Origin of the sequence: Exiguobacterium acetylicum DSM 20416 (assembly GCF_000702605.1) — a bacterium.
GTDB classification, from domain to species: Bacteria; Bacillota; Bacilli; order Exiguobacteriales; family Exiguobacteriaceae; genus Exiguobacterium_A; species Exiguobacterium_A acetylicum.
In genome coordinates this window covers 1,883,461-2,114,146 of sequence record NZ_JNIR01000001.1, presented here as the reverse complement: position 1 = coordinate 2,114,146, position 230,686 = coordinate 1,883,461, and the positions used below count along the sequence as shown (strand labels likewise).

227 protein-coding genes, 1 tRNA gene, 1 other RNA gene, 3 pseudogenes, 3 riboswitches and 3 other annotated features (1 of these 238 cut by a window edge) are annotated in these 230,686 nt (G+C 47.5%); of the genes and pseudogenes, 180 read left to right on the top strand and 52 right to left on the bottom strand.

Annotation, left to right across the window (positions count from 1 at the left end):
• Nucleotides 1–2,729: the 5' portion of a sensor domain-containing protein gene (locus P401_RS0111250; RefSeq protein WP_029342523.1), read on the bottom strand. The gene continues 97 nt to the left of window position 1, outside the view; the window shows 2,729 of its 2,826 coding nt (coding positions 1–2,729); the start codon lies at nt 2,727–2,729; its stop codon lies off the left edge, out of view.
• A gap of 198 nt (nt 2,730–2,927) precedes the next feature.
• Nucleotides 2,928–4,079, bottom strand: a complete 1,152-nt coding sequence (locus P401_RS0111245) for a hypothetical protein (protein ID WP_029342522.1) — start codon at nt 4,077–4,079, stop codon at nt 2,928–2,930.
• Nucleotides 4,080–4,209: 130 nt separating this feature from the next.
• Between P401_RS0111245 and P401_RS0111240 the strand changes: the two genes are divergently transcribed.
• Together P401_RS0111240 and P401_RS0111235 are read left to right on the top strand one after the other, a co-directional pair.
• Nucleotides 4,210–4,866 (top strand): response regulator transcription factor, encoded by a 657-nt coding sequence (locus tag P401_RS0111240; protein WP_029342521.1) that lies wholly within the window; start codon nt 4,210–4,212, stop codon nt 4,864–4,866.
• Nucleotides 4,863–6,128, top strand: a complete 1,266-nt coding sequence (locus P401_RS0111235) for a HAMP domain-containing sensor histidine kinase (protein ID WP_029342520.1) — start codon at nt 4,863–4,865, stop codon at nt 6,126–6,128. Before P401_RS0111240 ends, P401_RS0111235 begins: the two co-directional genes overlap by 4 nt.
• An 83-nt stretch (nt 6,129–6,211) precedes the next feature.
• Here the strand turns inward: P401_RS0111235 and P401_RS0111230 are convergent, their stop codons facing one another.
• Nucleotides 6,212–6,715, bottom strand: a complete 504-nt coding sequence (locus P401_RS0111230; RefSeq protein ID WP_029342519.1) for a hypothetical protein — start codon at nt 6,713–6,715, stop codon at nt 6,212–6,214.
• A gap of 136 nt (nt 6,716–6,851) precedes the next feature.
• Here P401_RS0111230 and P401_RS0111225 point away from each other — a divergent pair, with 136 nt between their 5' ends.
• The 11 genes from P401_RS0111225 to P401_RS18690 all read left to right on the top strand — a co-directional run bounded on the left by P401_RS0111225 (nt 6,852) and on the right by P401_RS18690 (nt 17,088).
• Entirely contained in the window at nt 6,852–7,334 is a 483-nt protein-coding gene (locus tag P401_RS0111225) for a hypothetical protein (protein WP_029342518.1), read from the top strand.
• A 64-nt stretch (nt 7,335–7,398) separates the two neighbouring features.
• Nucleotides 7,399–8,229 (top strand): GNAT family N-acetyltransferase, encoded by an 831-nt coding sequence (locus P401_RS0111220; RefSeq protein ID WP_029342517.1) that lies wholly within the window; start codon nt 7,399–7,401, stop codon nt 8,227–8,229.
• A 283-nt stretch (nt 8,230–8,512) separates the two neighbouring features.
• The gene (locus P401_RS0111215) at nt 8,513–8,905 is read left to right on the top strand and encodes a hypothetical protein (protein WP_029342516.1); all 393 of its coding nucleotides are present in this window, start codon (nt 8,513–8,515) and stop codon (nt 8,903–8,905) included.
• Nucleotides 8,906–8,968: 63 nt separating this feature from the next.
• Nucleotides 8,969–9,206: a binding site (T-box leader), on the top strand.
• A gap of 98 nt (nt 9,207–9,304) precedes the next feature.
• Nucleotides 9,305–10,813 carry a peptide ABC transporter substrate-binding protein gene (locus tag P401_RS0111210; RefSeq protein ID WP_029342515.1) on the top strand — a complete coding sequence of 503 codons (1,509 nt, stop codon included), beginning with the start codon at nt 9,305–9,307 and terminating at the stop codon, nt 10,811–10,813.
• A 165-nt stretch (nt 10,814–10,978) separates the two neighbouring features.
• Nucleotides 10,979–12,262 carry a methyl-accepting chemotaxis protein gene (locus P401_RS0111205; RefSeq protein ID WP_029342514.1) on the top strand — a complete coding sequence of 428 codons (1,284 nt, stop codon included), beginning with the start codon at nt 10,979–10,981 and terminating at the stop codon, nt 12,260–12,262.
• Nucleotides 12,263–12,476: 214 nt separating this feature from the next.
• On the top strand, nt 12,477–13,676 hold the full coding sequence (locus P401_RS0111200) for a flagellin N-terminal helical domain-containing protein (protein WP_029342513.1): 1,200 nt from the start codon (nt 12,477–12,479) through the stop codon (nt 13,674–13,676).
• Nucleotides 13,677–14,204: 528 nt separating this feature from the next.
• Nucleotides 14,205–14,561, top strand: a complete 357-nt coding sequence (locus P401_RS0111195; protein ID WP_029342512.1) for a flagellar protein FlaG — start codon at nt 14,205–14,207, stop codon at nt 14,559–14,561.
• Between the two features lie 17 nt (nt 14,562–14,578).
• The gene (gene fliD, locus P401_RS0111190) at nt 14,579–16,150 is read left to right on the top strand and encodes a flagellar filament capping protein FliD (RefSeq protein WP_029342511.1); all 1,572 of its coding nucleotides are present in this window, start codon (nt 14,579–14,581) and stop codon (nt 16,148–16,150) included.
• Nucleotides 16,151–16,165: 15 nt separating this feature from the next.
• Nucleotides 16,166–16,534, top strand: a complete 369-nt coding sequence (gene fliS, locus P401_RS0111185; RefSeq protein ID WP_029342510.1) for a flagellar export chaperone FliS — start codon at nt 16,166–16,168, stop codon at nt 16,532–16,534.
• Nucleotides 16,531–16,884, top strand: coding sequence for a hypothetical protein (locus P401_RS0111180; protein ID WP_029342509.1), 354 nt, complete (start codon nt 16,531–16,533; stop codon nt 16,882–16,884). Before fliS ends, P401_RS0111180 begins: the two co-directional genes overlap by 4 nt.
• Nucleotides 16,885–16,911: 27 nt before the next feature.
• The gene (locus tag P401_RS18690) at nt 16,912–17,088 is read left to right on the top strand and encodes a hypothetical protein (protein ID WP_169738097.1); all 177 of its coding nucleotides are present in this window, start codon (nt 16,912–16,914) and stop codon (nt 17,086–17,088) included.
• A gap of 49 nt (nt 17,089–17,137) precedes the next feature.
• Here P401_RS18690 and P401_RS0111170 read toward each other — a convergent pair whose 3' ends face one another.
• From P401_RS0111170 to P401_RS0111135, 8 genes are all read right to left on the bottom strand, one after another.
• On the bottom strand, nt 17,138–18,877 hold the full coding sequence (locus P401_RS0111170) for a sensor domain-containing diguanylate cyclase (RefSeq protein ID WP_152548193.1): 1,740 nt from the start codon (nt 18,875–18,877) through the stop codon (nt 17,138–17,140).
• 87 nt (nt 18,878–18,964) lie between these two features.
• The gene (locus P401_RS0111165; protein WP_029342507.1) at nt 18,965–19,627 is read right to left on the bottom strand and encodes a DUF2225 domain-containing protein; all 663 of its coding nucleotides are present in this window, start codon (nt 19,625–19,627) and stop codon (nt 18,965–18,967) included.
• A 24-nt stretch (nt 19,628–19,651) separates the two neighbouring features.
• On the bottom strand, nt 19,652–20,092 hold the full coding sequence (locus P401_RS0111160; protein ID WP_029342506.1) for a YaaR family protein: 441 nt from the start codon (nt 20,090–20,092) through the stop codon (nt 19,652–19,654).
• A 13-nt stretch (nt 20,093–20,105) separates the two neighbouring features.
• The gene (locus P401_RS0111155) at nt 20,106–20,996 is read right to left on the bottom strand and encodes a flagellin N-terminal helical domain-containing protein (protein ID WP_029342505.1); all 891 of its coding nucleotides are present in this window, start codon (nt 20,994–20,996) and stop codon (nt 20,106–20,108) included.
• A complete protein-coding gene (locus P401_RS0111150; protein ID WP_029342504.1) occupies nt 20,993–21,385 on the bottom strand; it encodes a flagellar export chaperone FliS in 393 nt (130 codons plus the stop codon). The genes P401_RS0111155 and P401_RS0111150 overlap by 4 nt, the downstream gene beginning before the upstream one ends.
• The gene (locus P401_RS0111145) at nt 21,382–21,672 is read right to left on the bottom strand and encodes an EscU/YscU/HrcU family type III secretion system export apparatus switch protein (protein WP_029342503.1); all 291 of its coding nucleotides are present in this window, start codon (nt 21,670–21,672) and stop codon (nt 21,382–21,384) included. Before P401_RS0111145 ends, P401_RS0111150 begins: the two co-directional genes overlap by 4 nt.
• A gap of 15 nt (nt 21,673–21,687) precedes the next feature.
• Entirely contained in the window at nt 21,688–23,541 is a 1,854-nt protein-coding gene (locus P401_RS0111140) for a hypothetical protein (RefSeq protein WP_029342502.1), read from the bottom strand.
• Between the two features lie 109 nt (nt 23,542–23,650).
• On the bottom strand, nt 23,651–24,157 hold the full coding sequence (locus P401_RS0111135; RefSeq protein ID WP_029342501.1) for a competence protein ComK: 507 nt from the start codon (nt 24,155–24,157) through the stop codon (nt 23,651–23,653).
• Between the two features lie 251 nt (nt 24,158–24,408).
• Here P401_RS0111135 and P401_RS0111130 point away from each other — a divergent pair, with 251 nt between their 5' ends.
• The 16 genes from P401_RS0111130 (at nt 24,409) to P401_RS0111055 (ending at nt 44,299) form a co-directional block, all read left to right on the top strand.
• A complete protein-coding gene (locus tag P401_RS0111130; protein ID WP_023469248.1) occupies nt 24,409–24,609 on the top strand; it encodes a cold shock domain-containing protein in 201 nt (66 codons plus the stop codon).
• Nucleotides 24,610–24,889: 280 nt separating this feature from the next.
• Entirely contained in the window at nt 24,890–25,453 is a 564-nt protein-coding gene (gene hpf / locus P401_RS0111125; protein WP_023469247.1) for a ribosome hibernation-promoting factor, HPF/YfiA family, read from the top strand.
• A gap of 216 nt (nt 25,454–25,669) precedes the next feature.
• On the top strand, nt 25,670–28,189 hold the full coding sequence (gene secA, locus P401_RS0111120; protein ID WP_029342500.1) for a preprotein translocase subunit SecA: 2,520 nt from the start codon (nt 25,670–25,672) through the stop codon (nt 28,187–28,189).
• A gap of 68 nt (nt 28,190–28,257) precedes the next feature.
• Nucleotides 28,258–29,358 carry a peptide chain release factor 2 gene (prfB, locus tag P401_RS0111115; RefSeq protein WP_023469245.1) on the top strand — a complete coding sequence of 367 codons (1,101 nt, stop codon included), beginning with the start codon at nt 28,258–28,260 and terminating at the stop codon, nt 29,356–29,358.
• A 60-nt stretch (nt 29,359–29,418) separates the two neighbouring features.
• Entirely contained in the window at nt 29,419–30,186 is a 768-nt protein-coding gene (locus tag P401_RS0111110) for a class I SAM-dependent methyltransferase (RefSeq protein WP_051656296.1), read from the top strand.
• Complete coding sequence (locus P401_RS0111105; RefSeq protein ID WP_029342497.1) at nt 30,186–30,689, top strand: GNAT family N-acetyltransferase; 504 nt, start codon at nt 30,186–30,188, stop codon at nt 30,687–30,689. The genes P401_RS0111110 and P401_RS0111105 overlap by 1 nt, the downstream gene beginning before the upstream one ends.
• 97 nt (nt 30,690–30,786) lie before the next feature.
• Nucleotides 30,787–31,656, top strand: coding sequence for a YitT family protein (locus P401_RS0111100; protein ID WP_023469242.1), 870 nt, complete (start codon nt 30,787–30,789; stop codon nt 31,654–31,656).
• 115 nt (nt 31,657–31,771) lie between these two features.
• Complete coding sequence (gene cccB / locus P401_RS0111095) at nt 31,772–32,143, top strand: cytochrome c551 (RefSeq protein ID WP_029342496.1); 372 nt, start codon at nt 31,772–31,774, stop codon at nt 32,141–32,143.
• Nucleotides 32,144–32,336: 193 nt separating this feature from the next.
• Entirely contained in the window at nt 32,337–33,023 is a 687-nt protein-coding gene (gene ftsE, locus P401_RS0111090; RefSeq protein ID WP_029342495.1) for a cell division ATP-binding protein FtsE, read from the top strand.
• A complete protein-coding gene (ftsX, locus tag P401_RS0111085; protein ID WP_029342494.1) occupies nt 33,013–33,912 on the top strand; it encodes a permease-like cell division protein FtsX in 900 nt (299 codons plus the stop codon). The genes ftsE and ftsX overlap by 11 nt, the downstream gene beginning before the upstream one ends.
• 40 nt (nt 33,913–33,952) lie before the next feature.
• Nucleotides 33,953–35,353: a murein hydrolase activator EnvC family protein gene (locus P401_RS0111080; RefSeq protein ID WP_029342493.1), complete on the top strand. Its 1,401-nt coding sequence runs from the start codon at nt 33,953–33,955 to the stop codon at nt 35,351–35,353.
• Nucleotides 35,354–35,447: 94 nt separating this feature from the next.
• Entirely contained in the window at nt 35,448–36,872 is a 1,425-nt protein-coding gene (locus P401_RS0111075) for a S41 family peptidase (RefSeq protein WP_029342492.1), read from the top strand.
• Nucleotides 36,873–36,894: 22 nt separating this feature from the next.
• Nucleotides 36,895–38,058, top strand: coding sequence for a PDZ domain-containing protein (locus P401_RS0111070; protein ID WP_029342491.1), 1,164 nt, complete (start codon nt 36,895–36,897; stop codon nt 38,056–38,058).
• Between the two features lie 206 nt (nt 38,059–38,264).
• A complete protein-coding gene (gene uvrB, locus P401_RS0111065; protein ID WP_029342490.1) occupies nt 38,265–40,232 on the top strand; it encodes an excinuclease ABC subunit UvrB in 1,968 nt (655 codons plus the stop codon).
• Nucleotide 40,233: 1 nt separating this feature from the next.
• On the top strand, nt 40,234–43,089 hold the full coding sequence (gene uvrA / locus P401_RS0111060; protein ID WP_029342489.1) for an excinuclease ABC subunit UvrA: 2,856 nt from the start codon (nt 40,234–40,236) through the stop codon (nt 43,087–43,089).
• A 100-nt stretch (nt 43,090–43,189) separates the two neighbouring features.
• On the top strand, nt 43,190–44,299 hold the full coding sequence (locus P401_RS0111055) for a DUF4097 family beta strand repeat-containing protein (RefSeq protein ID WP_029342488.1): 1,110 nt from the start codon (nt 43,190–43,192) through the stop codon (nt 44,297–44,299).
• A 264-nt stretch (nt 44,300–44,563) separates the two neighbouring features.
• Here P401_RS0111055 and P401_RS0111050 read toward each other — a convergent pair whose 3' ends face one another.
• Complete coding sequence (locus P401_RS0111050; protein WP_023469232.1) at nt 44,564–44,947, bottom strand: hypothetical protein; 384 nt, start codon at nt 44,945–44,947, stop codon at nt 44,564–44,566.
• A gap of 126 nt (nt 44,948–45,073) precedes the next feature.
• On the opposite strand from P401_RS0111050, the gene hprK reads away from it, so the two are divergent.
• The 11 genes from hprK to P401_RS0110995 all read left to right on the top strand — a co-directional run bounded on the left by hprK (nt 45,074) and on the right by P401_RS0110995 (nt 54,235).
• The gene (gene hprK, locus P401_RS0111045; protein ID WP_023469231.1) at nt 45,074–46,009 is read left to right on the top strand and encodes an HPr(Ser) kinase/phosphatase; all 936 of its coding nucleotides are present in this window, start codon (nt 45,074–45,076) and stop codon (nt 46,007–46,009) included.
• A complete protein-coding gene (lgt, locus tag P401_RS0111040; protein ID WP_029342487.1) occupies nt 46,009–46,842 on the top strand; it encodes a prolipoprotein diacylglyceryl transferase in 834 nt (277 codons plus the stop codon). The genes hprK and lgt overlap by 1 nt, the downstream gene beginning before the upstream one ends.
• A gap of 3 nt (nt 46,843–46,845) precedes the next feature.
• Nucleotides 46,846–47,502 carry a pyrophosphatase PpaX gene (gene ppaX, locus P401_RS0111035; protein ID WP_029342486.1) on the top strand — a complete coding sequence of 219 codons (657 nt, stop codon included), beginning with the start codon at nt 46,846–46,848 and terminating at the stop codon, nt 47,500–47,502.
• Nucleotides 47,486–47,968 carry an acyltransferase gene (locus P401_RS0111030; RefSeq protein ID WP_029342485.1) on the top strand — a complete coding sequence of 161 codons (483 nt, stop codon included), beginning with the start codon at nt 47,486–47,488 and terminating at the stop codon, nt 47,966–47,968. The genes ppaX and P401_RS0111030 overlap by 17 nt, the downstream gene beginning before the upstream one ends.
• Nucleotides 47,969–47,998: 30 nt before the next feature.
• Nucleotides 47,999–48,379, top strand: a complete 381-nt coding sequence (gene kapB / locus P401_RS0111025; RefSeq protein WP_023469227.1) for a sporulation phosphorelay system protein KapB — start codon at nt 47,999–48,001, stop codon at nt 48,377–48,379.
• Nucleotides 48,380–48,475: 96 nt separating this feature from the next.
• Nucleotides 48,476–49,960 (top strand): tetratricopeptide repeat protein, encoded by a 1,485-nt coding sequence (locus P401_RS0111020; protein ID WP_029342484.1) that lies wholly within the window; start codon nt 48,476–48,478, stop codon nt 49,958–49,960.
• Nucleotides 49,961–50,021: 61 nt separating this feature from the next.
• The gene (trxB, locus tag P401_RS0111015) at nt 50,022–50,984 is read left to right on the top strand and encodes a thioredoxin-disulfide reductase (protein WP_023469225.1); all 963 of its coding nucleotides are present in this window, start codon (nt 50,022–50,024) and stop codon (nt 50,982–50,984) included.
• 111 nt (nt 50,985–51,095) lie between these two features.
• Nucleotides 51,096–51,965 carry an RNase adapter RapZ gene (rapZ, locus tag P401_RS0111010; protein WP_029342483.1) on the top strand — a complete coding sequence of 290 codons (870 nt, stop codon included), beginning with the start codon at nt 51,096–51,098 and terminating at the stop codon, nt 51,963–51,965.
• Complete coding sequence (locus P401_RS0111005; protein WP_029342482.1) at nt 51,965–52,963, top strand: gluconeogenesis factor YvcK family protein; 999 nt, start codon at nt 51,965–51,967, stop codon at nt 52,961–52,963. The genes rapZ and P401_RS0111005 overlap by 1 nt, the downstream gene beginning before the upstream one ends.
• On the top strand, nt 52,960–53,916 hold the full coding sequence (gene whiA, locus P401_RS0111000; protein WP_023469222.1) for a DNA-binding protein WhiA: 957 nt from the start codon (nt 52,960–52,962) through the stop codon (nt 53,914–53,916). The genes P401_RS0111005 and whiA overlap by 4 nt, the downstream gene beginning before the upstream one ends.
• Before the next feature lie 82 nt (nt 53,917–53,998).
• Nucleotides 53,999–54,235 carry a hypothetical protein gene (locus P401_RS0110995; RefSeq protein ID WP_023469221.1) on the top strand — a complete coding sequence of 79 codons (237 nt, stop codon included), beginning with the start codon at nt 53,999–54,001 and terminating at the stop codon, nt 54,233–54,235.
• Between the two features lie 120 nt (nt 54,236–54,355).
• Here the strand turns inward: P401_RS0110995 and clpP are convergent.
• Both clpP and P401_RS0110985 read right to left on the bottom strand, forming a co-directional pair.
• Nucleotides 54,356–54,940 (bottom strand): annotated as a pseudogene (gene clpP / locus P401_RS0110990) (ATP-dependent Clp endopeptidase proteolytic subunit ClpP); the annotation flags it as partial.
• A 182-nt stretch (nt 54,941–55,122) separates the two neighbouring features.
• A tRNA-Arg gene (locus P401_RS0110985) sits at nt 55,123–55,198 on the bottom strand.
• A gap of 154 nt (nt 55,199–55,352) precedes the next feature.
• Here P401_RS0110985 and P401_RS0110980 point away from each other — a divergent pair.
• From P401_RS0110980 to P401_RS0110935, 10 genes are all read left to right on the top strand, one after another.
• Nucleotides 55,353–56,495 carry an RNA polymerase factor sigma-54 gene (locus P401_RS0110980; protein ID WP_029342481.1) on the top strand — a complete coding sequence of 381 codons (1,143 nt, stop codon included), beginning with the start codon at nt 55,353–55,355 and terminating at the stop codon, nt 56,493–56,495.
• Complete coding sequence (locus P401_RS0110975) at nt 56,486–56,746, top strand: glutaredoxin family protein (protein ID WP_029342480.1); 261 nt, start codon at nt 56,486–56,488, stop codon at nt 56,744–56,746. Before P401_RS0110980 ends, P401_RS0110975 begins: the two co-directional genes overlap by 10 nt.
• A 118-nt stretch (nt 56,747–56,864) precedes the next feature.
• Entirely contained in the window at nt 56,865–57,890 is a 1,026-nt protein-coding gene (locus P401_RS0110970; protein ID WP_029342479.1) for a sugar-binding transcriptional regulator, read from the top strand.
• Nucleotides 57,891–57,943: 53 nt separating this feature from the next.
• Entirely contained in the window at nt 57,944–58,951 is a 1,008-nt protein-coding gene (gene gap, locus P401_RS0110965) for a type I glyceraldehyde-3-phosphate dehydrogenase (protein ID WP_023469217.1), read from the top strand.
• Between the two features lie 121 nt (nt 58,952–59,072).
• A complete protein-coding gene (locus P401_RS0110960) occupies nt 59,073–60,257 on the top strand; it encodes a phosphoglycerate kinase (RefSeq protein WP_029342478.1) in 1,185 nt (394 codons plus the stop codon).
• Nucleotides 60,258–60,284: 27 nt separating this feature from the next.
• The gene (gene tpiA, locus P401_RS0110955; protein WP_023469215.1) at nt 60,285–61,037 is read left to right on the top strand and encodes a triose-phosphate isomerase; all 753 of its coding nucleotides are present in this window, start codon (nt 60,285–60,287) and stop codon (nt 61,035–61,037) included.
• Entirely contained in the window at nt 61,038–62,585 is a 1,548-nt protein-coding gene (gpmI, locus tag P401_RS0110950) for a 2,3-bisphosphoglycerate-independent phosphoglycerate mutase (RefSeq protein ID WP_029342477.1), read from the top strand.
• 59 nt (nt 62,586–62,644) lie between these two features.
• Nucleotides 62,645–63,937: a phosphopyruvate hydratase gene (gene eno, locus P401_RS0110945; RefSeq protein ID WP_023469213.1), complete on the top strand. Its 1,293-nt coding sequence runs from the start codon at nt 62,645–62,647 to the stop codon at nt 63,935–63,937.
• A 269-nt stretch (nt 63,938–64,206) separates the two neighbouring features.
• Entirely contained in the window at nt 64,207–65,118 is a 912-nt protein-coding gene (locus tag P401_RS0110940; RefSeq protein ID WP_029342476.1) for an acyl-ACP desaturase, read from the top strand.
• Between the two features lie 13 nt (nt 65,119–65,131).
• A complete protein-coding gene (locus P401_RS0110935; protein WP_231925650.1) occupies nt 65,132–65,380 on the top strand; it encodes a hypothetical protein in 249 nt (82 codons plus the stop codon).
• 136 nt (nt 65,381–65,516) lie between these two features.
• Here the strand turns inward: P401_RS0110935 and P401_RS0110930 are convergent, their stop codons facing one another.
• Nucleotides 65,517–65,837, bottom strand: coding sequence for a hypothetical protein (locus P401_RS0110930; protein WP_029342474.1), 321 nt, complete (start codon nt 65,835–65,837; stop codon nt 65,517–65,519).
• Between the two features lie 135 nt (nt 65,838–65,972).
• On the opposite strand from P401_RS0110930, the gene P401_RS0110925 reads away from it, so the two are divergent.
• From P401_RS0110925 to P401_RS0110845, 18 genes are all read left to right on the top strand, one after another.
• Nucleotides 65,973–66,317 carry a hypothetical protein gene (locus P401_RS0110925; RefSeq protein ID WP_029342473.1) on the top strand — a complete coding sequence of 115 codons (345 nt, stop codon included), beginning with the start codon at nt 65,973–65,975 and terminating at the stop codon, nt 66,315–66,317.
• A 362-nt stretch (nt 66,318–66,679) separates the two neighbouring features.
• Nucleotides 66,680–66,919 (top strand): hypothetical protein, encoded by a 240-nt coding sequence (locus tag P401_RS0110920; RefSeq protein WP_029342472.1) that lies wholly within the window; start codon nt 66,680–66,682, stop codon nt 66,917–66,919.
• Between the two features lie 187 nt (nt 66,920–67,106).
• Nucleotides 67,107–68,087 carry a LacI family DNA-binding transcriptional regulator gene (locus tag P401_RS0110915; protein WP_029342471.1) on the top strand — a complete coding sequence of 327 codons (981 nt, stop codon included), beginning with the start codon at nt 67,107–67,109 and terminating at the stop codon, nt 68,085–68,087.
• On the top strand, nt 68,084–68,962 hold the full coding sequence (rbsK, locus tag P401_RS0110910) for a ribokinase (RefSeq protein WP_029342470.1): 879 nt from the start codon (nt 68,084–68,086) through the stop codon (nt 68,960–68,962). The genes P401_RS0110915 and rbsK overlap by 4 nt, the downstream gene beginning before the upstream one ends.
• Nucleotides 68,959–69,348, top strand: coding sequence for a D-ribose pyranase (gene rbsD, locus P401_RS0110905; protein WP_029342469.1), 390 nt, complete (start codon nt 68,959–68,961; stop codon nt 69,346–69,348). Before rbsK ends, rbsD begins: the two co-directional genes overlap by 4 nt.
• 12 nt (nt 69,349–69,360) lie before the next feature.
• On the top strand, nt 69,361–70,839 hold the full coding sequence (locus tag P401_RS0110900; protein WP_029342468.1) for a sugar ABC transporter ATP-binding protein: 1,479 nt from the start codon (nt 69,361–69,363) through the stop codon (nt 70,837–70,839).
• Nucleotide 70,840: 1 nt separating this feature from the next.
• Nucleotides 70,841–71,809 (top strand): ribose ABC transporter permease, encoded by a 969-nt coding sequence (gene rbsC, locus P401_RS0110895; protein WP_050678685.1) that lies wholly within the window; start codon nt 70,841–70,843, stop codon nt 71,807–71,809.
• A gap of 27 nt (nt 71,810–71,836) precedes the next feature.
• Entirely contained in the window at nt 71,837–72,754 is a 918-nt protein-coding gene (gene rbsB / locus P401_RS0110890) for a ribose ABC transporter substrate-binding protein RbsB (RefSeq protein WP_029342466.1), read from the top strand.
• Between the two features lie 146 nt (nt 72,755–72,900).
• Entirely contained in the window at nt 72,901–73,134 is a 234-nt protein-coding gene (gene secG / locus P401_RS0110885) for a preprotein translocase subunit SecG (protein ID WP_023469201.1), read from the top strand.
• 101 nt (nt 73,135–73,235) lie between these two features.
• A complete protein-coding gene (locus P401_RS0110880; protein ID WP_023469200.1) occupies nt 73,236–73,976 on the top strand; it encodes an alpha/beta hydrolase in 741 nt (246 codons plus the stop codon).
• A 14-nt stretch (nt 73,977–73,990) separates the two neighbouring features.
• Complete coding sequence (rnr, locus tag P401_RS0110875) at nt 73,991–76,351, top strand: ribonuclease R (protein WP_029342465.1); 2,361 nt, start codon at nt 73,991–73,993, stop codon at nt 76,349–76,351.
• A gap of 32 nt (nt 76,352–76,383) precedes the next feature.
• Nucleotides 76,384–76,854: an SsrA-binding protein SmpB gene (gene smpB, locus P401_RS0110870; protein WP_029342464.1), complete on the top strand. Its 471-nt coding sequence runs from the start codon at nt 76,384–76,386 to the stop codon at nt 76,852–76,854.
• Nucleotides 76,855–76,912: 58 nt separating this feature from the next.
• Nucleotides 76,913–77,271: a transfer-messenger RNA gene (gene ssrA, locus P401_RS18330) on the top strand.
• A gap of 411 nt (nt 77,272–77,682) precedes the next feature.
• Entirely contained in the window at nt 77,683–79,716 is a 2,034-nt protein-coding gene (locus tag P401_RS0110865; RefSeq protein WP_029342463.1) for an AAA family ATPase, read from the top strand.
• A gap of 8 nt (nt 79,717–79,724) precedes the next feature.
• Nucleotides 79,725–81,563: a UvrD-helicase domain-containing protein gene (locus P401_RS0110860; RefSeq protein WP_051656295.1), complete on the top strand. Its 1,839-nt coding sequence runs from the start codon at nt 79,725–79,727 to the stop codon at nt 81,561–81,563.
• Between the two features lie 299 nt (nt 81,564–81,862).
• Nucleotides 81,863–84,004: an AAA family ATPase gene (locus tag P401_RS18070; RefSeq protein ID WP_029342461.1), complete on the top strand. Its 2,142-nt coding sequence runs from the start codon at nt 81,863–81,865 to the stop codon at nt 84,002–84,004.
• A gap of 3 nt (nt 84,005–84,007) precedes the next feature.
• Entirely contained in the window at nt 84,008–85,540 is a 1,533-nt protein-coding gene (locus tag P401_RS0110850; protein WP_029342460.1) for a hypothetical protein, read from the top strand.
• 72 nt (nt 85,541–85,612) lie between these two features.
• Nucleotides 85,613–86,122, top strand: a complete 510-nt coding sequence (locus P401_RS0110845) for a GNAT family N-acetyltransferase (protein WP_029342459.1) — start codon at nt 85,613–85,615, stop codon at nt 86,120–86,122.
• A 54-nt stretch (nt 86,123–86,176) separates the two neighbouring features.
• Here P401_RS0110845 and P401_RS0110840 read toward each other — a convergent pair whose 3' ends face one another.
• On the bottom strand, nt 86,177–86,542 hold the full coding sequence (locus P401_RS0110840; protein WP_029342458.1) for a winged helix-turn-helix transcriptional regulator: 366 nt from the start codon (nt 86,540–86,542) through the stop codon (nt 86,177–86,179).
• A gap of 204 nt (nt 86,543–86,746) precedes the next feature.
• On the opposite strand from P401_RS0110840, the gene hxlA reads away from it, so the two are divergent.
• The 3 genes from hxlA (at nt 86,747) to P401_RS0110825 (ending at nt 88,889) form a co-directional block, all read left to right on the top strand.
• Entirely contained in the window at nt 86,747–87,382 is a 636-nt protein-coding gene (gene hxlA, locus P401_RS0110835) for a 3-hexulose-6-phosphate synthase (protein WP_023469194.1), read from the top strand.
• Nucleotides 87,383–87,931 (top strand): 6-phospho-3-hexuloisomerase, encoded by a 549-nt coding sequence (gene hxlB / locus P401_RS0110830; protein ID WP_029342457.1) that lies wholly within the window; start codon nt 87,383–87,385, stop codon nt 87,929–87,931.
• A gap of 187 nt (nt 87,932–88,118) precedes the next feature.
• A complete protein-coding gene (locus P401_RS0110825; RefSeq protein WP_029342456.1) occupies nt 88,119–88,889 on the top strand; it encodes a hypothetical protein in 771 nt (256 codons plus the stop codon).
• A gap of 38 nt (nt 88,890–88,927) precedes the next feature.
• On the opposite strand, the gene hisJ is transcribed toward P401_RS0110825, so the two are convergent.
• Entirely contained in the window at nt 88,928–89,722 is a 795-nt protein-coding gene (hisJ, locus tag P401_RS0110820; RefSeq protein WP_029342455.1) for a histidinol-phosphatase HisJ, read from the bottom strand.
• A 122-nt stretch (nt 89,723–89,844) separates the two neighbouring features.
• On the opposite strand from hisJ, the gene P401_RS0110815 reads away from it, so the two are divergent.
• From P401_RS0110815 to P401_RS0110750, 14 genes and pseudogenes are all read left to right on the top strand, one after another.
• On the top strand, nt 89,845–90,666 hold the full coding sequence (locus P401_RS0110815) for an ATP phosphoribosyltransferase regulatory subunit (RefSeq protein WP_029342454.1): 822 nt from the start codon (nt 89,845–89,847) through the stop codon (nt 90,664–90,666).
• The gene (gene hisG / locus P401_RS0110810) at nt 90,667–91,278 is read left to right on the top strand and encodes an ATP phosphoribosyltransferase (RefSeq protein ID WP_023469189.1); all 612 of its coding nucleotides are present in this window, start codon (nt 90,667–90,669) and stop codon (nt 91,276–91,278) included.
• Nucleotides 91,275–92,492 (top strand): histidinol dehydrogenase, encoded by a 1,218-nt coding sequence (gene hisD / locus P401_RS0110805; protein ID WP_029342453.1) that lies wholly within the window; start codon nt 91,275–91,277, stop codon nt 92,490–92,492. Before hisG ends, hisD begins: the two co-directional genes overlap by 4 nt.
• A complete protein-coding gene (locus tag P401_RS0110800; protein ID WP_029342452.1) occupies nt 92,492–93,463 on the top strand; it encodes a pyridoxal phosphate-dependent aminotransferase in 972 nt (323 codons plus the stop codon). Before hisD ends, P401_RS0110800 begins: the two co-directional genes overlap by 1 nt.
• Nucleotides 93,436–94,017, top strand: a complete 582-nt coding sequence (gene hisB, locus P401_RS0110795) for an imidazoleglycerol-phosphate dehydratase HisB (protein ID WP_023469186.1) — start codon at nt 93,436–93,438, stop codon at nt 94,015–94,017. The genes P401_RS0110800 and hisB overlap by 28 nt, the downstream gene beginning before the upstream one ends.
• Nucleotides 94,014–94,601 (top strand): imidazole glycerol phosphate synthase subunit HisH, encoded by a 588-nt coding sequence (hisH, locus tag P401_RS0110790; RefSeq protein ID WP_029342451.1) that lies wholly within the window; start codon nt 94,014–94,016, stop codon nt 94,599–94,601. Before hisB ends, hisH begins: the two co-directional genes overlap by 4 nt.
• On the top strand, nt 94,574–95,278 hold the full coding sequence (hisA, locus tag P401_RS0110785) for a 1-(5-phosphoribosyl)-5-[(5-phosphoribosylamino)methylideneamino]imidazole-4-carboxamide isomerase (RefSeq protein ID WP_029342450.1): 705 nt from the start codon (nt 94,574–94,576) through the stop codon (nt 95,276–95,278). The genes hisH and hisA overlap by 28 nt, the downstream gene beginning before the upstream one ends.
• On the top strand, nt 95,272–96,021 hold the full coding sequence (hisF, locus tag P401_RS0110780; protein WP_029342449.1) for an imidazole glycerol phosphate synthase subunit HisF: 750 nt from the start codon (nt 95,272–95,274) through the stop codon (nt 96,019–96,021). The genes hisA and hisF overlap by 7 nt, the downstream gene beginning before the upstream one ends.
• Nucleotides 96,018–96,633, top strand: a pseudogene (gene hisIE, locus P401_RS18900) (bifunctional phosphoribosyl-AMP cyclohydrolase/phosphoribosyl-ATP diphosphatase HisIE). The gene hisF and the pseudogene hisIE overlap by 4 nt, the downstream one beginning before the upstream one ends.
• A 228-nt stretch (nt 96,634–96,861) precedes the next feature.
• On the top strand, nt 96,862–97,521 hold the full coding sequence (trhA, locus tag P401_RS0110770) for a PAQR family membrane homeostasis protein TrhA (RefSeq protein WP_029342448.1): 660 nt from the start codon (nt 96,862–96,864) through the stop codon (nt 97,519–97,521).
• Nucleotides 97,518–98,192: a TVP38/TMEM64 family protein gene (locus P401_RS0110765; RefSeq protein ID WP_029342447.1), complete on the top strand. Its 675-nt coding sequence runs from the start codon at nt 97,518–97,520 to the stop codon at nt 98,190–98,192. The genes trhA and P401_RS0110765 overlap by 4 nt, the downstream gene beginning before the upstream one ends.
• 84 nt (nt 98,193–98,276) lie before the next feature.
• A complete protein-coding gene (locus P401_RS0110760) occupies nt 98,277–99,194 on the top strand; it encodes a proline dehydrogenase family protein (protein ID WP_029342446.1) in 918 nt (305 codons plus the stop codon).
• 59 nt (nt 99,195–99,253) lie between these two features.
• Nucleotides 99,254–100,069: a DUF2785 domain-containing protein gene (locus P401_RS0110755; protein ID WP_029342445.1), complete on the top strand. Its 816-nt coding sequence runs from the start codon at nt 99,254–99,256 to the stop codon at nt 100,067–100,069.
• A gap of 87 nt (nt 100,070–100,156) precedes the next feature.
• Complete coding sequence (locus P401_RS0110750) at nt 100,157–100,837, top strand: hypothetical protein (RefSeq protein ID WP_029342444.1); 681 nt, start codon at nt 100,157–100,159, stop codon at nt 100,835–100,837.
• A gap of 641 nt (nt 100,838–101,478) precedes the next feature.
• On the opposite strand, the gene P401_RS0110740 is transcribed toward P401_RS0110750, so the two are convergent.
• Nucleotides 101,479–102,126: a class I SAM-dependent methyltransferase gene (locus tag P401_RS0110740; protein WP_029342442.1), complete on the bottom strand. Its 648-nt coding sequence runs from the start codon at nt 102,124–102,126 to the stop codon at nt 101,479–101,481.
• Between the two features lie 183 nt (nt 102,127–102,309).
• On the opposite strand from P401_RS0110740, the gene P401_RS0110735 reads away from it, so the two are divergent.
• The 27 genes and pseudogenes from P401_RS0110735 to P401_RS0110605 all read left to right on the top strand — a co-directional run bounded on the left by P401_RS0110735 (nt 102,310) and on the right by P401_RS0110605 (nt 129,023).
• The gene (locus P401_RS0110735) at nt 102,310–104,727 is read left to right on the top strand and encodes a 3-hydroxyacyl-CoA dehydrogenase/enoyl-CoA hydratase family protein (protein WP_034786093.1); all 2,418 of its coding nucleotides are present in this window, start codon (nt 102,310–102,312) and stop codon (nt 104,725–104,727) included.
• A 17-nt stretch (nt 104,728–104,744) separates the two neighbouring features.
• Nucleotides 104,745–105,934 (top strand): annotated as a pseudogene (locus P401_RS17745) (acetyl-CoA C-acetyltransferase).
• Nucleotides 105,931–107,715 carry an acyl-CoA dehydrogenase family protein gene (locus tag P401_RS0110725; protein WP_029342440.1) on the top strand — a complete coding sequence of 595 codons (1,785 nt, stop codon included), beginning with the start codon at nt 105,931–105,933 and terminating at the stop codon, nt 107,713–107,715. Before P401_RS17745 ends, P401_RS0110725 begins: the two are co-directional and overlap by 4 nt.
• A gap of 75 nt (nt 107,716–107,790) precedes the next feature.
• Nucleotides 107,791–108,243, top strand: coding sequence for a DinB family protein (locus P401_RS0110720; protein ID WP_029342439.1), 453 nt, complete (start codon nt 107,791–107,793; stop codon nt 108,241–108,243).
• A gap of 34 nt (nt 108,244–108,277) precedes the next feature.
• Nucleotides 108,278–108,640, top strand: a complete 363-nt coding sequence (locus P401_RS0110715) for an arsenate reductase family protein (RefSeq protein ID WP_029342438.1) — start codon at nt 108,278–108,280, stop codon at nt 108,638–108,640.
• 64 nt (nt 108,641–108,704) lie between these two features.
• Nucleotides 108,705–109,088: a glycine cleavage system protein GcvH gene (gene gcvH, locus P401_RS0110710; RefSeq protein ID WP_029342437.1), complete on the top strand. Its 384-nt coding sequence runs from the start codon at nt 108,705–108,707 to the stop codon at nt 109,086–109,088.
• Nucleotides 109,089–109,186: 98 nt separating this feature from the next.
• A complete protein-coding gene (locus P401_RS0110705) occupies nt 109,187–109,468 on the top strand; it encodes a thioredoxin family protein (protein ID WP_023469167.1) in 282 nt (93 codons plus the stop codon).
• Between the two features lie 538 nt (nt 109,469–110,006).
• Nucleotides 110,007–110,645 carry a class I SAM-dependent methyltransferase gene (locus P401_RS0110700; RefSeq protein WP_029342436.1) on the top strand — a complete coding sequence of 213 codons (639 nt, stop codon included), beginning with the start codon at nt 110,007–110,009 and terminating at the stop codon, nt 110,643–110,645.
• 3 nt (nt 110,646–110,648) lie between these two features.
• A complete protein-coding gene (locus P401_RS0110695; protein ID WP_029342435.1) occupies nt 110,649–111,113 on the top strand; it encodes an S-ribosylhomocysteine lyase in 465 nt (154 codons plus the stop codon).
• Nucleotides 111,110–112,033: a PLP-dependent cysteine synthase family protein gene (locus tag P401_RS0110690; RefSeq protein ID WP_023469164.1), complete on the top strand. Its 924-nt coding sequence runs from the start codon at nt 111,110–111,112 to the stop codon at nt 112,031–112,033. Before P401_RS0110695 ends, P401_RS0110690 begins: the two co-directional genes overlap by 4 nt.
• Nucleotides 112,026–113,192 (top strand): bifunctional cystathionine gamma-lyase/homocysteine desulfhydrase, encoded by a 1,167-nt coding sequence (locus P401_RS0110685; RefSeq protein ID WP_029342434.1) that lies wholly within the window; start codon nt 112,026–112,028, stop codon nt 113,190–113,192. Before P401_RS0110690 ends, P401_RS0110685 begins: the two co-directional genes overlap by 8 nt.
• 57 nt (nt 113,193–113,249) lie before the next feature.
• Nucleotides 113,250–113,354: riboswitch (SAM riboswitch) on the top strand.
• A 76-nt stretch (nt 113,355–113,430) separates the two neighbouring features.
• On the top strand, nt 113,431–114,453 hold the full coding sequence (locus P401_RS0110680) for a methionine ABC transporter ATP-binding protein (RefSeq protein ID WP_029342433.1): 1,023 nt from the start codon (nt 113,431–113,433) through the stop codon (nt 114,451–114,453).
• Nucleotides 114,450–115,115 (top strand): methionine ABC transporter permease, encoded by a 666-nt coding sequence (locus tag P401_RS0110675; RefSeq protein ID WP_029342432.1) that lies wholly within the window; start codon nt 114,450–114,452, stop codon nt 115,113–115,115. Before P401_RS0110680 ends, P401_RS0110675 begins: the two co-directional genes overlap by 4 nt.
• A gap of 32 nt (nt 115,116–115,147) precedes the next feature.
• Nucleotides 115,148–115,981, top strand: a complete 834-nt coding sequence (locus tag P401_RS0110670; protein WP_029342431.1) for a MetQ/NlpA family ABC transporter substrate-binding protein — start codon at nt 115,148–115,150, stop codon at nt 115,979–115,981.
• A 79-nt stretch (nt 115,982–116,060) separates the two neighbouring features.
• Nucleotides 116,061–117,311 (top strand): MDR family MFS transporter, encoded by a 1,251-nt coding sequence (locus P401_RS0110665; protein ID WP_029342430.1) that lies wholly within the window; start codon nt 116,061–116,063, stop codon nt 117,309–117,311.
• A 133-nt stretch (nt 117,312–117,444) separates the two neighbouring features.
• Nucleotides 117,445–118,230: a Fe-S cluster assembly ATPase SufC gene (gene sufC, locus P401_RS0110660; protein WP_023469158.1), complete on the top strand. Its 786-nt coding sequence runs from the start codon at nt 117,445–117,447 to the stop codon at nt 118,228–118,230.
• A gap of 18 nt (nt 118,231–118,248) precedes the next feature.
• Complete coding sequence (sufD, locus tag P401_RS0110655) at nt 118,249–119,526, top strand: Fe-S cluster assembly protein SufD (protein ID WP_029342429.1); 1,278 nt, start codon at nt 118,249–118,251, stop codon at nt 119,524–119,526.
• A 1-nt stretch (nt 119,527) separates the two neighbouring features.
• Nucleotides 119,528–120,751: a cysteine desulfurase gene (locus P401_RS0110650; protein ID WP_029342428.1), complete on the top strand. Its 1,224-nt coding sequence runs from the start codon at nt 119,528–119,530 to the stop codon at nt 120,749–120,751.
• The gene (gene sufU, locus P401_RS0110645; protein WP_023469155.1) at nt 120,741–121,175 is read left to right on the top strand and encodes a Fe-S cluster assembly sulfur transfer protein SufU; all 435 of its coding nucleotides are present in this window, start codon (nt 120,741–120,743) and stop codon (nt 121,173–121,175) included. Before P401_RS0110650 ends, sufU begins: the two co-directional genes overlap by 11 nt.
• A 36-nt stretch (nt 121,176–121,211) precedes the next feature.
• Nucleotides 121,212–122,609 carry a Fe-S cluster assembly protein SufB gene (sufB, locus tag P401_RS0110640; RefSeq protein WP_023469154.1) on the top strand — a complete coding sequence of 466 codons (1,398 nt, stop codon included), beginning with the start codon at nt 121,212–121,214 and terminating at the stop codon, nt 122,607–122,609.
• 84 nt (nt 122,610–122,693) lie between these two features.
• Complete coding sequence (locus P401_RS0110635; RefSeq protein WP_029342427.1) at nt 122,694–123,245, top strand: dihydrofolate reductase family protein; 552 nt, start codon at nt 122,694–122,696, stop codon at nt 123,243–123,245.
• 404 nt (nt 123,246–123,649) lie between these two features.
• Nucleotides 123,650–124,723, top strand: coding sequence for an acyltransferase (locus P401_RS0110630; protein WP_029342426.1), 1,074 nt, complete (start codon nt 123,650–123,652; stop codon nt 124,721–124,723).
• 167 nt (nt 124,724–124,890) lie between these two features.
• The gene (locus P401_RS0110625; protein ID WP_029342425.1) at nt 124,891–125,733 is read left to right on the top strand and encodes a DUF72 domain-containing protein; all 843 of its coding nucleotides are present in this window, start codon (nt 124,891–124,893) and stop codon (nt 125,731–125,733) included.
• Between the two features lie 21 nt (nt 125,734–125,754).
• Nucleotides 125,755–127,056 carry a bifunctional metallophosphatase/5'-nucleotidase gene (locus tag P401_RS0110620; RefSeq protein WP_029342424.1) on the top strand — a complete coding sequence of 434 codons (1,302 nt, stop codon included), beginning with the start codon at nt 125,755–125,757 and terminating at the stop codon, nt 127,054–127,056.
• 62 nt (nt 127,057–127,118) lie between these two features.
• Nucleotides 127,119–128,018: a lipoyl synthase gene (gene lipA, locus P401_RS0110615; RefSeq protein WP_023469150.1), complete on the top strand. Its 900-nt coding sequence runs from the start codon at nt 127,119–127,121 to the stop codon at nt 128,016–128,018.
• Between the two features lie 94 nt (nt 128,019–128,112).
• On the top strand, nt 128,113–128,490 hold the full coding sequence (locus P401_RS0110610) for a YutD family protein (protein WP_029342423.1): 378 nt from the start codon (nt 128,113–128,115) through the stop codon (nt 128,488–128,490).
• An 86-nt stretch (nt 128,491–128,576) separates the two neighbouring features.
• On the top strand, nt 128,577–129,023 hold the full coding sequence (locus tag P401_RS0110605; protein ID WP_029342422.1) for a general stress protein: 447 nt from the start codon (nt 128,577–128,579) through the stop codon (nt 129,021–129,023).
• A gap of 35 nt (nt 129,024–129,058) precedes the next feature.
• On the opposite strand, the gene P401_RS0110600 is transcribed toward P401_RS0110605, so the two are convergent.
• Together P401_RS0110600 and glpX are read right to left on the bottom strand one after the other, a co-directional pair.
• Entirely contained in the window at nt 129,059–129,334 is a 276-nt protein-coding gene (locus P401_RS0110600) for a DUF3055 domain-containing protein (protein WP_034786088.1), read from the bottom strand.
• Between the two features lie 35 nt (nt 129,335–129,369).
• Nucleotides 129,370–130,350, bottom strand: a complete 981-nt coding sequence (glpX, locus tag P401_RS0110595; protein WP_029342420.1) for a class II fructose-bisphosphatase — start codon at nt 130,348–130,350, stop codon at nt 129,370–129,372.
• A 151-nt stretch (nt 130,351–130,501) separates the two neighbouring features.
• On the opposite strand from glpX, the gene P401_RS0110590 reads away from it, so the two are divergent.
• Both P401_RS0110590 and P401_RS0110585 read left to right on the top strand, forming a co-directional pair.
• Nucleotides 130,502–130,945 (top strand): DUF86 domain-containing protein, encoded by a 444-nt coding sequence (locus tag P401_RS0110590; RefSeq protein WP_029342419.1) that lies wholly within the window; start codon nt 130,502–130,504, stop codon nt 130,943–130,945.
• 6 nt (nt 130,946–130,951) lie between these two features.
• Nucleotides 130,952–131,716, top strand: a complete 765-nt coding sequence (locus P401_RS0110585; protein WP_023469144.1) for a TIGR01457 family HAD-type hydrolase — start codon at nt 130,952–130,954, stop codon at nt 131,714–131,716.
• Between the two features lie 42 nt (nt 131,717–131,758).
• On the opposite strand, the gene P401_RS0110580 is transcribed toward P401_RS0110585, so the two are convergent.
• The gene (locus tag P401_RS0110580) at nt 131,759–131,986 is read right to left on the bottom strand and encodes a NifU family protein (protein ID WP_034786086.1); all 228 of its coding nucleotides are present in this window, start codon (nt 131,984–131,986) and stop codon (nt 131,759–131,761) included.
• Nucleotides 131,987–132,095: 109 nt separating this feature from the next.
• Here P401_RS0110580 and P401_RS0110575 point away from each other — a divergent pair, with 109 nt between their 5' ends.
• Entirely contained in the window at nt 132,096–132,392 is a 297-nt protein-coding gene (locus P401_RS0110575; RefSeq protein ID WP_029342417.1) for a DUF1462 family protein, read from the top strand.
• 38 nt (nt 132,393–132,430) lie between these two features.
• Here the strand turns inward: P401_RS0110575 and P401_RS0110570 are convergent, their stop codons facing one another.
• On the bottom strand, nt 132,431–133,483 hold the full coding sequence (locus P401_RS0110570) for an NAD(P)/FAD-dependent oxidoreductase (protein WP_029342416.1): 1,053 nt from the start codon (nt 133,481–133,483) through the stop codon (nt 132,431–132,433).
• Between the two features lie 92 nt (nt 133,484–133,575).
• On the opposite strand from P401_RS0110570, the gene P401_RS0110565 reads away from it, so the two are divergent.
• A complete protein-coding gene (locus tag P401_RS0110565; RefSeq protein WP_023469141.1) occupies nt 133,576–133,809 on the top strand; it encodes a YuzB family protein in 234 nt (77 codons plus the stop codon).
• A gap of 76 nt (nt 133,810–133,885) precedes the next feature.
• Here P401_RS0110565 and P401_RS0110560 read toward each other — a convergent pair whose 3' ends face one another.
• Entirely contained in the window at nt 133,886–134,452 is a 567-nt protein-coding gene (locus tag P401_RS0110560) for an ECF transporter S component (RefSeq protein ID WP_029342415.1), read from the bottom strand.
• A 155-nt stretch (nt 134,453–134,607) separates the two neighbouring features.
• Nucleotides 134,608–134,750: riboswitch (FMN riboswitch) on the bottom strand.
• Between the two features lie 111 nt (nt 134,751–134,861).
• Between P401_RS0110560 and P401_RS0110555 the strand changes: the two genes are divergently transcribed.
• The 4 genes from P401_RS0110555 (at nt 134,862) to P401_RS0110540 (ending at nt 137,183) form a co-directional block, all read left to right on the top strand.
• Nucleotides 134,862–135,212 (top strand): HesB/IscA family protein, encoded by a 351-nt coding sequence (locus P401_RS0110555; RefSeq protein ID WP_029342414.1) that lies wholly within the window; start codon nt 134,862–134,864, stop codon nt 135,210–135,212.
• Between the two features lie 116 nt (nt 135,213–135,328).
• The gene (locus tag P401_RS0110550; protein ID WP_029342413.1) at nt 135,329–136,195 is read left to right on the top strand and encodes an NAD-dependent epimerase/dehydratase family protein; all 867 of its coding nucleotides are present in this window, start codon (nt 135,329–135,331) and stop codon (nt 136,193–136,195) included.
• Nucleotides 136,192–136,695, top strand: a complete 504-nt coding sequence (locus tag P401_RS0110545; protein WP_029342412.1) for a GNAT family N-acetyltransferase — start codon at nt 136,192–136,194, stop codon at nt 136,693–136,695. The genes P401_RS0110550 and P401_RS0110545 overlap by 4 nt, the downstream gene beginning before the upstream one ends.
• Nucleotides 136,692–137,183, top strand: a complete 492-nt coding sequence (locus P401_RS0110540; RefSeq protein ID WP_029342411.1) for a GNAT family N-acetyltransferase — start codon at nt 136,692–136,694, stop codon at nt 137,181–137,183. The genes P401_RS0110545 and P401_RS0110540 overlap by 4 nt, the downstream gene beginning before the upstream one ends.
• A 110-nt stretch (nt 137,184–137,293) precedes the next feature.
• On the opposite strand, the gene P401_RS0110535 is transcribed toward P401_RS0110540, so the two are convergent.
• Nucleotides 137,294–138,292, bottom strand: coding sequence for an NAD(P)/FAD-dependent oxidoreductase (locus P401_RS0110535; RefSeq protein ID WP_023469135.1), 999 nt, complete (start codon nt 138,290–138,292; stop codon nt 137,294–137,296).
• A 243-nt stretch (nt 138,293–138,535) separates the two neighbouring features.
• On the opposite strand from P401_RS0110535, the gene P401_RS0110530 reads away from it, so the two are divergent.
• The 6 genes from P401_RS0110530 (at nt 138,536) to P401_RS0110505 (ending at nt 146,758) form a co-directional block, all read left to right on the top strand.
• On the top strand, nt 138,536–139,747 hold the full coding sequence (locus P401_RS0110530) for an NAD(P)/FAD-dependent oxidoreductase (protein ID WP_029342410.1): 1,212 nt from the start codon (nt 138,536–138,538) through the stop codon (nt 139,745–139,747).
• An 81-nt stretch (nt 139,748–139,828) separates the two neighbouring features.
• A complete protein-coding gene (locus P401_RS0110525; protein WP_023469133.1) occupies nt 139,829–140,146 on the top strand; it encodes a YuiB family protein in 318 nt (105 codons plus the stop codon).
• A gap of 101 nt (nt 140,147–140,247) precedes the next feature.
• The gene (gene glcT, locus P401_RS0110520; protein WP_023469132.1) at nt 140,248–141,105 is read left to right on the top strand and encodes a glucose PTS transporter transcription antiterminator GlcT; all 858 of its coding nucleotides are present in this window, start codon (nt 140,248–140,250) and stop codon (nt 141,103–141,105) included.
• 218 nt (nt 141,106–141,323) lie between these two features.
• Nucleotides 141,324–142,847: a glucose-specific PTS transporter subunit IIBC gene (ptsG, locus tag P401_RS0110515; protein ID WP_029342409.1), complete on the top strand. Its 1,524-nt coding sequence runs from the start codon at nt 141,324–141,326 to the stop codon at nt 142,845–142,847.
• Between the two features lie 129 nt (nt 142,848–142,976).
• On the top strand, nt 142,977–145,088 hold the full coding sequence (gene ptsG, locus P401_RS0110510; RefSeq protein ID WP_029342408.1) for a glucose-specific PTS transporter subunit IIBC: 2,112 nt from the start codon (nt 142,977–142,979) through the stop codon (nt 145,086–145,088).
• Between the two features lie 152 nt (nt 145,089–145,240).
• Complete coding sequence (locus P401_RS0110505) at nt 145,241–146,758, top strand: MDR family MFS transporter (RefSeq protein WP_029342407.1); 1,518 nt, start codon at nt 145,241–145,243, stop codon at nt 146,756–146,758.
• 108 nt (nt 146,759–146,866) lie between these two features.
• Here P401_RS0110505 and ptsP read toward each other — a convergent pair whose 3' ends face one another.
• Complete coding sequence (ptsP, locus tag P401_RS0110500; RefSeq protein WP_029342406.1) at nt 146,867–148,591, bottom strand: phosphoenolpyruvate--protein phosphotransferase; 1,725 nt, start codon at nt 148,589–148,591, stop codon at nt 146,867–146,869.
• Nucleotides 148,592–148,944: 353 nt separating this feature from the next.
• Here ptsP and P401_RS0110495 point away from each other — a divergent pair, with 353 nt between their 5' ends.
• From P401_RS0110495 to P401_RS0110485, 3 genes are read left to right on the top strand one after another with little or no spacing between them, the layout of a single operon-like run.
• Complete coding sequence (locus P401_RS0110495; protein WP_029342405.1) at nt 148,945–150,357, top strand: leucyl aminopeptidase; 1,413 nt, start codon at nt 148,945–148,947, stop codon at nt 150,355–150,357.
• Nucleotides 150,354–150,524, top strand: coding sequence for a hypothetical protein (locus tag P401_RS18590; RefSeq protein WP_156772519.1), 171 nt, complete (start codon nt 150,354–150,356; stop codon nt 150,522–150,524). The genes P401_RS0110495 and P401_RS18590 overlap by 4 nt, the downstream gene beginning before the upstream one ends.
• On the top strand, nt 150,505–151,173 hold the full coding sequence (locus tag P401_RS0110485) for a DUF429 domain-containing protein (protein ID WP_029342404.1): 669 nt from the start codon (nt 150,505–150,507) through the stop codon (nt 151,171–151,173). Before P401_RS18590 ends, P401_RS0110485 begins: the two co-directional genes overlap by 20 nt.
• Here the strand turns inward: P401_RS0110485 and ytvI are convergent.
• The gene (ytvI, locus tag P401_RS0110480) at nt 151,153–152,277 is read right to left on the bottom strand and encodes a sporulation integral membrane protein YtvI (RefSeq protein WP_029342403.1); all 1,125 of its coding nucleotides are present in this window, start codon (nt 152,275–152,277) and stop codon (nt 151,153–151,155) included. The genes P401_RS0110485 and ytvI overlap by 21 nt on opposite strands.
• A gap of 93 nt (nt 152,278–152,370) precedes the next feature.
• On the opposite strand from ytvI, the gene P401_RS0110475 reads away from it, so the two are divergent.
• Together P401_RS0110475 and P401_RS0110470 are read left to right on the top strand one after the other, a co-directional pair.
• The gene (locus P401_RS0110475; RefSeq protein ID WP_029342402.1) at nt 152,371–152,556 is read left to right on the top strand and encodes a hypothetical protein; all 186 of its coding nucleotides are present in this window, start codon (nt 152,371–152,373) and stop codon (nt 152,554–152,556) included.
• A complete protein-coding gene (locus P401_RS0110470; protein WP_236627112.1) occupies nt 152,522–153,409 on the top strand; it encodes a MazG nucleotide pyrophosphohydrolase domain-containing protein in 888 nt (295 codons plus the stop codon). Before P401_RS0110475 ends, P401_RS0110470 begins: the two co-directional genes overlap by 35 nt.
• Before the next feature lie 41 nt (nt 153,410–153,450).
• Here P401_RS0110470 and P401_RS0110465 read toward each other — a convergent pair whose 3' ends face one another.
• From P401_RS0110465 to P401_RS0110450, 4 genes are read right to left on the bottom strand one after another with little or no spacing between them, the layout of a single operon-like run.
• Nucleotides 153,451–154,641: an aminotransferase gene (locus tag P401_RS0110465; protein WP_034786083.1), complete on the bottom strand. Its 1,191-nt coding sequence runs from the start codon at nt 154,639–154,641 to the stop codon at nt 153,451–153,453.
• The gene (locus P401_RS0110460; RefSeq protein WP_029342399.1) at nt 154,638–155,135 is read right to left on the bottom strand and encodes an Lrp/AsnC family transcriptional regulator; all 498 of its coding nucleotides are present in this window, start codon (nt 155,133–155,135) and stop codon (nt 154,638–154,640) included. Before P401_RS0110460 ends, P401_RS0110465 begins: the two co-directional genes overlap by 4 nt.
• A gap of 4 nt (nt 155,136–155,139) precedes the next feature.
• Nucleotides 155,140–155,934: a glycosyltransferase family 2 protein gene (locus tag P401_RS0110455; protein ID WP_029342398.1), complete on the bottom strand. Its 795-nt coding sequence runs from the start codon at nt 155,932–155,934 to the stop codon at nt 155,140–155,142.
• A gap of 56 nt (nt 155,935–155,990) precedes the next feature.
• The gene (locus tag P401_RS0110450) at nt 155,991–156,230 is read right to left on the bottom strand and encodes a NifU N-terminal domain-containing protein (protein ID WP_023469118.1); all 240 of its coding nucleotides are present in this window, start codon (nt 156,228–156,230) and stop codon (nt 155,991–155,993) included.
• A 456-nt stretch (nt 156,231–156,686) separates the two neighbouring features.
• Here P401_RS0110450 and P401_RS0110445 point away from each other — a divergent pair, with 456 nt between their 5' ends.
• From P401_RS0110445 to P401_RS0110405, 9 genes are all read left to right on the top strand, one after another.
• Nucleotides 156,687–158,954, top strand: a complete 2,268-nt coding sequence (locus P401_RS0110445; protein WP_029342397.1) for a ribonucleoside-diphosphate reductase subunit alpha — start codon at nt 156,687–156,689, stop codon at nt 158,952–158,954.
• Nucleotides 158,955–158,972: 18 nt separating this feature from the next.
• Nucleotides 158,973–159,461: a flavodoxin domain-containing protein gene (locus P401_RS0110440; RefSeq protein ID WP_023469116.1), complete on the top strand. Its 489-nt coding sequence runs from the start codon at nt 158,973–158,975 to the stop codon at nt 159,459–159,461.
• Nucleotides 159,430–160,473: a ribonucleotide-diphosphate reductase subunit beta gene (locus tag P401_RS0110435; protein WP_029342396.1), complete on the top strand. Its 1,044-nt coding sequence runs from the start codon at nt 159,430–159,432 to the stop codon at nt 160,471–160,473. The genes P401_RS0110440 and P401_RS0110435 overlap by 32 nt, the downstream gene beginning before the upstream one ends.
• 417 nt (nt 160,474–160,890) lie before the next feature.
• Complete coding sequence (gene yugI / locus P401_RS0110430; protein ID WP_012371159.1) at nt 160,891–161,283, top strand: S1 domain-containing post-transcriptional regulator GSP13; 393 nt, start codon at nt 160,891–160,893, stop codon at nt 161,281–161,283.
• A 136-nt stretch (nt 161,284–161,419) separates the two neighbouring features.
• The gene (locus P401_RS0110425; RefSeq protein WP_029342395.1) at nt 161,420–162,586 is read left to right on the top strand and encodes an iron-containing alcohol dehydrogenase; all 1,167 of its coding nucleotides are present in this window, start codon (nt 161,420–161,422) and stop codon (nt 162,584–162,586) included.
• 113 nt (nt 162,587–162,699) lie between these two features.
• Complete coding sequence (locus P401_RS0110420) at nt 162,700–164,049, top strand: glucose-6-phosphate isomerase (RefSeq protein ID WP_029342394.1); 1,350 nt, start codon at nt 162,700–162,702, stop codon at nt 164,047–164,049.
• A 172-nt stretch (nt 164,050–164,221) separates the two neighbouring features.
• Nucleotides 164,222–164,695, top strand: coding sequence for an RNA deprotection pyrophosphohydrolase (gene ytkD, locus P401_RS0110415; protein ID WP_034786081.1), 474 nt, complete (start codon nt 164,222–164,224; stop codon nt 164,693–164,695).
• Nucleotides 164,667–165,422 carry an alpha/beta hydrolase family protein gene (locus P401_RS0110410; RefSeq protein ID WP_051656293.1) on the top strand — a complete coding sequence of 252 codons (756 nt, stop codon included), beginning with the start codon at nt 164,667–164,669 and terminating at the stop codon, nt 165,420–165,422. The genes ytkD and P401_RS0110410 overlap by 29 nt, the downstream gene beginning before the upstream one ends.
• Nucleotides 165,423–165,595: 173 nt before the next feature.
• A complete protein-coding gene (locus P401_RS0110405; protein ID WP_029342391.1) occupies nt 165,596–166,852 on the top strand; it encodes an EAL and HDOD domain-containing protein in 1,257 nt (418 codons plus the stop codon).
• A 123-nt stretch (nt 166,853–166,975) separates the two neighbouring features.
• Here P401_RS0110405 and pckA read toward each other — a convergent pair whose 3' ends face one another.
• On the bottom strand, nt 166,976–168,544 hold the full coding sequence (gene pckA / locus P401_RS0110400; protein WP_029342390.1) for a phosphoenolpyruvate carboxykinase (ATP): 1,569 nt from the start codon (nt 168,542–168,544) through the stop codon (nt 166,976–166,978).
• 234 nt (nt 168,545–168,778) lie between these two features.
• Nucleotides 168,779–168,905, top strand: a riboswitch (SAM riboswitch).
• Nucleotides 168,906–169,033: 128 nt separating this feature from the next.
• Between pckA and metK the strand changes: the two genes are divergently transcribed.
• The 3 genes from metK to P401_RS0110385 all read left to right on the top strand — a co-directional run bounded on the left by metK (nt 169,034) and on the right by P401_RS0110385 (nt 171,652).
• Nucleotides 169,034–170,242: a methionine adenosyltransferase gene (gene metK / locus P401_RS0110395; RefSeq protein WP_023469108.1), complete on the top strand. Its 1,209-nt coding sequence runs from the start codon at nt 169,034–169,036 to the stop codon at nt 170,240–170,242.
• Between the two features lie 138 nt (nt 170,243–170,380).
• A complete protein-coding gene (locus P401_RS0110390) occupies nt 170,381–170,869 on the top strand; it encodes a GNAT family N-acetyltransferase (RefSeq protein ID WP_029342389.1) in 489 nt (162 codons plus the stop codon).
• A 78-nt stretch (nt 170,870–170,947) separates the two neighbouring features.
• Nucleotides 170,948–171,652, top strand: a complete 705-nt coding sequence (locus tag P401_RS0110385) for an alpha/beta fold hydrolase (protein WP_029342388.1) — start codon at nt 170,948–170,950, stop codon at nt 171,650–171,652.
• 50 nt (nt 171,653–171,702) lie between these two features.
• Here P401_RS0110385 and mnmM read toward each other — a convergent pair whose 3' ends face one another.
• The gene (gene mnmM / locus P401_RS0110380) at nt 171,703–172,302 is read right to left on the bottom strand and encodes a tRNA 5-(aminomethyl)-2-thiouridylate-methyltransferase MnmM (protein WP_256375409.1); all 600 of its coding nucleotides are present in this window, start codon (nt 172,300–172,302) and stop codon (nt 171,703–171,705) included.
• Between the two features lie 274 nt (nt 172,303–172,576).
• Between mnmM and P401_RS17740 the strand changes: the two genes are divergently transcribed.
• The 5 genes from P401_RS17740 (at nt 172,577) to P401_RS0110355 (ending at nt 179,415) form a co-directional block, all read left to right on the top strand.
• Entirely contained in the window at nt 172,577–173,635 is a 1,059-nt protein-coding gene (locus tag P401_RS17740; RefSeq protein ID WP_236627111.1) for an MFS transporter, read from the top strand.
• 184 nt (nt 173,636–173,819) lie between these two features.
• Nucleotides 173,820–174,854 carry a peptidoglycan bridge formation glycyltransferase FemA/FemB family protein gene (locus P401_RS0110370; RefSeq protein WP_029342386.1) on the top strand — a complete coding sequence of 345 codons (1,035 nt, stop codon included), beginning with the start codon at nt 173,820–173,822 and terminating at the stop codon, nt 174,852–174,854.
• 94 nt (nt 174,855–174,948) lie between these two features.
• On the top strand, nt 174,949–175,593 hold the full coding sequence (locus tag P401_RS0110365; RefSeq protein ID WP_029342385.1) for an HAD family hydrolase: 645 nt from the start codon (nt 174,949–174,951) through the stop codon (nt 175,591–175,593).
• Between the two features lie 38 nt (nt 175,594–175,631).
• Nucleotides 175,632–175,854, top strand: a binding site (T-box leader).
• A gap of 46 nt (nt 175,855–175,900) precedes the next feature.
• Nucleotides 175,901–178,306 carry a leucine--tRNA ligase gene (gene leuS, locus P401_RS0110360; protein WP_029342384.1) on the top strand — a complete coding sequence of 802 codons (2,406 nt, stop codon included), beginning with the start codon at nt 175,901–175,903 and terminating at the stop codon, nt 178,304–178,306.
• A gap of 131 nt (nt 178,307–178,437) precedes the next feature.
• Nucleotides 178,438–179,415, top strand: a complete 978-nt coding sequence (locus P401_RS0110355) for a hypothetical protein (RefSeq protein WP_029342383.1) — start codon at nt 178,438–178,440, stop codon at nt 179,413–179,415.
• 59 nt (nt 179,416–179,474) lie between these two features.
• Here P401_RS0110355 and P401_RS0110350 read toward each other — a convergent pair whose 3' ends face one another.
• Nucleotides 179,475–180,746, bottom strand: coding sequence for a BaiN/RdsA family NAD(P)/FAD-dependent oxidoreductase (locus P401_RS0110350; protein ID WP_029342382.1), 1,272 nt, complete (start codon nt 180,744–180,746; stop codon nt 179,475–179,477).
• A gap of 192 nt (nt 180,747–180,938) precedes the next feature.
• On the opposite strand from P401_RS0110350, the gene P401_RS0110345 reads away from it, so the two are divergent.
• Both P401_RS0110345 and P401_RS0110340 read left to right on the top strand, forming a co-directional pair.
• Nucleotides 180,939–182,603 carry a putative polysaccharide biosynthesis protein gene (locus P401_RS0110345; RefSeq protein ID WP_034786079.1) on the top strand — a complete coding sequence of 555 codons (1,665 nt, stop codon included), beginning with the start codon at nt 180,939–180,941 and terminating at the stop codon, nt 182,601–182,603.
• On the top strand, nt 182,590–183,309 hold the full coding sequence (locus P401_RS0110340) for a pseudouridine synthase (protein ID WP_029342380.1): 720 nt from the start codon (nt 182,590–182,592) through the stop codon (nt 183,307–183,309). Before P401_RS0110345 ends, P401_RS0110340 begins: the two co-directional genes overlap by 14 nt.
• A gap of 58 nt (nt 183,310–183,367) precedes the next feature.
• Here P401_RS0110340 and P401_RS0110335 read toward each other — a convergent pair whose 3' ends face one another.
• Nucleotides 183,368–184,000, bottom strand: coding sequence for an SDR family oxidoreductase (locus P401_RS0110335; protein WP_029342379.1), 633 nt, complete (start codon nt 183,998–184,000; stop codon nt 183,368–183,370).
• Between the two features lie 108 nt (nt 184,001–184,108).
• On the bottom strand, nt 184,109–184,327 hold the full coding sequence (locus P401_RS0110330) for a DeoR family transcriptional regulator (protein WP_023469095.1): 219 nt from the start codon (nt 184,325–184,327) through the stop codon (nt 184,109–184,111).
• A 321-nt stretch (nt 184,328–184,648) separates the two neighbouring features.
• On the opposite strand from P401_RS0110330, the gene pepV reads away from it, so the two are divergent.
• From pepV to P401_RS0110300, 6 genes are read left to right on the top strand one after another with little or no spacing between them, the layout of a single operon-like run.
• Nucleotides 184,649–186,046: a dipeptidase PepV gene (pepV, locus tag P401_RS0110325; RefSeq protein ID WP_029342378.1), complete on the top strand. Its 1,398-nt coding sequence runs from the start codon at nt 184,649–184,651 to the stop codon at nt 186,044–186,046.
• A 59-nt stretch (nt 186,047–186,105) separates the two neighbouring features.
• Complete coding sequence (locus P401_RS0110320; RefSeq protein WP_029342377.1) at nt 186,106–187,254, top strand: MFS transporter; 1,149 nt, start codon at nt 186,106–186,108, stop codon at nt 187,252–187,254.
• A gap of 8 nt (nt 187,255–187,262) precedes the next feature.
• Nucleotides 187,263–187,781, top strand: a complete 519-nt coding sequence (gene thpR, locus P401_RS0110315) for an RNA 2',3'-cyclic phosphodiesterase (protein WP_029342376.1) — start codon at nt 187,263–187,265, stop codon at nt 187,779–187,781.
• A 1-nt stretch (nt 187,782) separates the two neighbouring features.
• Complete coding sequence (locus tag P401_RS0110310; RefSeq protein ID WP_231925647.1) at nt 187,783–188,658, top strand: hypothetical protein; 876 nt, start codon at nt 187,783–187,785, stop codon at nt 188,656–188,658.
• Nucleotides 188,659–188,692: 34 nt separating this feature from the next.
• A complete protein-coding gene (gene pulA, locus P401_RS0110305) occupies nt 188,693–190,834 on the top strand; it encodes a type I pullulanase (RefSeq protein ID WP_029342374.1) in 2,142 nt (713 codons plus the stop codon).
• Between the two features lie 51 nt (nt 190,835–190,885).
• Complete coding sequence (locus P401_RS0110300; protein ID WP_029342373.1) at nt 190,886–191,686, top strand: phosphotransferase family protein; 801 nt, start codon at nt 190,886–190,888, stop codon at nt 191,684–191,686.
• A gap of 41 nt (nt 191,687–191,727) precedes the next feature.
• Here the strand turns inward: P401_RS0110300 and budA are convergent, their stop codons facing one another.
• The 3 genes from budA to cydS form a co-directional block, all read right to left on the bottom strand.
• A complete protein-coding gene (budA, locus tag P401_RS0110295) occupies nt 191,728–192,441 on the bottom strand; it encodes an acetolactate decarboxylase (RefSeq protein ID WP_034786078.1) in 714 nt (237 codons plus the stop codon).
• An 11-nt stretch (nt 192,442–192,452) separates the two neighbouring features.
• On the bottom strand, nt 192,453–194,144 hold the full coding sequence (alsS, locus tag P401_RS0110290; RefSeq protein WP_029342371.1) for an acetolactate synthase AlsS: 1,692 nt from the start codon (nt 194,142–194,144) through the stop codon (nt 192,453–192,455).
• Between the two features lie 162 nt (nt 194,145–194,306).
• Nucleotides 194,307–194,408, bottom strand: a complete 102-nt coding sequence (gene cydS / locus P401_RS19160; protein ID WP_023469087.1) for a cytochrome bd oxidase small subunit CydS — start codon at nt 194,406–194,408, stop codon at nt 194,307–194,309.
• Nucleotides 194,409–194,584: 176 nt separating this feature from the next.
• Here cydS and trmB point away from each other — a divergent pair, with 176 nt between their 5' ends.
• Both trmB and P401_RS0110275 read left to right on the top strand, forming a co-directional pair.
• Nucleotides 194,585–195,226 (top strand): tRNA (guanosine(46)-N7)-methyltransferase TrmB, encoded by a 642-nt coding sequence (gene trmB, locus P401_RS0110280; protein ID WP_029342370.1) that lies wholly within the window; start codon nt 194,585–194,587, stop codon nt 195,224–195,226.
• Nucleotides 195,227–195,342: 116 nt separating this feature from the next.
• Complete coding sequence (locus P401_RS0110275) at nt 195,343–195,858, top strand: hypothetical protein (RefSeq protein WP_029342369.1); 516 nt, start codon at nt 195,343–195,345, stop codon at nt 195,856–195,858.
• A 41-nt stretch (nt 195,859–195,899) separates the two neighbouring features.
• Here P401_RS0110275 and P401_RS0110270 read toward each other — a convergent pair whose 3' ends face one another.
• Together P401_RS0110270 and P401_RS0110265 are read right to left on the bottom strand one after the other, a co-directional pair.
• Complete coding sequence (locus P401_RS0110270) at nt 195,900–196,256, bottom strand: DUF1304 domain-containing protein (RefSeq protein WP_029342368.1); 357 nt, start codon at nt 196,254–196,256, stop codon at nt 195,900–195,902.
• Between the two features lie 69 nt (nt 196,257–196,325).
• Entirely contained in the window at nt 196,326–196,628 is a 303-nt protein-coding gene (locus P401_RS0110265) for a PepSY domain-containing protein (protein ID WP_012371126.1), read from the bottom strand.
• A 120-nt stretch (nt 196,629–196,748) separates the two neighbouring features.
• Here P401_RS0110265 and P401_RS0110260 point away from each other — a divergent pair, with 120 nt between their 5' ends.
• Both P401_RS0110260 and P401_RS0110255 read left to right on the top strand, forming a co-directional pair.
• On the top strand, nt 196,749–197,819 hold the full coding sequence (locus P401_RS0110260) for a M42 family metallopeptidase (protein WP_029342367.1): 1,071 nt from the start codon (nt 196,749–196,751) through the stop codon (nt 197,817–197,819).
• 157 nt (nt 197,820–197,976) lie between these two features.
• Nucleotides 197,977–198,990, top strand: a complete 1,014-nt coding sequence (locus P401_RS0110255) for a PTS transporter subunit IIC (protein ID WP_029342366.1) — start codon at nt 197,977–197,979, stop codon at nt 198,988–198,990.
• Nucleotides 198,991–199,073: 83 nt separating this feature from the next.
• Here the strand turns inward: P401_RS0110255 and P401_RS0110250 are convergent, their stop codons facing one another.
• The gene (locus P401_RS0110250; RefSeq protein WP_029342365.1) at nt 199,074–199,364 is read right to left on the bottom strand and encodes a hypothetical protein; all 291 of its coding nucleotides are present in this window, start codon (nt 199,362–199,364) and stop codon (nt 199,074–199,076) included.
• 126 nt (nt 199,365–199,490) lie between these two features.
• On the opposite strand from P401_RS0110250, the gene P401_RS0110245 reads away from it, so the two are divergent.
• The 7 genes from P401_RS0110245 (at nt 199,491) to P401_RS0110215 (ending at nt 204,880) form a co-directional block, all read left to right on the top strand.
• The gene (locus tag P401_RS0110245) at nt 199,491–199,799 is read left to right on the top strand and encodes a thioredoxin family protein (RefSeq protein ID WP_023469079.1); all 309 of its coding nucleotides are present in this window, start codon (nt 199,491–199,493) and stop codon (nt 199,797–199,799) included.
• Between the two features lie 54 nt (nt 199,800–199,853).
• Nucleotides 199,854–200,651, top strand: coding sequence for a DUF1444 domain-containing protein (locus P401_RS0110240; RefSeq protein WP_029342364.1), 798 nt, complete (start codon nt 199,854–199,856; stop codon nt 200,649–200,651).
• A gap of 53 nt (nt 200,652–200,704) precedes the next feature.
• Nucleotides 200,705–201,313 carry a YtpR family tRNA-binding protein gene (gene ytpR / locus P401_RS0110235; RefSeq protein ID WP_029342363.1) on the top strand — a complete coding sequence of 203 codons (609 nt, stop codon included), beginning with the start codon at nt 200,705–200,707 and terminating at the stop codon, nt 201,311–201,313.
• Between the two features lie 37 nt (nt 201,314–201,350).
• Nucleotides 201,351–202,283, top strand: coding sequence for a hypothetical protein (locus P401_RS0110230; RefSeq protein WP_029342362.1), 933 nt, complete (start codon nt 201,351–201,353; stop codon nt 202,281–202,283).
• A gap of 78 nt (nt 202,284–202,361) precedes the next feature.
• Nucleotides 202,362–203,657: a UDP-N-acetylmuramate--L-alanine ligase gene (murC, locus tag P401_RS0110225; RefSeq protein ID WP_029342361.1), complete on the top strand. Its 1,296-nt coding sequence runs from the start codon at nt 202,362–202,364 to the stop codon at nt 203,655–203,657.
• Between the two features lie 174 nt (nt 203,658–203,831).
• A complete protein-coding gene (locus P401_RS0110220; protein ID WP_023469074.1) occupies nt 203,832–204,347 on the top strand; it encodes a DUF2179 domain-containing protein in 516 nt (171 codons plus the stop codon).
• 92 nt (nt 204,348–204,439) lie between these two features.
• On the top strand, nt 204,440–204,880 hold the full coding sequence (locus P401_RS0110215) for a Dps family protein (protein ID WP_023469073.1): 441 nt from the start codon (nt 204,440–204,442) through the stop codon (nt 204,878–204,880).
• A 53-nt stretch (nt 204,881–204,933) separates the two neighbouring features.
• Here the strand turns inward: P401_RS0110215 and P401_RS0110210 are convergent, their stop codons facing one another.
• Nucleotides 204,934–206,046 carry an aminopeptidase gene (locus P401_RS0110210; RefSeq protein ID WP_029342360.1) on the bottom strand — a complete coding sequence of 371 codons (1,113 nt, stop codon included), beginning with the start codon at nt 206,044–206,046 and terminating at the stop codon, nt 204,934–204,936.
• A gap of 139 nt (nt 206,047–206,185) precedes the next feature.
• Here P401_RS0110210 and P401_RS0110205 point away from each other — a divergent pair, with 139 nt between their 5' ends.
• The 4 genes from P401_RS0110205 to ccpA all read left to right on the top strand — a co-directional run bounded on the left by P401_RS0110205 (nt 206,186) and on the right by ccpA (nt 209,742).
• Nucleotides 206,186–206,755, top strand: coding sequence for a DUF948 domain-containing protein (locus P401_RS0110205; protein WP_029342359.1), 570 nt, complete (start codon nt 206,186–206,188; stop codon nt 206,753–206,755).
• Entirely contained in the window at nt 206,752–207,288 is a 537-nt protein-coding gene (locus tag P401_RS0110200; RefSeq protein WP_029342358.1) for a YtxH domain-containing protein, read from the top strand. Before P401_RS0110205 ends, P401_RS0110200 begins: the two co-directional genes overlap by 4 nt.
• 199 nt (nt 207,289–207,487) lie before the next feature.
• Nucleotides 207,488–208,573 (top strand): bifunctional 3-deoxy-7-phosphoheptulonate synthase/chorismate mutase, encoded by a 1,086-nt coding sequence (locus P401_RS0110195; RefSeq protein WP_023469069.1) that lies wholly within the window; start codon nt 207,488–207,490, stop codon nt 208,571–208,573.
• A 158-nt stretch (nt 208,574–208,731) separates the two neighbouring features.
• Nucleotides 208,732–209,742: a catabolite control protein A gene (gene ccpA, locus P401_RS0110190; RefSeq protein ID WP_029342357.1), complete on the top strand. Its 1,011-nt coding sequence runs from the start codon at nt 208,732–208,734 to the stop codon at nt 209,740–209,742.
• Between the two features lie 53 nt (nt 209,743–209,795).
• Here ccpA and P401_RS0110185 read toward each other — a convergent pair whose 3' ends face one another.
• The 4 genes from P401_RS0110185 to P401_RS0110170 all read right to left on the bottom strand — a co-directional run bounded on the left by P401_RS0110185 (nt 209,796) and on the right by P401_RS0110170 (nt 213,130).
• Nucleotides 209,796–210,551 (bottom strand): FixH family protein, encoded by a 756-nt coding sequence (locus tag P401_RS0110185; protein WP_152548190.1) that lies wholly within the window; start codon nt 210,549–210,551, stop codon nt 209,796–209,798.
• 105 nt (nt 210,552–210,656) lie between these two features.
• Nucleotides 210,657–211,850 (bottom strand): acetoin utilization protein AcuC, encoded by a 1,194-nt coding sequence (locus P401_RS0110180; RefSeq protein ID WP_029342355.1) that lies wholly within the window; start codon nt 211,848–211,850, stop codon nt 210,657–210,659.
• Entirely contained in the window at nt 211,847–212,479 is a 633-nt protein-coding gene (locus P401_RS0110175) for an acetoin utilization AcuB family protein (RefSeq protein WP_029342354.1), read from the bottom strand. Before P401_RS0110175 ends, P401_RS0110180 begins: the two co-directional genes overlap by 4 nt.
• A gap of 18 nt (nt 212,480–212,497) precedes the next feature.
• Nucleotides 212,498–213,130 carry a GNAT family N-acetyltransferase gene (locus P401_RS0110170; RefSeq protein WP_023469064.1) on the bottom strand — a complete coding sequence of 211 codons (633 nt, stop codon included), beginning with the start codon at nt 213,128–213,130 and terminating at the stop codon, nt 212,498–212,500.
• Between the two features lie 146 nt (nt 213,131–213,276).
• On the opposite strand from P401_RS0110170, the gene acsA reads away from it, so the two are divergent.
• Complete coding sequence (acsA, locus tag P401_RS0110165; protein WP_029342353.1) at nt 213,277–214,980, top strand: acetate--CoA ligase; 1,704 nt, start codon at nt 213,277–213,279, stop codon at nt 214,978–214,980.
• 265 nt (nt 214,981–215,245) lie between these two features.
• Here the strand turns inward: acsA and P401_RS0110155 are convergent, their stop codons facing one another.
• On the bottom strand, nt 215,246–217,567 hold the full coding sequence (locus P401_RS0110155) for a transglycosylase domain-containing protein (RefSeq protein ID WP_236627110.1): 2,322 nt from the start codon (nt 217,565–217,567) through the stop codon (nt 215,246–215,248).
• A 148-nt stretch (nt 217,568–217,715) separates the two neighbouring features.
• Nucleotides 217,716–217,922: a binding site (T-box leader), on the top strand.
• A gap of 56 nt (nt 217,923–217,978) precedes the next feature.
• Between P401_RS0110155 and tyrS the strand changes: the two genes are divergently transcribed.
• Nucleotides 217,979–219,226: a tyrosine--tRNA ligase gene (gene tyrS, locus P401_RS0110150; protein ID WP_029342350.1), complete on the top strand. Its 1,248-nt coding sequence runs from the start codon at nt 217,979–217,981 to the stop codon at nt 219,224–219,226.
• Nucleotides 219,227–219,441: 215 nt separating this feature from the next.
• Here the strand turns inward: tyrS and P401_RS0110145 are convergent, their stop codons facing one another.
• From P401_RS0110145 to P401_RS0110135, 3 genes are all read right to left on the bottom strand, one after another.
• Nucleotides 219,442–219,969 carry a biotin transporter BioY gene (locus P401_RS0110145; RefSeq protein ID WP_029342349.1) on the bottom strand — a complete coding sequence of 176 codons (528 nt, stop codon included), beginning with the start codon at nt 219,967–219,969 and terminating at the stop codon, nt 219,442–219,444.
• 153 nt (nt 219,970–220,122) lie between these two features.
• Complete coding sequence (gene rpsD, locus P401_RS0110140; RefSeq protein WP_023469059.1) at nt 220,123–220,722, bottom strand: 30S ribosomal protein S4; 600 nt, start codon at nt 220,720–220,722, stop codon at nt 220,123–220,125.
• A gap of 233 nt (nt 220,723–220,955) precedes the next feature.
• Nucleotides 220,956–221,441, bottom strand: a complete 486-nt coding sequence (locus P401_RS0110135) for a GAF domain-containing protein (RefSeq protein ID WP_023469058.1) — start codon at nt 221,439–221,441, stop codon at nt 220,956–220,958.
• A 223-nt stretch (nt 221,442–221,664) separates the two neighbouring features.
• Here P401_RS0110135 and P401_RS18895 point away from each other — a divergent pair, with 223 nt between their 5' ends.
• From P401_RS18895 to P401_RS0110125, 3 genes are all read left to right on the top strand, one after another.
• On the top strand, nt 221,665–222,633 hold the full coding sequence (locus P401_RS18895) for a septation ring formation regulator EzrA (RefSeq protein WP_236627109.1): 969 nt from the start codon (nt 221,665–221,667) through the stop codon (nt 222,631–222,633).
• A complete protein-coding gene (locus P401_RS18890) occupies nt 222,605–223,372 on the top strand; it encodes a septation ring formation regulator EzrA (protein ID WP_236627108.1) in 768 nt (255 codons plus the stop codon). The genes P401_RS18895 and P401_RS18890 overlap by 29 nt, the downstream gene beginning before the upstream one ends.
• Before the next feature lie 67 nt (nt 223,373–223,439).
• Entirely contained in the window at nt 223,440–224,999 is a 1,560-nt protein-coding gene (locus tag P401_RS0110125; RefSeq protein WP_029342348.1) for an amidohydrolase, read from the top strand.
• On the opposite strand, the gene P401_RS0110120 is transcribed toward P401_RS0110125, so the two are convergent.
• Both P401_RS0110120 and P401_RS0110115 read right to left on the bottom strand, forming a co-directional pair.
• The gene (locus P401_RS0110120) at nt 224,991–225,755 is read right to left on the bottom strand and encodes a MerR family transcriptional regulator (RefSeq protein WP_029342347.1); all 765 of its coding nucleotides are present in this window, start codon (nt 225,753–225,755) and stop codon (nt 224,991–224,993) included. The two genes, P401_RS0110125 and P401_RS0110120, sit on opposite strands and share 9 nt — an antisense overlap.
• Nucleotides 225,756–225,847: 92 nt before the next feature.
• Nucleotides 225,848–226,663, bottom strand: a complete 816-nt coding sequence (locus tag P401_RS0110115; protein WP_023469054.1) for an NAD kinase — start codon at nt 226,661–226,663, stop codon at nt 225,848–225,850.
• A 165-nt stretch (nt 226,664–226,828) separates the two neighbouring features.
• On the opposite strand from P401_RS0110115, the gene tpx reads away from it, so the two are divergent.
• The 4 genes from tpx to P401_RS0110095 all read left to right on the top strand — a co-directional run bounded on the left by tpx (nt 226,829) and on the right by P401_RS0110095 (nt 230,580).
• Nucleotides 226,829–227,326, top strand: coding sequence for a thiol peroxidase (gene tpx, locus P401_RS0110110; RefSeq protein WP_148662037.1), 498 nt, complete (start codon nt 226,829–226,831; stop codon nt 227,324–227,326).
• 101 nt (nt 227,327–227,427) lie between these two features.
• Nucleotides 227,428–228,336 carry a class I SAM-dependent methyltransferase gene (locus P401_RS0110105; RefSeq protein WP_029342345.1) on the top strand — a complete coding sequence of 303 codons (909 nt, stop codon included), beginning with the start codon at nt 227,428–227,430 and terminating at the stop codon, nt 228,334–228,336.
• A 120-nt stretch (nt 228,337–228,456) separates the two neighbouring features.
• Nucleotides 228,457–229,668: an acetate kinase gene (locus tag P401_RS0110100; protein ID WP_029342344.1), complete on the top strand. Its 1,212-nt coding sequence runs from the start codon at nt 228,457–228,459 to the stop codon at nt 229,666–229,668.
• Nucleotides 229,669–229,974: 306 nt separating this feature from the next.
• On the top strand, nt 229,975–230,580 hold the full coding sequence (locus P401_RS0110095; protein WP_029342343.1) for a 3D domain-containing protein: 606 nt from the start codon (nt 229,975–229,977) through the stop codon (nt 230,578–230,580).
• Nucleotides 230,581–230,686: the final 106 nt, after the last annotated feature.

Genomic DNA, 230,686 nt, shown 5'->3' with positions numbered 1-230,686 from the left:
TTGATCGTCACTGTACAAGTGACGAGTTGTAATCCTTCACTCAATCGAATCTCAAACGTCGCATCTGACAACGGCAACGACGTCTTCGTCGAAAAGTAGATCGCACGCGTGCTCGTCCGATGGGCTTCGATATCGGAGAAGGGTAGTTCAAACGACTGGGTGTGATGTGTCAACATGCGAACTTTTCCTGAGACAGAGAAGCGAGGAACCGTATCGCTCGATAAGGAACAGGCTTCGATCGGATACAAGATCTCGCGCAGGAGGAACGATTCCATGACGTCCGCTGACACTGGGTGACTAAACAGGTAACCTTGGATACTCGGACAATTGAGCGTCCGGAACGTATCGAGCTGACGGAGCGTCTCGATGCCTTCTGCGACGACCGTTAGATTGAACTCACCTGCCATGTAGAGAATGCTTTTGACAATCGCTTGGGCTTTGGCGTCATCCGTAATGTGGGTCGCGAACTGTCGATCAATCTTGATGACGTTGATCGGATACCGTTGCAGGTAGACCATCGAAGAATAGCCTTTCCCGAAGTCGTCAAGTGCGATTCGAACGCCGATCCGACTGACGTATTCGAGCGTCCGACTCGTCATCGGGTCATCCATGATCAAGGCGGCTTCCGTGATTTCGAGTTCGAGTAATTCAGGTGCGAGCTGATACGTCGACAGCATCCGCTCGATATGATGTTCAAAACCAGGAATCAAGAATCGTTTTGGTGAGACGTTGACGGAAATCGGAACGAGCTCTGCCCCTGTCGTCTTCCAGTGCTGCATCGAACGACACGCTGTCTCGACGACCCAGTCGCCGATTGCGACATGTAAGGCACTCTCTTCGGCAAGCGGAATGAAGTCGTTCGGTGGAATCCGTCCCCATTCCGGGTGTTGCCAGCGAATTAACGCCTCGAGACCGACGATTTTTCCGGTCCAGCTATCGACCTTCGGCTGATATTCAAGGAACAGCTGATTACGTTCAATCGCATAATGCAAGTCCTGCTCAAGGCGATAACGACGATAGTAATCGATATCAAGATTCGATGCGTAGTGGTGCATCGTGCTGTGGTTTTCACGACGTGAGCGACGTAAGGCGGTATAGGAATGCTTCAATAATTCGACGGCGTCCGTACTGTCTTCCGGATACCGGCTGACCCCGACCGAGATCCGCGCAAACAAGGCATACGGTTCAATTGAGATCGGTGTTTCCGATAAGTCGAGCAATGACTGCGCACATGTCGTCACGTCTTGTTTATAGCTCGTCGGTACGAGCAAGGCGTACTCATCGCCGCCAAGGTGCCCGAGAAACGTCTCGTCCGGTTTCGTTTGTTGTAATAAAGCTGCCGTTCCTTGTAACCATTGGTCACCGGAACCGTGTCCAAAGGCGTTGTTGATCTCAGCGATTCGGTTGAAGGAGACGGTGAGAACGAAGAACGATTGATTCTTTTCTTGCCACGCGTCGATTGTCTCGATGAGCGCTTGCCGGTTTGGCAGGCGCGTCACGGCGTCACGTAAAGCAAGCTTCCGTAATTGTTCCTCGTACACTTTTTGAAGCGTGATGTCATGCATGATGCTATTCGTATAGGCAATCGTGCCGTCCAGTTGGAAGACCGGGATCTGTTGGTCCTCGATCCATTTGATACGACCATCTGGAAAGTGAAGACGGTACTGAATCGTTCCCGCCTGACCGTCGACTAACCGTCCGATGAACTGTTTCATCGCCGCATGATCGCGAACGTCTAATCGTTCGAATAACCATTCGTGACTAAGGATTAAGTCCTGCGGTAACTCTTCGAAGATGTGCAGGAACCCTTGTGAGTGAAAGAGAATTCGCCCCGAAATTAAGTCAATTTGCGAGATCGCGGCATTGACGGCTTCGTAGATTTCACGCGCCTGCGCCCGTTCCGTGACGAGTTGACGTCGTGCCTCGTCGACTTCCGATAAATCATACAGGACGACCGACAGATGATTTGGATGGTGCGGACGGTGAAAGGCTTTCAAGCGTAACAGCTGATAGGTATCGTCAGCCGTCAGCAGGGAGACTTCCATTTCAAAGCGTTCCTTTTCACCCGCAATCAAACGTTCCATCTCGAACTGAAGCGGATCGAAGTCACGTGGATGAATCCGACTGAACAGTTGTGCTTGATCGAGTGTCGTCGCATCGACTTCTGAAAGGCCTAAAAAATGCAGTAAGGCAGGGGAGAATTCGATCGTCTGCTTTTGAACATCAAAATGGAAGACGATGAGTTCCGGAATCTGTTCCGTCAGTTCGAGTTGAGAGCGAATCGACGTGACATCTTCTTCGAGTTGTGTCTCACGTGTGATATCACGCGCGACACCATAGACACCGATGACTTGTCCATCTTGTTCGACTGGCATGTTCGTGATCTTCAATGTGACCCGGTGTTGATCAGCGTGGAGTCCTTGTGCCGTATAATGAACGGTCTCGCCACTTAAGGCACGTGTGAAAAAGGCAGTCACCGCTTCGATTTGATCTGGCGGATTGAACACTGCGAAATGCTCATAGAGCGTCTCAGCGGAATAACCGAGCATGTCTGGTAACTGTTCATTGAAATAGATGATCGTTCCAGAGGCATCGAATAAAAAGATTGCATCTGTCTGTTGCTGAAAGAAGGCTTCCGCCGTTTCCGGACGGGACACTTCAAGTCCACCGATATAGAGTGGGGCTGTGTCGGATTGACGAATCCGATTCATCGCTTCATGAAAAGCCATCCACGTCACCTCCTTACAATACTAGCGTTCTCTTTACTAGTATCGGGTGTAGGAAATGGAAATTGCAACCTTCGTTCAAGAAATAGACTTATTTTTCAAAAAAGTGAACCAGTATATGAAAATCACGATCAAAAGACATCTGTCCTAAATCGAACACAAAAAAGCCGAAGCTCTCATGCAGGAGCTTCGGTCGAAATTTTAAATCGCTAAATCGATGGACGTGTCACTGGCATTTGGGTCCGCATCCGTTCCTTGATCCGGTGCGCCCGGCATGTCACCGTCCGGACCATGTCCGTGTCCGCGACCATGACCATCACGTGCAGGTCCTTTCTTGAGATCAGCGTAGCTTGAGGCTTCATCCGCGCGAGACTGGATGTGTTCTTTGATCTGTTTCGCTTGTTTGTCTGTCAGCTTGCCATCTTTGACTTGTTGATCAATCGCAGCAGTTTGTGCTGTCAGGACGGCTTTCTCGAAATCGGCGTAAGCGATCTTGTTCGCTTCCGCGAATTCAGGCAAGGATTGCTTTGCAGCTTCGAATTTCGCTTCATCGAGTCCAAGTTCTTTTAAGATTGCGGATGTCGAGTCACCGAAGACACCACCTGGTCCATGGTCACCACGCTTACTGTGATCACCGCGATCCGGAAGATCGTCGTAGCTCTTCGCGTCCTTATATTCCTCAGTCAGACGAGACTTGATTTCCGTTGCTTGTTTTTTCGTCATCTTTCCATCTTTGACGAGTTGGTTGAGTTCACTTGTCTGTGCCGCAAGCAATGCCTTTTTATAGTCGGCGAACTTGATCGACTGTGCCTTCGCATAAGCAGCAAGCGATTGATTCGCTGCGTCGAACTTCGACTGGCTCAGTCCGAGTGCCTTCAAGACGTCGGCGATCAATGATTCATTGAAGAAACCTGATCCACCGTGGCGACCCATCGGCATCTTGTCTTTGAGTTCAGCGTAGCTCTTGACGCCACTGAACCGTTCCGTTTGACGCTTCAACATGTCGTCTGCTTGTGATTGTGTTAAGTCGCCTGATTTGACGAGACTTGCGAGTTGTTCCTTCGCTGCTGCGAGTTCTGCCTTCTTGTAATTCGCGAACGAGATTCCTTTTGCTTTTGCGAGATCGGCGATTGATTGCCCTTTCTCCCGGGCAGCATCTGCCTCAGCTTGTGTCAGGTTCAATTTTTTCAAGAGTAACGTCATATCATGTTTTTTCATACCTTCGAAGTGGTGCCCGTGTTTCGCTTGTTTTGTCGTGCTCGAGTCGTCGTTCGTCGCAGCGTATGCTGATGCGCCTCCGACTGTTAGTGCGCTAATTGTCAATGCAGTGATCCATTGTTTTTTGAATGTCATGGGATGATCACTCCTTTCACCTTTTATGGTAGAGGGTCACGAAAGAGAAGTTGTGAGGAAGTTGCAAAGAAACTGCGAAGAAAGGCAAATGAAGGCAAAAAGGCGCTACACTAAGAGTGGAGGGATGACCATGAACGTACTATTGATTGAAGATGAACAAAAGTTAGCGCAGGTGACGGCACGCTTCCTCCGGCACCATGCATATGACGTAACGATTGCTGGTTCGTTAGCAGAGGCGAAACAGTGCCTGACGAGAGCATTTGATGCCGTTTTGATCGACGTCCGCTTACCGGACGGGGACGGTTGGTCGCTCGTTCCAAGTATTAAATCACAAGTTCAGCCACCGGTCGTCTTCATGATGACGTCGCGCGGCGAGGCCGATGATCGCGTCTTCGGACTTGAACTCGGTGCCGATGACTATCTCGTCAAACCGGTCGTTCTGAAGGAGTTGACGATCCGGCTTGAACGGGCATTAAAAGTCCGTCCGATCGCTCGCCATGCGTTCGGTGACTTGACGATCGATGAGAAGGGACGCCAAGTCAAAACAGGTGAGCGGGTGATCAGTCTCGCAAAGATGGAGTTCGAACTGTTACTCTATTTTATTGAACACCTCGGGGAGGCACTCAGTCGGGATCAGATTCTTGATGACGTCTGGGGATACGCATTCGGAGGCGATACCCGGACCGTTGATACACACGTTAAACAATTGCGGGATAAGTTACCCGTCATTAAACAACAATTGAAGACGGTCCACCGGGTCGGCTATCGATTGGAGGCGATTGAATGAAACGACGTCCTTTGATGCGGAAGTTTTTATACGCTGTCGTCGGTCCGCTGCTCGTGATGGGGGTTCTTAGTTTCGTCTTGACAGCGTTCCTCGTCAATCGGTTCGCAGAAGGCGAACGGTACGATCAACTCGCCCGGGAAGCGAACATCATCAAACAAGCGATTGAAGCTGACACGCCGATACCGCGTGATATTCAAGGATTTTTGACGACCGACGGGTTGACGCAACGGATCGGGGTACGTGGACCGGCGGGACGGTTGCCACTTCTCGATAATCTCAAGAAGGAAGATGTCATTGAAGTGCAAGACGAACGATTGCTGACGTATCAGTTGACCGTTGATAGAACACGCATCACGACGGTTCGACAAGCACCACTGGCAAGTAGTGCGCTGAGCGGTGTTTATCTCGCGATCGGACTTGCGTTACTCGTGACCCTATTGCTCGCATCATTGCTTGCTTACTATATGGGACGGCACCTGACACGACCGATCGTCACGCTCCGTTCCGTTGCCCAAAAGATTGGTGCTGGCGAGACGGACGTTGTCTTGCCGGCACGACCGAAGGATGAAGTCGGGGAGTTGATTGACGCGGTCGACGAGATGCAGACGCAACTGAAACAAAAGGATCATCTACAAAAAACGTTCATTGCCGGCATCACCCATGACTTGCGGACGCCGCTCGCGATCATTCGAAACGAGACCGAGGCGCTCGCAGCAGGTGTCATTCCCGTTGCTGAACTGCCTGACGTGACGACGAGCATTATCGAGGAGACGGATCGACTCGGTCATCTGATTGATGAGACGTTGCTTTATTCGAAGCTTGCCGGTGGACGAATGCCGCTTGAAAAAACGGATGTGTCACTCGATGAACTTGTGCTTGCGACAGTCGAACGCCTGCGCGGGACGTTCACGCAAGCAGGACTGACGCTGGCGACGGAGCTACAACCGGTAAAACAGTCACTTGATCCACGGATGTTCGAACGTGTCCTAATCAACTTCCTAATGAACGCCCGTTTTGCTTCGCCCGTCGGCGGGACGGTCACCGTTTGTTTAACAAATGAAGAATTGACGGTCGAGGATGAAGGAACGGGTGTCCGAGCAGAAGACCGGGCGACGATCTGGGACGTCTACGTTAAACAAGAAGGCAGTGCCGGACATGGACTCGGTCTTGCGATCAGTCGGATGATTCTTGATAGTCATCAATTCGACTATGGTGTTCGAGACCGAAGTGGTGGGGGAGCAGTCTTCTACGTTCGGTTTTAAACGGATTCTATCAGGCATACAAAAAGAGAGGTCAGTTTTCGGAAACCATTCCGGAACTGACCTCTCTTGAATTAATGTAACGATTATTGACCGTCGTTCGCATGAACGAGACTTGGTTTGACGAGAGTATAAAACTCATCGCTCATCCCGACACGGCTGCCCATCTGGCAAGCGAGTTCGAGTGTTTCTTTATAGAAGTTCGCGACGAGATCATGATTCTTGATGTGCTCATCTTGCATCGCCTTTTTGACCCCGAGGACGACTTTTTCGATTTGCTCATCGGCATCATTACGGACCGGGACGACGTTTTCAGGAAGATCGACTTCCTTATCGTGTCCGTTGAAGCGGAACGATGCACCAAATCCGAGGTGCTCGAGGAAGAAGTGCGGTAACAGTTTACTAGCGAAGAACTGATGCCATTCCGTCTCTTTCATCGCTTCCATGTCACGCTTGAATGACGTTGTTGCTAGTGCATAGCGATCGTGTGTATCCTTCATGAACTTCTCGAGGATCGGAACCTGCATTGCAAACGCATTTTTGAGCAAGTTATCGAGCTGTTCTTGCGTTAATTGTTCTTGTTCAGTCATCGCTTTAACCCCATTTCGTTTCGTTATCCTTATCGTAAGAAATTTAGACAATTCCGTCAAATCTTTTTCGAGAATAGAGTTTACCTATTTCGCAAAAGGGAATCCATAACTATCAATCATTTTAGGGGGAGTCAGCATGAAACGAATCGCAATGACAGGAGTCTTACTCGGAGCATGTCTGACTCCAGTGACGGGCTTTGCAGCAAGTAACGTGACATACAGTAAAGGGGTCGTCGCGAATAAAACGTTCGGCTACACAGTCAAGACGACAGACGCGTTGAAGAAGGCAATCCAGCAAGACAAGGTCGAGCTCGTCAAGAACAAGACCGTTAAATCAAAATATGGTGTCGTGACGCGCAGTGGGACGTTCGCAATGTACTATAAAGTCAAGGGAACGGACCAACTACTCGTCAACTTGAACTACGAGCCGAAGAAGCTCTCAAAAAAACAATTCGACCGTGAAATCGGATATGGTACATATCTCGGAACGAAAGGTAGTAAAACGTACTACTACGTCTTACCGACAGAAGCTGTCAAAGGTGCTGTCGGCAAGAAAGCGATCGAAAACTTGATCGTCAAGGACGTTCCGCAGATGATGAAGACATTTAAACTGCAATGAGCACTAGCTTTTGCTAGTGCTTCTTTTATTCGTTCGGTATAGTTAAAAATGAGGTGAGTGAATTATGGAATGGAACGTCACAGACGTCAAACAGACAACAGATGTATTACAACTTGAAAAATGTGTCAACGATCATGATGGCATTGAATTAAAAGTCGCAGCCGATTGGATTGGCGAGAACGATTTTGCTATCTATGATGGTGAGCAATTAATTGGATACTTGCAAGCATTCGCGTATTTACCGACGGAATGGGAATTAAACGTCTTCGTTGATCCCGATTACCGAAAACAAGGCATCTTCACAGCACTCGTTGAAGCAGCACGTGCGCGGGCGACAGAAGCGGGCGCCGAAGCCTTCACGTTCGTCATTGATGACGCCAGTGAATCAGGTCAAGCTGTTCTTGGACGGCTAGGGGCTGAGTACCGGATGACGGAGTACAACATGATCTTGAAGAAGGCGCAGTTGTTCTTAAAAGCAGATCCCGATTTCGAACTACGGGAAGCGACAGCGGACGACCGTCCGTTCATCGTCGAAACGCTCGGCAAATCGTTCGGGAACACGGACGAAGAAGCGGAATCGATCTATCAAGCGATTGAATCTGACGACCGGATCACGTTCATCGGTGCCGCCGGCGGCAAACCGGTCGGTGTTATTCGTGCTTATCTCGCTTCTGATACACAAGCGAGCATTCACGCGTTCGCGGTTCGTCCAGAAGCCCAAGGTAATGGCTACGGGAAAAAGATGCTGAAGCTGATGGTTCAAGCGTTATTCCGGACAGGACGGACACAGCTCGAGCTTGACGTCGAAACGGATAACGACCGGGCGCTTGATCTTTACAAAGAAGCAGGATTCGTCGTCCATCGTGGCTATCAGTTCCACGTGTTGGCGGTTTAAAATAATGAGCGATTGACGGAAATTCCAGTGCATGCTGGATGCTCAAGTTGCTCCACTCCTACAGGAAAAAGCGCAGTTGCGCTGTCAGAGACAAACAAGACCTGGCTCTTCGCCTAAAGCGAGAGAGTCGCGGCTTGTGTCTCGCCTGAGGAAAGGGAGCAAGCCTTGAGTACATTCGCCGATCGTTTTTTATTTGTTATTTTACAAACTAAACAAAAACGTTGGAACCTTTTCTGCAATCCGTCGTATACTAGACATATGGAAAAAAAGAGGAGGCGACGTCATGGAGAGTCGACAGGATTCATTGCGGACGTTGAAGTGGGTATCAGGTGGAATGGAAGCGGTACTTGGGATTCCGCTCTTAGGTGGTTCAATCGTCTTTTTCTCAGGTTATAATGCCCTGTGGTTGATGCTCGCGTTTCACATCGTCGTCGTCGTATTGACGGCACGTGCTGGGAATGTCTCAAAAGGGAACATCGTCGGGATCGTCGCATCAACGGTCGGTGTCATTCCGGTCGTCGGGATGCTCTTACACATGGCAGCAGCGATCACAATCTTACTTGACGCAGCGTTCAGCAACCGAATCGTTACACGAACACATGTCAAACACGTCGAACCGATTCGACCACGTCCGGTCCGTCGGGAACAAGAAAAACAAGAAGACCATCCGTTCTGAGTTTTTTTTCGTTGACAGCGAAAAACAAGCCGTGTAAAGTAAACAACAAGTTAAGCCATATCAATTACATCGACGACGCGGAGTAAGTATCGTCAACACTGCCGACCAAGCGAGTCAGGAATGGTGAGAGCCTGACACGGTAAGCTGAACGAGAATGGACCGCTGAGAGCCTGTTGAACCTTCGAGTAGACAGGACGGTTGCCCCCGTTACCGGGCTAGTTGGTTGTTGGACCAGCGACAAGTGGAGACGATTTTTCGTCTCAATCAGAGGTGGCACCGCGCGGATACAGGCGTCCTCTATGCATTAGCTGTTAGCTATGCGTAGAGGGCGCCTTTTGTTGTACGTCAAGGTATGCCGAATCATCCAACGCTCATCATATTTCTCAGGAGGCACTACACATGAAAAAGACATTGATCGCAGCGGCGAGCACGGCAGTCCTATTAGCAGGATGTGCAACGACAGAACCAACAGAAGACAAAAAAGCAGATAAGAAGGTCTTGCATACGATGGAGAGTTACGATCTCCTGTCGGTCGATCCGGCAGATGCCATCACGTCAAACATCTTCAACCAAATCTACGAAGGACTCTATCGCTTTGACGCGAACAACGAACTCGTTCCGGCGGCAGCGAAATCACATAGCGTGTCAGAGGACGGAAAAGTCTATACGTTCAAGCTTGACCCGAATGCCAAATGGTCGGACGGAAAGCCCGTCACAGCAGAGAATTTCCGCTATGCGTTCGAGCGTGTCGTCAAAACGAACTCACCGTTCGCTTACTTGCTTGAACCGATTGAAAAAACGACAGCGGTCGACGACGAGACACTCCAAATCGAACTGAAACGTCCGACACCATACTTCCTTAGCATGACGACGTTCGGCACGTATATGCCGGTCCGGGAAGATATCGTCAAAGCAGAAGGCGACCAGTTCGGGACGGATCCGAAGACAAACGTCTACAATGGACCGTTCACGTTCAAGAAATATCAAGCCGAGCAAGGTTATACGCTTGCGAAGAACGCTGAGTATGCGGACCGGAAGAACGTCAAGATCGATGAAGTCGACGTGAAGATCATCAAGGATCCGATGCTTGCAATCAACTTGTTCGAGTCCGGTGAACTTGATGTCGCACCACTTAACTCGGAAAACGTCGTCACGTATAAAGACCAAAAAGAGTACAACACGTTCAGTGACTCGCGGATGTTCTTCATTCGGATGAACGAAAAGACAGACGCTTTGAAAGACAAGAAAACACGTCAAGCAATCGACGCAGCGTACGATAAAAAAGCGATGACAGAGACATTGCTCGGAAACGGTTCACTGCCAGCGGATTACATCGTGCCGAAAGAACTTGATCCAAAGTATGACAATGCGCGTCAAATCGAATCATCGTATGATGCAGCATCTGCGAACAAAGTGCTCGCTAAACAAAATCTTGAGTTGACGATGTTAATCGAGGATGACGATGTCTCGAAAAAAATCGGTGAGTACATCCAAGGCGCGTTAAAGAAACAGAACGTTGACGTTAAATTGTTGTCACTACCGAAGAAAGAACGTCTCGCACGTGAAGGTCGAGGGGACTATGATTTGTCACTCGCGAGCTGGGCTCCTGACTATCAGGATGCGACGACATACTTGAATTTGTTCACGACCGGTAATCCATTTAACATGATGGACTACTCGAACAAACAGTATGACCGTCTCTTGAAACAGGCTGAAAGTGAACTCGATCAAGACAAGCGTCTTGCGTTACTCAGTAAAGCGGAAAGCTTGTTGCTCGACGATCAAGCAATCTCACCTGTCTACCAACGGAAGAATGCCTTCCTGCAAAACACAGAAGTCAAGAACCTCGCGCGACATAATGTCGGAACGGATATCTCATATAAGTATGTTGAGATTGAGCGGAAATAAGAAAGAGAGAGTGATGGATGTATTTAGTCCATCACTCTTTTTGATGTATTTTTGTCGTATCACTGGGAATCGTTTTTGAAAATCGGGTCAACTGACTTAAAACGGTTACAAAAGAAACCGATAGAGAGGACGGTGAAAGAAGATACAGGAAAGGGAGTTTCGGTTATGCGTAAATTACGAAGCAACTTGAAAGTACGGTTATTCTTTTGGGTCTTGGGCATCTCAGTCATCACGAGTGGTATCTCAGCCCAGCTCGTGCTTTATCTCCATCGTGGACTTGATGTCGCGGATACGAACGCGATCTGGATTGGAGCAGGGATTGGCTTATTGTTATCGTTGATTGGAACATCGTTGATTCAGCTGATTTTGCGTCAACCGATCAAAGCGATTGAAAAGGCAACAGAAACGGCACGCGAAGTCGCGAACGGCAACTTCAACGTCGATTTCGAGGAAGCAAAGCGCGGCGATGAAGTCGACCAATTGATGCATGAACTCGAAGTCATGGTTCTACATATCCGCAAACAAGCGACACAGATGGGAAGCTCAAGCGATAAGTTGACAGCGTCAGCGCAAGAGATTGCAGCAGCAGTCCAGGAAGGCAACGCGTCCGGTGAAAGCATTCGTTCAGCGATGGCAGAGCTATCCGCGAAGATGAACGAGAACGTCGATCAAGCCTACTTGTCGATGGATGCGCTCGGTGCCGTCAAACGGACGATGGATGAAGTCGCAAAAGAGATGAACGAAGCCTTGAAATCGGCAACGGTTATGCAAACGGAAGCGCAAAACGGCAAGACACTCGCAACGGATTCCGTCGAAGCAATGCATATGATTTCGAAGAAGATGGAACAGTCAGCGACACTGAACGGTCGTCTGACGGATATGACAGGTGAAATCTCGCGAATCACCGATGTCATCAGTGACATTTCAGCACAGACGAATTTACTCAGTTTGAACGCATCGATTGAAGCGGCACGCGCAGGTGAAGCAGGACGTGGTTTTGCCGTCGTAGCAGCAGAAGTCAAAAAACTAGCGGAACAGACAGCAACGTCCGCAAAAGAAATCACGGATTTGATTTCTGGAGTCAAACGTCTCGTCAATGATACGGCGAACGCGATGACCGATGTTCAAAGTGAAGTCGCGACTGGTGTTGGACTCGTTGAACAAGCAGGATCTTCTTTCGAAGAGATTCATCATTCGACAGAGAACGTTTACTCACGCGTTAAATCGGTTGACCAGCTCGTTGTCAAATCGGATCAGGAGATTGATCAAGTTGGCTTAACGACTGCGAATATCTTGGCAATGGTCGAGGAAGCGTCGAAACATGCGGAGCAAGTCTTGCAGGCATCGAGTCATCAAGCAGCATCGCTCGGTGAAGTGAATGGTGCGATGGAAGAGCTTGTTGCGGTAGCAGAGCAATTGCAAGCAGAGACAGGTGCGACGCGTCTTTAAATTATTAGGAAATCGTACATCTAAACCGGATGTGCGATTTTTTTGCATTTTTTTGAAAAAAGTTGTTAAACATTTCGAGTGGACGACGATATATAGAGTGGAAGCAGTCATCGACTTAATCCACCGTGTCACCATTGGGCCGGCCAGGGGGCACATCTCGGCGAAGACGGATCTTCAAAGAGACAAAAAAATTATCCTATGGAGGGAAATTATAATGATTATCAATCACAACATTACAGCGCTTAACACGCACAACAAATTGTCTGCAGCTTCTGCAGCGCAAAGCAAATCAATGGAGAAACTTGCTTCAGGTCTTCGCATCAACAAAGCTGGAGACGATGCAGCAGGTCTTTCAATTTCTGAAAAAATGCGTGCTCAAGTTCGTGGACTTGATCAAGCTTCACGAAATGCACAAGATGGTATTTCAATGATTCAAACAGCTGAAGGAGCTTTAAATGAAGTACACGCAATTTCTCAACGTATGCGTGAGTTAGCGGTTCAAGGTGCTAACGAAACAAATAATAGCGATGATAAAGGCGCGATTCTAGATGAATTAGAGCAGTTAGAAACTGAAATCAATCGTGTTTCTAAAACTACAGCATTCAACGATAAAAAATTATTGAATGGTGATCTATCTGCTAAGCTAGATTCAACTTCTGAATTAAAAGTAGGTACTGCAGCAGGTGCAGGTTCTGTAATTTCTGCAATTGATGTATCTGGAGCTTTAGCCAATCGTGACTATCAGTTTTCATACGATGATACGACTGATAAGTTAACGTTAACAAGAAGTGGAGATAACGTTGCTCAAACTATTACGTTACCTGCTACTGCTGGCGACTCTAAAACCCTATCGTTTAATGAATTGGGAATTAGTTTAACAGTTAGTGGTACAACTACAGCAGACCTTATTGGTGCAGCATTAGAAACAACAGCTACTGATACGATTAAAACTGCAGCAGGAAGTGGAGCGGCAGAATTTTTAATTGGTACAAAAGGAGGATCAGATGAAACTCTATCTGTATCTTTCGGAAAATACGACGCTTCGACAATTGGTAACATCGAATCTGCGAATGGTTCAGATACCATCGAACTAGCTTTAAATAAATTACAAGCTGCTAATGGATTAAGTAAATCTAATTTTGAAAACTTAATTTCTACAATGGATCGTTCAATTAAAGATATTTCAACACAACGTTCTTCTTTAGGTGCTAATCAAAACCGTCTAGAACATACAATCAACAACTTGAAAACATCGTCTGAAAATATCACAGCGGCTGAATCACGCGTTCGTGACGTTGATATGGCGAAAGAAATGATGAACCAAACAAAGAACTCGATTCTTGCACAAGCTGCACAAGCAATGTTGGCTCAATCGAATCAGACACCGCAGGGCGTTCTCCAACTCCTTCGATAATTGATTCTACCGGGCGTCTAATCTGGTAACGGATTAGAACATGACTGGGTGAATTGCTGGAACTCCTGAGAGCCTTGGTGTACGACAACGTGGCTGGAAACAGCGAGCGTGACCGTTCTGAAAAATATCAAGGATTGGACAATCAGCAGCCAAGCACCTGTAGGGAAACCTTGGTGAAGGTTCAACGACTAGGATAGACGACCTAATGGACTTGTCCGATGGTTATGAAATCCGTACTCCGTAAACGGCGGGGGAAGTGCCCAGCTCCTTGGATTTCAAGGATGAAGATATAGTCTTATCATTAGCGAAAGCTAATGCGCGTAGCAAGCGAACCAACAGCCGCAAGGCGTTCTCCAATTACTCCGTTAATCGTAATTGGCACATATCGATTGTTCAGGTCACGGACTCGTTCCGTGACCTTTTTTGTTATTGTTGTTTGACTAAAAGGTTTTATAAATCAATTAGTATAAAGAATTGAGCGATTACACCGATACACTACATAGAGAACAAAATAAGGAGTGACCGACTATGAATTCCATCAATACGGAAATTCGCCTTCATCTGCCTTCGAACGTCCTACCGTACGAAGCGACACGGAATGTGTTTGTGGAAGCGAATCAGGAAGCGTTAGCAGAAGAAGGAGTCGTCGTCCTACCGACACCCCAACACATTACGAAACTTGAAACAGCGATGGAACAAGCGAACATCAAACTTGAACTTCAACGGACAGGACTGAAGTTCGTTAAACATGAACAATTGAACGAATATTACATTCAAGTCGTTGATACGAATAATAACGTCGTGCAGGAAATTCCGAGTAAAAAGGAACTTGATTTTTTTGCGGCATTCATGGAATTTAATCAATTAATCGATAAACGGATTTAACCGAAAGGACTGATTGGATGGCAGGTATTCGACTGAGTGGTCTTGCAAGTGGAATAGATACAGAAACGATGATCAAACAATTGATGCAGGCGGAGCGAGCGCCGGTTGATCGGTTATCGCAAAAGAAACAGACGTTGACGTGGCAACGCGATGCGTACCGGGAGATAAACCGGGCGCTACTTGATTTCCGAACAGCGGCAAGTGACATGCTCTTATCAAAGAACTATCAATCGAAGACCGTTACGAGCTCGAATCCGACGGCATTGACGGTAACGGCGAGTCCAGCCGCATCAACTGGTAGTGTGACGATTGACAGTATTGATCAGCTGGCCAGTGCAGCATCCGTAACAATCGTTGCAGCAAGCGGGAAAAAGAGCGATGCGACCCTTGAAGAAAGTGGAATGTTCACAAAAGACGCGGACGGAAAAATCAATGTCCAAATCAACACATTTGATGCTTCAGGCGTAGCCGTGACGGAGACGTTACAGCTAGATGCGACTCAAAAAATTTCGGACTTAACAGCGGCAATCAACGGTAAAACAAGTCTCGGTATGAACGCGGTCTTCAATGATTTAACAGGAAAATTCGTCTTAACGAAAACGAGTACTGGTAACTTAAATCCCGCAGGAGCCGATATTTCTATCGTAGATGCTTCGACTAATACTGCGAAGGTCAATTCAGAGAATGCGACATTCGGCCGTGAAGGACAGAACGCCAAGTACACGATTGGTGGACAACAACTCGAACAAACAACGAATACGTTCACGCAGAACGGTCTGACGATCACGTTGAACAACGTCGCGACGACGGCAACAACGATCAATACGACGTTCGATACACAGAAAAACTTCGACTCGATCAAGAACTTCGTCGACAAATACAATGATGTCATCGATAAGATGAGCAAAAAAGTCCGTGAAGAAAAGTATCGTGATTTTCAGCCGTTGACGGACGCTCAGCGCAAGGAACTCAGCGAAGATGAAGTCAAGAAGTGGGAAGAGAAAGCGATGAGTGGTGTTCTGAAAAACGATAGCTACTTACAGGACGGCATGAATCAGTTCCGGAGTGCCATCTCGTCAAAAATCGATACCGGTTACTCGTATACGTCAGGTACGGATACGATTCAACTTCAGTACATGTCGCAAATTGGTATTACCTCGACGAGTGATTTCCGTGACGGTGGAAAGCTGAAAATCGATGAGACGAAACTGAAGAAGATGCTCGAAGAACAGCCAGAAGGCGTCTATAAACTATTCACAGCTGATGCACCTGAACCAACAAAAGATGGACAAGGAAATACCGTTCCGAATCCAAATGGACTCGACGGCTTTGTCCGTCAAATTCAAGGTTTCGCAACGACACTCCGCGATAAGGTTTCCGGAGTTGCTGGACGTGACGGAGCCGTTGCGACGACATATCGATTAGGAAAATCACTGGCTGATCTCGATAAAAGCATGCTGTCGTGGGAAGACAAGTTAAAACGAAAAGAAGACAGTTACTATCGCCGATTCGCGGCGATGGAACAAGCGATGAACCAAGCGAACAGTCAGTCGGCGACACTTGCTGGTTATCTCGGACAAGGACAATAACAAGGAGGAAACGCGATGAACCCTTATACTACGTATCAGACAAACTCGGTAACGACGGCGTTACCTCAAGATTTAACATTGATGTTATATGAGGGTTTGATCAAATTCTCGATGCTCGCGAAACGAGCGATCGAACAGAAAATGATTGAACAAAAAAATACGAACATCCAAAAAGCGCAAGCCATTATTAGTGAGTTGCAATTGACGCTCAATCAATCAATTGCCTTATCAAAGGACTTGAACAGTTTGTACGATTATATGCAAACACGCCTGATTGATGCGAATGTCAAAAATGACCTTGTTGCAATCGATGAAGTGATCGGTTTTGCGGAAGAATTCCGCGAGACGTGGAAAGAAGCGATGAAACTCGCACGGCAACGATGAGTCCGCTCGATCCGCTTCGCCTGAAGACAAAACGACTGATTGAACTGCTTGATCAAACGCCGAATGAAGAGACATATGACGAATGGATCGAGAAGATTCAAGGTCTCTTGAACGAACGGGAAGCATTCATTGCCGCACACTCGAATCTGCTGGCTGGTGCCAATCAAGCTGTCATCCAGGAACTCGTTGCTGATAGTCGGAAAATCGACTTGAAATTATCAGCGGAAACGGCTAAATTAGGGGTACAAATCAGTCAGTTGCGTCAGACGCAAACGAGTCGTAAATCGTACGTTGATCCGTATGAAGAAGTTGATCATAGTTTTTCACCGTATTTTGATTCTCGTCAGTAACTTTCTTGTGTGAGGGAGGGATCTTTCGTGACCAAGCGGGAAGACAAGAAGCGTCCCGTACCGCAGCCGTATTTCCAATCAGATGGCTCGTACGATCAGTTCATTGAACCGGACGTTGAATCGGAATCATGGGAAGAGTTCGAACGCCCTGTCTCCGATGCACCGGATGCCTATGAAGAAGAAAAATACCGTCGTGAGTCGTAAGCTTATGAAAAATGCCCTGTCCAAGCAAATGGACAGGGCATTTTGTCGTTTATTTAAAGCGGTAGGCGTTCTTCTCTTCCTGCTTAACGGTGTACATCGCTTCGTCCGCCCGTATCAAGAGTAGACTGGTCGTCCGTCCATCGTCTGGATAACGGGCGATACCAATCGACGGTGTCACTTGCATCGCCGTTGCGTCAAAAAAGAACGGATCATTTAAGCGGAGCAGAACGTTTTCTGCGTACGTAATCGTCTCGGCGCGACTGCGGGCGAGGAAGACGATAAACTCGTCACCACCGAGCCGCGCCGCCAAATCTTCATGCGTTAAATCGAGCTGCAGGCGACGTGCTGTCTCCTGGAGAACGTAATCTCCAGCATCATGCCCGTAACGGTCATTGATTTGTTTAAAGCCGTCGAGATCAATGAACAGTAGCGATCCTTCCGTCAGCGTTGCGAGCTGTGGACCAAGATAATCCTCAAAGTAACGCCGGTTCGGAAGTGCCGACAAGACATCGTGATAGCCGAGTTCCTGGAGCCACTTTTCTTGCGATAAGGCTTCGGTCAAATCGGACAGGATGACGTACAGATCAGCCTCACCCGGAATCGGGATTAACGTTACTTCGAACGTCCGTCCGTCGATGGGACGCATCAAGAGTTGCTTTTCACCGGTCTCAAGGTTTAGAAATGCCGCATTCAATTGCTCGACTAAGGCATCAGGAACGTAACCATGCGGGAAGTAACGTTCTGCTGCCGGGTTCATCGCTTTCTCATGCCCATTGCCATCGAGTCGAATGATTGGTTGTGGGTGGGCGAGGAACAGACGACGGTACTCTTCCTTCCGGAGTTCGAGTTGCGCTGTATGACGATCGATCCGGTGCGTCAGGTCAACCTCGAACGTCTCAAGTTCGGTCAGCAATTTTCGATTGAGCCGTTCGGAGAAAAACTGCCGGAACATAAACAACGAGAATAAGACAATCAGCGTCGGGAAGTAGACATCCTGCGCGATCGACAAGAACGTCACACCGGCAAGCAAGACGAGCAAACTAATATACGGTAAATAGGATCTTCCGAGTCGATCTCGTGCCGGCTGTTTCGGTGGGACATCCCTGAAGTAGACAGCAAGCTCAAACAGACTGACAGCGTAGAGCGGGAAGAAACAGGCGGCAAACGTCAATTCATTACGAATGAAAAATGTATAATACCCAAGATTCGCGACGATGAATAACATCATTGCGCGAATCAGTCGCTTATGGGTCGGACCGCGCAGTCCCGTCGCATACAAAATCAAAAAAAAGAACAACTGCGCAATAAAACTGATTGAATAGCCAAGCATGGCGACGAATTCGATGTCAGAGCGCGCGAACGTCGGTAAGTGCCTGAGGATGACCGTGTAGCCGAAGACGAAGACCATCCCGAACAAAAGCACACCATCGATGTACAGTAGCCGCGCATGACGAATGGACGACCAGTCGATCAGGCGAGCGAAGGCGATTGCTGTTAGCGCGAGAAAGGCAGTCAACGTCAAGTTGGCGGCGGAATCAACTTCCGGTGGATGCGGGAAGAAGGTCAGGATGAAATTGATCCAGAGGCCACTGGCGAACAAGAGAATCGCGATGCCAACCGAACGTTCCGAGTGTTTCGGGAAGAACCAACGCCTGGCTTTAACGGCGACGAAGGTAACGCCGAGTAACGTCGAAAGAACCGCGACGGGTGGAACGAATGGCGTTCCGCTGACGAGCAATATCAAACCGTAGCTCGTGAGTAGGTAAACAATGGGTAACGTCGGTCGCATCACAGACCTCCTTTCTCGAAGCGGTGTGTTGGCTTTTTTCGACGAGCGGTGAAAGAAATCCTTGCCCCGTCTGATGACGAACAAGGATTAGTCCTGCTCTTGCACCCATTCCCAGTGAATTCGTGCGTCTTTTTTAATTTTGTCAGTCGCCGTCTTGCTTTGGAACAAACGACTGTACCAGAGGCGAGCCGTGTCTTTCTCTTTCGTCACGGCGTACAGGTCAGCAATCCGTAGCAAGAGGACGTCTTCTGGAATCCCGCTCTCTTTGACGGACGTATAGTTGTCGTACAGCGGAAGATACTTCTCGATTGCTCGACTCGCCCAGAGTTGTTCATCGTCCGGTTGACCGGCCAAGCGGTGTAACCAGGACAAACGCACACCGAGCATCGCTTGGATCGCTGGCTTTTGTTCCGTAACTTGAGCCGTGTAGAGGCAAAGCTTATAAAGCTGAATTGCCTGCTCGATCGTCCGCTCGGTGCTAGCGAATGGTAGGACGGGGAGCGTTGGGAGGACGTGGTCCTGTAACGTCGTGCGCACATCTGGAGATAACTTCTCAAACGATTCGTGGAAGAAGAACCGGCAATGGCTACACTGGATCGGTTCGTAAAGGTAGACGTTGACGCCTTGATGGCGAACGAACCCATCGAAGTCGGTCGAAGCGACACGGATATGTCGCGACAGGACACGTTTCGTTTCCGTCGTCTTCAAGCAGAAGGGACAGATACATTTTTTAAGATATAGGTCTGGCATGTGGAGGAACTCCTCTAATCTGAATTAAACGAAGACGTTGACGAGCATGCCCTTGATCTCGCCGATTTGGTCGAGGATATCGAGACGGCGCGATTCACCAGAGATGACGGTATCCGTCAACTGGAGGAGCTTTGCGTCAACTTGTTCGACGACTTTATAAATCTTCGTCCGTCCGCGGCGGTTAAAGCCACGCTTCTCTTCGAGTTGTTGCGATTGGTCGAGGGCATCTTTTAGGAAGTCCTTGATTTTTTCTTTGTAGCTTTCGAGATGCTCGATCGTCTGGCTCTCAGCGAGTAATTGTCCGTGTTCTTCGACGAGCGCGAGCTTTTGTTGCAGGCGCTCATAACCTTTATGGTCCCGTTTCTCCTGCATCAAGGCAGAGAAGGTCGTTGACGCTTCGACTTCACGTGGACCGCCTTTTAAGGACTGTAGTCGTTGCGTTTCTTGGATGCGGCGGATATCCATCGGATCTGCCTCCTTAGTTGAGTAGTTGTAAGACCCCTTGCGGCAGGGCATTCGCTTGAGCGATCATTGCCATCCCCGATTGATTGAGGATGTTGTACTTCGCATATTCCATCATCTCCCGTGCCATGTCGGTATCGCGAATCCGTGACTCAGATGCGGTTAAATTCTCGACGCTGACACTGAGGACGGATGACGTTGCTTCGAACCGGTTCTGAATCGCACCGAGTTGTGCCCGTTGCTGTGAGACCGTATCGATCGCTTGCGTGTAACGACTGATTGCATCGTTTGCGTCCGTAGCTGTCATTACACTTAGCGCATACTCTGGTGCGTTACCGCTCGGGAAATCAAGCGGGCGAATCGACGGATCAGCTTGCGTTGTTGAACTGACATCAAGCGCAAGAGCTTGCATATCGTCAATCGTTATTGAGATCCCTTCGTTTGCACCAGCATTCGTTTGGATGAACAGGGCATTATCGGCATCGTTGAACTTACCGCTCAACAATTCCTTGCCGTTGAACTGTGTCGTCTTCGCAATCCGTGAGACTTCGTTCGTCAGCTGGTTAATTTCTTCTTGGATTGCAGTCCGGTCTTCTGTTGCGAGCGTACCGTTACCAGCTTGAACTGCCAGTTCACGCATTCGTTGCAACAGGTTATGTGTCTCACTCAAACCACCTTCAGCCGTTTGAATCATCGAGACACCGTCAAGGACGTTCTGTTCGGCTTTATCGAGTGCCTTCAAGCGATTTCGCATCTTCTCCGAGATTGCAAGACCAGCTGCATCGTCCGCTCCCCGGTTGATCTTCTGACCGCTCGACAATTTATCCATTGTCGTCTTGACATTCGTCTGATTGATGCTGAGGTTGCGATAAGCCTTCAAGGCTTGAACGTTATTGGTGATTCTCATTCGTATTCCATCCCTTCGTATCGTTGATGATGTACGGCGCGCGCAAGTGGTCGTTCGTCGGTTTGTGCCGCTTGCCAGGTGATGCGTAAGTCTTCTGCTAGTTCAAGCAACTCGTCTAAGACGCTCGGTGTCTTATAAACCTGTAACGTCTGCTCGGCGAGGTAGTGATAAAGCGCGTCGAGCTGTGCCGTGATGATACCGCCGTCGTCATGCAGTCCCGCCTGTAGTTTGTCGAGTAACTGATAAGCTTTTTGTAGGTGTTCGTTGACTTCATCGAAGCGGTTCGCGTCACGCGCAAGTATCGAGCGGTCATATTGGAGGACGAGTCCCGTCAGCATCACTTCCGTCAGCTGTTGTGGGGTCATCGCGTAAAGTTCTTGTTCTGTCATGTCTGCCGTCCTTTCGCGTTGTCGAGTTCTTCGATCAATAAGAGCAGTTCTGCCATCACGTCGTACAGTTGCGGGGGAATCGCTGTTCCGAGATCAAGATCAAGTAAGTGACCGAGCAGAGACGTATCGTGTTCGATCGCGACGCCGTTTGCTCGTGCTTCTTGTAGGATCCGATCGGCGGCTTGTCCGCTGGCCCGAGCGACGACGACCGGTGCTTGACCGGATGCTTCATCGTAGCGGAGGACGGCAGCGGTCTTGCGTCCGGTTAAATCGATTTTCTGATACATAACGGTCTCTCCTTTTTAGATACGATAGTCGTAGCCACGCGGTATCTCGTCTTGTTTGACGGTCTCCGTCACTTGCTCGCGCGTGAACGGACGGAACTGGATTCGGACGTCTTGGTAACCGGTCGCTTGCAAGGCATCCGTCGTTCGGTCGAGGAACGGGGTCGCCAGTTGTTCAAGAACTGGGAAATCATTTTCAATCGTGATCTGCATCTTTCGGTTGACGGTCTCAACGCGGACACCGATTTCACCGAGGCGCGGCGTATTGAGCTGGACATACAACGTATTGTTTTCCCAGTCGATCACTTCGTCCGGACGTTTATTTTGCAAGTGAACGTGGAGTCCTGCCGTCGCTTCGACGAGTTGGACCGGTAACGCCAGGAGAATCTGGTTCAACTGTTGCTGGCTATCCGGTTTATTGACTTGCTGTTGCGCTGCAAGGAACGTCTGCAATTTGGCGGCTTCGGGGTTCGCTGCCGGTGTACTCAGTTTCAGTTCTGCCGTCTGAAGCTGAAGCGTCTTTTGGACGGTTTCTTGCAAAAGTCGTGGGCTGTTCTGCTGCGGCTCATATGGAACGGCTTTTGTTGCTACTTGCGCTGGTAGCGTTGGTGCTTGCGGTGGCAGTCCTTGCATCTCCGGTAAGTAGGTCGGGCGGACGTTCGCCGGCGCATAACGGAAGGCTTCGAATGCGATCCGGACTTCCTGTAAGACGGCTTTTGCCTCTGTTCCGCGTCCGAGTAATGCCAGTTCCGCGCCCCGTTCGAGTTTCGATAAGAAATGAATCAGCTGTTTTTCATCTTTCATCGAGGTATGCAGTAAGGCATCTGTTTGCTGGAAGACTTGTTTTAAGCGTTGCGCCGTACTTTCGATAACGGCGACCATTTGGACGGGACGCGTCTCAACGAGTGGTTCGATCTGGCGAAGTTGCGAGACGATCGTTCGTTGTTGGCTCTTGAAATCATTCGTGATCTCAGCGAGCCGTGGCGTCACTTCGCGGACAAGCGTCAAGGCGGAACGGACCGGTGTCGTTTGCGCTGCTTGAGCTTCCGGTTGACTTGCCCGTGCCGTCAGACCGATCAGTTGCTCGCGGACGCTCGTCTTCGGCTCGAGTGGCGCTTGCGGGAAGTAAGGCGCGAGCTGTTTGCGGACTGTTTCGACATCGCCTCGTTCGAGCGTAGCGACGAGAGCCGGGCGTTTCTCTGCTGGTAGGTGTTCGATGTATTGCCGGATATGGAGTGGCGATGCTGTCTCGATCTCGCGTTGCGTTGGCAGGGTGACGCGGGCGACATCAAGCGCGACAGCTTTTTCGAACGTCGGCTGCTCCTTTAAGGCGTCTCGTTCCGGCAGGACGTCCGGATAATCTTCCGTCGTAGCCAGAAGACTCGCGATCAAGACGTCGGCGTCAACGGGCAGTGTCGTGTCCGGTCGCGACACGAGTTCGAGTGCTAAGTTTTTATAGGTTCCTTGCAGTGCCGTCACGAGCTGGGCGACGATTTCTGATGTTTGTGGCAACTGTCCGCTCGCCAGTAACTTTGCGACGGCCTGTTTCAGTTCCGCTGGTACGCCTTCAAGTAAGGCAGGATCGACGTTTGAGGGAACGGACAGGACAGGTGGGGTTTCCGCGTCTGGTGTCGCTGGAGTCAGCTGTTCGATCAGGTAACCTTCTGCGGTCTGTCCTTTGACCTTGAACTGAAAATCACCTGTCGGAACGTCGCCCGTGAAGGTCATCTCGATCTTATCCCGACCGACCTGGACGAGAGCCGTATGTGGACCGGTCTGCTCAAGGACCGTACCTTTATAGGTCTTCGTCTCCGAAAGCGGCGTCTGACCAGGGGATTGCGCCGGACGTGCCGGGTTCAATTGGATGTTCATCGAGAAGCCTCCTTGTTTTTTTAAAACTATCATCTCATTATATATCGGCAGAAACCAAAAAGGATTGAGCGAATTCATCGCCCAACCCTGATTTTTTTACGGTTAATCTTTAAGATTTGATTGCATTAAAGCGTTCCTCTAATGTCATCGCGTTCAATTGTTGATAACGAGCCATCAGCTCGCCAGTTGCTTTCATTTGGTTGCGGACGATGTAAGGAGAGGCGTTTACGGGAAGGATCATGCCATTACGAGTCTTGAGCTTCGTCTGTCCGTCTTCCTCGATGACTTCGGACATGTGGCTCCAAGCGTACCACTCGCAATCATCACGTTTCGGTGATTTCGTTGGGAAAAACACGAGGCCAAGTGTCGGTTCAATGACGACTGGGACTTTTCCTTTCACAGATGCGACACGTTTTGCTGTCACGATGCGTTCCTCGATGGAACTGTTGTATTGCCTGCAGGAAAGCTGCAGTAGTTGATACGGCCGAAGCGGTGTCATGATGGTCGAGCCATCCTCGAGTACGATGATGGATTGCTTCATCATGTCGTAGCACGGGAGAATCGCCACCGTCCGTTTCGTGATTCGATACTTTTCGTCATTATGGAATGGTCGCATTCGACTACATCCTCCTTAAGATAGGACAATGGATAAAATAGGTAATTACTAACGATATAATACAATAATACAACTGTAATGACAACGTAATTTTTTAAAATATAGACCAATAAGTAGGGAATATTATTCATTTTTCGGGATGAATTCAAATTAATCAGAATTTTTAATTGTCAATAATTCCTTCTTTTGATAGACTAAGCCGTAGAGAGCTTGCTCTCGAACTCTGGTTTGCGAAGGGAACGTGAATTCGAATGGAACAAGGTAAAGTAAAATGGTTTAATGCTGAAAAGGGTTATGGTTTCATCGAGACGTCTGACGCGAAAGACGTATTCGTACACTTCTCAGCGATTCAAGTCGATGGCTACAAATCACTTGAAGAAGGCGAAGAAGTGGAATTTGAAATCGTTGAAGGCGATCGTGGTCCACAAGCTGCGAACGTTTCAAAGATCTAATCCAATAGCAGCCGCCACCGTTTTTAGGCTATTCGCCTAAAAGCGGTTTTTTGTTTTGAGTTTAGATAAAACGGGTATATACGTTAACATCAACATGCTTCAATATTATCGTACGCTAAGAACCGGAGTGAACGTTCATGAGAATGTCATCGTTTTCATGGTCTTCCTTCACTTATCGTGCTATAATAAAAACGAACCAAAGAATTTCGAATATTCAGAAGGAAACGACTGAAGCATCTCGAATTCATAGGTTCAACCGGTTACTTAAGGAGGAGTTTACATGATCTACAACATTCGCGGTGAAAACTTGGACGTCACAGATGCTCTCAAGGATTACGTCGAGAAAAAGCTTGAAAAGTTAACTCGTTATTTTACAACTCCTACGGAAGCGCAAACGGCTTATGTCAATCTCAAAGTCAACAATGAGAAGCAAAAAGTCGAAGTGACGATTCCAATGCCAAACCTCTTGCTCCGTGCAGAGGATATCAATGGCGATATGTATGCAGCAATCGACCTCGTCGTCGATAAGCTCGAACGTCAAATCCGGAAACACAAAACAAAGTTGAACCGGAGAGGACGCGCTAAAGAAGGCGGCATCGGAGAGTACTTCAAAACGCTCGAAGGACCGGAAGCGGAAGCGCCAGTCTATGAAGAGGACGAGGCAGAACTCGAACTCGTTCGGACGAAGCGTTTCACACTCAAACCAATGGACACGGAAGAAGCGATTCTTCAGATGGACATGCTCGGACACGCATTCTTCGTCTTCTCAGACGCAGAAACGGGCAACACGAACGTCGTCTACCGTCGTAAAGATGGTCGTTACGGTTTGATTGAACCAGAATAATGAATGCAACAGGGACTCGCTCTTACGGGCGGGTCCCTTTTTGATATGATGGAAAACTATTTTTAAACACGATACGTTTGCTTTATGACAAAAGACCGAGACCGCTGCTTGGTCCGCTTGTTGAAATTTGACGTCGTATTCGGTACACTGAATAAAGGAAAAATCTCGGAATTCTGTTCGTTCAAAGAATCGTTCGAAGTAAGGGGACTGTAAGGCATGGCTAATTTTCTAAAAGAATTATTTGCACCAACGAAACGTGTCCTGAAGAAAGCCGAAAAAGCAGCAGACGCTGTAGAAGCATTCGAGACACAAATCGGTGCGTTATCGGATCAAGAACTTGAAGGAAAAGTCGTTGAATTCCGTGAGCGTCTTGCTAACGGAGAAGACTTAGATGATATTTTACCGGAAGCTTTCGCGGTCTGTCGCGAGGTTTCGACACGCGTTCTCGGCATGCGCCACTACCGCGTTCAGTTGATTGGTGGATATGTCCTGCACAACGGGGACATCGCCGAAATGAAAACCGGGGAAGGTAAGACGCTTGTTGCGACACTCCCTGTTTATTTGAATGCCCTCGCTGGCAACGGCGTTCACGTCGTTACCGTCAACGAATATCTCGCAAAACGTGACCGTGACATCATGGAGCCTCTTTATGCGGCACTTGGTCTATCGGTCGGCTTGAACCTCTCAAGCATGTCGCGTCAGGAGAAACAAGCAGCCTATAGCTGTGACATCACGTACGGAACGAACAACGAGTTCGGTTTCGACTACTTGCGTGACAACATGGTCCTCTATAAAGAAGACCGTGTACAACGACCGCTCCATTACGCTGTCGTCGATGAAGTTGACTCGATCCTCGTCGATGAAGCACGGACACCACTCATCATCTCAGGGTCTGCCGAGAAATCGACAGCGCTCTATTCGCAAGCGGATGCATTCGCAAAAATCATGAAAGCAGATGAAGACTACACAGTCGACATCAAAACGAAAAGTGTTCTGTTGACGGAGCAAGGGATCGACCGGGCTGAGAAATACTTCGGCATCGATAACCTGTTCGGACTTGAGCACGTCTCACTCAACCATCATTTGAGCCTCGCACTGCGGGCAAACGCCGTCATGCATCGCGACGTCGACTATATGGTTCGTGAAGACGAAGTCATGATCATCGACCAGTTCACAGGTCGTGTCATGGAAGGGCGTCGTTACTCAGAAGGTCTGCACCAAGCGATCGAAGCGAAGGAAGGCGTCGAGATTCAACGCGAATCGATGACGCTTGCGACGATCACGTACCAAAACTTCTTCCGGATGTATACGAAGCTTGCTGGGATGACGGGTACAGCGAAGACGGAGGAAGAAGAGTTCCGTAACATCTACAACATGCATGTCGTACCGGTGCCGACGAACAAACCCGTCGTCCGAAACGATATGCCGGACTTAATCTTCAAAACGATGAACGGGAAGTTCGCTGCTGTCGCAGACGAAATCGAACGTGCCCACCGCGAAGGACAGCCTGTCCTCGTCGGTACGGTTGCCGTCGAGACGTCAGAGTTGCTCAGCAACATCCTCAAGAAACGTGGCATCCGTCACGAAGTCTTGAACGCGAAAAACCACGCACGTGAAGCGGAAATCATCGAGAACGCCGGTCAAGCGAACTCGGTCACGATCGCAACGAACATGGCCGGTCGTGGTACCGACATCAAGCTTGGTGAAGGTGTCTTAGATAAAGGCGGTCTCTTCATCCTCGGGACAGAACGTCACGAATCACGCCGGATTGATAACCAGCTCCGTGGTCGTGCTGGTCGTCAAGGAGATCCAGGGGCATCACAATTCTATCTGTCACTTGAAGATGAATTGATGCGTCGTTTCGGTTCCGATTCGTTGCAATCGATGATGGATCGTCTCGGAATGGATGATTCGCAACCAATCGAGAGCCGGATGGTGTCTCGTGCCGTTGAATCGGCTCAAAAACGCGTCGAAGGCAACAACTTTGATGCGCGGAAACAAGTCCTCGGCTACGATAACGTCATGGCAGACCAACGGAAAGTCATGTACGCGGACCGGGCAGCGATTCTCGATGCGGGTTCCGTGTCAGATATCGTCCGTCCGATGATCGAGCAGACGATCGAAGCAGGCGTCCATCAGTACACGCCGGTCGAGTTCGTCCCGGAAGAGTGGAGCATCGGTGCGCTTGCGGAGTGGGCAAATCAGACGCTTGCAATCGAAGAGAAGGTCACGGAAAGCGACCTCTTCGGAAAAGAACGCGAAGAAATCATCGAGTTGCTCAAAGAGCGGACATTCGCACACTATGAGCACAAACGGTCAGAAGTACCAGCCGAAGCATTTGATGAGTTCGAAAAAGTCATCGTTCTTCGTGCCGTTGACCAACACTGGATGAACCATATCGATCAAATGGATCAACTCCGTGAAGGGATTCACCTCCGGGCATACGGTCAAAACGATCCGCTCCGTGAATACCAATCGGAAGGTTCGATGATGTTTGATGCGATGAACGCTGCGATTGCTGAAGAAGTGACACAATTCGTCCTTCGGGCAGATCTCGATCCAAACCTCAAACGCGAAAAAGTTGTTCAAGACGAAGTCGCCGTTTCGGGTAAGGAAGACAAAGCGGTCAAGAAAAAGCCGGTCAGGAAAAATCCAAACGACCAAATCGGACGCAACGATCCGTGCTGGTGTGGATCCGGTAAGAAATATAAGAACTGTCACGGCCGTCAGGCATAAGTGATGAATCGACTGAAAGAGAGGCAGGAGATTCCTGCCTCTTTTCACGGAAAGAGAAGGTGGAACACATGGAATTAGCAGAAATTCGCAACACCGCCGAGTGGATGGAAAAGAAACTCGACGAATATAAGGCATCACTCGACCTCGAGTCGAAGATTGCCCGGATCGAAGAACTTGAAAATGAGATGACGTACCCAGACTTCTGGAACAACCAGGAATCGGCACAAAAAGTCATCGATGAGTCGAACGGCTTAAAAGCGATGGTCGACAAATACAAAGAACTCGAAGCAGGTCATGAGAACGTCGCCTTGACGTACGAATTGATCAAGGAAGAGCCGGATGCGGATCTTCAAGAAGAGCTCGAGTCAGAACTTGGCGATCTCAAGAAGAAGTTCGAAGACTTCGAACTTCAAATCCTCTTAAACGGCGAATATGACGCGAACAACGCGATCCTCGAGTTACACCCAGGTGCGGGTGGGACCGAGTCGCAAGACTGGGCATCGATGCTTCTCCGGATGTACCAACGTTTCTGCGACAAGCAAGGCTGGAAAGTCGAAACGATGGACTACCAACCGGGTGATGAAGCGGGTGTCAAATCAGTCACGCTCCGTATTCAAGGGCACAATGCCTATGGATACTTAAAAGCCGAAAAAGGGATCCATCGTTTAGTCCGGATTTCACCATTTGACTCGTCAGGTCGCCGTCATACATCGTTCGTCTCGTGTGACGTTATGCCGGAATTCAACGATGACATCGACATCGAAGTCCGTACGGAAGATTTACGGATCGATACGTACCGTGCCTCTGGTGCCGGTGGTCAGCACATCAATACGACGGACTCGGCTGTCCGGATCACACATGTTCCGACAGGCGTCGTCGTCTCCTGTCAACAAGAACGGTCGCAGATCAAAAACCGTGAAGCGGCAATGAAGATGTTGAAAGCGAAACTTTATCAACGCGAAATCGAAGAGCAGCAAAAGAAACTCGACGAGATCCGTGGTGAAAAATCGGATATCGCATGGGGTAGCCAAATCCGTTCGTACGTCTTCCACCCATACAGCATGGTCAAGGATCACCGGACGAACTATGAAGTCGGGAACACACAAGGAGCAATGGATGGTGACATCATGGGCTTCATCGATGCGTACCTCCGTCTCATGAATATGTAAGACAACCAACCAGTCGGACGATGTTCGACTGGTTTTTTGACCGTCAAAGGGGGAACAGTGATGCAGGAGCAAAGTCGGATCAACAAACAAGCGTGGGAGTACCGGGCGTATGAATTTTGGGAGAAACGCGACGGAACACCGGCGGAATATGCTGCGATCATCAAACAAGATCCAGCCGCAAGCCTGAAGAAACATCGTCGTCATCTCGAAGACGTAGCCGGGAAGACGATCGCGAACATCTGTGGTTCGAACGGACGCAAGACGGTGCCGTTAGCGTTACTCGGGGCAGACGTCACGGTGTTCGATATCTCGGAGGAGAATGCGCGGTACGCGCTAGAACTCGCCCATGCTGCTGGAACAAAGATTGAGTATGTCGTCGGCGATCTCTATGCAATCGACCTTGAGCGATACAGCGAGACATTTGATATCCTCTACTTAGAAGGTGGGATTTTGCATTATTTTGCTGATCTCGAGCGTTTTCTGCAGATTCTCTTTACAATGTTGAAGCCCGGTGGACAGTTGATCCTGAGTGACTTTCATCCGGTCGGACGCTGGATTGATACGGACTTGACGTATAAACCGTGTTATTTCGATCAAGCGGTACAGGCGGGTGACTTGGCATATAAGACGCACTTTACGGACGAGGAGCAAGTCGATTTTCCGGATGTCTCCGTCCGCTATTTTACACTGAGCGAAATCTTAAACGGTGTCCTGCGAACAGGTTTCACATTAAAGCGATTCGATGAGCATCGGGGCTGGAACGGTGAGAACATTCCGAAGGAATTTACGCTTCTTGCAACAAAACCACTCGAAGGGAGCAATATCTGATGATCATTCGTAAAGAAGGCTTCAAGGATGCAGCGGGAATCCGGCTCGTTCACGAAGCGGCATTCGAACAACCGAACGAGGCAAACCTCGTCGATGCCTTACGCGAGGATGAAGCAGCGCAACCGGTCTTCGGTCGCGTCTCGGTAACTGATAAAGGAGAAATCGTCGGACACGTCCTCTTAAGCCGGATCCATATCGATGACATTCCGTCGCTTGCTTTAGCACCAGTCGGCGTCCGGCCGGTCTGGCAACGAAAAGGAATTGGTTCCGAATTGATCCGTCAAGTGATTGAGGATGCGCGGGACGCCGGTGAATCACACATCGTCGTGCTCGGTCACGACAGCTACTATCCACAGTTCGGTTTCGAACGGGCGATCGACTATGATATTCACCCACCGTTCCCCGTTCCGCCAGAGGTCTTTCTCGTCCTTGCGCTTGAACGAAATGGGTTGCGCGGTGTTAGCGGCATCGTCCGCTATAGTCCGCCCTTTAGTGCGGTATAAAGGGAACACTGTGAGTTGTTCCGCCTATCTAGTCGTTGTCTGACTTTTCCGCTAAAATGAAACACGAGAATCAATCGATAAGGGGAAATGGAATGTCATGACATCGACACGTCAGGAAGTCGTGCGCGATTATGCGTATTTGTTAATCGGGTCCTTGTTCGTCGCAAGTGCCTTTAGTTTATTTTTAGCACCGAATCAACTCGCCTCAGGAGGCGTCAGTGGCTTATCGATCGTCTTGAACGATTTGTTTGGGATCTCGCCCGGGTTATTCCAACTCGTCGCGAACGTTGTCTTACTAGCGATCGGTTGGATGATCCTCGGGATGGGGTTTGGTGTCAAATCACTCGTCGGTTCAATCTTTTTACCGGTTGTCATCCTCGTGTATGAGCGGTTCGATGTTCCGGCTGCGACGATGAATCCGATGCTTGCCGCGATTTTCGGCGGTGCCGGTGTCGGAATCGGACTCGGTCTGATCTTCCGGGGCCGGGCGTCGACCGGGGGAATGGATTTGATCGCGCAAATTTTGCATCGCTTCACCAAGTTGCCGCTCCATCTCTGTATTGCCTTGCTCGACGGAACGATCGTCATCAGTGCGGCGACGATCTTCTCGCTCGAGATCGGATTGTATGCGCTCGTCGCCTTGTTCATCACGATCAAGATGATCGACGTCGTCCAGCTCGGGATCACGAACGACAAGCTCGCCTATATCATTTCCGATCAACGGGAAGCGTTAGTGAAGGAAATCTTCGAGACGCTCGATCGCGGGGCGACGGAGATCGAGGCAGCAGGTGCGTTCACACGGACACGGAAACCGATGCTGATGGTCGTCGTTCGCCAAGGGGAGATCACGACGCTCAAAGAGATCGTCAAACACATCGATCCGTCGGCGTTTCTCGTCGTCAGTGAAGCCCACGAAGTGCTCGGTCTCGGTTTTACCGATGATAAACGTTACCGGAATGTGCCGTAATTGTTCCGAACTCGTGAAGTTTTTGTGAAATCACGCTTAACTCTTCCGGATAACGGTTATACTCTAACTAGGTCAGAAGTGTTTTTGCAGATACTTACAAGAGGGGGATATCCGGATGAAGCTGAAAAACTTGTTACTTGCGTTAGGTTTAGGAACAACGCTTGCGCTCGGGGCGTGTGGCGGCAGTGACGATTCAAGCTCTAGCGATTCGTCAAGTACGAAGGAAGAGTCGACGATGAACGATGATTCGTCGAAGACGGAAACAGCCGTCGATGCGGAAAAAATCTTCGCGAACAACTGTGCATCGTGTCACGGGAACAACCTTGAAGGGAACGTCGGACCGAACCTGACGAAGGTCGGCTCGAAGTATTCTTCAGAAGAAATCCAGGAAATCATCAAGAACGGGAAAGGGCAAATGCCTGCCGGACTCTTGAAAGAGGATGAAGAAATCGTTGCCGTTGCCGACTGGCTCGCTGATAAAAAGTAATTATGGGATATGATGGGGTACGAGATGACACACACGACACGTGTTCGTCATTCGTGCCTCTTTTTTATGGTATAATCGCCTGAAATGACATTTGATTGTAATGTGCGTTCAATTTTGTCCCTGTTATAATGGTGGTCGGTAGGTTTTTAGACCTATCCATCAGCATCAGTAAATAAATAAGGATGTGAAGTACGTGATCAAGATGCAACGAATCAGTAAGATTTATCCGAACGGCGTCACGGCACTCCGTGAGGTCGATTTGACGATCAATCAAGGCGAATTCGTCTATATCGTCGGTCCGTCGGGTGCGGGTAAATCAACATTTATGAAAATGATGTACCGCGAAGAGAAACCAACGAGCGGTTCATTTTTATTTAAAGGAATCGAAGTCGGTAAGCTGAAGAACCGTCAAATCCCCGAACTTCGTCGCCAAATCGGCGTCATCTTCCAAGATTTCAAACTACTCCCGTCATTGACGGTTTATGAAAATGTCGCCTTCGCGCTAGAAGTTGTAGGAGAAGACAAATCACAAATCCGGAAGAAAGTCCTCGAGGTTCTCGATCTCGTGAAGCTCAAACATAAAGAGCGCAACTATCCGGACGAATTATCTGGGGGCGAACAACAACGGATCTCGATCGCGAGAGCCATCGTCAATCGTCCGTCACTCGTCATCGCCGATGAGCCGACTGGGAACCTGGACCCGGATACAGCATGGGAGATCATGGAAGTATTCGAAGAAATTTATCGCCGTGGGACAACGGTCGTAATGGCGACACATAACCGAGACATCGTTAACAAGATGCGTCATCGTGTCTTAGCGATCGACGGAGGAAAAATCGTCCGAGACGAAGAGAAAGGAATGTACGGCTATGAAGTTTAATGGATTCCGTCATTTACGGGAAGGGGCAAAAGGTCTCGTCCGGAACGGCTGGATGACATTCGCTTCTGTCAGTGCTGTTACCGTCACTTTACTTCTCGTAGGAATATTCGCAATGCTCATGTTCAACGTCAACAAGATTTCCGATAACGTCGAAAAAGACGTTGAAATCCAAGTGTTCGTCGAACGGGAAGCAGACCAGTCGAAGATTGATGCAGTGGGTGACTCCCTCAAGCAGATGCCGGGTGTCAACTCTGTTCGTTATAGTTCGAAAGAAGAAGAACTGGACCGCTTCAAGGAGCAACTTGGCGAAGGCTCACAAGCCTATCAGTCGGTTGAAAAGGATAATCCACTTCACGACCGATATATCGTCAAAGCTACCTCACCAAAAGAGACAGAAACACTTGCAAATTCCATCAAAAAAATGGAAAATGTAGATAGTGTCGAATATGGTAAGGACTATGTTAAAAAGATGTTTAACTTCCTTGAAGGAGTTCGGATCGGTGGAATCATCCTGATCGTCGGATTGACATTCATGGCAATGTTCCTCATTTCGAACACGATCAAAGTCACGATCTTCTCCCGTCGCCGGGAAATCGAGATCATGCGCCTCGTCGGAGCGAAAAACGGATTCATCCGTGCGCCGTTCTTCGTCGAAGGATTATTGATGGGCGTATTAGGTGCCATCATCCCGATCGTCGTCGTCTACTTCGGTTACGAAGTCTCATACAACGCGATCCAACCGCAACTTGCTACCGTGAATGCGGGAATCTTCTCGCTGATTCCACCAGGTGAACTGTCGGCACAAGTCGTCTTGATCCTACTCGGACTCGGTGCATTCATCGGTGTATGGGGATCTACGACATCACTCGGTCGTTTCTTGAAGATTTAAGTGATTCACTCAAAAATAAAATAGAGGAGAGATGCTTCTCATGAAAGTCCGATTCTATTCTGCCGTCCTGAGCTTAGCTTTGATTGGAACTAGTGTGTCCGTTGATGCCACGTCGAAAGAAGATTTGCTGAAGGAACAACAGGAGGTCGAAAGCCGTCTGAAAGAGACGGAACGATCACAGAATCAGACATCAGAGAAGTTAATCTTGACGAAACAGGAGCGCAAGGAAGCCCGTGCGCAACTGGATGAAGTCAACAGCCGTTTGGATGATTTAGCGCTTAAAATAGCCGATCAACAAGCGGCTGTTGCTGCATCTAAGGAACAATTACGTCTGACGGAAGAAGCGATTTCCGAGACGTTGAAGGAACTGCATCAGCAAGAAGATTTGCTCGGAAGCCGATTGCGTGCCGTCCAGCAAAAAGGAGACGTCAAATACATCGAGGTCCTGCTCGACGCAAAGGATTTCGGGGATTTGATTTCGCGTTTCAGTACGGTCAGCGAGATCATCAAGCAAGATGATAATGTCTTGCAAGCCTATAAGGCGAACGTCAAGCAACTGAATGAACAGCGCTCGGAACAAGCGTTATTACTGGAGAGCATGAAACAGGAACAACGGAAGTTACTCGTTCTTCAGACGCGGATCATCGCGGAGTCTGACTTGAAGCGAAAGCTCGTCGTCCAGTTGAACACGAAGGTCAAGGAACTACAACAAGAGCAGTTCTCGAAAGCTGAAGAGGCGGAAATCCTCGCGGATCAGCGTCGTCTGATCCAAAATGAATTGATTGCCCTGCAAGAAGCGGAACGGAAAGCAAAAGAAGAAGCGAAACGCAAAGCGGAAGAAGCCGCACGGGCAGCAGAAGCCAAACGTCAAGCGGAAGCCGCAAAAGCTGCTGAAGCTGCACGAGAGGCAGCAGCGAAAGAGGAACAAGGAGAGGCACCGAAAGCAGAGACACCAAAAACAGAGACGTCGGTACCTGAGATCGAGGCGCCAAGTGCAACACCGGATACGAGTGTTGATGTTGATGTGAGTCGCCCGTTCCACTTACCAGTCAAAGGCTATGTGTCGTCACCATTTGGTCCGCGGAACAATCCATTGACAGGGAAACCGGAGTTGCATACGGGCATCGATCTCGTCAATGCGAAAGGAACTCCGATTCATGCGGCAGCTGGTGGGATCGTCCTCCGTGCCGGTAGTGCGACCGGTTACGGAAATGTCGTCATGGTGACGCATTTGATCGACAGACAGGTCTATACGACCGTTTATGCGCATCTCGACTCGATCAGCGTGTCTGCGGGGCAAACGGTCATGCCAGGTCAAACGGTCGGGACGCTTGGCTCAACCGGCTGGTCGACAGGACCGCATCTGCATTTCGAATTGCATAAGGGAGAGTGGGCGGTCGGACAACCGAATGCAGTGGACCCGGCACCGTACATCTTTTGACATCCCATAGAATACCGAAAAGATAGGGTAACCTATCTTTTTTTGCTATACTGAAAAAAATACTGCGTTTTTTAACGGAAGTGGGGAATCAAGCGTGAAAAAATCTACAACAGCAGTCATCGCGGTCAGTACCTTCGGGCTTGGTTTAGGGGCAGGCGCCGTCGGAATGTTAGCGGCTGGCGGAACGGATTCTGTCTCGACGTCATCGTCGTCGGCGAATGCGACGGGTGATTGGAAAAAAGTTGATCAGGTCCGTCAAATGATCGAACAGAACTATCTAGAGGACGTAACAGATAAAGAACTGCTGGATGGTGCGTTATCCGGTATGGCGGAAGTGCTTGACGATCCGTATTCCGTCTATATGGATGAGTCGGAGACAGCATCGTTCAATACGAATCTATCGTCTTCGTTCGAAGGGATCGGTGCGACGCTTGAACAAAAGGGCGAGTCGATCGTCATCGTCTCACCAATCAAAGGGTCGCCCGCTGAAAAAGCCGGGATTAAACCTGGTGACGTCATCTTAGAAATCGACGGCAAGTCGACGAAAGGGCAAAAGACGGATCAGGCGGTCAAGAAAATCCGTGGTGAAAAAGGAACGAACGTCGTCCTGACGATTCAACGCAGCGGTCAAGACGCGATGGACATCACGATCAAACGGGACACGATTCCGATCGAGACGGTCTATACGTCGACTGAGGACGTCAACGGGAAGAAGATTGGTGTCTTGCAAGTGACGCAGTTCTCAGAACCGACGGCAGAAGAGTTCGAGAAGGGGCTCGCGAAACTCGAGAGTCAGAATATCGATGGGCTCGTCATCGACGTTCGTGGGAATCCGGGCGGTCTTTTGACGGCTGTCTCAAGCATGATTGCACCGTTCATTCCGAAAGATGTTCCGATTTATCAAGTTGAGAACAATAAAGGGGAGCGGCAGCAGGAATTCGGGAAGGCAGACGAGAAGAAACCTTATAACATCGTCGTGCTTGAAGACGGCGGATCCGCGTCCGCGTCCGAGATTCTGGCAGCCGGTCTAAAGGAAGGTGCTGGGGCTGAGGTTGTCGGTACAAAATCGTTCGGTAAAGGAATCGTCCAAAGTGCGTACGATCTGAAGGACGGTAGTGATTTGAAGTTGACGACGAACAAATGGCTGACGCCGGACGGCAACTGGATCCACAAAAAAGGGGTCGAACCGACGATTGAAGTCAAGCAACCAGCGTACTTCAACGTCACGAAGATCCTGACTGATCAGAAGTCACTTGCAGTCGGTGATTATGGAAAATCGGTCGAAAACGCTCACTTAGTTCTCGAAGCAATCGGTTACGAGCCAAAAGGACAGGATGGGTATTTCGGTGACACGATGAAGCAAGCTGTCGAAGCCTTACAAAAAGATGCGAAGCTCGACGTCACTGGAAAAATCGATCAGCAGACAGCGGGTGAGATGGAGACACGTCTCCCGAAGAAACTCGAGGACGACAAAAATGACGTCCAGCGGAAAAAAGCACTCGAGGTCGCTGCTCAATAATAAGGAATGGAAAGAGGTCTGAATGCGCGTGGAATTACTCGATGAAATTGGTTGGACCGCGATTAGTCTCATCGCCAGTCCGACCTTGTGGTTAGCACTCCTTGTCAGTTGGGTCATCGGCATCCGGCGTGTCAAACGGGAACGTGGACTATTTCGCTCCCGGACACACGGAAAACGAAGCGATGTCCTCGAAACACTTTTACCAGGGTTACTCGTTGGTCTCGTCTTATCCGTCGTCAGTGGCTGGCTCGGATTGACGCTGACGCCGCAATACGCTTTGCTGTTACTCGGATTCTCAAGTGTCCTGCTGTTGATCGGCATCGTACGTTTGAACGTACCGCTTTGGCCGATCGTCTTGCTTGGACTTGCCGGCTGGTTCTTGATGGATGCACGTCTTGATCCGGTCCGAGCGGTTGAGCCGAAAATGATTTTATTGCTTGCGACGTTAACGCTCGTTGCGGAATGTCTCCTCGTCTGGTGGCGCGGGCAACGACGCCTGTCACCGTCACTCGTCGTTTCGAAGCGTGGTCGCTTCATCGGTGGGCTGTCAGCGAATAAACTTTGGCTATTGCCTTTGCTCGTCTTTGTTCCGGGCGACGTGCTTGAAGCCTGGTGGCCACGTTACAGCTTCCCAGAGCTCGTTCCGATCGTTCTCTGGTTACCGATCGGCTTCAGCTTCCTCTTTACGGGTAAGTTACCGAAAGAATTGATGCGTCCACTCGTTCAAGGACGTTTAATTACGAGCCTCGTTGCAATTCTATTGACGGTTCTTGCATACGTCACCGGACAAGCTGAATGGCTGTACGGGATCGTTTTGTTGCTCGTCCTGCACATTGTGTTGCATCAGCGGGTCAAACGATTGAACCGGGCACAGACACCATTGTTCCTCAATGGAACGCGTGGTGCCGTCATTCTCGGAACGCTACCTGATAAACCAGCTGCCGAGATGGGCTTGATTCCGGGCGAAGCGATCTATAAGGTCAATGGTGAAAAGGTCGATTCGGAAACATCGTTCTACGAAGCCATCCAAAAACACAAACCGTATCTGCGTCTTGAAGTCATGAACCATAACGGAGACATCCGGTTTGCGCAACGTGCCTTCTATGAACAAGATCATCATGAGCTCGGCATCCTGTTCGTCAATGAGCCAGTCCATGGTCGCACTAAAGTGCGGTCCTTGCATTAACGAGTAAATCCCTGTCACGGAACAGCCGTGACGGGGATTTTTTTGTCGGCAGAAAAATCGAGGGTCAACACTCGAAGCAAAAAAGAAACTTTTGCATTTTCGAAAAAAAGGGTAACTTCCTAAAAGGAACACTTCATAATCGAATGTTTGTTCGTAAAGTGGTACAATAAAAATAGATTTTTTACGTGATGAGGGGGAAGCAAACGATGGAATTTGAACTCGTTTCACCATTTGAGCCAGGCGGTGATCAGCCGACGGCAATCGAAAAATTGGTGACTGGGCTAAAACAAGGCGAACGACATCAGACGTTGCTTGGGGCGACTGGTACCGGGAAGACGTTCACGGTCTCGAACGTCATTAAGGAAATCAAGAAACCGACGCTCGTCCTTGCCCACAACAAAACACTAGCGGGACAACTCTACTCGGAGTTCAAGGAATTCTTCCCGAACAATGCGGTCGAATACTTCGTTAGTTTTTATGATTATTATCAGCCGGAAGCGTATGTCCCATCGACGGATACGTTCATTGAGAAGGACTCTTCGATCAACGATGAGATTGATAAACTACGTCACTCGGCGACGTCCGCCCTGTTCGAACGGGAGGACGTCTTGATCGTTGCGTCTGTCTCGTGTATCTATGGTCTCGGTAACCCGGAAGAGTACAACAATCACGTCTTGTCACTACGTGTCGGCAATGAGATGGGGCGTAACGAGATGCTCCGTCGTCTGATCGACATTCAGTATGAGCGTAACGACATCGATTTCCAACGAGGACGGTTCCGTGTCCGAGGAGACGTCGTCGAAATCTTCCCGGCGTCACGCGACGAACAGTGTGTCCGGGTCGAGTTCTTCGGTGATGAGATTGAACGGATTCGTGACATGGATCCGCTGACAGGTGAGATCGTCGCAGACCGCGAGCATATCTCAATCTTCCCGGCGTCCCACTTCGTGACGGGAGATACCCGTCTTCAGAAAGCGATCGCGAACATCGAGAAGGAACTGGAAGTCCAACTCGCGAAATTACGCGAAGACAATCAGCTACTTGAAGCGCAACGCCTTGAGCAACGAACGAACTACGATCTCGAGATGATGCGTGAGATGGGCTATTGTTCCGGAATCGAGAACTACTCGCGTCACTTGAACTTGATGCCGGAAGGTGCAACACCGTATACGTTGCTTGATTACTTCCCGAAAGACTTCTTGCTCGTCGCCGATGAGTCACACGTCACATTGCCGCAAATTCGCGGGATGTACAACGGAGACCAGGCGCGGAAACAAGTCCTCGTCGATCACGGCTTCCGTCTTCCATCGGCAAAAGACAACCGTCCGTTACGGTTCGAGGAGTTCGAGGAAAAAGTCAGTCAGGCAATCTATATCTCAGCGACACCAGGACCATATGAACTCGAACATTCAAAAGAGATGGTCGAGCAAATCATTCGTCCGACCGGCCTCGTCGATCCGACGATCGAGATTCATCCAATCACGGGACAAATCGATTACTTGATGGATAACATCCGTGACCGGGTCGCGAAGAACGAACGTGTTCTCGTGACGACACTGACGAAGAAGATGGCAGAAGACTTGACCGATTACTTGAAAGAGAATGGTGTCAAGGTCAACTACATGCACTCGGAGATCAAGACGCTGGAAAGAATTGAAATCATCCGTGACTTACGACTCGGGAAATACGATGTCCTCGTCGGGATCAACTTATTACGAGAAGGACTCGATATTCCGGAAGTCTCACTCGTGACGATTCTTGATGCCGATAAGGAAGGGTTCTTGCGGTCGGATCGTTCGCTGATTCAAACGATTGGTCGGGCGGCTCGGAACTCGGAAGGACACGTCATCTTGTTTGCCGATAAAGTTACCGATTCGATGCAACGCGCGATCGATGAGACGGAACGCCGTCGCGCGATCCAGATGGCGTTCAATGAAGAACATGGCATCACGCCGCAGACGATCAAAAAAGATGTTCGTGGTGTCATCAGTACGACGATCGAGAGCGACGACACCGTCGAAAAACTCGAGAAGTTCAACAAACTCAAAAAACCGGAGCGCGAAACGTTGCTTGAGCAGCTCGACCAAGAGATGCGTCAAGCGGCGAAGGACATGCAGTTCGAACGAGCTGCTGAGCTCCGCGACCTCATATTAGAATTGAAAGCAGGTGCCTAAGTTGGGAGAAAAGAAGAATCAGATTATCATCAAAGGCGCTCGCGTCAATAATCTACAAAACATCGATGTCGAAATCCCCCGCGATCAGCTCGTCGTCTTGACGGGTTTGTCCGGGTCAGGGAAATCGTCGCTTGCCTTCGACACGATTTACGCTGAAGGACAACGGCGTTATGTCGAAAGTTTATCTGCCTATGCCCGTCAGTTCCTCGGACAGATGGATAAACCGGATGTCGATACGATTGAAGGACTGAGTCCAGCAATTTCAATCGACCAGAAAACGACGAGTAAAAACCCACGGTCGACGGTTGGAACGGTCACAGAGATCTATGATTATTTGCGTCTGTTGTATGCACGAATTGGTAAACCGATTTGTCCAAATCACGGAATCGAGATTTCGAGCCAGACGATCAGTCAGATGGTCGACCAAGTGATGGAGTTACCGGAGCGGACCCGTCTGCAAATCCTCGCGCCAATCGTTTCCGGACGAAAAGGAACGCACGTCAAGGTACTCGACGATTTGAAGAAAGAAGGTTTCGTCCGCGTCCGTGTCAACGGAGAGACGATGGATCTCGCCGAAGAGATCACGCTTGAGAAAAACAAGAAACACTCGATCGAAGTCGTCGTCGACCGTGTCGTCGTGCGACCAGACGTCGAAGCCCGTCTTGCGGACTCACTTGAGACTGCCCTTCGCCTCGCGGATGGTCGGGTCATCGTCGATACGATGGACGGCAACGAACTGTTGTTCAGTGAACATCATGCTTGTCCAATTTGTGGCTTCTCAATCGGCGAACTCGAACCACGGATGTTCTCGTTCAACTCACCGTTTGGTGCTTGTACGTCATGTGATGGTCTCGGAACGAAGCTTGAGGTCGATGTTGATCTCGTCGTGCCGCATCCCGATAAGTCGTTGAACGAAGGGGCAATCGTGGCGTGGGAACCGACGAGCTCGCAGTATTATCCACAATTACTCAAAGCGGTCTGCGACCACTTCAAGATCGATATGGATACACCGTTCGAACAATTGTCAGAAGAACACCGTGAAACGATCTTGAACGGAAACACGAAGGAAGAGATTCACTTCCGTTATGAGAACGACTTCGGGATGGTCCGAAATACGAACCTCTACTTCGAAGGGGTCCTCAATAACTTACAACGTCGCTTCAAGGAGACGTCGTCTGATTATATCCGGGAACAGATGGAAGGCTACATGGCGAAGAAAGCTTGTCCGACGTGTCAAGGACACCGCTTGAAACGGGAATCACTTGCCGTCAAAGTATCCGATCATCATATCGGTGAAGTGACGAAGATGTCTGTTAAACAAGCGGTCATGTTCTTCGACGAACTACCGGAGAAGTTGAGTGAGAAGGATCAGACGATTTCGCGGATGATCGTCCGTGAGATTCACGAACGGGCGTCGTTCCTCGAGAACGTCGGTCTCGATTACCTGACGATCTCACGCGCAGCCGGTACGTTGTCCGGTGGGGAAGCGCAACGGATTCGTCTTGCGACACAAATTGGTTCGCGTCTGACGGGCGTCCTCTACGTTCTCGATGAACCATCGATCGGTTTACACCAACGTGATAATGATCGTCTGATCAATACGCTGAAGGCGATGCGTGATCTCGGCAACACGTTGATCGTCGTCGAACACGATGAAGACACGATGATGGCAGCCGACTACTTGATCGATATCGGACCTGGTGCCGGCGATCACGGTGGATTCGTCACGGCAGCCGGGAAACCGGAAGAGTTGATGCAGGATGCGAACTCGTTGACTGGTCAATACTTGTCCGGGAAGAAGTTCATTCCTGTTCCATCAACACGCAAAGAGCCGGACGGTCGGATGCTCCATATCCACAAAGCATCGGAAAACAACCTGAAGAACGTCGATGTCGATATTCCGCTGGGTCTGTTCGTCGCCGTCACCGGTGTCTCGGGCTCCGGGAAATCGACGTTGATCAATGAAATTCTCTATAAGACGATTGCGCACGAGATGAACCGGGCGAAAGAAAAACCGGGTGCCCATAAAGGGATTACCGGTCTGGATCAAATCGATAAGGTCATCGACATCGACCAGTCGCCGATCGGTCGGACACCACGTTCGAACCCAGCAACGTATACCGGTGTCTTCGATGACATCCGTGACGTCTTTGCTTCGACGAACGAAGCGAAACTGCGTGGTTATAAAAAAGGACGCTTCAGTTTCAACATCAAGGGTGGACGCTGTGAAGCTTGTCGTGGCGACGGGATCATCAAGATTGAGATGCACTTCTTACCGGACGTCTATGTACCGTGTGAAGTCTGTCATGGGAAACGTTATAACCGCGAAACACTCGAAGTGAAATATAAAGGCAAGACGATTGCCGACGTGCTTGAGATGACGGTTGAAGATGCCCTCGCCTTCTTCGAGAACATTCCGAAGATCACGCGTAAATTGCAGACGATCGCTGACGTCGGTCTGACATACATGCGTCTCGGTCAACCCGCGACGGAACTGTCCGGCGGGGAAGCGCAACGTGTTAAACTGGCGTCCGAGTTGCATAAACGCTCGACTGGGAAGACGATCTACATCCTCGATGAGCCGACGACAGGACTCCACGTCCACGACATTGCGCGTCTCTTGAAAGTCTTGCAACGTCTCGTCGACAATGGTGATACAGTGCTCGTCATCGAACACAACTTGGATGTCATCAAGACGGCCGACTACTTGATTGATTTAGGACCAGAGGGTGGCGACGGTGGCGGAACGATTGTTGCTGCCGGTACACCGGAACAGATTGCTGAAGTCGAAGCATCCTACACGGGACGATACCTCGCACCTGTCCTTGAACGCGATGCGGCACGAATTGAATCGTGAAACTTTTGTGGATGAGGATTCGTAGGAAGGAACTAAGGGAACTTAAACGAAAGTATCATGTAACACACGTTTGAGGTTCAAGAATAGGAGGGAACGGTTCATGAAGCAAGATATGCGTCAATTGATATTGGAGCAAGTCAAAGAAGGAAAGTTAACGATTGATGAGGCACTCGATAAACTCGAGCGGCTCGAAGCGATCGACGAACGTGCAACTTCTGCCAGTGAACATAAGTACGTCGATGAACCAGAACAATATGATCGGGTCGACCAGTATTCCGTCGATTCACTGACGACGAAAGTCATGTCAGCGTTCGATAATCTCGTCAGCCGGATCAAGGACAGTGATCTTTCGCTTAATCAGGCGTCCGGTCCGAACGTCACCTACGTCAAACAATTCCCATTCAGCGGAGAGACGGTTCACGTCGATCTGTTCAATGCAAACTTGGTCGTCGAACCGAGTGATCTCGAAGAATGCGAATTGACGGTGACAGGACGTCCGCTCCGCCGCCAACAAGTGACGGAAGAACAGGCGCTTGAGCAACTTCAGGCCGCTGTTCAACACGCAGTCTCGGCGAACACACTCTCGATCCGTTTGAAGGATAAGAGTGTCCGGGCGACAGTCCATCTGAAAGTTCCGCGCCGTCATTACGAATCATTCGTCTTACAGACACTGAATGGGGAAATTTCGTTGACGTCACTCGATACGACATCTGCTCAACTGATGACAGCGAACGGTCGGGTCAACGTCCGTGATTTGTTCAGTGAGGATGTCAAAGTATCGACTGCGAACGGTTCGATTGAAATCGAAGAGTCGGAGTTGAAGGTCTTGAAGGCGAAGACAGCTAATGGACAAATCATCACGGCAGGTGTCTTCGAACGTTCAGAACTGAAAACAGCGAACGGAAACGTCCGCTGCGAGCTGAAGACAGCGCAAAATGCGAAGGTCAAAGCGTCGTCGCTTGCTGGAAGCATCGCCCTGATGTTGCCGCACGGCGCTGAAGTCTACGGGGAGCTTGAGACAAACTTTGGTGGTCTCAACTGCAACCTCGATGACATGGAATTAATCCGGGATCAAAAAGAGATTGTCAACCGGAAGCTCCATTTCGTATCAGGTCGCGGTCGCTCACCAAAAATCGAGGTTGAAGCGGATACGAAGACAGGTACGATTTCGGTCACGCATGGTGTTCACCTCAGTCCACAAGCGTTATAAGAAATAGATAACAGCTACTTGATTCTTAATCGAATCAGGTAGCTGCTTTTTTTGTATCCTGCTTTTTACGCGACTCCTGCAGGAAAAAGCGCGGTGATCCGCGCTGTCAGAGACAAACGAGACCCGGCTACTCGTTCGTTCGAACGATGCAGCCGCGGCTCGTGTCTCGCCTGAGGAAAGCAAGTAGAAGAAAAGGATATATCGCTATGTTTTCCTTTAGATAAACAAACACCCATCCTCATAAGAAGATGGGTGTAGCTTACATCAATAATCGTAGTCCTGATCCATCATCGGCTCGTCGAAGTTCATGTTCTCGATATTATTCATATCGTAACCGAACGAGAGTAAGGCAATGACACCGATGATTGCAAGAACGATCGAAACGAGAATCAGACCGATTCCGAGCCAACTCTTTCCACGTGCGCGATTCCAATAGAAGATGATCGCGAGGACGTAGGAAATGAATGAACCACTGATGAAGATCCCGATAATCGAGATGATGAAGAATAAGAGGGCAGTTTGATCTTGATTACGCGAATACGCTTTCCACATATCAATCAGTGAGATGATGAGATAGACGAAACCAGCAATCGCTAGAACCGCAAATAAGATAATGACTAAAATTAATCCGATACCACCGCCTGACATCACGGCAAAACCTCCTTCAAAATATTAACTCTTTATTCCATTCCCAAGAAATCATGCTTCTAATCCAATTCCATGAATCCAATAAAAATATGGTACAATACTTCAAGTGAAAGGGGCTGACGAAGCGTGCAACCAAAAGTGCGAACAGCTGAAATCGTAAAACAATTCAATCTCCACATCGTCACGGGAGAAGAGGGCTTACATCGTCCGATTCTGACGGCTGATTTGTGCCGACCTGGCCTTGTGCTTGCCGGTTATTATGCCTATTACCCGGCAGAACGTCTCCAGATTCTCGGAAAAACAGAATTGACGTTCTTCAATAATTTAACGTACGAGGAACAACGCGAACGAGCGAATGTCCTCTGTACGGATGAAACACCTGGTATCTTGATCACACGTGGATTTGACGTACCGGAAGCGATCATCCAAGCTGCAGACGAGACGAACGTGCCACTGTTGACGACAAAAGGGCATACGACATCGGTCGAGTCACAGATCACGAACTTCCTCGAAGCGGAACTCGCACCAACGACAGCGATGCATGGTGTCCTCGTCGATATCTATGGTGTCGGTGTCTTCATCAAAGGGGCAAGTGGTGTCGGTAAATCGGAAACGGCACTCGAACTCGTTAAACGAGGTCACCGCCTAGTGGCGGACGACTCAGTTGAGATTCGTCAAACTGGTGACGGGATTCTCGTTGGGACAGCACCGAAGTTGATTCAGCATCTGCTTGAGATTCGTGGAATCGGGATCATCGATGTGATGACGTTGTTCGGTGCAGGCGCGGTTCGCTCGCACAAGAAGATCAGCCTCGTCTGTAACCTCGAGATTTGGGATCAATCGAAAGTCTATGACCGCGTCGGCCTGGACCAAGAGACACTCCAAATCATCGATACGGAAATTCCGTTCCTGACAATTCCGGTTCGTCCCGGACGAAACCTTGCTGTCATCATCGAAGTCGCAGCAATGAACTATCGTCTGAAGAACATGGGCATCAACACAGCAGAAGAATTCGCGGGACGTCTCGCGCAAGCAATTGAAGATGGGAATGGTGGTCTTTGATGGGAACTTTAGCCTCTGTACAACCAACGTTTGACCGTGTGGCGATCGAACTCGGTCCTGTACCGATTTACTGGTACGGGATCGTCATCGCACTCGGTGCGGTCGTTGGACTGTTGATTGCAATTTTCGAATCGAAGCGAATCGGCTTCAACGAAGAGTATGCGGTTGATGTCGTCATCTGGTCGATTCCGATCAGTATCATCTGTGCCCGGATTTACTACGTCGCGTTTGAGTGGAACTACTATAGTCAACATCTTGACCAAATCATCAACATCCGCCAAGGTGGGATCGCGATCCACGGTGCGATCATCGGTGCGATTTTGACGGTCATCATCTATACGCGTAAGAAAAAGATCTCGTTCTGGCAAATCGCCGATATCTTGGCACCATCGCTCTTGTTCGGTCAAGCGGTCGGACGCTGGGGCAACTTCTTCAACCAAGAAGCACACGGTGGCGAAACGACATGGTCGTACTTACAAGATACGCTCCACTTGCCGAACTGGATCGTTAACCAGATGTACATTGATGGAACATACTATTTACCGACGTTCCTCTATGAAAGCATCTGGAACATCATCGGTGTCATTCTGTTGATCGTCTGGCGGATGAAGTTCAATCCACGTCGTGGGTATATCTTCCTTGGTTATCTCGTGTGGTATTCAATCGGACGCTACTATATCGAAGGTCTCCGGACGGACAGTCTGTTGATGGGAGATGGACTCCGGACGGCGCAAATCGTCTCAATCTGTTTGATCATCTTCGGTGTGATCATGATGGTCGTTCGCCGCAACGCCGTTCGTTACTTGGACGGTTCGAAAAAGGAGGCGAAGTAATCGATGATTCGCACGCTACTGTTTGATTTAGATGGAACGTTGATCGACACGAATCCATTGATCTTAAAAAGCTTCGAGCATACGCTCAGTTACTATTATCCGGACCGGACGTTCACGGAAGCGGAACTGCTTCCGTTCATCGGTCCGACGCTAGAAAAATCGTTCTCGGCGATGAATGCAGAACAGTGGAAAGAGATGGTCGCTTTTTACCGCAGCTACAACATCGCGATGCATGACGCGCTCGTGCTCGAGTATCCAGGTGTGCTTGACGGATTACGTCGTCTGCATGAAGCAGGATACAAGATGGCGGTCGTGACGTCGAAAAGTCGTCGTGTCGCTCTTCGCGGTATCGAGTTGTTCGGATTGACATCACTCTTTGATGCTGTCATTGCAGCCGACGACGTAACGGAAGAAAAACCAGCCGTTGAGCCATTCGAAAAAGCGATGCAGTTGCTTGGAGCAACGGCAGACGAAACGATCATGGTCGGTGACAACGATACGGACATTCTCGGTGGTAAGAACGCGGGACTGAAGACGGTCGCGGTCGGTTGGGCAATCAAAGGTCGTGCGTATTTAGAAGCCCTCGAACCGGATGTCATCATTGATTCGATGGATCATCTTGCTACTTGGCTGGAGGAACAAAATGGCACGGCGAACTGATCGGTTTCAGGTCGGTACGACGAATCCGCTCTGGCACATGTACCAGACCGTGTCGTTCTTTAAAGTGATGTGGTGCTTTACGATCATCACGATCGGTCGGTTCGCTCCGTCGCTTCGTTTCAAGAACGCGCTCTACCGGACATGCCTCCGGATGAAGATCGGCGAGAAGACGGCGCTTGCCTTGATGGTGATGCCGGACACGATGTTCCCAGAGAGGATCACGATTGGTGACAATACGATCATCGGCTTCAATACGACGATTCTCTGTCATGAATATTTGACGACGGAGTACCGTTTAGGTGACGTCGTCATCGGAAGCAACGTCTTGATTGGTGCGAACGTGACGATTCTACCCGGCGTAACGATCGGAGATGGTGCCGTCGTTGGTGCCGGATCTGTCGTTCACCGGGACATTGCACCGAACGAACGGGTCTCGAGTCAGCCGCTTCGCCGGCATGAAATGTGACAAAACTGTGAGAAGGAAGAAGGAAAAAAGATGACGCACATCCGCTTTACGTATAAGACAGGAAAGTATTTCGGAAGATTATTCGCCGAACGTCCACAAGGTCTCGTCGTTGAGGTGTTGGCTGTCGAGAAGCATCCTGTTCAAGGGGATCTTCATCAGCCGAACCAAGTCGATGTCCCGCTCTTCCATATCCGGACCGCCTTGCATAAGCACGAAAAGATCACGGTTTCGCCCGCAGTCGTTTATGCATATGACGGAGAGATTCCGGATTATGCGACGAGCTTACGGCAAGCATATGACAAGGACGTGGCACGTCTTGAAGGACTGAATCCAGAGACGGATGCTTTTGTACGAAAATGCTTAGAGAATTACAAAGAACTGGAATCGATTTATGCAAAACGCTGGGGATGAACTCCGGCGTTTTTTTCTGTTGCATGCCTCCTAGAGATAGGGTATTCTTGTGTCTGCAACTACGAAACCAGTTTACTATTTATGGGGGCTTGAATCATGATGGAATTAACCAAATACAAAGCAGACCCCTTTGCGATAACAGCGCGCCAAGCGGAACTTTTTTATTTCCGCGGACGGAAGGCGCACCGGGAAGGGCGACTGGACGAAGCCGTCTATCATCTAGATGAGGCGACGACACTTCAGCCAGCGGACATCCGTTATTTGCTCCGTTATGCCCGTGTCTTATTCGAGACTGGAGAAATCAATCATGCGAATGATGTCTTGAAACAAGTACGCGCACTCGACGCATCAAATACGGAAGCACTCTTTTATTTAGCGAATAACTACGCACACGTCTCGCTTTACGAAGAAGCGCGACAACATGCGATGGAATATTTAGAGCAAGCACCAAACGGCAAACACGCGGAGGCATCGGCCGCACTCGTGGAACTGATTGATCTTGAACAAGAGATGGAAGACGACGAAGAGGATGAATTGATTCGTCTGCACGGTCAGGCACAACGCCAGATCGATAAAGGAATGCTGTTCGCGGCACAGGAGACGTTGACTGGACTGATTGCCCAGTACCCGACGTTCTGGCCTGCCTACAACAACCTCGCGATCGTCGAGTTCTATTTAGGAGAGAATGATCAAGCATTCGCTTCCCTCGAACGGGTCCTTGAAGGAAACCCGGGCAATTTGCATGCCCTCTGTAACACGCTCGTCTTGCTACACGAGATGGGACAGGACGAAGAGGCACATCGTCTCTCTCGTCAGCTCGAACACGTCCGTTCCGTGCATCTTGAGACACGTTATAAGGTTGCCTCAACTTTAGCGATCATCGGACGGTACGATATCGCCTATGAAGAGTTGAAATTACTCGAGCGTCGCGGTTACCGAGGAGATCCACTCTTCGGTCACTGGTTATCGATCTCTGCCTATAAGACGGGACATGTCGAAGAAGCGGCGGCTTTCTTGAAGTCGGACGAAGCACAAGCGTTAAAGGAAGAAACGGATACGTATGACATCCGCCACAACCTGCAATTCCGTTCAGCACTCATCCAAGCGTTGAAGACAGAAGATGATGTCTCGCGCATCTTCACGGCACTGCTCCTTGGCAAACTGAACGATTCCGAGGCACGACTGGCGTTATCGATGATGCCAGAAGTGACGGACCGGGAAGACGTTCTCTTATTGACAGAACAGATTGTCATTGAGATGGAAGGTCGGACTGATGTCGTGGATGAACGCATTCACCGGGCATTGCAGACGATCCGTCTTGCGGAACGATTCGTTTCAGACGAAGAACGAATGAGTCTTGAAGGTGATTTTTACGAGCGCTTTGCACAACTCGTCTTAAGCGGTGAGTCATTCGATTCGATCGAAGCATCCGCTGCATCGCTGCTTTATCTGTTCCATGATTTACGGGACGGGATGTTGATCGAAGAATGTGCATCGCTCGTCGATTGTTCGTTCGATCATGTCGCATCAATGATCCGGACACATGAACGGATGCTGGCACCGCTGCAAGCAAAGTGTTAGACGTTTAGGCGATTCTCACCTATACTCAAACTACAACGATTATGATAAATGGGGTGGAATCATGGCGGAAACAGAACAAAAAATTTATGACGTCATCATCATCGGGGCAGGTCCTGCTGGGATGACAGCTGCACTTTATGCATCACGTGCGAACCTTTCGACATTGATGATCGAACGCGGGATTCCGGGCGGTCAAATGGCGAACACAGAAGATATCGAGAACTACCCAGGATACGATAGCATCCTCGGACCAGATCTCTCGCAAAAAATGTTCGACCACTCGAAAGCATTCGGCGCAGAATATGCGTACGGAGACGTTCGAAGCATCGAAGACGGTAAAGCATACAAAACGATTCATGCACACAACAAAGATTACTACGCACGGGCGATCATCATCGCGTCCGGTGCACAATATAAGAAGATCGGCGTACCGGGTGAAGAAGAGCTCGGCGGTCGCGGTGTCTCATACTGTGCCGTCTGTGATGGCGCGTTCTTCAAAGAAAAAGAACTCTTCGTCATCGGTGGAGGCGACTCTGCGGTTGAAGAAGGTGTCTACTTGACACGCTTCGCGAAAAAAGTCACGATCGTACACCGTCGTGATGAGCTCCGTGCTCAAAAAATTCTTCAAAAACGTGCGTTCGACAACCCGAAAATCGACTTCATCTGGAACCATACGGTCAAACAGATCAACGAACAAGACGGGAAAGTCGGCGGTATCGAGTTGATCAACACAAAAACAGCTGACGTGACGACGCATCCGATCGATGGAGTCTTCATCTACATCGGGATGAACCCAATCACTGGTTACGTCCAAGATCTCGGGATCTTAAACGACCAAGGCTACGTCGTGACGAACGAAGCGATGGAAACGAACATCAAAGGTATCTTTGCTGCCGGTGATGTTCGTGAGAAAACATTGCGCCAAGTTGTTACAGCAACAAATGATGGTTCGATCGCAGCGCAAAATGCACAGCATTTCATTGAAGCGTTGCTTGAAGAATTACAAGAATCCTCACACGCATAATATCGAACCAGTTTCATTGAAGGAGACTTCAGTGAAGCTGGCTCTTTTTTTATGATATACTGAGAAAGAAGTGAAAAATACACACGGAACTGTTGTCTGGAGGGCGAAAAGATGGAACAGAATCAACCGCAACTTGTCATCATCACGGGTATGAGTGGGGCTGGGAAGACTGTCGCAATGAACAGCTTTGAGGACTTAGGCTATTTTTGTGTCGACAATCTACCCCCGACGTTACTGCCGCATCTCATCGAAGTCATTGGACAAGTGCGTCCTAAAATCGCCGTTGCCATCGATACCCGCGCGCGTGATTTCATCGACAGCTTTTTTGTCGTCTATGAGGATTTAAAGAAAACGGACTTACAAATCCGGATGTTGTATCTTGATGCACGAAACGATGTCCTCGTACGTCGTTACAAAGAATCGCGCCGTTCGCATCCGCTCGCACCGACGGATTCCCCATTGATTGGAATCGAACGTGAGCGGACGTTGCTCGAAGGATTCCGTGATAAGGCACAGATGCTGATTGATACGAGTGACATCAAGCCGCTTGCACTGAAAGAACGTCTCTTGAAGGAGTTCACGGAAGGGACACGGATTCCGTTCACAGTCAACGTCATGTCGTTCGGGTTCAAACACGGCTTACCGCTTGATGCCGATCTCGTCTTTGACCTGCGCTTCTTACCGAATCCGTTCTACATTCCAGAGCTGCGTCCAAAGACGGGACTCGACGAGGAAGTCGCGTCCTACGTCATGCAGTGGCCGGAAGCGAAGCTGTTCTATAAAAAACTCGTCGATTTGCTCGAGTTCCTGATTCCACAATACGAGCGGGAAGGGAAGTCACAACTCGTCATCGCTCTCGGTTGTACAGGCGGGAAACATCGCTCGATCACATTCGCGGAAGCGATCAGTAAAGAATTCGCGACGCAGTATCACATCGAGACCAATCACCGGGATTATGTGTATGCGAAGGAGGAGAAGTGATGAAATGGGAACGTAAAGTCGTCGCCATCGGTGGCGGGACAGGACTCTCGACGCTTCTTCGTGGACTGAAACATTACCCGCTCGACATCACAGCCATCGTCACGGTCGCCGATGACGGGGGCAGTTCTGGTCGTCTGCGGACGGAATTCAACATGTTACCGCCAGGCGATATCCGAAACGTCATCGTCTCCTTATCGAAGTCGGAGACGTTGATGGACCGAATCATGCAATACCGGTTCGAGACCGGGGAAGGATTACACGGGCATTCGCTCGGAAACCTGATGCTGACAGCAGCGACTCAGCTTTGTAACGGTTCGTTCGTCGAAGCGATTGGCGTCATGGGACAACTGTTGAACGCAGAAGGAAAGGTCTATCCGGCGACGGAACGGACGATCACGTTATGTGCCGAGTTCGAGGACGGAACGATCGTCAAAGGCGAGTCGTTGATCCCGAAGGTTGGCAAGAAGATCGAACGGATCTTCCTCGAAGAACAAGATGTCCGACCGGTTCCGGAAGCGATTCAGGCAATTCTTGATGCCGATGTCATCGTCCTTGGTCCGGGTAGTCTCTATACGAGTATCATCCCAAATGTCCTGATCGATGAGATCCGGGAAGCAATCCAACAATCGTTAGCTCCGGTCGTCTATATCTGTAACGTCATGACGCAACCCGGCGAGACGACGGCGTTCACAGCCAATGAGCATTTAGCGGCACTCGAACGCTTCCTCGGACAAGGCGTCGTTGATACGATCATCGTCAACAACGAATCGATCGATGCGAGTTACCTGAAGAAATACCAGAAGGATCACGCTGACATCGTCACCTATAATGAAAAACAATTCGAGCTTGCTGGCGTTGAAGTGCTGGCAGACGATATCGTCGACTACAATCATCATTTCATCCGTCATGACTCAGATGCCGTCGCAAGCCTCGTCATGCGAAAGGTGTTGTCGATTCGACGGATGCGTCAACTCGAAGGAAAGGAGGAGCTGACATGAGCTTTGCCTCAGAAGTCAAAAAAGAATTAACGCAGATTCCGATCACCGATCACGAGATGAAGGCGGAACTCGCGGCGCTCGCCCGGATGAACGGTGCAATCTCGTTCGGTCTCGGACGTGGTCTGACACTCGATATCTCGACCGAGAATGCCTCGATTGCTCGTCGGATCTACTCATTGCTGAAAAAAGCATACGGGGTCCATCTCGATCTGCTCGTGCGGAAGAAAATGCGTCTGAAAAAGAATAATGTCTATATCGTCCGCGTCAAACAACAAGCGGACAAGATTTTACAAGACCTCGGGATTTTAGGGGAAGGGTTCACGATGATTCGTTCCATCAGTGACACGATCCTCAACGACGAACGCAAAGCGCGCGCGTATTTACGAGGAGCGTTTCTCGCCGGGGGCTCGCTCAACAATCCGGCGACGTCGTCGTATCACTTGGAGATTTTCAGCTTATATGAGGAGCACAATGCGGCGCTCCGTGGTTTATCAAACGTCTTTGATTTGAACGCGAAGGCGATCGAACGGAAAAAGGGACACATCCTCTACATCAAGGAGAGCGAAAAGATTTCCGATTTCCTCAAGCTCGTTGATGCGACACAATCGATGCTACGGTTCGAGGACGTCCGGATCTTAAAAGATATGCGTAACTCGGTCAACCGTCTCGTCAACTGTGAGACGGCAAACCTCAACAAAACGGTCGGTGCGGCATTACGCCAAGTCGAGAACATCAAGTTCCTTGAGCGGACGGTCGGGCTCGATGTCTTACCGGATAAGCTGAAGGAGATCGCGATCTTGCGTGTGACACATCAAGACGTGACGTTACAAGAACTCGGAGAGATGGTCGAAAGCGGCTCCATCTCAAAATCAGGGATCAATCACCGGTTGCGGAAGATTGATCAAATCGCTGAAAAAGTACGAAATGGAGAGTCGATGACAGGGGCCTTATAAGAGGGTCGCTTGCGGGATGAACCATAGTCTACTATAATATATAGTCGATGCAACTAAATGTTCGAATTAAGGAGTTTTTGAAATGGCTAACGAAAAGAAACGTATTTCGCTGACAGTCGATGCGAAGTTTGATGAAGTGTTAACAAAAAAAGCAAAATCAATCGGTGTACCGAAAAGCACACTCGTTGCGTTCGCAACATCTTTATTCCTGAAACAATTACAAGCAGAGGAAGAGCTTTCGCCACATGCGAACGCGATCTACTCGCTGATTCGTGAAAACCACGATATCGTTTCAGACATCACAGACTTGATCGACTGATCATCGACCTCTCGTTCTATAAGGAACGGGAGGTTTTTTTGTATGCAACGATAACCGACAAGGCTTCGCTTTCCTATGGATACAAAAAAAGTGCCTCCCGAAGGAGACACTCTGGATGACTTATGCACGTTCCATGACGCGGTCGATGAGACCGTAGTCAGCAGCAGCTTGTGCTGACATGAAGTTGTCACGCTCTGTATCGCGTTCGATGACTTCAAGTGGTTGTCCTGTGTTTTCAGCCATGATTTTATTGAGGTGCTCACGCATTTTGATGATACGCTCCGCATGGATTTTGATATCCGATGCTTGACCTTGTGTACCACCGAGCGGTTGGTGGATCATGATTTCAGCGTTTGGTAACGCGAAACGTTTTCCTTTTGCGCCCGCTTGGAGCAAGAACGCACCCATCGATGCTGCCATACCGATACAAATTGTTGAAACTTGTGGTTTGATGAAGTTCATTGTATCGTAAATCGCCATACCGGCAGTGATTGAACCACCTGGGCTGTTGATGTAAAGCGAGATTTCTTTATCTGGATCTTCTGCTGCTAAGAACAGAAGTTGGGCAACGACTGAGTTGGCGACGTTGTCGTCAATCGCGCTCCCGAGAAGAATGATGCGGTCTTTTAGCAAACGTGAGTAGATATCGTAAGCACGTTCCCCGCGGTTTGTTTGTTCGATGACTGTTGGAATTAACATAGTCTTTGCCTCCTTATAGTTGGTATGTAGCTTCCTATTCGACTTATCCTTATCATAATCCTTTGGTCAATATTGGTCAAAAGATACGATGCGACTTTTAGGTATTTTTCCATTACAAGGGCAAATGAAACATATCAGTATAGAAAAAAGGCAACGCCATTGCTGGCATTGCCTTGTAGTTGAATAAATGGTACACCCGGAGAGATTCGAACTCCCGACACCTGGTACCGGAAACCAGTGCTCTATCCCCTGAGCTACGGGTGCATCTGATGTACTGAACAATTAATAGTATAGCGACATTTTTTCAGAAAAGCAATAGGGAAGCATGACTTTTCTTTTCTCTAGCGACTCAAAAGGGGTTCAGAGCACGTTTTTTAAAACGTTTCTTCTATAATAAGAAGTGGGGGGAGGGGAATCGATGGATCAACGCCAGGAACAGACGCAACAGATGACGTTATCGGCGTCACAACAGTATCAGTTACATGTGCTTGAACAACCAGCGTCAGAGCTCGAGGAGGAATGGCGACGGTTGAAACGACGGTTGCATCGCCATTACCCGAATCAGGTTTCGCTAGAATTCGAGCAGATGGCGGGTAATTTAGCGTCCTATGAAGACGAGCTTCTTGCACAAATACGTTTAGAATCAGTCAGACAGGAAATAGGATATATGGCGGAACAACTCATCGTGTATTTAGAAGCGGACGGTTTAATGCGGACATCGGACGAGCAGCTTGCTGCATCCTTCTCGACCGATGTCGCTACGATTACAGAGGCACGGACACTCTTACAACAATGTGAACCAGTCGGCATCGCTGCCCGTTCGGAACGCGAGTGCCAATGGTTACAGGCGATCGAGCTAGACGACGCGGAATTGATCGGACTGACGAATCGGTTGCGACATGAATCCGCAAGTCAGGTGTTCGCGCAGTTCAGTGAACAGGATCGAGCGCGGTTGCGAAAACAATTGACGCGGTTGAGCCGGACACCGGATCTTCCAAAAGAAGAACGACCGGTGACAGCAGAAGCGCGGATTCACCTGTTAGATGGAGAACTTCAAATCAACTGGATGACACTCGACACGGATCAGACGTGGCTCGAATTAAAAGAGGCAACGCCTTTTTTGCGCGCGTACGAACGACGCCGTGTCACGATGCATGCCATCCTCTTGGTCTTGCTTGAGCGACAAGAACGCTGGTTCAAGGGAGAACTGTATCTTGAGCCATTGACGAAAAAACAAGTCGCTGAGGCAACGGGGCATCATCCGTCAACGATTGGTCGAGCGATTGCGTCGAAGTATGTCGAGACGGTCCATGGTCTCGTTGCCCTAGAAGACTTGTTCGTCTCACGGACGACAACCGGAGATTCGAGTTTTTTGATTAAACGGCGGATCGCCGAATACATTCAACATAGCAATCGTCCGTTAAGTGATCAGCAATTGACAGATCGCTTGCAAGCAGATGGTCTGACAGTCGCGCGACGGACGGTCGCGAAATATCGGACAGCGCTTGGTTTAACGAAAAAAACGATGCAGCAAAGGAAGGCGCAATCAGAATGGGATTAAAACGACACAGACACTTAACACTCTATTCACGTCCGGGATGTACGCTATGTGAAGAGGCCGCCATCTTACTCGACTTCGTACTCGATGAGTTTCCGGAATGGACGTTCGAGGAAGTCAACATTGATCAGGATGAAGCGCTCAGTCTACGGTTCTTATACGAGATTCCCGTTGTCATGCATGACGAGGAAATCTGGAGTTATGGCAAATTCGAGACAGAAACAGTAAGAAAACGCTTACTTCAAAAAACTTGAGAAACGAGACTTGCAAGGCGAGAAATGGACTGTTATGATAACGGTGTACCAAGTGGGACACGTTATGACATGCGGGACAAAAAGCGTCCAGCTACTTGAGAGGAGAGGGAAATACATGATTCGGCAGTTAGTCCAGATCCAAAAACGAATCGTGCCTGATCTGATCGAAGAAATGCAGACACGCTACGACATCCTTCATTATGTGCGACTGATGCAACCGATCGGACGACGTACACTTGCGACAAGCCTTGGCTTGACGGAACGCGTCTTACGGCGGGAAGTCGACTTCTTGAAGCAGCAAGACCTCCTAGAGGTCGCAACGCAAGGGATGTCCTTAACGGATGAAGGACGAAACGTTCTTCGCAGCATGCACAGCATCATGGGAGAACTCGCAGGGATCTCAGACATGGCGAAAGCCTTGAAAGAGAGACTCGGGGTACGGGACGTCGTCATCGTACCGGGTGATTCCGATGAGACCTTCTGGGTACAACGAGACATGGGACGGGCGACCGTCGCACGACTCAAGCGAGAGCTTTCTTCAAACCATCACAATACGATCGCTGTCACAGGCGGTACGACGATGGCTTCGGTCGCGGCGATGATGTCGCCAGACAAGGAACACCGTCCAATGACGTTCGTTCCGGCACGCGGAGGACTGGGAGAAACGCTCGAACTACAAGCGAACACAGTATGCTCACGGATGGCATCACGCGCTCAAAGTGATTATCATCTGCTTCACATCCCAGACATGGTCAGCACAGAGACTTTCGTCAAGATGATCGAAGAGCCGAGCATAAAAAATGTGCTTCAAATGATTAAAGGTGCTTCAATCGTGGTACATGGAATTGGTGAGGCGAAAACGATGGCAAAACGTCGTCGTGCGTCTGAGGATCTCCTGACCCGACTGGAACATGACCAGGCAGTAGCGGAAGCATTCGGATATTACTTCGACCGAGACGGGAACATCGTGCACCGGGTCAAGACAGTTGGTCTCCAACTGGCTGACTTGAAGCAAGTCGAACACGTCATCGTCGTCGCAGGTGGTCATTCGAAGGCAGAAGCGATCAATGCCTATGTCAAACAGTCGCCAGACATCATCCTGATCACGGATGAAGGCGCAGCAGCTTCGATTTTGAAAGGGTAACCCCCTTTTGAATAATAGATAACTCGCTTTACATTAAAAGGAGGAAAATTATCATGGCAGTAAAAGTTGGTATTAACGGATTTGGACGTATCGGACGTTTGGCACTTCGTCAAATTCTTCAATTCGATGGAATCGAAGTAGTCGCGATCAACGACCTTACAGACACTAAAATGCTTGCACACCTTCTCAAATATGATACGACTCAAGGTCGTTTCGACGGCGAAGTTGAAGTACACGACGGTTACTTCCTCGTCAACGGTAAAGAAATCAAAACACTTGCTAACCGCAACCCAGAAGAACTCCCATGGGGCGAGCTCGGTGTTGACATCGTTCTCGAATGTACTGGTTTCTTCACAGACAAAGAAAAAGCTGAGCTTCACTTGAAAGCTGGCGCTAAAAAAGTCGTTATCTCTGCACCTGCAACTGGCGACATGAAAACAGTCGTCTTCAACACGAACCACGAAATCCTTGACGGAACTGAAACAGTTATCTCTGGTGCTTCTTGTACTACTAACTGTCTCGCGCCAATGGCTAAAGTTCTCCAAGATCAGTTCGGAATCGTTGAAGGTCTCATGACTACGATCCACGCTTACACTGGTGACCAAAACACACTCGACGCTCCACACCCTAAAGGTGACTTCCGTCGTGCACGTGCGGCAGCAGCAAACATCGTTCCAAACTCAACTGGTGCTGCAAAAGCAATCGGTCTCGTTCTTCCAGAACTTCAAGGTAAACTTGACGGATCTGCACAACGTGTACCAGTCGCTACAGGTTCACTCACTGAGCTCGTAACTGTACTCGACAAAAAAGTTTCTGTAGAAGAAGTCAACGCAGCAATGAAAGCAGCTGCTAACGAGTCTTACGGTTACACTGAAGACGAAATCGTTTCTTCTGACATCGTTGGTATCTCTTACGGATCACTCTTCGATGCAACACAAACGAAAGTCATGACAGTCGGCGACAAACAACTCGTTAAAACAGTTGCTTGGTATGACAACGAAATGTCTTACACTAGCCAACTCGTTCGTACACTCAAACACTTCGCAGAAATCGCTAAGTAATTCGAGCAATTAAATAGCAATTGAATAAGAGCGGAAACGATATCAGTCTCCGCTCTTATTGCGGAAAAAAGCGGGAGGGGCATTCGCCCCTCACTATACGTAAGAGACGGAGGACGAATGTATGAATAAGAAATCGATTCGCGACATCGATGTACAAGGAAAACGCGTATTTACACGCGTGGATTTCAACGTACCGTTGGAAGACGGTAAAATCACGGATGACACACGGATCCGTGCTGCACTCCCAACGATCAAACACTTGATCGAAGGCGGAGCAAAAGTCATTCTCGCTAGCCACATGGGTCGTCCAAAAGGCGAAAAAAACCCTGAGTTCTCACTTGCACCAGTCGTAGCACGCCTCAGCGAATTGCTTGGTAAAGACATCAAGCTCGTTGAAGAAGCATACGGTCCAGTTGCAGAAGAAGCAGTCAGCAAACTCGAAAACGGCGATGTCGTCGTCTTAGAGAACGTCCGCTTCTATTCTGGCGAAACGAAAAATGACGAAGAGCTCGCTAAAGGATTCGCGAAACTCGCTGACGTCTTCGTCAACGACGCGTTCGGCGCAGCACACCGTGCACACGCATCGACAGAAGGTATCGCACACCATGTCGACACAGCAGTTGCCGGTCTTCTCATCGAAAAAGAACTTCAAGTTCTCGGTAAAGCTCTTTCTAACCCAGATCGCCCGTTCACGGCAATCATCGGTGGTTCGAAAGTTGCGGATAAAATCGGTGTCATCGATCACTTACTCGACATCGTCGATACGTTGATCATCGGTGGCGGCTTATCGTACACGTTCCTCACAGCTCGTGGTATCGAAGTCGGTACTTCACTTCTTGAGGTCGACAAAATCGACCAAGCGAAGGAATTCATGAAAAAAGCAGAAGAAAAAGGCGTTAAGTTCCTCATGCCTGTCGACTGTGTCATCACGAAGGAATTCGGAGAAGAAACATATGTCGGACCACGTGACATCACAGAGATCCCAGCGGATCACATGTCACTTGATATCGGTCCAAAAACGGTTGAACTCTATGCAGAGGCAATCAAGAACTCGAAACTCGTCGTCTGGAACGGACCGATGGGCGTATTCGAACTCGATAAATACGCAAACGGTACAAAAGGTGTCGCGCAAGCTCTTGCGGACAGCGATGCGTACTCAATCATCGGCGGTGGCGACTCAGCTGCTGCGGCAGAGAAATTCGGTCTTGCTGACAAAATGAGCCACATCTCTACAGGTGGTGGAGCAAGTCTCGAATTCATGGAAGGGAAAGCTCTTCCTGGTGTCGAAGCGCTAAACGACAAGTAATCTAAGTTCACAAGGGAGTGTTTCTCAATGCGTAAACCAATTATCGCAGGTAACTGGAAGATGAATCTGACGCTCAAGGATGCAGTCGCATTCGTTGAGGAAGTCAAAGGAGCTGTACCTGCTTCGACGACAGTCGACGCAGCCGTCTGTGCGCCAGCAGTATTCTTGGCACACTTGACAGAAGCAGCAGCTGGTACGGATCTTAAGATCGGTGCTCAAAACATGTACGACAAAGAGAGCGGTGCGTTCACTGGTGAAATCAGCCCGCTCATGCTCAAAGAACTCGACGTGACATACGTCATCCTCGGTCACTCTGAGCGTCGTGAGTACTTCGGCGAAACAGATGCGTTCATCAACAGCAAAGCGAAAAAAGCGTTCGAGCACGGTCTCGTTCCAATCGTTTGTGTAGGTGAAACACTGGAAGAGCGTGAAGGCGGCAAGTTCGAAGACGTCATCCGCGAACAGACAGCAAACAGCCTCAAAGGTCTTACTGTCGACCAAGTGAAAAATCTCGTCGTCGCTTACGAGCCTGTCTGGGCAATCGGAACAGGTAAATCAGCGACAGAACAAGATGCACAAGATTCTTGTAAATTCGTCCGTGACGTCGTTGCAGCTGAATTTGGTGCTGAAGCAGCAGAAGCTGTCCGAATCCAATACGGTGGTAGCGTCAAACCGGAAAACATCAAAGAATATATGGCTCAACCAGACATCGACGGCGCGCTCGTCGGCGGTGCAAGTCTTGAGACAGGATCGTTCCTCAAACTGTTGGAGGCGATTTAAATGAAAAAACGTCCAGTCGCACTAATCATCCTTGATGGTTTTGGTATGCGTGACGAGGAGTTTGGAAATGCCGTTACGGCGGCAAATAAACCGAACTTCGACCGTTACTGGGGTCAATACCCGCATACGTTGTTGAATGCGAAAGGCGAATACGTCGGTTTGCCTGAAGGTCAAATGGGGAACTCAGAAGTGGGTCACCTCAACATCGGTGCAGGTCGCGTCGTCTATCAATCGCTATCCCGAATCAACAACGCGGTCAAGGATCGCTCGTTCTTCTCGCGTCAAGCGATGAACGATGCGGCAGGTCACGTGAAGAAATACGGTTCAGCGCTTCATATCTTCGGTTTGGTCTCTGACGGTGGAATCCACAGTCACATCAACCACTTATATGCGGTGCTCGAATTCGCGAAACTTCACGAAATCGAAAAAGTCTACCTCCATGCTTTCACGGACGGTCGTGACTGCGACCCACAATCGGGCGCTGGTTTCCTCCGTGACGCGCAAGCGAAGATGGATGAATTGAATGTTGGACAATTCGCGAGTATCTCTGGTCGCTACTATGCGATGGATCGCGATAACCGTTGGGAGCGCGTCAAGAAAGTCTATGACGTCATCACGTTCGGTGAAGGTCCAACGACGAAGGATCCAATCGGCATGGTCGAAGCTTCGTACAAACAAGACGTAACGGATGAGTTCATCGAACCAACTGTTGTCGTGCAGGAAGACGGTACGCCAGTCGCACCGATCCACGATAACGATGCGATCGTGTTCTTCAACTATCGTCCTGACCGTGCGATTCAGCTTTCGAAAGTCTACAAAGAAAAAGGTGGCTTCGACGGATTCGAGCTTCCGGACAATGCACCGAAGAACCTGCTACTCGTCTCGATGACGAAGTACTCGGATGCGATTGATACGGACATCGTCTTCCCGCCTGAAGACATCAAGAACACGCTTGGTGAGACATTGTCAAAACAAGGTCTCAAACAGCTACGCATCGCGGAAACGGAAAAGTATCCGCACGTCACGTTCTTCTTCAACGGACAACGTGAAGAACCATACGAAGGGGAAGATCGGATCTTGATCCCTTCACCAAAAGTCGCGACATACGACTTGAAACCGGAGATGAGCGTCTATGAAGTCACAGATGCGCTCGTCGACGCGATCAACTCGGACAAACACGACGCGATCATCCTCAACTTCGCTAACCCGGATATGGTCGGTCACTCGGGTATGCTCGAGCCGACGAAAAAGGCGATCGAAGCTGTCGATGAGTGTCTTGGGAAAGTCGTTGACTTGATTCTCAGCAAAGGCGGCGCGGCAGTCATCACGGCTGACCACGGGAACGCGGATAAAGTCCTTAATGCGGACGGCAGTAAGATGACGGCGCATACGACAGAACCCGTTCCATGTATCGTGACGGTCGAGGACGTTGAACTCCTTGAACCACTCACAGGTGCACTCGCTGACCTCGCACCAACGGTCCTTGATCTCCTCGGAGCGGACCAACCAGCAGAGATGACTGGTAAATCGATCGTATTGAAAAAATAATCCCGTCGATCGAAATGACTACACCACACATTCTTTATACACAAAAGGAGCGAATTTAAATGTCAATGATTACAGAGATTTACGCACGCGAGATTCTTGATTCACGCGGTAACCCAACAGTAGAAGTAGAAGTTTATACAGAAGATGGCGGTTTCGGTCGCGCACTCGTACCATCAGGTGCATCAACTGGTGAGCACGAAGCAGTCGAACTCCGTGATGGCGACAAAGCACGTTACCTCGGAAAAGGTGTTTTGAAAGCTGTTGATAACGTCAACGAAAAAATCGCACCAGAAATCATCGGTTACGATGTCTTCGACCAAGCTGGAATCGACAAAAAGATGATCGATCTCGACGGTACGAAAAACAAAGGTAACTTCGGCGCTAACGCAATCCTTGGTGTTTCTATGGCTGCTGCACGTGCTGCTGCTGATGAGCTTGGTCTTCCACTTTACACATACCTCGGTGGATTCAACGCGAAAACATTACCAACACCAATGATGAACATCATCAACGGTGGATCACACGCAGACAACAACGTGGACTTCCAAGAGTTCATGATCATGCCTGTCGGTGCTCCAACATTCAAAGAAGCACTTCGTATGGGTGCTGAAATCTTCCACGCGTTGAAATCAGTTCTTAGCGGAATGGGTCTTAACACAGCAGTTGGTGACGAGGGTGGATTCGCTCCAAACTTGAAATCAAACGAAGAAGCAATCACAGTTATCCTTGAAGCAATCGAAAAAGCTGGCTACAAAGCAGGCGAAGATGTTTACCTTGCAATGGACGTCGCTTCTTCTGAGTTCTACGATAAAGCAGCTGGAACATACAACCTCGCTGGCGAAGGCAAAGTCCTCTCAACAGAAGAGCTCGTTGAATTCTACGCACAACTCGTTGACAAATACCCAATCATCTCAATCGAAGATGGCTGTGACGAAAACGACTGGGATGGTCACAAACTTCTTACAGATCGTATCGGACACAAAGTCCAACTCGTTGGGGATGACCTGTTCGTAACGAACACTGAGAAACTTGCTGAAGGTATCGAAAAAGGCATCGCTAACTCGATCCTCATCAAAGTTAACCAAATCGGTACGTTGACTGAAACATTCGACGCAATCGAAATGGCTAAAAAAGCTGGTTACACAGCTGTCGTTTCTCACCGTTCTGGTGAAACTGAAGATTCAACGATCGCTGACATCGCTGTTGCGACAAACGCTGGTCAAATCAAAACGGGTTCACTTTCACGTACAGACCGTATCGCGAAATACAACCAACTTCTCCGCATCGAAGACATGCTTTCAGACGTTGCTGTCTACGACGGAATCAAATCATTCTACAACCTCAAGAAGTAATTTCAGGTTGATCGTTTGAATAAGCTATAAGGAAAACCTCCTATTCGTGTGATACGTACACACGGATAGGAGGTTTTTTACATATCAAGCGATGTCAAACGCGAAAATCCCTTTTGTCATCAAAACTAAAATGAACTGTCAAAAAATTGATTTATCTCATTAGACGGCTAAAATGTTATACTCATAAATAAGTGCAAATTAAATAGTTATAGCGATTAATTACACCTTAATCAATGAAGGTGAAAAATACGTTTAAAGGAGATACGATCATGTTAAATTCAGATTTAGATATCCGTTTAGAACCACGTATTCAAGAGTTATATCGACTGCATAAGGAACGTTCAGCTAATATTGACTGGAGCTACCACGAGTTCATTCCATGGGATAAGGCGATGTCGTTTAAACGCGTTCCTTGGGATGAGAGCCAAGTCACGCTTCCGGAAGGTGTCATCGTAGCAATCGAGACGGCATTACTGACAGAAGTCAACTTACCATGGTATACGTCACACTTAGACTATACATTCAAGAACTCGATGGAAGTCATCAATGATTTCGTCCGGACGTGGACAGCGGAAGAAGATCAGCACTCGAACTTACTCGAGACATATCTACTCGTCACGCGAAACGTCAATCCGACACGACTCCATCAACTGAGAAAACGTGTTGTTGAGAACGGCTGGTTCCCGGACTTCACGAACCCGTTAGCGACGATGGCATATACGTCACTGCAAGAGTTAGCGACACTTGTCTTTTATAACAACGTCGCGAAAATCGCAGGGGCACATGACAAGGACTTAGCAACGCTACTCCGTCGTCTAGCGAAGGACGAAGCACTGCATTATGCGTTCTATCGTGACACGGTCAAAGCACACCTAGAGCTTGACCCGAACTTCATCGTCTTCTTCGAAGATGTCATCATCAACTTCTCGATGCCAGGTGCTGTCATGCCGGACTTCACGGAACGCATGAAGACGATTGCCGTCGATACGAACTATGGACCACTCCAATACTTCGACCAAGTATTAGACGTCGTCGTCAAATACTGGGGCATCGCCGATTTGGAACCGACAAGCGAAGAAGCGAAGCAATCTCAAGCGAACATCATGAAGTATCACGGACGTTTGAAGCGCATCAAGGAGCGTCAGGAACGCCAACTCGAAAAAGCGAAGCTCGACGTCTAAGGAGGCAATGAACATGAAGTGTGAAATCTGTGGAACCGAAACGAACAACCAAGTCAGTTACTTGGAACTCGATACGTGGGAATTCAACTCATTGAACAAAGAAGCAAAAGACTTTTATCCGATTTGTTTTGATTGTTTTGATAAACATACGAACCATTTCATCGATCAGGAAATGGATCTGGAGTTACGAAAAAAACGTTCACAAATGGTCAACAAAGAAGTAGAAGCCGAAATCGAAGCGATTCTTGAGGTCGAGAATTAAGGAATCTTCTTCATAGAAGTATAACCGGTAGTGCTTCGGCTCTACCGGTTTTTTACGTCTATAAAAAAGCAGCTATTTCTTCTTTCACGCAAACACGTGCACGTGATGGAAGAAATAGCTACTTTTTAATATGAAATCAATCTTCAATAAACGTAACGAGATAATGATGAGGGGAATGAAGGGGTGCACGGGTCACGAAAAAATCTGGGAGATCTACATCGATTCCAAGTTCACGTAGTGTATCCGGCTCCAGACATTCTTGAACGAGACGCTTAATATCCTGTAATAATTCATCATGCAGGTTCGCTTCCTTTGGAAAGGCGCGCTTCGCATCGTCGCGTAATAATAATACGATCGGCGGTAGCCCCCGCAATAGGTCGACTTGAAGAGGCTGCTGATGACGTTCGAAATAATCATTCAGACAACTGACGACCCTCATCGAGTGTTCTTCTTTCATCCGATCCCAACTCTCTGTATGTGACTGTAACTCTCTAGCTATTCCCTAATTGAAGCGAGGATATGCAGGGAAACTGGAAATGAAGCATTACGAGGACACTGTTCGGGGTACAACTAGAGGGAAGGGGGAATCGACATGCTATTTCGTTTTTTGTTTTTAGGGCTTGATACGTCGATTGGTGACATCCCGTTGCGCCTCATCTATTTTACGGAACTCATACTATTCATCGGTTTGTATCAAATCACGAGCCGATTTTCACGTCAGAGTCTGATTTTGGGAACGGTACTCGGAATTGGCGGACTGATTGCCATCTTACCCGGTGCGCTCTATATCATCCGTTATAATCCGGAGGATGCCGTCATCGATGTCACGTTCCTATTGATTTATTTATTTGAGCCGCTAGCAATTGTTGCGTTCTTTGTTGCTTTGATTCGACGTTTGTTCGTGGAGCGAAAAAGAGCCGGGAAAGCAAAGAGATGAAAGTCTTGTCAGCTAGACTCCGATTGTTCGTTGATTTCCGTCCAAGACGTCGCTTTCCGCGGACGGAAGGCAAGTCTTCTCGTCGCGTGCGCTCCTGCAGGTTCTTGTCTATTCCGCTCTTCCCGCAGGAGTTTCCGTCTTTTTCGGAAATCAACAATCTAACCTAACGTGCTACTGAGAGGACAAGAAATACACCGTAAGATGGCGTGACGCTGTCTTGCAGTGTATTTGCGTATGCATCCAAATACTTTCTTTCAATAGTGTAAGGGAGAGTAACTGGAAGAATATTCTATAATAGAGGGAGAGCGAAATCAGATATTAGTTGGTTTCGTAAGATCCTGATGATTATAGGAGTGAGTTTCGTGCATAAAGTGTTGTTTGGTTTATCTGTCTTAAATAGTCTCTATATTACGAATAACTTATTTACGTATTCCGATAGTTTTTTAAATGCGCCTCTGGGCATCACGACCGTCATTGCCGTGACATTGATGTTTCTGAATGACAGCGTTAAAAAAGATAAACCGTCACTATACACGAAAGCGACGGATGGGTTAGGATTCATTAATATTTTGATTGGTCTCTCATTGATCGTCTTTATTTAAGACATGATTCGTGCATGATCATATGGAATGATCGTAAGTCTGATGCGGTGTCAGGCTTCTTTTTTATGGTCCAATCCAAGGGCTCGAAAAAAATAAAATATATTTTATATAAAAAAGATTGATGTGTAACCGGTTACACAATATGATGATTCTTGTAAGCGTTATCAAAAGAAAGAGGTGGCGAAACATGTCGACCATCCGGGAAGTAGCGAAAGCGGCACATGTCTCCGTCGCGACGGTCTCACGCGTCATGAACGAAAAGGGTTATGTCAGTGAGAAATCGCGTAAGGCGGTGCTTCAGGCAATCAAACAATTGGATTATCGACCGAACCGGGTCGCGCGATCGTTGTTCCAAAAACGATCCGGATTGATCGGTTTGATCGTTCCAGACATCACGAACCCATTCTTCCCACAACTCGCACGGGCTGTGGAAGATATGGCACATCAACATGGTTTTCAAGTCATTTTGTGTAACACAGACGAACAGTTTCAGAAAGAACGCGAATATATCAAGTCACTCGAGGCGATGCATGTCGACGGATTAATCATCACGACGAACTACTCGAACAATCCGAACTATGAAGAACTCGAAGTGCCGGTCGTAGCGTTAGACCGTGTGTTACAAGGAGCGATTCCGACGGTGACCTCAAACGGATACGAAGGCGGGAAGAAGGCGGCATCATTTTTACTTGCATCTGGTGCGACGGAACTGGCCGTCATCAGCGGTCCATCGAAACTCCCGACGATCAAGAAACGACGGGATGGCTTCGAAGAGATTGCCGGAACGCATCTCGTTGCAAGCATCGAGTCACCGTTCCACTTTCAAGGGTCGCTCGATGCCGCGAATTATCTGTTTGATCACTATCATTGCAACGGGATCTTTGCCGCGAGTGATGTCATTGCCGCAGCAACGGTGCAGGTCGCTGCGGAACGCGGGATCACGATTCCAGACGAGCTACAAGTGATCGGCTATGACGGGATCGAACTCGGACAAATGATTTCACCACCGTTGACAACGATTGCGCAGCCGATCTATCAAATGGGGGAACTAGCCGCGAAACTCCTGATTCAGCGGATTGAAGGCACACCAATTGCCGCCGTCCATCATGAGTTGACGGTTGAGATCATCGAACGGGAAACGACGAAACGGAAGGATGAGGAAGCATGAAACAAATCAGTGTCATCGGCAGTATCTCGATGGATCTCGTCGTTGAAAGTAAACGCCGCCCAGGCGCAGGCGAAACGGTCATCGGGGATGCCTTTCATACCGTACCGGGTGGAAAAGGTGCAAACCAAGCGGTGGCAGTCGCGCGTCTCGGCAGTACCGTCGAAATGATCGGTTGCGTCGGCAGTGATGCGAACGGTGAAGCCATCCGCGAAAACTTCAAGACGCAAGGGGTACAGACGACGCACTTGCAAACGATTGAAGGCGAACGGACGGGCACGGCACACATCACGCTCGCTGAAGGCGACAACTCGATCGTCGTCGTTCAATCTGCCAACCAACATGTGCGATTTGCGGATGATGCACTCGCACCGATTCTCGCAGACAGTGAAATCATCTTACTCCAGCTCGAGATTCCGATCGAAACGGTCGAGACCGTTGCTCGCGAAGCACATGCAGCCGGCATACCAGTCGTCTTGAATCCAGCACCGGCGAGGTCACTCAGTCCGGAATTGATTGAACACGTCACATACTTAACGCCAAACGAACATGAATGTGGCTTGATCTTCGGACAAGACCAGCCGATCGAACATTGGCTGATGGAATACCCGAATAAACTGATCGTGACCGAAGGTAGTCGCGGGGCACGCTTCTATGACGGAGAGTCGATCGTGACAATTCCTGCGATCGAGACGACCGTCGTCGATACAACAGGAGCAGGGGATACGTTCAATGGCGCCTTAGCCGTTGCGTTAACGGAAGGACAACCGCTCGTCGAGGCAATTCGTTTCGCGAACCGGGCAGCCGGCTTATCCATCCGCGCACTCGGCGCACAAGGCGGGATGCCGACACGGGATCAGATGGAGGGAGACGCATGAAGAAACACGGTATCTTAAACAGTCATATCAGTAAGGTCCTGACCGATCTTGGTCATACCGATACGATCGTCATCGCTGATTGCGGCTTACCGATTCCAGAAAGGGTCGCACGAATCGATTTAGCACTGGAACTCGGCACACCATCATTTCTCGACGTCGTCCGTGTCGTCGCCGGTGACATGGCGATCGAACAGCTGACTCTGGCAACGGAGATTAAGGAAGCGAATCCAGACGTCCTCGAGCAACTGGAAGCCATGCAGATCGAGACGACGTTCGTTTCGCACGAGGAATTCAAGAAACAGACACAGCAGGCGAAGGTCATCATCCGGACCGGAGAAGCGACACCGTACGCAAATGTCATCTTCCATTCCGGCGTAATCTTTTAAGGGGGTCATGCGATGCGTATCGAGATGACAGGTATCAAAAAAGCATTCGGTCCCGTCCCTGTCCTGAAAGGGGTCGACTTCGAACTCGCTGCGGGTGAGATCCACGCCTTGATGGGAGAGAACGGTGCCGGGAAATCGACGCTGATGAAGATTTTGACCGGTGTTCATAAAGCGGACGCAGGCACGATCCGCGTCGATGGACAGGACGTCGAGTATAAGAATCCGAAGCTTGCCGAAGAGGCGGGGATTGCCTTCATCCATCAGGAACTAAACATCCTCCCGGATTTGACGGTGACGGAGAACTTGTTCCTCGGACGGGAGTTGAAGTCACGCTTTGGGATTCTCAAGCAAGGGGAGATGAAGCGGCAGGCGGAACGTGAACTCGCGGAATTGAACGTCTTCATGGACGTCGACCAGCTTGCTCGGACGTTATCAGTCGGTCAACAACAGATGATTGAAATCGCAAAAGCTCTGATGACGGATGCGAAGGTCATCATCATGGATGAACCGACAGCCGCACTAACGGAGCGGGAAATTCGTGCCTTGTTCAGCGTCGCGACGGCACTGCGCAACCAAGGTGTCTCGATCGTCTATATCTCACACCGGATGGAGGAAATCTTTGAGCTTTGCGACCGGATCACGGTCTTACGGGATGGAATTTCCGTCTCGACACACGCGATTCCCGAGACATCGTTTGAACAGATCGTCCGGGAGATGGTCGGTCGTGAGATGGGGGAACGGTATCCGGATCGTGATGTGTCGATCGGTGCGACTGTTCTTGAGGTCAAACAGGCGAGCGGAAAACGGTTCGACGATGTCTCGTTCTCCGTCAAAGCAGGCGAAATCATCGGCTTCTCTGGTTTGATGGGTGCCGGTCGGACGGAAGTCATGCGCGGATTGTTCGGGGTCGATCGCCTGAAAGACGGGACAATCGAACTGAACGGACAATCGCTGAAAATCAAGACACCGTACGACGCGATCCGCCAAGGCATCGGCTTTTTGACCGAGGATCGCAAAGGCGAAGGATTGTTCCTCGACTTTTCACTGCGCGAGAACATCTCACTGCCAACGATTCGTTCGTTATCAAGATCCGGTGTCATCAAGGATCAGGCAGAACGTGATTTCGCAGAAGGATACTTGAAGTCACTCTCGGTCCGGCATAGCTCGATGGACCAGCCGGCGAAGTCCCTATCCGGGGGGAACCAACAGAAGGTCGTCCTTGCGAAGTGGCTCGGAACACAACCGAAAGTCTTGATCCTCGACGAACCGACACGTGGTGTCGACGTCGGGGCGAAGAAAGAGATTTACCTCATCATGAACGAACTCGCTGCGGCGGGGGTCGCGATCATCATGGTCAGCTCGGACCTTCCGGAAATTCTCGGGATGAGCGACCGCGTCTACGTCATGCGCGAAGGCAAGATGAGCGGCATGTTGACACGACAGGAAGCGACGCAAGAAAGCATCATGACACTTGCGACAGGAGGACAATGATATGGAATTGATGCAAGGCAAGGTAACGGAAGCAAAACCGAGACGTCTTGGGATCGGACAAAAGCTTGGACCACTCGCAGGATTGTTCGCGATCGTCCTCGTCGTCTCGATCATGGAACCGGACTTTTTAACATTGAATAATTTATTTAACATCTTACGTCAAGTCTCGATCAATGCCTTGATTGCCTTCGGGATGACGTTCGTTATTCTGACGGGTGGGATTGATTTATCAGTCGGCTCGATTCTTGCGCTATCGTCCGCCTTCGTCGCGGGTCTGATGACGGATGGAACGTCAGCGTTGATCGCTGTTCTCGCCGGATTGATCGTCGGAGCTGTCATGGGTGCCTTGAACGGGATGGTCATTTCACTCGGGAAAGTCGCACCATTCATCGCGACCCTCGCGACGATGACGATCTTCCGCGGCTTGACGCTCGTCTATACGGACGGGAAACCGATCACTGGTCTAAGCCAAGGCGGCTGGTTCGAACTGTTCGGACGCGGTTACTTCTGGATCTTCCCAGTACCTGTTCTGACGATGTTGATCGCCTTTGCGGTTCTCTACTTCATCTTGAAGAAGACGACGTTCGGTCGTTATACGTATGCGATCGGCGGTAACGAAGAAGCAGCGAAATTGATGGGGATTCAAGTCAATAAAGTCAAAATCATGATTTACTCACTCTCAGGTTTGATGGCAGCACTCGCCGGCATCATCCTGACGTCCCGTCTGAACTCGGCACAGCCGACGGCGGGGACATCGTACGAACTCGATGCCATCGCAGCGGTCGTCCTTGGTGGGACGAGCCTGTCAGGTGGTCGTGGCTGGATTGTCGGTACCTTGATCGGTGCCTTGATCATCGGAACACTGAACAATGGTCTTAACTTGCTTGGTGTTTCCTCGTTCTTCCAACTCGTCGTCAAAGGTTTAGTCATTTTGTTCGCGGTACTCGCGGACCGGAAACAAGCAGCGTAACCCATATTCCAAAAGGAGGATCTACAGATGAAAAAACTACTTGCAGTCGTCATGATGGCACTAATGGTCTTTGCAGCCGCTTGTTCGACGGAACAGCCAGGCAGCAACAACGGTGATACGAAAAAGAAGACGAAGGACTTCAAGATTGGTCTTTCGATTTCAACCCTCAACAACCCATTCTTCGTCTCGTTAAAAGAAGGGGCAGAACAAGAAGCAAAAGCACAAGGCGCAACACTTCAAGTCGCGGATGCGCAAGATGACGCGGCAAAACAAGCAAGCGACATCGAAGACATGGTTCAAAAGAAAGTCGATCTCATCTTGATCAACCCAACGGATTCAGCAGCAGTTGGTGCAGCCGTCCAAACAGCGAACGATGCGAACATCCCTGTCATCACAGTTGACCGCAACGCAGAAGCAGGCGACGTCGTCGCACACATCGCGTCAGATAACGTCGCAGGTGGGAAACAAGCAGGTGAGTTCATGATCGAACTCGTCGGCGATAAAGCAAAAGTCGTGGAGCTCGAAGGGATTCCAGGAGCATCCGCAACACGCGACCGTGGTAAAGGATTCCATGAAGCAGTCGACGGTAAACTTGACGTCGTCGCAAAACAAGCAGCAAACTTCGACCGGGCAAAAGGTTTGTCGGTCATGGAGAACATCCTCCAGAACAACAAAGACATCAAAGCCGTCTTCGCACACAATGATGAGATGGCACTCGGTGCGGTTGAAGCATTAAAAGCAGCGGGTCTGAACGATGTTAAAGTCATCGGCTTCGATGCGACAGATGATGCCGTCAAAGCTGTCAAAGACGGAAAAATGGCAGGAACGATCGCTCAAAAACCGACTGAGATCGGGAAAATGGGTGTCGAGACAGCGATCAAGCACTTAAAAGGTGAAACAGTCGAGAAGAACATACCAGTCGACCTCGAATTGATCAAACAATAAGAAGACAGGACACCTGAGTCGACGATTCAGGTGTCTCTTTTCGTCGGGCAGAGCAGGCAGGAAAAAGTTCCTAAATCTATTCCTTGTTCCCGTACTTGTTTTTCTCTATAATGAAAGAAGCGTATATTACTGAAGGAGGATCATCGATGATCATTCATAACGTGGCTCTTGTCGGCCTCATCGTCGTTTCCGTTCTTCTCATCATCGTCGTTCTATTGATGTCGGGTCGTACGACTGGACTCGGAGCATTGACGGGTGGAGCAGAACAATTATTTGGTCGCCAAAAAGCTCGTGGCTTGGATGCGGTCCTAAATCGTGTGGCGTCTATCTTAGGAGCATTACTCTTCATCTTGGCGTTACTCGTCGCTTTTTATAAGTGAGCACTGAAACGACAGCCGTATGATCGCGCTGTCGTTTTTTGTATTTCTCGATATTCATTTTTTCCGGATATGGGGTATAGAGTTAGAGGGGGAATCATTTTATGAAAATCACTTTACCGAAACCATTCTTTTTCGAAGCCGGCCCACGTGCCGTTTTACTATTACACGGATTCACGGGATCGAGCGCGGATGTCCGCATCCTCGGTCGCTATTTACAGAAGCAGGGCTATACGTCCCTCGCACCACAATATAAAGGGCACGCTGCCCCACCCGAAGAGCTGACGAAGACCGGGCCAGCCGACTGGTGGCAGGATGTCCTTGCCGGATATCAGGAACTCGTCGATAAAGGTTATGACGAAATCGCCGTTTGCGGACTGTCGCTTGGTGGCGTCATGTCGCTGAAGTTATCGATGAACCGTCCGGTCAAAGCGGTCATCCCGATGTGTGCACCCGCCTACATCAAAAGTGAAGAAGTCATGTATGCAGGAGTCACCGAGTACGCACGAGAATTCAAGAAGCGAGAAGGCAAATCGCAAGAAGAGATCGACCACGAGATGGCGTCCTTCGAACCGATGCCGACCTTGAAGGACTTGCAGGAACTGCTGCGCGAGACACGCGATTCGCTCGAGGACGTCTACGCACCGACGCTCGTCGTCCAAGCACGCAATGATCACATGATCAACACCGACTCCGCGAACATCATCCATGATGGAGTCAGTGCCTTCCAAAAAGAGCTGATCTGGTATGAGAACTCAGGTCACGTCATTACGCTCGACAAAGAAAAAGACCAGCTCCACTCTGACATCTTGGACTTCCTGGAGTCATTGAACTGGAGCAAGTAACTGGAGGTGTCACGTTGGAATTACGTGAACGAATACTAACGGTCATCACGACGGAAGAACGTCCGTTGTCGATTGATCAATTAACGAAAAAACTAGAACTAGCGGATACGGAAGCATTTAAGGAATTAATCCGGACGCTAAACGCAATGGAAGACGAAGCGTTGATCGCCCGGACACGCTCGAACAAGTACGGAACGCTCGCGCAAATCGGTCAAGTCGCAGGGAAGATTTCCGTCCACCAACGCGGTTTCGGTTTCGTCTCACCGGAAGATGGTTCAGAAGGCGACATCTTCTTGCCGGCATCGGAATTGAAGAACGTCTATAACGGCGACCGTGTCCTCGTCAAAGTGTTTGCCGAGTCAAACGGCGGCGACCGTCGTGAAGGGAAACTGCTTAAGATTCTCTCGCGCGGACCAGCCGATTTCGTCGGCACGTTCGTCAGTCCAAAAGGACGGATCGAATCGATCGCTTATATCGAACCGGATGATACAAAGCTGACGTTCTTACCGGTCGTCGCGAACGATGATACACTTGGTGCCGTCGATGGTCATAAAGTCCTCGCCCGGATCACGAAGTATCCCGACGGTCGCTACGCCGGAACGGCGAAAGTCTTGAAAATCATCGGTCACAAGAATGATCCAGGCGTTGACATCTTGTCGATCGTCCATAAGCACGGCATCAACGTCGACTTCTCACCGGAAGCGATCGCTGAAGCGAATGCTGTACCGGATCAAATCGATGAGAAGGATTTGGTCGGACGCGTCGATTTACGGAACGAATTGACGGTGACGATTGACGGGGCGGACGCAAAAGACCTCGATGATGCGGTTCACGTCAAGAAATTAGCGAACGGCAACTTCGAGCTTGGTGTCCACATCGCCGACGTCTCGCATTACGTCAAAGAGGATTCAGCACTCGACGAAGAAGCGCGTGAGCGCGGAACGAGTGTCTATCTTGTCGACCGCGTCATCCCGATGATCCCGCACCGGTTATCGAACGGGATTTGCTCGCTCAACCCGCACGTCGATCGGCTGACGCTCAGCTGTATCATGGAAATCGATGCGAACGGAGCTGTCGTCAACCATGAGATCTTCCAGAGTGTCATCAAGACGACGGAACGGATGACGTACACGGACGTCCGGAAAATCATCGAACGCGAAGACGAAGAAGTGATCGCGAAGTACCAAGATCTCGTCGAGTACTTCGACAAGATGGCGGAACTCGCAGCAATCCTCCGCGAACGTCGCTCACGTCGCGGGGCGATCAACTTCGACTTCCCAGAAGCGAAGGTCCTCGTCAACGAAGAAGGCAAGACGAGTGAGATCATCCTCCGGGAACGGTCGGTCGCCGAGAAGCTGATTGAAGAGTTCATGCTCGCAGCGAACGAAACGGTCGCCGAGCACATCCAGCGTCAAAAACTGCCGTTCATGTACCGGATCCACGATGAGCCAAAAGCAGAACGTCTCGATACGTTCTTCAAGTTCATCGGTAACTTCGGGATCAATGTCGAACGCAAAGGGGAGTCAGTCGCACCGAAGACGTTGCAATCAATCCTCAACGCTGTCGAAGGCGAACCGGAAGAAGCCGTCGTCAGTACGGTCATGCTCCGTTCGCTCCAACAAGCGAAATACGACATCGAACCGATCGGTCACTTCGGTCTGTCGACGGACTACTACACGCACTTCACGTCGCCGATTCGTCGTTACCCAGACTTAATGGTTCACCGTCTGTTGCGTGAATATGTCATCTACAATGACAAATCGCAAAAGACGCAAGACCGTTACTCGGAAATCTTACCTGAGATCGCCGATCATTCGTCGAAACGCGAGCGTCGCGCCGTTGATGCGGAGCGTGAAACGAACGCCTTGAAGAAAGCCGAGTATATGGAGCAACACATCGGCGAGACGTTTGAAGGTGTCGTCAGTGGCGTCACAAACTTCGGGATGTTCGTCGAATTGCCGAACACGATCGAAGGACTCGTCCATATCCAGGCGATGACGGATGACTTCTACCGCTACGATGAAGCGAACTACCAGCTGATCGGTGAGCGGACGAAGCAACAGTTCCGAATTGGTGACGTCGTCGAGATTAAGGTCACGAACGTCAACATCGATGAACGGACGATTGACTTCAGTGTCGTCGGGATGCCAGAACGGCAACCGAAGAAACGGTTCGAGTCGAAGACGATCCGCTCAAGCGGCGGACGTCCGGGACAAAAACGTGACGACAAGAAGAAAGACGATCGGCGTGGCAAGTCAAAACGTCCGGGCAAGTCGAAGGACCAGTCGAAAGGCAAAGGCTTCGCGTTGAAAGACAAAAAGGATAAACCGCCATTCCATAAGGCGGTCTCGAATAAGAAACGGAAGCGCAAATAAGCGCTTCCGCATCGGAAATGTGGTGAATGAACATGCCAAAGGGAACAGATTCGAAAGTCTTAGCGAACAACAAACGGGCCTCGTTCGATTATGCGATCGAGGATACGATTGAAGCCGGTCTCGTCCTGACGGGAACGGAGATCAAATCGGTCCGTAAAGGAAAAATCAGTATCGGGGACGCGTTCGTCCGGTTCGATGGGGGAGAAGCGATTCTTTGGAACTCGAACATCGCCCACTTCGAACAGGGCAACCGGTACAACCATGAGCAGCTCCGCCCACGGAAGCTGTTGCTGCACAAGAAACAGATCGCGAACTTGATCGGGGCGGTCTCGCGCGACGGTTATACGATCGTGCCGCTCAAAGTCTACATTAAGAATGGGTATGCGAAATGCTTGATTGGACTCGGACGCGGGAAGAAGAAATTCGATAAACGCGACGACCTCAAGAAGAAGGATGCGAAGCGTGATATCGACCGGGCACTACGCGATAAGCAAAAGTATTGAACCCGTAACACTTTTCTGCTAGAATACTAGTATTCGGAAAGCCCCAATTTATTATCTTGGGGACGTTACGGATTCGACGGGGGTAGTTCGGTCTTCTGTGGCGTGTCGAGGGGTCGGCCTCGTTAAAACGCACCAGCCATAACTGGCAAAACTAACACACAACTCGCAGCAGCTTAATTGCCGCTACGGATCCTAGCAGCCGTCGCCTGGTCGGCTGATTTCTAGGGTCTCACTTTAAACAGGCTACGCTTGGACCCTTCCGTCTGGAGGGAAAGAGAAGAGATGGAATCAGACTGGTCGGACGGACGCCTGTCAATTGGCAGCCTGACGACGAGATCCCAATAAATTGACTACACACGTAGAAGCTTAAGTATACGATGCCTTCGGACGTGGGTTCGACTCCCACCGTCTCCATACCCTGAAATCTTAAGGATTTCAAAAAGTGCTATAAATGTTGACATATCAACATTTATGGCACTTTTTTTATTTTAATTTCTAGTAATATTTTTCAACTTTCATAATTTGAATATATACATATTTAGGATTTCTGTATATTTATTTACATTTGCTTTGTTTAATATGATAATTTTAGTGTTAGATAAAAAAGACTAAAATAAATTTATATAGAAATTCAAAAGAAGAGATACCTGAAAATTTCAAAATAGTTTTTATAAAATTTATTAAAATTTGATTATCAATTTATAGTAATAGAATACAAAAAAACTATCCAAAAAATAATCAAAGAAATTAATTTCATTGAGTTTATAAAAAATCATTTCTGAGTACCATCTTTTAAATCTAAATATTTATAAATAGAAAGGGATTTATATGAAATTAACTAAAATAATTTTTAACAATTACCGCAGTTTTGGACCAACTGATACAGTAATTCATATTTCAGATTTAACGGCCTTTATAGGTCATAATAGTTCAGGTAAAACTACTGTATTGAGTTCACTTCAAAAAATGTTTGGAAACTCTAAAGTAACTAAATCAGATTTTCATATTCCTTTAGAAAAAACTGCAGACGAAATAACAAGAAGTGAATTTTATATAGAAGCTTATTTTGAATTTTTTGATGAGGATAATGAAGGATTAGATGAAGATGATTACGGAATAGCGCAGTATTTTGAAAGCTTTAGAGTAGAACAACCTAACGGTGATCCATATATTGTTATACGCTTAGATGCGAGTTATGAGAAAGGGAGCTCTCCTGAAGGAATAATAGATTATAAGTACCATTATGTTGTTAATAGAGGGGAAAATGGACTTAAACCGATTTCAGCCCATGATAGAGATAAGATACAAGTTATTTATATTCCAGCAGTTAGAAACCCCTCGGAACAATTGAAAAATGCTAATGGAACTATATTATGGAGAATTCTAAATCAAATAAATTGGAAAGAGTCTGACAAAGTAAAGATAAATAATAAAATCGATGAACTAGATAATGAGGTAGCTAAGCAATCTGGAATATCGAAAGTAAAAGATGTGATTTCTACACAATGGAAAAACTACCATAATGATTCTAGATACAATGAAGCTAATATAAAGTTTGGCAGTAGCGATTTAGAAAATATATTAAAAAAGCTAGAAGTGGAGTTTACACCTGCACATACCGAAAAAGCATTTAGAGTGGATGAATTAGGAGATGGTTTAAAGTCTTTATTTTACTTAACATTAATAGATTCACTATTAGAAATAGAAAATGCAGCAATAAGAGAAATTAAAAACAAAATTTCTGAAGAAGAACGAATATTAAATATTGATCCGCCAGCGTTGACACTTATTTTAGTTGAGGAGCCAGAAAATCATGTTAGTCCCCATTTATTAGGTAAGGTTATAAAGAATTTAAATAATATACGCAGTAGAAGTAATTCTCAAGTAATGTTAACTTCTCACAGTCCATCAATTATTAAACGTATAGATCCTACAGAAATACGCTATTTAAGAATTGAGAATGGAAAAACTATTGCTAAAGAGATTGTACTGCCTGAAAAGCAAGATGAATCATATAAATATGTAAAAGAAGCAATTAAAGCTTACCCAGAATTGTATTTTTCATCATTAGTTATATTAGGAGAAGGCGATAGTGAGGAAATATTAATACCAAAATTTCTAGAATTATATATGGATGACCTTGATACAGTTGCTACATCAGTAGTTCCTTTAGGTGGACGACATGTTAATCATTTTTGGAAGTTATTGAATCAATTGAGTATCCCTCATATTACATTATTAGATTTAGATAGAGAAAGAGAAGGCGGCGGTTGGGGAAGAATAAAGTATGTAATAAAACAACTATTGGAAAATGGAGCGGACAGAGATAAATTACTTAATACTTCGGACGATAGAATACTAACAGAAGAAGAATTAGATGATATGCATTTGTTGACTGAGTATGAACATATCGATGAATGGATACAATTTTTAGAAGAGTATAATGTATACTTTTCTAATCCGATAGATATTGATTTTTTAATGCTTGAAAAATATAAGGATGCATATTTAGAAATTCTAGATAAAAATGAAGGTCCTTTAATTAAGTTAGATGGAGAAAAGAAACAAAAAAGAATTTATGAATTAAGTGAACAAGAAAAGAAATCTACAGAATATCAAGATCGTATTGATAGTGATGTAAAAAGAACTTTAAAGAAAAATGGTAGTGATGGATATTCTTATACTCAAGAACAGAAAGAACTGATGATCTGGTATAGTTATTTCTTTTTAACTAGAGGAAAACCAGTAACACATTTACAAGCATTAAATAATATAACCGAAGATATATTAAAAGCGAATACTCCTTATGTTTTTAAAAATCTAGCTGAAAAAGTAAAATTACTCCTAAATATTAAGGAATGAGTAACATAGTGGAACTAACTAGTGAATGGAAATCAAGTGGTGGATTAGTACTAGAACCAGCAGCTTTGAATGCCTTGAAGGAGTTAAATAACTCTTTAGTTGTTGCAGGACCAGGAGCAGGTAAAACAGAACTATTAGCTCAAAAAGCTTGTTTTTTATTAGAAACGAAAAGCTGTGTAAATCCACATAAAATTTTAGCGATAAGCTTTAAAAAGGATGCAGCAGTAAATTTAAAGGAAAGAATAAAACTTAGATTATCTAAAAAATTTGAATCGAGATTTATATCACAAACTTTTGATTCTTTTGCTAAAAGCATATTAGATAGATTCCTATATGCATTATCTGATGAATTCAGACCAGATCCAAATTATCAGATAGCTACAAATCAGAATGAAATTATTCAAGCCTTTTCAAAGTGTAAAGTAAATTTATTTAACAATAAAATAAAGAAACAGTATATTGATAATTTAACTAGCACAAGAGTAGAGAACATGTCAGGGGTTTATAAAGACGTTTGGAGTAAATTACTTAAAGGTGATGAAGATATAAAACCAACTTTAAGTTTTCAGATGATATCTATTTTAGCAATTCGTATTTTAGAAACTAATCCGTTGATTCTTAAATCATTAAGAAAGACCTATTCTCACGTGTTTTTAGATGAGTTTCAAGATACAACGAAGGTGCAGTATGCCTTAATTAAAGTTTGTTTTCATAATTCATTAACTTCAATTACTGCTGTTGGTGATAACAGACAACGAATAATGATGTGGGCTGGGGCTAAAGTAGATGTATTCGATGCGTATAAGAGAGACTTTAATTCACGAGAATATACGCTATTAATGAATCATAGATCAGCTCCAAGGTTATTAGAGATACAGAAAATAGTTAATAATTATCTTCAAGATGAACCATTTGCTCCTATTTCAAATTCTAAATGGTCTGAAAATGAAGGAGTTGCTGAAACGTGGTACTTCAAAGATTCTATTACTGAAGCAGAACATATTGCTGAAAAAATAAGGCAAGTAGTAGATGAGATGAAAATTGAATATAGAGATATTTGTATTATAGTTAAACAAAATGTTCAACAATTTTGTGATGATATAGTTAGGGTATTAGATAATGTAAATATTCAGGCTCGAAATGAAGTTAATTTCCAAGAATTGTTAAAAGAAGATATAGTTTTATTGATTATTAATACACTAAAGGCTGCTCTCAATGTTAAAGATAGTGATGCATGGATATTTATATGGGACGCAAAAATTTTCTTTGAAGGTAAATCAAGCACATTCAATCCTATTATTATTGACAAATTGAGAAAACAACTTAAATTAATGTTGAAAGATATAAAAATAAGATTAAATGACTTAAATGATCATCAGGAACTAACAAAACTATTAAGCGAAATAATAAATTTTTATGATCTAAATAAAATAAAAAAACACTATGTACAGTATTCACAAGGTCAATACATTAATAAATTACAAGAGGATTTATCAGATTATTTATATCAGTATTATTTATCAACAAATAATTGGCTAGAGGCAATTAATTCATTTGAAGGTCACGATTCAATTCCTATAATGACAATTCATAAAAGTAAGGGGTTGGAATTTGATGTGGTATTTTTTGTGGGATTTGATGATAATTCTTTTTGGAGTTTTTCTAGTCAAAAAGATGAGGATACATGTACGTTTTTTGTAGGGCTTTCTCGATCGAAAAGATACCTATTTTTTACGTTTTCTGAAAATCGATTCGGAATTAACCGTACTAATTCTAAAATTTCAATCCTATATCAGATGTTAAAAGAATCCGGTGTAGTAGACGAAAAATATATAGGATTTGATTAAAAATATAGTATAAATAATTGTATCTGGCATACTGTATGACAAGTAAATTTTTATTAATCTAGTCTTTATAAAGATATTCTATCAAACCTTATTAATTTCTCTATAAGAGCTAATTTCAAGCTAGAAAAAGCCTTTAATAAGTTGATATAATAAGTTTTTCTTTTTGTAGATTGAATACTAATTGTTTTCATGCGATGAAATCACTATATTAAAAAACGTGCCATTTCTCCACTTGAGAATTAGGCACTTTCTTTGTTTATACTAACAATTACTTTAAATTAATTAAGGGTGTGATTTTTTTGTTGGTCTACTACTATTTTGATGGTTTTAGAAATTTTAAAAATTGTGATTTAAATTTTAGTAATGAATTAATTGTAAATTATAATAAAAAGAATAAGTCATTGAGTTTTATGCAAAATAAAAATTTTTTAGATAACTACTGGGGGAGAAATATAAATAGTATTACAACAATTGCTGGCAATAATGGGGTTGGAAAATCAACAATATTAGATTCTATAAAAGGTCGTTTTTTTTATGGATTTAATTTTTTACCACTCGAAACAGTTTTAGTTGAAAAAAAAGACAAATGCTATTGTATATATTACAGTGAAAAACTATTAGAAGAGAACTCAGCTATTGTTATTAATGATAATAAATACGTACTATCTGATTTCCAAATTAATCCAAAAATAAAATCAATAATACTCGATATCAATATAGGAAATGAGAATATAGAATTTCAATTTAAAAAAGTAACTATTGAAGACATTAAAAGAAATTCCGCAGAAGTACAAAATCAAACTAGAATAGGTAACGAAAGAAGCTTAGTATTTTATACAAATCAGTGGAACTATGAAACCTACAATAGAAGCTATAAAAGTAATAAAAACAGAGAATTCGATTATACAGATTTATCTATCGGTAATAAAATAGATTCATTAATAAATAAACTTGGAGATTACGAAGAGCTTTTTTCGGAAGACATGAGAATCATTAATGGAGTTTCTAGCGAGAATCGATTTAATACAGATTATTTGTATGAATTAAAATCAGAAGAAATTAAAAACGCACTAAGGTATTTGAACGAAAGTTCTTTAAATAACAAAGTAAATGATCATTTAATAATTCCAGAAGAAATAGTCATTAAATATGATTTTATGAGTTTAAGAGAAAGAAATGATTTATTATTACTAAATGATGAACTAAATATATATTTACGTTTTGAGAAAAAAGTAAATAACTTTTTTGGAGAACAAATTTTTTATAACTATATTTTGAATTCAAAAAAAGACATCGGATCAAAAGAAATGATGTTATTAATAATAGTAGAAAATTTATTTTCAAATTTAGATTATATATTGTTTGAAAAAATAAAGGGAATTATCAAAGAAAAAGAAAAAATAAAAGAATATAATCTAACGAGAATAGAAGATATTATACCCTTAATAGAATCATTTTCTGCGATAGTTTTAGAAGAAATCGCTAATTTAAATTATACTGAAAGATTTAAAATTGAAAGAAGAAAAAAATTAAAGCAACGTGTTGAGAAATTGTTTAGTGATTACACAAACTTCATTCGATATCTTTTAACAGATTTTTTAGTCAATCTAGAACATATGATTTTGGATACTCATAGAATTAAGATGTTCGAAGTAGATAAAAATAGTGTCGGTATTGATAAAATAATTAATATTAAAGTTCCTCGTATTAAGATAACCAAATCTAATAATAAAAACATTTATAATTTTGTAAACAAGTACAATGATTTATCTGGAAAAAATAAATCCCTTCATTTTTCATGGAGAAATTTAAGCTCAGGTGAAATTCAATTACTTAATCTATGCACAAGTTTATATTTAGCAATTAAAGATTCAAAACATAGGGATGTACTTATTTTGTTAGACGAAGCTGAAATATCATTACACCCTATGCTTCAAAAAAAAATAATAAGTGTACTTTCAGGCATGTTAGATAGTTCAGAATTACAAGAAAAAAATATTCAAGTCGTTTTAAGTACACACTCTCCATTTATTTTGTCTGAGCTTCCTTTTAACTGTTTAATTTTATTAAAAAAAGATGATTTAGGAAACGTAGTTGTACAAAATGAACTTGAAAATATACCAGCAACTTTAGGTGCTAATATTCATGACTTATTTTCGCATTCATTTTTCCTATCTGATGGTCTTATCGGTGAATACGCAAAAGAGAAGATTAATGAAGTAGCCAATAATTTATTGAAAAATAATGTAAATGAGTCTTTAGATCGAAATTATATTGAAAAATTTATTAATCAGATAGGAGAACCTATAATTAAAGCGAAACTAATTGAACTATACGATCAAAGAAATATCTTAAATAAGTCGAAAGAAATGGATGGTATAATTCAAGATATTGAGAGTTTAAGAATACAATTAAAGAAGTTAGAGGAAAGAAGTGAGTAAACCATGATTCACATTCAGATTCCTAATTCTTTACTTATGCAGCATAAAATCTTAGCTGATGATAGTAGTAAGTTAAAAAAAGACCTCTCTTCATTAAGCGAACGACAAAATAATAAACCTTTTCTGGGGATTATTAATTATTTGATTTCTAATTTAGAAAAGATTGTAAGTTGTAGCTTTGAAGATTTAAAAAAGATTCAAATGGAATATCTAACATTAGTTTATGATTTAAAAGATTTATTATTAATAAGTAACAAAGTTAAAAATGATTTTTTAATTTTACTTTCCAATATTTCAAACGCTTTTCTTAAAGCTTATGATAATTTTACTAAAAGAAGTAATGTTTCGTGGAACAGCTATATTTTTTTAAAAAAATTAAATCAAGTTGTTTGTCCATACTGTAATGCGAACTTTATTCATACGGTTCAATCTAATCAATTTCTATCAGGAGCCTCATCAAGAGGAATGGCCGATTTAGATCACTTTTTACCAAAAAGTATTTTTCCGATTTTTGCGATTACATTATCTAATTTAGTTCCGAGTTGTATATATTGTAATCAGCGTTTCAAGAGTGCTTATTATACAAGTTTTACAAGGAATTTCTCTCCTTATGATAAAAACTTAGTAAATAAATTTAAGTTTAAATTTATTTACTCTAAAGACGACTTTAAAAGTGCTTTTGAGAAATTGGGGGAAGTCGAAGGGGCAGGTTTTTCCAAAGAGGAAAGATATTATTTAGATTTAACTTCCAAAAATGATTTATTCGATTTCGAAAAAATTGAGGAGTTCAACAAAGATGAAGAAGATTTAAATAAAATATATGAATCGCTTTTAGAGATAAAAGAGTTTAATAGTGAAAACGAAGCTATGTACAAATGCATCTTGAAAATTTCCCAAAGCCTCCATATTTATTTTATGAAATTACGACAATTAATGAGTTTAGGTGAACTGGAAGCCCTAGAATTAAATGAAAAATTAATTTCTGAATTAAGTATAGAATATGGAAAAATTCTTACTGAAAGAAAAAAATACGAATCACAAAAGAAAAAGAACTCAATTCAAAGAAAATGTATTACTGCTGTAAAAAATACCATTGAAAAAAATTTTAATAAGGTACAAAAAACCTATAATTTTAATAAAATATTCATTTTGGATGAAATTAAAACGATTAAAAAAGTTAATTTTGTGGATATCGCCCTAGGGAAAAGTGAGGATTATAAAATTGGAATTCATGCGAATTGTGAATCCGATACTGAGAAGTATATGATTTATAACAACGTTGCACTTTTTCAATTAGAGAGTGTTTATAATGAATATAGAGGCTATGTAAATAAAAAAATAGAACAAAGCTATATTTTGAATGCATTATATAAGAGTCAATTAAAAAAACAATTTCCTAATCTATTTGATGAATACTCTATAGATAATTTATCAAGTTTAATACTAAATGATGAAGAAAATCAAAAAAATGAAATTTTAGGGAAGTTAATTTATGATTTAGTTCTTTCAAACGTAAAAGCTCAATCAAGTACCTAATCTTAACTACTAATTTTTGGGGGAAATTACAGAATATTTTTTATGTGATTCCTTTGAACGGAGCTGACACCTATGATACGACGCGCTACCTTGATGGACGGAAAAGCCTTATCGGACTTAATGCGACGCATTGATCGGGAAACAAAATATATGTTGTATGAGCCGGAGGAACGCGTCCTGTCAACGGAACAAGCCGAGGCGTTCATCGAGAAGTTCGGTCAGGCTACGAACTCAGACATCTTCGTAGTGGACGTCGATGAACAACTCGTCGGATACGTGCTCGTCGTCGGTGGTGGACCGATTCGGATTCGTCATCGGGCAAATCTCGTCATCGGCTTACTGGATGCTTATACCGGTCGTGGACTCGGTGCGGGTCTATTTGAGGCAGTCGATGCGTTTGCCATTGAAGCGGGACTCGTCCGACTCGAGTTGACGGTTCGCAAGGATAACCTGCGGGCAATCGAGCTCTATCATAAGTTTGGCTTCAACATTGAAGGAACGCAGATTGCGTCTCTCTTCATCGATGGAGAATACGTTGATGAACTGGCGATGTCGAAGATCTATACGACAGAAGAATCCTAAAAAGATGCTCCGTGGACTTATCTCTGAAAAGAGACGAGACCATGAGCATCTTTTTTATGGGGATATCTTTTGTTGTTCGAAGTCGATCTCAAGAACGTTTTTCGCATAATCCTTACCCCAGTCGTACATCGCATCTAAAATTGGCATTAAGCTATGTCCATGCGGTGTCAACGAGTATTCGACCTTCGGTGGTACGACCGGATAGACTTCCCGGTGAATGATATGGTGGTCTTCGAGTTCCCGTAGTTGATTGACGAGCATCCGTTGCGTGATCCCGGGCATCAGACTTTTCAGTTCCCCGAAGCGTTTCGTTCCTTCTTTGCCTAAGTGCCAAAGAATGAGCATCTTCCATTTTCCCCCGATGATCGAGAGGGTCAATTCCTTCTCACAATTAAACTGACGGTCTTCAAAATGTGGCATCGTTCCACCTCCTGCTCCAGTATAGACTTTCTTACGTTCGACAGTATACTTTTCCGCACTATGTATGAAAAACCGCACTATGTAAATTAAAAGTGCGTACTTCTCAAGAATGCTCCTGCGGATTATATTTAGTCCTGTTCCTTCTTGAACGTCTGAAGGAAGTGTCAGGTACGACAATACAGAGAAGAATGGGAGAGATACAGAATGAAATTACAACTCGCCATCGATTTAGTCGATACAGCAGGTGCGATTGCTTTAGTCAAAGAAATCGGGGAAGACAATCTAGATATCGTTGAGATCGGCACACCGGTCGTCATCAACGAGGGGCTTCGCGCCGTCAAAGAAATGAAAGCCGCGTTCCCGAACTTAACGGTCCTCGCTGACTTGAAAATCATGGATGCTGCCGGCTACGAAGTCAGCCAAGCTGTCGCACACGGTGCCGACATCGTGACGATCCTTGGTGCAGCCGAAGACATGTCGATCAAAGGGGCAGTCGAAGAAGCAAAAAAATCAGGTAAACAGATTCTCGTCGATATGATTGCTGTGAAAGATATCGCAACACGTGCAAAAGAACTTGATGCGTTAGGCGTCGACTACATCTGTGTCCACACAGGTTACGATCTCCAAGCAGTCGGTCAAAACTCGTTCGAGGATCTTGCGACAATCAAGTCAGTTGTGACAAATGCAAAAACAGCTGTTGCGGGTGGCATCAAGATGGAGACGTTACCGGAAGTCATCGCAGCACGTCCTGACCTGATCATCGTCGGTGGTGGGATCACGGGACAAGATGATAAACAAGAGACAGCGTCAACGATGCACCGGATGCTGCAAGAGGCGTAAATGACACACATTCAAACGATTATCGAAGAGCTGACTTCGACGGTCGAAGCGATCGATGCGACGGAGACAAAAGAACTGGCAGATGCTGTGCTGCAAGCGAACCGAATCTTTCTCGCAGGAGCCGGTCGCTCCGGCTTGATGGGGAAAGCGTTCGTCATGCGGCTGATGCACATGGGACTTGACGCGTATGTCGTCGGCGAGACGGTCACGGCGAATTTACGCGAGGGTGACGTGTTAATCGTCGGTTCCGGGTCGGGTGAGACGAAAACCCTGGTTCCAATCGTCGAGAAAGCACAGCAACTCGGTGGAACGGTTGCCGTCGTAACGATCAATCCGACGTCAACGCTAGCGCGATTAGCCGACTTGGTCGTCCAACTGCCTGGAGTTCCGAAAGAACAAACGGCATCAGCAGATGAGACGGTTCAACCGATGGGCTCGTTGTTCGAACAGACGATGTTGTTGTTTTATGATGCTTTGATTCTGCAGATCATGGAAGATAAGCGGCTTGATTCACAAACGATGTACGGGAAACATGCCAACTTAGAGTGAAACACACGAAACAGATTAGTTCTCTTCAATCGAAGAGGGCTAGTCTGTTTTTGTCTGTAGATCTCTTCATGTATAAATGCGTATTAATCAGAAATTCTCCTTTCCTTCTTTTCGTAATTTTCTTAAAGACGTAGTCCCGCAACGTGAGATACTCAAAGAAAGGAAAAAAGAGGAAAAGGAGATTGTCATGCGATTTCAACGGATTGGTGTAATCAGTGCATTATTCGCTGCAAGTATTTTGACCGGTTGTATGGAATCAGACCAAAGTCCGCCAGTGAATCAGCTTAGATCACACTGGATCGAGGATAATACTGCTGAAGATGTAAATAATCCCGATGCCATCGTACAACGCATTAAAGCGAAGGACTTTTCAGAACAGGATTCGTTTGAAGCGGATTTCCGTCGTCACGTGACGTTTTACTTTAAGGATGGAACAAAAGCGCATCCGACTGAAGGCGATATCTGGAGCAGTATCGTTGTCGGAAATCATGCTTACGTAACGCTGCGTTACCCAAAAGGAGCAGATCGTCTTGCTGTACTAGAGTATACCAAGCAAGAGAAGAACTGGATGTTAGGAGGCGTCTCGTATGACGACGTTCAAAATATTAAGAAGAGTAGTTCTGCTCGCGGCTTGAATTTACCGTTCTCGACATTCCAAGCGATTATGAGTAGTTCGACTCCTAATGGGGACGATAGTGTTTGGTTCTTCCACACGAAGTCCCAAATGATTCTGCTAACCGTTGTTCCAAAGCAAGATGTTCAAGGCGAGGACTGGAAGGAAACGACACTTGCGAACGGGCAGACGGTTTACTTCGAGCAGAAACAAGGGAAAACGAACCTCTATTTCGTCGAGGACAATCAAATCGTCCTCCTGTCCGGTAACGTGTCGCTAGCACAATTAAAAAAATTAGCACGATCGATTGCTCCTGTCGACGCTGCTGATTTTCCATATTCCTAAACAAAAAAATCCGGACGCTGCGGCATCCGGATTTTTGTTTACCATTTGAAATCAAAATCAGCACCGACATCTTTTGCGAGATGGGCATCTGATCCATAGACGAGTGGAATCGATAACGACTGCGTGACTTGCAAGAGTTCCGGGTAAGGATAGGAAAGACCGCATAACGGCTTCCGGAGTCCTGCTGTGTTGACGTCGAGTGTGAAGTTCGCCTGACGGATCTTCCGTAACGTGTCGTCGAGGTTCGTTGGGTTCGACTCGAGCGGATAGGCTTGGATGAACTTCGTCGGTAACGTCAAGTGACCGAGGCGCTTCGGCTGGTGTGCACCGAGGTCCGTCATGACGAGGGCTTGGATGCCTTCATAATAGCGTTCGTGGACCGCCGTGACGCTTCCGAGTTTCGTGACGATCTCACCGAAGCTTTCCTTACTGAAGTCGACGCCGTAATACTGATCATCAATGTATAAGTAATGCAGTGAAAGAATCCCGTCGGTCAAGATGTCAGCGTAGCGAGCGATGATGTCACGCGTCCCGTCGACATGTCCTTCCCAGTAGTCGAACTCCATCCCGATCCGGATGTCGATCTGATTCTTGTATGTCTCGCGGAGTTGCGTTAATTCCTTCAGGTAGGCATCGGCTGTCGCAAACGACATTCCGGAATCGTTATCTGGTGCAGGATCCGTCACACCTTCAGGTAAAGGGGCATGTTCCGTGAAGCTGATCCGTTCTAAGCCTTGCTCTAAGGCACGCTCGATGTAGGCTTCAAGTGGATCCTTCGTACCGTGTGGACAATATGGACTGTGGACGTGACCGTCCCATTTCAATAATTGCATGAGTAACCCTCCGATTTTTTAGAATTGGCAAGCAAAGCGATTGACAATGTGCCCGAAACGCGGTATCTTATCGTTAAATAATTTAGCGTGGTACAGTGATAATAAGATAAAGGAGTGGGAGTATGCAATCATTTTCTACGATTCGACTCAAGGATGGAGCGACGGACTACGTCGGCGCCTCGGCAACGCGGCTCCAGCAAGTCATCCGTCAGCTCGAAGATGGAATCGAACAATCTAACTATACCCGATTAATCACCCCCTTAATTGAGGAAATCGGTGGACGGGAACAGATTCGGATGGATTTTACGACTAGTGTCGCGCGTGCCCTTAGCGAACGTGGTCGCGAACAATATAAACGTGTCTTCTACAGTGGCTCGGTCTTTCAACCGGAAGAGAAGTTCCAGGTCGGATTCGAGGAACGGGGACAAATCGCAGAAGTCGAAGCAATTCAACTCGCGGTCCGACTCGTCGAAGAACTGACAGGAAAAGAAGTCACACTCTCGATCGGTGATGCCGGATTAATCGAGCATTTGATCGAGACACGCGTCGGTGATCACCACTTACGCGACCAAGTGACACAGATGCTCCGTTTACGTAACGTCATCGAACTGAAGCGTATCGCGGGTCAACTCGATGATGCCTTGCTTGCAAAACTTCCTTTATTATTCGGACGTGAAGGAGCAGAAACGATCCTACCGTACGTCGACGAGACACGACTCAATGCCGTGCTTGATCTCGCGGAAGCCGTCAATGCTGATCTCGACTTCGGTCAAATGGGCTTACAGACGTATTACGACGGGATCACGATCCACGGTTTCATCGAAGGCGTGACGGAACCTGTCCTCGTCGGTGGACGCTACGACCGGCTTTATGAACAATTCGGACAAGAACAACAGGCGTTCGGCATCGGATTCTCGGTCGAACAGTTGGCGGAGGTGCTCTAAATGCGAATCGGAATTACGAAAGGACGGCTGTCGAAAGCGACAGAACGTTATCTGAAAGAAGCTGGCGTCGAGACATGGGGAGCCATTGAACGCGAACTGATCGTCAAACGGGGCGAGCACGAATTCGTCTTCATGAAAGGATCGGACTTGATTCCGTACGTTGCTCAAGGTGTCCTCGATGTCGCGATTACGGGGAGTGATATCTTACTCGAATCGGATCAAGAACTATCAGAACTCGCGGAATTACCGTTTGGTGTCTGCCGGATGTCGGTCTGCGCGAAGGAGCCGTTGCAATTTGAAGGTGGACGCCGCGTCCGGATTGCGACGAAGTATCCGGTCATCGCGAAACGCTACTTCAGCGAACTCGGTGTCGACGTCGACATCGTACCGTTAAACGGTTCTGTCGAACTAGCACCGTTACTCGGTCTTGCTGACGCAATCGTCGATATCGTCGAGACAGGTGAGACGTTACGGGCAAACGGACTAAACGAATACGAAAAAATCATCGATATCAGCGCTCGATTCTTTACGAGCGAATGGACGTTAAAACGGAAGCGGGTGGAAGTCATCCGCTTGCTCGAGCAATTGACAGAAGGAGTGACACGATCATGACACCGACAAAACCTTTCAGCATCGATCGCGACACGGAGCTCGCGGTCCGCGCGATTCTCGAACGCGTCGCAACAGACGGTGACGCTGCTGTCCGCGATTACACGAACCAATTCGATCAGGTCGATCTCGAGGACTTCCGTCTTAGTGAAACACGGATCACACAAGCCTTCGAACAGGCAGATGCCAACTTGATCGACTCGTTGAAGTTGATGGCGACACGACTCGTCGAATGGCACGAACAAGAACTGCCGTCCGACATCGAACTCGTCGAAGCAGACGTGACACGACGTCAACGGTTCGTTCCCGTTGATTCGGTCGGGATCTACGTTCCAGGTGGTGCAGCAAGTTATCCGTCGACGGTCTTGATGAACGCCATCCCAGCGAAAGTTGCTGGTGTCGAACGCGTCGTCATGGTGACACCGATGACGAACTTAAGTGATGAGGTGCTCGTTGCGGCTCGGATCGCTGGTGTGACAGAAATCTATACGATTGGTGGAGCACAAGCTGTCGCCGCGCTGACATTCGGAACAGAAAGCATCCAAGCCGTCGATTTGATCGTCGGACCCGGGAACCGCTTCGTCGCTGAAGCAAAACGCCAAGTCTACGGAATTGTCGGCATCGACTCCGTCGCTGGTCCATCAGAAGTCGTCGTCATCGCGGACGAAACAGCGCATCCAGACCGGATCGCAGCAGACTTACTCGCGCAAGCCGAACACGACCGTGATGCTGTCGCGATCGCCTTCGTGCCGACGGAAGAGATGAAACAAGCGGTAGATGCGGAGATCGAGCGACGCTTACAACAATTGCCGCGTCAAGAGATTGCCCGTCGTGCAATGGAAAACGGTGGCGTCTTCGTCGCTCCACTTGAGAAAGCGATCGAAGAAGCGAACCGTCTCGCAGCGGAACACTTGGAACTTGCCGTTGCCAATCCGCAAGAGGTCGTCAAATCGATCCGTCACGCCGGGATGATTTTCCTCGGTCACGAGACACCGGAAACACTTGGTGATTACGTCGCCGGAACGAACCACGTCTTACCGACATCCGGAACAGCTCGTTTTGCGTCTGGATTATCAGCACGGACGTTCCTGCGCCACCAGACGATGCTCGAAGCAACACGCGCAGGCGTACAACGTCTCGCGAACGCAGCGAAGACCGTTGCTCGGGTCGAAGGACTCGAAGCACACGCACAAGCCATCGAAGTGAGGGAAGACTAATGCGATTACACCAAAACGAACGATTCACGACCCACAGTCCAGTCGGGATCGAAGCGATCCAGGAATTGATCGCAACGTTCCCTTTAAATGAATATCCTGTCGAGATCATCGATCAAGTTAAGGCATCGTACGCAACATACGCCGGTGTCCGTCCGACGCAACTCGTCGCCGGAAACGGCTCGGACGAGTTAATCGGCTACTTATGTGCCCGCTACGGGGGACCCGGCATGCCGGTCATCGCCTCAGAACCTGACTTCGTCATGTACCAGTTCTACGCTGACCGCGCACGGGCACCGTTTGAACGGGTACCGTTACTTGACGAGATGGCGCTTGACGTTGAGGGATTGATCGCAGCACCGGGTGAGATCATCTTCCTGAGCCACCCACACAATCCGTCTGGTGTCCTCCGGAAGGAAGCGGACATCCGTCGCTTGCTCGACAGTGGTAAATACGTCGTCATCGATGAGGCCTACATCGACTTCGCGCTCGAACAATCGATGCTTCATCTACTGGAAGAGTATCCGAAAGCGATTATCTTACGGACGCTCTCAAAAGCGTTCGGACTCGCATCGCTCCGACTTGGTTTTGTCATCGCGAGCGAACAAATCATTGAAGAAATCGAACAGATTAAATCACCGTATAACGTCTCTGGTCTATCAGCAGCTGTCGGCATCGCCATCATGGCAGAACCGGAACTCGATCGGGTCTTAGAAGAAACGTACGCGAGCCGCGAAGCGATCGAACGGATTCTCGCCCCGATCGGCAAGACATATCCGAGTGCAGCGAACTTCGTCTATGTCGAGTATCCGGTAGCCGAACGCTTTACGCAGCGTTGTGCTGACGTCGGATTACGAATCCGTTTGTTTGACCAGGCCTTCCGTGTCAGTTGTGGATCACCAGAAGCGATGCAAGTATTAGAAACGTGTGTAGAGGAGGAATTACGATGCGGCGTGGCGCAAGCGAACGAGTAAGTGCAGAGTCAGACATCAAAGTCGAGATTGATCTCGCAGGAGGTCCGGTTGAGATCAAGACCGGTGTCGGCTTCTTTGATCATATGTTGACATTATTTGCCTTCCAGGCCCGGATTGGTCTGAAGGTAACCGCAAAAGGTGATACGTGGATTGATGCCCATCACACAGTCGAAGATACCGCGATCGTCCTCGGGGCAGCATTGACGGAAGCACTCGGTGATAAAGCCGGGATCGAACGCTACGGCGAATCGCGTGTACCGATGGATGAGACCCTTGCGTCGGTCGTCCTTGATTTCAGCGGTCGTCCGTTCACCGTCTTCCGTGCTAGTTTCAAGAATCCGAAGCTCGGTGACTTTGATACGGAACTCGCAGAAGAGTTCTTCCAAGGCTTATCCCGGAGTGCTCGGATGACAATTCATGCCGAAGTCTTATATGGTTCAAACACCCACCACATGATCGAAGGGTTGTTCAAAGCACTCGGTCGAGCCGTCCGTCAGGCAGTCGCCGTGACGAGCGAAGGGGTACCGTCTACGAAAGGGTTGATTGATCAATGATAGCAATCGTCGATTATGGCGTCGGGAATATCGCGAATGTCGAGCGGGCGTTAAAGGAGCTCGGCGAAGCAGTCATCGTCACGAGTGACACGGAGTTGCTCGACCAAGCAGAAGCACTTGTCTTACCGGGTGTTGGTGCTTATGCACCGGCAATGGAGCGCCTGAAGGAAACGGGACTCGTCGACTTCTTAAAAGAACAAGCGGAAAAGAAACCATTCCTCGGAATTTGTCTCGGAATGCAACTGCTCTTTGAATCAAGTGACGAAGATGGACTGACGGAAGGTCTCGGGATCTTACCGGGAACGATCGAAAAACTACCGAGCGACGTCCGCTTGCCGCACATGGGTTGGCACCAGCTGACGAACCACGGCGAAGCGGTCTATTTCGTCCACTCGTACGGCGCTGTTTGTGACCCAGAATGGATCGTCGACGCGGTTGAATACGGACGTCTCGTCCCAGCAATCGTTCAAAAAGGACAAGTCACCGGGATGCAGTTCCACCCGGAAAAGAGTGGCGAAGTCGGACTGAAACTACTGAAGGAATGGAGAGAGACGACATGCAACTCTACCCAGCAATCGATTTAATGAGCGGACAGGCTGTACGCCTGAAGCAAGGAGATTTTGACCAACAGACATTCTTCGGCGATGCACTGACGATCGCGAAGCGCTTCAAAGAAGACGGGGCAACAGCAATCCACTTGATCGATCTTGACGGGGCGAAAGCCGGCGAACCATTGCACTTGAACTTGATCGCCGACATCAAAAAGGAGACCGGGTTGTTCGTGGAAGCTGGTGGTGGTGTCCGTAACATCGAGACCGTCGAAGCATACGTCGGTGCCGGAATCGACCGGATTCTCGTCGGCACGGTCGCTCTTGAAGACGAAGCGTTACTCGAGCAGATGATTGCCCTCGCTGGTGATAAACTGGCCGTTGCGTTGGATGCCAAAGAAGGCATCGTCCAAACTCGCGGTTGGCTTGAAGCGAGCGGTTGGACGCTCGAAGAGGCAATGACACACTTGATCGGTAAAGGGATCAAGACGTTCCTGTATACGGACATTTCACGTGACGGGATGATGATGGGACCAGACGTCGATGGCCTCGATCGGTTAAAACGGGAAGGGGTCGAATTGATTGCTTCCGGTGGTGTGACGACAGTTGACGACGTCGCGCGTCTGAAAGAAATCGGGATGGACGGAGCAGTCGTCGGTCGGGCGTTACTCGACGGATCACTCGCCTTAAAAGAGGTGTTACGCGTATGTTGATGAAACGAATCATTCCCTGTCTTGACGTCAAGGAAGGGCGTGTCGTCAAAGGGGTTAAATTCCAGAACTTACGTGATCTTGGTGACCCGGTCGCCGTCGCGAAATACTATTACGAGCAAGGGGCGGACGAACTCGTCTTGCTCGATATCTCAGCAACCCAAGAAGGACGCGAAACGATGCTTGATATCGTCGAACGCGTCGCAGAAGTCATCTATATGCCGTTTACGGTTGGTGGCGGAATTAAGACGATTGAAGATGCGAAACGGTTGATTCGTGCCGGTGCTGATAAAGTCTCACTCAACTCGTCAGCGCTTCAAAATCCGCAATTGATTCAAGAAGTCAGCCGGCTGTTTGGTGTCCAAGCGACGGTCGTCGCAATCGATGCGAAACAGACAGGCGACTCGTGGGGGGTCTTCTCACACGGTGGCACACAACCGGTCGGACGTGACGCGATCGAATGGGCGCAGGAAGCGGTCGCGCTTGGTGCCGGTGAGTTACTCGTCACGTCGATGGACGCTGACGGCACAAAAAACGGCTATGACCTCGCCTTGATCCGTCGTCTGCGTGAAGTCGTCAACGTGCCGATCATTGCTTCCGGCGGTGTTGGAACGCTCGATCACTTGGCGGAAGGTTTGGAAGCAGGCGCCGACGCAGCCTTAGCTGCTTCGATTTTCCATGAAGCGACATACACGATGCCGGAAACGAAAGCTTACCTCAAAGAACGGGGAGTCAAAGTCCGATGACGACATTGAATTTTTCAAAAGGACTCGTCGCTGCTGTCGTCGTCGACGAGCAGACGAACGATGTCTTGATGGTCGGCTTCATGGACCAAGCCGCCTATGATAAGACGCTTGCGACCGGTCTTGTCACCTTCTTCTCACGGACGAAGAATCGTCTTTGGACGAAAGGGGAGACGAGCGGGAACACGCTTGAGCTCAAACGGATGTGGATCGATTGTGATCAGGACAGTCTATTGATTGCGGTCAAAGCGAACGGTCCGACATGCCATACCGGAAATCGCAGTTGTTTCTATACGGAAGTGGAGGTGCCCGATGTTATACGAACTGGAACAGACGGTCAAAGCGAAGATTGACGCCAAGGAAGCAGAATCCTATACGAACTATTTGATCGCTTCTGGGTATGAGAAGATCGCGAAGAAATTCGGCGAAGAGGCATTTGAAGTCGTCCTCGCCGGTAACGATACGTTAGCAGAAGAGACAGCAGACTTGTTGTATCACTTAACGGTCTTGCTCGCTGAGCGTGGTGTCTCATTCAAAGAAGTCGAAGCCGTCCTTAACGAACGTCACGGAACAAAATCGACGTTCAAGGATCGCCCGGATATTGAACAGTGGTAAACAGAATCCATATCGCATACGCGATGTGGATTTTTTTGATAGAGAAATGGGAAAAGACAAACAGATGACGGTTGTCATCAAATCGACAGAATCTTTCAATAGGCATGCTGTCTCGTAAGGGCGTATAATCAAACACATAGTCGTATGTTTTTCAGTCAGAAAGTAGGTGTTCGATTGGTTACCAAAAAAGAACTTAAGCAAACGATCAAGCAACAATCGAAAGAAACGATCGAAGAGCTGCTCGCAAAAGGTGATTCCTTGAAAGAGGAAATCGCCAGTGCCATTACACACGGATTGGGTGTCATTTTCAGTATCGTCGCGCTGGTCCTATTGATTTTGCAGGCGACGAAATCAGGTAGCGCTTGGAACGTCACCGCTGTCAGTATCTTCGGGGCAACGATGATTCTCCTTTATCTGTTCTCGACCTTGATGCATTCGCTGATGCATACGAAAGCGAACAAGGTCTTGCAAATTTTAGATCACGCCGGTATCTATCTCTTGATTGCCGGTAGTTATACACCGTTCGCTTTGATCACACTCCGTGGTCCGCTCGGCTGGACGTTGCTTGGAATCGTCTGGGGTGTCGGAACGCTCGGCATCATCTGGAAGCTCTATTCGACAGGTAAGTACGTTTGGATTTCGAATGCATCTTATCTGATTCTCGGCTGGTGTTGTCTATTTGCAATCAAGCCGATCTATGAAGCACTCGGGTTACAAGGCTTCTTACTGCTTCTCGGTGGGGGACTCTCGTATTCTCTTGGCGTCATTTTCTACGTTTGGGCACGCTTGCCGTATAACCACGCGATTTGGCATCTGTTCGTCCTTGCCGGCAGTGTCCTGATCTTCCTCTCGATTTTCTACTACGTTGCTCCGGCGACGATGTCATGAAGAAACTACGGCTCCGGGACTGGCTCCCGATCACGCTGTATTTTATGTTTGGACTTGGATTGCTCCTGTATTTCCGGATGTCGGGAATGTTGGAGCAATTCGACATTCAAGCATTATCGGATTGGGTACGGGATCAAGGTCTGACCGGGATGTTGCTTTACGTGCTCGCCTACACTGTCCGACCACTCGTCTTTTTCCCGGCGAGCTTGCTTACGTTATTTGGTGGGTATACGTACGGACCGTGGCTCGGAACGTTACTTGATGTTATTGGTGCTGGTACCGGCGGTTTGCTCAGCTTTTGGATCGCTCGATTGCTCGGTCGCCGTGGCGTCGAGAAGTTGATTGGAAAAGGGAAGCTGAACGTACTCGACGAACGGATTGCGACGAACGGTTTCCTCGTCGTGCTCGTCGTTCGGTTGATTCCACTATTTCCGTTTGACGCGATCAGCTACGCGTCTGGATTATCGAAAATCCGCTTTAAACAGTTCGCTATCGCCAACTATCTCGGGATCATTCCCGGTGCGTTCGTTTACAACAATATCGGCTCAAGCCTTCGTGATCCGTTCTCCTGGCAATTTTTCGTTGCGATCGGACTATATGTCCTATTCTTTGCCGTAGGACTTGTTGCTCAACGGATTCTCAAAAATAAACGAAATAAAGAGCGTATGTAAGCGCTTTATGGCATAATATGAGTGCAGAGATGTGAACCGATACGGTAAAACAGCCTAGCATTTATTTAGGGGGAATCATGAGTGATGGAAAAAGTACTACGGGATGGTTTTATCTTCTTATCGCAAAACAAGACATTGAACGGTCTCGCCAAGCGATACGGGCTTAAATTCGGAGCAAGTCGCTTCGTGGCAGGGGATTCATTGGAAGCATCAAAACGGGCGATCCAGGAATTGAACGCAAAAGGGTTATGCGTCACGATGGACCATTTAGGGGAGTTCATCTCGACGGTGGCGGAAGCAGAGATGATGACACAGGAATGTATTCGTGCGGTAGAGATGATTGCGGAAGAAAAATTAGACTCGCAACTCTCGTTGAAACTGACATCACTCGGACTCGATATTTCGGACGACTTGATCCGCTCGAACATGGAACGGATCTTAACGCGAGCGAAAGAACTTGGTGTCTTCGTCACAATCGACATGGAAGATGAGCCACGTTGTGAAAAGACGATTCAATTGTTTGAAGAATTGCGCCAATCTTTCGATAACATCGGAACGGTCATCCAGTCGTATCTCTACCGGTCGGAAGATGATATCAAACGTGTCGGACGTTTCGAAACGAATCTCCGAATCGTCAAAGGAGCATACAAAGAGCCGGCAACGGTGGCGTTCCCAGAAAAAGAAGACGTCGATCACAACTACATCAAGCTCGTGAAATTACAATTATCACTCGGAAACTATGCTGCCGTCGCAACGCATGACGATGCGATGATCGAGCAAGTTATCCGTTACGCTAAAGAAAACGGGATTGAAAAAGACCAGTTCGAATTCCAGATGTTATTCGGTATCCGTGTCGAGCGTCAACTCGAACTCGTCAAACAAGGCTATAAAGTCCGCGTCTACGTCCCTTATGGACGTGACTGGTACGGTTACTTCATGCGCCGCTTAGCAGAACGACCGGCAAACGTTGCCTTCGTTCTTAAAGGGATGGTTAAAGGATAAGAAAAGAAGGCGATGCAACGTTGCATCGTCTTTTTTTGATTTAGAGAGGAGATGACAGAATGGCACGCACAGAACAAGAGTTAAAGGAACTGTTGCAACAAAACGCGAATACAACGCCTGCATTACTCGATGAGTTACTTCTACATATTGGTTCGACGGATTCTGAGTTGCGGGATGGATTGATCTATCCGCAGTTAGCGACCTACATCGCATCAGAGTCCTTTACGATAGAAGACACCAATCGAATTTTCGATTTCATTTTAAGCGGGCATGGATTGATGTACCGGATGGGAACAGCGGACACAACAGCTGTTCTGACACGATCATTTTCAGCATTAGCACTTGCTGAACTGTTAGTGATGGATAAAACAAGACACTTATTGACGCAAAGTCAGCTGAATCGGCTGTCGACTTACTTAAAAACCTATTTGGAGCAAGAGAAGGATGTCCGTGGATTCATTGATGGAATGGGGTGGGCACACAGCATGGCACATATCGCCGATGTCTATGCGGTTTGGTTTACGCATACAGCGAGTCGTCCGCAGGAGGAACTCGGAGCGATTGATGCGATGATTCGTCAGTTGACACGGTCCGATTATCTCTATATCGATGAAGAAGCGGACCGGATGGTGACGGCATGGTTGCAAGCTTGTCGCCATGGACTGTCGGAAGGCCTCCTATTACAACGAATCGAACGTAATATTAAGGAGTGGCTTGAGAGTGACGTGACATGGGGGGATGCGGAGTGGACGACGTATCGTAACGTCAAACAGATGTTGCAGACACTCTATTTCCGATTGAAATGGGAAGGACAATCGAGTCTTGTCTTGATTGAAGAGTGTTTGCGACAGATACATCAGCGAACGCATGGATGATAAAGACATAGAGTATATTGGACGTCTTCGAATTCTTCGCTGTCCTCAGGTAGGAAGTATGCTCATAAATGAAAGGACGATTTTATTATGCATTTGGAAGTTAAGAGTTTCATTAAAATTCCTCCTGAAAAAAAAGAACTAGATATTAATCAAGAATACCCAGGGTTCATAAAGATGACCGATTTAAAAGACAACGATGTATTTAATTATGCATTTGGTCGAACTGACGGGTATCCTTCTGGAAAAGTTGTTTTTTGTATAGATGGTGAACCACTTCCCTTTGACGCACATGTAAGTGAGCTATACATGTTTTGGCACGCTTTAATAAAAAGTGTATCGACAAGTGAACTATATGACATTGAAAAATCAAACTGGTCTTTACAATATGAGAGCGAGGAAATTTCTTCTAACTTTATCATTCGATTTTTCTATCAAAAAAAAGTAGTAGAGTTTTATTATAAAAATAAAATCTTGGCTACTTTTCCACTAGATATGTATAAGAAGGCAGTCCTACAAGGATTTTTAGATTTTATGTGGCATACGAATTTAGAGTTTGAAACGATTGTGTATGATTCGCTAGGTGAAGAAATTGATTATGCTTCGATGAGAGAAGACACTGGAGACGATTTATATACGTGTTGCTACATTTTCTTGCAATTCATGAAAGAGATGTATCAGCAAAAGAAATACGATTTAAATACTCTTATTGATTTCAATTTTAAGGTAAGTCGTTCATTTTCTAGTTTGAAATATGACTTAGAAGATTGAATCTGTAAAAAGTACTTCTTAAAATACTAAACGAATTTTAGTAAGTAGACGATCTTGATTCACACTTATCATTACCGTTACCGGTGTGATGAAGACAATGTGATTTGCAGTCTCAAATTGAATGAAATCAACTAAAAACGGTCTCTTAACTTCTAGTGAGAGACCGTTTACTATATCTAAGCTACCTCACATGTCTTCACCCGACTCCTACAGGAAAAAGCGCGACGTTTTATCGCGCTGTCAGAGACAAACAAGACCCGGATTAGTCATCCGAGGGATGAGGAAGACTGGCTTGTGTCTCGCCTGGGGAAAGCGGGTGAGAAGACAGTGAGGTGAATAGTGCGTTACATCGATCATTTCGCATCATGGCCAAATGATATTACCTAGAAACACCATCCCAGCAAATAAACCAATCATTAAGAAGACAGTAGTTTGTAAGAAGACAGTAGTTTGTGGTTGGAAACGTTTCTCCCGATAACGTCGAAATAAACGGTCCCCCAATGCCTGTATACAGAATAAGAGACCAATAAAGAGTAGGAAGAATTGCCATCTTTCTAGAACATCGAGAGCATCAATGTAAAATAATAAAACAATACATAAAGCTATTAATATAGACGTATAAAAGGTACTGTGTGACATATTTATCTCTCCCTTACAGCCGTCGTCTGAAAAGCAAATAAACATGAGAAGGCATGGGCTTGATCAAGTAACCGGTGTCCTGTCATGACGGCGCCTTCCTTTTGGATGACTGCTTCATCAAGTAACGTCCAACCCCGTTCTTTCGCTAATTGCAGCAATTCCCACGGCATCATCGTATTCCCCATCGCGACTTCTTCGCCATACAGACGACGATAAGCAAGTTGCCGTGGTGCGGCTGTCGGACCGAGTAGACTGATGACGACAAGTGGGGCGACGCGTTCGATTTCTTGTAACACCTGGACGGGACGTGTCGACCATTCGAGTGAGTTGACGGCAAGAACGACGTCAAATGCATAATCGCCGAACGGCAATGCTTCGCCCGTTCCAACGATGAACGTCTGCTCGGGTGACTTCTCACGGGCGATTCGAATCATCTCGTCAGAGACATCGAGCCCAACTGTCTGAAAGTCCGGTGTCAGTAAGCGACAGGCGGCACCATCGCCACAACCGAGATCAAGCAACCGACCACCGGTGATCATTTTTCGTAAGAACGGCAAAACGGTTTTGCGGCTACCATTCGTCCACATATCATCAGCGCGCTCCGCCCAGTCAGCGGCTTTTTGATTCCATACGTGCTCAGTTTGACTCATTTTCAACCACTCCTTTTTATTAGTCTAACAGGAAAATTTGTCCATTGACTGATTTTTTATTGCTACTGAATCATTATTCATTTATGATGAAGATGTAGAAGAAGCAAACGAAAACCGATTGGCTTCTTTTTTTGTCAGTATAATGAATGGTTGTTCATTCAATTTAAACTCAGGGGGTATATCATGGCGAGTCAAATCGGTCAGCCGACCACAATCCAGTTGACGAAACACATCCAATTCGCCGTCATCATCGGTTCAGGGGTGATGGGTGCAGGCATCGCGGCACATCTTGCGAATGCTGGCATACGGACATTGATGCTTGATATCGTACCAAAAGAACTTACGGCACAAGAAGAGAAGCAGGGTTTGACGCTGAGTGATCCGCGCGTCCGCTCCCGCATCGCGCGCGATAACCGCGAAAAACTCTTGAAACAAAATCCAGCACCACTCGCGTCAAAGAAATTGATCGACTTCATCGAGGTCGGAAACTTAGAAGACGATTTAGAGCGTCTGAAGGAAGCGGACTGGATCGTTGAAGTCGTCGTCGAACGACTCGATGTCAAACAGCAATTGTTTAAAACAATCGAACCGTTCATTCGGAAAGATGCGATCGTCAGCTCGAACACATCAGGCATCTCGATCGAAGCGATGCGCGAAGGACGCTCGGAATCGTTTAATCGTCGTTTCCTCGGGACACACTTCTTTAACCCACCACGTTATCTGAAGTTACTCGAGTTGATTCCGACGTCAGACACGGATCCACGTGTCGTTGACTTCATGAAACAATTCGCAGAGGAACGACTCGGGAAAGGTGTCGTCATCGCGAAGGACACACCGAACTTCATCGGCAACCGGATCGGGACATACGGTCTCCTCGTAACGATGGATGAGATGAAAAAAGGTGGCTATTCGATCGGGGAAGTCGATTCCGTCACAGGTCCACTCCTTGGTCGCCCAGGGTCAGCGACGTTCCGGACACTCGACGTCGTCGGCATCGACACGTTCGTTCATGTCGCAAACAACGTCTATGACTTGTTGCCTGAAGGCGAAGAGAAGGAGACGTTCGCGGTTCCGGCTGAAATGCGTCGCCTTGTCGAACAAGGAGCGCTCGGTGCGAAGACCGGTCAAGGCTTCTATAAGAAAGTCGGAAAACAGATCCTTGAACTTGATCTCGAGACATTCGAGTACGTTGAAAAGAAAGCGCTTACTGAACCGTCAATCGGACAAGCCAAAGCACTTCCGGGCGCTAAAAACAAACTGAAAGCCGTCGTCTTCGCGCAAGATCGTGTCGGCGCCTTACTCTGGCCGATCCACGCGAAAACATTGCTCTACTCGGCTCAGCTGACGGGAGAGATCGCAGACGACATCAAAGCGATTGATGAAGCGATGAAATGGGGCTTCGGCTGGAAGATGAGACCGTTCGAGACATGGGACGCACTCGGCGTCGAGAAAACGGTCGCGAAGATGAAACAAGACGGTTACGCGGTACCGGCCTGGGTCGATGAGATGCTTGCGGCAGGGAAGACGAGTTTCTATGATGCGTCCGGTCGTCATTATGACTTAGCGACACAAGACTACGTCGGAGCAACGGTCAATCCGAAGGAAATCCGTCTCCGCGACGTTCGGAAGTCAAACGGTGTTCTCCTTGAGAACAACGGAGCGCGCCTGCTTGATATTGGAGACGATGTCGCGGTCCTCGAGTTCACTTCGAAGAGTAATGCGATCGGTGTTGACATCATGCAGATGATCGAACAGTCGGTTGATCTCGTCGAGAAAAACCACCGTGGTCTCGTCATCGCGAACGATGGTAAGAACTTCTGTGTCGGTGCGAACCTAGCGATGATGCTGATGGAAGCAGAAGATGAGAACTGGTTCGAACTCGATTGGATCATCAATAAGTTCCAACAATCGATTCAAAAGATTCGCTATGCATCGCGTCCAATCGTCGTTGCACCGCAAGGAATGACGCTTGGTGGCGGTACGGAGATCTCGCTTCCGGCAGCTCGTCTGCAAGCTGGTCTTGAAACGTACATGGGTCTCGTCGAAGTCGGTGTCGGTCTGATTCCAGGAGGCGGCGGAAACGTCAACACGTACCGTCGACTGTTAGAGAACACACCGGAAGGACTCGTCAACATCGAGAAAGCAGCGCAAAAGACGTTCGAGAACGTCGCGATGGCAAAAGTCTCAAAATCAGCCTTTGAAGCACGCGAACTCGGATATGTCCGCTCCGTTGATCAGATCTCGATGAATCGGGATCACTTGACGTATGATGCGAAACAACTTGTCCTTGAACTGGACCGGACTGGTTACACGGCACCAGCGAAAGCGAAGATTCCAGTCGTCGGTCGTGCGGGGAAAGCGACGCTTGAACTCGCAACACGCGAAATGTTCTACGGTGGTTATATCTCGGAACACGATTTGAAAATCGCAAGTAAACTCGCACACGTCATCGCCGGCGGAAACGTCGCCTTCGGTAGCCACGTCGATGAACAATATATGCTCGACATCGAACGGGAAGCATTCTTGAGCCTGATCGGTGAGTTGAAGACACAACAACGGATGCAGCACATGCTCGTAAAAGGCAAGCCGCTTCGTAACTGAGGACTGGGGGGATTCGGATGAAGGAAGCAGTAATCGTCGCCGGTGCACGGACACCGGTCGGAAAAGCAAAAAAGGCGCATTCAAGTCGATGCGCTCGGATGAATTAGCAGGCATCGCCATCCAGGAAACGTTGAAACGGTCCGGTTATACGGGAGCGGTTGATGACGTCATCCTCGGATGTGCCTTACCGGAAGCAGAGCAAGGGATGAACATCGCCCGCTACGCTTCAGTCCTCGGTGGATTATCACATGAGGTACCGGCGATCACGATCAACCGGTATTGCTCAAGTGGACTACAATCGATCGCTGATGCGGCGATGAAGATCATGACGGGGCAAGCAACTGCTGTCGTCGCTGGTGGACTCGAATCGATGAGTCAAGTTCCGATGCCGGGTCACGTCGTCCGACCTAATCCGTCGATCGTCGACACGGCACCAGAGTACTACATGAGCATGGGGCATACAGCGGAGCAAGTCGCTGCGACCTACAATGTCTCACGGGAAGATCAAGATGCCTTTGCCTTGAAGAGTCACCAAAAAGCGGCAGCAGCAATTGCGGCTGGTAAGTTCGTCGACGAGATCGTCCCGATAACGGTGACGGAACAATTCGTCAACGATGAACTGAAAATCGAAGAGAAGACATTCGTCGTCGAGCACGATGAAGGTGTTCGTCCGGATTCGTCACCGGAAGGTCTCGCGAAACTTCGCCCAGCGTTCCGTCTTGGCGGTAGCGTCACGGCAGGGAACTCTTCGCAGACGTCAGACGGTGCCGCTGCCGTCCTCGTCATGGAACGAGAAGAAGCAGAACGGCAAGGGTTACCGATTCTCGGTAAGTTCAAATCGTTCGCGGTCGGTGGTGTCCGTCCGGAAGTGATGGGGATCGGACCAGTCGTCGCGATTCCGAAGGCACTTGACCTCGCGGGGATCACGCTTGAGGACGTCGGGTTGATCGAGTTGAACGAAGCGTTCGCTTCGCAGTCACTCGGTGTCATCCGCGAACTTGGATTAAACGAAGACATCGTCAACGTCAACGGTGGAGCGATCGCCCTCGGTCACCCACTCGGTTGTACAGGAACAAAACTCACATTGACACTCTTGCATGAAATGAAACGCCGAAATGTCCAGTATGGTGTCGTCTCGATGTGTATCGGTGGCGGAATGGGCGCAGCAGGTGTATTCGAACTAGTTGAAGGAGGAACAGGACAATGAGCCAAACGACAAACGAATTAATCAAAGGTGGCAGTTTCGTATTAGATGAGTTAGCACCAGAACGTCTCTTCACACCGGAGGATTTCTCGGAAGAACACAAAATGGTCGGTGACATGACAGCGAAGTTCGTCGAAGATCGTGTCGTTCCAGTTCTAGACCGGATCGAAAAACATGAGTTCGAATTGTCGGTCGGTCTCCTCCGCGAAGCAGGCGAGCTTGGTCTACTCGGCGCAGACGTTCCGGAAGCATACGGCGGTTATCAGATGGATAAGATTTCGTCTTCGATCATCACGGAGAAGTTTGCGCGCGGCCGTTCATTCGCCCTCAGCTACGGCGCACACGTCGGAATCGGTTCATTGCCGATCGTCTTCTTCGGTAACGAAGAGCAAAAGCATAAATACTTGCCGAAACTCGCTTCAGGGGAGTGGATCGCTTCGTACGCGTTGACGGAGCCAGGCTCTGGTTCGGATGCTCTTGGTGCTAAAACGACGGCTGTCTTGAATGAAGCCGGTACGCACTACATCTTAAACGGTGAAAAACAATGGATCACGAACGCTGGTTTCGCAAGCTTGTTCGTCGTCTACGCAAAGATTGACGGTGACAAGTTCACAGCCTTCCTCGTCGAAGGATCGTATCCAGGCGTCTCGACAGGTGTCGAGGAGCAGAAGATGGGAATCAAAGGATCTTCGACACGGACGTTGATCTTACAAGATGCAGAAGTACCGGTCGATAACGTCCTCGGTGAGATCGGACGCGGTCACGTCATCGCCTTCAACATCTTGAACGTCGGTCGTTATAAATTAGCTGTTGGTGCTGTCGGTTCGTCAAAACGAGCGATTGATCTCGCAGTCCAGTACTCGAACGAACGCAAACAGTTCAAGACACCGATCAGCTCGTTCCCATTGATTCAAGAAAAACTCGCGACGATGGCAGCACAGACGTATGCGATGGAAAGTTCAGTCTACCGGACAGGTGGTCTGTTCCAAGACAGCCTCGATCAATTATCAGAAGAAGAGAGCAAAGACGGAAAGAAAATCGCCGATGCGATCGCGGAGTACGCGATTGAATGCTCGATGAACAAAGTCTTCGCTTCGGAAACATTTGATTATGTCATCGACGAAGCGGTCCAAATTCACGGTGGTTACGGCTTCATGGCAGAATATGAAGTCGAGAACATGTACCGTGATTCCCGGATCAACCGGATCTTCGAAGGAACGAACGAGATCAACCGTCTCCTCGTGCCTGGGACATTGCTGAAGAAGGCGATGAAAGGCGAGTTGCCGTTGCTTGCGGAAGCACAGCGTCTGCAACAAGAAGTGATGAGCTTCATGCCGACAGAAATCGGAACGGCATCACTTGATCGCGAACGCCACTTACTCGCGATGATGAAGAAGATCTTCTTGTTGACTGCTGGAACAGCGGTCCAGAAATACCAGGACAAACTCCAAGGCGAGCAAGAAATCTTAGCGAATACAGCCGACATCATGAGTGCGATTTATGCGCTGGAGTCAGCGATCGTCCGGACGGACAAAGCGATTGCCGACAAAGGGATCGAGAAGAGCGAACTGAAAGTCCGTTACACGGAAGTCTTCGCACAACAAGCGTTCGAAGCTGTCGAGCGTGACGCGAAAGAGACGCTCTATGCGGCAGCAAGCGGCGACGAACTCCGGATGTTGCTCTCGGCGCTGAAAAAATTCAGCCGTTACCAGCCGATCAACGTCATCGGTACAAAACGCGACATCGCAAAACGTCTCATCGAATCAAACAAATATACGGTCTAAGTCAGGTTTACCGCTTCGCCTTTGCAGGGAAAATCTCTGTAAAGGCGAAGTTTTTGGTTGGAGGAGGAAAACGAGATGCGCCAAGAATTGGTCGAACTGCAATTTGCGATTGCCTACTATCAATCCCTTGAACGTTTGTCGCCGGAAGAATGGAATCTGCCGCTTGCCCTTAACAAGTGGACCGTCCTTGAGTGCGTCAGTCATCTGTATTTATGGGACCGGTTTTATTACGATCATGCCATTTCGAAATTACCGGACGAACCGTTGACGCTTGTTGAGACAGATTTTGATCAGTTCAATCGACTGGCGGTCGAATATGCGCATCATATCGATCCGCTTGCTTTATTGAAAAAAGCGATCAGCGTCCGGCGTGACATCGTCGATCAACTCGATCGTTTGTCTGACGAGCAATTTGAAGCGACCTATGAGAATTTCCGACCGCAAGAATTCGTTGAGTCGTTCGTTGCCCATGATGCCCATCATCAAGATCAGATTGACGGGGCGCTCGCAAGCTTGAAGCAGAAGTGATTCATCTGCTACTCTTGAAGGTGAGGTGATGAACATGACAAAAACAGTCACGATGTACGGCTATCCGAAATGTAGTACGTGTGTCAAAGCGAAAAAAGCACTCGAACAGCACGGTGTCGAAGTGGACTACAAACATATCGTCGAGGAGACACCATCTGCAACGACGATCCATGAACTTCATCAAAAGAGTGGAGAGCCGTTGAAGAAATTCTTCAACACGAGCGGTCAATCATACCGTTCGCAAGGGATCAAGGACAAACTTCCTGAGTTATCGGAAGACGAGCAATACAAGTTGCTCGCAAGTGACGGTATGTTACTGAAGCGTCCGATCGTTACAGACGGGAGAGACGTCACGATCGGCTTCAAGGAAGAAATGTATCGAGGAAAATGGTATTAAGTTCAGAGTCGATTTTGGTATACTGAACACGTTAGTCCAAATTAGTCCACAGGGGGAATCGGAAATGAGTCAAGTAAAAGACAACTTACGCTATTCGGAAGAACATGAATGGGTCGAAGTATCAGGAAACAAGGCGCGTATCGGAATCACGGATTTTGCGCAACACGAACTCGGGGATATCGTCTTCGTTGAATTGCCTGAAGTCGGGGATACGATCTCAGCAAACGAGCCATTCGGTTCAGTCGAGTCGGTCAAGACGGTCTCGGAACTATATGCACCGATTTCTGGTAAAGTCGTTGCCATCAACGAAAACCTTTCAGATTCCCCAGAACTCGTCAACGAGTCACCATTCGAAGGTGCTTGGATGGTCGACATCGAAATCGAAGATGCTTCACAAGTCGAGGCATTGATGGATGCTGCAGCATACAAATCGATGATCAACGAGTAATACTTAACGAAAAGAGAGTGAACGAGGCGCTTGCGTTTCGTCCGCTCTCTTTTTTTTGTATACTGACGACAGATACCACGAAGAAAGGAGCGACCGTCATGCAAGAGGTCACGACCGTCCCAGAAAACGGGCTATTGTATGTCTATGCACCGATGTGCGGGACATGCGCCATCGCGGAGCGCATGCTAGATATCGTCGAAGCGACGGAATCAGGTCAATCGATTCAGAAGGCGAACGGGAATTTCATTCCGGATTTCTTAGAAGAAGCCCGCGTCATGAGTGTTCCTGCGTTGCTGCGAATTGAAGAAAATCAAGTCGTAGAGCGACTTTATGCTTTTCAGTCCGTACAAAACGTCTTTGCTTTTTGTCAAGAACGGTAAGAAAAGTCCGACTGGATTTTTCTTTTTGTTAAATTGTCGGAATATTTACAATAATCCGTTGACAACGTCGAAATATGAATGGTATATTCATAACAACTTCTAGAAATGCATTATAGGAAGTCTAGCAGAGATGATCGTTCAATACGATTCAAGTCCTGAACCCTTTCTCCCATCCTAAGCCGGTGTATTGTTTCCCCTTAAGTCGTCCCCCAAAGACGAAGCGGTGCAATGAACAGGTGGTGGATCGAAAGGACTGATCAGGAAGTGAACGTAAGCTGGCGATCATGTCGAACAGGCGCCGTCCTCCACGCGGAAGAGCGAACAATTCCGAATGGAGCTGGGTTTTCCTTCGTAGCATTTCTAACCACATTATTCGTGTTGTCGGTTCGCCGGCAACGCCTTTTTTTGTTTTCTGGAAGTTTTTCGAGCCGGTCGCTTGCCAGGATAGCATCTCCTTGCTACAATGCGAATAAGGAAAATTACTTTAATTCATATCCGATTACTCGGAATTAACTGGTGAGATGGAGGACGACAAGGCATGACAGTACGTTTTATGGATGTTTTCACAGAATGGGCATCGACGTATGACGAGACAGTAACCGGACACGATCCGGAGTATAAAGAGGTTTTTCGTCGATACGATGAGATTTTGGATACAGTAGCGGATAAAGCGCAGTCGCCGGTCATTGAATTCGGAGCAGGCACAGGGAACCTGACACAACGTCTTCTGGCACGTCACGACGCCGTACTCGCCGTCGAACCAAGTCCGGAAATGCGGGCGATCCTGAAGGAAAAGATTCCATCGCTTGATGTACAGGATGGTCACTTCCTCTCGTTCGAAGCGAAGGAAGCACGCAGTTTCGTCTCCACGTATGCGTTTCATCATCTAACGGATGAGGAAAAGGGAGAAGCAATCGAACTGATGGCATCACATTTACCGGCAGACGGAAAAATCGTCTACGCGGATACGATGTTCGTCTCAGAAGAGGCACGCTTGCAAACGATACGCGAAGCACGTGCTCAAGGGTTCGATGCGTTAGCGGAAGATCTCGAACGCGAGTTCTACCCTTTGATTCCAGTCATGGAAGAATTGTTTACAGCACGGGGATTCACTGTTAAATTTATACAATACAATCACTTCGTCTGGCTCGTAGAAGCCGAGAAAATGGGGGAATAAATCATGGCACTTCAAAAAATGAACGTCGAAAGCTTTAACCTGGATCACACGAAAGTCAAAGCACCTTATATCCGCGTCGCGGGTTATAAAGAAGGTAAAGTCGACCAAGTCGTCAAATACGATATCCGTTTCACGCAACCAAACGTTGAGCAAATGCCGATGCGTGCGATGCACACACTCGAGCACTTACTTGCTGAAAACATCCGCAACTACTCGGATGATGTCATTGATGTCTCGCCAATGGGATGCCAAACAGGTTTCTACATGGCGATGATGAACTTCGACTCGGTCGAAAAAATGAGCGAACTCGTTGAGAAAACATTGAATGACGTCCTCGCAGCAGAAGAGATTCCAGCGCAAAACGAAGTCCAATGTGGATTTGCGAGCGCACATGACCTCAAAGGAGCGAAGCACTATGCCGAGAAAATGCTTGCCGGTCGTGATGAATGGGACATCGTCTTCGGATGATCGCGAACAACGTCCGCGACCTCGTCGGAAACACACCACTCTACGAGATCACTTCATTCGATTTGCCTGCTGGTACGCGCATTTTGGCGAAGCTCGAATGGATGAACCCTGGGGGCAGCGTCAAAGACCGCCTTGGCATTCAACTCGTTGATGCAGCAATCGAAAACGGACATGTGACACCAGGCGGTACGATCATCGAGCCGACAGCCGGGAATACCGGCATCGGCTTGGCGCTCGCCGCTAAAAAATACGATCTCCAAGTCATCTGTGTCGTTCCGGAAAAATTCAGTCAGGAAAAGCAGACGTTGATGCGGGCACTCGGCGCAACCGTCGTCAACACGCCAACTGAACTCGATATGCAAGGGGCGATCGACCGGGCAAAAGAACTCGGTCAGGAAATTCCGAACAGTTACGTTCCGTTACAATTCGAAAACGAAGAGAACCCAGTCACGTATCAGCGGACACTCGGTCCTGAGCTGATTGCGGACTTGCCGCACATCGACTGGTTCGTTGCCGGTTGTGGTTCAGGTGGTACGTTCGCCGGAACAGCGGACTTCTTAAAACAACGTCTCGGTACAAAAGCAGCAATCGTCGAACCGGAAGGCTCCGTCTTAAACGGTGGTCCAGCCGGTCCGCACAAGACGGAAGGCATTGGAACAGCAAAATGGCCAAGTCTCGTTCCGCGTGAACTCGTTGACGAGATTCATACGATTTCTGACCGTGATGCGTTTGATGCGGTCCATACACTCGCCGCTCGCGAAGGATTACTCGTTGGTAGTTCAGCAGGTGCAGCGCTCGTTGCTGCGCTTGATATCGCAAAGCGTCACCCCGGCAGTACGATCGTCACCGTCTTCGCAGACAGTGCCGAACGCTATTTAAGCCAACAAATCTTTGAAAAGGTGGACGAAACTCATGCGTAAGAAGACAGCATTGATTCATGGAGGAACAGGTGTCGACCGGGCAACAGGAGCCGTCACACCACCGATCTATCAAACAAGCACATACAAGCAGGATAAAATCGGTCAACTCAAGGACGGATATGAATACTCACGAACAGCGAACCCGACACGGACGAGCATCGAACGATTGATTGCAGATCTTGAAGGCGGCGCACGTGGTTTTGCCTTCGGTTCTGGGATGGCAGCAATCCATGCCGTCTTCCATTTGCTTGAGTCTGGTGATCACATCGTCATGACAGATGACGTCTATGGTGGTACGTTCCGCTTGATGCAACGCGTCTTACCGAAGTTCAACATCCAAGTGACATTCGTCGATACGACGGACCTTGCAGCGACGGAAGCAGCGATTCAAGACAACACGAAGATCGTTTACGTTGAAACACCGACGAACCCGTTGTTGAAAGTAACGGACATCGAAGCAATCGCAACAATCGCAAAACGTCACGATCTTAAACTCGTCGTCGACAACACGTTCGCGACACCATATCATCAACAACCACTCGCACTCGGTGCAGACATCGTCTTGCACAGTGCGACAAAATACATCGGCGGACACTCGGACGTCGTCGCTGGACTTGTCGTCGTCAAAGATGATGCGCTCGGCGAAGAGATGCACTTCATCCAAAACTCGACAGGCGGCGTGCTTGGACCGCAAGACAGCTTCTTGCTCGTCCGTGGTCTTCGTACACTCGGTATCCGGATGGATGCGATCGAAGAGACAGCACATGATCTCGTCGCGTTCTTACAAGCGCAAGATATCGTCTCGAACATCTTCTACCCAGGACTTGCATCGCATCCTGGTCACGAGATCCAAGCGAAACAAGCGACTGGATTTGGTGGGATGATCAGCTTTGATGTCGGTTCAGCAGCGAACGCAGAAAAACTCGTCGAGGCGACACATTTCTTCACACTTGCTGAGAGTCTTGGTGCCGTCGAGAGTCTGATTTCGGTTCCGGCACGGATGACGCACGCGTCGATCCCAGCAGAACGTCGGGCAGAACTCGGTATCACGGACGGTCTCGTCCGGATTTCAGTTGGACTTGAGGATGCGGAAGATTTGAAAGAAGACTTAACACGTGCTTTCACGTTCCTCGAAAAAGTTTCTGAAAAAACTGTTTGACAACAAAAATAACCCCTGCTAATATTCAGAATATATTCTACAAACTTAATACCGAAACTCTTATCGAGAGTGGTGGAGGGACTGGCCCGATGAAACCCGGCAACCGCGGATCTAATCCGAAGTGGTGCTAATTCCAGCAGACAAAAGTCTGGGAGATGAGAGCAAATGGTTTTGTGTACTGAAAAGTGCGCGCGTTTGCTCTAAAACGCGCGCACTTTTTTATTTAGGAGGGACAGTAGTGATTCGTTTACAAGACGTAGGAAAGATTTATCGCTCAAAGCGCGGAGCAGTCGAAGCCGTCGCGAATGTTGATCTGACAATCGAGCGCGGTGAAATTTTTGGAATAATCGGTTATTCCGGAGCAGGGAAATCGACCCTGATCCGATTACTGAATATGCTCGAAGCACCAACGAGTGGTTCGATCCAAATCGATGGTGTCGAAATGACATCACTGAAACCAAAAGAATTACGAGGCGTCCGCAAGAATGTCTCAATGGTATTCCAGCACTTCAACTTACTTTGGTCACGAACAGTCGAGGAGAACATCATGTTCCCGCTCGAACTCGGTGGCTTTCCAAAAGCTCGCCGCAAGGAACGGGTTGCGGAACTGATTCAACTCGTTGGTCTTGACGGACGCGAAAAAGCTTACCCATCGCAATTATCCGGCGGTCAAAAGCAACGTGTTGGTATCGCTCGGGCACTGGCATCAAACCCAGACGTTCTCTTATGTGACGAGGCAACCAGTGCACTCGATCCGAAAACGACGGACTCGATCCTTGAGTTACTCGTCGACATCAATGAAAAACTGAAGCTGACGATCGTCTTGATCACACACGAGATGCACGTCATTCAAAAAATCTGTCACCGGGTCGCCGTCATGGAAGCCGGTAAAATCGTTGAGCAAGGTCCGGTCGCAGAAGTCTTCCGTCATCCGAAACAAGCGATGACGAAAGAATTCGTCAAACAATTGACGTCGCCGTCGGAAAACGAGTTGACGTTCGCGAAACTACGCGAACGATACCCAACCGGAAAGATCGTTCAGTTGACGTTCGTCGGATCGACGGCGGAAAGCCCGATCCTCGCGGAAGTCATGAAGGATTCACCGGTCCTGTTCAATATCATCGGCGGAAACGTCGGTCAATCGCAGGAAGGGGCACTCGGTACACTGTTCATTCAGTTGATCGGGGAAACAGAAGCAACACAAGCGGTCATCACGAAGCTTCAAGCCAGTGATGTTGAAGTGGAGGTGGATCACCGATGATTTCATTCTTTGACAACCTAGACTGGGACATGGTGTGGGAAGCGACAGGCAGTACCGTCTATATGACGGCAATCGCTGGGGTTTCGACATTCGTTCTCGGTTTGATCATTGGTCTATTATTGTATGCAACAAACGAAGAGTTATTATTCAAGAATCGGGCGTTTTATTCAATCTTGAGCTTGGTCGTCAACGTTTTCCGTTCGATTCCGTTCATCATCTTACTGATCTTATTGATTCCATTCACGACAGCAATCGTCGGTTCGTTCCTCGGACCAACGGCAGCATTACCGGCACTGATCTTCGGTGCTGCACCGTTCTACGGTCGGATGGTTGAACTCGCGTTACGCGAAGTCGATAAAGGTGTCATCGAGGCAGCCGAATCGATGGGTGCGACGAAGTTCCAAATCATCTATAAAGTCTTAATCCCGGAAGCGTTGCCTGCCATCGTTTCAGGTATCACGGTTACACTCGTCTCACTTGTCGGTTATACGGCAATGGCCGGAGTAGTCGGCGGAGGTGGACTTGGGGACATGGCCTTCATCGAAGGATTCCAGCGTTCTCAAAACGATGTCATCGTCATTGCAACACTCTTAATCTTAGCGATCGTCTTCGTCATCCAAATCATTGGTGACTTGCTGATCCGCGCAATTGATAAACGTTAATTCGAATCTTAATCATATTGGAGGAATCATTCATGAAAACTTGGAAAAAATTCGTAGGTACTGCCGCTGTATCCGTTTTAGCAATCAGCCTTGCTGCATGTGGTGAAAAATCATCAGGATCAGGTAGCGACGACAAGACACTCGTCGTTGGTGCATCAAACGTACCGCACGCTGAGATTCTTGAGCACGTTAAAAAAGAATACGAAGAAAAAGGTTACAAGCTTGAAATCAAGAAGTTCCAAGATTACGTACTTCCGAACAAAGCACTCGCTTCAAAAGAAATCGATGCGAACTACTTCCAGCACGTACCGTATCTCGAGCAACAAGAGAAAGAAAACAAATCATATAAGTTCGCGAACGCAGGTGGCGTCCACGTTGAACCACTCGGGATCTACTCGAAGAAATACAAGTCACTCGATAAGTTGCCAAACGGTGCAACGATCCTGACGAGCTCAAACGTCGCGGAACGCGGTCGTGTCTTGACGTTCCTTCAAAACGAAGGATTGATTAAGCTTAAAGATGGTAAAACGACAGATGCACAACTCGGTGATATCGCGGAGAACCCGAAGAAACTTAAGTTCAAGACGAACATCGAAGCATCGCCGCTTCCGCAAGCTTACAAAAACAATGAAGGCGACGCCGTCCTCATCAACACGAACTATGCGATCGATAACGGTTTGAACCCGTTGAAAGACGCAATTGCTTCAGAAGATGAGTCGTCACCATACGTCAACATCATCGTTACACGTGACGGCGATGAGAAAGACAAGCGTGTCACAGCACTTCTTGACGTGCTGCACGAGAAGAAAAACCAAGATTGGATCCTCGACAAGTACAAAGGTGCGGTCGTTCCAGTCAGTAAATAAGTTCACCGAATCCGGCATCCTTCCTATATAATGGAAGGATGCTTTTCATTTGTCTGAAACAGGGGTTAGGGGGAATCATATGCAACGCATTCGTCAACTGCATCCGTTGACACTCGGGGTCTTGTTTGGAACGTTTTTCTCACGTCTCGGAACGTTCATCACGATGCCGTTCTTCGCCATCTACATGACGACCGTTTTGAAATTCGATCCGGTCGATGTTGGCTGGGTCCTCAGTATCTCAGCGATCGCCAGTCTTGTCATGAGCTTCATCGGCGGTACATTGTCGGACCGGTATGGTCGCCGGGCGATGATGCTCGCCGGAACGATTGGGTTCGCGATCGTCTTCATTGCGCTGGCACAAGTCGAGACATTTTGGGCGTTCTTTACGCTCAGTGCTTTAAACGGAGTCTGTCGCTCAATCTTCGAGCCATCTGCTCGTGCCTTGATCAGTGATACGACGGACGAAGCGAACCGATTATTCGTCTTCAATATCCGTTACGCGATGATCAACATCGCAGCAGCGATCGGACCGGGAATCGCCTTACTGCTGAGTGCGGGGAACACGTCAGCGACGTTTTACATCACGGCGTTCGTCTATATCGTGTACGGGGTGATGATTGGATTCTTATTCAAACGTCATCCGATCACCGAGACGCACGGTGGCAAGAAGGTCTCGTTCGGAGCGACGGTTCGTCTGTTACGGACGGACATCGCCTTTACACTCGCACTCGCCGGCATTATCTTCGGGGTCTTTGGTTACAGCCAGTTCAACTCGACCTTGCCACAGTTCTTGACGGAGACGTCACTGCTTGAAGGCGGAAAGACACTCTATGCGATCTTGATCACGATCAATGCGATCACCGTCTTGATCGTGCAGTATCCGATCATGAAGTTCGGTGTCAAAACGTCACCGCTCGTCTCGATCACGACCGGGATTGCGACAGTTGCGATCGGATTGTTCATCATCGGTAATGTGAGTTCAATTTGGCTGATGGTTGTCGCGATGGTTATCTTCACGTGCGGGGAAGTCATGATGTTCACGATGACCGACATCTTGACCGATCGGTTTGCCAAACCGGAATTACGGGGCAGTTATTTCGGGGCGATGGGCTTGACGTCGATCGGACAATCCATCGGTCCGATCGCCGGAGGACATTTGTTAAGTTTATATGGAGCGGACCGTCCGTTACCGATTTTCGGGATATTAGCGGGCTTGACATTATTCGGAATACCACTACTCTTACTGTCACAACGGATTCATCGGGGTTCGACGATCGAGGAACTGGAGGAACCGGTGAAACTTTCGAATGATTCTCAACAAAACGCATGATTTTGAGAAAAATCAGCGAGCGATGACGCTTGAATAATACGCCATGTTTCTTTAAGATTAGAATGATACTAAATTAGTAACGCTCGTGTTCTGAATCGTCAGTCACGAAATGAATAGATGGAGGGATTCTAACATGAAGGCTTCACACTTGAAGATTGAAGATCTACACGTCGCGATCGACGGCAAGGAAATCTTGAAAGGCGTCAACTTGGAAATCAAAGGCGGGGAAATCCACGCGGTCATGGGACCAAACGGGACAGGTAAATCAACACTCGCATCAGCATTGATGGGTCACCCGTCGTACGAAGTGACATCTGGTTCAGTCACACTTGACGGCGAAGACGTCCTCGACATGGAAGTCGATGAGCGCGCACAAGCGGGTATGTTCCTCGCAATGCAGTACCCAAGTGAAATCAGTGGTGTCACGAACTCAGACTTCCTTCGTTCAGCGATTAACTCGCGTCGTGAAGAAGGCGATGAAATCTCACTCATGAAGTTCATCCGTGAGCTTGATTCACAAATGGGTCTTCTCGAGATGCCTTCAGAAATGGCACACCGTTACCTCAACGAAGGTTTCTCTGGTGGAGAAAAGAAACGTAACGAAATTCTTCAAATGATGATGCTTAAACCAGCAATCGCGATTCTTGATGAAATCGATTCAGGTCTTGATATCGATGCATTGAAAGTCGTCGCAAAAGGTGTCAACGAAATGCGTTCACCTGAATTCGGTTGCTTGATCATCACGCACTACCAACGTCTCTTGAACTATATCGAGCCAGACTTCATCCACATCATGATGGGCGGAAAAATCGTCATGTCTGGTGGTAAAGAACTCGCACACCGTCTCGAAGCAGAAGGTTATGACTGGGTTAAAAAAGAACTCGGCATCGAAGACGTCGAAATCGAAACAAAAGCGTAAGACGAGGGAGGAAGCATGATGACTGTAGAACTGAATCTTGCAGTAAATCGCGAGGCAGTGGCAGAACGTGCGACTCGCTTAGGGGAACCATCTTGGATGGTCGCAAAGCGTCAAGACGCGCTTGATCTTGCCCCAACGCTCGCATTGCCAAAAGTAGAAAAAATCAAGATCGAAGGCTGGAACTTCACAGAAGGTACGACGGAACTCGAAACCGTCACTGGTCTTTCTTCAGATATCGAAGCATTGATCGGCGAAAACCGTGATCACATGCTCGTCACGCGTAACGGACAACTCGTTCATGCGCAAAACAGTGAAGCGGCGAACGGCGTCATCTTCACGACGCTCGAAGACGCATTAAAACAACATCCGGAACTCGTCGAGAAGTACTTCATGACGGAAGGTGTTCAAGTCAACGAAGATCGTCTTTCGGCATTAAACGCGGCACTTCGTAACGGCGGTACGTTCCTCTATGTACCAAAAGGCGTCAAGCTTTCTGTACCGATGCAAGCGATCTATACGCTTGAGCAATCAGGCGCAGCGCTTTACCATCACGCGATCATCGTCGCAGACGCGGACAGCGAATTGACGTATATCGAAAACTTCGTCTCTTACGGGGATGAAGCGCATAACGTCAACGTCGTCACAGAAGTCTTCGTCGAAGACAACGCAAAAGTTCTCTTCGGTGGTGTCGATACGCTATCTAAGGGTGCGATCACGTATATGAACCGTCGTGGTGTCGTCAAACAAGGCGCGAAGCTTGAATGGGCACTCGGTCACATGAATGACGGTCACACGGTCACAGAAACAAAAACACATCTCGTCGGAAACGATTCGTTCTCAGATACGAAAGCCGTTACGGTCGGTCGTGGAGAGCAAAAACAAAACTTCAACGTCCGGACGGATCACTTCGGTAAAGGATCAGAAGGTTTCATCTTGATCCACGGTGTCCAAAAAGATTCAGCAACATCGATCTTCAACGGAACGTCGATGATTCATCACGGTGCTTCAAAATCAAACGGCGTTCAAACGGAACGTGTCCTCATGTTGTCTGAAAAGGCACGTGGTGATGCGAACCCGATCCTCTTGATCGATGAGGATGACGTCATGGCAGGACACGCGGCATCTGTCGGTCGTGTCGATGAACTACAACTCTACTACTTGATGAGCCGTGGCCTTTCACGGAAGGAAGCAGAACGCCTCGTCGTTCACGGATTCCTCCAGCCAGTCGTCTCGGAACTTGCGATTGACTCGGTGAAAGAACGTCTCGTTCAAGTCATCGAAGGGAAAGTAAACTAATATGGGAATCGATGCATCCATCCGCAATCAGTTTCCGATTCTCGACCAACAGGTCAACGACCGGAAACTCGTCTATCTCGATAGTGCGGCCTCTTCGCAGAAGCCGCTCGTCGTCATCAATGCGATTGACGACTACTATAAGACGATTCATTCGAATGTGCACCGTGGCGTCCATACGCTCGGAACACGAGCGACGGATGCGTACGAAGGTGCGCGTGAGAACGTTCGTCGTTTCATCCAGGCGCAACACCATGAAGAAATTATCTTTACCCGCGGCACGACGACGGCGATCAACATCGTCGCGTCAAGCTACGGCATGGAGCATGTCGAAGAAGGCGACGAAATCGTCGTCACGTACCTCGAACACCATGCGAATCTCATTCCGTGGCAACAAGTCGCTAAACGCAAAAAAGCGAAGTTGAAATACGTTGATTTGACAGCGGATGGTCGCGTGACGGTCGAAGCGGTCGAAGCACAACTGTCCGACCGGACGAAGATTGTCGCGATGGCACATGTCTCGAACGTCCTCGGTACGATCAATCCGATCAAAGAAGTCGCTCGTCTTGCACACGCTCGCGGTGCCGTCATGGTCGTCGATGCTGCGCAAAGTGCACCGCATCAGCGGATCAATGTCATGGATCTCGATTGTGACTTCCTCGCCTTCTCTGCACATAAGATGTGTGGTCCGACAGGCGTTGGTGTCCTTTACGGGAAAAAGGCATTACTCAATGCGATGGAACCAGTCGAATTCGGTGGTGAGATGATTGATTACGTTGGTCTTGAAGAGTCGACGTTCAAACCGTCTCCATATCGTTTCGAAGCGGGTACACCAATCATCGCTGGTGCCGTTGGTTTATCAGCAGCGATTGATTTCTTAGAAGAGATTGGTCTAGAGAACGTCGAAGCACACGAACGTGAACTCGCGCAGTACGCGATGGCACAAATGCGTGACATCGACGGACTCACGATCTACGGTCCGGAAGAACGCGTCGGACTCGTCACGTTCAATCTCGGTGATGTCCATGCACATGACGTCGCAACCGTCCTTGATATGCAAGGAATCGCGGTTCGCGCCGGTCACCATTGTGCACAGCCCCTGATGCGTTGGCTCGGAGCGAGCTCGACGGCTCGCGCTAGCTTCTATCTCTACAACACGAAAGAAGAGGTTGACGCACTCGTGACAGGACTTCGCCAAACGAAGGAGTATTTCAGTCATGGATTTTAACAATCTCGATCACTTGTATCGTCAAGTGATCATGGATCATTATAAAACTCCCCGAAATCGCGGTGCGATCGAGGGGGGCGTCACGATCGACATGAACAATCCGACGTGCGGCGATACGATTCGTCTCCAGCTCGCGATTGAAGACGATGTCGTCCGTGATGCGAAATTTGACGGGGAGGGCTGCTCGATCAGCATGGCGTCTGCTTCAATGATGACGCAACTCGTCAAAGGTAAGACTATCGAAGAAGCCTTACGACTCGCGGATATCTTTTCGGACATGGTCCAAGGAAAAGACTATGACGACGAATCGTTCGACCTCGGGGACGTCGAGGCACTCTCGGGTGTCACGAAATTCCCGGCACGGATCAAATGTGCGACACTTGCCTGGAAGGCGCTCGAACGCGGCGTAGAAGAAGGGAAGTAAACTTCGGTCACAAGCAAGTAAGAGGAGGAAATGAACATGGCAAAGAACATGCCGGAAATTGGCGATTATAAATATGGTTTCCACGATCGCGATATCTCGATCTTCCGTTCTGGACGTGGCTTGACGACTGAAGTCGTCGAAACGATCTCGAAAATGAAGGAAGAACCACAATGGATGCTTGATTTCCGTTTGAAATCACTCAAGATCTTCAACGAACAAGCAATGCCAGCGTGGGGTGGCGATCTCTCAGAATTGAACTTCGACGACATCACGTATTACGTCAAGCCGTCTGAACGGGCAGAGAAATCGTGGGATGAAGTACCAGAAGAAATCAAACGTACGTTTGACAAACTCGGTATTCCAGAAGCAGAGCAAAAATACTTGGCAGGTGTCTCGGCTCAGTACGAGTCAGAGGTTGTCTACCACAACATGAAAGAAGACCTCGAAGAAATCGGTGTCGTCTTCAAAGATACAGATACAGCGTTAAAAGAGAACGAAGATATTTTCCGTGAGTACTTCGGGAAATTGATTCCGCCAACAGACAACAAGTTCGCAGCTTTGAACACAGCGGTCTGGTCAGGTGGATCGTTCATCTACGTACCAAAAGGTGTTAAAGTCGACACGCCGCTTCAAGCCTACTTCCGGATCAACTCGGAAAACATGGGTCAATTCGAGCGGACGTTGATCATCGTTGATGACGAAGCATCGGTTCACTACGTCGAAGGATGTACAGCACCGGTCTACACGACGAACTCGCTTCACTCAGCGGTCGTTGAGATCTTCATCAACAAAAACGCTTACTGCCGTTACACGACGATCCAAAACTGGGCGAACAACGTCTACAACCTCGTTACGAAGCGTGCAATCTGTGAAGCTGGCGCAACGATGGAATGGGTCGATGGTAACATCGGTTCGAAACTGACGATGAAATACCCAGCCGTCATCCTCAAAGGTGAAGGTTCACGTGGTATGACATTGTCAATCGCAATCGCAGGTAAAGGTCAACACCAAGATGCGGGTGCGAAGATGATTCACTTAGCACCGAACACGTCGTCGACGATCGTCTCGAAGTCGATTTCAAAACACGGTGGTAAAGTCACGTACCGTGGTATCGTTCACTTCGGACGTAAAGCGACAGGCGCACGTTCGAACATCGAATGTGATACGCTCATCATGGATAACCAATCGACGTCGGATACAATTCCGTACAACGAAATCCTCAACGATAACATTTCGCTCGAGCACGAAGCGAAAGTCTCGAAGGTCTCGGAAGAGCAATTGTTCTACCTCATGAGCCGCGGGATCTCACAAGAGGAAGCAACGGAAATGATCGTCATGGGCTTCATCGAGCCATTCACGAAAGAACTTCCAATGGAATATGCGGTCGAAATGAACCGTCTCATCAAGTTCGAGATGGAAGGTTCAATCGGATAATTCGTCTTACTCTCTCATCTGCGGATGAGGGAGTTTTTTTATGGAGTTATAATTGGGGTAAAGAGTGAAAAAGGAGGGGTTACTATGCGTGACGTCGTTTATTCCTTTCAAGTCTCACTCGACGGTTATATCGAGGATGCGTCAGGCAGTATCGATTTCGCTTCACCGGACGCAGAATTACATCAATATTTCAATGACTACGAGAAAGCGTTTGATACCCATGTCTACGGACGTCGTTTGTACGAGATGATGCAGTACTGGGAGACAGCGGATCAGGAAGATGAGCCGATTGTCGTGGAGTATGCGAAAACCTGGCAATCGCTTGAGAAGATCGTCTTCTCGCGTACGCTTGATTCCGTCACAGGAAATGCGCGTCTTGCGACTCAGTCACTTGCGGAAGAACTTCAAGCATTAAAATCCTTGCCTGGAAAACAGATTGCGATTGGTGGGGCGACACTTGCTGCTGAAGCAATTGAACTCGGACTCGTCGATCGCTATCATGTCGTGATCTATCCTGTTCTGCTCGGTAGTGGAAAACGGATGTTTCCGGTGTTCAATCAACCACAGACGCTACAGTTAGTTGAAACACGTGTCTTTGCTTCCGGATGTATCGCGTTAGCTTACGAAAAAATCTAATCTTCACAAAAAAGAGTCTCTTATTTCAAAAGGGATTCTTTCAGATTGAAGACAAAGTGCAATTTTTCTCTAATGAGAAGGATTGCGCTTTTTTGTTCATCTCGAATCGTTTTCCTGGGACAAGCATCACGCCGCTTCGCTTCGCTGCAGGGTCGCTCTTGCTTGTTTTTCCCTAGGAAGCGATTTCGAGCGAACAAAACACTTCTGTCTTTTTTCTTCAAGCTATTAAGAACAGAAAAGCAGCATGATGTTTCAGCAGATAGGTATAAGAAGAATCCTCATTTCAAAATAGATTCTTTTTCGTTACATCCGATAAAATTTGGATATTATCATTTAATTTGGACGAAAATAGATTATAATAACTTTTGTGAAAAAATATATAAACATGATTAAGGTGTGAAAAAATGAAATTTTATCAAGAAATTCCTGTCATTCGATCGATTGCGGCAATCATGGTCGTTGCTGTCCATGTCATCGCAGGTCTGTATCATTCGAAAGGGGAATTCGAAAATGAAGCGATTGGTTACATCGATCAATTTTCTCGGATTGGTACGCCAATTTTTGCTATCATCAGTGCGTTTCTGTTGATGTCGATGGTCCAGCGCAAAGGATTCGATTTTGGAACATTCGTCAAGTCACGTTTCTCTAAGATCTTTATTCCTTATCTGATTTGGAGCACGATCTACCTCGTGTATCGTTATCATGTAGAAGATAGTCTAAAACCAGGTATGCCGCTATCAGATTACTTCCTCTATGGAACGGCGAACTTCCATCTGTATTTCATTTTGACGGTACTTCAGTTTTATGTCGTATTTCCGGTACTTGCACGACTTAAGAAAGGAACATTGCTACTTGTCGCAACAGTGGCGGCAATGGGCGTCAACTACTTCTGGCTGACATCAGGAAGCTTAACGACGGACATCGCGTTTCTCGATCGACTCGTCAATAGCCGCTCTTTCTTACTCAACTGGATCGCCTATTTCATGATGGGGATTACATATGCCGTCTATTATGAAGAGATTCAACAGATCCTAAAGCGTCATCGGACAATCTTGTTATTAATCAGTGGCTTGATCATCCTTGATATCTGGGTCAGCATTGATTTAGAGCGGACGTACACGTCGACGAACATTTCGAACCTTGTGTACATCCCGTTCGTTCTCGTCGTCTTGAACTACGTCTTCCGTCGTGTCCGGATGGATGCGACAGCGATGCGCATCTTCCAGACGATCGGAACGCATTCGATGGGCATCTATCTAATTCATCCGCTCGTCATCCGCGGAATTGGTCGGACGGATCTCTTCGCTTACTTCGACTCTGCGAGTATGTTCATTTGTGCGATGATCGTCACACTTACGGCTTCGATTTCTGTCTCTTATGTGATCAGTCTTTTGCCGTACGGAAACTATATCGTTCCGGTTCCAAAACGAAGAGCGCCTGCTCCGAAAATGGTCGAGGCACAGTCTACTGCTTCATGATAAGAACGATTGACTAGGCATCCTTTTCCTTCCTACATGAGTAGGGAGGAGAGGGGTGTCTTTTTCTGAAAAAAGAGTGTTTGCTTAGGAAGCATTGAAGAAGAAATCCCGGATTCTGCTATGCTATGATGAATAGGTAGAATAGTACACGTAAGGGGGAGGAGAGCATGATATATATCGGTGTCACAGGCTGGGGAGATCATGATAGCCTCTACTTGACCCCGCAAGATCGTAAAGAGAAACTGGCTGCCTATGCCGGGCATTTTCCAGCAGTCGAGGTCGACTCGACATTCTATGCGATTCAACCGGAACGAAACTACGAGAAATGGGTATCCGAGACACCGGATAGTTTCCGCTTCATCGTCAAAGTCCACCGGGCGATGAGTGGGCACGACCGGGAAAACAAAGATCCACTCGGTCCGATTTTTGAACAATATATCGCGTCGATCGAACCGATGCGAAAGAGTGGAAAGATTGCCGCGATTCTCGTGCAACTGCCACCCTGGTTCGATGTTAGTAAACTGCACTTAGAGTATTTGCAAACGATCCGAAAATCACTTGCCGGACTGCCAGTCGCAATCGAATTCCGAAATCCATCGTGGTATTCAGATGCTTATCGTGAGCGGACACTCCGTTTTCTGAAGGAACATCAGTTCATTCATACGATTTGTGATGAACCGCAGACGGAAGACGGTTCCGTACCGTTCGTACCAGTCGTGACGCAGGAGACGGCATTCATTCGTCTCCACGGACGAAATAAAGCCGGCTGGTTAAAGAAACCAGGTCAAAGTAGTGACGATTGGCGTAAAGTCCGCTGTCTCTACCGTTACTCGGAAGACGAGTTACAGGAACTCGCAAGTCACGTCCGAAACGTGGCGGCGGAAGCAAAGGATGTCTATGTTTTCTTCAATAACAACTCAGCAGGAGATGCTGCCCCGAATGCGAAACGATTAATCGAGATTCTCGATCTCGACTATGAACTCGCGCCGCGACAAATCTCTTTGTTTTAAATCATCAAGGGGGGCTTCTGCATGAAGTTACACATCATTCACTATAATGATTTGCACTCACACTTCGACATGTGGCCTCGCTACATGTCCTTCGTCAAGGAACACCGGACGTATGATTCGCTCGTTTTTGATCTCGGCGATCATGCTGACCGCGTCGATCCAGCGACGGAAGCGACAAAAGGAAAGATCAATACACATCTATTGAATGCGTTGATGCCGACCGCAGTGACGATCGGGAACAATGAAGGCATCACCTTTCCACACGACTGGTTAGCAGATCTCTACACGGAAGCGGACTTTCCGGTTCTCGTCTCGAATTTAGAAGCACCGTTTGCGAAGCAAGGTGTCATTCACGAATTACCGACCGGTAAAGTCGGTGTCTTCGGTCTGACGGCACCTTATATCGAACTTTACGGTTTACTTGGTTGGACGATCGAAGAACCGTTTGACGTCGCAGCGCGTGAAATCGAGCGGTTGCGTCAAGAAGTTGACGTCTTGATTTGTTTAAGTCACCTTGGTTTTTATCAAGACGAAGAACTGGCAATGCGTTTTCCGGAGCTCGATTTAATCATTGGTGCGCATACGCATCATGTCCTCGATGACGGTGTCGTCAAGAACGGTGTCTTGATCACGCAAGCGGGGAAACACGGTCAATATGCAGGTGAAATCTACATGAATACGGATACGGGTGAGAAGGAAGCGGTTCTTCACTCCTTACACGATTACGTCGAAGATGAAGCGACAGCGAAACTACTCGACCGGGAACAGTATCTCGCAGAACAACAGATGAAGGAGCCGATTGGCGAGACAGCGGGTCTAGCCAATGATTGGTTCAGTGAGTCGCCGTTCTCGCAATTGCTTGTCGAGACGATGCGCGACTGGTGTGACGCTGATATCGCATGTGTTCCAGCAGGTATTCTGCTTGGGTCACTTCCGCCAGGTCCTGTCTCTGCCTTTGATTTACATCGACTCTGTCCGCATCCGATCAATCCTTGTAAGGTGACGATGACTGGTGCGGAAGTCCAAACCTTCCTCGATGAAGTCAAGACAGATCAGTTCGAACAACTGAAGGTTCGTGGTCTCGGTTTCCGAGGTAAGTTGATGGGGCGGATGCATTATGCTGGTTTGGCGGCACATCAACCGCTTGAGCCAACGCGAAACTACACGGTCGTATTGCCGGATATGTTCACGTTCGGTCCACTCTTCCCAGCAATCAAAGAGATGCCAAAAGAATACTTCATGCCGGAATTGTTACGGGATTTGTTGTTCGAACGCTTATCGGAGAAGTCGGAATATAATGAATTGCATGTTCGCAAACGCTGATTGTTTGTTATACTAAAGCAGACATTAATTGACTTTTTGGGGATGAAGGGGGAAGCGAAACCATGGGACGCGGAGAAATCCAACGTAAACCGGAATGGTTGAAAATCAAGCTGAATACGAATGAAACCTACACAGAATTAAAAAGTATGATGCGCGAGAAAAAGCTACATACTGTCTGTGAGGAAGCAAAGTGTCCGAATATCCACGAGTGTTGGGCGGTACGCCGGACTGCGACGTTCATGATTCTCGGAAGTATCTGTACACGTGCGTGCCGTTTTTGCGCCGTGACGACAGGACGTCCAAACGAACTTGATCTCGAAGAACCAAAACGTGTCGCGGAATCCGTCCGTTTGATGAACTTGAAGCACGCGGTCATCACAGCGGTCGCACGCGACGATCTGAATGATTTCGGAGCAGGCGTTTATGCGGAGACGGTCCGTGAAGTCCGTCGGATGAATCCAGAAACATCAATCGAAGTCTTGCCTTCAGATATGGGCGGGAACTTCGAAGCATTAAAAACGCTGATTGATGCACAGCCAGACATCATGAACCACAACATCGAGACGGTCCGCCGTCTGACACCGACCGTTCGTGCGAAAGCCACTTACGACCGGACGCTTGAATTCCTTCGTCGTTCGAAGGAACTCGCACCTGAAATTCCAACGAAGTCGAGCTTGATGCTTGGTCTTGGTGAGACATGGGAAGAGATTCTTGAAACGATGGATGATCTCCGTGCGAATAACGTCGATATCATGACGATCGGTCAGTATCTCCAACCGACGAAAAAACACCTCGACGTCATCAAATACTATACACCACAAGAGTTTGCTGAACTGAAGCAGATTGCCCTCAGCAAAGGGTTCTCGCACTGTGAGGCAGGTCCACTCGTTCGTTCGTCGTACCACGCGGATGAGCAAGTCAACGCAGCGAAAAAGAATAAAACAGCACTTCCGATCGACTAATGATCAAAAACCGTTCGAGCAGTTGCTCGGACGGTTTTTCGTCTGCCAGGCGAAATGGAATATGCTATGATAAGAACAGCAGGAGGTGGGAATAATGATACAAGTCAATCGGGAACGTTATGAGGTCGTCGAAGAGAAGCGCGAAGGTTTTAATGAGGAAGCCTTCATCGGTCGTTTTAGCGATGTCCTTGAGAAATATGATTATATCGTGGGGGACTGGGGGCACGGTCAATTACGGCTACGTGGCTTCTATGAGGATCAACACGAGAAAGCAACATTTGATACGAAGATTTCGCATGTGGCGGATTATCTCTACGAATACTGTAACTTCGGATGTGCCTACTTCATCGTCAAGAAGATCGGATTGGTAGAAGGAGAAGAAGCACCACCTCGCTTCGACGGTTCTTCATCCAATACGTTGAAGTTGAAACGGAAGTTCGCACCTGCACCAGAGAAGACGGAAGGCGAGTAATCAAACTGTCATACAGAAAAGCGTTTCTAGTGGACGGAATTCGGCTATTACTATAAGTATCACGTACCTAATAGGGGGAACTATCCATGCGAATCGTTGGAATTTACTCATCCGTACCAGAAGTTGTTAGTGCCGTGCACGATCTCCGTGTTGCCGGTGTCGTCTCGACTGATTTAAAAGTTTTAGCACACGACAAATACGATCTTGAACAAATCGAGGAATTGGCGGATCTAAACAACCAACAGACGTCAACACGTTTGTCGCAGGAAGATCATCGTAATCTCTGGCAGGAAATCAAGAGCATCTTCAAAAAAGATGACACAGCTTCTCATGGAGACGCGATTCATGGAAGTGGCTTGACGAAGGAAGACGTCGATCGTGCGAATCACGCGGTCGAAAGTGGTCAATTCGTATTGCTCGTCGGTGATGAAGCGGATCAGCATTCAGAACGCCGTGCCCATGACGAGTCAGACAATACGAATGTCTTTAGCGGACCAAACACACTAAATGAACGAAACGATCGTCTCTTATAAGACAAACAGCCTTCGTCCGCGGACGAAGGCTGTTTTCATAGACCGATATAAGCGCGCAGATACATCTCGAGTTCCGTTGCCGCATCGTCTTCGACGTCAAACGCCGTCGCGATGTAGCCTGGTTCATCGAAATCATCCGCACCAATGATCGCAAACCGATTCGATAGAAGATTCAAGACGAGAATCTTACCGTAAAAATGTTCCGAATGCGTGATGGCGAGATCAAACCGGCTTGCTTCTCCAATCCAACTGACGAAGCGTGTCTTCGTTTGTTCGACATCATCATATAAAAAATCACGTTCTTCCATCATCAAGCTTCCCTCATTTCCCTAACGTCTGTTTCAGATTAAAGGGTTTGGGGGACTTTTTGCAAGTACGGTTTACGAGATAAGCTATGCTCGGCGATAACTTTTCGGATTGTCCGTGTTTTCGAACGCATGACGAGGGATGTCGTTTCAACGATATCATCCGTCAAGAACTTCACGCCATCGAGCATTTCGCCTGTCGTGACGCCTGTTGCAGCAAAAATGCAGTCGTCGCTTTTGATCAGGTCGTCGAGTGTTAAGAGTTGAAGCGGATCTTCAAGTCCCATCCGGATGACGCGAGCGGTTTCTTCTTCGTTCATCGGGTGTAAGCGGGCTTGCATGTCGCCACCCATCGCTTTGACGGCAGCAGCCGTGATGACACCTTCAGGCGCACCGCCTGTGCCGATGAAGATATCGATTCCTGTCGCAGGAGAGAGTGGTGCGATTCCAGCTGAGACATCACCGTCTTCAAACAGACGAACCCGTGCGCCCATTCGCATTGCAGCTTCGCGGAAGTGATCGTGACGCGGGCGATCCTGCATGATGACCGTGACGTCCTCAATCCGTTTATTGTTGTATTGAGCTGCTTTTTCAATAATGACTTCAAGTGGATCGTCGAGCGAGACGTGCCCTTTTAAGTTTGGTCCAACTGTTAATTTATCCATATACATATCGGGTGCGTGGAGCAGGGCACCTTGATCGGCGACGGCGATGACGACCATCGCATTACCGAGACCTTTGGCAACGATGTTCGTACCTTCGAGTGGGTCGACCGCGATGTCAACGATTGGACCGTTTGCTGTTCCGACACGTTCGCCGATGAAAAGCATCGGTGCTTCGTCGAGTTCGCCTTCACCGATGACGACCGTTCCGTTCATGTTGACCGTGTTCAAGACTTCGCGCATTGCAGTCGTTGCTGCATCATCCGCTTCATTTTTCTTACCGCGACCAATCCATTGAGCAGAAGCTAGTGCTGCTGCTTCCGTAGCGCGTACGATTTCCAGTGCGAGTTCCCGTTCCATGTATATAACCTCCACGTCACCAATGTGACATACTATTTTCAGCAAAAATCTAAATTGAGGATAACACATTGGGGAATGTGATGCAAATGACCTTTCTGCTTTTCAGGATTGCCGGATAACGATAAAATGGAGGATGTGAGGGGGAATGAAGATGTATTTCGTCAATCGTCAAAAAATCGAAGAGACGGTCGTCTGTTATGAGACGGCACTTCGACAAAGTAAGGAAGTTACGGGGGATCCGGTGACGACAGCACTGGCTATGGAGCGAATCGGTTTTTTAGTCATCGAGAGTGTCATCGACATCGGAAACAGTATGATTGATGGATTCATCATGCGGGATCCGGGAAGTTATGAAGATATCATCCTCATTTTAGAAGATGAGAAGGTGATCGATGGACCGCTCGCGACGAGTCTGAAGAAGCTTGTTGCGTTACGTACGTTGATCGTCCGGTCATTCACAGAGTCGAGTATGGCAGAGATTCGGGCGGTACTAGAGACAGAGGAAGCAGAACTACGTCGTTTCCCAGAAGCGATTCGCCGGTATATCGAGACAGAACTCGGACCGGTGTCTGCATTTTTACCAAACGAGGAGTGAGTCAGGATGAAGGCAAAAGGCTATTTATTTGATTTAGATGGAACGATGTACAACGGAACGGAACCGGTAAAAGAAGCGGTCGATTTCGTCAATCGTCTGCAAGCAGAAGGGATTCCGTATTTGTTCGTGACGAATAATGCGTCGATGACGGCAGAAGCTGTCGCGGAGAAATTACGCGGGATGGGTGTTCATTCTGATGCGAAGCATGTCTTGACGAGTGCGATGGCGACTGGTCGTTATATCGCTGATCTATCACCGAAAGCGCGCGTCTATGCCATCGGAGAAACAGGATTGATCGATGCGCTTGAACGGGAAGGGTTAGACGTCGTCGCAACCGAAGCGGCAGACTACGTCGTCATCGGTCTCGACCGTCAGATCACGTATGAAAAACTCGCTGTCGGTGCCCTTGCGATTCGTGCTGGTGCTCGTTTCATCTCGACGAATGGTGACATCGCGATTCCGACAGAACGTGGTTTCTTGCCAGGTAACGGTGCCTTGACGTCTGTCCTGCGCGTGACGACGGAGAAGGAACCGTTCTTCATCGGTAAACCGGAACCGGTCATGGTCGATATCGCAACGGAGATGATCGGTCTGTCGAAAGAAGACGTCATCATGGTCGGGGATAACTACCATACGGACATTCTGTTCGGAATCAATGGAGGCATCCGGACGATGCACGTCAATTCTGGCGTCCATACACCCGTCTTCATTCAAGGTCAGGATCGTCAACCGACATATATGGTCGATACGTTAGCTGAATGGATTCTATGAATCAAAAGATCCCGAACGAGAATTCGTTCGGGATTTCATGTATTAGAAGACTTGTTCGACTTCGACGACACCAGCGACTTCTTCAAGAAGGGCACGTTCGATACCGGCCTTCGATGTGATTGTTGAACTTGGGCAGCTACCACAAGCTCCCATCAAACGGAGTTTTACGATTCCGTCTTCTACATCTACGAGTTCAACGTCTCCTCCATCACGAAGAAGGAACGGACGCAATTTTTCAAGAACTTCATTCACTTGATCAAACATTTCCATGCGTAAACACATCCTTTCGTATAGTTTCATTGTAACAGGGTTGAAAAATGTTCTCAATCTGGAAAACTTGTATACTAAAGAGGAGTGAATTGAAAAGGGGGACTTCAAGATGGAAATCACGGTTTATGGGACAGCAGTCACTTGTCCGAGTTGTGTCGGGGCACCCAGCTCGGAAGAGACGTTCAGCTGGTTACAAGCCGTCCTTGGGCGGAAATATGAGCAAGCGATGACGTTACGTTATATCGATTTCGAGACAGCTGCAGCGGATCAATGGACGGAAGCGCTGAAAGAGGATGTCTATTTTTACCCGTTGATTGTTCTAGATGACGAGATGATTGACGAGGGGTACGTCAAACTAAAGACGATTACGGCGGCGATCGATGCGAAGTTAAGTCAAACGGGGTGAATGAAAAAGAGGTATCCCGAGTCGGATACCTCTTTTGCTCATTTAATCTTTTTGTGTTTCCATAAGACACCGGACTTCAAAAGACGTGGAACTTTCCCTGTCAGTGCTTGTTTGCCCATGACGATCCCAAAACCATCTGATTTTCCGAGGGAGCCGAGCATTCCACGCAGTTTGATTTCTGGCAGCTTCGGTAGCTTTTTCCCTTGCCATTTCGCTTGCAAGACGTCAACGACTTGTTCTGCTTGATGTTCTGCAAGTTGACCACTTGGTGCATACGGCAAGCTGGCACAATCGCCGATGACGAAGACGTTATCGTATTCCGGTACATGATGATGTGCCGTCAATTTGATTCGACCACCACTGTCTGCAGCAAAGCCGAGATCACGAACGACTTTGACCGGCTGCGTACCTGCCGTCCAAATCGTTAAGTCGGATGGATACGTATCGTCGCCATTTCGCACGTCGTCCGCCGTGACGAGCGTGACGTTCGAATTATTGATAACCTCTACGTCATGTTCTTCGAACCATTCCTGAACGTAAGACGAGACTTTGTCCGATAAGAACGACAAGACGGATGGTCCACGGTCGAACAAACGAATCGTCAAATCTTTCCGGCTCTCATGCAGTTCACTGGCAAGTTCGACACCGGATAGACCGGCACCGACGATCGAGACGACGGATCCCGGTGACAGGCCATAGATCGCTTGCTGTGTCTTCCTTGATTCTTCAAGTGTCTGGATGCTGTATGTAAACTCTTGAGCACCCGGAATGTTGTGGTATTTATCCTCACAACCGAGAGCGATGATCAAGTCATCATAAAATAATTCTGATCCGTCCTGCAGGTGGACCGTATTCGTCTCCGGTGAGATTTTGATGACATGTCCATATTTATAAGTAAGATGTTTCCCCTCCGGAAATTCAATCCGGACATCCCGATCTGATAATGTACCTGCTGCGAGTGCGTAATATTCCGTTTTGAGTGCGTGGTATGGCAGACGATCGACGAGCGTGACGGCAACTTCCTCGTCCTTGAACCGCTCACAAATCCGCATTCCACCATATCCTCCGCCGAGTACGACCAATTGCTTCATAACGTAAAATCCCCCTTAGTTCCCCTAAATCAGTCTGACCTTGTATAATACGACATGAGGCAGGTCGTTTCCTGCTTGAAGGAGGAAAAAAAGTGAATCCGATTATTGAATTTTGTATCAGTAATTTAGCGGCTGGTACACAGGTCGTCATGGAGCAACTCGAACGTGACCCGAATGTCGATGTTGTCGAATACGGTTGCCTCGGCTATTGTGGCATTTGTTCGCTCGATCATTTTTGTCTCGTCGATGGTGAGACCGTCGTAGGCGAAACACCGGAAGAGTTGCTCGAGAAGATTTACCTGAAAATTGAAGAGAACGAGCTGTAAACAAAGACAGCCAAAAAATCCCCTCGTTCATCTGAACGAGGGGATTCGTGTCCGTCAGCGGGCGCAGCTTTTCGGATCAGGCAGATTGTTGACGGCGCATCATCCATGGTCTTAGTTTCAAGAACAGTGGAATGAAGAGTGCCGAGATGAACAACGCCTTGATAACGTTAAACGGTAAGATACCGGCTGTGATCGCTGTCCATTTGACAGCTGGATCCGCCATGTAGTCCATACCGAGGAACCATGCATACGCTGGCAGGATCAAGATATAGTTGAGGATCGCAAGACCAAGTGCCATCGTGATCGTACCAGCGACGAGACCAGTTGCGAGACCTTGTGTTGATTTCTTTTTGTGGTAGAACCAGCTGACGGGAAGTACGAATGCGACGCCTGCAGCAAAGTTCGCGAATTCTCCGACCGGAACACCACTTCCGCGGAAGATATAGTACAACACGTTCTTCAATGCTTCGACGATGACGCCCGCAACCGGTGAGAACATGATCGCTGCGACGAGAGCAGGAACATCACTGAAGTCGATCTTCAGATAGTTCGGTAAGAACGGTAGTGGAAAATTGATTAGCATAAGAACAAACGAGATTGAACCTAACATTGACAGAGTGACCATTTTTTGTGTGCGTTTCATACGAGTATTGTCTCCTTTTGCTCGTTCCTCTCGATGAAGTATTGGCATGACTGCGACCATAAAGAAACCCCTATTGATGAGATCAACAGGGGAGAAGTCCGCATTAAATAAACCTAATCGATTGTTGCAAAAATCGATCAAATTCAAACTCATGCCGCCATCTTCTCCCATCCAGACTATACTGTCGGCTCCTGAATTACACAGAATCAGCAAATAGCGCCCTATTCGCTCGCGGGCTTCAACTCAAGAAGAGTTGTTTACCGCCGGTCGGGAATTTCACCCTGCCCTGAAGATGGAACGATTATTTTATTGTACATACCATTTATACAACGAATTCAAGATAGTTTCAAGCAACTAGGTTTCGATTCGCCCAAAAGTTGCGTATACTAAAGAAAAGGAAGGTGATGACATGATCCATTTAACGGAGGCAGCAGCGTTACAAGTCCAGGACATGATGGCGCAGGCACCAGCAGATGAACGGAATCTTCGGATGCTCGTCCAAGGTGGTGGATGTAGTGGTCTGTCGTACGGAATGGGATTCGATCAACAGAAAGAAACGGATCTCGTTTTCGAACAGCACGGCGTGACCGTCATCGTGGACGAAAAAGATTATCCGGTCGTCAAAGGACTGGAAATCGATTATAAGCAGTCGATGCTCGGCGGCGGATTTACGATCACGAATCCGAATGCTATCGCAACATGCGGTTGCGGGACATCGTTCCGGACGGCAACGAATGCCGGGACACCGGGTGGCTGTTAATGAATCCAATCGTGGACGATGTCCACGATTTTTTTATTGCCTTCTACAGGAGACCTGTTCCATTGACTCGAAATATTAAGAGAGTGAATGCTACTACGAAAAGGGAGGGCTTCAAGATGAGAAAAGTATTGATCTTCGGGGGAACACGCTATTTCGGACGACGCTTAGCGATTCGGTTAGCCGATTCGGGGGATGATGTGACGATCGTCACACGCGGTGAGCATACTCCACCGGTCGCAAAGGGCTTGACATTCTTTAAAGGGGATCGGACGTCGAGTAGTACGATGAAGGACTTGAGCCAACAGCACTGGGATGTCATTTATGACAATATCTGTTTCACGCCGTATCAAGCAAAGCTCGCGGTCGACGCGTTTGAAGGAAAAGTCGGACGCTACGTGTTGACTTCGACGATGTCTGTCTATGAAGACGGTGGTGCGAATATCACCGAGCGTGCCTACAATCCGTTTCCCGGGAAATATGACCTTGAGAAGGAACATGGATATGGCGAAGGGAAACGCCAAGCGGAGAGTTATTTCTTCCAACGGGCGACATTCCCAGTCGTTGCCGTCCGTTTCCCGGTTGTTCTCGGACCCGATGACTATACGGAGCGACTTGTCTTTCATATCAAGCGGGCGCTTGGCAGCCGTCCGATCGTTGCTGAAAACACATACGCAAAGATGGGTTATATCTCAAGTTACGAAGCCGCTGCCTTTCTTGAGTGGTGTGGTCGCTCGGAACTGACGGGACCGATCAATGCTGCAAGTGACGGTGTCTTATCGATTCAAGACCTATTGGATAAAATCGACCGCGTTGCGGGAACGACAAGTCAACTCGTCGCAAAAGGAGAGGATGAATCACCGCTTGCGCCAGAACGCGATTTCTATATGGATACAACAGCTGCGAAACAAGCGGGCTATCTGTTCCAACATGTCGATGACTGGCTCGATCGTTTGATTGAAGAGGAGGTGCGCAATCACCAATGATGCAGTTAATGAAACCAACTCTTGCGTGGGAGACAGAGTACCGCGCCTTTTTAGAAGACTGGCGAGAGTCGGGCGAAACGATTGTGCCGGAAGCAGTCGGAGACACATATGAACCGCTCGGCGCTTATTTTGCGGAACTCAAGGAGATGGAGACGACGGTCAGACCGGGTCTTGTCACCCATTCGACGTACTGGATGGTCGACGGGCAACGAATCGTCGGTGCGCTGAACTTCCGGCATGATTTGACGGAGAACTTGAAGTTATACGGCGGACATATCGGATACGGGATCCGACCATCTGAGCGTCAGAAAGGGTATGCGACGACTGGTCTTCGATTGGCGCTTGAAGAAGCACGACAACGTGGACTGGATCAAGTGCTACTGACGTGTGGCGTTGATAATCTAGCATCACGTCGTGTCATCTTAGCGAACGGCGGACGAGAAATCGAGCCGACTGTTCGTAATGGACGCGAAACACGTCGCTTCATCATTGCGTTATGAATATTCGTAAAGCGCGTCTTGAAGATGCGTCAGCCATCGCGCGCGTTCATATCGATGCCTGGCGCGAGACGTATCAAGGGATCATCCCGGCTCCGTATTTAGCACAGTTGTCGCATGCGAAACGGACGAAACAATGGGAGCAGACGTTAGTCGATGAGCGCGTGTATGTTGTGGAATCAGAAGACGAAATCGTCGGATTTGCGCAAGGCGGACCGAATCGAAGTGATGCGCGTGAAGGGGAGCTCTATGCGATTTATGTCTTACAAGCGTCTCAAGGGCAGGGATTCGGGAAAGCGTTGTTTCACCAGATTGCTGATGATTTAGCGGAGTATGAGACGATGCAGGTTTCTGTCTTGCGAGATAATTCTGCGTGTCGGTTTTACGAACGATTTGGTGGTCAGGTCTTCGAAGAATCGACGATTGAGCGTGGTGGAGTCGAACTCGTACAACGGATTTATCGGATACCTGTTAAAAGATCATCCGTATGAAATCGGACGTTTTCAACATCTTAAGTGTGATTCCATGAAAATGAGAGGTCGGGCTCCGGTATGTCATCCGGAATCCGACCTCTCATCATTTACAGTCATTCACATATATCTCAAGAATGATTCGTTACTTTTTCAAACAGACTCGTCGAGTGTTGCGGGTGACGAGCAGATGGATCAACGAGAAGCTTCGCTTGGTTAACGGCGATCGGTGCTTCACCGAATCCTGTTGCGATCAGTTTAACGCGTCCTTCGTAAGTCGCAATATCACCACAAGCGAAGACACCTGGAATCGCTGTCTCCATCTTCGAGTTGACGCGAATCGAATTGCGTTCGAATTCAACTTCCCATTCTTTAAGCGGTCCGAGTGACGAGACGAAACCGAAGTTACAGACGACATCGTCAGCAGCAACGACAACGACTTCGCCGCTTTCAGCATGTTTGAACGTCAGCGTCTCGATGTGCGTCTCACCTGTGACCGATTCAAGTGTATATGGTGTCATGACGTTGACGGACGAATCGTGTAACAGTTCGACCGAATGTTCATGGGCACGGAACTTATCGCGGCGGTGGACGAGCGTGACGGATTTTGCGATCGGTTCAAGCATCAATGACCAGTCGACTGCTGAATCGCCGCCACCAAGCAAGACGACTTGGCGATCCTTAAAACGCTCCATGTCGTTGACGAAATAGTGTAAGTTCGTCTCTTCGAAGCGTTCTGCGTCCGCGACGCCGAGTGGACGTGCAGCGAACGAGCCGTTTCCTGCCGTCAAGATGACGGTCTTCGTATAATGCTCGCCTTTGTTCGTGACGAGGCGGATGATTCCGTCATCCATACGTTCGTAAGCGATGACGGTCTCACCGAGCACGTACGTCGGATCGAATTCATTTGCTTGTTCAAGCAATCGATCGACCAGTTCCTGCGCTTTTACTTTCGGAAAACCGGCGATATCGTATATATATTTTTCAGGATAAAGTGTAGCGAGTTGACCACCTAATTGAGGTAGACTCTCGATGACCTTCGTCTTCATCTGGCGCATCCCTGAATAAAACGCGGTGAACAGTCCGACCGGACCGCCGCCGATGATCGTGACATCATATGGTTGGTGCATCTGATTCCCTCCTAGCGTTGGATAGGTCTATTATATAGGAAGTAGGGGGTTAGGGTGCAAGTGCGGGACATCTCACATTTTTTTAAGGGAAATGACATTTTTCTTTTGCAATCATTCCTAAAAAGTGTTTCAATAGGCTTATAGACATGTGAACATTATTTGAACAAAATTTTTGAGCATTCGTCTGTAATTGAATGTGAAGAAAATCACAACAAAACTACGATTCGTAAGGAGTATCAGAACATGAACACACCTAACATTGTTATTCTTGGAGCGGGCTACGGTGGATTGATCACAGCAGTCAACCTTCAAAAGAAACTAGGCGTCGATCAAGCGAACATCACGCTGATCAACAAACACGACTATCATTACCAAACAACTTGGTTGCACGAACCAGCTGCAGGTACGATGTCTGCGGAGCAAGCGCGCATCTACATCAATGATGTCATCAACCCGTCACGCGTCAAACTCGTCAAAGGTATCGTTGAGAAAGTCGATACGGCTGCTAAAACGGTTCTCTTACAAGATGGCGGAACAGTCCCTTATGATTACGTTGTCGTTGCTCTCGGTGGCGTTCCTGAAACATTCGGTATCAAAGGATTGAAGGAACACGCGCTGACAATCAGCTCGTTGAACAGCGTCCGTAAAATCAAGGAACATATCGATTACTCATTCGCACAGTACAAAACAACAGGATCACAAGATCGTTCACTCTTGACGATCGTTGTTGGTGGTGCTGGATTCACAGGAATCGAGTTCATGGGTGAACTCGTCAACCGTATTCCAGAACTGTGCAAACAATATGATATCCCACGCGAACTCGTTCGTGTCGTCAACATCGAGGCAGCACCGACAGTCCTTCCAGGATTCGATGCAGATCTCGTCAACTACGCACACAAATGGCTCGAGCGTCAAGGTATCGAGTTCAAACTCGGTAACGGCATCAAGGAATGTGGACCAGGAAGTGTCACATTCGGTCCGCTTCAAGGCGACACAACTGAAACAATCGAAGCGAACACGATCATCTGGACAGGTGGCGTCAGCGGTAACCCTGTCGTTGCAGCATCTGGTTTCGAAGCAATGCGTAACCGTGTCGTCGTCGAAGAAGATCTCCGTGTTCCAGGACACGACAACGTCTTCATGATCGGTGACTGTTCAGCAGTCATGGATCCAAGTTCGAACCGTCCGTACCCACCAACTGCACAAATCGCGACACAACAAGCACACAAAGTCGCTGAGAACATCGCAGCACTCATCGCTGGTCGTCAAACATCGACGTTCACGTACGAGAACAAAGGAACGGTCGCTTCACTTGGTCATAAAGACGGTATCGGCATGGTCTTCGGTAAGAAGATCTACGGCCGTAACGCATCGTTCATGAAAAAAGTCATCGACAACAAACACTTCTTCGAACTGAAAAAACTTGGTCTTGCGATCAAAAAAGGGAAGTTCTAAGTTCACGTTTTAGGCAAATGTACACTCGTGCATTTGCCTTTTTTGTCGGTTATACTAGAAGAGATTCAAAGGGGGAACAGTATGCATATCATTCAAGCCGTGATCGGGAGTGTGCTTTATCTCGTCATGTTCTTCAGTATCGGATTCATCTTAAACATGTTGTTGCGGAGTACATGGGTGATGCTCGTACTCTATCCGGTCATCATCATCATGATGATCGACAACCAATCGACGCTCGAATACTTCACGAATGCTCGTGAAGCGATTCCGAATCTTGGGGACCGGATTGCTGGTCTACAGACAGCGGATATCACGATGTTCGCGGCTGGTCTTGCCGGAATCATCATCGCCGGTCTATCGATTCGCTTCTTGCGTAAGAGCGGTTACCAAATGTTTTAAAGTCTACTTGAGTAAGTAGGCTTTTTTCGTGTCTGAAAAACCGTTATAATAAAAACAATGTCTTTAAATAAATGTGTAAGAGCAGATTGGGTTGAGAGCGAATGGATAAACAAATGTACCACGTTATCAAGGTATTGAATAATAATGTCGTCATTTGTTCGACTGGTGCGAATCAGGAAGTCATTATCCTCGCAAAAGGGATTGGCTTCGGTCGGAAGCCAGGCGATCAACTGACAGATCTCGACAAGTTGGAAAAAGTCTACACGTTGAAGGATAAAGAAGAACAGGATCAATATAAGGCGCTCGTCGGTCACCTCGATGAAAATTTCATCGCGCTGATGAATGAGATCGTCTCGATGATTGAGACACGCTTCGGAAAAAAGGTCGACGAACATATCCATATCGGATTGACGGATCATTTGACGTTTACGTTCAAGCGACTAGAACAAGGAATGGAAGTCACGAATCCGTTTCTTGCCGAAACGGAAGCCCTGTATCCAGAAGAGTACGCGCTTGCAGAAGAAATCGTCGAGTTCATCAGTGCTGAGATGAATTTTTACTTGCCTCCAGCGGAGACAGGATTCATCGCACTTCATATTCATTCAGCGACGAACTTCAAAGACGTACTCGAAGTCAACCGCCATCATCAGCTCGTCGGTTTAATCGCTAGTCATATCGAGCAGCGACTGGAGATTAAAATCGACCGAAAATCGCTTGATTACAAGCGTCTGATTCGGCACCTTCGTTCAGCGATTGAAAGGGTTTCCAATGGGGAGTATCTAGAGGCTCCAGAAAAAGTAGAAAAGCTATTGCGTGAAGAATATCCGCTATGCTATGATACTGCTTGGGAGCTGATGTCCATCATGGAACGTCAGTTGAAGAAAGCGGTACCGCGCGGTGAGGCGACGTATCTTACGATGCATCTGCAACGCTTAGTGCAGTACGATTCAGGTAAATGACCGCACGGACTACGTGTTACTGATACGATCAGGCATGAGTGGGATGTCGGGCAAGAAGCTTTATTTCCGTTATTCAACGGGATAAGTCTATTGTCTACAATCCGCTCGTGCCTGATTTTTTTCTGTAAAAAAAACGGTCAGATGTCTGACTTTTTTCGTCTCAATCATTGGCATTATTCATCATACTTCGCTCTTAACAGGAAAAGGAGGAAACACACATGTTCAAACAGATTTTTGCTGTTCTTCAACGTGTCGGTAAAGCGTTGATGCTTCCTGTAGCGATTTTGCCAGCTGCCGGTATCCTACTCGGATTCGGTAACGCGATGCAAAATCCGAACTTGACGTCAAAACTCGAGTTCTTGAAAAATGATGCAATCATCAAGGTTGCAAAATTGATGGAAGCAGCCGGGGATATCATCTTCGGTAACTTAGCACTCTTATTCGCGGTCGGTGTCGCGATTGGTCTTGCAGGGGACGGCGCAGCCGGACTTGCGGCAATCGTCGGATTCTTGATCATGAACAAAACAATGAGCGTTTGGCTCGGCGTTACACCAGAAATGGTTGCTAACGGTCAAGGGTATGCAAACGTACTCGGTATCCCAACACTTCAAACTGGGGTATTCGGTGGTATCATCATCGGTCTGATCGCAGCTTGGGCGTATGGGAAGTACCATAATCTCGAATTGCCACAGTTCCTCGGATTCTTTGCTGGTAAACGTTTCGTTCCAATCGTTACTGCTGTCGTTTCATTGTTCGCAGGTCTTGTACTTGTATTCGTTTGGCCGTTCGCTCAGGACGGATTGAACACATTCTCCCACTTCATGATGGAGAAAAACCCAACACTCGCAGCATTCGTCTTCGGTCTCATCGAACGTTCGTTGATTCCATTCGGTCTTCACCACATCTTCTATGCACCATTCTGGTTCGAATTCGGTTCGTACACGAATGCAGCAGGTGATGTCGTTCGTGGTGACCAAGCGATCTTCTTCGCTCAATTGAAAGATAACGTTGAATTGACTGCTGGTACGTTCATGACTGGTAAATTCCCGTTCATGATGTTCGGTCTTCCAGCGGCAGCTCTTGCTATGTACCACGAAGCTCGTCCTGAGCGCCGCGCAGTCGTTGGTGGTCTTCTTGGATCAGCAGCACTTACAGCATTCTTGACAGGTATCACAGAGCCAATCGAATTCGCGTTCTTGTTCGTTGCTCCAATCTTGTTCGCAGTTCACGCAGTCTTCGCAGGTCTCTCGTTCATGACGATGCAATTGTTGAACGTTAAGATCGGTATGACATTCTCTGGTGGTTTGATTGACTTCCTTCTCTTCGGTGTTCTTCCAGGACGCACGCAGTGGTGGCTCGTCATCGTCGTCGGTCTTGCACTCTCTGTCATCTACTATGTTGGATTCCGTTTCGCAATCCGCAAGTTCAACCTGAAAACTCCAGGTCGTGAAGATGCAGCGCAAGAGACTTCATCTGCTCAAGGTTCTGAACTCGCTGAAGGTATCCTTGATGCACTCGGTTCAGAGTCGAACATCAAACACTTGGATGCATGTATCACACGTCTTCGTGTCGAAGTTCTCGACAAATCGAAAGTCAACAAAGATGAGTTGAAAAAATTAGGTGCTGCTGGTGTCCTTGAAGTTGGTAACAACGTTCAAGCGATCTACGGACCGAAATCAGACAACATCAAGTCTGAAATTCAAGCCGTCATCGCATCACGTAAACAAGAAAAAACAGTCTGATGTTTTTAAAGTGAGTCCTTCTGCGGAAGGGCTCATTTTTTTTGGAAAAATCTTTTAGAATCGTTTTGCGCTAGAATATTTTAGGGTATGAATTAAGTAGTTTGTTTAAAAAAAGGAGGGAATATACGCATGTGGAAAAACGTGTTTGGTGTCTTACAGCGGATCGGTAAGGCCCTGATGTTACCGGTAGCGATTTTACCGGCAGCGGGGTTATTGCTCGCGTTCGGGACAGCGTTTCAAAACCCGAACTTGACGCAATATTTACCGTTCCTCGAGAACGATTCGCTAGTCGTCATCTGGCGAGTCATGCAGGATGCGGGTGATATCATCTTTGCGAACCTCGGATTACTGTTTGCCGTCGGGGTCGCGATTGGTCTTGCGAATGGGGAAGGAGTTGCCGGTCTAGCAGCGATCGTCGGTTTCTTGATCATGAACAAGGTCATCAGTTCGTTCTTACAGATCACACCAGAAAAAATCACGGAAGCACAGAAGGCGAGTGACTTGTCGTATGCGACGGTCCTCGGGATACCGACCTTGCAAATGGGGGTATTCGGAGGGATCATTGCCGGTTTGATAGCAGCGTACAGTTATAATAAATTCTTTAAAATCAAACTGCCTGATTTCCTCGGATTCTTCGCAGGGAAACGTTTTGTTCCAATTGCAACTGCCTTATTCAGTCTTGTCGCCGGGTTTGCCTTATCGTATATTTGGCCACCGATCGGCAGTGGAATCAACACATTCTCGAAAACAATTATCGAAGCGAACGAACCGTTGTCTGCCTTTATCTTTGGACTCGTCGAACGTTCGTTGATTCCGTTTGGTCTTCACCATATCTGGTACTCAAGCTTCTGGTTCCAGTTCGGGGAATATACGGATAAAGCAGGAACGATCATTAATGGGGATCAGCGGATCTTCTTTGCACAGTTGAAGGACGGTGTACCATTCACGGCAGGGACATATATGACCGGGAAATACCCATTCATGATGTTCGGTCTGCCAGCAGCCTGTCTTGCGATGTACCATACGGTCGCAAAAGATCGTCGTAAAGCCGTCGAAGGTCTCTACTTCTCAGCGGCGTTGACTTCTTTCCTGACTGGTATCACGGAGCCAGTCGAGTTCTCCTTCGTATTCGTCGCACCACTCTTGTTTGCCGTTCACGCTGTCTTTGCAGGTCTTTCATTCATGATCATGGATCTACTGAACGTCAAGATCGGGATGACGTTCTCCGGTGGATTGATTGACTACACGTTATTCGGGATTCTACCGAACCGAACCTCGTGGTGGCTCGTCATTCCAGTCGGTCTTGTCTTCGCCGTCATCTATTACTTCGGATTCCGCTTCGTCATTACGAAGTTTGATTTGAAGATTCCAGGACGCGAAGCGATTAAAGAGGGTGCCGCTACCTCAACGGCAAAAGCAGGCGATCTACCGTATGAAATTCTACAAGCATTCGGTGGTCCATCAAACATTAAACATTTAGATGCTTGTATCACGCGTTTACGGATTACGGTTAATGATAAATCAGGTGTCAACAAGGATCGTTTGAAAGAGCTCGGTGCTGCCGGTGTTCTTGAAGTCGGAGATAACGTCCAGGCCATCTTTGGACCGAAATCCGATGGAATCAAGACCGAAATGGCAGATATCATGAAAGATCCAAATTATAAACCGAAAGAGACACCAGAAGCCGATCCAATTCCACAAGTACCAACGGGAGACGAAGCACGGACTTCTGGAGCTGGTACAGCAGATGCCGGTCCACTCGCTGGGGATCGTGGTGGGGCTTACGTGCCTGAAGATGGATATGTCGCACCATTAAGCGGTATCATTCGTTCTCTCGATGATGTACCGGACCAAGTGTTCTCCGGTCGCATGATGGGTGACGGATATGCAATCGAACCAACGGAAGGATATGTCGTCTCTCCAGTCTCTGGTGAGATCACGACGTTCTTCCCGACGAAACACGCGATCGGTATTCTTGCGGATAATGGAGATGAAATCTTGATTCACATCGGTATTGATACGGTGTCACTCGAAGGAAAAGGGTTCGAGGCGTTGGCGAAAGCCGGCGATCGTGTCGAACCGGGGACACCACTCCTCAATGTGGATCTTGAACAAGTACGATCACTCGTACCATCATTACTGACACCAATCATCGTCACGAATAGTGGGGATCGAAAAGTTGATGTTGATGTCGGACGGACGGTCGAAGCCGGAGAAGCAATTTCGTATCGTGTAGAGTAAAGAAGAAAAGCGACGGATCGTCATAGGCGATCCGTCTTTTTTGTGTGAAACGATCGTAGAGCACATTTGATAATGAGATTTTGCACATATGATGATACAATGAGTTAGCTATTATAAGAGTTAGCTAATTTTTTTAGAAATGAGGTGAGTCGATGTCTTCGACTACAACAAAAACGAATACGACACCTGTCGTCATCGGATTATTGATTGGGATTTTAGTCGCAGCAATGGATAACACGATCGTTGCGACAGCGATGCCAACGATCGTCAGCGAACTGAATGGTTTTGATCAGTACGCATGGGTCACATCTGCTTACATGATTGCAACCGTTGCCGGAATGCCGATCTTCGGTAAACTGAGTGATATGTATGGAAGAAAACGCTTCTTCCTCTTTGGGATGCTTCTCTTCATGGTAGGGAGTATCTTGTGTGGGATGGCGGATTCTATCATTGAATTGTCTGCGTATCGTGCCTTGCAAGGGCTCGGTGGAGGGGCGTTGATGCCGATTGCTTTTACGATCATCTTTGATATCTTCCCACCGGAAAAACGGGGGAAGGTCAGTGGCTTGTTCGGTGCGGTCTTCGGAATCTCTAGTATCTTCGGACCGTTGCTTGGTGCCGTATTGACGGATTCCCTCGACTGGCGCTGGGTATTCTATATCAATATCCCACTCGGCTTGATTGCACTTGGTCTCGTAACGGTCTTCTATCAGGAATCACCGGTGCACCGGACACAGAAAATCGACTACGTCGGTGCCTTTACGCTTGTCGCCGGATTGGTATTATTCTTACTCGCGCTCGAAATGGGTGGAAAAGAGTATGCGTGGTCTTCGCCACAAATTCTTGGTCTGTTCGGAGCAGCACTTGTCGCGTTCGTTGCTTTTGCGTTCGCAGAACGCCGGGCCGCGGATCCCGTTATTACGTTCAGTCTATTCCGCCGTCGCTTATTTGCGGCAACACAAGGCGTGGCGTTCTTTTACGGATTCGTCTTTATCTCGGCCAGTGTATTCATTCCAATCTTCGTGCAAGGTGTCTTTGGTGGCAGTGCGACGAATTCTGGTCTAATCCTGATGCCGATGCTGATTGCATCAGTCGTCTCGGCACAGCTCGGCGGGCAATTGCCGAATAAGTTCGGTTTCCGCAACATCATGATCGTCTCGGCTGTCTTTTTCTTACTCGGTGTCTATCTCCTCAGTACGATGACGCTTGAGACATCGCGGACAGCGGTAACGATTTATATGATCATTCTCGGCTTCGGTGTTGGATTCAGTTTCTCTCTGTTGAATCTAGCGAGTATCAATGGCATCGAGATGCAACGTCGTGGCGCAGCGACCTCGATGGGCTCGACATTCCGGACAATCGGGATGACGCTTGGTGTCACAGTCCTCGGAATCATCCAATCGCGGACGTTCACATCGGCTGTCTCCGATCGGTTACCTCAAGGCGGAGTGCCGTCGGGTGGACAGTTCCCAACGGCTGATGCGTTTGCGAAGATGCCACCAGAAGTCGCGACAGCAATCAAGACGTCGCTTGCAGAATCGATCTCAACCGTCTATTTCTGGGCACTGATTCCAGCAGTGCTTGGTGTCATCTTTATCTTCTTGATGGGGAACGAGCGTCCGATTTTATCGGAACAAGCAACGCCAGCGAAGAAGAAACAAGCTCAATAACCACCGTTTTAACAACGTCTTCTTTCTTATTAGAAAGAGGCGTTGTTTTTTTGTTTAACAGGACAAAAAAAGACGAACCTGGATTACTCCAGATTCGTCTGACAAAACTTATTTTTTGATGTCGAATGTCGTGCTGAGGAAGTCAACGACTTCTTCTGCCGTATCCATATCGAGTACTTGCTCGACGATTGCTTCACACTCTGATTTGTTGAGGCGTGTCATCAAGCTGCGTGCGCGAAGGACAGATGATGCTGACATCGAGAACTCATCAAGACCAAGACCAAGAAGGATCGGGAGTGCCAATTCTTCTCCTGCCATCTCACCACACATGCCGACCCATTTGCCTGCTTTGTGTGCTTCAGTGATGACGTTGTTCAAAAGGTTCAAGATCGCTGGGTTGAACGGTTGGTACAGGTATGATACTTTTTCGTTCATCCGGTCTGCTGCCATCGTGTATTGAATCAAATCGTTCGTTCCGACTGAGAAGAAATCGACTTCTTTTGCGAACTGACGAGCCATGACCGCTGTTGCTGGGATTTCGACCATCATACCGACTTCGATGTCTTCCGATACAGTGACGCCTTCAGCTTGGAGGTTTGCTTTTTCTTCAAGGAGAAGTGCTTTTGCAGCACGGAACTCTTCGATCGTTGCGATCATCGGGAACATGACAGCAAGTTTACCGTATGCGCTCGCACGAAGAAGTGCGCGTAATTGCGTACGGAACAAGTCTGTTTGATCGAGACAGAGACGGATCGCACGGTAACCGAGGAACGGGTTCATCTCGTGTGGGAGATCAAGGTACGACAATTCTTTATCGCCACCGATATCGAGTGTCCGGATGACGACTTTTTTATCGCCCATTGATTCGAGAACTGTTTTGTAAGCTGTGAACTGCTCGTCTTCCGTTGGGAATGTCTCTGCATCCATGTAGAGGAATTCCGTACGGTAGAGACCGACTGCTTCTGCACCGTTCTCAAGAACGCCTTTGACATCGTTTGGTGTACCGATGTTTGCAGCGAGCTCGACGTGATGACCGTCAGCCGTCATTGTTTTTTTGTTCTTGAGTTTTTTCCACTCTTCTTTTTGTGCGATGTATGCTGCGCGTTTTGCTTCATACTCAGCTACTTGCTCTTCGCTTGGGTTGACGATGACGTCACCTTCAGCACCATCAAGGATGAGAAGGTCGCCGTGTTTAACGTCCGTTAAAACAACTTTTGTTCCGACGACTGCTGGGATTTCGAGTGAACGTGACATGATGGCAGAGTGCGATGTCCGGCCACCAATGTTCGTTGCGAAACCTTTAGCATATTTACGGTTCAATTGAGCTGTATCTGAAGGAGTCAAGTCTTCTGCGATGATGATGACTTCTTCGTTGATTTGAGCTGGAGTGACGAACGTGATACCGAGAAGGTGAGCCATCGTCCGTTTCGTGACATCACGAACGTCTGCTGCACGTTCGCGCATGTATTCGTTATCCATTGATTCGAAAATCATGACCATCATGTTTGCGACTTCATCGAGTGCTTTTGCAGCATTTGCTTGCTCATCCTCGATTTTTGCGTTCACCTGACTGACGATTTCCGGATCTTCTAAGATGAGAAGGTGAGCCGAGAAGATCTCCGCTTTATCTGGACCTAATTCTTGTAAGGTATTTTCACGAATGACTTCGAGTTCCGTCTTCGATTTTGCGATCGCTGCTTGGAAACGTTCTTTTTCCGCAGCTGCATCCTCGATTTTGTGCGATGGAATCTCAAAGACCGGTGTTTCCATCACGAATGCCTTTGCAATCGCGATCCCTGCAGAAGCGCCAATTCCCTTGATATGTTGTGCCATGTGCATTACCCTCTTTTCAGTAAGTTTTTTTAACGCGATGACTTCGTTTCTTAGCTATCTATAGATACCCATAAACGCCTCTCTCTTAACGAGCCTTCTGCGCACTCTCCCTTGAATGAAAACGTAGACATTTCTCGGAACAGCAAACGCATCGTTTCTTGAAGTGTCTCAACATTTCACCCGTTTAATCCTATCATATTGTGAAACGGGCAACAATTGTTTGAAACCAAGCATTTCGACAAATTGTCGAACAGAAGTATTGAAAGCGTTTGCGGTCGGTCGAGAGGCTATCAGTTGGAAAATGACTGAAAACACTTCATACTAATAGATACTAGTCAAAGGGGGAGTTTTATATGCAAACGAATCAATCCGTAGATGTACTCGTTGTCGGGATTTCAGGAAATCAACCGCTCGATGAACGGTTACAGGCACTGTATGGTGACAAATTAGAAGAGTGGGTCCGTCAAGGTGATATCTCAACGAAACGCGGAGAACTCCGACTGTTGCCGACATTATCGGGAGACGTGGCACGTGTCTTGTTCGTCGGCCTCGGGAAAGTCGATCAGCTTTCGCAAGATGATTTGCGTCGCTTACTCGGAAAAGCAGCACAACATGTTAAAGCACGTCGCTTAGAACATGTCACAGTTGATGCGACGACATTCCCAGGACAACCGGTCGAACTGATTGCCGAGACATTTACCCTCGCTACATATGAGGTCAAGCATTATAAGACGTCGCCTTCTAAAGCATATACGTTACAACTGACGGTCTTACCTGAAGAGGAAGAAGCAGTACGCCGCGGGACAGTCTTGGCTGAAGCGACGAACTTAGCGCGTCGTCTCGTAACGATGCCAGGGAATCTCTTGACAGCGCCAGCACTTGCGGACGAAGCCCGTTTCATCGCGGAGCGTCATGGGCATGATCTCCGGATCATCGATAAGGAAGAGATGGAAGCACTCGGGATGGGCGCCTTGCTTGCGGTCAACCAAGGATCCGTCATTCCACCGAAATTGATCGTCCTTGAATATAAAGGTTCAGCAGAAGCACCAATCGCGGTCGTCGGAAAAGGCGTCACATTCGATACAGGTGGTTATTCCATCAAACCGAAAGACGGAATCGTCGGAATGAAAGGCGACATGGGGGGAGCAGCAGCGGTTCTCGGTCTGTTCGAAGCACTCGGTCAGCTGAAGCCAGATGTTCACGTCATCGGTGTCATTCCAGCAACAGACAACATGATTTCCGGGGATGCCTTCAAGCCGGACGACGTCATCACATCGATGGCAGGAAAAACGATTGAGGTCTTGAACACGGATGCGGAAGGACGGCTTGTCCTCGCAGATGCGGTCACGTACGTCAAAGAGTATCAGCCAAAAGCGATCATTGATCTTGCGACTTTGACAGGTGGTGTCCTTGTTGCGCTTGGAACAGAGATCACGGGTGCGTTGACGAATGATGCGTCACTTTACGAACGGTTTGAACAGGTGACGAAAGAGACGAATGAGATGATTTGGCAAATGCCGTATGTCGATGCCTTCATTAAACAAGTCCGCCGTTCGGAAGTCGCAGACTTGAACAACTCACCGGGACGCATGGGACACATGATCTTCGGTGGTGCGTTCGTCGGTGAATTCGTCGGTGATACACCATGGTTACATCTCGATATCGCAGGAACGTCGGAACAGAATCAAGCGTCCGAGATCGGTCCTAAAGGAGCAACGGGCGTTATGGTCCGTAGTCTGTACCGGTTCGTCGAGCAAGAAAAATGAGACGTTGGAATTTACTCGGTGTCTTGTTGACGATTCTTGCCGTCGTCTGGTACTTGGATGCGCGCGACCGCTTATCGCTCGGTCTCGCGACGTTCATCGGCATCTTCACCGTCTTATCACTACTGCGTTCTTTCCGGGAGAAGACGAATGCACGTCATCGGGATTGATGCAGCAAAGGCGGGGTGGGTCGTCGTTGTGTACGAAAACGGTCGTTACACGGGATCGGTCGAACCGACGCTTGCAAATATTCCTAGAGCTGACCGGATTTGGATCGACATGCCGATTGGTTTAACGGAAGGACGACGCGAAACGGATCAGTTATTGCGACAGGAACTACGACCTGGGCGGACGAGCAGTGTCTTTAATGCACCGTTCCTTAGTGCGCTGACAGCTTCTACCTATATGGAAGCAAATGATTTAGCCAAACAACATGCGGGGATCGGGCTTTCGAAACAAGCCTGGTACCTATTACCGAAAATCCGAGAAGTCCGCAGCGTATATCGAACGGAGATGATCGAAGCACATCCGGAAGTCTGTTTCGCGCGACTCGCCGGTCATCCGGCACGCTTTTCAAAGAAGACGATGGAAGGCGTCGCGGAACGGATTGAATTGCTCGAGCGTTTTGATTGCCCTCCGCTTTGGGAACAGCGTCAGCCGCATGTTGCGATCGATGATTGGCTCGACGCTTGTCTGCTTGCGACAGGTGCCCGTTTTCCATGTGATTACTTGCCGGCGAGTCGACCAGTGGATACGGAAGGATATCCGTTACATGCGGCTGTACCAAAAAAATCACCCTCACCGAAATGGTGTGGGTGATCCTTTGACGAAGTCCCAGATATAATGGAAAATCTGGGCGTTGTAGAGTGCTTTTAAGATGACAGCGATCAATGGTCCGAGAATCAGTCCGAAGACACCGAAGAATTTGATCCCGACGAACAGCGCGATCAATGCCGTGATCGGTTGAATCCCGATATTGTCACCGACGATCTTCGGTTCCATAATGTTGCGTTGAAGAATGACGAGAGCGTAGAGAATACCGAGTCCGATCGCAAGTGTCGTATCGCCCGTGATGATCGAGTAGGTGATCCAAGGCAGGAAGACGGAACCGGTACCGAGATACGGTAAAATATCAAAAAAGGCAGCAATAAAAGCAATTGCAAACGGATGCTCGACACCAATGATGAACAAACCGATCAAGACGATGAAGAACGTGATTGTGATCAAGGTGAGCTGTGCTTTGAGATAGCCGAATAAGGCGGACCGTAAGCTCAGGAAGACCGACTCGAAACGAGCGAACCAGGGAAGCATCTCATAACGTTTCAATCGCATCTCGTACCGGTGCCAATCTTTTGCGATGAAAAACCAGGCAAGTAAGACGATGACGAAAATCAATGCAATCGATGGTAATGTCGCAAGGATCGTCTGCAACATCATGGCGATACTTTTTGATCCTTCGCCAATCGCACTCGCAAGTGAACTACCGAGCGATTGGATACTGTTTTGAACCGTATTTTGTTGCGATGGTTCCAGTGAGCGTAAGGCTTCAGAAGCATCGTTCCAGATGGGTGCCAGTTTTTCGTTGTACAGCTTTTGAAAATACAGGCTCAATTCTTGGATTTGCGCCGGTAATTGATTCGCGACGAACACAAGACCACGTATTAACTGCATGATGATCAAGGCGAGCGAACCAACCAATAAGCCACTGATCAAAATGATCGATAACAACGCACCCCATCCGCGATTGATCCGTAACCGCTTTTGGAAGAAATCAACGAGCGGTCGGCTGAAAAGGGCAAGTAGAAACGCAAAGACGAATGGATACAAGATGGACGAGAGGCGGATGAGTAACCATCCACCAATTAAGAAGGCGAAGATCACCGTCAGGAACCGGGCCATTTGCCAAAGACGTTCAGTCGACACAAGCAACACCTCTTACTGGATTATGTATAATTTATTGATATCATCATATCATGTTTAGGTAGATTACGAGTCATTCAAAAGGAGGAGATCTCGATGCGTAAAAGAGAAATCGGACTAATTGCTGCATTGATTGCTGCGACATCTGTCGGAATCCGGGAATGGAAGAAAAATCAGGCGTTTGCGCAACACGTTAAACAGGAGACAGAAATGCGCGTACGCCAAGCAACCGTGGAGGGTCAGACAGATGGAACAGATGAAGACACTGCAACAAAAGGTTGATGCGACGATTCGCTCACTCGGCGGTTATTTTCGACCGTTATCTGGTCTCGCACGCCTGACGGAGGAAGTCGGAGAAGTCGGTGAAGCACTAGAACAAAATGATGTAGAAGTCCTGCGTTCGGAACTTGTCGACGTCTTGATGATCTCAACCTGTCTTGCGAATCAATACGTGACGAATCTTGCAAAACAGCATGAGACACTCGGTACGGAAAACGACGATCAGGACGGTTCATTTTATCGACTTGTACATGAGGCAGGGCAAGTTGCACGTGTCATGAACGGATATGAAGGCGATAAGCCACCGAAAGCGAAAGATACGATTGTTCCAATCGGTCATTCCTTAGCACGTCTGCAACGCGAACTGTTTCGTCTAGCACGACCGCTTCAACTTGATTTACTGACAGAAATCGACCGGACGAATGAGAAGAATCTGAAGCGGGATAAAACACGCTTCGCGTTGACGCGTGATCCCATCACGGAGGAGACGATTGATCATTTCCGGAGTGCGACAGGAAGTGAGGTGCGCCTCTGGGGAGCCCCTGTGTACGAGGAGAACCAAACGATAGAGGACAACATGGAAGCAGCATTACCGTCACTCCGACGTTTCATCCGATGTGCGCCGACTGAAGGAATCGAGGCATTCGTCTTCGAGGCACCGATGGAACGCTCGCGCAGTTTAGTTGAAGTGAAAGAACTAGCGGACGAAATGGGACGCTTGATCAAAGAGCGGACACCGCTTGACTTCAAGAATTCACCGTATCGGTTGGAAGTCTTTGCACCACAACTTGGTCCAATCTCACCGTATCATGCGGAAGACGACCATCGGATGTTCCTTGTTCTCTATATCGATTAAAAAATGATCCGCCTGCTTTTCGGAGCAAGGCGGATCATTTTTTAATGTGAATGAGACGATGTTGCCTCATCTTGAGTCTGCCATTTTTTCATGAAGCGCTGAATCCGTGCGATCGCTTCTTGGAGTTGTTCGATCGAACTCGCGTAACTTGCTCGGACATATCCCTCACCACTTGCTCCGAAGACGGATCCTGGAACGACGGCGACACGTTCAGCGAGTAACAATTGCTCCGCGAACTCTTCACTCGTTAGTCCAGTATGACCGATGTACGGGAAGGCATAGAAGGCACCGCCGGGTAAGTGTGTCGGAAGACCCGCATCGTTTAACGCCTTGACGAAATAGTTCCGGCGTTGCCGATAACTCGTCACCATGTCAGGAACCGTCTTATGACGTGAACGGAGTGCTTCAATGCCCGCGAATTGAACGAGTGTCGGGGCACACATCATCCCGTATTGATGCACCTTCAGCATCGATTGCGTGATTGAAGGTGGTGCACAAGTGAAGCCGAGCCGCCAGCCTGTCATCGCGAAGGCTTTCGAGAAACCGTTGATGATGATCGTCCGCTCCCGCATTCCGGGAAGGGTCGCAAAGCAGATTGCTTCCGTTTCGTAGGATAGTTCGGCATAAATCTCGTCACTGATGACGTATAGATCATGTTTTTGAACGAGTAGTGCAAGATCGGCGAGTTGATCGCGTGTCATCGTCGAGCCCGTCGGATTCGATGGGAAACAGAAAATGATCGCTTTCGTCTTGTCCGTTAGCAATTGCTCGATCGTTTCCGGTTGAATCGCAAAACCATCTTCTGCATGACACGCAGCGGCGACAGGAATGCCTCCAGCGAGTTCAATTAAAGGGGCATACGAGACGAACGCCGGTTCAACGACGATGACTTCATCTCCTGGATTGATCAAACTACGAAACGCAAGGTCGAGTCCTTCTGAAGCTCCGGTCGTGACGATGATTTCTTCCGTCGTCGAATAGGAGATGGCGAACTTTTCTTGCATATAGAGTGCGATTTCCTGACGTAACTCGAGTAAACCGGCGTTCGCACTATACGCTGTATAGCCTTGCTCGAGTGCTGCGAAGCTCGCTTCGCGAACATTCCATGGCGTGACGAAATCAGGTTCGCCGACACCAAGGGAGATGACGTCCTCCATCGATCCTGCTAAATCAAAGAAACGACGGATGCCGGATGGGGCTAGCTGTTCGACACGTTCAGATAGAGACTTCATGGAGACACCTTCAATCGTTTGTCGTCATCATCCTGACTGAAGAGAACACCATCGTGCTTGTAGGTCTTCAAGCGGAAATGAGTCGTCGTCGAGATGACGGAGTCGAGCGTCGATAATTTTTCCGAGACGAATTGAGAGACTTCTTGTAGCGATTTGCCATCAAGTACGACTTGTAAGTCATATGCGCCCGACATCAGATAAAGGGACGTCACTTCCGGGAAACGATGAATCCGCTCCGCTACCTCGTCAAAACCGCGTCCGCGTTTCGGTGTGACTTTGACATCGATGAAAGCTGTCACACCATGGTGGGCATGAATCTTTTGCCAGTCGATGACAGCGGTGTAACCAAGTAGGACACCGTCGCGTTTGAATGTCTCTATGGAAGCTGCTACTTCTGCCGCTTCCCAGTCGAGCATTTGCGCAAGCAAGTCCACGTCCATCGGACCATTTTGTGTTAATAATGCTAATAATTCGAGTTGTTTTTCGGTGTACATGGGATCACTCACTTTCTGTCAATTGACCATTGAAGGTACGGCGGGTCTGGCGCAATCGTGCGCGTCGCTCAGCCTGGACGATATGAAAGTTCTTCATTTCAGTTGTCGGAAGTTGGTGTTTTTCAACGAGGCGTTCAAAAAAGACGCGTCGCGCCGCATCCTGACGTGCGGATTCATGATTACCCGACGGATTGAAAGCATATAGGACGGTCGCGCGCGCCGGGTGCAGTATTAAATGATCCTTGCCGACGCGTAAGATCCAGTCCCAGTCCCAGTAGTTGAAGACGTCCTCGTCAAACGGACCGAGTTGATCGTGGAGCGATTTACGGTAGAGTGACCCGGACGGAATATACGTCGAGTCTTCTCGAATCGTCTCTGAATCGTACGGATACGCGAATGGCTCAGAATCGATTGCAATCCGGTGATCCTCTTCCCAGCGGTACGTAAAGAGTTCCGCGTCTGTATAGGTGAGATCGGCACCAGCTTCGAGATCGCCGACCGCTTCTTCGAGGTGACTCGGTAATAAGATGTCATCGTCATCATGAAGTAAGATATACCGACCGGAAGCGAGCGTGACACCATGATTTCGAGCACGAACATGATGGTTTTCAGGTAACTCGACATAGGTCAGTTGAAGACGGTCCTGATATGCAGTCGTCACTGCTGAGACATCGTCTCCATTATTGTTTAAGACGATGACTTCGAAGTCTTGATAATGTTGACGTGTCAACGCTTCTAGCGCTTCTGCTAATTCACGAGGACGATTGTACGTCGGAATGATGATGGATACGGTTGGCATCAGTGATCGCTCCTTGAACAAAGACACCTGTCCAGGAACAGGTGTCTTCTTGTTTTTTACATGTTTGCTTCAATACGTGGTAGCAGTTCGTTCCATTCTGCTTCTGGTTCTTTCGTAACCGTCACGAAGTCGCCGTAAGCGAACAGATTGTCGATGCCATCGAGGGCGATCAATGATGCGAGCAACGCATCTTCAGGTGTATCTTCTTTTTTGACACTCGTACTTTTAGCACCGAAGCGCTGTTCTTCGAGCGTGATTTTGACGGAATTCGGATTTGGTGTGTAATCGACTTGCATGAGGTAAGCTCCTTTCAACGTACATACGTATATGCCGTCTTTTCGTGATAGATGGATTGAATCCTTCTTCCTGATAGACGGAAGATCGATACGTTCAGTATATCAGAAAATTCGAAGAGAATATTTTTCTTCTAGTAGGAGAAATGGACCATCTTTATTTTAACGGTTCACTTGACCTTATAATGCATTTTACTCGCTATCTCAATATATCTCAAAAGGCGTCATGATGCCTTTTTCAAATTGTTTGACCTGAATTTCAAAGCAAGGGGTTATTTTTTTGAATTTCAGTGATAACCTATATCTTGTACATTAACAGGTTTAAAAACGGCTAAAACGTCTATATATAGAGTGATACTTGTAGAGTCCTTTCTATATGTAGGACGTCTTTTTTTAGTTTAGCGTATTTCATCGTGTAATGCGAACCTGTTTAACGATAGAGAATGGGAGTGGTTCATAGTGGCATCTCCACTGAATACAGCACGCATCTTTAAGGGTGCAATGACAATAGAAGACGTATATGTCGTGATCCGACAGGCGACGGAAACGTATCCGGAACTTGATATCGACCGCTATACTGAACGTGCCATCCGAGCGCTTGAAGGAAAATCCCTACAAGCCGATCAAGTCTATGAACTGTTAACGATGCACGCACTCGATATGTTGAAGGCAGAAGAGCCGAACTGGACATTCGTAGCGACAGCGACTTACTTAAATCGGTTATACCTTGAAGCAGGTGAAAATCGCGGATATGCAGCGGAAGAACGATATGGTTCACTGTATACGCTGATTGAAAAACTGACAGAAATCGGCATCTTCACGAAACATTTACTAGATGCGTATTCGAAGGAAGACATCAACGAACTGTCGGCAACGATTGATCCATCCCGCGATCACTTGTTCACATACATTGGTCTTCGAACTCTGGCAGACCGGTACCTCGCACGCGATCACGTCAAAAACTTGTACGAGCTACCACAAGAACGGTTCATGGTCATCGCGATGACACTGATGCAGAACGAACCGAAGGAACGTCGTTTAGAACTCGTCAAAGAATCTTACTGGGCATTGTCGAACCTCTACATGACAGTTGCGACTCCGACGCTTTCGAACGCTGGTAAGTCTTACGGTCAACTTTCTTCATGTTTCATCGATACAGTCGATGATTCGCTACGTGGTATCTACGACTCGAACACGGACGTGGCGACACTTTCTAAAGGTGGCGGCGGAATCGGCGTCTACATGGGTAAGATTCGCTCGCGCGGATCAGATATCAAAGGCTTTAAAGGTGTCTCAAGCGGTGTCATTCCGTGGATGAAACAGTTGAACAACACGGCAGTCAGCGTCGATCAGCTCGGTATGCGTCAAGGATCAATCGCTGTGTATCTCGACATCTGGCATAAAGACATTCTCGAGTTCCTGGACGCGAAGCTCAACAATGGGGATGAGCGACTTCGGACACATGACTTATTCACAGGTGTTAACTTACCGGACCGTTTCATGCGTGCCGTCGAAGCACGAGAAGACTGGCATTTGTTTGACCCACATGAAATTCGGACGGTCATGGGCTTCAGCCTCGAAGATTACTTCGATGAGACGGAGCAAGGTGGCAGCTTCACGGAACGATACGAAGCGTGTGTCAACGAACCACGCCTCAGCAAAAAAACAGTCCCGGCGATCGATCTCGTCAAACGCTACATGCGTTCGCAACTTGAGACAGGAACGCCATACATGTTCTTCCGTGACGCGGTTAACCGTGCGAACCCGAATAAACATGCAGGGATGATCTACTCGTCAAACCTTTGCTCAGAAATCATGCAGAACATGAGCCCGACGACCGTGACAGAAGAATACACGGAAGATGGTAAAATCATCGTCACGAAGACACCAGGGGACTTCGTCGTCTGTAACTTGTCATCGATCGCACTTGCACGTGCAGTTCGTTCTGACGTCCTAGAGCGATTAATTCCGATTCAAATGCGGATGCTTGATAACGTCATCGACTTGAATACGATCGATGTTCCGCAAGCACAATTGACGAATCAAAAATACCGTGCCGTTGGTCTTGGCACGTTCGGTTGGCACCATCTGCTCGCACTCGAGGGCATCCGTTGGGAATCGGTCGAAGCGGTACAATACGCAGACCGTCTCTACGAGAAGATCGCTTACTTGACGATCGATGCGTCGATGCAACTTGCGAAAGAGAAGGGCGCGTACCGTCTCTTCGAAGGTTCAGAATGGCAAACAGGAGAGTACATCAAACGTCGCCACTACAAAACGACGGATGAACTTGATTGGGATCGTCTCCAAGCCGACATCACGGCGTACGGAATGCATAACGCATACTTGATGGCGGTCGCACCGAACTCATCGACGGCGATCATTGCGGGTAGTACGGCATCGATTGATCCAATCTACAAAAAAGTCTACTCGGAAGAGAAGAAAAACTATAAGATCCCAGTCACTGTTCCGGATTTAACACCGGAAACGAATTGGTTCTATAAATCAGCGTTTGAGATTGATCAGTTATGGAGCGTTCGTCAAAATGCTTCACGTCAGCGTCACATCGACCAAGCGATCAGTTTCAATCTGTATGTGAAAAACAACGTCAAGGCGAAAGAGTTACTCGAGATGCACATGGAAGCGTGGCAACTCGGGATGAAGACGATCTACTACACGCGTTCGACAACGGTTGAGATCGACGAATGTGAATCGTGTTCATCATAAGATAAGGAGGACGATATCATGAAGGCAGCAATCGTATATGCGTCATTGAGTGGAAACACAGAGGAGGTGGCAGAACTCGTCGCGAAGACGTGTTCTGAGATGGGAATCGAGCCGACGATGTTGTTTGCGGACGAAGTGACGACGTATCAGTTAATGCCTTATGATATCGTCTATTTTGGTTCGTATACGTGGGGAGATGGGCAACTGCCCGACGATATGCGCGACTGTCTTAGAACCGTTCTGAAGGAGAGTTCGCATGCGATTCCGCAGGCAGCTGTTTTTGGAACAGGGGACAAAATGTTCGTCAAATATTGTCGCGCCGTTGATGAGATGGCATATCATCTCTCAAAATTCGGGGTACCGCTTGCTGGAGAACTGTTGAAAATCGAACAGTCACCACGCAATCGCCCGCATCTCGTCAAGGAATGGACGAAACGGACCATTCTTCAATTACAGCAAGAAGGAGTCGAAGCACATGGAACAGCTACAAAAAATCAAACTGCTTGATGCACGTCATCCGAATCGCGCGACAGCGATCATCGGTGGCGAAACGAGTGCCATCGTCAACTGGAACGACATTGCGTATCCACAGTTTTATTCGATCTACAAACAATTATTATCGAACTTCTGGATTCCAGATGAGATCTCAATGTCGAAGGACATGCAACAGTGGAATCAACTGAGCGAACGAGAACAGGATGCCTTTAAACGAATCATCGGGCTACTCTCGATCCTTGACTCGGTTCAGACACGTTATATCTTGGAATCGGCAATGTTCACATCAGATTCGTCTGTTCATGCGATTCTCGCTATCATCGCGCAACAGGAAGTCGTTCATAATCAGTCGTACAGCTACGTCTTATCCAGCTTAGTTCCATTGGCTGAACAAAACCGGATTTTCGATATCGCGAAAGACGATGACATGGTCATGAAGCGTAATGCATTCATTCTTGATTTATACGAAGATTTCCAAAATGAACGGACTCCAGAAAACTTCGCGAAATCGCTTGTTGCTTCGATCGTTCTTGAAGGAATCAACTTCTATTCAGGCTTTGCCTTCTTCTATAACTTAGCGCGTCACCAAAAGATGGTCGGAACATCGACGATGATCAGCTACATTCAACGGGATGAATTACAACACTCGTACTTCATCAGCCAATTGTTACGTGCTGTCTTGTCAGAGCATCCGGAAATTGATGCCGATGGCTCATTCACACAATTCGTCTATGATACGTTCAAGCGTGCCGTTGATCTTGAAATCGAGTGGAGCGAATATGTCTTGCGTGATTTAGATGGACTTGACGTCAGCGAAATGCGTGACTACGTTAAATATCTCGCGAACAAACGCCTTCGCGTCATCGGATTATCGGATCTTTATGAAGGGCACGACGAAGACGTCATGCCATGGATTCGTGCGTATTCAGATGATTCGATGAACGCGACGAAATCAGACTTCTTCGAACAAAAATCACGTTCGTATGCGAAAGTAACGGATGCGAATGGATTCGACGATCTGTAAGTAATCAATTGATGATTGCTTCTACTCTATATTTCCTTTACGCTAGGACAGGTGAGGTTCTGCTCGACTCCTGCGGAAAAACAAGTCGTCATGACCCTGGAAGATGTGACGCATCTGAAGCGGCATGAGGGCTTGTCCGCGGAAAGCGAGCAGACCGAGACTGTCCGTTTTTATTAGAGCGTTTTGAAAGTCGTTCACATCACTTTTCGGTATCTGTTTTTTAGGTCAATTGAGTAAAAGAACAAAAAAAGGGCCGAACTCGGAAAGTTCGGCAGAATCAGGGGGAATACTTGAAGTCTTGCTACTAAAATATTCCCTTGTGAAATAAAAAATAAACAAATTCCAAAAATATTTTTTATGATACAAGAAAAGTGTGTTATTATAAGTTGATGAATTTAGTTAGGGAGTGTATACATTATGGCAAACTTTGAAAAAGACCAAGTCGTTACTGGTAAAGTAACTGGTATTCAAAACTTCGGTGCTTTCGTAGCACTTGACGAGCAAACACAAGGTCTCGTCCACATCTCAGAAATCTCACACGATTACGTAAAAGACATCAACGATTACGTAAAAGTTGGCGATGAAGTAACTGTTAAAGTTCTCGACATCGACGAAGCTAACAAAAAAATGAAGCTTTCGATCAAAGCAACTCAGGAAGCTCCAAAACGTGAAGCACGCGCGAAAGGTCCACGCAAAAACGCTGGACGTCGCGATGCAGGTCCTGCTTTCAAACAAGAAGAAGCACCTGGATTCAACGTTCTTAAAGGTAAATTGGAAGAATGGATTGAAAAATCAAACTTCCAAAAATAAGCCACATGAGAGAATCGACATCGGTCGGTTCTCTTTTTTTATGCGGTTTTTACATAGAATAAGCATTAAATTAGATGCGAAAGGGGAATGTGTGGATAATGTAAGGTGTTCATTACTTATTGAGGAGGCAACACAGATGGAAAACTTTGAATATCGCAATCCAACAAGACTTATTTTTGGTGACGGTCAAGTCAGCCAACTGAAACCACAACTCGAAGCACTCGGTGCAAAGAAAGTCATGCTCGTCTTTGGTGGCGGTAGTATCAAACGTAACGGCGTTTATGATGATGTTACACGTGAACTCAACGCGGCAGGAATCGAGTACGTCGAATGCGACGGTGTCGAACCGAACCCGCGTATCGAGACAGCAGAGCGCGGTATCAAAATCGCACGGGAAGCAGGCGTTGACGCATTGCTTGCACTCGGTGGCGGTTCTGTCATCGACTGCACGAAATTGATTGCTGCTGGTATTCCTTATGAAGGCGAAGCGTGGGATCTCGTCATCGGTAAAGCAACACCAGAAACAGTCATCCCATTCGGAACAGTCTTGACGCTTGCAGCAACAGGTTCTGAGATGAACTCAGGATCGGTCATCACGAACTGGAAGACACAAGAGAAATACGGTTGGGGCAGCCCGCTTACGTTCCCGACTTTCTCAATTCTTGATCCGAAGTACACAGTCAGTGTGCCAAAAGATCAAACGATCTACGGTATCGTCGATATGATGAGCCACTGCCTCGAGCAATACTTCCACCCTGCGCATGCACCGGTCCAAGAACGGATGACAGAAGGTGTCATGAAAGCAGTCGTCGAAGCAGCACCAAAACTCGTCAACGATCTCGAGAACGTTGAACTTCGTGGCACGATTCTCTTCGCTGGTACGATGGCACTTAACGGTGTTCTTCAAATGGGAGCACGCGGCGACTGGGCATCACACAACATCGAGCACGCTGTCTCAGCTGTTCACGATATCCCGCACGCAGGTGGACTCGCAATCCTCTTCCCGAACTGGATGCGCCACGTGCTTGACGAATCAAATGCACATCGCTTCGTGACACTCGGTGAGAACGTCTTTAACGTTGATACGGAAGGTAAATCAGAGATGGAAGCAGCACACGCGACAATTGACGCGATCAGCGCTTTCTGGACATCACTCGGTGCGCCAAACCGTCTTGCTGATTACGACATCAAAGAAGATACAGTTGATTCAATCGTCAAGTCAGCGATGACACGCGGCGACTTCGGAAACTTCAAATCACTTGGAAACGAAGATGTTCGTCAAATCGTGACAGCTGCCCTATAACAATCTGTAACATTTGCTACTCATTTCACAAAAGACTTGAACGACCTTCCTTCTTGCGTTTTAATGAAAAGGAAGGTCGCATTTCGTTGCGAATGAATAAGGAGGACGATGGCATGTCAACAGTACGTTTTGATTATTCGAAGGCCCTACAATTTGTAGGTCAACATGAAGTAGATCATATGGCGGAGACGGTAAAGACGCTTCACCATGCGATTCATGAAGGAACAGGCGCAGGAAGTGATTTCTTAGGATGGGTAGATCTTCCGACGAACTACGATCAAGCGGAGTTTGCACGCATCCAAGCGTCTGCAGAAAAAATCAAGTCGGATTCTGATGTGTTGTTAGTCGTCGGAATCGGCGGTTCGTATCTCGGTGCGCGTGCTGCAATTGAGATGCTCGGACACTCATTCCATAACTTGTTATCAAAAGAAGATCGCAAAGCACCACAAATCATCTATGCAGGTCATAATATCTCATCGACGTATCTGCACGATTTATTCGAAGTCCTCGAAGGAAAAGATGTATCGGTCAACATCATCTCAAAATCGGGTACAACGACAGAACCAGCAATTTCGTTCCGTCTCTTGAAATCGTTCATGGAAGAAAAATACGGTAAAGCAGAAGCGAAACACCGGATTTATGCAACGACGGATAAAGCACGCGGTGCATTAAAAACACTCGCAGACTCTGAAGGATACGAAACTTTCGTCATTCCGGATGATGTCGGCGGCCGTTTCTCTGTTTTGACACCGGTTGGTCTATTACCAATCGCAGCAGCTGGTATTTCAATCGAAGAGTTGATGCAAGGTGCCCGTGACGCGCAAGAGTGCTATGCGAGCGAAAACCTAGCTGACAACGAAGCGTATCAATACGCGGTCGTCCGAAATGCGCTTTATGCGAAAGGGAAGACGATCGAGCTTCTCGTCAACTACGAACCAGCACTTCATTATGTATCGGAGTGGTGGAAACAATTGTACGGCGAGTCAGAAGGAAAAGACTTCAAAGGGATCTTCCCAGCAGCAGTCGACTTCTCGACGGATCTCCACTCGATGGGACAATATGTCCAAGAAGGTCGTCGTGACCTGTTCGAGACAGTCATCAAAGTCGGTCAAGCGCGTCATGCGTTGACGGTTGAAGAAGATGCTCAGGATCTCGATGGATTGAACTTCCTTGCAGGCAAGTCGATTCAATTCGTCAACGATAAGGCGGCAGAAGGTACGTTGCTTGCGCACACGGATGGACAAGTACCGAACTTGACGGTCGAACTTCCAGAGATGACACCGTATCACCTCGGATTCCTGTTCTACTTCTTCGAAAAAGCTTGTGCGATGAGTGGTTACCTCCTCGGAGTGAACCCATTTGATCAGCCAGGCGTCGAAGCGTACAAGAAAAACATGTTCGCGCTTCTTGGGAAACCAGGATTCGAAGCAGAAAAAGCAGAACTCGAAGCACGTTTGAACTAATGTGAAACGACAGTCGATCGTTCCCTTGTGGAACATCGGCTGTTTTTTTGCGTTTACCGGATGATAGTAGGAGATCATTTTCCAGATTTACAGGTAATCCTAGCGTTTTCACTTTTAGAATACCCGTGAAACAGGTAAAGTGAAGTTAGAAGAAGAAATGAGGTGCACGTACGTGATTACATTCTTGGATTATTATCAAAATCAAGTGGAATTAAGTTTTGATGACCATCCGTTCTCGGATCGTCCCTTGCACGTGTGGGTCATTGCCGTGTACGAAGGAAAATGGTTGCTGACCCATCATAAGCAGCGTGGGTATGAATTTCCTGGGGGAAAGGTTGAACCAGGTGAGACAGCAGAAGAAGCCGCCCGTCGTGAAGTGATGGAAGAGACGGGTGGGAAAATCGATTCCCTAAAATATGTTGGACAATATCGTGTTGCCGGAAAAGGTGATACGATCATCAAAAACATCTATTTCGCGCAAATCGGATCATTGTCGTCTCATCTTGCCGTGGATGAAACAGATGGTGCTTTTCTATTCGAGGAACTCCCTGATCGTCTCGATACGAATCGACAATACAGCTTCATGATGAAGGACCGTGTCCTTCCGGAGACGCTCCGTGTACTTAGCGAACGCCGATTGGTTTGAACTTCCGCGTCAAGGTCCGTTTCGTACGTTTCGGATGTTCTATACCACAGGGGATGGGGAACGGGTCGGTGCCTATATCGTACTCCCGCAAGTCGCAAATGGTCAGGGAATTCTCTATTTGCGTGGTGGAACGCGTTCGATCGGAATGGTCCGACCGACACGACTGCTCGCGTTCGCACAGGCCGGCTTTTTTGTCATGGCACCTTTCTATCGGGGGAATTTAGGCGGTACGGGCAAAGAAGACTTCGGTCATCACGACATCGAAGACGCCTGCAGTGCCTTTGACTGGTTGCAGCAACGTGTCTCGCATGTTCACGCATTCGGATTTTCACGTGGTGGGCAGATGGCATTGCTCCTTGCGCATCATCGTCCAGTTGCCCGAACGGTGTCGTGGGCAGGGGTGACCGAGTTGAAATGGACCTATGAAGAGCAGAAGACGATGCAAAAGATGCTTCGTCGCTACACGGGAGGTACACCCGACACGGTTCCTGATGCATACGCGGTTCGCTCTCCGCTTCATGTCGCACCTCAAGGTGAAGTGTTATTGATTCACGGTGCGTATGATGAAAACGTTCGTTTACGCCACGCGACGGCTTATGCTGCGCGTCATTCCGAAAAGACGATGCTTCAGACTTACGCCTACGCGCATCAATTTCCGATTCACGAAAAGTTACGTGTGACGTGGAATGTATTGAATTGGTTTGAGACTGGTATCTATAATCGATGATGTAACCGGTACGACGAATGTCGTATCGGTTTTTTGTCATCTAAAGAATTGAACTTACATACATAATGGGAAAAAAAGAATATTGATTCGTTGTAAAAAACAATAAACTTCCTAAAAAATAAATTTTGATATAATTAAAACCATATGAGTAATGTAGAGGGGGATGGAGGACGATGGATATCTTATTAGCACGTCAACCCATCGTTGACCGAATCGGAGCAGTTGATGCATTTGAGTTGCTGTATCGTTCCGTCAAACAAATGAATGTATTCGACGGTGACCTAGCGACAATGGATGTATTAACGAATACACTTGTTCATATGGGTGTGGAGCACGTTGCTGAAGGTAAAAAACTTTTCGTCAACTTTACGGCGGATCTCTTAAAAAGTGATCTGATTCACTATTTAGATCCAAGTCGGTTCGTTATCGAAATTTTAGAAACTGTCGACATCGATACAGAGATGTTATCTGTGTTGCACAGTTGGAAAGAAGCAGGTTTTACGCTAGCACTCGATGATTTTGTAACGGATTTACTTCGTCAACATGGAACAGAATTATTCGCACTAATTGATTTAATTAAAATCGACATCGAAGCGATTCCCACTCGTGAGCAAAGTGCGATCTTGCATATTGTCCGGCGTAATTATCCCCATATTAAGATGCTTGCCGAACGAGTGGAGACACACGAGGATCATACACGTTGTCTTGACATGGGATATGACTGGTTTCAAGGCTATTTTTACGCTAAGCCAATGTTGATGAAGGGAAAAGCTGTCCCTCCTCAATTGCCGGTATTGCTGAAGATGCTAAAATGGCTCGATACGGACGAAAAATACGATGAAGTCATTGATGAGATTGAAGCAAATCCGTATATCAGCATTCAAGTACTGCAACTGATCAATTCTCCGGGCATGGGATTACGAAATACGGTCAGCTCTGTTCGTCAAGCCATCTCATTGCTAGGCTTCTCGCAACTCAAAAGCTGGATTTCGTTAATTGTCTTACGCGAGATGAAGCTTGCTAGTCCTTACGAATGGTCAAATGAGTTACTCCGGTCTTCCTTACATTGTGCAAAACTTTGCGAGTTGTTTGCGAAAGAGACGCGTACGTTAAAGCCGGAGAGTGCTTATATGATCGGTCTGTTATCACATATTGATGCGTTATTGTCTGTGGATATCGACGACATCATCGACCAACTGCCAATTGAAGATTCTCTAAAGGTCGTTCTACAAGGAAAAGATCATCCGTTTCGGGATTGTTTAGTGCTTGCAATCAGTGCAGATCGCGGTGATTTTGATCAGTTCGAACTGCTCAGTCAACGTTTAGGTGTCTCGCTTACTCGTTCCTATGCGCTACTAGCAGAAAGTCAGGAGTGGCTCAAGCAAAAAGAAACACATCTTCAAGAAAAAACGGATTCTGTTTTAGACTAAAAGTGAAGTGCATGTTTTTCTTGATTGAGAAAAACGTGCACTTCTTTTTTTGTTAATCATGAATTGATTTTTTAAGAGATTTACCGATTTCTAAGCATAAAAAAAGAGCCCGAAGGCTCTTTTTCATAGGCGTGGACCAGCTGACTTGATTGCATCTGTCGCACTTTCGAAGCGAAGGAAATTGTGTTGGAATTTCTCAGCAAGCGAACGCGCTTGTGTGTCGTATTCGTCCGGATTCGACCAGACGCGTACCGGATTGAGTAACTCGCTTGGAACACCTGGAACTTCAAGTGGCATATGAAGTCCGAAAATCGGATGTTCTTCTGTTGGAATCGTTGCAAGTGTACCGTTGACGGCAGCATTGACCATCGTCCGGGTGTAGGATAGCTTCATGCGGCTACCCGTACCGTAAGCACCACCCGTCCAGCCGGTGTTGACGAGATAAACGGTGACACCATGACGATCAATCAATTCGCCGAGCATCGTCGCATACTTTTCAGGCATGAGTGGAAGGAATGGTGAACCGAAGCACGTTGAGAACGTTGCTTCCGGCTCCGTTACACCACGCTCTGTTCCAGCGAGTTTTGATGTATAACCTGATAGGAAGTGATACATCGCTTGTTCTTTCGTCAACTTGCTGATCGGAGGCAAGACACCGTACGCATCAGCCGTCAAGAAGACGATCGTCTTCGGGTGACCAGCGCGTGATGGAACAGCGATGTTATCAATTGCTGTAATCGGATAAGCAGCACGCGTATTTTCCGTCAACGATGTGTCATCGTAATCAGGGTGACGTGTTTCATCAAGAACGACGTTTTCAAGAACCGTTCCGAAGCGGATTGCGTCAAAAATCTGTGGTTCTTTTTCACGTGACAGGTTAACCGTCTTCGCATAACATCCTCCTTCGATGTTGAAGACACCATCGTGTGACCAACCATGTTCGTCGTCACCAATCAATTGGCGGCTATCATCAGCGGAAAGGGTGGTCTTACCAGTCCCAGATAGACCGAAGAACAAGGCAACGTCACCTTCGTGTCCGACGTTTGCCGAACAGTGCATTGAAAGAACGTTTTCTTGTGGCAAGAGGTAGTTCATGACGGAAAAGATTGATTTTTTGATTTCGCCCGCATACTCCGTTCCACCAATCAAGACGATTCGGTGTTCGAACGACATGGCGATGAACGTCTCAGAGTTCGTTCCGTCAACGGCAGGATCTGCCTTGAAATGTGGTGCGTAGACGACCGTGAACGGTTCAAAGGCAGCCACTTCAGGATATTCGCGTAAAAAGAGTTGTTTGGCAAAGAGATTATGCCAAGCGTATTGTGTGAGCACACGGACCGGAAGGGTGAAGTGCGTATCTGCACCTGCTGCAGCTTCTGTGTAGTAGAGATGATCGGCTTCGTTCATGTAACGAAGAACCTTCTGCAACAATTGTTCAAATTTGTCTCCATCCATTGGTTGGTTAACGTGACCCCAATCAATGTGAGACTCGCAGGAAGAATCACGGACGATGAACTTATCTTTTGGTGAACGACCTGTAAATTTCCCCGTTTCTACAGATAATGCGCCGTTCTCAGCAAGGACACCTTCTTCGTTTCGAATCGCATGTTCGACAAGTTCAGCAACAGATAGTTGTTTGAACACATGCTCTTTCTTGAGTAGTTCTTCGATATTCAGGACCGTCATCGGCATCCTGACCCCACCTTTCCCCTACGTTGGTTTTGGCTCATCGTATTTAGTATGACACATTCATTATATATGACATACTAAAGAGAGAGCAATCATTTTCTGGTGCTGATTTCTATTTATCTGGAAACGCTTTCAGCATTAACAGTTTAACATCTCTTTCAAAAAGTTTCGACTAGAATTTGAAACCTTGCTTGACAGAGTAGTTACAACTTTATATCATGTAATTCGTAACGGATACTCTTATTCTGAGCAGGTGGAGGGAACAAGGCCCGAAGAAACCCGGCAACCGTCCTACATTAATTCACATATTAATGAGGGAAAAGGTGCTCTCCTGAAGCGAAGTAAACACTTCGAACGATAAGAGGGTAAAGGAAGAACGCACAACCTTTCCCTGACCATTTTTTGGACTTGGAAAGGTTTTTTTCATTTTACCGTCCCACTCAACTAGGGGAAATGAGTACACCGTCAAATTCTTTTTTGGGAGGGTCATACATGACAAACCTTAATCGCCGACTTTTCACGTCGGAGTCAGTCACTGAAGGTCATCCAGATAAAATCTGTGACCAAATTTCGGATTCAATTCTTGATGCAATCCTCGCAGCGGATCCAAACGCACGTGTTGCGGCAGAAACTTCTGTCACGACAGGTCTTGTTCTCGTTGCAGGTGAGATCACGACATCCACTTACGTCGACATTCCAAAAGTCGTTCGTGAGACAATTCGTGAAATTGGTTACACACGCGCGAAATACGGTTTCGACGCGGACACGTGTGCTGTATTGACATCAATCGATGAGCAATCAGCAGACATCGCTCTTGGTGTCGACCAAGCGCTTGAAGCACGTGAAGGTAGCATGTCTGATGCAGAAATCGATGCTATCGGTGCAGGAGACCAAGGTCTCATGTTCGGTTACGCAACGAAAGAAACACCAGAACTCATGCCACTTCCAATCTCGCTTTCACACCGTCTCGCACGCCGTTTGGCAGAAGTGCGTAAAAACGGTCAACTCGACTACCTTCGTCCGGACGGAAAAACACAAGTCACGGTCGAATACAACGAGAACAACGAGCCGGTTCGTGTCGATACAATCGTCATCTCGACACAACACGCAGAAGAAGTCACGCTTGAGCAAATCCAAGCTGACTTGAAAGAACACGTCATCACACCGGTCATCCCGGCTGAATACATCGACGCAGCAACGAAATTCTTCATCAACCCAACTGGTCGTTTCGTTATCGGCGGACCACAAGGAGATGCTGGATTGACTGGTCGTAAGATCATCGTTGATACGTATGGTGGATACGCACGCCACGGCGGTGGAGCATTCTCAGGTAAAGATCCAACGAAAGTCGACCGTTCAGCTGCATACGCAGCACGTTACGTCGCGAAGAACCTCGTTGCTGCAGGTCTTGCAGACAAAGCAGAAGTTCAACTTGCGTACGCAATCGGTGTCGCGCACCCAGTATCAATCGCGGTTGATACATTCGGTACAGGAAAACTTCCTGAAGCGCAACTCGTCGAATTGGTTGCTGAAAACTTCGATCTTCGTCCGGCTGGAATCATCAACATGCTTGATCTCCGTCGTCCGATCTATCGTCAAACAGCTGCATACGGTCACTTCGGTCGTACAGATGTTGAGCTTCCATGGGAGCAAACAGATAAAGCAGCAGTTCTTGAAGAACAAGCAAAACGTTTCGCATAATCAAAAAGTCCGAGAACCCTACGCGGGTTTTCGGACTTTTTTTGTTTACGGGGAACTTTGCAGGAAACGAATGTTTTTTCTAGAAGAGGGTAAAAGTACATGAGTCGATTCGTATGAATACAAAGGGGGGTTCCGATTATGGAAATACGCGAAGCTATTCCAGCTGATGCAGGACGTATTCATGACATTGCCGTCACATCTTGGTTGGATACGTATGCAGAAATCTATTCCGAACGTTCGAAAGCGCATTTCGTGCAGGAGGCGTATCCGCAAGAAGAAGTCGTTCGTGCGATCCGGACGGCGGAAGAAGCACGGGGAGAGTATTTTTATGTCGGAATCATCGACGAGGAAATCGTCGGTTTCATTCATGCTGTTGATGTTGAGGGAACGTGGGAGATCGTTCGTCTGTACGTCTTACCGAAATATCAGCAAAATGGTATCGGGCGACGTCTGATCCGTGAACTCGAACGACAAGGAGCCGTCCCACTCGAAGTCTACGTGGAAGCACGTAACTATAAAGCACGTCAGTTCTTGACCTCATTTGGTTTTGAAGAACTGAGTGAGATGACGGAAGAAGTCTTTGGTCAAGCAGAATCAGTCATTCGTCTTCGCCATGTCGCCTCGTGAAATCCGTCTTGGGACGGTTTCGATTGCGCTTGAAATAAGGTATCGTGAAAAGGAAGTATGAAGTGAAGAGGTGAGTTTGTGGTTGAACAACCAACAGGAATCATCGTATTAGTCTATCCGTTACAACTGCGTGCCCGTCCGAGTGAAGCTTTGATTCGGGTACTCGAACGAGAGTATGAAGTGTTACTCGTCGACGCACCACGTCGCATCTCGTTTGAAGAACATGGTCAACTGTTAAAAGAAGCATTACGTGAAGCCGGAAAACGTAAGTTACCGATTCATATCGTCGCCTGTAGCATGGGCGCACTTGTCGTCAATCGTCTGTTGCAAGAATATGAATTACCTGTCGCCAGTCTGTCGTTCATTTCACCGTTATTTGATTGGCACCCTTCGAAACAACTCGGAGGCGTCAAACAAGTCTTCGCAAGTGCGTTCGATCGTTTCCGACCTGATGTGCCACTCGGTACGTTACCATTTGGTCAAAGTACGGAAGATACTGTTCGTATCGGTGAACCGACCTATGCACAGTACCGGGAAATCGAAGAAGAGATCGTCGTACATGACGAGGAACGAAAAAAACTGCCGCGTGTGAACTTGGCTTGTTTTTATGCACCGGACGATCAATTCGCAGACGTCAAGTTGACGCTTGAAGTATGCCGGAAAATGGGGGGCGATCAGATTTACTTACAACGTCTACACGGATTTCCGCATTTTAGTTTCGAACGGTTGAACACACGGTTTGCAGAAAAATTAATGTTGTTCTTTAAGCTTGTTGAAGAATGAAATAACAAAAGTGATGCCTCTAAAAAAAGGCATCACTTTTTTGTGTCCAATCATCCGCGTACTTTTTTCTCGATTGCGATGATGAACGGTGGATGATTTTGTTGATTCAAGAAACGGTACTGAAGAACGGCGTAATCTTGCTGATCAAGGGCTGTCACGTAATCGAGGACGGCGTCGCGCTCTCGTTTTCCTTCCAGGTGACCGTGATAGACGACGAGGACGACAAGACCGCCGGGAGCGAGGACCGGGAGGAGGGCATCGAGTGCTTCGAGCGTCTCTTCACCTGTCGTTGTGATCGATTTGTCGCTTCCAGGCAGATATCCGAGATTGAAGACACCGGCACGAACGGGACGTTGTTCGTCCGAAAGACGGGCACCGACATGGATGTGGCTTTCATGATAAAGGTCGACGCGTGCTAACATTCCGGCTTCGTCGAGACGTCGCGTCGATTCCTCGATGGCTTGTGCCTGGACATCGAACGCAAGGACTCGACCTTCTGGACCGACGCATTCTGCTAAAAACTGCGTATCATGTCCATTTCCGGCAGTCATGTCGACGACGCAGTCTCCGGGCTCGATAACGGACTCGAGTAATTGTTTCGTATAAGGTAGTACACGGGCAAGTGACATGGCATAGACTCCTGTTCCTATAGTCTGTTTTTCTAGTAATGGTTCAGTATGTGCAAGATTCTTTCTGCATTATATCATTTTTTGATTCGTTGACGAAAAGCGAAGTGGCTTGACAGACAAGGGACGGATTGCGTAAAGTGGCAAGGTTGAGAATGAAATAGGAGGACCACAGGTATGCCAAAATTACCAAAAGCGGTCTGGATCCTTGTCCTTGCGATGGCCATCAATACGACGGGATCCTCTTTTTTTATGGCCGTTTAATACATTATATATACATGAATATTTAGGAGAGTCGATGACGAAAGCAGGGATGGCGTTGTTCGTCAACTCGGCCTTAGCAATCGTCGGAAACTACTTAGGTGGAAAAGCGTTTGACCGTCTCGGCGGCAAGAAGACGCTCGTCATCAGTGTCATCGGACTTGTCCTGTCTTCCGTCGGCTTGTTGCTGTTTCATCAGACATACCTCGGATACGTCGCGATGCTTGGATTGATTGGATTCGTCGGTGGGATGGTTTTTCCGACGATCTACGCGATGACGGGTGTCATTTGGCCTGAAGGCGGGCGTCGTGCCTTTAATGCGATCTATGTCGCACAAAACGTTGGTGTAGCGCTCGGGACAGCTGTCAGTGGTCAAATCGCTGCCTTTTCGATTCAGTACATCTTCATCGCCAATCTCGTCCTCTATATCGCCTTTGCCATCATTTTGTTCGTCGGGTTGTCCTGGATTCAGGCACCAGCGCGGATGCATGCGGCCCATGAAGAGACCGAAACGACACGCACGCCCCTTGCACGCGGTGCGGCACGGACGATGTTGCTCGTCTCGATTGGTTATGCCTTACTTTGGTTCGTTTATGTGCAATGGCAGGGAACGTTTGCTGTACACACGAAATCGCTCGGTGTCACGATTTCCGAATACTCGATTCTTTGGACGATCAACGGAGCACTCATCGTGTTCGCGCAACCTTTACTAACACCAATTCTTCGTTGGTTTGGAGATGACTTAAAGCGACAACTGATGACAGGTACAGGAATCTTCCTCTTGTCTTATCTGATCGTTCCGTTCGCAGGTGGCTTCAAGATGTTCCTCGTCGCGATGATCATCCTGACGGTCGGTGAGATGTTCATCTGGCCAGCGGTTCCTGCTATGGCGGCGAGACTCGCGCCAATCGGGAAAGAAGGAGAATTCCAAGGGTATGTCAATATCGCTGCTTCAGCAGGGCGGATGATCAGTCCGACCGTTGGAGGGTTGATCTACGACTTATCTGGTATGTCAGCGGTCTTCTTGACATTGATTGGATTGATCCTGTTAGCGGGCGTCGTCTTCCTTCGTGCCATTCCTAAAATCACATCATGAGCATCATCTGTAAGACAGCGGACACTTTGATTCGCTGACTTTTGTTACGTCGTTCGTTCTAAAAACATAAAATAAATATTTAATAATATGGAATATTTCGGCAAAGAAACGGGTACTTTCTAAGCAAGAACTTGAAAAGAAAGGTCATATGAACGTTGCTTCTTTTTTGACTGGAGGTGCACGAATGGAAAGGTGTCAATTCATCACAGATGCCGCAACTTGGACGACACACGTACAGCAACAGCCTCTTGATATCTTCTACAGTCACCAATACGTCACGCTCAATGCTAGACCGTCTGAGCAAGCGGTGCTATTCCGTTATGAAGGTGATGCAGGAACACTATTTTATCCCTTTTTAAAGCGCCGGATTTTTGATACACCTTATTCAGATCTCATCACGCCGTATGGCTACGGTGGACCGGAAATCATTGGTCAACTGACTGCGACTGAAATGCAGCATGCACGCTTATTGTTCGAAAGGTGGGCAGAGCGAGAAGCGATCGTCTCGGAAATGATTCGCTTTAATCCATTGACGGGGAATGAACGCTTCATGCGGGATTGGACGAAAGTCTCTTTCATCCGTCATACGACGAGTATCGATTTACGCCCTTCAATAGAGGACATCCTGCAAACATTTCATAAGAAGACGAGAAGTATGATTCGCAAATCGCTTGCCTCTCCTTTAACTGTTAGAACAGGAACACGAGACGACCTATCTGTTTTTGTAGCGTTGTATCATGAAACGATGGACCGGAAGAATGCTTCGGCTCATTACTATTTTACAGCGAATTATTTTGAGCAATTATTTGAAGCAAATCGCCTCTGTGAGCCATTGTTACTGATTGCGGAAATCGACGGAGAACCTGTTGGTGGATACTTCGTATTGCTCGGAAAAGAATATGCCCACGGTCATTTGATTGGTTGTAAGCGGGATGAAGCGAAGGTGTTTCCGAACCAGCGACTCGAGTACGAAGCGATTCTTCAGGCGAAAGCACACGGTCTCGTCGAACAACATCTCGGGGGTGGATATCAAGAACGGGATAGTCTCTTTGAGAGTAAATGCCGCTATACTGGATATCGACTATTTGAGTATCATCAAGGAAAATCGATTCTTCAACCAGCCATATACGATCAGTTATGTATACGATACGGGTCAGATGCCGATTCGGATTATTTTCCGGCTTACCGACAAACCAGTGTCCAAATGGCGACAAGTTAAACAGTAAGTAAATGAAGAAGGTGAAACGACTACATTGTGTAGTCGTTTTTTTGATATGCTGAAATCATGATAGATCAATAAAGGGGGATGTGTCTTGAAAAAACGAGGTCTTATTTTTGATATGGATGGGGTCATCTTAGATAGTGAAATTCGCTACTTTGAGGTCCATCAGCAGATGTTTAAAACGTTATCGATTCCGCTCGATCCGGTTCAGTATGCGACGTTCATGGGAAAAACAGGAGATGAGATGTGGGAAGAACTTGTCGCGCAACACGACCTTCCAGAAACAGCGAGTGCGTTACTTGAGGAAGAACATCGCTTGTTTCAAATTCATGCAAAACCAGAAGAATGTGGTTTAAAAGAGGGAGTCAAACAAGTCATCGAACAAGCGGCGTCTCTTGGTTATGATATCGGGATCGCCTCTTCAAGTTCGCTTCAAAAAATCGAACGCGTCATCCGTCATTATGAGCTTCCAATTACGCATTACGTTAGTGGGGAAGAAGTCGTACGTTCGAAGCCTGATCCTGCGATTTTTCGACTTGCGGCATCACGAATCGGACACGCACCTGAAGATTGTCTCGTCATCGAAGACGCTGCGAACGGGATGATCGGCGCAAAAGCAGCAGGCATGGAAGTGATTGCGCTTCTCGATGACCGGATGCCGACGCAACGTCTAGAACAAGCGGATCATGTGGCGCGATCGCATGCAGAAATCGAGGAAATTTTACGGAAGCGTTGACGCTTGAGGAAGAAACAGATTACACTAGGAAAAGATAGTCAAATGCATGGAACTGAAGTAGTAGGGGAAAGGTGCCGTTAAGAGAGCTGGTGGAAGGTGCGAACCAGTCGGTAACAACCGTGAACTCGTCAGGGAGCACGATTCGTGAAGTCGTAGTAGCGAATCCGGTCTTTCACACCGTTATCCGTGAATCAAGCGGTCTGTCATAGACAGACAACGTGGGTGGTACCGCGGAAGCCAAACCGGTCTTTCGTCCCTATTCCTAGGGGCGGAGGACCGGTTTTTTTAGATTAGAGGAGGAAAAGACATGCCGTACAATCATCGCGAAATTGAACCAAAATGGCAGGCGCGTTGGGATCAAGACAACGCCTTCGTCACGACAGAAGATCCAGAAAAAGAAGGGTTTTATGCCCTTGATATGTTCCCGTATCCGTCAGGTGCCGGACTCCACGTCGGTCACCCGGAAGGCTACACAGCAACGGATATCCTCGCACGGATGAAACGGATGCAAGGATATAACGTCCTTCACCCGATGGGATGGGATGCGTTCGGGTTACCAGCAGAACAATATGCCCTCGATACAGGGAATGACCCACGTGAATTCACAGCAAAAAACATCGAGACGTTCAAGCGTCAGCTGAAAGAACTTGGATTCTCCTATGACTGGGATCGTGAAATCAATACGACGGATCCGAAGTACTACAAATGGACACAGTGGATCTTTACGAAGTTGTATGAAAAAGGACTTGCGTTCGTGGACGAAGTCGCGGTCAACTGGTGCCCAGCGCTTGGAACCGTTCTTGCGAATGAAGAAGTCATCGACGGATTATCTGAACGCGGAAATCATCCGGTCGTGCGTGTCCCGATGCGTCAATGGGTCTTAAAGATCACGGAATATGCAGATCGTCTTCTTGAAGATCTCGATGACCTTGATTGGCCGGATTCTGTCAAAGAAATGCAACGGAACTGGATCGGAAAATCAGAAGGTGCTGAAATCGACTTCACGATTGATGGACACAAAAAACAAGTCACGGTCTTTACGACACGTCCGGACACAATCTTTGGTGCGACGTACCTCGTGCTTGCGCCGGAGCATCCATTCGTAGCTGACATCACGACAGCGGATCACAAGGAAGCCGTCGATACGTACATTTCGCAAGTCCAAACAAAGTCGGATCTCGAGCGGACGGATTTAGCGAAGGAAAAAACAGGCGTCTTCACGGGTGCTTTTGCCGTCAATCCAATCTCAGGTGATCGCCTTCCAATCTGGATCGCTGATTATGTCCTTGCTTCGTATGGAACGGGTGCAATCATGGCTGTTCCAGGACACGATGAGCGTGACCATGAATTCGCGAAACAATTTGACTTGCCAATCGTTGAAGTCGTCGCGGGTGGAAACGTTGATGAAGCAGCCTATACAGGAGAGGGCGAACACGTCAACTCACATATGCTTGATGGTCTTGGAAAACAAGAAGCAATCGAGACGATGATTGCTGAACTCGAAACGAATCAAGTCGGACGTAAGAAAATCACGTATCGTCTCCGGGACTGGTTGTTCAGTCGTCAACGGTATTGGGGTGAACCGATTCCAGTTGTTCACATGGAAGACGGTTCGATGAAGACGCTCAGCCAAGAGGAATTACCGCTTGAACTTCCGATCATTCCGGAAATCAAACCGTCTGGTACAGGCGAATCACCACTTGCGCTTGCGGAAGACTGGTTGGATTATACGGATCCTGAAACAGGAATGAAAGGGCGTCGCGAGACGAATACGATGCCACAATGGGGCGGAAGTTGCTGGTATTATCTTCGTTTCATCGATCCACATAATGAAGAGGCGATCGCGGATCCAGAAAAATTAAAATACTGGCTTCCAGTTGATATTTATATCGGTGGAGCGGAACATGCTGTTCTTCACTTGTTGTATGCGCGCTTCTGGCATAAAGTCTTGTATGATGCAGGCGTCGTACCAACAAAAGAACCATTCCAGAAGTTATACAACCAAGGGATGATTCTTGGAGAGAACAACGAGAAGATGTCGAAATCACGCGGTAACGTCATCAATCCGGATGAAATCGTCAAATCGCATGGTGCGGATACGTTACGCTTGTATGAAATGTTCATGGGACCACTCGATGCATCAGTTGCCTGGTCTGAAAACGGTCTTGACGGTGCGCGTCGTTTCCTCGACCGCGTCTGGCGCTTGTTCGAACGGACAGCAGACATTCAGGACGTCACAGAAGTCGATGCTGACTTCGAACGGACGTACCACCAGACGGTCAAGAAGGTCACAGAAGACTTCGCGAACATCCAGTTCAACACCGGAATTTCGCAACTCATGGTCTTCGTCAACGAAGCAAATAAGCAACCAGTTCTTCCACGTCACTTCCTTCGTGGATTCATTCAATTGTTAACACCAGTCGCACCGCACCTTGGTGAGGAACTCTGGGAACAACTTGGATTTGAAGAGACATTGACGTATGCGGCATGGCCAACATTCGATGAATCGAAACTGGTCAGCGATACGATGGAATTCGTCATTCAAGTGAACGGAAAAGTTCGCTCGAAAATCGAAATCAACATCGATGCGACAAAAGAAGAAATCGAAGCACTTGCCTTCGCTGATGAAAAGACACAAGAATGGATCGGCGACAAAACAGTTCGTAAAGTCATCGTCGTACCGAAAAAATTAATCAATATCGTGGCAAACTAAGCCATAGCCCCTTTCATTCGCTTGACGCGGATGGAAGGGGTTTCTTCATTTCCGTCGCAAGTCCGCTTTTTTTTTGAACGACCTTCTGCTACACTGAATCAGAAACCGAGAAAGAAAGGCGAGTACCATCAATGAAACGATCTTATATAGTCTATACAACGATTTTTGCTGTCGTTTCGGGGTTGATCCTTTGTATACTGCTCGTCTTCTCGAAGCCGGAGACGTTGTCACGTATTCAGGAAACGTTCGCGAAAATCGAGACGCAATCGAAGCATCAGGCAGCCGTTAAACAGGTGCCACCGAAAACGCCTTCAGCTATTCCAAATCCAGAAGAGCCGTTAATCAAAAATGTCCAACAAATGTTATATGATGATTCCATTGGTTCGTACCTCGTCGTCACAGACGATTATCGTTTCTTTGAAATCAGTGGAACCGGAGAACGCATCAATGCATCTTTCCAGTTAGAAGAAGGAAAGTTGTTGCTCGCTGGTCTTGACGGTATGACCCTCGTTGACGGGGAGACCGTCGCGCTATTGACGTCGAATCAGATTCTGGTCACGATTACGCGAAAAGATGGTGTCTGGAGCGAAGAGAAACGTGAAAAAGTACAAGGAACGACGATACGGGACAGTTTCCACGGTCTTGGATATGATACGAAGAAGAAAGAATTCTATACGATTAATCATATTCGAGCACTGGGACGAGTCGAGGTGACCTATTTTGCGATGAAAGAGGATAAGATCAAGATTGATCCTGACGCCTCGGAAAAGAAAAAACGTGCGTTGAAGAAAAAACAGAAACCACCTTATCTGTCAGTCATCAAACGGGAGAAGATCGAAGCGGCGAGTGGGATGCGAAGTGATGCGAAGAAATCGTTCGAGTCTGAGTTCCGACCGATTGGTCTTGCTGAACGACAAGGTCGGATCTACACACTGGATTCAGAAGCCCTCTATCTCTATTCAATCGATCGAAAGGACAAAACGATCACGGGCGAGACAGCCAGTCCGAAAGTATATGGTTCGAAGGGGATTTTCGTGCAAGATAATGAGTTGTTTGCGTTAGTCGTCACGGATAAATTCTCAAGCCGATCGTTTACACCGATCGATTAAATCCTGACACAATAAGACCCGATTCCTCTGCTAAACAGAAGAATCGGGTCTTATTCATATTAAAAGACAGAGTCACGTGCCATCTCTGCAGCGTGACTACCGGCGCAATGACCCGTCACGAATGCAGCGGTGATGTTGTAACCACCTGTATAGCCATGGATATCAAGAATCTCTCCGGCAAAGAATAACCGGTCAGCTTTTTTCGACATCATCGTCTTTGGATCAATCTCTTTGATCGAGACGCCACCACCCGTGACGAAAGCTTTATCAAAGTCGAGCGTTCCTGTTGCTTTCAATGGGAATCGTTTTAATTTTTGCAAGAAGTCCGTCCAGTCCTGTTTCTTGACTTGTGTACAGACTTCATCGCCAAATCCGATTTGAGCAAAGAGAAGTTCAAGCAGACGTTCCGGCACGAAGCCGCGGAGGGCATTGCGCACCGTTTTCTTGGGATTGGCTGCAAGTGCGGCTTGGAAGCGTTCCGTTAACGCACCGAGTGATTCGTCCGGGAAGAGATCGATTGATAGATGGACGATCATCTCCTTCGAACGTTTGCGCTCCTTGATCGTGTACTGGCTACAGCGTAAAGCAATCGGACCGCTTAAACCGAAGTGTGTGAAGAGTAGATCACCCGTATGTGTTTTGATTGCTTTGTCCTTTTTACCGTGGACCGTTAAGGCGACGTCACGCAACGACAGCCCTTGTAATGTTTTTTCGTGAATGAACGTATCCCCTAATAAGATCGGGACTTCGGTCGGGAAGAGCTCCGTGATCGTATGACCCGCTTTTTCAGCCCACGGATAGCCGTCGCCTGTCGAACCGGTATGCGGAACGGATTGTCCGCCAACCGCGACGATACAACTCTTTGCTTCGAGGCGCATGCCGTTCTCTAAGAGGACAGCGGCAAAAGACCCGTCCGGATGGAAGTCGAGCGTAGCGACTTGCGCGTCTGTTTGAATCTCAGCGCCATGCGCGCGAATTTGATCAATCAATACACGAACGACATCTGCGGCTTTATCCGAAACAGGGAACATCCGCCCGTTGTCTTCTTCTTTGAGTGCGACACCAAACCCTTCGAAGAGTTCGATGATCGATTCATTGTTGAATTGAGAGAAGGCGCTGTAAAGAAAACGTCCGTTTCCCGGAATCGACTGGACGAGCTCATCGAGTGGTTTTCGGTTCGTGACGTTACAACGTCCGCCGCCTGAGATTGCAAGCTTCCGACCTAATTTATTTCCTTTATCAAGCAGGAGCGTCCGAGCTCCAGCCTGTAAAGAGGCGAGCGTCGCCATTAAGCCGCTCGGTCCGCCTCCGATTACGATTACATCGTACATATGGTCACCTCATTCATAGAATTCTGCTTGTTTCACTTTAGCAGAAGTTGTGACTGTAAACAAACCGTCTCTTTCAATTCAAGATAGACAGCGGTATAATGATTTGCAATTGTGTACGAGAGAACTTGTATAATGAGACAGTCACGATCAGAGTGTCGAGTATAAAAATTAGAAAGCGTGAGGGATGTTACCATGTCCACAGTCAGTAATAAGCAGTCTACTTCTTCCGGCAATTCAGGGTTCGTTCGTGGAACGATGCTCCTGTCCGGTGCGTCACTGATTTCCCGCGCACTGGGTTTGATTTATCTCTTTCCGTTTCAGTTCATGGTCGGCGCGACGGGCATCATGTTCTATACCTATGCCTACAATTATTATGCGATCATGATTGGACTCGCGACAGCGGGGATTCCTGTCGCCGTCTCGAAATTCGTCGCGAAATACAATGCACTAGGTGAGTACGATACGAGTGAACGATTATATCGGTCTGGTCTGAAAATCATGTCCTTGACCGGGATTGTTTCCTTCCTTGCTTTATTCTTTCTCGCACCGTATTTAGCACACCGGGCCATTCCGGGTGGTGACGTCGATTCAGCAGCATACGTTGATGCTGTCACGATGACGATTCGGGGCGTAAGTTTCGCTTTACTCTTGATTCCACCGATGAGTATGACCCGAGGCTACTTCCAAGGGTATCAATCGATGGGACCAACAGCGATTTCGCAAATCTTGGAACAAATCGTCCGGATCATCTTCTTGCTTGCAGGAGTCAGCATTGCGATTTATTTATTTGATTCAGGTGCAGCATTTGCCGCAACGATTGCAACGTTCAGCGCCTTCATTGGCGCAATCGGTAGTGTCGCGGTTCTGATCTATTATTTCCGCAAACGTGCCAGCGGCTTGCAGGAACTTCGTGCTACTCAAACCGTCCGTTCGCCGGATCGCCCGTTAACGGATTTGTATAAAGAATTATTGACGTATGCGATTCCAATCGTCATGGTCGGTCTTTCGACACCCCTTTATCAAGTCATCGACCAGAATACGATGAATGCCGCCTTACAAAGTATCGGCTACACGCTCGAAGCGGCTGGAAACGCGACTGCCTATCTGATTGCGGATAGTCATAAGATCGTCTTGATTCCGGTATCGGTCGCAACAGGATTGTCGTTGTCGGCAACTCCACTGTTGACAGCTTCCTTCACGCAAGGTGATATGCGGAAAGTACGGGCTCAAATCTCACAGATTTATCAACTTGTTTTCTTCGTGACGATTCCGGCAGTCGTCGGAATGATTCTTTTAAGCGAAGAAACGTTCCATGTGCTCTTCCCGAAAGACCAAGCAGCATGGGTCTATCTGTTAAGCTATGCACCGAGTGCCTTATTCCTTGCCCTGTATTCTGTTACGGCAGCCGTCCTTCAAGGGATTAACCGTCAGTACTTCACGATCATCGCAACACTTGCTGGACTACTTGCGAAGTATCTCTTGAATGCGCCGTTGATTCATTTGACGGGTGATGGAACGGGTGCTGGTTATGCGACGATCATCGGTTATCTCGTTGCGACGGGATTGATGTTCTTCCGGATCACACAAACAGTGAAGTTCCCATTCAGTACCGTCTTGCGCCGGACATCATTGATTCTAATCATTAGTGCTTTGATGGGGGCGGGTGTCGCGCTTGTGAAGTGGGGAATGGTGTCCTTCTTACCAGAGACGACATGGGCATCTCTGTTGATCCTGATCATTGGTGCGGCAGTTGGAATCGTGATTTTCGCTGGACTCTCGGTTTGGAGTGGTTTAGCAGAAGTCGTATTAGGACGGAAAATTTCATTGAAACGAGGACGAGGTCATGCGTCTAGATAAATTAATATCCAACATGGGGGCAGGCTCCCGAAAAGAAGTAAAACTTTTGCTCAAGGCAGGGGCAATTCAAGTCGATGGTGAGATCGTGCGCGATCCGAAACAACATGTCGATGTCGAGACGCAACAGGTTCTGATGTACGGCGAACCGGTCACGTATCAAAAATACATTTACTTGATGATGAATAAACCACCGGGTGTCATTAGTGCGACAGAGGATAAACGAGATGAGACCGTCATCGATCTGTTGTTTGAAGACGTGACGTATTTCAAACCGTTTCCGGTCGGACGACTTGATAAGGATACTGAAGGCTTATTGTTACTGACAAACGATGGAGCGTTCAATCATGCTTTGATGTCTCCGAAGAAACACGTCGAAAAAACGTATTACGCGGAAGTGACAGGTGTATTGACGCAAGAGGACGTCGAGGCAATTGCGGCAGGCGTCACCTTAGAAGACGGTTATCAGGCAAAGCCAGGAAAACTTGTGATCTTATCGACGACAGAAACAGATTCAACGCTTGAATTGACGATCACGGAAGGGAAGTTTCATCAAGTCAAACGGATGATGCTTGCCCTCGGTAAAGAGGTCACATTCTTGAAACGGCGTTCGATTGGTCGCTTGGAGCTTGATCCGACACTTGTACTCGGGGATTATCGTGAACTGACGCCGGATGAATTATCCTTGTTTGATTGGCAACCTGAATAAGCAAAACGAAAGGCGATGGAATAATGTACATTCCATCGCCTTTTATTGTGGAATTCAATTATTGGTTACGTAGTGCTTCTGCGATCGGATAAGGACCGCTGAGTACTTCGAACACACGAGATTGTGTCGGATGATCAATCAAGTGAACGAACAGCGCTGCCACATCGTCACGAGGCACCTTACGATCTTCGTATGAATCAAAATGCTCTTTCGTTTCAACAGTACCTACCGGGTCATCGTAGCTGAGTGGGCCAGGACGGACGATCGTATAATCAAGTCCGCTTTCTTTTAGGTGAGCGTCTGCTGCTGCTTTCGATTCGAGATATACTTTTAGTTCGCCTTTCGGTTCTTCCGTACCGACTGAACTGAGCATTAGGAAACGATTGATCCCGTTGGCTTTTGCTGCATCGATGACTTTAATCGCGCCTTCCTGATCGACGGCACGTGTCAATTCGTCCGATGCGCCACCAGCACCCGCTGCAAAGATAACGACGTCCGCGTTACTGACGACGCCACTGACATCCTTCGTCAAATCCCCAAGTCTGACTTCAGATGCACCGAGTGCAATCAAATCATTGATTTGATTTTCTTCCCGTACGACAGCGATCGCTTGGTGATCTCCTTGTTTAGCGATCAATTCGACCATTTTGCGTCCCGTCGTTCCGTTTGCTCCAATGATTAAAATATTCATTCTTATCATCTCCTTCTCCCAATAGCTATACCCCACGTTTTAAAAAAGATAACAAAAAAAGACGCGAAGAATCGCGTCATCGAAAGATATACATAGTGAAACAGTGGATCAACCCGCTTGCTTTTGTTTCTTACTCGACGTCCATGTACCGCGTCGAGGGCTCACAATGAGATTGTTGTATTCGAGCACGTTCAAATCCCGCTGGACGGTCCTTGAAGTGATGCCAAACTCTTCAACCAACTCTGCTGTCGTAGTAGCTCCGTTCTCTTGGATGTAGAGATAAATCGATTTAATCCGGGTCAACATACGGTCTGTAGAATCTTTCATTGGTATAACCACTCCCCCAATGGATAGAATAGTGTTCTAAAGCTTCGGGTGACAAAAGACAATGCAATATCCAGTTGTTTCGCCTTTAGTATAACGTTTTGATATTAAAATGCAAGTAATTTAACCGAACGTTTTCATAAAAAACATATTCAAATGGTTTGTAAAGTCGATGATTCAGGTTTTATTTAAGATTAATGTTCGTCATTTCAATAAATAAAAAAGAAAACAGAATTTGGATGTTCGTATCTGAACGAATATTCGCTATACTAGGAAGGTGTATAGGAAACGAATCCAAAACCCGTAATGAAGGAGCGAAATCAGATGGTGAATTGGAAAGAGGAAGTACTCGCACGTCGCGAGGACTTATTAGAAGATTTAAAAGAACTATTACGGATTCCGAGTGTACTCGACGAATCGACGATCGAAGAGGGCGCACCGTTTGGTCATGAAGTCAAACGTGCCCTCGATTGGATGCTCGCGACAGGGGAACGCGATGGGTTCACGTCAAAAAATGTCGATGGGTATGCAGGACATTTGGAGTATGGTCAAGGGGAAGAGTTACTCGATATTCTTTGTCACTTAGACGTCGTACCAGCTGGTGGCGATCACTGGACATACGGTCCATTCAACCCGACGCTTGTAGATGGAAAACTGTATGCGCGTGGAGCAATCGATGATAAAGGACCGACGATGGCAGCGTATTATGCCCTGAAAATCGTCAAAGAGCTTGGCTTACCACTCTCGAAGCGCATCCGTCTGATTGCAGGAGGGGATGAGGAGAGTGAATGGCGTTGTGTCAATCATTACTTCAAACATGAAGAGATGCCAACACTCGGTTTTGCACCAGATGCCGACTTCCCGATCATCAATGCGGAAAAAGGACTCTATGATGGGTTATTGATTCAAGGGAAACCAGCGCAAGCCTCGGATACAGGCTACCATCTCGTTCGTTTTGAAGGTGGCGAACGTCCAAACATGGTTCCAGGTCATGCCCAAGCGCTTCTTCGTGTCGTCGAAGTAGGAACGCTTGAAACGGATTTCCATTCTTATCTTGAAGAACAAGGTTTGACGGGAACAGTCAAGCAAGAAACAGAAGGTCTCGTACTTGATGTCAACGGTGTCGCAGCCCATGCGATGGAGCCGGACAACGGTAAAAATGCTGCCTTACATTTGGCGCGTTTCCTCAATACGCTTCACTTGGATTATAACGGTCGTCGTTACATTCAACTCGTGACGCATATGTTCCGGGATTCTCGCGGTGTAGCAATTGGTGTCGCTGCTTCGGATGAAACAGGTGACTTGACGATCAACGGTGGCGTTTTCCGCTATGCTGAAGAACAAGGAACGGCGTCGATTAACATCCGTTACCCGTATACGGCAGACTTCACGGAACGTCTGCAAATCATTAAGGAAGCCGCGGCAGGATATGGTTTTGAATTGCAGACGCGGACGCATATGACACCGCACCATGTCGATCCAAACCATGAATTGATCAAGACGCTAAGTGCCGTTTATGAGCGTCACACGAACCAATCAGCTGATCTGATAGCGATTGGTGGCGGCACATATGCGCGTTCGTTGACGGCGGGAGTTGCTTTTGGTCCAGTCTTCCCGGGTGGTCCTGAAGTTGCCCACCAAGTCGATGAATATGTTGATTTTGATGAACTATTGCTTGCTGTCGCAATCTATGCAGAAGCGATTTATGAGCTCGCAAAATAATGATTGATGATCCCCGCATCGTAAAGATGGGGGGATTGCTTCTTGAAAGGAAGTTCCGTGTGAAAAATCGTCAAACCTATCATTTCCAAGCCTTATATTTCTTTATTTTCTTTGGACAAGGAGCGCTCATTCCGTATCTCGCGCTTTATTTCTCAAACGACGCGTTCGGACTGTCGGCTTCAGAGATTGGAACGATCGTTGCGATTGGACCGATTCTCTCCATTTTCCTACAACCTGTCTGGGGAATCGCGGCGGATCGCCTCGGGAAGCCGAAACGACTCTTACTCGTCGCGATGCTTGCTGCCGGTATTTTTACACTCAGTTACTTACTGACTTCTGCTTATCTACTTTTATTGTTGATTTCTTGCGTCTGGGCGTTGTTCCAGTGCGCGCATATTCCGCTCGTGGATACATTAGCGATCGAGTACACGCGAAAGCGTAAGGTGGATTATGGTGCTTTACGTCTTTTTGGCTCAGCAGGGTTCGCTTTAGCTGTTTTCGTTCTTGGGCAAATCACTGAGGGTGGCGGACTAAATCTGATTTTTTATGCAACTGGCGCAGCGTGGGTTCTTGGATTCCTTGTGCTAATCGGTATTGAAGAGGCAGGCAGCGTCCATGTTTCACATCAGCAACCAGTACCGCTAAAACAGCTCTTCTCGAATCGACGCTTCTTGTTGTTCCTAGCAGGGGGGAGTTTAATCTTCGGACCAATCTTCGCCAACAATTATTACTTTGGCACCTACGTCACGATTCGTGGCGAGACGACGGCACTCGTCGGAACACTATTCTTTGTCGCCGTTCTGTGCGAAATTCCGTTCATGCGCATCGCCTCGCGTCTGTTATTACGATTCGGAGCGATTCCGGTTCTTGTATTCGTCTCCTTGTTGTCGGCTTCGCGGACGGCGATGATTGCTTTAGAACTTCCGATCGTCATGCTATGGGTATTATCTGCGATGCAAGGAATGATCGTTGGTCTGTTGATCCCTGTCGCCTTAGATTATGTCCGATCGCTCGTTCCAGAGACGATGGTCGCAACAGCCGTCAGTACATATATGGCAATGACGACGGGACTCGCGACAGCGTTGTTTAATCTGATGAGTGGTTTTGTACTCGAGGAGAGTACAATCTATACCGTCTTTTGGGTATATACAAGTAGTAGTATCCTAGGCGCGATTCTGTATGGTATTAGTGGTCGTATGAAGGAGTGAACGCGACGATGAGACAAGAACAACACTTTTTCATTGCTTTGCCGATCCCTTCTAAAGATTTGGCAAATCTTGCTGAACGGTTATCGCTACCAGAGTACTTTCGTAATGTCTATACGTTAGAAGAGTACCATCTAACACTTCGTTTTTTCGGTCCATTAGAGGAAAAAGAACAGCAGTCGTGGAAACAGCAGTTACAGCAGATCGCACGTACGATGGAACCCTTCGTGCTGCGATTCGATCGTTTGATTACGTTTGGTCGGGGTGAACGACCACGCGTCGTAGGATTTGGAACAGAATCGAAGGAATTGTTTCAACTAGTGGAACAGATTGATCCGAATTCGACCAGACCATTCGTTCCGCATGTCACGATCGCGAAAAAATGGCGCACAGAGGCAGCCGAATGGAAGACGAGTCCGATCCGATCAGTAGAGTGGACTGTTCGTGAACTCGTTCTATTTGAAGTACGACCAGAGGTTTCACCGCGATATGAGCCGGTTTACCGGATTCATCTAGGTGAAGAGGAATGAGGTGATCCCCATCGCAATTTTGATGAAACTATATGACTTAGATAGTCGATTTGAAAAAAATCCGCTAGAGATGACGAAACGATTCGGTGAACACCAGGCACTTGATTATGCCCATGTCTATCGCAGATGGGAGGCAGGAGAGTTGTTTCCAGGAGAGACGCTCATCCGTCCGAAGAAGTGGTGGCAAGTGATGAAAAAAAGTGAAGTCATTCAACTTCCAGGGAAGCAATTATCTCGAAGAGCGTTTGATAAATGGTACAAAAAACGTCTCGAATTACAAAAACTCTTGAACGTCACTGGCGGAGCAGGGGAGGAGGACATTTGGCGAATTCCATTGAAACGTCATTTAGACTTCTACCAGATGTTGCATCTATTAAATGAACAATATGCGATGTTTTATCGAGCGGTCATCCAATATCAAGTCGGAGAAGTCGAGTTGAGTCCGTTCGTCGTCGGTCCGTCCGCGATCTATATCATGGAATGGCTCGATGGTGACGAAAGTATCTATCATATACGGCGAGATAAGTTATGGCGGGAGCAGCCGTTCAAGGCTTCTGCAAAACAAATTTTGAATCCGAACATCGGTTTAAAGCGGACAGAAGATATTTTACGGGTCGTACTCGGACGAGATTACGTCTTGCCCATTGAACGAGTCATCCTCGCCCCTTCAGGTTATTTTGATCAAATTCCAAAAGAAACGACGACGACTTATGTCAATAAAGTCGATTTTCCGAATTGGGTGCAACGGATGAATGCGAATGCGACACATACAAAGGCATTTCAGATGCGAGTATGTGAAAAGATCCTAAAAGAGACGGTATCGATTCCGTTTCACATGGCGATTCAAAGTGAGGGACAGTCTCGAATCCAAGAGTAAGGGAGGGAGCGACGGCATTGTCGTTGCGAAAGAGATGACGAACCAAGAAGTAGCGATACCAGTGATCCGGGCGGAGTTCTTATCGTTCCAAAGCATCCGGGTCGAGGTCGAAGGCAATCCGTCAATCCACTGGTCGCTTGAATGTGATGGACAATCACTTGCGATCCAGCAAGTCGAGACACACCGTGAGGAACAATTGGTGATTTATGAATTGACGGTTCTGGAACCGGTCGAGCTAGAATGCCGATATGAGGTATTCGGAGCAGGGAGATCGATCCGCGTCGTTCCCGATCGGTTAGTTCGAACGGAAGCATTCGAGCGCAAGTACCGCTACGAAGGGAAACTCGGCGTCTGGGAAGAAGAGGGCGCATTTCACTTTGCTGTTTGGTCACCGGTCGCAGAACGGATCATGTGTGTCGTGTACGATCAAGATGAACGATTGCTCGGAAAGCACGAAATGGAGCGACAAGAGCAAGGTGCCTATCATCTTCACCTGGAACAAGATATCGCAGAGTGCTGGTATCGGTATGAAGTGACGACATACCTTGGCACACAGGAGGTCGTTGATCCGTACGCTAGTGCGATATCGGAGAATGGTCGATACGGCGTCATCGTTGACGTCGAACGGACGATTTCCAAGTGGTTCCCGAAGCGCGTCGCGCGTCCTCTGTTCGTCAAACCGTCAGACGCTGTCATCTACGAAGCGAATATTCGTGATTTCACGATCGATCACTCAGCTGGTTCAAGTCATCCAGGTCAATACGCAGGGATGACGGAACGAGGGACGTGCTCTCCTCGAGGTCATGCGACGGGACTTGATTATCTCCTGGATCTCGGGATCACCCATCTGCAATTGCTACCAGTCCACTTTTTTGAGACGACCGATGAACGAACGCGGTCTCCGTATAACTGGGGATACGACCCAATGCTTTGGTTCGGGTTAGCTGGGAGTTATGCGAGTTCGGTTGAACCACTCGTTCGCGTCAGAGAGTACGCGGAAATGGTAGAGCGGCTCCATGAAGCAGGCATTCGTGTCACATTCGATGTCGTCATGAATCACGTCTTCATTCGAGAACGCTCCTCTCTCGAACAGCTTGTCCCTGGTTATTATTTCCGCTACGAAGTAGACGGGACACTATCGAACGGAACGGGTGTCGGAAATGATACCGCATCCGAGCGATTCATGATGCGCCGCCTCATCGTTGACTGTTTGACGTACTTTGCTCGTGTCTACCGTATTGATGCCTTTCGATTTGATTTGATGGGGATTCATGACATTGAGACGATGAATGATGTTCGTTCGGCGCTCGATGCGATTGATCCAACGATTCTGGTGTATGGAGAAGGATGGGATCTTGCGACAGCGTTACCGGAACGATTAAAGGCGATGAGTGCCTCTGCTGCGCAAATGCCGCGGATCGCCCATTTTAATGATGTGTTCCGTGACGCGTTAAAAGGATCGACGTTCAGTGAGTTCGACCGAGGATTCGTTGCGGGAGATGGCTGGAAGGAAGGGGAGGTCCGAAACGGAATTGCGGGAAGTATCCACATCGACAATCAAACGTACGGACGTTTTCCGGAACCTACTTATTCCATCAATTACGTCGAGGCGCACGATAATCATACGTTATACGATAAATTAAAGTTATCTTGTCCAGGGGCGGATGAACTGCAATTATTGCGAATGAGTCGCCTAGCTCAGACGATTGCCTTGTTTGCGCAAGGGATTCCGTTTCTTCACGCAGGTCAAGAGTTTTTGCGCACAAAACAAGGTGTTGAAAACAGCTATAACGCACCAGACGAGATCAATCGAATGGACTGGGAACGGCGGGATGATCATCTGTCCCTTGTAACCTACATCAAGACGATTTTGCAGATTCGTAGAATGCATGGCGGATTCCGATTGCACCGAGCGAATCAGATTCGCGAGTTGCTTCATTTCATCGACTTACGTCCGGGTGTCATCGCTTATGAACTTGGAGCGGTCCACTCGTATGATGCATGGCAACGCACGCTCATCGTTTACAATACGACGCGCGAAATCGTTGAAGTCGGACTGGATCATTCGCGCTGGAATGTGCATGTACAAGGGGATGAGGCCTCGGTCGACCCGCTTCTAAAAGGTGTCGACAGGATTCAGGTCCTTCCGTTGTCAACGACGATTGCAACGTGTTAAGATAAGCATTGTGCCTTAGGCAAATCTACTAAAAAAGTTGAGTGGATTATAATGGAATTAGATATTTTAGATGCGCTTGGCGAAGGCTGGACCCTTACGCCAGCAGGTGGAATCACAGGAGAAGCGTACATCGCTTCAACCGGACAATCGAAGTTGTTCTTAAAACGAAATTCATCGCCGTTTTTGGCGATTTTATCCGCAGACGGAATCGTTCCGAAGTTATTATGGACGAAACGGATTTATAGTGGGGACGTCATCAGCGCCCAACAGTTCATTGAAGGGAACGAGTTAGAGCCCGAAATGATGGAACGCCCTGAAGTAGCACGTTTGCTTGGGAAAATCCATGATTCGAAGGAATTACTGTTCATGCTACAACAGCTTGATCAGCGCCCGATTGAACCTGATGAGTTATTGCGACAATGTCGTTTGTACTTCCAACCGGATGATTTAGAGGATCCGGAGCTCGTGGAACATGCGATGGTTTACCTCGAACAAAATCTGGAGCAGGTAAGAACGGATGAGCAGGTCGTTTGTCATTCAGATTTGAACCACAATAACTGGTTGACGGGAGCAGACGGTCAACTCTACCTGAACGATTGGGATGATGCGATCATTGCTGACCGTGCGTACGATCTTGGAATGATGTTATACAGTTATGTCGACGAAGCAGCTTGGCCAGAATGGTTTGAACATTATGGACATCCATTGACGAGTGATTTGAAGCGACGCATGCACTGGTATGTCGTAGCGCAAGCGGTATTATCACTCTACTGGTATGAAGATACGCGTCATCCAGATGTCGACGACAGTTATCATTTTCTTGAACAGCTACTTGAATACTCAAACGACTAAAAAGCGTGTCATTCCGAAAGGGAACGACACGCTTTTTTTGCTTAACCTTCTGCGATTTTAATTTCTTTTTCAATATCGTGACTTTCGAGATCTGCCGATCGATAAGCCTCTGTCGTCGGTAGACGTAAATCAAGTTGCGGCTTTTCTTCGAATGTGACGGTGACGTTCTTGACTGTGTAGTCAAAGACGTGACCACCACCTTCGCGGGCAGCATCGATGAAATGAAGATGATATCCGGCGACGGCGATCCCGTGACCGAATCGTGGTGTATAGTATCCGGCAAGCGTTCCTTCCGTGTGCTCGAACGTACGAGCACTTTGAGAAGCGACAGCTTCCGTAATCGGAACGAACGGCTTCTCCTGACGCGCAACGGTGCGTGTCTGAACCTCCGTGAACGTTCCATCAATCCGGATAGCATAAAAGCTATTGATCGTAGGGAGTTGTTCGTTCAGCCAGTGCTCAAACGTCGCTTTTGACATCTCTTCCGTCACGGTCAAGGTTTGTTCCGGCTCGAAACGGGTTAATGTCGCGAAAGGGGTCGTCGTCTCGGGTTGAAGCGGTCGAGCGCTACCATCTGAGCGGAGTTGATAGAACTGTCCATCGAATCCAATCATCTCACCGTCTAAGTGGTCAAACGTTCCGATACCGAAATCACGTTGATCAAGGACGGAAGCGTACGTCACTTCACTCTCGAATACGCCGTCAAGCAGTGCCATCATCGTTGAAATCTGGACGAGTGTTTTATCGTGTGCCATGTGAATCCTCCTTAGTTCAATTGATCGAGATGAACTTGTTCTCCGAGCGCGATGTTGTCACGGTAATCGATCGGCACATCAACGATGACGGGACCGTCTGTCGCGAGTGCTTCATCCATGATTGCTGCGAGTTCCGAAGGATGATTGACACGGAGTCCTTTTGCTCCAAAGCTTTCCGCATATTTGACGAGATCGACGTCACCAAATGACGTACCGGATTTCCGTTTGTATTTCATCTCTTGTTGGAACGCGACCATATCGAATCCGCTATCGCGCCAAACGAAGTGGACGAGTGGTGAGTTCAAACGGACAGCTGTCTCAAGTTCCATTGCAGAGAAGAGGAATCCGCCGTCACCTGAAATCGAGACAGCTTTCTTCCCAGGACGGACGAGTGTAGCTGCGATTGCCCATGGAAGTGCGACGCCGAGCGTTTGCATCCCGTTACTAAAGAGGAGGTGGCGTGGTTCGTACGAACGGAAGTGACGTGCCATCCAGATATAGTGTGAGCCGACATCGACCGTGACCGTGACATCGTCCGCAATTTTTTCACGTAACGTCTTCATGAAATAAAGTGGATGCGTCAATGGAGAATCCGCGACAGGAGGAACATCGCGATCGACAAGACGTTGATGTAATCCTTCAAGGAACTGAACCGAGCTTTCCGGTAATGTGAGTGGTTGCAGGCGTTCAGCGATCGCGTCGACTGTTTTCGCCATATCACCGACAAGCTCACGGTCGGGACGATAGAAATGATCAATTTCAGCACGCATTTGATCGATGTGAACAAGCGTCCGGTCGTGCGTTGGTTGGTTCCAGAATTTCGGGTCATAACCGATTGGGTCATATCCGATCGAGAGGACGAGATCGGCTTCTGCAAGTAACGCATCTCCCGGCTGATTACGGAACAATCCAACACGTCCGTAAAAATTCGATTCAAGCTCACGTGATAATGTACCGGCCGCTTGGAATGTCTGAACGACAGGGATCGAGACATTTTTGAGTAACGAACGAATCGCATGTACGACGTCTGGTTGACTCGCGCGCATACCGAGTAACAAGACAGGGAGTTTTGCATCTTGAATCAGACGGGCTGTTTCGTCGACCCATGCTTCTGGTGCCACACCAAGCTTTGGTGCTTCGACCGCACGGAACGCCGTGACGTTCGCTTCGCTTAGCCCGACGTCTTGCGGGATACTGACGAAAGCAGCTCCAGCTGTCGTTTCAGCTGTTCGGAAAGCATTCGATAATACTTCTGGAATGTTGTCGGCATCTTGCACTTCCGCACTGAAGTTCGTAATCGGTGTAAAGAGTGCCTGGTTGTCCATTGACTGATGTGTTCGTTTTAAACGATCGGCTCGCGTGACAGCTCCGGCAATTGCGACAACAGGGTCACCTTCAGAGTTCGCTGTCACAAGACCAGTCGCTAAATTCGATGCCCCAGGACCAGATGTCACAAGGACAACACCCGGTTTGTCCGTTAAGCGTCCGATGGCTTGAGCCATGAAGGCAGCATTTTGTTCGTGCCGTGCAACGATGAGTTCAGGTCCCCGGTCCTGTAACACATTGAAGACGGAATCGATTTTGGCGCCGGGAATACCGAAGATGTAATCGACACCCTGCTCGATGAGTGAATCGACGACTAGGTCCGCACCTGTTTTCTTCTGTACTAGTTCTTTTGAATCACTGTTTTTATTTTCGTTCATTACAATTCTCCTTTTTACCAACGTTTTTGGTGTTCGATAGCTGTAATAAATTATCTGTTTCAAAAAAAGTATACATCTGTTTCATGGTAAAACCAACCTAAAATCGTTTAGAAAATAAAAAAAGTACCTTGTGTACGATTACACAAGGTACAGAGATTGCTCTTATTCGACGTCGACTTTTCCGAAAGTCGCCCAGACGAACAAAGCAGTGATTCCCAATACGAGAACGATGGGAGATGCCCAACTAATCAAGAAATCATCCACAGGATAGCCCTCCTTTTCGGTTCTTACGTACCTTAAGTGTATTAGAATGCTCACTATTTCTCAAGTGACGAACTGCTGAACATTCTTCGAAAGGAAATGAAGAAGTTCTTATATAATTACCCGAATCATGATAAACTTATCTGCGGATAATTTAAGTTTGGAAAGGATGAACGATAGTGCGTTTACGACATAAACCATGGGCGCAGGATTATATGAAGGAACAATCCTCGATCTATATAGCAGAACCAGCATCTCTTAAAGGAGCATGGGCTAGCGAGTTCAAAAATGATAATCCGATCTATATCGAAGTGGGATCAGGGAAAGGAGCCTTCATTACCGGAATGGCGCACCAACACCCGGATGTCAACTTCATCGCGATTGAATTATTCGAAAGCGTTGCCGTGACAATCGTTCAAAAATTGGTCGAGACACCACAATCGAACGTTCGCGTCTTGACGGTCGATGCAAAAGACCTACGTGATTACTTTGAAAAAGGCGAAGTGGCCCGCGTGTACTTGAACTTCTCTGATCCATGGCCAAAGACACGTCATGCGAAACGCCGTTTGACGTATAAAACATTCCTCTCGACATATGAAGATATTTTACCGGCGAAAGGGCAAATCCATTTCAAGACAGATAATCGGAAGTTGTTTGAATCGAGTTTGATGACGATGTCAGCATACGGCATGCGCTTCGACTGGATGTCGCTTGATTTACATGCGAATGAACCGGAAGATAACGTCCGAACAGAGTACGAAGAGCGTTTTTCATCAATGGGTCAACCGATTTATCGGATGGAAGCAACGTACCAAAATTAATTTAGACAAAAAGTTTTCTTATTTTCCTGGTATTTCTTTCACACTTTTTTCTTATTAATTGGTACAATGTTGTTGACTGAAGAACTTGTACTTATAGGTAAAGGGGGAATTTGGGGATGTGGCAGAAAAGCTTAGCCTTCGTAACGGCGCTCTTTCTCGCGTTAAGTATCGGTCAATCGGTACTTGCTGCGGTTGATACCTCAGAAATGACGAAAGCATTAAATGAGGAATTACCAACGACGCATTACGATTATAAAAAAGGTTCGGTCGAAATCGAGGATCCGAAGACGTTCACGAATGAAAAAGGAGAAGAAGTCATTGGCGGAATCGCTGTCATCGAGACAGTCCGTGACGGCATCTTCATCACGATCAAACGTGAAATCCACTTCTTCAATGCCGATAGCGGTAAATTGTTGACGAGTGCCGATGCTGCAAAAGTTGATGGCGTAAAAGAATACATCGACAGCAACTCGGATAATCTTCAACAAAAAGTCGTCTACTGGTTACCGATGCTCTTGATGTTGTTGATCATCGCTGTACCAGCGGTCATCTTATACATCGTTGTTCCACGTCTATACTCGACGACGGAATACATGAACCCGATCTACGAACGCAACGACAACCCGCGTTAATCAAGAAAAAAAGCCTCTATCCAATCGGATAGGGGCTTTTCTCATGCAAGCAATACAAAGATGAAAGCAAGTATGGCAGGCAAGCCTTGTTTGAGTAAAATAGAGCGATTGGCAGTCGCGGCACCATAAAGCGCAGCGATGATGACACACGCTAAAAAGAACAATTGGACAGCGACATCCTCACGAATCAGACCGAATACTAATCCGGCTGCTAAAAACCCATTATATAAGCCTTGATTCGCAAAAAGTGTGCGAATTTGTTGTGATGCAACAGCTTCGTCCGTTAAGCCGAACGTTCGACGAGCCGCTTTGGAAGAAAGAAAGAACATTTCAAGTGCTAAAATATAAAAGTGTTCCAAAGCAACGAGGATAACGAACAGCGTAGCAAGAATCGACATGAATCATACCTCCTTTACATGAACGTGGAAAAAAGACCGTACTTCGTCGATCGAAGCACGGTCTTTTGATTAAGCGTATTCGAGTAAAGCGCCGGTTTCGGCATCAACTGTGAATTGATACGTTTTTTCGTCATCACCTTCAAGGACCGAGATGCCACCTTTGTAGCTTTGGTAGTCACGCGACTCATATGCGTAAGCCTCTGGTGTTGCAGAGATCCATGCACCTTGGACACGTCCTTTTGCTGAAAATGTGCGTTTCGTGATTTCGAGCGCTTCCTCGGCAGAAAGTTGTTTGTTATCAACGGCTTTCTTCACTGCGAAAGCGGCGACGACAGCTGCTGCCAATCCGATAATCCAATAGCGTTTTTTCATTAAAATTCCCCTCCTTACAGGTTCTATTCCTACTGTACCGAATAATTCGTTCAGAGAGAAACAAAAGGTTAAGTGATAGAAGCAATTTTTTTGTATAATGAGAAGCAGGAGGCGATACATATGAATGAAAAAACGAGAGAGTTATTTCGAACACTGACGGAATTAAATGGGGCACCGGGGTTTGAGCACGACGTTCGTCAGTTCGTTCGCGAACGCATCACACCTGTCACGGATGAGATCGTTACGGATGGACTCGGTTCGATTTTCGGAAAACGAACAGGCGATGTGACAGGACCGAAAGTCATGGTTGCCGGGCACATGGACGAAGTGGCATTCATGGTGACGCAAATCACGAAGAACGGAATGTTACGGATTCAACCGCTCGGTGGCTGGTGGAGCCAAGTGTTGCTTGCGCAACGCTTCTCGATCTGTACGGACAACGGTGTCATCCCTGGTGTTATCGCATCGATTCCACCACACTTATTGACAGAAGAAGTACGCAATAAGCCAATGGCGATCAAAGACATGTTCATCGATATCGGTGCGGACTCCAAAGAAGAGGCGGAATCGTTCGGAGTACGTCCAGGTATCCCTGCCGTACCATTCTTCCCGTTCACACCGATGGCGAATCCGAAGAAGATCATGGCGAAAGCATGGGATAACCGCTATGGTGTCGGAATGGCGATTGAATTGCTGGAAGAGACGACAGCGGCGGATCATCCGAACATTTTGTTCTCGGGTGCAACGGTTCAAGAAGAAGTTGGATTGCGCGGTGCGCAAACAGCGACAGCACTCATCGATCCCGATGTCGCGTTCGTCGTCGACGCTTCTCCTGCCAATGATGCATCAGGAGACAAAACGGAATTCGGTCAACTCGGACAAGGACCATTGCTTCGAATTAAAGACAGTGTCATGATCCTCTCAAAAGAGATGACGGATTACGTCCTCGATACGGCAGAATCGAACAAAATCCCGTACCAATACTATGTCGGTGCAGGTGGGACCGATGGTGGTGTCATCCATCGTTCGAATAATGGGATTCCAACGACAGTCGTTGGCTTACCAGCACGCTACATCCATACGCATGCATCGATCATGCATACAGATGATTATGATGCGGCGAAGGAATTGCTTCGGAAACTCGTCACGAATCTCGATGCGACAACGCTCGCGACGCTACAAGTCAAGTGAATGACATGACAGACAGTGGATGTGAATCCGCTGTCTGTTTTTGTTTAATAAGAATGATGTAAATACTAACTGTCTTGTCAGTTGAAAAAACAATGTAGTCGGATAGAAAGGAGATTTGATATAATGATACGCGATGTTAAGAAAAGGACGTGACAAGATGTTCAAACAAAAAGGGATTTCACTTAGCCCTAAAGTATATTTCATAACCGTATTAAGTTATATGGCACTTGGCTTGTTTAGTTCGTTGATCATGGGTCTCATCATCCGGACGATTGGTGAAGGACTGGTCGATCGTGGTGTAGAGGCGAAGTTTCTCATTCAGTTAGGAGAGCAGGCGATCGCGCTAACGGGACCAGCAATCGGTGTGGCCGTAGCGTTTGCACTTGAGGCACCACCGCTGATCTTGTTCGCAGCAGTTGCCGTTGGTGCGTTCGGATATGAAGCAGGAGGACCAGCAGGTAGTTACATTGCAACGCTTCTTGCGACAGAGATCGGAAAACTCGTTTCAAAGACGACGCGACTTGATATTTTATTGACGCCGTTCGTTACGTTACTAGCTGGATTCGTTGCCGGACGTTACGCAGGGAAGTGGATTGGAAAAGGCATGACGGATCTGGGCGAGTTGATTCGTTGGGGAACGGAACGCGAACCATTATTCATGGGAATTTTCGTTGCTACCGTCATGGGTCTTGCATTGACAGCGCCGATTTCGAGTGCTGCGCTTGGAATCATGCTTGGTTTGGATGGACTTGCTGCAGGGGCGGCGACGATCGGTTGTGCGGCACAGATGATTGGATTTGGCGTCATCAGTTACCGTGATAACGGAATCGGTGGTGTGGTTGCCCAAGGGATTGGAACATCGATGTTACAAGTAGGGAATATCATTCGAAATCCTTGGATTCTTCTACCACCGACGGTAGCCGGTGCTATACTAGCGCCATTCGCGACTGTTCTGTTAATGCTTGAGAGCAATCCAGAAGGTTCTGGTATGGGTACGAGCGGATTCGTTGGTCCGTTGATGTTATTAAAAACGATGGGGTTCGAAATGGAGTATTACCTAGCAGTTGCTGTCCTCTGTTTCCTTGCGCCTGGTATCATCAGTTATTTCATCTATCGTGTCTTACGACGCTTTGGGCGAATTCAAGATGGCGACTTAAAAATCGAATATTAAGTACAAAAAGCTGATTCTAAAGGATATGCCTGTTTGACCGGATGGTGGACGAACAAGCATATGACTTTTTGAATCAGCTTTTTTCATAAAGAGAATCCAAATGAACTTGAATAAAAACTCGTAAAGAAAACGTAGAGATAAATGAGATAAAGTGGAGTCAAATACCGCATGCGTACGACGGGTAATTTTCGAGCGAGTCGTTTTCCGAGTGCTTCGAGTAAAATGATGATCGCAAAACCGATGACTAAATACAAAAAGATTTCGGGTAAGCTCCGTTCGGAATCGATGAAAGAATAGCCGTAACGTAAACAACTTGTCATGCCGATGAAGCCGACGAAGCGTTCGAACGGATGTTTGATTGGTTGATCTGCCATAGTGAAGTCCTTTCCAGGTGTTTTCTAGTTGCAGTATAGCAAACCAAGCACGAAAACGCACAGCCACAATTGAATATGCTATGATGAGAGCAATGACTTCTAGGGAAATCAAAGGAGGAAATCATCATGAAAACATTACAATCCAAACAAGAATTCGATACAGCAAAACAAGGAAATGCCGTCTTTTTATTCTCAGCAAACTGGTGCCCGGATTGCCGCTTCTTAGATCCGTTCATGCCGGAAATCGAACAAACATTTAACGGCTTCGAGTTTTACTATGTCGATCGTGACGATCATATTGAAATTGCCCAGGAAATGGACATCTTCGGAATTCCAAGTTTTGTTGCGTTCCGCGATGGTGAAGAGACAGGGCGTTATGTTGGGAAAGAGCGGAAAACACCAGAACAGGTGACAGCATTTTTAGAGACGGTTTAAGAAAAAAGCGAGCGCTGACTCGCTTTTTTTTCATGATAGAAAGGATGAATTCGAATGGAACTACAACAAATCCGAAGAATGATGACACAAACATTTGAAGAAGAAGGGTACACGACGTATTTCGATCGTGAAAAGTCTGTATTACGAATTGAGCGAAAGCACGATAAATCAGGCGTTGATGTCGGATTGAATCCGCTTGTCGCAAAAGCAAAACGAAGAGGTGTCATCGCGGTCGAAGAGACGATCGAATATATCCGTGCTGTACTCGGACAAACGGATCAAATCTCACTCGTTGGACAAGAACAAAAAATCTTTCCCGTCATTCGCGCTAAATCGTTTGCCGATACGACAAAAGAAGGAAAGACGCTCGTCAGTACACCACATACGGGCGAGACGAAAATCATGTACGCACTCGATTTAGGAGCGACGTATCGTTTGATTGATGAGGAGTTACTGGCATCTGCAGAGTGGACAGCTGAACAGTTATCAGAAGCAGCGCGTTTTAATGTGAAATCGCTTGATGCGCCATTCAAACAAGACGAAGTCGCAGGGAATATCTTTTATTTCTTGAGTCTCGGTGACGGATACGAGGCGAGTCGTGTTTTGAACAAGACGTTATTAGCCGATTATGCGGCGCAAATCGAAGGAGAATTCGCTGTCGGGATTCCGCATCAGGATGTCCTGATTTTCGCTGATATTCGGAATGATGCCGGATATGATGTCTTACAGCAACTGATGTTTGACTTCTTCTCGAACGGTCGTGTCCCGGTCACGGCATTACCATTCTTATATGAAGATGGCAATCTAGAACCGGTCTTCGTCCTTGCGAAAAACAAGCAGCCGAAAGAGTGAAGAATCTGATACAATAGGCATTGTGAGAAAGACGGAAGGGAGTCATGGATTGAATGAATGTGTTTTATAATAAAGAGGGCGTCGGCGACGTCTTAATGATTATTTTGGAAGACGCACCACGTGCGGAAGTGACAGCGACTCGTGAAGGAGACGTAGCAATTATCAAGCATGGTGATCGTGTCGTCGGTTACAACCTGTTTGATGCTTCGACTACATTTACGATCGAGACACAAGGACCGGTTGAATTGACGGAAGAATTGGCAACACGCATCCAAAAGGAACTGGCGAGTCGAGATATCAAATTGTCACTCGAACAAGTGGATTATTCTCCGAAATTCGTTGTTGGGTTCGTTGCTTCTTGCGAGAAGCATCCGGATGCTGATAAATTATCGGTCTGTCAGGTAGAAGTAGATAACGGAACTTTACAAATCGTTTGTGGAGCACCGAATGTAGCGGCGGGTCAAAAAGTAGTCGTTGCTAAACCAGGAGCGGTCATGCCGTCTGGGTTAATCATCCGTCCTTCGGCGTTACGCGGCGTACCATCAAGCGGTATGCTCTGCTCAGCGCGTGAGCTCGGGCTTGTCGATGCACCACAAGAAAAAGGGATTCTTGTACTCGATGATACAAAAGCAGTAGGGGAAGCATTCTCAATCGGTCGATGATTCGACCGATTTTTTAACAAGATGGAGGGGTGAACGTATGAGTAATCGTTATGAACAGTCACTAAAAGAGCAGGCTGCCCGGATTCGTCGAGAGCTTGCAGGGGAACGTGAGACAAAGCCGGTAGAACGTCCGAAAAAAGAGGAGCGTGAAGATCGCTTCGTTTTAACGGATGTTCCTTCACCGATTTATGGATTCCAACGTCCGAAGCAATCTGCATCGGAAACCGTAAAAGCTACGGAAGAAACGGAAACGAGTGAGCAGGTTTCGGAAACAGTGGAAGAGGGAAATACCGATGAGGTTGCTTTGACGGATCAAGAACTGATCGCGCCAGAAGTCGTAGTAGACGAAGCGGAAGCAGATGCTGGTCTTGTACCGGTGACGGACGTCGAATTGCTCGTACCGGAACCTCACACAAGTGAAGAACTCGTGAGAGAAGAAGTACCGACCGTAACGGAAGTAGAAGAAACGGACGTAATTGAAACCTCTTCCAACAGTGAGACCGTGGAACACTCAACTGTTCCGAAAGAAGTCGTATTAGACGAAGCGGAAGCAGATGCTGGTCTTGTACCGGTGACGGACGTCGAATTACTCGTACCGGAACCTCACAAAAGTGAAGAACTCGTGAGAGAAGAAGTACCGACCGTAACGGAAGTAGAAGAAACGGACGTAACTGAAACATCTTCCAACAGTGAGACGATGGAACAATCAGCTATTACGACAGAGGCATCAAATGAAGCGTCTGCTGATGAAAAAGAAGCTGAGCAACAATTGGAGAGCTTCGAACCGATTCTTGATACATCTGCTATTGAAGTAGATCAAGATTCATCTGTTACCGAGGTGGATAAACCTGTTCAGTCGGAAGTGAAAAAACCGGTCGGACCGCCTGTCAACGTCGTCATGACAACGAAAGACTTGATGGCGATGTATCGAGCACGTCGCGAGCAAAATAATTTACATGGTAAAAAATAAATCGGTTTGCTATAATGGTACAGGTTTTGTACCCGAGCCCGATGGTACGGACCGGAACGTGAATTGGAGGGCTTTTATATGACAAAGTATCATTTTGTTGGAATCAAAGGAACGGGGATGAGTGCGCTCGCCCAAGTACTACATGAGATGAATCATGAGGTACAAGGTTCAGACATCGAAAAGCACATTTTTACTGAAGACGCGTTACGAGCTAAGGGAATTCCATTTTTCCCGTTCAATGCGGATAACATCAAAGAAGACTACGTCATCATCCAAGGGAATGCCTTTGGGGATGATCATCCAGAAATCGCACGGACAAATGAACTTGGTTTAACCATCCATCATTATTACGATTTCTTAGGACACTTAGCAAATGAATATCGTTCAGTCGCCATTACAGGCTCACACGGAAAAACGTCGACGACAGGTTTGCTTTCACACGTCTTAAGTGGAATCACACCAACGGCTTTCTTGATCGGAGACGGTACAGGAGCAGGTGTAGAGGATGCGAAGGCATTTGTCTTCGAGGCATGTGAATACAAACGTCACTTCTTATATTACAAGCCGGACTACGCTATCATGACGAATATCGACTTCGATCATTCGGATTATTTCACAGGAATCGATGACGTCGTTTCGGCATTCCAAGAGATGGCGATGCAGGTTAAGCAAGCGATCGTTGCTTGTGGAGATGATGAGCATCTTCAAAACATTCAAGCGAATGTACCTGTTCTCTATTATGGATTTGGAGAAAACAATGATTTCCGCGCAGAAAACGCGACGTCAACGCCAGACGGTACATCATTTGATGTCTATTTACGTGATGATTTCTACGGCACGTTCCTCATTCCAGGATTCGGTCGTCATCATGTCTTGAATGCACTTTCTGTCATTGCGATCTGTCAGTACGAAGGATTGAGCAAAGACGACGTTGCTGAACGTTTAGCTACATTTGGTGGTGTGAAACGCCGCTTTAGTGAGTCGGAATTCGGCACACAAATCCTAGTAGATGATTACGCGCACCATCCGAAGGAAATCAGCGCAACGATTGAGTCGGCACGAAAGAAATATCCGGACCGTGAAGTCATTGCGATTTTCCAACCGCATACGTACACACGCTTAAAATCATTCATGGATGATTTCGCGACTTCTTTACGTGAAGCAGATGCGACATATCTATGCGAAATCTTTGGATCGGCACGTGAGCAGGAAGGGCAAGTTCGCGTCGAAGATTTACAAGAGAAGATTCCGCAAGCTTCTATTCTGACACGCGACAACGTTTCTGTCCTACGTCAGCATGAAAATGCTGTGCTTCTGTTCATGGGAGCAGGCGATATCCAAACGTACCAGCACCAATACCAAAGTGTAAAATAAATAACCGATCAAAAAGTGTCACTCGACTGGAGTGGCACTTTTTTTGTCGTAATTTTGAATTATGATAATAATTTCAAAAAACCGATGAGGAAAATCTAAAATAGGATTGCATCTTGAAATAAAGTTTGAAATAGTGTGTATGTGTTGAAGTTATTAACAGAAAGGAAAGACACCATGGGACAGATTTTACTCATCTTATTGCTCCAGTTGATTTACGTTCCTGTATTGACATTACGGACGATCATGCTCGTCAAAGGGCGGACGGTCATCGCCGGATTATTTGGAACGGTTGAAACATTAATTTACATTTTTGCACTAGGAATCGTGTTCCAAGACTTAACGACACTCGGTATGGTCGTTTATGCGCTCGGATTTGGTCTAGGAATACTCGTCGGTGGATATGTCGAACGAAAACTCGCCATCGGTTACAATATGATTCAAGTGCATACGCAAGAATTTCCAGCGGAACTGATTCAAGTCATTCGTGATAATGGATTTGGTGTGACACATTATCAAGGACAAGGACGCGACGGTGTCCGTTACCGGTTAGATGTTCTTGCAGCCCGAACACGTATGAAAGTGTTACGTAATCTCGTTGAGGAATACGAGCCAAAGGCCTTCCTCGTTGCCTTTGATTCCGTTGACTTTAAAGGTGGCTACATGTTGAAAGGTCTAAAACGCCCTCGTTGAATGACTCTTCCTGAAAATGATGTTTATCCTTTGTTATTTAAGGATAAAGATGAAGTAGGACGTCATTTGAAATCAGGAAAGGGGAATGTCAGATGATTAGTAATCATGCAAAATCAGCTTTAAATCAACAGGTAGCAAACTATGGAGTACTGTTCGTTAAACTCCACAATTATCATTGGTACATTAAAGGACCAGATTTCTTAACACTTCACGAGAAGCTCGAAGAACTGTATACATGGGTGTCTGAACAATATGATGTCGTTGCGGAACGTCTCCTAATGAATAACGGAACACCTTCTGCGACACTGAAAGAGTATTTAGAGCAAACGACGCTTGAAGAAGCGAAATCGGGGTTATCGGCAGATGAAATGATTGATTCTGTCATCAAAGACTTCCAACAAGTCCGAAAAGAGATGCTCGATGCGATTGAACATCTTGAGGCACAAGACGTGACGGTTGAAGATGATCTGCTTGGTCAAGCGAAGGAAATCGAAAAACAAATTTGGATGCTTCGTGCGACATTGAAAAAATAAGTTAAAGAAAACGGATGACCCGGTCCTGTAAAGGATCAGCCATCCGCTTTTTCTTATTTCAAGTTTTCAGGATTGAGGACTTCGAGTTCTGGAAGGACGAAACGACCGTCTTTGCGGATCAATACGTCGTCGAACCAGATTTCTCCACCACCGTAATCAGGACGTTGGATGTTAACGAGATCCCAGTGAACGGATGAGTCATTACCGTTGTAGGCTTCTTCGTAAGCTTGACCTGGTGTGAAGTGGAAGCTGCCATCGATCTTTTCATCAAACAAGATATCTTTCATCGGATGCTGGATGAATGGATTGACACCGATCGCGAATTCGCCGACGAAACGAGAACCAGCATCTGTATCGAAGACTTGGTTGATTCGATCTGTATCGTTTGCCGTCGCTTCTACGATTTTACCGTCTTTGAACGTCAGTTTGACGTTTTCAAAGGTGAACCCTTGATACGGAGATGGTGTGTTATATGAGATGACACCGTTGACCGAATCCTTGACCGGTGCCGTAAAGACTTCGCCGTCTGGAATGTTGGCGTTTCCAGCGCATTTGATGGCTGGGATGTCTTTGATCGAAAACGTTAGATCCGTTCCTGGTCCGACGAGGCGAACGCGATCCGTCCGGTTCATCAAGTCGACGAGTGGTTCCATCGCTTGGCCCATTTTTTCATAATCAAGCGTACAGACATCAAAGTAGAAGTCTTCGAATGCTTCTGTCGATTGGTTGGCAAGTTGTGCCATCGATGCAGTTGGGAAACGAAGGACGACCCATTTCGTTCCTTTGACACGATCTTGTGTGTGCATCTTACCGATCGTTTGACCGTACAGTTTCATTTGTTCAGCCGGCACATCTGATAATTCATTGATGTTATCACCAGCACGTAGTCCGATGTATGCGTCCATCGCTTGCATCTGCTTGCGTTCAATGTCTGCCATCAATTGGAGTTGCTCTTCTGAAGCATTTCGGTATAATTTTCGTAGGATACGATTATCCTTAAGTAAGACGAACGGATGACCGCCAGCCGCGTAGGCAGCTTCAACGAGTGCCTCGACCAGTTCGCGTTCGATGCCGAAGTTTTCAATCAATACTTTTTCACCAGGTTCAAGGGCAACCGAATAGTTAATGAGATTCGTTGCCAGTTGAGTAAGACGTGGGTCACGCATGAAATTTCCCCCTCGAAATGGATGATATAGGTTTCAATTATCATTGTAACGGAAATAAACCATTTGGAGTAGCAGGAACGACTTGCTGCACGTCGAACTAACAATAAAAGACTATGCAAAAAAATTGGAGGCAAGAACCATGGAAATCACATTAGGCGGAATCGCCGGATTAGTCGCTGCGATCGCATTCGTAGTGCTCGTCATTTTCCTTGCCCGTGTATTAGGTGCTGCGAGTAAGACGCTCAACAATGTAGCCAACACGACAGCAGGACTTGAACGTCAATTAGACGGTATCATGATGGAGACGACAGCGTTGTTACATAAGACGAATCGTCTGGTAGATACGATTGAAGAAAAAACAGAATTGCTTGCACCTGTCGCAAACTCGATCGAAGAACTCGGTACGTCTTTAAACAAAGTGACAGATTCTGTCCGAACAGTATCCGATACGGTTGCTGGTGCGGCGGATACGAATAAAGAACAGATTGCGCAAGCAGTCCGTTGGGGCTCAGTCGCTGTAGAGTTATTTAAGAAAAATAAACCGGCAGAAACTACGGTTCAAAATCATTCGACGGCAACGACGACGGTTGAGAAAAAGCCACGTCGTCGATTCCGGAAAAAGGCAGAGGCGCCGGTCACACCGGAAGTCGTATCTGTACCAGACGTCGAAAGCATTCCAGATGAGTTGAAGGGAGATCGTAAATCATGACGAAACAACACCCATATCAAGCACAAGATTCTTCTAAAGGAGGAGGCTTCCTTGCCGGAATCATCGTTGGTGGATTGATCGGTGCTGCGGCAGCTCTCCTTTCTAGCCCGAAATCAGGCCGCGAGATGCGCGACATGATCGATGAGCGTACAGCGCCTGCGCGTCAACGTTTGACGGAACAGACACAAGTCGTTCGCGAAAAAGCAGAACCACTCGTAGGTGAGTGGATTCAACTAGCAAAAGATAAAGCAGCACCTGTCATTGAAAAAGCAAAGAATAATCCAACGGTTCAAGAAGCGGCACAATATGCGGGCTTTGAGAAGGATCAGGCAAGCATTGATGCTGCTCTCGCAGAAGCAGAACAACTCGTACGTGACATCGAACGTGAAATTGGCGACGAAGTCGATGGGGCGTCAGTGGCAGAAGAAATCGACACGGAGACGGTCGTTGAACTTTCGGAGTTACGTGAACAGTTAGCAGACGAACAAGATGAAGACAATGATCCGCAGTCTGATGTGAATCATAAGAAATAATCAATAAATGAGGAGCTCTCATCATGAGGGCTCTTTTTCTATGTTTCCTTATAGAGAAAACATAAAAAAATTATATGAAAAAACGTAATTTATTTTCATATTTTAAGAAATCATGCAGCTTCTTTATGTACAATAGGGAAAGAGTTCGCTATAATTAGTTGCTATTACGAGCTATATGCTGATTAGGGAGTGGTAGGACATGGATCAACATGCAGAATTAAAAAGATTACGTGATGAACTCGATTTAGTGAATGCAGAATTATTGGAATTGATGAACCGACGTGGTCAAATTGCCGTCGAAATCGGAAAAGTCAAACGAGCACAAGGGCTAGATCGATACGACCCTGTTCGAGAACGTCAAATGCTCGAATCAATTGCCGCTAATAACCATGGACCTTTTGAAACAGGACGCCTTCAGCATGTATTTAAAGAAATTTTCAAAGCTTCTCTCGAATTACAAGGAGAAGATCGGACTCGGAAATTACTCGTATCACGGAAACAAAAACCGACGAATACGATCATCCGGATCGGAGATGCCGTCATCGGAGACGGTTCGCAACAATTGATCGCTGGACCGTGTGCGGTCGAGAGCGAAGAACAAGTATTTGAGGTCGCGGAACAGCTCGCGAAACATGGCGTGAAGTTCATGCGAGGCGGAGCGTACAAACCACGTACATCGCCTTACGACTTCCAAGGTCTAGGACTCGAGGGTCTAAAAATGTTGAAAAAAGCAGCCGACGCGCACGGTTTGCATGTCATCACTGAAATCATGACACCGAGCGCCGTTGAATCTGCTTTACCATATGTCGACATCATCCAGGTCGGCGCACGCAACATGCAAAACTTCGATTTACTCAAAGAAGTCGGTCGTACGAATAAACCGGTTCTTTTAAAACGAGGTCTTTCTGCAACGCTCGAGGAATTCATGTACGCGGCTGAGTACATCATGGCAAGTGGTAACGATCAAGTCATCTTGTGTGAGCGTGGTATCCGGACGTACGAGCGTGCAACACGGAACACGCTTGATATCTCAGCAGTTCCGATTCTGAAGCAAGAAACGCATCTCCCTGTCATGGTCGATGTCACGCACTCGACAGGACGTAAGGATTTACTCTTGCCAACAGCAAAAGCGGCATACGCGATTGGAGCAGACGCTGTCATGGTCGAAGTCCATCCGTTCCCAGCACTTGCGTTGTCTGATGCGAACCAACAACTCGATTTCCAAGAATTCGATACGTTCATCGAAAACTTGACGACTACCTTTCCGGCACTAAACGTTCAATGATTTCCGAAAAAGGGTAACCTAAAGCGAATGAAAACGTTTTACAATGAAGGAAGAATGGGAAAAGAAAACTATCTTTTCCTGTCTTCCTTTCGTGTTGCCTAAAAATGAAAACGAAATGAAAACACTTGAGATGGATCATACTAAAGGAGGAATTTGTTTTGAATAGTAATATTACGATTTACGATGTCGCGCGAGAGGCTGCTGTTTCGATGGCGACCGTATCGCGTGTCGTCAACGGAAACCCGAATGTTAAACCATCCACACGAAAAAAGGTCCAAGACGCAATCGAACAGCTTGGTTATCGTCCGAATGCTGTTGCCCGTGGACTGGCAAGTAAAAAAACAACGACGGTCGGTGTCATCGTGCCCGATATCTCGAACATCTTCTTTGCGGATTTAGCACGCGGAATTGAAGATGTCGCGACAATGTATAAATACAACATCATTTTGTGTAACTCCGACCAAAACCAGGAAAAAGAGATTCATTTGCTCAATACATTACTTGGGAAACAGGTGGATGGAATCATCTTCATGGGCGGACGTCTGCATGAGGATCTCGTTCGTGAGTTTAAAACATCACCGGTACCGATCGTTCTTGCTGCAACGTTGAATCAAGATTATGATCTTCCTGCCGTCAACATCGACTATGAGAGTGCTGCGCACGATGCTGTGAAGTCTTTGATCGACCGTGGACATGAACGGATCGGGTTCATCACTGGACCACTCGAACAGCAAATCAATGGTGAAAAGAAATTTGCGGGTTATCGCCGAGCACTTGAAGAAGCAAATCTTCCGTTTAACGAGCAAAATGTCGTCCTTGGAAACTATACGTATGATTCGGGAATGAAGGCGATGAATCAATTGCTTGAACTTGGAGAAGATTGCCCACGCGCGATTTTTGCTGGAACGGATGAGATGGCTCTTGGTGTTATCCATGCCTTACAGGATGCTGGACACCGTGTACCGGAAGACTTCGAAGTCATCGGACACGATAACACACGTCTTGCGACGATGATTCGTCCGAAACTGACGACTGTCGTTCAACCGATGTATGATATCGGAGCAGTCTCGATGCGTCTATTGACGAAAATCTTGAACAAAGAAGAAATTGAAACGAACGATGTTACATTACCACACCGAATCGAACAACGGGATTCGACACGCCCTTAATCGAAAAAACGTCTCTTCTCTCAAGCAAGCTGCTTGAAAAAAGAGACGTTTTTTTATTTCGCGACGGTAATAAGTTCATCTTGATGATGGTGAAGTTGATCATTTTCGACATGGAGTCGAACCGTAGTCTGACCAGGTGCAGTCAATGTCACTTTCCCGCTGTACGCATCACCCTTTTTTTCTAAAGGAACATAGGTATGCTTTTCTATGCCCGTTTCAATGACTTCCACTTGTACGTTCGCCTTTAGCGGTTTCCCATCAAGGAAAACATGAAAGGAGACGGGGAGTTCAGCACCAGCTTTCGCTTTTGTTGCGCCCATGTAATGGACAGACAGACCGTCGACGGTTTCGTGATCATGTCCATGCTCGTGCGATGCTTCCTCTTTTTCATGTGAATGATCCATGACGACGAATGAGATCTTATCCATATGATGGAGTCCTTTTTTATCATTGATATGATACAGTCCTTCATATTCCCCTTCAGCAAGTTTTGCTTCCGCTTGATAAGAACCTGTCTTTTTCAAGGTTGCCTTGAACTTTTGATGGGCACCATCTTGTTTTCCAGCTTCCCACACTTCAAATGTCACGTCTTCAAGGTTAACTGGTTTCTTTTGTTCGACAGCTGACGCTTTAAAAACAACTTTATCTTCTTCCATTGTCTTGGCTGGAACATTGACGTTGACTTCGACCGTCGGTTTTCCTGACCCTTGCATGTTATCGTGATCCATTGCCTGTTTTTCATTGCCACACCCTGCGAGTACGATCCCCGTCGACAGAATAAGACCGGAATAAAGCCATGCCTTTTTCATGATGATTCCCCCAACTATTATTCATTTACTAAGTAAAAATTCCATATTTAGTATAGCAACAAGTTGTGAACTCCGAACGAAATAAATGTGAAGATACAAAGTCAATTAATCAACGGAGTAGGGGGAAGTCGTAGTCAATTGTCTCTTACGCTCATCGCTAACGAACGGCCAAATCAATCGTTTGACGGTTTCCCAATTTTTTTCTTCGATTTCAGGTCGTCGCGGAATGGCCGGGTAGAGTGGCGTTGGATCATGCCAGTGTGTTGGCGGGGGTGTTTCTTCTCCACTCCAACGTTCTTGCCATGAAATAGGAATCTCTCCATGGAATGGAGCTTGTCCGGTCATGGCAGCAAAAACTTGACTCCACGCGCGGGGAACGACACGATACCAGTCATAGCCACCGCCTCCTAAAGCAACGATTTTTCCATTCGTATATTTATTTGCTGCAGCGACGGCGATTTGAGGTATCTGTTCATAACTTTTCATCGTTAAGGATAGATGAGTCAATGGATCAAGCGCGTGTGCATCGGCACCATTTTGCGTAATGATGAGATCCGGTTGGAACAATTCACAGGCTTCAAAGAGTGCCGTCTCATACGCGAGTAAAAACGAATCATCTTCCGTAAAGGCGTCCAGTGGCACGTTCCAACTAAATCCATACCCTTCTTCAGATCCCCGTTCCGTCACCATTCCCGTTCCTGGAAACAAATAACGACCTGTTTCGTGGAGCGATAACGTCATGACGTCCTTTCGATTATAAAAGGCCCATTGCACCCCATCGCCATGATGGGCGTCCGTATCGACATAAAGAATTTTACAGTGATATTTTTCAATCATGGCTGCCATGGCGACAGCGGTATCGTTATAGACACAAAAACCAGAGGCACGTCCTCGGAATCCGTGATGCAATCCACCACCGATATGAAAGGTTCGTTTATATTGACCAGATAAGACGAGGTCACATGCTTCGATCGTGCCGCCGACAAGGAGAGAAGCGCCCGAATGCATCCCCTGGAACAAAGGTGTATCTTCTGTTCCTAACCCATACATTTGGGCTTTAAGTGGCGTTAATGCACCGGTCCCGGCTGCTTTGACTGCAGCAATATAATCCTGATCATGAATGAGTGCCAGTTCTTCATCGGTCGCATGACGCGGCGCGATACAAAGAATATCATCTAATTGATGCATCGCTTCAAGTAAGGAAACGGTTAATTCGAGACGAATCGGATTGAATGGATGTGTCTCCGAAAACCGATAAGTCGCTTCTTCAGGACTGTACAGATAGGCAAAATCCTTCATCTGCTCACATCCGGTCCAAGTACATCGAATCCTTCTTTGCGCAACTTGTCGATGATCCGAATCGGATTCATCGTCTGGACACGAAACGCAACGATCCGGACATACGGATCGTCTGTTGGATACACGAGTACATTTAAGATATTGATATTCGTTTTGGCAAGCAGTGCGGCAATTTTTGCTAATGTTCCAGCAGTGTTTTCAACACGGATTTCGATTTGAGAACTTGGTTCGAGTGCACCCGTCAATTGAACGAATGTCCGTAACAAATCCGTTTCCGTGACGACACCGACAAGGCGTCGACCGCGGACGATTGGCAGACACGTCAATCGATATTCATAAAACAGCACAGCCGCATCTTCGAGAAAATCGAGCGGGTGGGCCGTGACAGGACTTTCATTCATGATGCTTGAGACCGGATACTGTAGGTCTTGTTTTGCCGTATCCGGATGAAAGATGCTACTTGCGCTTTGAATTTCCTTTAGTCCGACAAGACCGACGAGTTCATGACGGGCATTGACGACGAGAATATGACGAATCTGATGACGTTGCATGAGTTCAACCGCATGCGCGATGGAATTCGTCGGTTGCATCGTGATGCACGTCGTATTCATGATTTGTTCGATTAACATGACGATTCCTCCTCGAGCTCAGTCATACATGAAACGTCTTCTCAAGCGTAGCGCATCAAAATGAGCGACGACTTCAGGTGAGACGTGTTTTCCGATACGCGCCATCAGGCAGTTGGCAGGATGGGAGGCGATTTCCGGATCGTCGGTCGGGAAGAAGACGAGACCACCATGGTTCATCATCTTCTCCATGATCTTCCGGTAATCCCAGACCGATAGTCCGCTCCCTTTTAGGTCCCAATGCCAATAATATTCAGTCGTTAAAATCAAATAGTGTTCCATGGCGGGGTCCAGCATGGAGATTTCAAGTAATTTTTTACCGATCTGTTGTCCGCGGAACCGAGAGGAGACTTCAATCGCTCCGAGTTCCAAGATGTACGGATTGTTTCCTTCACTCCACGTTTCATAGGGATCAGGGTATAAGTAAGTCACATAACCGATGATTTCCGTTCCTTGACGAGCGACGATGATCCGTCCTTCTTCAAGATCCGCAATCTCAACGAGCGCTTGATGTTGTTCAGCGGGTGGACGAAAAGCCGTCAACCCTGAATCGAGTGTATACGTTGCTAGTGTTTGACTCGGTACGGGACCTTCGATGTCGACAGGACCGAGTGATGTTTCGTGCGTCCGATGATTGAATTGTTTTTCAAACATGTAAGCGTCACCACCTTCTTATTCATTATAGACGAAAGCGCTTGAGCAAAGAGAGGGATTTTTTAACAAATTGACGGCAAATGGATTGAACTGACGGATAACTAGCTTATAATAAAGAGGAAAACATAGAAGGGGAGGAACGAGACATGAAAGTTTTGAAAGCGCTTCCGGGGAAGCATTGGTTAGCAGAGTATGATGAAGCAAACACGTACGACTGGAAAGATGCTGAGCAGTACTTTTCATGGGCGACAACGGGGAAAGTCAACATGGCTCATGAAGCAATTGACCGCCACGCAGAAGGCGAGCGAGCGAACAAGGATGCGCTGATCTATTTCGATGGAACGACGGAACAACGATTCACATATGCAGATATGAAACGATTGACGAATAAAGCGGCAAACGTATTAGTCGATGCAGGGGTCAAAACGGGTGACCGTATTTTCATCTTCATGCCACGTTCACCGGAATTGTATTTTGCCTTGCTTGGCGCACTGAAAGTAGGCGCAATCGTCGGTCCGTTATTTGAAGCATTCATGGAACAAGCGGTCCGTGATCGCCTGCTTGATTCTGAAGCGAAGTTACTCGTGACGACGAAGGCACTGCTCCCACGTGTTCCAGTTGGGGAACTGGAATCACTTGAAAAGGTAGTACTTGTCGACGAAGATGCCGAAGAATCGGACACATTACTCGATTTCCGCAAAGCGTTCGAGCAAGCATCCGATGTATTCGAACCGGTCTGGTTAGATCGTGAAGACGGATTGATCCTGCACTACACTTCAGGATCGACAGGGAAGCCGAAAGGTGTGCTCCACGTTCAAAATGCGATGATTCAGCACTTAATGACAGGTCGCTGGGTACTTGATCTCCAAGAAGATGATGTCTACTGGTGTACGGCTGACCCGGGGTGGGTCACAGGAACAAGTTACGGTATCTTCGCACCATTCTTGAATGGCGCGACGAACATCGTCGTCGGTGGACGCTTCAATCCGGATTTCTGGTACAGTGTCATCGAGAAGTACAAGGTAACGGTCTGGTATAGCGCACCAACGGCTTTCCGGATGTTGATGGGAGCAGGAGCGGATGTTGCAAATCATCATGATCTCTCAAGTCTTCGTCATGTATTGTCTGTCGGCGAACCGTTGAACCCAGAAGTCATTCGTTGGGGGAAAGAAGCCTTTGATCAACGGATTCATGATACATGGTGGATGACGGAGACAGGCGCGATGATGATTTGTAACTACAAGTCGATGGACATCAAACCGGGATCGATGGGGAAACCGATTCCAGGAACTCAGGCTGCGATCATTGATGATCAAGGAAATGAGTTACCGCCATTCCGAATGGGGAACCTTGCTTTAAAAACACCATGGCCATCGATGATGCGTCAAATTTGGAACAATCCGCAGAAATATGAATCGTATTTCTTTAAAGGATGGTATGTCTCAGGGGATTCTGCCTATATGGATGACGAAGGTTACTTCTGGTTCCAAGGACGTGTCGATGACGTCATCATGACGGCTGGAGAACGGGTTGGTCCGTTTGAAGTCGAAAGTCGTCTCGTCGAGCATCCAGCTGTCGCGGAAGCTGGTGTCATCGGGAAACCAGATCCAGTCCGCGGTGAAATCATCAAGGCATTCATTGCCTTGCGTGATGGTTACGAGCCAACGGATGAGCTAAAACAAGAAATCCAAGCATTCGTTAAAGAGGGGCTTGCTGCTCACGCAGCACCGAGAGAAATCGATTTCCGAGATAAGTTGCCGAAGACACGAAGTGGTAAAATCATGCGCCGTGTTCTGAAAGCGTGGGAGTTGAATCTTGAAACAGGCGATCTGTCGACGATGGAAGATTGAACGAAAAAAGGATGAATCACCGTGACAGGTGATTCATCCTTTTTGTTAGTTTTCAGAAGCAGCATCGTTTTTCTTTTCATCTTGTTTCTTCTGTTGTTCTTGTTGTTTCTTTGCCTCTGCTTCTTTCTTCTTAGCATCAGCTTCTTTTTGCTTAGCGTCCGCTTCCGCTTTCTTTTTTGCCTCTGCTTCGGCTTTTGCTTTTGCGTCGGCAGCACGTTTTGCGTCGTCGGCTGCTTTTTTCTTGGCATCAGCTTCAGCTTTTTCTTTAGCCTGATCTTGTTCTTTTTGTTGCTCTTCTTTCTTCTGTGCGTCCGCTTCTTTTTTCTTTTCTTCTGCTTCTTTCTTTTTCTTCGCTTCGGCTTTTTTTCTTTGCTTCTTCCGCTTTTTTCTTCTTATCTTCTTCTTTGAAGCGACCACTGTTTTTAAAGTCGTTTGCTGTTACAGAAGATGGTTGCGTGAAGCGGGCACCGGATTTGAAGTAGCTACTGTTCGCGGCATACGTCGCATTCGCCATTTGTGACCACAGCGTTTGTGTTCGTTGGTAATACGTCGTTGGACCGATGAGCGAGTTGTTCTGATCGTGTCCTGTCCAAACGGCAAGCGTTACACCAGGAGTGGAACCGACAAGGTAAGAGTCTTTAACATCGTTCGTCGTACCTGTCTTACCAGCCCAATCTCCAGGAACGTTTAATCGACTTTTTGCAAACGTTGCTGTACCTTTTGAGAAGACGCCACGCATCATATCAAGCGTCAGGTAAGCTGTTCGTGGTTCATAAATTCGTTTTTTCTTCGGTTTTGCTTTATAGATATCTTTTCCGTCTTTCGTGATTTTCGAAATGACGTATGGTTGCACGAATTCACCATAGTTGGCGAGTGTCGCGTAAGCACCGGCAAGTTCGACAGGTGTGATCTCCATCGTTCCGAGTGCTGCTGAAGGGGCATAACGAATCGCATCCGGTACTTCAACACCCATATCGACGAGTTTTTGAATCGAGTTCGACATGTTCATCTTCTCGTAAATCTTAACGGCAGGTACGTTCAATGAGAGTTCAAGTGCTGTACGAACCGTCACGTTTCCACGATAACGTCCACCTTCGTTCTTGATCGGACGATCGCCTGGTTGACGTGGTACGGTCTGATAGTAGTACTCTTCATCATTGACGGTAGATGCCGGAGTGATTAAACGATTTTCAATCCCGTTCGAATAGACGAGAATTGGTTTTGCCGTTGACCCGATTTGACGTTTCGCTTGGAATGCTCGGTTGAAATCATCGGCTTTTCCATCAAGGTAACGTCCACCAACGAATCCGAGAATACGACCCGTCTCATTCTGAACCATGACCGCAGCTGTCTCTTCTGGATCTTGTTTCGAAACGGTTTTTTTCGTTTTTGGATCCACGACTTGTTTGTACTGCATGCCGCCAGGGAAGTTCCCGTTGTTCTTCGCAGGTTGTTGCATCGATTCATGAATTTTTTTATCTAGCGTCATATGAACTTTGTATCCACCTTGACGGAGTGCAACCAGTGCTTGATCTTGATAGTTTGCCCGGACTTCTGCCAGTTCAGACGGTTTGACTTCGTCTTCTTTCACACCATCTTGTTTCATCAAGTACTTCGTCATGATCTTCGTCGCTTCACGTTCTGCTAAATCATAGACATACGGATACGTGTCACGCGAACGTTTCGACTGTTTCGCGAAGTCTTTCGTGATGTCGTGTTTGATTGCTTTTTCATATTGTTCTTTCGTAATGTTTTTTGCGACATACATTCGCTTTAACACGGTCTTCATCCGATTGACACTTGGCGTCAAGTCCTTTTTGACGACACCGCCCTGTAGATAAGGTGTGTAGTAGTAAGGGTTTTTCGGAATACCAGCGAGGAAAGCTGCTTGTGGTAACGTCAGTTTTTTCGCTGATTTGTTGAAGACCCCTTGGGAGGCAGCTTCGATACCAGCGATGTTACGCCCGAGTGAATTTCGTCCGAATGAGACGACATTCAAATATGCCTGTAAAATTTCATCTTTTGACATCGCATTTTCAAGGCGGAGCGCTAAGATGATCTCTTTTGCTTTCCGTTCGAATGAAACTTCGTTCGTCAGGATTTGGTTTTTAATTAATTGTTGTGTCAGCGTACTTCCGCCGGTGCGTGACGCTGAATTCGTCAATTCTTGTAAGACTGCTCGTAAAGTCGCTTTTGGAACGACTCCATCATGTTGATAAAAATCTACGTCTTCCGTTGATAGAAGCGCATCAATTAAATAAGGGGAGATATTCTTGATATCAACCGGCTGACGTTCTTCATCCGTTGAGATGTTCGTCAGCTTTTCGCCACTTCCCCAATAAATTTGACTTGTCACCGCATAACTGTTCACTTCTTGTTTCATCTCAGTCAAAGGTGGTGCTTTCGTATCTTTGACGAGGGAAGCGAAATATCCTCCAGCCGCTCCGACAGAGAAGCTGCCGATGAGAAGGACTGCTATGATGAGGAATAAAATGATGTTCCACGAAACATCGTATGTGATATTCGACCAGTGCCGAACGGCTTTCGTCCGGGGGTGATTCCAAAACTTGAACCAGTTCTCGCGCATAAATGATCTCCTTTGCATCTTAAACTTAGGTGTAAATTAATATTAAATCACAGATAGACGTATTATACCATAAATCCACCAGTAAAATCGGACTTGACAGCGGATTCGCCTTCGACGTATCATGAAACCATCTTATTTTCATATATTACGTTAAACAGTGATCGGAATACAGTAGTAAGTCACTCCCTGTGACAGAGACCTAGTGGTGCTGCGAACTAGGACACAGTGAACTTACGAATTACGCTTCCGGGAGTTTCTTGAGAAATCAAGCGGTCCGTCCCGTTATCGACGAACCAAGTGGTCCTTTTATGTAAAGGGCAATCAGGGTGGTACCACGGAATTTTCCGTCCCTTCGTCTTAGACGAAGGGACGGTTTTTTATTGTTAAAAGTGAACTTTAGGAGGAGACACAATGACGTTATTAGAGGATTTAGAATTTCGCGGTTTAATTAACCAAATGACGGATGAAGAAGGACTTAAGACATTACTCGAGACACCAACGACGCTATACACGGGTTTCGATCCAACAGCTGATTCATTGCACATCGGGCACTTGTTGCCGATTTTAGTCTTAAAACGATTCCAACAAGCAGGTCACCATGTCGTAGGTCTCGTCGGTGGGGCGACGGGAATGATTGGAGACCCGAGTGGTCGCGCAACGGAACGTTCATTGAACACATCGGATATCGTTGAAGAATTTGCAAACCGGATTAAAGATCAACTGTCGCGTTTCTTACCGCTTGAAGGAGAGAACCCGGTCACGATCGCCAATAACTTGGACTGGACGAAAGACTTGACGATCATCGATTTCTTGCGTGATATCGGAAAACACTTCCCGGTCAGCTACATGCTTGCGAAAGACTCTGTTGACTCACGACTTCAAAACGGAATCTCGTTCACTGAGTTCTCATACATGTTACTTCAATCGTTTGACTTCTTGAAACTTTACGAAGACAAAGGATGCCGCCTTCAAGTCGGAGGAAGTGACCAGTGGGGGAACATCACAGCAGGGATGGAATTGATTCGTCGTGCCGGTCATGAAGAAAAAGCATTCGGTTTGACGGTACCGCTCGTTACAAAAGCAGACGGTCAAAAGTTCGGTAAGACAGCAGGTGGTGCGGTTTGGTTAGATGCTGACAAAACATCACCGTACGAGTTCTACCAGTTCTGGTTCAACGTTGACGATCTTGACGTCATCAAGTTCTTGAAATACTTCACGTTCTTAACGCACGAAGAACTTGATGCGCTCGCAGAAGAAGTTAAAGCAGCACCAGAGAAGCGCGTCGCACAACGTCGTCTCGCAGAAGAGATGACCGTTCTCGTCCATGGTGAAGAAGGTCTGACACAAGCACAACGTATTACGACGGCACTCTTTAGTGGAGATATTAAATCGTTGCAAGTCGAAGATATCGAAGATGCGTTCAAAGGAATGCCACGCTTTACACTCGGTGAAGCGACAAACCTCGTCGACGTTCTCGTTGAGGCGAAGATCAGTCCGTCAAAACGTCAAGCACGTGAAGACGTAACAAACGGTGCGATCTACCTGAACGGAGAACGCGAGCAAGATTTAACGAAAGAAATCACGGAAGCTGATGCAATCGGTCGCTTTACGATCGTACGTCGCGGAAAGAAAAAATACTTCGTCGTCGAGCATGCTTGATGATCAATTAAATAGGGTTAACTCAAAAAAGAATGACTTGTCTTTTCACGCCCTTTCCTCAGGCGAGACACAAGCCAGTTTTCCTGCTTCACTTCAGCAGGAAAGCGGGTCTTGTTTGTCTCTGACAGCGCAAAAATGCGCTTATTCCTGTAGGAGTTGCGTGCAACGAGTCATTCTTCTTTTTATAAATTGACTTATGAGTCAGCCTCGTATTTTTAAGCTGTTCGGAATAAACGGAGTGGTAACAAGCGAACGGCAATCGTCGTGGCGATGACAGCTTTGATTGTATCCCATAGGACAAACGGATAGTTAATCGCAAAAGCATCTTTGAACGATAGATCGAGTACAGCCATTAGACCGAATGTGCCAAGCAGGTAAACTAAACCAAGTCCGAAGACGATCATCCCGATGAAGAGAGGAACGAAGCGGCGCGTTTTTTCTGCAACAAGACCGATGAAGAAACCGGCAATCGGAAAGGCAATCAAGTACCCAACGGTTGGTCCGACGAATGGAGCAAGTCCACCTTTTCCGCCAAGCACCGGTAGACCAGCTGCTGCGAGTAATAAGAAAATCAAGACAGCGAGTCCGCCACGTTTGCCACCAAGGATTGCGCTGACCGTCATGATCGCGAGCGTCTGAAGCGTGATCGGAACGGCACCGACAAGTTGAATCTGTGGCAAAGAACTGACGGCTGCGATGATGGCAGCACCAAGGGCAATGAATGTTAAATCTCTTGTTTTCATGAATGAAGTCCTCTTTTCTGTTTGTGTTAACTATGTATATTTAAAGGTTAACACAAACAGGTAAATGACGTCACTCTTTTTTTAAGACCAGGTATACATTTTAGTCATAGGTATAAAAAAAGCACCCACCGAAGTGAGTGCTGGAACAATCGATTAACGTGAGTAGTACTCGACGACGAGTTGTTCTTGGATTTGATCGTTCAATTCAGAACGCTCTGGAAGACGGACGAATGTTCCTTCGAGCTTCTCAGCATCGAAAGTAACGAAGTCTTTAGTTGCTGGAGCAACTTCGAGTGCTTCTTTGATAACGACAAAGTTCTTCGATTTTTCGCGAACTGAGATCGTTTGACCTGGTTTCACGCGGAATGACGGGATATCAACGCGTTGTCCATCAACTTGGATGTGACCGTGGTTGACGAGCTGACGAGCAGCACGACGTGTACGAGCCATACCCATACGGTAAACGACGTTATCAAGACGTGCTTCGAGTAAGAACATGAAGTTCTCACCGTGGATACCAGGCATTTTGCCAGCATCGTTGAAGATACGGTTGAATTGGCGTTCGTTTACTCCGTACATGTGACGAAGTGTTTGCTTCGCTTGAAGTTGAAGACCGTACTCAGATACTTTACGACGGCTGTTACCGTGTTGACCTGGTGCGTAAGGGCGTTTTGCGATTTCTTTTCCTGTTTCAGTAAGTGAGATACCGAGACGACGTGAGAGTTTCCAAGCTGGACCTGTATAGCGAGCCATAATAAGACTCCTCCTTATTGTTCGTTATTATTTGCATAAAAATAATAACGCCATCAAACCCACATTACGCCCATTTCATGATGTGGCACCCTCGCTTGATAGCAAAGTTACACGATGCCCCTCCGGTTATTCACCGAGTCATGAAATGTGATACGTAAGCGATTTGACCGCTATCGTTATCATTTCTGCACTTTTACAAGTATACGGTGTGGACAATCGACTGTCAATCAGAATTACAGATGGCGAAGCAGAGTCGTACAGAATGCTTCTAGACCAGCTTGATCGACTTCGTCAAAACGATTGAATTCTGGGCTGTCGATATCGAGGACACCGATCGTTTGTCCGTCTTTGACGAGTGGAATGACGATTTCTGAATTCGAAGCCGCGTCACATGCGATGTGACCTGGGAACTGATGCACATCTTCGATTCGTTGTGTCGTTTGCTCTGCTGCAGATGTTCCGCAGACACCACGACCGAATGGAATACGGACACATGCTGGAAGTCCTTGGAACGGTCCGAGGACAAGTTGGTTTTGCTCCGTATCCGTCAAATAGAAGCCGACCCAGTTGATACGGTCGAGGAACTGGTTGAGCAACGCGCTCGCATTCGATAAGTTCGCAACTTGATTGTCTTCTCCCATTAATAACGCATCAAGTTGTTTTGAGAGCATGTCATATTGTTTCGTCCGGTCACCTTCATATGTCTTTGTTTCGAACATAATAAAAATTCCTCCCATGAAAAGCGTATTTTTTTTAGTTTAACGAGTTTTTGCGTAGCTGACAAACAATTGATTTTTGGAAAAAGGATTCAAAACAGCGGAAGAAATCAGGAAAAGCCCTTGTAAATCTATGCAAAACGGTTGCGCTATACTATTATAAGGATAAGATTATTGCGATTTAGAGAAAATCTAAAGTCGTAGGACAGAGTGGAGGTCGTGACAAATGTGGGCATGGGTGATCGGAGTCATCGTCATCGTATTACTCGTCATGCTATTTAGCATGATCAGTCGAAAAAAATACTACGCGAAAATCGATGAACTTGATATGCGCAAACAAGGCATCGTCAGTGCATCGATTCCAAAGGAGTTGCAGGACTTAAAGCAACTACCGATGGCGGGTGAGACGGAGACGAAGTTCAGCTCCTGGCATCAAGCGTGGGAAGAGTTATTAACGGTCCACGTCGCCCAAATCGATGAGACCCTTTACCGGGCGGAGGAAGCGCTCGATAAATATCGGTTCATCGCCGTCAAGAATGACCTCGAAGTAACGGAACAATTGATTGCGGAACTCGAAGGATTGATCGATGAAATGCTCGTCGAGATGTCGACGTTCAAAACGAATCAATCGGTTCTAGCCGAACTGAAAGCGCAAGGGGAAGCCGATTCAGGGCAAGTTCGGAAATCATTATTGATTCAAGCGAATTCATTCGGTCCGGCGCTTGCGCGTCTGGAAGAACGAAGTGAACAGATCGACGCGCACTGGAATGAGATGTGTCAGTACGAAGCTTCAGGTGAAGTGACGAAGGTGTATGAAACAAGCTTGTTACTCGAGCAAGAAGTAGCAACGACGCGTCAACTCGTCGAACTCGTACCGAAACAATGGAAGATTCTCGCTCATGAATTGCGTCAACGGATTGATCAGCTTGGAGCGGGCTATAAGGAGATGTCGTTAGATGGGTACCCACTTGAACCACTCGGTCTCCAATCCGAGATCAAACGGTTCGAGGAACAACGTCTGAGCCTCTCTGAGAAAATCGAAATGCTAGAAGTCGACGGGTTGGAAGAGGCGATTCAACAGTTATCGGCCGATGTTGATCAAATGTATGATACATTCCGTCGTGAGGTCGATGCGCGTCATCAAGTGAAAAAAAGAAAATCAATTCTTGAAACAAAAAGCGCTACGGATGCGTGAACGGATTCATCAATTGGCACAAGAATTCAGCATCTTACGTGAAAAATATGAAATCTCAGCAGATTTAGGGATTCATTATGAGACGATCCAGCGTGACGAAGAGCTACTGTTTGAAGCTGCAAAAGATCTCGATGAGTCGATTGCCGGAAAAATCATTCCGTTCAGTATGCTCGAAGATCAGATGCGCGATGCGATTCGCCTCGAAGAACAGTTGATGATTCAGTACGAACGCTTTACGGTCGAACTCCAGGCACTTCGAAAAGAAGAGACGGAAGTTCGCGAACGAATCGTCGAATGGCGTCATCAGCTGTCGCAGACACGTCTCCGTCTGAAACGACTCGGATTACCGAACTTACCGGCTGAGGTGGAAGAAGCGCTCCGAAATGCGAATCGTTCACTGCAGACGCTTGAAACACGGCTCGAAGAGTTACCGTTTAACGTTCGATCGATCGTCGCACAAAGTCAAGACGTCCAAGAAACGTTTAAACATGTGCAAGAACGGTTAGATACATTAGTGTTCGAAGTCACGTATGCCGAACGGCTCGTCCAGTATGCGAACCGGTACCGTCGCCACGACAACGAGATACATATGTCGCTGACGATCGCGGAAACGAAGTTCTTAGCGGGAGACTATGAACGAACGATTGTCTTAGCGGAACGTGTCCTAAATGAATACGATCCGGCCGCGATCGAACGTATTAAACGGTCGTGTGCACCAGAAGAAACATTGCACGTTTAAATCAGGATCGACAATTCAGGGTGACCGTCATGGTCACCCTATTTTTGTAAAAAGAGGAGTGAGTGGAATGGGAACACTATACGTAAACGGATTGATTCGAACGATGGCACACGAAGAGGATGTCCATTCAGCGATGTTCGTCGAGAAGACGCGGATCATCGCGATGGGAGAGGAAGGAAAGCTACGCCGCCGTTTCGGTAGACGTATTGATCAAATTCACGACTTGAACGGAAAAGCTGTATATCCAGCCTTTACGGATGCGCATATTCATCTGATCGGTTACGGGGAAGCGATCAATCGTGTCGATGCCTCGCGCTATACGACGCTTGAAGCGTTAGGGCAAGCTTTTCTCAAGGCGGAACCAGTCAATGGGATCCATGTGGCAGAAGGCTATGACGAAACGAAGCTTGATCGTGCACCGACGAAAGCATGGCTCAATCAGTTGTTCCCTGATGCACCTGCCTTGTTGAAACGAACAGACCGGCATACAGCACTTGTCAACGATGTCTTGTTCCAACAGCTCGGATATAAAGCGTCGACTGTCATCGAAGGTGGAAAGGTCGGTATATCGGATAATGGTGAAGCTGACGGATTCTTGTACGATGCGGCGCTTGAACCTTTATATGCGTTACAAGCTGGAAACTTGGAGCGGAATAAATCGTCCCTCCGGTCAGCGATTAAGAATTTATACCAATACGGCATCATTGCGGCACACACAGAAGACTTGTCGTATCACGGTGATGTCGCGGACATCTTGCAAGCCTATAAGGAAGTGACGCAAGAGACAGGCTTCCATACGCATTTGCTCGTGCATCATCTTGTCATTGATGAGTTCGTGCAACAACAACCTACTTTACCGTCAACGATGTCAATTGGTGCGATGAAACTGTTCGTCGACGGCGCTCTCGGAGGACGAACAGCTCTTCTCGGTCGTGGTTATTCCGATGATCCGACGACACGTGGTATTGAAGTGCATACGCCAGAACAACTCGAGCAACTCGTCAAACGTGCACGTAGTTACGGGTTCACAGTCGCGGCACACGTCATCGGGGATTTAGCGATCGAGCGGTTCGTACAGGTGCTCGAGAAGTATCCTGCGCCAAAAGGGAAACGAGATCGCATCATTCATGCGACGGTCGTCCGACCAGAAACGCTTGCGCGAATTCGGAAGTTACCGGTCTTGATTGACGTCCAACCGGTCTTTTTACTGGATGACGCCGATTTCATCGTCGATCGACTCGGGTTGAACCGCTTAGACTGGAGTTATCGCTTACGTTCGTTAGCTGAGACCGGCGCATTATTGTGCGGCGGAGCAGATGCGCCGATCTCTGACCCCGATGTCCGACGGTCGCTTTATGCAGCAACCGAAGGAACGGCAGGGCGTGTCAATAAAACGAACGAGACGTTATCGATGTTTGAAGCCTTATTGCTCTTTACGAAAAATCCACATCTCGCGACGGAAACACATGGTCGAAAAGGATTGCTCTTACCTGGCTATGATGCCGACTTCGTCATCTTTGAAGAAGACTTCTATCGCCTGCGTGGGGAAGCGATCTTAAATAACCGTTTGGTCGAGACGGTCCAAGCTGGAAAAACCGTTTATCAGGCGGAAGCCGCGTTAGTGTGATGTTTGCGCATAGTGTGAAATAGCTTCCGAATAGAACGTGGATAGTCCAGGGGCATACGCATCGTAATAGGCACGGAATCGTTCGTCAGACACATACATCTGACCGAGTGAGGCAAAGAGAGATAATGCGCATGGGTAATAGTACGTATCGATGAAGTCATGTTGATCTTTGACGACTTGTTGAACGTCTGGATCCGTAGTCATGCGCCCGTCACGGTAAAGGACCGTCAAGCGCTGATCGAGCTGTTTGTGCATGGTGCTCAGTTGTTCTTTCTCATTCGGAGTACGTTGTTGTAGTCTTTTTGCACTGATTCGATAGGCGTCGGTGTCGCCGTAGTGTTTTTGGACTTCATCTGCATGTTGCTTTTCATGCGTAACGATCTCATCATGCCGTAAACCACGGAATAATTGTTCGTCTTTCATGGGGAGTCCTCCTTTTAACGTGAGTAATGTCTGTTCAGCGAGTTGAGCGAGCATTTGATAATGCGAAGCTTTTTCTTGAAGAAGCGCAATCTGCTTTTTCAGTGTCGTATGATGATTGGAATCAGGTTGCGTGAGTAATCTTCGGATTTCTGACAGTGGAAAATCAAGTGAACGATAGAGCAGGATTTGTTGTAAACGTAAAAGATCCTCTCTGCTGTAACTTCGGTGACCGGCATCGGTACGCTTTGGCACGAGGAGACCGATCGTCTCATAATGATAGAGTGTTCGTTTTGTGACGCCGGTCAGTTTGGCAATTTCCTGAGTGGAATACATCAGTTGTGTACCTCCTTTGATTGGAGTATAAGGGGTGACGTAACGGAAGACGCAATAAAAAATCTGCCCCGAGGAGGCAGATTTTTTTATTGTCATAAGAACGAGCGTTGAATCTTATGCCAAAATGTATTATTCGTCAGTTTGACGGTTTTCAGTTCTTTTTCAGAAAGTTGGATATCGACTGAATCTGTTCGTGTGAGACTGAGTGCTTCGTTATCCATCCCGATGATCGGATAGTCGTTTCCGTCTTCGATGATGCGTAACGAGAGTTTCCGTCCACGGTTCAGTAGGAAAGCAGAACCGAGTGTCCGGTACCGGTTGTTGTTGACCGAAGCAATTTCGCTGACTTGAAGACAGTGGATCAATGGATCGACGATCGCACCAGAGAGTGACTTATTATAAGCCGTAGAGCCCGTCGGTGTTGAGATGACCATTCCATCCCCGCGGAATGTCTCAAACAGGAAGTCATCGATATAGACTTCGATCGCGAGTGATTTGATGATGCTCGACTTCACGGAACATTCGTTCAGACAGAGCATCGGTGGTCCACCGTTGATGGATGCTTCGAGCAGTGGATAACGACGTACTTCGATTTCACCATCCGAGACACGGTTGCCTGTCTCTTTAAAGATCGCTTCGACCGCCGAAAGATCATTGATATCAAAATCACAGTAGAACGAGTTTGGTCCTTCAGCGAATCCAACATAGATGGCATCATCACGGAAACCTGTGAAGCGTGCCGCTTGCAAGAAAGCCCCATCTCCACCAATCGAGACGATGATGTTTGCTTGTCGGTGATCTTGGACGACGTTCAGTCCATATCGTGTACCGACATCAATCAACTTTCGCACCTGCGTCTCGTGTCTTTGTGTATTTCGGTAGTACAGGTAGACATTATTTCGAGCCATGGTCAATTCCCCCTTGAAAGCGTTTCATGAACTCTTTCATTATACCTGTTTTTTGGAAAGACGGGTACTGAAGTCCATCAATTATGGCAGAATGCTTGCCATCTTCGCAGATCATTCCTATAGTTAAATAGAAAATACAGTATATCCAATCAGGGGAAATGGGGAATTCATATGGCAACTTTTAAAGGAAATCCAATCACACTTCAAGGTACAGCAGTTCAAGTCGGACAAACAGCACCTGACTTTCAAGTGTTAGCTAACGACTTATCACCGGTAACACGTGATACATATCAAGGTGTTCGAATCATCAGCGTTGTCCCATCAATCGATACAGGCGTTTGTGATGCGCAGACACGCAAATTCAATGAAGAAGCAGCAACAATCGAAGGTGTGACGGTCATGACGATCTCAAACGACCTTCCGTTCGCACAACGTCGCTGGTGCGCATCAAGCGGTCTCGATCAAGTCGTGACGTTGTCTGATCACCGCGATCTTTCATTCGGTACACAGTATGGCGTAGCCATCGAAGAATTACGCCTGCTTGCACGTTCTGTTTTCGTTCTTGATTCAAACAACGAGATCACGTACGTTGAATATCTTGAAGAATCAACAGACGAAGTTAATTTTGAAGCAGCACTCGCTGCAGCGCGTGAAGCGAAGTAAGAATGGTTTACAAACGCCGCTGAAGCGTTACAATGGAACTAATGATAGAAACGGCTCCCGCTCTACGGGGGGGCCGTTTCGTTTTGGAGAGGATGACGTACATGGAGCCGTTAGAAAAGTTATATAAGGAATTAACACGTCAAACAAAACAAATCGAACGTGATCTTGATATGCCCTATTTAGAAGCGTTGACGACGGTGATTGATCGATTGAACGATCGTCATACTGAAAATGTAGATAAAGAAGTCATTCGGAAGGCAGTGTCGCTTGCTATTTTAGAAGGGATGAAACAAGCGCAACCGAACCATTTGCCGACGCCAGACAGTGTCGCTTTGTTTGCTGGTTATCTAATCGGGAAATTGGTAGGTAAGGAGGACATCCGATTACTTGAGTTGGGGAGTGGGGCGGGTGGCATGTTACATGCTGTCTTAAGTCAGCTTTCGACAGGTACAGCCGCTGAGGCGGTCGAGGTAGATGAGACATTGATTCGTTTATCAGCAGCGGTAACGGAATTACTCGACTATCCAGTCACGTATACCCATCAAGATGCCTTACGACCATTATTGTTAGATCCAGTTGATCTTGCGATGGCTGATCTTCCTGTCGGTTATTATCCGGATGAAGAGGCTGCCGCTTCTTACATCTTGAAACGAGACGAAGGGATGAGCTATAGTCATTTCTTGTTGATTGAACAGGCGATGCAATACGTCAAACCAGGTGGATTTGGTGTCTTTGTCATTCCGAACGGTCTGTTCCAACATGATACGGAAGGGAAGTTGAAACAGTACTTCGAATCAAAAGCGCATGTCATCGGTATTTTGCAGTTGCCGCTCACGATGTTCAAACAAGAACAGGCAGCAAAAAGTTATTTGATCGTCCGTAATCATTTAGCCGGTATGAAGATGCCGAAACAAGCATTGCTTGCTGAGTTGCCATCGTTCACAGATGCCCGCGCCTTTGGTGGTATGGTGAAACAGATTGATGAATGGATTAACACAGAATTAAAATGAATTACGCAAAGTGATTGAAATCTGTCGTTAATTTGACTATTCTAGTTGTAGAACAGAAATAGAAGAAAACCTAAACAGATGTGAATGTTCATTGGATTCAAATGGAAAAGGGGAAAAATCATGGCAAAAATTATGGCGGTAAACGCAGGTAGTTCGTCTTTGAAGTTCCAATTGCTCGAAATGCCGAACGAAACGATGATTGCAGTCGGACTCGTTGAACGCGTTGGTAAAGACGATGCAATCTTTACGATTAAATATGGTGAAGGACAAAAGTATACAGATGTCCTCCCACTTGCAACACATAAAGAAGCAGTCGAGTTGTCACTCGAAAAATTGATGGAGTTCGGAATCATCTCGTCTTACGATGAGATTAAAGGTGTTGGACACCGTGTGCTTCATGGTAAAGAAAAATATGCAGACTCTGTATTGATTACAGATGAAGTCATGCACGATATCGAGTCGTACACAGAACTCGGACCACTTCACATTCCACCAAACTTGATCGGAATCCGGGCATTCCAAGCATTGCTTCCGGAAGTACCACAAGTGGCAGTCTTCGATACGGCGTTCCACCAAACGATGCCAGAAGAAAACTTCCTTTACAGCTTGCCGTATGATTACTATACAGAATACGGCATCCGTAAATATGGTTTCCACGGTACGAGCCACAAATACGTTACGGAACGTGCATCTGAATTACTCGGTCGTCCGTTAAAAGACCTCCGTTTGATTTCATGTCACTTAGGTAGCGGAGCATCGATCGCAGCAGTTTCGGGTGGCGAATCAATCGATACGACAATGGGCTTCACACCGTTTGAAGGGATCACAATGGGAACACGTTCTGGTTCACTTGACCCAGCGTTGATTCCATTCTTGATGGAGAAAACAGGGAAAACAGCAGAGGACGTCTTGAACGTCATGAACAAAGAGTCTGGAATCTACGGTCTTTCAGGTCTCTCAAGTGACTTGCGTGATGTCCAGACAGCTGCTAAAGAAGGAAATCATCGTTCAGAGATGGCACTCCGTATCTTTGCTAACCGTATCCACGGTTACATCGGGCAATACGCTGCTGAGATGAATGGTGTCGATGCGATCATCTTCACAGCGGGCGTCGGAGAAAACTCAGATTCAATCCGTGAGCGTGTCTTACGTGGTCTTGAATTCATGGGCGTTTACTGGGATCCATCACTCAACACTGGAGCTCGTGGAGAAGAACTCTTCATTAACTACCCACACTCACCAGTTAAAGTCATCATCATTCCAACGAATGAGGAATTGATGATTGCACGCGACACGGTTCGTGTTGGTGGATTAGTTGCTCAAAACGCATAATCGTTTCAATCAAAAAGACTGAGTCGTTATTCCAACGATTCAGTCTTTTTTTATAAAATCTAAGAAATAGAATATACGAACATACGATCTATTGTTACGGTGTTTGTCATATAACGAAAAATGAATCGTCATCTTTGTAAAAATAAACCCAAAAATGATCGATTTCTTAAAAAAATGAGTCTTTTGTAACATAAAAGTAATAGTACAGACATATTTTTGTGGTCTATATGTAACGGCACTACTTCGTTTTGTCATGTATATTAATCTCAGTTAACAAACACGAAACAATGATGGAGGAGAAAATACATGATGAAACGGATGCTCGCAAGTGTTTTAACGGTCGTGTTAGCACTCAGTTCGTTCGCAGGTCTTCAAGCAGAGGCTGCAACTAAGAAAAGCGTCAAGTCAACAGTCGATAGCCTAGTCATTCGTCAGAAAGCTACTACTTCTTCGAAAAAGCTCGGTCTTCTATATAAGAACCAAACGTTATCGTACAAAGCAAAAACAGGTAACTGGTATAAAGTAAGTTACAAAGGTAAAACAGCTTACCTTAGCGCAAGCTACTCGAAAGTCGTGACGTCAAGCAGTTCGAAAAAACAATCGACAGGTGGTTGGAAAACAATCACGAACGTAAGCGCAACAGCTTACACGCCGTATGATCCAGGTAGTGGTAATCTGACAGCAATCGGTTGGAACATCAAAAGCTCGAAAAAGAAAGTCGTAGCGGTTGATCCACGTGTCATTCCACTTCGTTCGACAGTGAAAGTGTATTACAAAGGGAAATTAAAAGGAACGTATACAGCCGCTGATACTGGCGGTGCCATCAAAGGCAAGAAGCTGGATATCCTTTACTACTCTCGTTCAGAAGCATTCAACTGGGGTCGTCGTACGGTCACAGTAAAATACAAATGATTTTAAACCATCGGACATTGGTTCGATGGTTTTTTTGATTAAGTAGGTCGTCAAAAAAGCCTCGCTTCCTTTGAAATGAAGGAAGCGAGGCTTTTTGGTGAAGAGT

Bases quoted from the DNA above. Each gene is read 5' to 3' on its own strand.
- P401_RS0111245 (WP_029342522.1), bottom strand. From the start codon at position 4,079: ATGACATTCAAAAAACAATGGATCACTGCATTGACAATTAGCGCACTA.
- P401_RS0111240 (WP_029342521.1), top strand. From the start codon at position 4,210: ATGAACGTACTATTGATTGAAGATGAACAAAAGTTAGCGCAGGTGACG.
- P401_RS0111235 (WP_029342520.1), top strand. From the start codon at position 4,863: ATGAAACGACGTCCTTTGATGCGGAAGTTTTTATACGCTGTCGTCGGT.
- P401_RS0111230 (WP_029342519.1), bottom strand. From the start codon at position 6,715: ATGACTGAACAAGAACAATTAACGCAAGAACAGCTCGATAACTTGCTC.
- P401_RS0111225 (WP_029342518.1), top strand. From the start codon at position 6,852: ATGAAACGAATCGCAATGACAGGAGTCTTACTCGGAGCATGTCTGACT.
- P401_RS0111220 (WP_029342517.1), top strand. From the start codon at position 7,399: ATGGAATGGAACGTCACAGACGTCAAACAGACAACAGATGTATTACAA.
- P401_RS0111215 (WP_029342516.1), top strand. From the start codon at position 8,513: ATGGAGAGTCGACAGGATTCATTGCGGACGTTGAAGTGGGTATCAGGT.
- P401_RS0111210 (WP_029342515.1), top strand. From the start codon at position 9,305: ATGAAAAAGACATTGATCGCAGCGGCGAGCACGGCAGTCCTATTAGCA.
- P401_RS0111205 (WP_029342514.1), top strand. From the start codon at position 10,979: ATGCGTAAATTACGAAGCAACTTGAAAGTACGGTTATTCTTTTGGGTC.
- P401_RS0111200 (WP_029342513.1), top strand. From the start codon at position 12,477: ATGATTATCAATCACAACATTACAGCGCTTAACACGCACAACAAATTG.
- P401_RS0111195 (WP_029342512.1), top strand. From the start codon at position 14,205: ATGAATTCCATCAATACGGAAATTCGCCTTCATCTGCCTTCGAACGTC.
- fliD (WP_029342511.1), top strand. From the start codon at position 14,579: ATGGCAGGTATTCGACTGAGTGGTCTTGCAAGTGGAATAGATACAGAA.
- fliS (WP_029342510.1), top strand. From the start codon at position 16,166: ATGAACCCTTATACTACGTATCAGACAAACTCGGTAACGACGGCGTTA.
- P401_RS0111180 (WP_029342509.1), top strand. From the start codon at position 16,531: ATGAGTCCGCTCGATCCGCTTCGCCTGAAGACAAAACGACTGATTGAA.
- P401_RS0111170 (WP_152548193.1), bottom strand. From the start codon at position 18,877: ATGCGACCGACGTTACCCATTGTTTACCTACTCACGAGCTACGGTTTG.
- P401_RS0111165 (WP_029342507.1), bottom strand. From the start codon at position 19,627: ATGCCAGACCTATATCTTAAAAAATGTATCTGTCCCTTCTGCTTGAAG.
- P401_RS0111160 (WP_029342506.1), bottom strand. From the start codon at position 20,092: ATGGATATCCGCCGCATCCAAGAAACGCAACGACTACAGTCCTTAAAA.
- P401_RS0111155 (WP_029342505.1), bottom strand. From the start codon at position 20,996: ATGAGAATCACCAATAACGTTCAAGCCTTGAAGGCTTATCGCAACCTC.
- P401_RS0111150 (WP_029342504.1), bottom strand. From the start codon at position 21,385: ATGACAGAACAAGAACTTTACGCGATGACCCCACAACAGCTGACGGAA.
- P401_RS0111145 (WP_029342503.1), bottom strand. From the start codon at position 21,672: ATGTATCAGAAAATCGATTTAACCGGACGCAAGACCGCTGCCGTCCTC.
- P401_RS0111140 (WP_029342502.1), bottom strand. From the start codon at position 23,541: ATGAACATCCAATTGAACCCGGCACGTCCGGCGCAATCCCCTGGTCAG.
- P401_RS0111135 (WP_029342501.1), bottom strand. From the start codon at position 24,157: ATGCGACCATTCCATAATGACGAAAAGTATCGAATCACGAAACGGACG.
- P401_RS0111130 (WP_023469248.1), top strand. From the start codon at position 24,409: ATGGAACAAGGTAAAGTAAAATGGTTTAATGCTGAAAAGGGTTATGGT.
- hpf (WP_023469247.1), top strand. From the start codon at position 24,890: ATGATCTACAACATTCGCGGTGAAAACTTGGACGTCACAGATGCTCTC.
- secA (WP_029342500.1), top strand. From the start codon at position 25,670: ATGGCTAATTTTCTAAAAGAATTATTTGCACCAACGAAACGTGTCCTG.
- prfB (WP_023469245.1), top strand. From the start codon at position 28,258: ATGGAATTAGCAGAAATTCGCAACACCGCCGAGTGGATGGAAAAGAAA.
- P401_RS0111110 (WP_051656296.1), top strand. From the start codon at position 29,419: ATGCAGGAGCAAAGTCGGATCAACAAACAAGCGTGGGAGTACCGGGCG.
- P401_RS0111105 (WP_029342497.1), top strand. From the start codon at position 30,186: ATGATCATTCGTAAAGAAGGCTTCAAGGATGCAGCGGGAATCCGGCTC.
- P401_RS0111100 (WP_023469242.1), top strand. From the start codon at position 30,787: ATGACATCGACACGTCAGGAAGTCGTGCGCGATTATGCGTATTTGTTA.
- cccB (WP_029342496.1), top strand. From the start codon at position 31,772: ATGAAGCTGAAAAACTTGTTACTTGCGTTAGGTTTAGGAACAACGCTT.
- ftsX (WP_029342494.1), top strand. From the start codon at position 33,013: ATGAAGTTTAATGGATTCCGTCATTTACGGGAAGGGGCAAAAGGTCTC.
- P401_RS0111080 (WP_029342493.1), top strand. From the start codon at position 33,953: ATGAAAGTCCGATTCTATTCTGCCGTCCTGAGCTTAGCTTTGATTGGA.
- P401_RS0111070 (WP_029342491.1), top strand. From the start codon at position 36,895: ATGCGCGTGGAATTACTCGATGAAATTGGTTGGACCGCGATTAGTCTC.
- uvrB (WP_029342490.1), top strand. From the start codon at position 38,265: ATGGAATTTGAACTCGTTTCACCATTTGAGCCAGGCGGTGATCAGCCG.
- P401_RS0111055 (WP_029342488.1), top strand. From the start codon at position 43,190: ATGAAGCAAGATATGCGTCAATTGATATTGGAGCAAGTCAAAGAAGGA.
- P401_RS0111050 (WP_023469232.1), bottom strand. From the start codon at position 44,947: ATGTCAGGCGGTGGTATCGGATTAATTTTAGTCATTATCTTATTTGCG.
- lgt (WP_029342487.1), top strand. From the start codon at position 46,009: ATGGGAACTTTAGCCTCTGTACAACCAACGTTTGACCGTGTGGCGATC.
- ppaX (WP_029342486.1), top strand. From the start codon at position 46,846: ATGATTCGCACGCTACTGTTTGATTTAGATGGAACGTTGATCGACACG.
- P401_RS0111030 (WP_029342485.1), top strand. From the start codon at position 47,486: ATGGCACGGCGAACTGATCGGTTTCAGGTCGGTACGACGAATCCGCTC.
- kapB (WP_023469227.1), top strand. From the start codon at position 47,999: ATGACGCACATCCGCTTTACGTATAAGACAGGAAAGTATTTCGGAAGA.
- P401_RS0111020 (WP_029342484.1), top strand. From the start codon at position 48,476: ATGATGGAATTAACCAAATACAAAGCAGACCCCTTTGCGATAACAGCG.
- trxB (WP_023469225.1), top strand. From the start codon at position 50,022: ATGGCGGAAACAGAACAAAAAATTTATGACGTCATCATCATCGGGGCA.
- rapZ (WP_029342483.1), top strand. From the start codon at position 51,096: ATGGAACAGAATCAACCGCAACTTGTCATCATCACGGGTATGAGTGGG.
- P401_RS0111005 (WP_029342482.1), top strand. From the start codon at position 51,965: ATGAAATGGGAACGTAAAGTCGTCGCCATCGGTGGCGGGACAGGACTC.
- whiA (WP_023469222.1), top strand. From the start codon at position 52,960: ATGAGCTTTGCCTCAGAAGTCAAAAAAGAATTAACGCAGATTCCGATC.
- P401_RS0110995 (WP_023469221.1), top strand. From the start codon at position 53,999: ATGGCTAACGAAAAGAAACGTATTTCGCTGACAGTCGATGCGAAGTTT.
- P401_RS0110980 (WP_029342481.1), top strand. From the start codon at position 55,353: ATGGATCAACGCCAGGAACAGACGCAACAGATGACGTTATCGGCGTCA.
- P401_RS0110975 (WP_029342480.1), top strand. From the start codon at position 56,486: ATGGGATTAAAACGACACAGACACTTAACACTCTATTCACGTCCGGGA.
- gap (WP_023469217.1), top strand. From the start codon at position 57,944: ATGGCAGTAAAAGTTGGTATTAACGGATTTGGACGTATCGGACGTTTG.
- P401_RS0110960 (WP_029342478.1), top strand. From the start codon at position 59,073: ATGAATAAGAAATCGATTCGCGACATCGATGTACAAGGAAAACGCGTA.
- tpiA (WP_023469215.1), top strand. From the start codon at position 60,285: ATGCGTAAACCAATTATCGCAGGTAACTGGAAGATGAATCTGACGCTC.
- gpmI (WP_029342477.1), top strand. From the start codon at position 61,038: ATGAAAAAACGTCCAGTCGCACTAATCATCCTTGATGGTTTTGGTATG.
- eno (WP_023469213.1), top strand. From the start codon at position 62,645: ATGTCAATGATTACAGAGATTTACGCACGCGAGATTCTTGATTCACGC.
- P401_RS0110940 (WP_029342476.1), top strand. From the start codon at position 64,207: ATGTTAAATTCAGATTTAGATATCCGTTTAGAACCACGTATTCAAGAG.
- P401_RS0110935 (WP_231925650.1), top strand. From the start codon at position 65,132: ATGAAGTGTGAAATCTGTGGAACCGAAACGAACAACCAAGTCAGTTAC.
- P401_RS0110930 (WP_029342474.1), bottom strand. From the start codon at position 65,837: ATGAAAGAAGAACACTCGATGAGGGTCGTCAGTTGTCTGAATGATTAT.
- P401_RS0110925 (WP_029342473.1), top strand. From the start codon at position 65,973: ATGCTATTTCGTTTTTTGTTTTTAGGGCTTGATACGTCGATTGGTGAC.
- P401_RS0110915 (WP_029342471.1), top strand. From the start codon at position 67,107: ATGTCGACCATCCGGGAAGTAGCGAAAGCGGCACATGTCTCCGTCGCG.
- rbsK (WP_029342470.1), top strand. From the start codon at position 68,084: ATGAAACAAATCAGTGTCATCGGCAGTATCTCGATGGATCTCGTCGTT.
- rbsD (WP_029342469.1), top strand. From the start codon at position 68,959: ATGAAGAAACACGGTATCTTAAACAGTCATATCAGTAAGGTCCTGACC.
- P401_RS0110900 (WP_029342468.1), top strand. From the start codon at position 69,361: ATGCGTATCGAGATGACAGGTATCAAAAAAGCATTCGGTCCCGTCCCT.
- rbsC (WP_050678685.1), top strand. From the start codon at position 70,841: ATGGAATTGATGCAAGGCAAGGTAACGGAAGCAAAACCGAGACGTCTT.
- rbsB (WP_029342466.1), top strand. From the start codon at position 71,837: ATGAAAAAACTACTTGCAGTCGTCATGATGGCACTAATGGTCTTTGCA.
- secG (WP_023469201.1), top strand. From the start codon at position 72,901: ATGATCATTCATAACGTGGCTCTTGTCGGCCTCATCGTCGTTTCCGTT.
- P401_RS0110880 (WP_023469200.1), top strand. From the start codon at position 73,236: ATGAAAATCACTTTACCGAAACCATTCTTTTTCGAAGCCGGCCCACGT.
- smpB (WP_029342464.1), top strand. From the start codon at position 76,384: ATGCCAAAGGGAACAGATTCGAAAGTCTTAGCGAACAACAAACGGGCC.
- P401_RS0110865 (WP_029342463.1), top strand. From the start codon at position 77,683: ATGAAATTAACTAAAATAATTTTTAACAATTACCGCAGTTTTGGACCA.
- P401_RS0110850 (WP_029342460.1), top strand. From the start codon at position 84,008: ATGATTCACATTCAGATTCCTAATTCTTTACTTATGCAGCATAAAATC.
- P401_RS0110845 (WP_029342459.1), top strand. From the start codon at position 85,613: ATGATACGACGCGCTACCTTGATGGACGGAAAAGCCTTATCGGACTTA.
- P401_RS0110840 (WP_029342458.1), bottom strand. From the start codon at position 86,542: ATGCCACATTTTGAAGACCGTCAGTTTAATTGTGAGAAGGAATTGACC.
- hxlA (WP_023469194.1), top strand. From the start codon at position 86,747: ATGAAATTACAACTCGCCATCGATTTAGTCGATACAGCAGGTGCGATT.
- hxlB (WP_029342457.1), top strand. From the start codon at position 87,383: ATGACACACATTCAAACGATTATCGAAGAGCTGACTTCGACGGTCGAA.
- P401_RS0110825 (WP_029342456.1), top strand. From the start codon at position 88,119: ATGCGATTTCAACGGATTGGTGTAATCAGTGCATTATTCGCTGCAAGT.
- hisJ (WP_029342455.1), bottom strand. From the start codon at position 89,722: ATGCAATTATTGAAATGGGACGGTCACGTCCACAGTCCATATTGTCCA.
- P401_RS0110815 (WP_029342454.1), top strand. From the start codon at position 89,845: ATGCAATCATTTTCTACGATTCGACTCAAGGATGGAGCGACGGACTAC.
- hisG (WP_023469189.1), top strand. From the start codon at position 90,667: ATGCGAATCGGAATTACGAAAGGACGGCTGTCGAAAGCGACAGAACGT.
- hisD (WP_029342453.1), top strand. From the start codon at position 91,275: ATGACACCGACAAAACCTTTCAGCATCGATCGCGACACGGAGCTCGCG.
- P401_RS0110800 (WP_029342452.1), top strand. From the start codon at position 92,492: ATGCGATTACACCAAAACGAACGATTCACGACCCACAGTCCAGTCGGG.
- hisB (WP_023469186.1), top strand. From the start codon at position 93,436: ATGCGGCGTGGCGCAAGCGAACGAGTAAGTGCAGAGTCAGACATCAAA.
- hisH (WP_029342451.1), top strand. From the start codon at position 94,014: ATGATAGCAATCGTCGATTATGGCGTCGGGAATATCGCGAATGTCGAG.
- hisA (WP_029342450.1), top strand. From the start codon at position 94,574: ATGCAACTCTACCCAGCAATCGATTTAATGAGCGGACAGGCTGTACGC.
- hisF (WP_029342449.1), top strand. From the start codon at position 95,272: ATGTTGATGAAACGAATCATTCCCTGTCTTGACGTCAAGGAAGGGCGT.
- P401_RS0110765 (WP_029342447.1), top strand. From the start codon at position 97,518: ATGAAGAAACTACGGCTCCGGGACTGGCTCCCGATCACGCTGTATTTT.
- P401_RS0110760 (WP_029342446.1), top strand. From the start codon at position 98,277: ATGGAAAAAGTACTACGGGATGGTTTTATCTTCTTATCGCAAAACAAG.
- P401_RS0110755 (WP_029342445.1), top strand. From the start codon at position 99,254: ATGGCACGCACAGAACAAGAGTTAAAGGAACTGTTGCAACAAAACGCG.
- P401_RS0110750 (WP_029342444.1), top strand. From the start codon at position 100,157: ATGCATTTGGAAGTTAAGAGTTTCATTAAAATTCCTCCTGAAAAAAAA.
- P401_RS0110740 (WP_029342442.1), bottom strand. From the start codon at position 102,126: ATGAGTCAAACTGAGCACGTATGGAATCAAAAAGCCGCTGACTGGGCG.
- P401_RS0110735 (WP_034786093.1), top strand. From the start codon at position 102,310: ATGGCGAGTCAAATCGGTCAGCCGACCACAATCCAGTTGACGAAACAC.
- P401_RS0110725 (WP_029342440.1), top strand. From the start codon at position 105,931: ATGAGCCAAACGACAAACGAATTAATCAAAGGTGGCAGTTTCGTATTA.
- P401_RS0110720 (WP_029342439.1), top strand. From the start codon at position 107,791: ATGCGCCAAGAATTGGTCGAACTGCAATTTGCGATTGCCTACTATCAA.
- P401_RS0110715 (WP_029342438.1), top strand. From the start codon at position 108,278: ATGACAAAAACAGTCACGATGTACGGCTATCCGAAATGTAGTACGTGT.
- gcvH (WP_029342437.1), top strand. From the start codon at position 108,705: ATGAGTCAAGTAAAAGACAACTTACGCTATTCGGAAGAACATGAATGG.
- P401_RS0110705 (WP_023469167.1), top strand. From the start codon at position 109,187: ATGCAAGAGGTCACGACCGTCCCAGAAAACGGGCTATTGTATGTCTAT.
- P401_RS0110700 (WP_029342436.1), top strand. From the start codon at position 110,007: ATGACAGTACGTTTTATGGATGTTTTCACAGAATGGGCATCGACGTAT.
- P401_RS0110695 (WP_029342435.1), top strand. From the start codon at position 110,649: ATGGCACTTCAAAAAATGAACGTCGAAAGCTTTAACCTGGATCACACG.
- P401_RS0110690 (WP_023469164.1), top strand. From the start codon at position 111,110: ATGATCGCGAACAACGTCCGCGACCTCGTCGGAAACACACCACTCTAC.
- P401_RS0110685 (WP_029342434.1), top strand. From the start codon at position 112,026: ATGCGTAAGAAGACAGCATTGATTCATGGAGGAACAGGTGTCGACCGG.
- P401_RS0110675 (WP_029342432.1), top strand. From the start codon at position 114,450: ATGATTTCATTCTTTGACAACCTAGACTGGGACATGGTGTGGGAAGCG.
- P401_RS0110670 (WP_029342431.1), top strand. From the start codon at position 115,148: ATGAAAACTTGGAAAAAATTCGTAGGTACTGCCGCTGTATCCGTTTTA.
- P401_RS0110665 (WP_029342430.1), top strand. From the start codon at position 116,061: ATGCAACGCATTCGTCAACTGCATCCGTTGACACTCGGGGTCTTGTTT.
- sufC (WP_023469158.1), top strand. From the start codon at position 117,445: ATGAAGGCTTCACACTTGAAGATTGAAGATCTACACGTCGCGATCGAC.
- sufD (WP_029342429.1), top strand. From the start codon at position 118,249: ATGACTGTAGAACTGAATCTTGCAGTAAATCGCGAGGCAGTGGCAGAA.
- P401_RS0110650 (WP_029342428.1), top strand. From the start codon at position 119,528: ATGGGAATCGATGCATCCATCCGCAATCAGTTTCCGATTCTCGACCAA.
- sufU (WP_023469155.1), top strand. From the start codon at position 120,741: ATGGATTTTAACAATCTCGATCACTTGTATCGTCAAGTGATCATGGAT.
- sufB (WP_023469154.1), top strand. From the start codon at position 121,212: ATGGCAAAGAACATGCCGGAAATTGGCGATTATAAATATGGTTTCCAC.
- P401_RS0110635 (WP_029342427.1), top strand. From the start codon at position 122,694: ATGCGTGACGTCGTTTATTCCTTTCAAGTCTCACTCGACGGTTATATC.
- P401_RS0110630 (WP_029342426.1), top strand. From the start codon at position 123,650: ATGAAATTTTATCAAGAAATTCCTGTCATTCGATCGATTGCGGCAATC.
- P401_RS0110625 (WP_029342425.1), top strand. From the start codon at position 124,891: ATGATATATATCGGTGTCACAGGCTGGGGAGATCATGATAGCCTCTAC.
- P401_RS0110620 (WP_029342424.1), top strand. From the start codon at position 125,755: ATGAAGTTACACATCATTCACTATAATGATTTGCACTCACACTTCGAC.
- lipA (WP_023469150.1), top strand. From the start codon at position 127,119: ATGGGACGCGGAGAAATCCAACGTAAACCGGAATGGTTGAAAATCAAG.
- P401_RS0110610 (WP_029342423.1), top strand. From the start codon at position 128,113: ATGATACAAGTCAATCGGGAACGTTATGAGGTCGTCGAAGAGAAGCGC.
- P401_RS0110605 (WP_029342422.1), top strand. From the start codon at position 128,577: ATGCGAATCGTTGGAATTTACTCATCCGTACCAGAAGTTGTTAGTGCC.
- P401_RS0110600 (WP_034786088.1), bottom strand. From the start codon at position 129,334: ATGATGGAAGAACGTGATTTTTTATATGATGATGTCGAACAAACGAAG.
- glpX (WP_029342420.1), bottom strand. From the start codon at position 130,350: ATGGAACGGGAACTCGCACTGGAAATCGTACGCGCTACGGAAGCAGCA.
- P401_RS0110590 (WP_029342419.1), top strand. From the start codon at position 130,502: ATGTATTTCGTCAATCGTCAAAAAATCGAAGAGACGGTCGTCTGTTAT.
- P401_RS0110585 (WP_023469144.1), top strand. From the start codon at position 130,952: ATGAAGGCAAAAGGCTATTTATTTGATTTAGATGGAACGATGTACAAC.
- P401_RS0110580 (WP_034786086.1), bottom strand. From the start codon at position 131,986: ATGGAAATGTTTGATCAAGTGAATGAAGTTCTTGAAAAATTGCGTCCG.
- P401_RS0110575 (WP_029342417.1), top strand. From the start codon at position 132,096: ATGGAAATCACGGTTTATGGGACAGCAGTCACTTGTCCGAGTTGTGTC.
- P401_RS0110570 (WP_029342416.1), bottom strand. From the start codon at position 133,483: ATGAAGCAATTGGTCGTACTCGGCGGAGGATATGGTGGAATGCGGATT.
- P401_RS0110560 (WP_029342415.1), bottom strand. From the start codon at position 134,452: ATGAAACGCACACAAAAAATGGTCACTCTGTCAATGTTAGGTTCAATC.
- P401_RS0110555 (WP_029342414.1), top strand. From the start codon at position 134,862: ATGATCCATTTAACGGAGGCAGCAGCGTTACAAGTCCAGGACATGATG.
- P401_RS0110550 (WP_029342413.1), top strand. From the start codon at position 135,329: ATGAGAAAAGTATTGATCTTCGGGGGAACACGCTATTTCGGACGACGC.
- P401_RS0110545 (WP_029342412.1), top strand. From the start codon at position 136,192: ATGATGCAGTTAATGAAACCAACTCTTGCGTGGGAGACAGAGTACCGC.
- P401_RS0110540 (WP_029342411.1), top strand. From the start codon at position 136,692: ATGAATATTCGTAAAGCGCGTCTTGAAGATGCGTCAGCCATCGCGCGC.
- P401_RS0110535 (WP_023469135.1), bottom strand. From the start codon at position 138,292: ATGCACCAACCATATGATGTCACGATCATCGGCGGCGGTCCGGTCGGA.
- P401_RS0110530 (WP_029342410.1), top strand. From the start codon at position 138,536: ATGAACACACCTAACATTGTTATTCTTGGAGCGGGCTACGGTGGATTG.
- P401_RS0110525 (WP_023469133.1), top strand. From the start codon at position 139,829: ATGCATATCATTCAAGCCGTGATCGGGAGTGTGCTTTATCTCGTCATG.
- glcT (WP_023469132.1), top strand. From the start codon at position 140,248: ATGGATAAACAAATGTACCACGTTATCAAGGTATTGAATAATAATGTC.
- ptsG (WP_029342409.1), top strand. From the start codon at position 141,324: ATGTTCAAACAGATTTTTGCTGTTCTTCAACGTGTCGGTAAAGCGTTG.
- ptsG (WP_029342408.1), top strand. From the start codon at position 142,977: ATGTGGAAAAACGTGTTTGGTGTCTTACAGCGGATCGGTAAGGCCCTG.
- P401_RS0110505 (WP_029342407.1), top strand. From the start codon at position 145,241: ATGTCTTCGACTACAACAAAAACGAATACGACACCTGTCGTCATCGGA.
- ptsP (WP_029342406.1), bottom strand. From the start codon at position 148,591: ATGGCACAACATATCAAGGGAATTGGCGCTTCTGCAGGGATCGCGATT.
- P401_RS0110495 (WP_029342405.1), top strand. From the start codon at position 148,945: ATGCAAACGAATCAATCCGTAGATGTACTCGTTGTCGGGATTTCAGGA.
- P401_RS18590 (WP_156772519.1), top strand. From the start codon at position 150,354: ATGAGACGTTGGAATTTACTCGGTGTCTTGTTGACGATTCTTGCCGTC.
- P401_RS0110485 (WP_029342404.1), top strand. From the start codon at position 150,505: ATGCACGTCATCGGGATTGATGCAGCAAAGGCGGGGTGGGTCGTCGTT.
- P401_RS0110475 (WP_029342402.1), top strand. From the start codon at position 152,371: ATGCGTAAAAGAGAAATCGGACTAATTGCTGCATTGATTGCTGCGACA.
- P401_RS0110470 (WP_236627112.1), top strand. From the start codon at position 152,522: ATGGAACAGATGAAGACACTGCAACAAAAGGTTGATGCGACGATTCGC.
- P401_RS0110465 (WP_034786083.1), bottom strand. From the start codon at position 154,641: ATGAAGTCTCTATCTGAACGTGTCGAACAGCTAGCCCCATCCGGCATC.
- P401_RS0110460 (WP_029342399.1), bottom strand. From the start codon at position 155,135: ATGTACACCGAAAAACAACTCGAATTATTAGCATTATTAACACAAAAT.
- P401_RS0110455 (WP_029342398.1), bottom strand. From the start codon at position 155,934: ATGCCAACCGTATCCATCATCATTCCGACGTACAATCGTCCTCGTGAA.
- P401_RS0110450 (WP_023469118.1), bottom strand. From the start codon at position 156,230: ATGCAAGTCGATTACACACCAAATCCGAATTCCGTCAAAATCACGCTC.
- P401_RS0110440 (WP_023469116.1), top strand. From the start codon at position 158,973: ATGAAGGCAGCAATCGTATATGCGTCATTGAGTGGAAACACAGAGGAG.
- P401_RS0110435 (WP_029342396.1), top strand. From the start codon at position 159,430: ATGGAACAGCTACAAAAAATCAAACTGCTTGATGCACGTCATCCGAAT.
- yugI (WP_012371159.1), top strand. From the start codon at position 160,891: ATGGCAAACTTTGAAAAAGACCAAGTCGTTACTGGTAAAGTAACTGGT.
- P401_RS0110425 (WP_029342395.1), top strand. From the start codon at position 161,420: ATGGAAAACTTTGAATATCGCAATCCAACAAGACTTATTTTTGGTGAC.
- P401_RS0110420 (WP_029342394.1), top strand. From the start codon at position 162,700: ATGTCAACAGTACGTTTTGATTATTCGAAGGCCCTACAATTTGTAGGT.
- P401_RS0110405 (WP_029342391.1), top strand. From the start codon at position 165,596: ATGGATATCTTATTAGCACGTCAACCCATCGTTGACCGAATCGGAGCA.
- pckA (WP_029342390.1), bottom strand. From the start codon at position 168,544: ATGCCGATGACGGTCCTGAATATCGAAGAACTACTCAAGAAAGAGCAT.
- metK (WP_023469108.1), top strand. From the start codon at position 169,034: ATGACAAACCTTAATCGCCGACTTTTCACGTCGGAGTCAGTCACTGAA.
- P401_RS0110390 (WP_029342389.1), top strand. From the start codon at position 170,381: ATGGAAATACGCGAAGCTATTCCAGCTGATGCAGGACGTATTCATGAC.
- P401_RS17740 (WP_236627111.1), top strand. From the start codon at position 172,577: ATGACGAAAGCAGGGATGGCGTTGTTCGTCAACTCGGCCTTAGCAATC.
- P401_RS0110370 (WP_029342386.1), top strand. From the start codon at position 173,820: ATGGAAAGGTGTCAATTCATCACAGATGCCGCAACTTGGACGACACAC.
- leuS (WP_029342384.1), top strand. From the start codon at position 175,901: ATGCCGTACAATCATCGCGAAATTGAACCAAAATGGCAGGCGCGTTGG.
- P401_RS0110355 (WP_029342383.1), top strand. From the start codon at position 178,438: ATGAAACGATCTTATATAGTCTATACAACGATTTTTGCTGTCGTTTCG.
- P401_RS0110350 (WP_029342382.1), bottom strand. From the start codon at position 180,746: ATGTACGATGTAATCGTAATCGGAGGCGGACCGAGCGGCTTAATGGCG.
- P401_RS0110345 (WP_034786079.1), top strand. From the start codon at position 180,939: ATGTCCACAGTCAGTAATAAGCAGTCTACTTCTTCCGGCAATTCAGGG.
- P401_RS0110340 (WP_029342380.1), top strand. From the start codon at position 182,590: ATGCGTCTAGATAAATTAATATCCAACATGGGGGCAGGCTCCCGAAAA.
- P401_RS0110335 (WP_029342379.1), bottom strand. From the start codon at position 184,000: ATGAATATTTTAATCATTGGAGCAAACGGAACGACGGGACGCAAAATG.
- P401_RS0110330 (WP_023469095.1), bottom strand. From the start codon at position 184,327: ATGAAAGATTCTACAGACCGTATGTTGACCCGGATTAAATCGATTTAT.
- pepV (WP_029342378.1), top strand. From the start codon at position 184,649: ATGGTGAATTGGAAAGAGGAAGTACTCGCACGTCGCGAGGACTTATTA.
- thpR (WP_029342376.1), top strand. From the start codon at position 187,263: ATGAGACAAGAACAACACTTTTTCATTGCTTTGCCGATCCCTTCTAAA.
- pulA (WP_029342374.1), top strand. From the start codon at position 188,693: ATGACGAACCAAGAAGTAGCGATACCAGTGATCCGGGCGGAGTTCTTA.
- P401_RS0110300 (WP_029342373.1), top strand. From the start codon at position 190,886: ATGGAATTAGATATTTTAGATGCGCTTGGCGAAGGCTGGACCCTTACG.
- budA (WP_034786078.1), bottom strand. From the start codon at position 192,441: ATGGCACACGATAAAACACTCGTCCAGATTTCAACGATGATGGCACTG.
- alsS (WP_029342371.1), bottom strand. From the start codon at position 194,144: ATGAACGAAAATAAAAACAGTGATTCAAAAGAACTAGTACAGAAGAAA.
- P401_RS0110275 (WP_029342369.1), top strand. From the start codon at position 195,343: ATGTGGCAGAAAAGCTTAGCCTTCGTAACGGCGCTCTTTCTCGCGTTA.
- P401_RS0110270 (WP_029342368.1), bottom strand. From the start codon at position 196,256: ATGTCGATTCTTGCTACGCTGTTCGTTATCCTCGTTGCTTTGGAACAC.
- P401_RS0110265 (WP_012371126.1), bottom strand. From the start codon at position 196,628: ATGAAAAAACGCTATTGGATTATCGGATTGGCAGCAGCTGTCGTCGCC.
- P401_RS0110260 (WP_029342367.1), top strand. From the start codon at position 196,749: ATGAATGAAAAAACGAGAGAGTTATTTCGAACACTGACGGAATTAAAT.
- P401_RS0110255 (WP_029342366.1), top strand. From the start codon at position 197,977: ATGTTCAAACAAAAAGGGATTTCACTTAGCCCTAAAGTATATTTCATA.
- P401_RS0110250 (WP_029342365.1), bottom strand. From the start codon at position 199,364: ATGGCAGATCAACCAATCAAACATCCGTTCGAACGCTTCGTCGGCTTC.
- P401_RS0110245 (WP_023469079.1), top strand. From the start codon at position 199,491: ATGAAAACATTACAATCCAAACAAGAATTCGATACAGCAAAACAAGGA.
- P401_RS0110240 (WP_029342364.1), top strand. From the start codon at position 199,854: ATGGAACTACAACAAATCCGAAGAATGATGACACAAACATTTGAAGAA.
- ytpR (WP_029342363.1), top strand. From the start codon at position 200,705: ATGAATGTGTTTTATAATAAAGAGGGCGTCGGCGACGTCTTAATGATT.
- P401_RS0110230 (WP_029342362.1), top strand. From the start codon at position 201,351: ATGAGTAATCGTTATGAACAGTCACTAAAAGAGCAGGCTGCCCGGATT.
- murC (WP_029342361.1), top strand. From the start codon at position 202,362: ATGACAAAGTATCATTTTGTTGGAATCAAAGGAACGGGGATGAGTGCG.
- P401_RS0110220 (WP_023469074.1), top strand. From the start codon at position 203,832: ATGGGACAGATTTTACTCATCTTATTGCTCCAGTTGATTTACGTTCCT.
- P401_RS0110215 (WP_023469073.1), top strand. From the start codon at position 204,440: ATGATTAGTAATCATGCAAAATCAGCTTTAAATCAACAGGTAGCAAAC.
- P401_RS0110210 (WP_029342360.1), bottom strand. From the start codon at position 206,046: ATGCGTGACCCACGTCTTACTCAACTGGCAACGAATCTCATTAACTAT.
- P401_RS0110205 (WP_029342359.1), top strand. From the start codon at position 206,186: ATGGAAATCACATTAGGCGGAATCGCCGGATTAGTCGCTGCGATCGCA.
- P401_RS0110200 (WP_029342358.1), top strand. From the start codon at position 206,752: ATGACGAAACAACACCCATATCAAGCACAAGATTCTTCTAAAGGAGGA.
- P401_RS0110195 (WP_023469069.1), top strand. From the start codon at position 207,488: ATGGATCAACATGCAGAATTAAAAAGATTACGTGATGAACTCGATTTA.
- P401_RS0110185 (WP_152548190.1), bottom strand. From the start codon at position 210,551: ATGAAAAAGGCATGGCTTTATTCCGGTCTTATTCTGTCGACGGGGATC.
- P401_RS0110180 (WP_029342355.1), bottom strand. From the start codon at position 211,850: ATGAAGGATTTTGCCTATCTGTACAGTCCTGAAGAAGCGACTTATCGG.
- P401_RS0110175 (WP_029342354.1), bottom strand. From the start codon at position 212,479: ATGTTAATCGAACAAATCATGAATACGACGTGCATCACGATGCAACCG.
- P401_RS0110170 (WP_023469064.1), bottom strand. From the start codon at position 213,130: ATGTTTGAAAAACAATTCAATCATCGGACGCACGAAACATCACTCGGT.
- acsA (WP_029342353.1), top strand. From the start codon at position 213,277: ATGAAAGTTTTGAAAGCGCTTCCGGGGAAGCATTGGTTAGCAGAGTAT.
- P401_RS0110155 (WP_236627110.1), bottom strand. From the start codon at position 217,567: ATGCGCGAGAACTGGTTCAAGTTTTGGAATCACCCCCGGACGAAAGCC.
- tyrS (WP_029342350.1), top strand. From the start codon at position 217,979: ATGACGTTATTAGAGGATTTAGAATTTCGCGGTTTAATTAACCAAATG.
- P401_RS0110145 (WP_029342349.1), bottom strand. From the start codon at position 219,969: ATGAAAACAAGAGATTTAACATTCATTGCCCTTGGTGCTGCCATCATC.
- rpsD (WP_023469059.1), bottom strand. From the start codon at position 220,722: ATGGCTCGCTATACAGGTCCAGCTTGGAAACTCTCACGTCGTCTCGGT.
- P401_RS0110135 (WP_023469058.1), bottom strand. From the start codon at position 221,441: ATGTTCGAAACAAAGACATATGAAGGTGACCGGACGAAACAATATGAC.
- P401_RS18895 (WP_236627109.1), top strand. From the start codon at position 221,665: ATGTGGGCATGGGTGATCGGAGTCATCGTCATCGTATTACTCGTCATG.
- P401_RS0110125 (WP_029342348.1), top strand. From the start codon at position 223,440: ATGGGAACACTATACGTAAACGGATTGATTCGAACGATGGCACACGAA.
- P401_RS0110120 (WP_029342347.1), bottom strand. From the start codon at position 225,755: ATGTATTCCACTCAGGAAATTGCCAAACTGACCGGCGTCACAAAACGA.
- P401_RS0110115 (WP_023469054.1), bottom strand. From the start codon at position 226,663: ATGGCTCGAAATAATGTCTACCTGTACTACCGAAATACACAAAGACAC.
- P401_RS0110105 (WP_029342345.1), top strand. From the start codon at position 227,428: ATGGAGCCGTTAGAAAAGTTATATAAGGAATTAACACGTCAAACAAAA.
- P401_RS0110100 (WP_029342344.1), top strand. From the start codon at position 228,457: ATGGCAAAAATTATGGCGGTAAACGCAGGTAGTTCGTCTTTGAAGTTC.
- P401_RS0110095 (WP_029342343.1), top strand. From the start codon at position 229,975: ATGATGAAACGGATGCTCGCAAGTGTTTTAACGGTCGTGTTAGCACTC.